We start from the raw sequence: 230686 nt of genomic DNA on the forward strand, positions 1-230686 counted from the left end.
TGGTCGAGCTGCTGGGCCGCTGGCGGGGCCAGTGGGGTCCGCGGCCCGTGGCCGTGGTGCCGATGCCGTCGGCGCTGCACCCGCAGCTGGTGCGGTCGGTGGCGGAGCACGTCGCGTCGGTGGGCCGGCTGCCGCTGCTCGAGGCGCTGCGCCTGCGCGGTTCGGTGCCGGATGCCGAGGCCGCCTCCGGCGCGAAGGTGGCCGCGCTTTTCGATGCGCTGTCGCTGCGGCCGGACGTGCAGGTGCCCGCCGGCCCGCTGCTGCTGGTCGACGCGCGCTACCGCAGTGGCTGGTCGATGACGGTGGCGGCCTCGCTGCTGCGCGAGGCCGGCGCCACGGCGGTGCTGCCGCTGGTGCTGCACCAGCTGCCATGAGCGGTTGCGCGGCCGCGCCGAGGCGGATGGCGCGGGAGGCGCGCCACGGCGCGTGCCGAACGTCCTGCAACGAGTGCGCGGCACGCAGCCCTCGGCGTCCGTGCGAGCATCGGGCCATGCCGACCCTTCGCTCGATCGTGCTGCTCCCCGCCCTGACCGCGTGGTGCCTGCTTGCGGCAGCGCAAACCCCACCCGCGCCCGCGGCGTCCCCGCCGGCGGCGCCCGCGGCGTCCGCCCCGGATGTCTTCGACACCGCGCGCGAGGGCGTGCGCTCCACCGCCGAGTGGCTGGCCCGCAGCGTCGACAGCTGGTTCGGCGACCGCCCGTTCGAGCAGGGCGGCAAGGTCACCGACGGCCAGGTGCACCTGAGGTTCCTGCACCGCCGCGACGAGGGCAACGACTTCGGCCTGCGCTTCAACGCCCGCTTCCGGCTGCCGAACGTCGAGCGCAGCACCTACCTCTTCCTGGGCCGCGACGACCAGCGCGAGGTGGTGGCCGACACGCCGGCGGCGTTCACCCGCCAGGACCGCCTGCTCTCCGAGCGGCGCGCCGACCGCAGCTTCTTCGCCGGCGTGGGCTACGGCTGGCGCGAGAACGTGGACTTCCGCCTCGGCCTGCGCGGCGGCCTGAAGCCCTATGCCCAGGCGCGCTACCGCCAGCGCTGGACCGTGGGCCAGCGCGGCCTGATGGAGTTCCGCGAGACGCTGTTCTGGAGCCTGGACGACCACCTCGGCTCGACCACCGCGCTGTCGTACGAACGCTCGCTGTCGCCGACGCTGGCGCTGCGCTGGCTGAACGCCGCGACCATCACCCAGCGCGTCAAGGAGTTCGACTGGTCCAGCGACCTCGGGCTGGTCAAGGACTTCGGCAGCGCGCGCCAGGGCTCGGTCGAGGCGATCGTCAACGGCCTGACCGGCACCGGCGTCACGGTGCGCGAATACGGCCTGCAGACCCGCTGGCAGCAGCCGCTGCACCGCACCTGGCTGCACGGCGAGCTGATCGTCGGCCGCTTCTGGGCCCGCCCGGACGAGGCGGCGCGGCGCCAGGCGGTGTGGGCGCTGGGCATGGGCCTGAAGATGCGGTTCTAGGCGTCGAGATCAGCGGCCACGCCGGGATTCAACGGTTGAAGATGAAGCGCATTCCCGGGGCGCCACCGGCCCCGGTCACCTGATCGACCAGCCAGGACCAACCGGCGCCAGGCAAGCTGGCAGCCAGCATGATCACCGCGCAGATCACGGTGATCGCGGTCAGCATCGGGCCCATCCAGGTGTTCTGGTCCGACAGGAAATCGATCTCGTCCGCAGCGGCGTTGAAGCCCGTCGCACGCAACATCGCCGGAAGGTTCTGCACGACGGTCACGACCGCCGACACCACGGCAGCGACGACCGCCACGGCCAGCGTCGCGCCGTAGGCCGCCGGGGCCGACGTCGATACCGACTGCACGGGCGCCTTCACCACCGCGACCATCGTTGCAACGATCGCCGCGGCGATCATGGCGAGGCACTGCCCGGAGAACGCGGCCGTGGCGGCGGCGCTGCGCATCGTCGGCTCGAGGGTGGCCAGGAAGGCGAGCTCGCGTCCCTTCAGGCTTTCCGCGGAGGTCTGCACACTGGGGAGGATTCCGGTGCGTGCGACGGCTGCCCCGAAGTTCGTTCTCACGTTGCTGCCCGTCTGCTGCAGGCCCGATCCTGCGCCGGCGAGTTCGGTGGCCAGTCGCTGGCCGCCCAGGGCCTGGAGGGCCGCGCCGATCGCGCGCATCTCCGCCTCGAGTCGCGCGAACCCGGACCGCAGCACGGCGATGTCGTCGGCGAAGACGCAGATCTCGTGCCGGACCACGTGACGGCCAATGGCCGCGTTGGCCGCGAAGGCGTCGCTCAGCAGCCGGGCGAACACGTCGAGCGAGTGGACCGGCGTGCCGTTGAAGCTCAACCCGCCGCGCCCTGCCGGCCCCCAGGGAACCAGCAGGGACGGTGGCGGCAGGCCGGCCGGTACCGGCGCGAACGGCAGCTCGACCGACCGCCGCCGCGTGCCGATCGCCTGGCTCAGCTTGACCTTCAGCATCAACACGTCGGTCGGGTCCGCCACCTGGGTCGTGACGGCGGCCGGCCCGTGGCCGACGGTGACGCTTCGCGTGTCGCGCCAATCGGCGGTCGTGCCCGAGAAGGCGCCGAGCGAGTCGGTCAAGCCGGTCCAGAGAGTGTCGTTGGCGTTGCCGACGTCGATGTCGATCAGTTCGACACCGACGCCCGCTGCGGGGCGCGCCGGACCCCACGGGCCGGGCGCATGCAAGACCCTGCCGCGAACATTGAGCGTGGCCATGACGTCTCCTCGCTTCCGATGTCGGACCTGGCGGTCCGATGTTCAGGCTAGCACCGACGAGCTCGGCCGCGCAAGATCGCATCCGGCGCCTCCGGAACGGCATGGGGGCTCGGGGAGGGTGAGTGCGCGCCCGTACAGATGCCGAGGCCTGGCTGAGCGCACGCTCGGTGCCTCGACTGACCTGCGCCCGTTCACGATGACGGTGACCAGTCCAGCAACCCCGGCTTCGATGTCGAACTCGAGGGGTAAGCTGCGCCAACCGCGTCCGAGCCACACGATGAGGGAGCGATCACATGATCTTCGATGCCATCCGCGAGAGCCACGACCTGCAGCGCGACCTGTGCCGCAAGCTCACGGCATCGCGCGGCGACATGGCCGTGCGCCAGCTGCTCTTCCTGCAGCTGAAGGTCGAGCTGATGGCGCATGCGGCGGCCGAGGAACGCCACCTGTACGTCCCGCTGCTGATGGAGGACGGCGGCCTCCAGGCGTCGCGCCATGCGCTGCACGAGCATCACGAGATCGACGAGTTGCTGGAAGACCTGTCCGTGCGCAACAAGAAGCAGGCCGGCTGGATCGCCACGGCGAAGCAGCTGAGCTTCAAGGTGCGCCACCACCTGAAGGAGGAGGAGTCGAAGTTCTTCCAGGTCGCCGGGCGCCTGCTGTCGGAGACGAAGAAGCAGCAGCTTGCCCGCAAGTACACGCGAGAGATCGTGCGCATGCGCAGGCACTACGGCGCCGAGTACGAATCCGTCGTCGTCTCGGCGTCGAGCGGCCTCGTCAAGCCCGCCAGCCGCGCGGCCGACCGGCCGGCCACCCGCGGCAGCGCGAGCGCGGGCGCCCGACTGAGGGGCCAGGGCGAGCCGCGCCGCACGCGCTGATCCGACGGGCGGTGGTCCGGGCAGCTTGCGTGCGTGGCGCCGCGCCGGCCGAAGCCAGGCGGCCTCGGGATGCCTATCGACGCTTGCGCTTCCTCGTCGTCGTCTTCTTCGCCGGCGCCGGCAGAAGGGCACCGGTCCACGCGTCGAGAACCTGCTTCGTCGCGGCCGTCATCATCGTGGTGGCCTGGCGCTTGCCCTCCGCGGTCGCTCGCCCGCGCAGCGAGCCCGCGGTGGCGTTGGCGGCGCTCAGCCACATGCTCATGAACGGGTTCTTCTTCAACCACGGATTGGCCATTGCGGCGCTCCTTCGAGTCAACGGGGACCGCGCGACGGGTCGCTGCGTTCCTCGTCACCGCTTGCGCCGGGCCCGCCCGAACCGGCCTGCCGGTCACGATCGGGATCGAAGGTCTCGGTCGACGTCGGCCCGGTGCCATCGGGTTCGACGCTGACGACCTTGTCGGTCAGCGCGTCGTCCTTGAAATTGCGCGCGCCGGGCTTGTTGGCTTCACGCTGCGAATCGAGCAGGTCGCGGCGCTGCTGGTCGGGGTCGGTCGGTGTGGTCGTGGATTGGGGGGTCTTCATGGGCCGCTCCGGCTAAGGTGGAGCAGGCTGCGGGCAAACGCGGCTCCTGCGGCCCGTCGTGCGGCGCTTGGCGTCTGTCACCGCCCGACCAGACGCGCGACGCGCTGAGGCGCTTCCGGAGACGCTTGGGGATTGAAGCGGATCGAGAAGACGAAGCGATCGCCGCGCGAGGCGGGCATGCAGGTCACGGCGCGCATCGCACGACGGACGAACGCTCGGTACTCGTGCGGACCGCCGCGCGCGGCGACGCTGTCGACCGAGTCCCCGGCGAGGCTGAACTCGACCCGCACCGTGCCCTCGCGACCAAACATCTGCATCGCCGGCGAGAGTTCGCGCTCGAGGGTCTCGGCGATGTCGGGGCAGGCCAGCTCGACATCGACGCGAGCAGGGCCGGCCGGCTGCTGGCCGGTGATCACCGTCTGCTGCGGCTGTGCGAACGCCGGGCCGGACACGGCAACGAGGGAGGACGCCGCAAGGGCGAGGCAACGGATGAAGTGGCGCATGACGAACTCCTGAGGAAGGTCGCGCCGGCTTGCCGGAGGGGATCTCGGGTGAGGACCGGGCGTGAGTCACTGTCGCCCGGGACCGTTGGACCCAGCGTTGAACCCACCGTTGGAGCGCACGGGATCGGGCGTGCGCCCAACGAAGGTCGGGCTTCGGGGCGGCGGCCCCTCAGCCGGCAGGATCGAACACCCTGAGGAACTCGCGCCGCGTCTTCGGCCCGTACGTCCTGAAGTGCGGATCGGGCTTCTCCAGGTAGGCCGCGCGCTGGTGGGCGACCGCGTCGCGCGCCGTGTAGCGCTTCACGTCCGTCGGCGTCAGGCCGTACACGTTCGCGGCGTTGAGGCCGAAGATCCTGGCCCGCAGCGCCGGCGTGATCTCGGGATACCCATGCTGCTCGCGCAATTCCGGCGAGATCTGGAACGCGCGGAAGGCCTGGATCTGGTCCTGTGGCGAGCCGTACCAGATCGAGTCGGTGCCCCACAGCACGTTGTTCTCGCCGCACGCCACGATGAGTTTGCCCAGGGCGTGAGCGGCCTGCTCGGGGTCGCGCATCAGGAAGCGCCAGGTGCTGCCCAGTTCCGCGTAGACGTTGCTGTTCGGCTTGACCTGGTGCTCGCGCAGGGACGTGATCAGCGTGTCGATGCCGTCGCGCTTGCCGCTCGCGTCATAGGCCCTTTCGGTCACCGTGCTGACGAATCCGGAGTGGTAGATCAGGAAGTTCACGTCCGGATAGCGCCTGGCGACGATGCCGATGTCGCTGCACTGGCTGTGCTCGTACGAGCGTGGTCCGAACGGCAGCCCCTTGTGGATGCAGATGTTCCGAACGCCCAGCGCGCGCGCCTTCTCGATGAATCGAATGCCGACGTCGTCGTGCAGGAAGTAGCCCTTGCCGCCCGGGCCGTACTGCGTGTAGGTCTTCCAGGCGCTGATGCCCCAGCGCTGGTGCAACTCGTCCATGCCTTCGAGGTCTCCGGGCTGGTTCGGGTTGACGCGCCCGTGCAGCAGCAGCCGGTGCGTGCCCTCCAGCTTGTCCACCAGGCGGCGGACTTGATCGGCGGCCTGGATCGTCACCGGTTCCGCGTCACGGGCGGAGGGGACGAAGGACAGCACCATCACGTCGGTGTCGCTGTCCATGAACACGTCCTTGAGAAAGACGTCCGCGTTCTTCGGATGGCCCTTCGGCGTGCCGATGAAATGCCCCTGGACATCGAGGATGAACTCCTCCCTGGGCGGCCCGACCTGCGCCCGTGCCAGCTGCATGTCCAGCGCGGCATCGGGGGCCAGCTCGAAGAAGCCGCCGGTTCTTCCGGCAGCGGCGTTGGCCGCGTTGAACGCCAGCAGCGTGCTTGCCGCGCCGCACGACGAGGTCAGGAACGCGCGCTTGGAGCACCCCAGGCGCCTGGCATTGATTGCGGCGGCTTCGTGCGCCAGGCGGTTGGCTTCGACGTTCGCCGGCCACAGCGGCACCGGCGCGAACTCGCCGTTCGAGGTGCTGTCCAGCTTGATGGGCAGTCGCTGGCCTTCGGGGTCGCTGTCGCGCATGGTGTCCCCCTTTGCGATCCTGGAGTGTGGCACCCCGACGCAAGGGTCGCGAGGCTTACCATGAGGCCGTGGATCCGATTCCGCGAGCCCTCCTGCTGATCGATGTCGTCGGCAGCACCTCGCTGTCGCAGGCGTTGGGCGACGTGCGCATGGCCCAGGTGTGGGCGGCGCATGACCGGCTGGCCCGCGACCTTCTGGTGGCGCATGACGGCACCGAGATCGACAAGACCGACGGCTTCCTGCTGATCTTCGAGAACGCCCGCGACGCCGCCGCCTATGCCCTGGCCTACCACCGGGCGACAGCGGGCCTCGAGCCGCCTCTGCGGGCGCGCGCCGGTCTTCATGTGGGCGACGTCATCCTCACCCGGAATCCGGCGGCCGATGTCGCGCGCGGCGCGAAACCGCTGGAAGTGGATGGCCTGGCCAAGCCCATGACCGCGCGCATCATGGCGCTGGCCATCGGTGGGCAGACGCTGCTGAGCAAGGCGGCGCATGCCGCACTGGCGCCTGCGGGCGACCTGGGGTGCGTTCGCAGCCATGGCCACTACCGGCTCAAAGGCATCGACGAACCGGTGGAACTGCTCGAACTCGGCGTGCCGGGCGAATCGCCGTTCACGCCGCCGCCCGACGCAGAGCTGTCCTACCGCGTGATTCCCTGGCAGGACGCCTGGCGGCCGGCCCGGGACATCCCGCACGCGCTTCCCGCCGAACGCGACGAGTTCATCGGACGCAGCAAGGACCTGCAGGCGCTGGCCGGGCGACTCGACGCCGGCGAGCGGCTCGTGACGGTGCTGGGCATGGGGGGGTCGGGCAAGACGCGCCTGGTCCGCCGCTACGGCCGGGTGTGGCTGGGCGACTGGCCCGGCGGCGTCTACTTCTGCGACCTCTCGGAGGCACGCAGCGCTGCCGGCATCGCCTACGCGGTGGCCGCCGCGCTCGATGTGCCCCTCGGCACCGTTGACCCGGTCGTGCAGCTCGCCGGCGTCATCGCCGGCCGCGGGAAATGCCTGCTGCTGCTCGACAACTTCGAGCAGGTCAGCGCGCATGCGGCCGCCACGCTGACACCGTGGCTGGAGCGGGCACCGCAGGCCCGCTTCGTGGTGACGAGCCGCGAAGTGCTGGCGCTGCCCGCCGAGCACGTCATGCCGCTGGAGCCGCTGGACATCCGCGGTGCCGGCGTCGAGTTGTTCGCCGTGCGGGCGCGCTCACGCAAGGCCGACTTCGAGCTGACGGCATCGAACCGGCCCGTCATCGAGGACATCGTCGCGCTGCTCGACGGCTTGCCGCTGGCCATCGAACTGGCGGCGGCCAGGGTGGTGGCGCTGGCACCCCGCCAACTGCTCGAGCGCCTGAAAGACCGCTTCCAGCTCCTCGTCGGAGCGCGCGGCGCGCCGGCTCGCCAGGCGACCTTGCGCGCGACGATCGACTGGTCGTGGGCGCTGCTCGCACCGTGGGAGCAGGCGGCGCTCGCGCAGGCGTCGGTGTTCGTCGGTGGCTTCACGCTCGAGGCGGCCGAGCACGTGCTCGATCTCTCGGCGTGGCAGCAGGCGCCACTGGTGGTCGACGTGGTGCAGTCGCTGGTGGAGCGCAGCCTGCTGCGCGTGCTGTCGTCCGGCACGGGTCAGCGTCTGGAAAGCGACGAGCCGCGCTTCGGGATGTACGTCAGCATCCAGGCCTACGCGGCCGAGAAGCTGGGCACGATGGGCGCCGCACCCAGCCCCGGCGAGACCGACGTGGCCGCCGGCGCCGCAGCGCGGCACGGGCGGTACTTCGCTCGATTCGGAACCGTCGAGGCCCTCGACGCGCTGAGAGCGCACGGAGGCGCCGCGCGCGCGCGAGCCATGGCGGGTGAGGTCGACAACCTGGTCGCCGCGTGCCGGCGCGCTGTCGACCGCGCCGACGGCGCCGTGGCCGTGCCCTGCCTGTCCGCCACGCTGGCGGTGCTGACCCGCCGAGGCCCCTATCGCGTGGGCGTGGAGTTGGGCCGCAAGGTCTTGGCACTCGACACGCTTCGGGCCGCCGACAGGGGGTCGGCCGCCTTCCTGCTGGGGGCGATGCTGCGACTCACCGGTGGCAACGACGAGGCGCTTGGCTTTCACGAACAAGGCCTCGCACTTCGACGCGAAATCGGTGACCGCCGCGCCCAAGGTCGATCACTTTATGCACTCGGAGAAACCTACCGAGCCCTCGGCCGCAGGGAACAGCTGCTGCAAACCCTGGAAGACGCCCTGTCAGCCGCTCGAGAAACGGGCGACTGCTTCATCGAGGCCATGTGTCTGAACGCGATGGCGAACAGCGCCAACAGCGACGGCCGTATGGACGAGGCCTGGCGCCTGTATTCGATGGCGCTGGCGTGCTGTCGCCAGCACGGCATGCGAACCGTCGAGGGAAACGTGCTCTGCAACATGGGCATCCAGCGGCGCGTGCTGGGTCATGGCGCCGAAGCGCAGGCGTACTTCGGCGAGGCCATCGAGATCGCGCGCGAGTGGGGCGATCGCCGAGCCGAGGGCCACGTGCTCGGCGACCGAGGCGCGATTCATCTGCAGCACGAGCGGCTGGCGGAGGCCTCGGCCGACTTCCAGGCGGCGTTGGCCATTGCGCTGGACACCGGCGACACCCTCTTCGAGGTGAACGTCCGCCAGATGCTCGGCGAGTTCCACGAGCACCGGGGTGAGCCGGTCGAGGCGCTGGGCCACTACGAGCGGGCGCTGGCACGATCGCGCGAGTGCGGGTATCGCATCGAAGAAGGGCGCTCGCTGGCCCGGTGGGCACACGTGCAAACCGGGCAGAGCGGGCAGGGTGCATTGACCCAGGCGCGCCAGGCGCTCGTCGAGGCCGAGGCCATCCTGCGCGAAGCGAACGACCCGATGGGGATGGCGACCTTGCATTGCTTCTTCGCCGACTGCGAGCACGCCGCCGGCGAGCTGACCGCGGCGCGGCGGCATCTGCAGGCGGCGGAAGGATTGGCGGTGAATCTGGGCGCGGGGGCGGAGAGCGAACTGGGGCGGTACGTGGCGAGGCTGCGGTCGACCCTGGGCGGCTCGGGCGAGGGAGCGGGCGTTCGGCCCGCACGATCGCGATCCAATCCGCCGCCGGCCGCAGACGCCCGTCCCTGATCCGCGTCGCCGAGCGGCTGCGGTCCGGGTTGCTCCGGAACTCCACCATGCCGTGATCCGGGTCGAGGAAGACGTACGCATCGAACGAAGCGCCGGCCCGAGGTGATGAGCTTGCGCCGCCGCTCGGCTGGCGTGCCTGTGCGGGAACGTCGCCGGGCGGGGCCGGGCCCAGCACGATCACCCTGTCCGCCGATGCGATGGTCTCCGCCCGGTGGGCGACGATGACACGGGTGATGCCGAGCGCACGCACGGCATCGTTGACGCGGCGTTCGCAGTCGGCATCGAGGTGGCTGGTGGCTTCGTCAAGCAGCAGCATCTGCGGCCGGCGATAGAGCGCACGGGCCAGCAGGATGCGCTGCTTCTGCCCGCCCGACAGCACCGACCCCATGTCGCCGACGAGCGTGGCATAGCCCATCGGCATCGCGGCGATGTCCTCGTGCACGGCCGCGGCGCGCGCGCAGGCCTGCACCCATTCGGTGTCCGGCTGCGCATCGAAGAGCGCGATGTTCGCGGCGATGCTGCCGGCGAACAGCGTATCGTCCTGCATCACGCTGGCGACGGCGGCGCGGTAGCTATCCAGCCCGATCTCGTCCAGCGTGCGGCCACCGCAGGTGAGGCGGCCCGCGGTCGGGCACAACAGGCCGAGCATCAGCTTGACCAGCGTGGTCTTGCCGCAGCCCGAGGGACCGACGAGGGCCACCGATTCGCCGACCTCGATGTGCAGGCTGACGTCGTGCAGCACGTCGCGCTCGCCAGGCGCCCAGCGGAAGCTCACCCCGTCGAGCCGCAGTTCGCCGAGCGTGGCCACGTGGGTCGCCGCCGGCTCCGTCGCGGCCGCGGGCGCGCCTGGCTCGGGTGTACTGGCCAGCACGTCGGCGACGCGGTCGGCGTGCAGGCCGAGCAGGCGCAGGTCCAGCAGCTTGTCGGTCAACGCGGCGGCGCGCTGCACGAACTGGGTCTTGTAGGCCAGGAAGGCCACCAGCATGCCGATGCTGAAACCGTCGCCGTCGAGCACCAGCAGCGCGCCCAGGCCGACGCTGGCCGCTGCTTCCAGCCCCAGCAGCAGGCCCTGGGCGCCCTGCAGGGCCAGCGCCAGGCGCTGTGCACGCAGGCCGGCATCGATCTGCGCCTGCAGCCGCGCGTCGAACTCGTCGGCGCGGCGCGGCTGGGCATTGAACAGCTTGACGCACTGCACGCCGCGTACCGACTCCAGGAAGTGGCTCTGCTGGCGCGCCTGCAGCACCAGCTGCTGCTCCACCGCCTCGCGCTGGCGCCGGTGCACCAGCACGCGCACGGTCGCCTGACCGGCCACCGCGGCCAGTGCCAGCAGCGCCAGCGGGGGGCTGTAGACGACCATCATCGCCAGCGTCAGCAGCGCCAGCGCACCGTCGACCACCGCTTCGGGCGCGCTGGTGGTCAGGCTGTTCTGCAGGTGCTCCAGCGACTCCAGCCGCGAGGCCACGTCGCCCAACCAGCGCTTTTCGAACCACGCCATCGGCAGCGCGAGCAGGTGGCGGAACAGCCGCGACGACATCTGCTGCCGCAACCGCGCGCCCAGCTGCGCCAGCAGCCAGCCGCGCAGCGCGGCCGTCACCACCTGCAGCAGCACGATCCCCGCGAACGCCGCTGCCAGCACGAGCACCAGCTGCTGGTCCTGGCCGTTCAGCGCGCGGTCCACGGTCCACTGCATCTGCAGCGGCAGCACCAGCGCCCACAGCTGCAGCAGCAGCGCCAGGCCCAGCACGCGCAGTGCGCTGCCGGCATGCGTGCGCAGATCGCCGGTCATGGCACGCAAAGGCAGTGGCCGTTGCAGGCGCAGCGGCACGAAGTCCGGCCGCGGCGCCAGCTCCAGCGCCACGCCGCTGAAGTGCCGGGCCAGCTCGTCGAGGCGGAGGCTGCGCCGTCCCATCGCCGGGTCCAGCAGCTGCACCCGCGTGCCGCGCACCTGCGTCAGCACGACGAAGTGGTCGTCGTCCCAGTGCAGCACGCAGGGCAGGCGCAGGCCGGCCAGGTGGGCCTGCCCCAGCTTCAGCGCGCGCGGCTGCAGCGCCAGCTGCTCGGCGATGCGCAGCAGGTCGGCCAGCGTCGAGCCGCGCAGTGACACGGCCCAGCGCTCGCGCGCCGACGGCAGATCGATGTCGTGGCCGTGGTGGCCCGCCACCATCAGCAAGCAGGCCAGCCCGCACTCGGCCGACTCGGCCTGCAGGATCAGCGGTGTGCGACGGTGGCTCACGGTGCCACCGACCGCGCCGGTCGCGCCTGTTGCGCGGGCTGCGCGCGCCGGGCCCGGCTGGCCGCCAGGCTGGCCGCGATGGTCTGCTGCTGGCGCGCCAGGTCCTCTTCTCCGCAGGCGTCGAGCTGCGCCATCACGTCGTTCCAGGACGCGCCCTGCAGCACCGCGGGCACGCAGCCGCCGGCGCCATCGTGCAGGCCGAGCGCGTCGGTGCGGCTGGCGAAGTACGGCACGTCCAGCTGGCCGAGGGCCGACTGCTCGCAGGTCAGCAGCGGCCAGGCCGCGCTGCGGCGACCGGCGCGCAGGAAGACGCAGCTCAGCCGTTCGAGCTCGATCGAGAAGTCCGCGCCGTTGCGCAGCGCCGCCGGCTGCAGCAGGTGGGCCTGCAACCCGGCATAGACAGCGGTGTCGCGGAACACATGCCTTACCGGCAAGCCGCGCCAGGCGGCCAGCGGGCCTTCGGGGGCGCGCAGCACCTCGCGCTGACGGACGACGAAGCGGTACAGGGTGTCGAAGCCGGCCCGCAGCTCGGGCTCGAAATCCTCGGGCGGCAGGCGAAGGTCGTCTCCGCAGCGGGGCGTGTGGTGCTGCGCCTGCAGCGGCTGCTGCGCGGGCACGCCCGGCCGCCGGTGCATCGCATCGGTGTTGAGGCCGATCCATCCGGGCTGCGCCTCGTCGGCTTCGTCGGACCCCGTCAGGCCGCTGACGTCGGCGCGGGCGGGCAACGAGCCCGGCTCCGCATCGAGTTCGGGCAGCAGGCCGGTGCGCAGCACGCCCTCGGCCGCGCGGGCCGATTGTTCGAAGTCCAGGTCGGGGCGCAGCTCCGGGTGGCACAGCGTCTCGGTGTCGACCAGCACTGGCTGCTCGCCATCGGCGATCAGGTTCTCGAGGTGCGCATCCGTGCCGCGCAGCAGGTGCAGCAGGGCCAGCAGCTGGCCGGCCCGGCGGTAGAAGCGAGCCACCGCGGCGCGATCGTCGCAGGGTCGGTTCGGCACGAAGGCGCACCAGCCGTAGCGGCCTTGGTCGAGCACCGCGACCGTCTCCATCGCCAGCAGGCCGTGGCGGGCGTTGCACCAGTCGAGCAGCTGGTTCCAGGCGACGTCCAGCGCCAGGCTCCGGGGCTTGTAGACCAGCCGCAGGCCGTTGTCGAACTTCAGCAGCACGGTGCCGCGCCCCCCGCCATGGGCGTCGGACTGCGCGGCGCGCAGTGCCACCACCGGTCCGATCGGGCGGCCGCCGGCCGCGAAGCAGGCCTGCAGCAGGTCGCTGTCCTCGACCAGGCGCCCCATCAGCTCGGCGGTGGTTTCGACCCACTGGTCGATCGCCGTCGCCAGCAGGCGGCCCAGCACCGGGTAGCGGTGCAGCAGGCCGGCACCGCCGTCCTGCAGGATTGCCGCGACGAAACGCCGGTAGCGCAACGCACCGGCGTGCGGATCGAGCGGCCCGAAGCGCCGCAGCCAGCGCTCGCCGGCGGGCAGCGTGGCCTCGAACTCATGCTGCAGCGTCGGCGCGGCCACTTCCGCCAGCCGATGAAGCAGCGCGCGCGCCAGCTGATCGAGGGCCACGCCGGACAGCGGGTCGCGCCCGGGGCCGATGCGCGTCACGGCCGCGTGCTGGCGCAGCCGGCCGCGCGCCAGGCTCACCAGCGGCAGCAGCAGCGGGGCGAACGGCACGGCGGCCGCGGCATCGTCCGCCGGCTCGGACTGCCGCCAGGCCAGCGACAACGCGGCCAGCGTGCGCGCCCAGGCGGGCAAGGCTGCCCAAGGTGCTGGTCCATGCTCGCTCAGCAGCGTGGCCGCCCGCGGTTCATCGAGGCTGTCCCAGGCCAGGCGCAGGCGAAGGGCTTCGGCCGGGGCCAGCTGCGACGCGGCCAGCCGCTGCTGCCAGACCTGCAGGCGATGCTGCACGGCGGCTTCGTCGCGGCGGTCGATGCCGTCAGGTGCGGCGCTCGCGCGCTCCCATAGGTAGCTTGCTCGCCGGGCCAGCTCGTCGACCGGCAGTGCCGGCCGCTGGCGACGCGGGACGTGACGAGGGAACATGCGGCGGCCTCCTGGCAGACACGGCTGAAGGGCCGCGGGCGTTGGCAGCGGCGGCCCGAGAACGCGTCAGAAAGGCGCGGATTGCTCGTCGCTCGGGCTGACCCAGCGGATGGTCTTGCGAGTCTTCGTGCCGCCGCTCACCGCCAGCAGCTCGGCGGCGGAGAGCTCGCGCGGCCGGCCGGGGTCGTCCGTCAGGGCCTGGCGCGCAGCGTCGTGGCTCAGCCGGTGGCCCCGTGCGGCGGCCGTGTCGACCAGTGCGGCGACGGCGTCGCCGACGGAGCGCATCTGCATCAGGCGGCGCGCCAGCAGGGGGTCCGTCAGCAGGGATTCGATGGTGCTGTTCATCATGGGTCCTTTGCGGAAACGAAGATCCGGGACGTCCCCGGGGCCACGGGCCCTCGCTGTGTCGCGGGCGGGCCCGATTCGGAAGCCGCGGCCTCGATGGCCCGCGACGCCTGCAAGAGGCTAGGCGAGCGGGCAGCGCCCGTCATGAGCCGGCGCTACCAGGGGCGGCAGCTTGTTCGCGCGCGTCGCGAAGTCAGGTGGTACGGGAGTACCAGACGCGGGCGCATGCAACCTGGTCAGAACATCGCGCTGATCACGCCGAACGACATCGCCGGGGCGACGAGGCCGAAGCACAGGACGAAGGCGGCGGTGCACAGGTTGTCGAAGAAGGTGTTCATGGCGGGCTCCTGCTGCTGTTGCTGTTGCCGGTACGACAGTCGCGCCGGTCTGAGAACAATGTAGGCAGCGGGTCCGCTACTTCCGAGACGAAGACTGCAAAGGCCGGCAGTGCGGTTTGTCACCATGCGCCGCGGCCGTAGCCGGCCTGGCGGGCCTGCACGATGGCCTGGGCTCGGCGCGTGACGCCGAGCTTGGCGAAGATGCGCGCAACGTGGTTGCGCAGCGTGTGCGGGCTGATGCCGAGTTCGCTGCTGATCTGGCCGTTCGACTGGCCCCGTGCGATCAACTCCAGCACCTCGCGCTCGCGCGGGGATGACTGCGGCCTGTCGGTCGACGCGCTGGCCACGTGCCGGATCAGGAGCAGCCAGTTGGCAACGTTGGCGGCAGCGAAGGCCGTGCATGCCAGCGCGATCAGGCGATAGGCGAATGCCCGCCCGCGCTGCGGGTCGCCGAACCGTCGCAGAGTCCGTGCTGCCGCCATGCGGCGAGCACGCTGCGGCAGCTCAGGCCCCACTCGTCGACCGACGGACCCTCGACCAGGCTGCCGAAGTGCCTGAGCATCTGGAAGCTCGCTTCGGCACGCCGCCGAGGCCTTGCGAACCGGACTCGAACTCGTGAGGCTGCTCGAAGGCAACCGTCACCGCGGCCGCCTGACCATCGCGCGCACGAACCTCATGCAGGCCTGGCTCGCCAGCGACGAGCCGGCGCAGGCGCGCGCGCTGGCGCTCATCGGTTGGCCGGAGGCGGCGGCCTACGCGAGCCGGGCGTCGTGGGCCGACGGCCTGTCGCTGCTGGCGGCGATGGAGCACCGCCCGCGTGCCAGCGCGATGCTGCGCGGTTATGCCGACGCCCCATATGCCGCCACGCAGAACACGCGCCAGGTCGCCGAAAGCATCACGGTGGAGCGCGCCGAACAGCTGGCGCGCCAATCGCTCGCCGCGGGCGAGTTCAAGCGCCTGAAGGCCGAAGGCGCGCTGCTGCGCGATGCGGACATCGCGGCGATCGCGTTCGGCGAGCGCGACGAGGGCACGCCGGCCTCCTGAGCGCGCCAGACGCTCAGCGCGCCGCGGCCCATTCCCGGTCCAGCCACCGGCCGAGCCAGTGGCCGATGGCCCGCCTGCGCCGGGCCGGCCGCTCGTCCACGGCGCGCTCCCAGCGCTCGACGCCCGCCTCGGCATCGCACGGCGAGGCCAGGGCGAATCCGTGCCGGCGCATGAAGCCGGCCATGCGCAGGTTCCCGGCCAGCACGTTACCGTACAGCCAGCCCAGGCCCGCCGCGCGCGCCGCTTCCAGCAGCTGTTGCATCAGCTCGTCGGCGACGCCCCGGACGCGGCAGGCATCGCTGACGCAGATCGCGAATTCCGCGGCGTCACCTCGGACGTGACGGCCGGGCCGCGCCCTGCTGCCCGCTACCTGCTTCCTTGACCGTCATTTGCAAGCCGCCCACAATCGTTCGGCGCCGGCTGGGACCGAACACCAAGACAGTGCCTGTGGCCTCTCGGCTGGTGATTGCCCAGACGCTGCTGAAGGACGCGTCCGCAGCAGCGGCACCGCATTCACGGCTCTAAGGACGCAGACCATGTCCCTCAAGACCGTCGTTCGCGTTGGTGCGCGGTGCGCAGTACCGCTGTTGCTGGCCCTCGCGGCGCCGGGCATCCGAGCGCAGCAAGTGGCCATCGTGATCGACGTGGCGGGTAAAGCCGAGGTCGAGGAGAAGTCGGGCCGGCACCACCTCAGGCTGCTCGAGTCGCTGCCCGCCGGGACCCGCCTGAGCATCGGCCAGGCTTCGAAGGTGGACCTGCTCTATGTGAAGACGGGTGCCCAGTTCTCCGCCTCGGGTCCCAGCCTGGTGGAGTTGGCGCAGTCCGAGGTGACAGGCATCATCGGAACGATGCCGGTGCGGCAGCCGATCGCCGAAGGATCCGAACTGCGACTCAGGCGCGACAGAGTCGTTCAGGGCGGCATCGTGCTGAGAAGCCCGGACCCGCCCGCAGCCGCGTCGGTGGCCGCGCCGAAACCCTCCGAGCTGCAGCGGCGCAGGCCGCCAAAGGGCGCGCCCTTTGCGCGCCGCGTGGCCTATGCGCTCTGGCTCGAAGACGTCGGTGCACAGGCCGAAGCACGCGAGGCTTGGCGGCTCCTGGCGAAGGAGCGCCCTTCGGACGAAAGCATCGCCAGGCGCGCGCGGTGAGCCGGCGATGGCTGCCCGCCGCCGGCGTTGAGCGCCGTCGATGGATAGTCGTGTTGCTGACCCTGCTGTCGGGCATGGTGATGCCGCTGCTGCCGTGGATGGAAGAGGGCGATCTGCGTTTGCTCGATGCACAGTTCGAAGCCCTGCGCCGCCAGCGGCATGCGACAGCGGACGACGCGATTGCCGTCATCACCATCGATGAGCCGACCCTTGCGGCCATCGCCGAGCCCTTGCCCCTGGTGCACGCCCGCTTGGGCAAGGTGCTGGCCGGGCTGGCCAACGCCGGCGCGCGGGCCGTGGCGCTGGATGTCATCCTGCCCGAGCGCAGCTTCGACGCCCTGCTGCCGGGCAACGACCACGATCTGATCGTCGGCATGCTCGCGGTGCGGCGCGCCGGTGTGCTCGTGCTCGCCCGCACCGTGGATGAAGCTGGCCGCCCGCGTCCGCTTCACGCACCTTTCCTCGCGGCCGCCGGACCGGACGGCACGGGCCTGGCGCTGCTGCCGGTGGACCGCGACGGCGTCGTGCGCCGATTCGACGAAAAGCTGGCTGAAGATGGCAGCGCGGTTCCGACGCTCGTGGGCACGATCGCACGACGGCTCGGCATGAAGCCCGACGCCGGGTTGATGGACTTCTCGCGCCGGGCGTCGATCCCGGTTGTCTCGCTGAAGCAGGTGCTCGATGCCCTGAGTCTCGGCAATATCGCGGAAATGCAGCGTCAGTTCGGCGGACGCATCGTGTTCATCGGCACGGCGCTGCCCTTCGTCGACCGGCATCGGATCCCGCTGGCGGCCATGGGTGCCGACGGGGATCGCAACGCACCTGGCGTGATGATTCACGCCTGGGCCATGCAGGCCCTGATGGACCGCAGCCTGATCCAGCGGCTGCCGCCCGCGGCGGTGGCCGTGGCAGGCCTGGCTTGCGCCTTGAGCGCGCTGCTGGCCGTCACCGGGCTGCGCGCGCTGATCACCATCCTTTCTTTCGTTGCACTGATCGTCGTTGGCTGCACGGCGCTGCTGGCGTTCGGATTCGAGGTGCCGACGCTCAGCCTGGTCGCCGTGGCGGTGGCGGCCGCGTTGGCTCGGATCGCATTCGAAACGATGGAGGAGATACTGGCGCGCAGGCGATTGCGCAGGGCGTTCGCCGGCTATGTGAGCCCGGCGGTGATGGACGAGCTCGAGGCGGGCCGGCTCGACGGCATGAGCAGCGCGCGGCGCTTCCTGTGCGTCATGTTTCTCGACGTGCGCGGCTTCACCGGGCGCTCGGAGCACGACGCCCCCGAGCAGGTGACGGCGGTGCTGAACGTGCTCTTCGAGCAGGTCACCGAGGTGATCCACCGGCATGGCGGCACGATCAAGGAGTTCATGGGCGATGGCGTCATGGCCTTGTTCGGCGCTCCGCAATCGCTGGCCGATCCGGTCGCGAGCTGCTTCGCGGCGGCGCGCGACATCGTGCGCGCGATGCCGGACATCAATCGGCAGCTGACCTGGCGCGGGCAGGCTCCGCTGGACATCGGCATCGGTGCGGCCTGCGGCGAGGCCGTCGTCGGCCACATCGGCGCTGCGGCGCGCCATGCTTACGGCGCGGTGGGCGACTGTGTCAACGTCGCTTCGCGACTCGAGGGCCTGACCAAGGATCTGGGTTACCCGCTGGTGGTCTCGGAGGACATGGCGCAGCGCCTCGGCGGCGAGGGGCTGGCGGCGCTCGGTCGGCATGCCCTCAAGGGTCACAGCGCCGTTGCCGTGTACGGTTGGCGCCCGCTCGACGCGGGCCGCCAGCCCTCCGAGTAGCCGAGGGCTTCGCCGGAATCAACAGGCCCAGGCGAAGCTCGTGCACATGTTGGACAACATGGTGCCCAGCCGCGAATCGAACACGCTGCCACCCTGGTACATCGGCCCCGTTGCGGTGGACCCGTAGGAAACCACGGAGACCAGGCGGTTGGCATTGTTCTCGCTGGGTGTCGCCGTCGACGAGGCGTAGCTTGCACGCAGGTTCAGCACCACGGCGCCGCCGCTGGAACCGCCCGACATGTCGGATCCCCACAGGCCGGTGCCGTTGGCGCCGGCGGTGGTCTGGGAGTCGATGCGGTGGTTGACGCTGCCGCTGTCGAGGTTGTTCGGATAGCCCAGCACCGTGACATGCCGGCCGACCAGAGAGGGGTACTGGTACCCCAGCCAGCCGGTGTAGTCGCCAATGCGGTAGCCGCTGCCGTTGCGGTTGAAGACGAGGAGTGCGTAATCGCCCGCATTGGGCACGCCGCCGCCGCCCGTGAACCACTGGTCGGTGGTGGTGGCCGTCGCCCAGCTGGTCCAGATGCCATACGGCGCTGCGCCGTTGCGGTAGCCGGGCGCGAACTGGAAGCTGCCATACCAGCTGCCGCTGCCCGAGGCCACGCAGTGGCCCGCGGTGACGACGATGCCGGGCTTGATCATCGTGCCGGAGCGGACCGACCACTGGCCGCTGCCGGGCACCTTCTCGAACCAGAGCTTGCCGGTGGCGCGCAGCGGGAAGCTGGTGTCGGCCTGAGCCGGATGAACCGCCGATGACGTGAAGTGCAAGCCTTGTGTGCCCACGGCGGCCGGCGCAACGAGCCCCAGCGCTTCATGCTGGGCGTCTTGCACGGGAGCGGGCTCGGCCACGCGCACCGCCAGGCCGGTCGCATCCAGCCCGCCGGGGTGGCCCGTCTCGCTGGCCTGGGTGACCGTCCGGCCGATGGCCGCGGCGGCGTTGTAGTCGAAGGCGCTGGCAGGCAACTGCTTGAACGTCGGCATCGCGCTTTGCGCCCGCCAGTATTCCGGCTGCGAACGGGCTTGCGACAGGCTGGCCTGCCCGGCAGGCATCACCACGACGTCGAGCGACTTGGGTGGGGGCGCGGGTCGCGGGGGTACTGCGGCATGGAGCGAGCCCGCCATCAACAGCAGGGCGAAGGCGGGATGAGGCAGAGGGTGCATAGGACGGTTCCTCGACGGTGGTGGGGTGTCGCCCTTGCGCGTGGTATTCGACTCCACGCACGACGTTCGACGGGGCCAGTGTGCGAAGCCGACCCCCTTCCTGTCGTTGATGTCCAGCACTGCCGTGCCAGCGCAGATGTCACGCCGGGGAAGTGAACTGCTTCCGCGGGCAGGGACCTCGACCCGGCGTCGCGGGACAATGCGGCGATGGATCCCCACGACTTCGAGCAACGCTTGACCGACCTGGAGGTCAAGGCCACCTTCACCGAAGACGCGCTCGATCGCCTGAACGAGGTGGTCATCCGGCAGCAGCGGCAGATCGATCTGCTGATGCGCGAGCTGATGGAACTGAAGCGCCAGCCCGCGTCCGATGGCCTCGACACCTTGCGCAGCCTGCGCGACGAGTTGCCGCCGCACTACTGAACCGCCAAGCGAAGCGCCTCGTACCCGTTGTCTGTCGGGCAACTCAACCGCTGCGCACCATGTACCGCCGTAGCTGCCTGCAGCACGGCAGTGCGGCGCAGGCAGTCTTGCCGCGCTGGCCGCCGCGTGGCAGCATCGTCGCCACGGCGCGAGCAGGGCGCCGCCGGATCCGCGGAAAGGGCTGAGCCCACCTGTCGACGCATCTGTCCGTCGTTCCCACCCCTGTGCGGCCTGACCGTGCGGATCGCAGGCGCATCGCATGGAGGTTCCTATGAACGACCGCCCCACGGGCACGCGCGCGACGCTGCCCGAACACCCCGACACCGACCAGTTGCGCCGCCAGGCGCGCGAGTTGCTGCGCGCCTGGCGGTGCGGCGAGCCCAGCGCGCTGGCGCGCGCCACGCCGTACGCGCTTCCCGCACTGCCACGCCTTGCGCACGCACAGCTCGTGCTGGCGCGCGAGCTGGGTTTCGCGAGCTGGCCGAAGCTGTTGGATGAGATCGAGCACCGGCGCGCGCTGGCGCTGCACGACGAGGCCTTCGTCGAACGCGTGCTGGTACTGGCGCTGGGCCGGGGCTACGCCGCGCCCCGGCCGGCGCAGGCGCTGGCACTGCTGCAATCGCGCCCGCGGCTGCGCCACGCCGCGCTGCGGCTGGTGCAGGGCGATGCGGATGGCGTCGACCCGCGGCATGCGCTGCCGCCGTGGCATGCGCCGCCCCTGGCGCTGGTGGCGTTCTCATCGCTGGCGACTCTCGACGACGCTCAAGACGCTGCGCTCTGCGCCGCAGCCGACAGGCTGCTGGCCGCTGGCGCCGATGCCAATGCCGGCCTCATCGACCCGGCCTTCACCGAGCGCCCGCTGCCCGTGCTCTATGGCGCGGTGGCCCGCGCGCGCAGCGCCGCACTGGTGCTGCGGCTGCTGGCGGCCGGCGCCGACCCGAACGACAACGAGTCCCTGTACCACGCGGTGGAGCAGGACGATCGCCGCATCGTCGCCGCGCTGGTGGCCGCCGGGGCGCGCTGGCCAGGGACCAACGCGCTGTTCCGCCAGCTCGACTTCGAGCCTATCGCGCATCTGCAGCAGGTGCTCGAACTCGGCGCAGATGCCGACGAATTGTCATCGAGCATCGGAACGCGCCCGTTGCACCACGCCGTGTCGCGTGGCCGGTCTCTCGCTCACCTGCAACTTCTGGTGCAGCATGGCGCCGACATCGCCGCGACCGACAGCCACGGCCACACGCTGGCCTGGCACGCGGCACGCGCCGGTCGCACCGACGTGCTGACCTGGCTGGCGCCGCTGGGGCAGAAGCCGCCCGACGGCGTCGTGGACCGCTTCCTGGCCGCCTGCGCCGCGGCCGACGAATCCACAGCGCGCGCGCTGCTGGCACGGCAGCCGAACCTGATCACCAGCCTGGCGCCCTGGCAGCGCACGCTGCTGCCCGAGCAGGCGCAACGCGGCGCACTGGCTTCGGTGCAACTGATGCTGGCCTTGGGCTGGCCCGTGGACGTGCCCGGGCCGTGGCAGGCCAGTGCACTGAACCAGGCCGCGTTCCGCGGCGACTCGGCGATGGTCGCGCTGCTACTGCGCCATGGCGCGCACTGGCACGAAAGGAACGGCTATGGCGGCGACGCGCTGGGCAGTTGCCTGCACGCCGGCTGCAATGAGCCCGTACCCGGCGGCGACTACGCCGAGGTACTGCGTCTGCTGCTCGCCGACGGTGCACCGTCGCCGGAGATTGATGACCACTTGCCCGACGAGATGGCCGCCGTGGTCGAGGGCCTGGCTGACGCGCGCTGATCGCTGATCGCCGATCCGGACGTGCCGCTCGAACCCAACTGGCGCGGGGCGAGCGACGTCCAGAGCTGATCTGCCCAGCTTGACGCGGCGGAGTTGTCGGGGACATCCGCTGTCGGCCAGGAGCCGGTGATCACGACCGTCGGCTTGCGGGCATCTCACGCGCGGACACGAAGGCGACGCTGCGCGACGACGGCAGGCGGCGCCAGGAATCTGCCCTGTGCGGCGATCAAGCCGCCGCAGCCGGACCTCAGCGCTGAGGCAGCACCGCCGGAGGCTCCACGCACGACGCGCAACGACCTCTGTTGCGGCACCAAGGCTGCCTTCGAGGACAAGCACCTGCAGGCCGTGGTGGGCGCCATCGTGCGCATCAACGAGTGCACTGCAACCATCGATCCAGGATCAGGCGACGGCACGAAGCCGGCGCGCCGGCTTCGCGTCGCTGCGCCGCGTGCTCAACCCCTGGACTGGGCGATTGGTCAAGAGGGCCTTCGGCCGACGCCCACGCGGACGGCGCAGACAAGTTGCAGCGAGGTCACGCTGGATCTGAACCTCGCGCCAACGCGGCTTGCAGATGACCGTCAATGACGCGTGCTGCGTCCGGGTCGAGGATCGAGAGGACCCGACTCTCGATCCTGAGCGATCGTAGCCACTCCTGCGCGGGCCTGCGTGACTCTGCCGTTGACACGAAGACCGTGCGGGCGAGCAGTCCTTCGTCCCGAATGAATGCGACTTCCCAAGCCAACCCTGGCCCACCTTCGCTGATGTCGACAACAATAAGGTTCGACGCCAGGGCCAGTCGCCGCACTAGTTCCTGCCAAGCATCCGTCGAAGCCGCGATGGTGAAGATCTTCGATCGCGAGCTTAGCCAGTTGAGGTTACGCAGCAACCACTGTTGGAGCCCTTCGATCGTCCGATCCACAGCTGGCGTTGCGTGAACCCGAGGCAGGCGGTAGGTCAGCGCCCAGATTTGAGGGGCCACCACCGGCCAGCGAACGTACCATCGGTCGTAGAAGGCCGAATCCGAGAGCGTGTAGACCGGACCCCGCCGGGCCAGTACTGACCTGACAAAGCCGGCGGTCGCTTTGGCCAACTTGGCTCGATCAAAGGGCCTGAGCAAGAGAATGCTGGGCCGCCGGCCCATCGCCAGCCCGATCGGCAGAGTCAGTGGCAACAAGAGCAAGCCCGGTCCCAGTAGCGCCCAGAGCGCCAGGTGTGGCGACGGAATGCCGAAGAGGCTGTACTCCGCATAGGCGGTGATTGACGCGTCTGGCCTCCCCATCACCGTCCAGCCGTCCATGAACAAGACCAGATAGCAAACAACGACAATTGCGAGCCACGAGACCGCGGTGACAACCGTCTGAAGGATCAAGACACCTTGGGTCGCAGCCGTATGCCACCCCGCACCGAAACGGGTTGCCGCTCCGGCCTTGATCCACTGACGCTGTCGAGCCTCGGGGCGCAGGCCGACCGGCGTGACACCGGTACGCATCGACTGTCTTATCCAAGGTATGGCGATCACCAATGCAGCCAAGAAGCCGGACCGAAGCCAGGAAGCAAGGTAGCCGGTACTCTCGCTGAGGCCGTTCAATGAGCGTCTTACGCTGCCCATCCCGCCCTCGACTGCGTTGTCGATGTATCGGATGGACTGCACAAGAACATCGCTTGCGAACGCGGCGATGCTCGCTAGCAATCCAAGGCTCAGGATGAGGCAAATTGCAGTTCCGCATGTGGCGTAGGCATCTCCTCGCCATCTCAACATTCCTGCCACGAGCGCCGAGAATATGACAATGGCGCCACATGCCGTTAATGCGTGCAATAACACTAGACCGAGCATCTTCAAGCGGGTTGCGTTCCAACCGGTAGCCGGCATTTTTGGGTTGTAGTACGAGTCGATGCTGGCGCCGAACTGAGTGATTGAGCCAAGGGTGTTGGGCTGGGAAAAGTAGGCAGTCACAACCAGCACGGCCAAAAAGAGAATTGAAGCCGGCATGGTCCAATTCGGTCCGGTCGGCATCCGCTGTCGTAGCGAGCCGATGACAAGCGCAAACAACGCGATGAAGCCCATCGTGGCGAACGGGATCCCGAATCTGCCGAATCTGAAGTCGGCCGGCGTGGAGACTGCCCTGAGCAGCTCGCCATTTTCAATGTCTGCGATCTTGAGCGAGACCCCTTGACCAATCGCGGCGACAGATACTAGGCTCATCGCGCACGCTATCGCTGTCAATCGACGACCGAGTCGTCCCGGTTCGTATCCGCATGCGACGATGAGTAGCAGTCCGCCGATCGGCAATGCCGCCTTGACGAGGATGAGTTGCCAAAGCGTGGCCAGTCCGACTTCGCGCGAGCCGCCGTTGAGCGCTGTTGAGATCTGAGCCAAGGCGCTAAGGTCAATACGAGCGCTGAGCATCACGCCGGCCAGTAGGATCAGGGCGAGTGCCGCCACCCCGATCGCTCTTGTCGGATCGGCGACGTAGCCCAGAATCTTCGTTCGCACCGCAGCCCTTCGTTCGGGCAGGCTGCGAGGCGTGGGACCCTCGCGGTCGGGCTTCAGCACCGACACGGCGATCGCCAGAAGCCCCATGTATAACAGCGGCTCGTTCGCAATTGCTGCCAGTCGACCCACCCAGGCCGCCACGAAGAAGGGATCGCCTGGCGCGACGAGTGGAAATTCGAGGTATCTGTTGTGGAGAACGGACTGTGCGATTGCGATCTCGTTAAGGCATCGCGCGTGAAAGAGGCACATCAGTAGTGCGCCCAGCGCGAATCCGGTGAGTCGCAACTCAACCGTGTGACGCGCGTGAAGCCCAGAGTCCGCGGTCACGCTTGTCTCTCGGTTGAGTAACCAGTAGCCTGCGGCTGTCAGGATGGCTAGTGGGAGGCCAAGCAGGGGCAGCGTGGTCAGCGATGAGAGGTAGTACGTAAGACCAACACAGGCTTGTAGCGCCGCACTTGCAAGGCCTGCAAGGCACGCACCGAGCAGGATCGGCTTGAGGGCGCCTCTTCCTGCACTCATGTCGGTCGCCAACGCCAAAACTCCGCATAGAGCTATCGCGCATGCAAAGCTCACGGCAGCTGCCACAGTCATGAGGGTTACGAGCAACCACCAGTCATTCATGGCGCCTCCACTCGAATTGACTCCGATGCTTGCGGTCGCAAGGTGAAAAGTCAACTGCAAAGACCGCCGGCTTGTCGTGACCGCACTCGCCGCAGCGCGGCCTCAGAAGATGCTGACCGGCAGCCCCATACGTGGCAGAAGGCGCACGACGGCGCCCCACTACGAGCCCCACCCCCCTGAACAGACCCGTTGCACCGTCGGGTACGGCAGCGAGCCGCCAGCTTCATCGCGAACACCGAAGCCAGACCGGATCGGAGCTGCCGCGGTTTATCGCTCGACTGGCAGCTTCGCGCCGACGAGATTGGATCGACGTATTTCGCTTCAGGGTCGCCAGCGCAAGTTCGGGCCGGGGAGAAGCAGTCGGCGGCGCGGCATCGACTGGCACGTGCAAGGCCTACCGCGAGACCGCCGGCGGCGTGTTCGCCTGATGCTCGACCTGGCGAGCGAGCGCGGCACGCGGTCTTCGTGCTGGTGTCGCATGGCGAACAGCAGGCGGCACGTTGCGAGCGCATGCGGCGCCTGGTGCAGGACGTTGAATCACTGACGCCTGGGGCGGCGTCGGGGCATGCGCGGCGCGCCGTCGGCTGCGCCGACGCTCGCACGCAAGGCGTTGGCCATCGCGAGGCCGAGGGGGTCGCTGCTCGCGCCCAGCAGCGTGACCCAGAAGTAGGCGTAGCGATAGGCAATGGCGGGCCCGACCTGCACCAGGCGGCCGGCGGCGAGGGCCGCTTCGGCAAGCCGGCCCCGCGCCAGGGCGACGCCGAGGCCCGCTTCAGCCGCCAGGACCAGCGCGACCGGGTCTTCGATGACCACCGTGTGGAGGACTTCGGGACGCGGATGGTGCGTGGCCCATCGCAGCCATGAGTCCGACTTTGTGCTCAGCAGGTCGACCCCGCGCGGAAAGGTGCCCGCCTCGACGCGGCCCACCGCGCGGGCAAGGCCGGGCGCACACACAGGGACGAGCGTCTCGTCCGCCACCCGTTGTGCGTCGAGACCGGGCCAGCTGCCGTGGCCCAGGCGGATCGCGGCGTCGCAGCCCTCGCTGGCCAGGTCCACCGAGGCCGTGGCGGCGGCGAACACCAGCTTGCGCCCGTGCGAGCGGGCCACGCGCTGCAATTGCGGCAGCTGCGGCAGCAGCCACAGGCTGAGCGCGCTGGGGAGCACCGACAGGACGAAGCGATCGCGCTGGTGGCGTTGCAGCCCCTGGATCGCGCCTTCGATCTGCGTCAGTCCGGAGGCGATGGCCGGGATCAAGGCCTGGGCGGTCGGTGTCAGCGCGACGCTGCGTCCGACCTTCTCCAGCAGCGGCGCGCCGACATAGTCGGCCAGCGCCTTCATCTGCATGCTGATGGCCGAGGGCTCGACGTGCAGTGCCTCTGCGGCGTTGGTCAACGAGCCGTGCCGACCCACGGCCACGAGCACGCGCAATGCGTTGAAGGGCAACCGTGAGGCCGCGTTGACCATTCAGGTCTCCTGAAGGAATTGTCAGAGACTCGAGTGGTTCAGCTTCTGGCTGCGCAGGACATTGCCGAGCACCACCACCGACGCGAGGCATGATATGCGCAGCCACCTTGTGATGATTCCCTTGCCTCTGTTCATGCTGGCGCTGTCGACCGCGGCATTGGGCCCGGACAATGTGCAGCACTGGCCGATGACGCACTCCAGATTCGGCGTCAGGCCGGCTGTCCGACGGTGCATGAACGGCTTGGTCCGAGCCTGCCGTCCTGACACGTGACGTCCCTCAGCCCGGCCCGAGCAAGGCCCCGCGCTCGCGCAGGCGCCGCAGTTCGTCGTCGTCGAAACCCTGCGCCCGCAGCACGGTGTCCGAATGCTCGCCCCAGCCCGGTGCCGCGAACGCATCCGGCCCCGGCGTCCTTCCGAACTTGATCGTCTGCGTCACGCCACGATAACGCCCGAGCGTCGCGTGCGCCATCTCGCCGACCAAACCTTCGGCCTGCACCTGCGGGTGGTCGAACATGTCCTCGATGCGGCGCGCGGCGGCGCAGGGCACTTCGTCGCCGAAGACGGTTTCCCATTCCACTGCGCTGCGCGTGGCCAGCGCCGCATGCAGCCGCGGCACGATCTCGCCGGCGTGTTCGGCGCGTTGGCGCACCGTGGCATAGCGCGGGTCGGCGGCCAGCGCGTCCAGGCCGGTGTGGCGGCACAGCGCGGCCCAGAAGTGCGGCGTATTGGCCGACAGGTAGAGGTGCCCTTCGCGTGTCGGGTGGATGCCGGTGACGCCGCCCGAGCGCATGTCGCGGCCGATGTCGCGCGGCTCGCCGTCGGCCCACACCAGCCGCGCCGACTGCATCGCCAGCGCGCTGCGCAGCAGCGAGATGCCGACGTACTGGCCGAGGCCGCTCTTCTCGCGCTCGTACAGCGCCGACGCGACGCCGCCGGCCACCAGCGCGGCGGCGTAGTAGTCCACCACCGAGCCGTAGACGATCTCGGGCGCGCCGCCCGGCTTGCCCTGCAGCTCGCAGATGCCGGTCATCGTCTGCAGCACCTGGTCGTAGCCGGCCTTGTCCTTCATCGGGCCGGTCTCGCCGTAGCCGGTGACGGCGCAGTAGATCAGCCGCGGGTTCAGCGCCTGCAGCGTCTCGAAATCCAGGCCCAGGCGCCTGGGCACCGCGGGGCGGAAGTTGTGCACCAGCACGTCGGCATCGCGCGCCAGGCGCAGCAGCACGGCCAGGCCGTCGGGCTTCTTCAGGTCCAGCACGAGGCCGCGCTTGCTGCGGTTCACGCCGATGAAGGCGCGGCTCTCGGCGGCCAGCGTCGACGGGTACTTGCGCAGGTTGTCGCCGTCGGGCGGCTCGATCTTCAGCACCTCGGCGCCCTGGTCGGCCAGCAGCGTGCAGCCGTAGGGGCCGGCGATGTAGGCCGACAGGTCGAGCACGCGCACGCCGGACAGAGGGCCGGCCGGACCGGTGCGGGACGTCGAAGCGGAGGAGGGCATGCTCATGCGTCGTGGTGGTCGATCGGCGGCTCGTCGGTCGGCGGCAGCTCGTCCGCCGGCGCCAACGAGAGCCAGGTCAGGCGCCAGGCACCGTGGCGGCGGCCGCCGGCGCGGTAGTACGGCGCGAAGGGGATGGGGGCGCGGTCGGTGAGCTCGAGCTGCAGGCGCGGGCCTTCGTCGTCGGCGCTCGCGGGCAGCGTGCGCACGCAGGACGACGCCGGCGTGTCGCCCGCGAGCACCGCGGCGGGCAGGCGGATGGTCTCGGCGGTCTTGTAGCCGTCGATCAGGCCGTCGGTCGCGTAGACCAGCGGCCCGCGCAGCAGCGCGACGAAGTCCTGCCGCAACACCTGCTGGCGCACCGTCGCGCCGTCGGGCGCGCGCGATTCCTGCACGTTGCGGTTGAGCGCGCGCTCGAAGCGCGGCGCCATCGGCAGCGTCAGCATCACGCGCGTTTCGCCGGACCAGGTGCGGTCGATGATCGTGTAGCCGCCGGCGTCGACCGGCTGCGGCGTGGTGTCGCCGACCTGCAGTTGCGCGCCGGCGGCCCACGGCGGCACGCACAGCTTCAGCGCCGCACGCAGCGGCGCGTCGCAGCGCACGTCGATCTGCAGCCGGCCGTCGAACGGATAGGCGCCGGATGCTGTCACCGAAAGGACGCGGCCATCGGGCAGCGTCGCGTCGACCTCGGCCGGTCCGGGCAGGTTCATCGCCAGCGCCGGCACGGGGCCGGTGACGTCCAGCGACCACGCGGCGTCGGCCAGCTCTTCCAGCGCGATCGCGCCGCTGGACTTGCAGCAGCGCCAGTAGGTGGTGTGCACGCGCTGGCCGTTCGGGAAGACGTAGTAGCACCAGTCCTCGCCGTTCGGCGCGAAGGCACCCAGCAGGTCGTTGTACGCGCTGCGCTCGATCTCGTCGGCATGGCGGGCATCGCCGGTCAGCGCCAGCAGCTCGCGGTTCAGCTGCACCCAGGCCAGCGTCGAGCAGGTCTCGACGTAGCCGTGCGGGCTGAATGTGCCCGGCGCGTTGAACACCTCGCGCGAGCGGTGCGCAACGCCGCCCCACGGGCCGCCGCCGGGTGTCAGGTGGTGCGTGCGGATGCTGGTCCACAGCGTTCGCACCGCGCGCAGCAGCTCGTCGCGGCCGGTGGCGCGCCACAGCTTGGCCAGGCCGACGAGGTTCCACTGCAGCTGATACGCCTTGCCGGTGGCGATCTCGGCCGCGTCCGCGCCGGCCAGCGCCTGGCGCATCAGCGCAAGGCGCGGTTCGGCCTCGGCCTGTTCCAGGATGCGCCAGGCCAGGTCCAGGTAGCGCGGCTCGCCGGTGTCGAGATACAGCTGCGCCGCCGGGTCCAGCAGCACGGTGGCCGACATGCCGTGGTGGTTGCCGAGCGTCGTGACGTCGATGCCGCCGTCGGTCAGCGCGTGCAGGCAGAGATCGCCGATGCGGCACGCGGCATCGAGCAGGCGCTGCTCGGGGAAGTGGCGGTGCACCTCCAGCAGGCCGAGGATCAGGTAAGCGTGGATCCAGGCGTCCCAGGTGCGGCGGGCGGGGGCGCCGTCCCAGGTAACAGGCTTTGGCGGCTGCGGCACGGTGAGGCGATGGCTGGCCGCGTACGTTCCGAGGTAGCCGTCAGGCAGCTGCTGGTCGGCCAGCCAGCGCGCGGCGTGCTGCACACGGCCGCGCAAGCCGGCATCGCCGCTGCGCGCCGCGGCGCGGGCGGCGGCGATCAGCCACTTGCCGGCGTGTTCGCCGTACCAGTCGCCTTCGGTGTTGCGGTCGCGGTGAGCGGGCGCGAACAGGCGCAGCGCCGGGCTCGTCTCGTCGACGATGAAGCGCGACAGCCGGCCACGGCGGCTGGCGTCGAGCGCGTCGCCCAGCAGGCCGCGCAGGCGCACCTGCAGGCGGCCGGCGCTGCGCATCGTCGGGTCGGCGCTCATCGATTCACTCCGGCCGCTCCACCACCACGCCAGCGTCATGCCGCGGCATCGCCCGCGTCGACGACGCAGCGGAAGCCGATGCAGGCCGAGCGGTCCTTGCCCGGCGACATCAAGAGGTACTTGCCGTGCTGGTCCAGCCGTTGCGCCTGCGGGAAGTACCAGTGCGAGGTCTGCGGCAGGTAGCGGCTGCCGCCGCGCAGGATGGCGGCGCGGGTGTGCTCGTCCTCGTACTCGTCGGTCCATTGCCAGACGTTGCCGATCAGGTCCAGCACGCCGAACGGGCTGGCCCCTTGCGGGTGGGCGTCGACGTCGGCCGCCGGGCCGAGCACGCGCTCGCGCTGCGTCGGCGGCACGGCGCGCGGGTTCCACGCATTGCCCCAGGGGTAGAGGCGGCCGTCCGTGCCTTGCGCGGCGACCTGCCATTCCCATTCATGCGGCAGGCGCTTGCCGGCCCACGCGGCATAGGCGCGCGCGTCGTCCAGGCTCACCCAGGTCACCGGCTGCTTCGCGGTGCCCGGGGCCGGGGCGTCGTTGATCCAGTCGCGCAGGAAGTTGTGCGCGTCCTTCGGACGATAGGACGTCGCGCCGACGAAGCGCTGGAACTGCGCGTTGGTCACCGGCGTGCGGTCGATGTGGAAGGCGGGCAGCGTGAGGCGGTGGCGGTGGAAGCGGCGGGCACTCGCCTCCCACGGGTACTGCACGTCGACGCCGTCCCACTGCTGGCCTTCGATCTGAATGCCGTGCACGACGAAATCGAAGTCGCCGCCGGGGATCGTCACCATGCCCTCGGGCGCGGCGGCGACAGTCGCGGTGCGCGCGATCGGCACCTGGCGCTGCGGCAGCGAGCGCCAGGTGGTGGACAGCGACTGCAGCGGCGTGCGCGCGAGCCCGGCCATGCGGGCGAGGAAGGCGTCGAGGCCGTCGACGCCCGCCCCCGGCGCGATCGCCAGCACCGCGCCGTAGCCCTGCGCCTCGAGCGGGAAGCTGACGACGTCGCGTGCGCCGTCGCGGCGTGGGGTCAGCTCGACGCCGTTCCACAGGTCGACATAACGCACACCGTCAGCGGCCGGCAGCGCCAGCTGCTCGCCGTCGATCGGCGACTCGCTGCGGTTGACCACGGTCCAGAGCGTCAACCCGTCGCCCGGGAAGCGGCTGGCGAACACGCTGCGCTGCAAGGTCGGGAAGTACGGCGCCCAGTCGGCGCTGACCACCAGCGCCGGGAATTGCCGGTAGATCGCCGCGATGCGCCGCAGCGTCTCGGCATCGCGCTCGACCAGCTGGTTCCACAGGCCCCAGACGTTCTCCCACGCGACATAACCGACGCCATTGAAGAAGCAGTACTGCAGGTCGTTCGTGCGCAGCCGGCCCCAGCGGTTCTCGACGTTGATCATGTGGCGCGGTTCCAGCCACTTCCACTTGGCCACCGCGGGCACCAGGTCGGCGGGCACCTTCTTGCCCCAGCTCTGCACGTTCCAGATCAGCGCCTCCTCGGCCGACATCGTCGACTCCGGCTGCAGCACCACCGGGCAGCCCACCGCGTCGCAGGCGTCGTAGAAGGCGCGCGGCACGCCGTTGTAGGTGTCGCCGTTGAGGCCGTCGGCGCCGGTGGCCTTCACCACCTCGGCGATCGCGTGCCAGTCCTTCGCGCCCGTCGGCCGGGTGCCGTTGTCCCAGGGCTTGGTCGGCAGGAATACGCGCACGCCGCGGCGGTGGAAGTCGGCGATCGCGCCCTTCAGGCCGGCGAGTCCGCCGGGCAGGTCGTGCGCGAGGTCGATCTGGTTGCGGTGATCGATGCCGATGTTCGGGTAGACGTACCAGATCAGCACGCTGTCGACGCCGCCATAACGCCGCTCCAGATCGTCCAGGTAGCGGTCGACGGTGTAGCGGCCTTCGACCGGGTCGTAGAAGTAGCGGTCCTCGACCATCATCTGCACGTGCACGAAGTTGGCTTGGGCCCACTGCAGCTCGGGCCGCCGGTAGGCCGCGTCGTCCCAGCCGATGCGGATCAGGTGCTCCTCGCGCCATTCGCGCAGGCCCTGGAGCCAGTCGGCCGACGCGGCGTTGACGTCGATCTGCCAGTGGCCGATCTCGGCGAAGGGCCAGCCGGGTGCCTTGCCCGGCGTCGGCAGGTAGCGGCCGGTGGTGACGTGCGAGAACTTGACGTTCGTGGTGTGGCCGGTGCCGGGCGCGAAGGCCAGGGCATCGCTGATGGCGTCGGACGGGTCGTGGTCGCTCATGGGGTCGGGGATTCAGGGCAGGGGGCCGCCAGCAGGGCATCGACCTCGCGCACGGTGGGAATGCTGTCCTGTGCGCCGGGCCGGGTGCAGGCCAGCGCCGCGGCGGCACTGGCGCGGCGCAACGCATCGGCCAGGTCGTGGCCCTGGCTCAATGCGGCGACCAGCACGCCGCAGAAGGTGTCGCCGGCCGCGGTGGTGTCGACCGGCTGCACCGCGAAGCCCGGCTGCCGGATGCGGTCGGTGGGCGTGCGGGCGATGCAGCCGCGTTCGCCGAGCGTGACGATGACGGTCGACACCGGCAGGCGCTGCAGGCGCTCGTCGAGCGGGCCGCTGTCGCCGGCCAGCGCAGCGAGCTCGCCTTCGTTGACGATCAGGATGTCGATCAGCGACAGCAGCTCGGCCGGCAGCGCCTGCGCCGGCGCCGCGTTCAGCACCACGCTGATGCCCGCGGCCCGCGCGGCCTGCGCATAGGCCATCACGGTCGGCAGCGGCGTCTCCAGCTGCATCAGCAGATGGCTGAACCCGGCCAGCGCCGGCAGGTGCCGCGGCTCGAGCCGGGCGTTCGCGCCGGGGGCCACGGTGATCGCGTTCTCGGCGTCGTCGGAGACACAGATGAACGCGGTGCCGGTCGGCGCGTCCACGCAGCGCACGGCGTCGAGCACCACGCCGGCGTCGCGCAGCGAGGCCTCGATCGATGCCGCGAAGGCATCGTCGCCGAAGGCCGCCAGCATCGTCGTCGGCGCGCCGCCGGCGCGGGCCGCCGCCACCGCCTGGTTCGCGCCCTTGCCGCCCGGGAAGGTGCGGAAGTCGCGGCCGAGCACGGTTTCGCCGGGCGCGGGAATGTGGGCCGCCCGCACGACGAAATCGAGGTTGGCGGAACCGGCGACGAGAAGGCGTTGGGAGGCGGAGGTCATCGGGCGAGTGTCCCGCGCGGCGCGCTGGCGCACCAGTCGGCTCACATCAGGCTTTGGTAGACGAGGTTCTGGAACGCCGCATACGGCCGCGGCAGGTCGTTCGGAACGCTGCGCGGCAGGTGCTGCATCAGCAGGATCGCGACGAGGCGCTCGGTGGGATCGATCGTGAACCAGGTCGTCGCCGAGCCGGTCCAGCCGAACATGCCGATCGAGCCGAGGCGGCCGTGCGCGGCCGGGTCGACCAGCACCGAGCCGCCGAGGCCGAAGCCGAGACCGGGGTTGTCGGGTATTGCCGGCGGGGGGAGCGTCGACAGGTGGTTTTGCATCATCAGCTCGACGGTCTTGCGCGCGAGCAGGCGCCGGCCCTCGTGCACGCCGCCGTCGAGCAGCATCTGCGCGAAGCGCGCGTAGTCGCCGGCAGTGGCGTACAGGCCACCGGCACCGCTGGCGTAGGGCTTCTGCATCGCACCGGCCGCGTGGCCCTCGTCGACACGCTGCAGCCGGCCGTCGGCGCCCATCGTCGTCAGCTCGACGACCCGGTGGCGCTGCGCCGGCGGCACCTCGAAGCCGGTGTCGGCCATGCGCAGCGGATCGAGAATGCGCTGCTGCACGAAGCGATCGAAAGACTGTCCCGACACGAGCTCGACGATGCGGCTCGCGAGCTCGGTGTTCACGCCGTCGTAGCCGAATCGCGTGCCGGGTTCGGCGGCCAGCGCCGTGCGCGCGACACGATCGGCATGCTCGGCCAGGCTCGACGAGTCAGGTCCCGGCAGCAGTCCCGTGGTGTGCGTAAGCAGGTGGCGGATGGCGATCGGCCGCGCCGGCTTGCCGCCGCCATCCAGCGTGATCGATGCGAACGCCGGCAGGTAACGCGAAATCGGATCGTCCAGGCCGAGCCGGCCTTCTTCCATCAGCATCAGCACCGCTGCGCTGGCGATCGGCTTGCTCATCGAGCGGATGCGGAAGATCGCGTCCACGCCCATCGGCTTCTGCCGCGCCAGGTCCCGATGGCCGTGCGCGCGTCGGTGCAGCACGCGGCCTTCGCGCGCGATCAGCGCCACGGCGCCAAGGTAGCCGCCGGGCGCGGTGGTGCGGTCCAGGAACGCCGTCAGCCGCGCCAGCCGGTCGGGCGCGAGCCCTGCCGCCGGCTGGGTGCCTGCCAGCGCAGCCGTTCCCAGCAGCAGGCAGGCGAGCGCGAACCGGCGGTCGGGCATCGGCTCAGGTCAGAAGGTCAGCGTGTGCGAGATCGAGACCACGCGGCCGCGGCCCGACCAGTAGTTGCGGAAGCCCGGCACCTGCGACCAGCTGAGGATGTAGTACTTGTCCGCCAGGTTCTCGATGCCCAGCGTGAACTTGCCCCAGCGGCCGGTGTCCCAGTTCGCGCTGAAGTCGAACAGCGAGTAGCCGGTGGTGTGCTCCTCGTTCCCGCGGCCGACGTTGAGGTCGCGCGACAGCAGCTTGGTCATGCCCAGCGTCAGCTCCGCATTCGGGATCGGGCGCCAGTTGACGGTGGCGCCCACCTTGTCGGGGTTGATGTCGGTGGCGCCCATCTCGCGATCCAGCGGGCCGTTGCGCACGTACCAGGTCTTGCCGCGGATGCGCGAATACAGGCCGGTGAAGCGCCAGTCCTTCGTCGGCGTGAACTCGCCCGACAGCTCGACGCCCTTGATGTGCACCGGCGCGCGGTTCATCACGAAGTCGTTGGTCACCGGGTCGATGGTCAGCGACACGCCGAGGTCGGACTTCGAGTCGTAGTACGAGGCGCTGAACGAGCCCAGCTTGCCGCGCCAGCTGGCGCCGATCTCCTGGTTCTTCACGATGATGGCCTGCAGGTCGAGGATGCCTTCGACCGACTGGCCCGGAACGCTGATGTTGCGCAGCGGGATGCCGACGTTGGGCAGCGTGAAGCCCTTGCCCGCCGAGACGAAGGCCGACCAGCCGCCCGGCAGCTTCAGCACCGCGCCGATGTTCGGCAGGTTCGCGGTGTAGTCCAGCGTGCCGCCTTCGACGAGCACGCGGTTGCGGAAGTAGGTGGTGCGGTAGGTGTCGACGTGCAGTTCGCCGTCCTCGCGGCGGATGCCGCCGGACAGGGTCAGCGGGCCGATCTCGTACGACAGCTGGCCGTAGGGCGCGACGCTCTTGTAGATCATCGGCGGCACCCACAGCCGGTCGGTCAGCGCGAGGCGCTGGTCGGCCTCGTCGCGTACCAGGTCGATGCCGGTGCGCAGCTCCAGCCCTTTCACGCCGGCGAGGTCGGGCTTGGACCACGCGGTACGCAGGCCCTGCTTCTTCGCGCGCACCTCGCTCTGGTCGATCAGCGTGCCCAGCGGCGCGATCAGCGGGTCCTGGCGGTCGGCGCCGTCCTCGGCCGGGTAGCGCATCGCCTGCTTCGCGGCGTAGGCGTTGATGCTCAGCGCGCCGCCGAAGAGGTTCAGGTGGTCGTACGAGACCTGCGCCTGCTGGAAGTCGTTGATCTCGGTCTTCGAGCCCAGCGGCCGGCCGGGGATCGAGACGTTCGGCAGGCCGCGTGCGCGGTCGCCGTCCACCAGGATGTAGTTGCCCTTGCCGGTGATCTTGAAGTCGGAGTACGAGGCCTGGATGCGCTGGTTGTTATCGGTGCCGAAGTTGACGCCGCCCTTGACGAAGACGTTGTTGGCACGCGAATCGGCGACCGAGCCGCTGGTATTCATGCCGATGCGGTTGCCGCGGCCGTCGTACGGGATGCCGCGGTCGACGTGCGACACGGCGGCCAGCAGGTCCCAGCGGTCTTCCTTGTGCGCGTAGTTGAAGCCGAGCTTCCAGCCGTCGGAGTCGTCCTTGAACTGCGTGGTGTAGCGGCTGACCAGCTGGAACTCGTCGCCGGTCTTGGTCGGCGTCTTCGAGATGTAGTTGATGATGCCGCCGGCCGCGCCGATGCCCTCGGAGGCCGACGGGCCGTTGATGACCTCGATGCGGCCGACCACGCCCATGTCGGTGAAGGTGGCGTTGCGCGTGCCTTCGCGCAGCGGCGAGCCTTGCGGCACGCCGTCGAACAGGCGCAGCGCGATGCGCCCGCGCAGGTTCTCGCCGGTATTGCTCATCGCCTGCGACGACTCCGAATAACCGGGCACCGAGCGCGCGAGCACCGCGGTGGCATCTTCGGTGATCGCCAGCGTGTGCGCCACTTCCTCCTTGCCGACGACGGTGATTGCGCCGGGGATCTTGTCGACGGCTTTCGCGGTGCGCGTGCCGGTCGTGATCGTGACGGTCTGGACCTTGTCCTTGTCGTCCTTCTGCTCGGTGCCCGATGCGGTGGTCGAGGTCTGCGCATACGCCGCGTTCACCGCGGCGGCGAGCAGCAACGGGGTCAGCGTGGCCGGGAGTTGTCTCATGTCTCGCGATTCGTTCTGGTGGAAGGCGAGGGCGAGTCTCGGGCAAGCCCCGGACCCGACAAATCACGGCCGGCTATGTTCAGCCGCTACTTTTTCTTGCTTGCCGAGCGGGGGCGGCGCGGCGGCTTCGATGCCGCCTTCGGAGCGGCCTTGGGGGCCTTCGCAACCGCAGGGGTCGCGGCCTTCGCCAGTGCCAGCGCCTCGTCGAGGAAGGCATTGACGAGGCGGATGCGCACCGTCGCACGCGACCACACGATGCCCATGCGGCGCGGCTCGAAGGGCATCGGCAGCGGGATGCGCACGAGCTTGAGGCCCTCCGGCCACGGGCGCGACCAGTCGGGCACCAGCGACACGCCCAGGCCCCGGTCGACCATCACCGCGATCGCATTCAGCGCATTGAGCTCGAAGCGTTCCTGGGGCGCGATGCCGGCCAGCTGCAGGTACTGCTCGGCGAGCCGGCCGCCCCACTGCTGGCGGTCGAAGCGGATCAGCGGTTCGTTGGCCAGCAGCTCGTGCGGGTCGCGCCCGGCCATCGAGGCCGGCGCCAGCACCACCAGCGGCTCCTCGCGCAGCAGCAGCCAGTCGCAGGTCTTGGGCAGCGCGTAGGGCGCCTGCAGCACGATGGCCGCGTCGAGCTCGCCGCTTTCGACCGCGCGGTACAGCTCCGGCGAGAAACCGGGCTTGATGAAGACCTTGATGCGCGGGAAACGCTCGACCATGCGCGCCAGGATGTCCGGCAGCAGGCCGGTCAGCGCGTTGGTGCCGGCGCCCAACCGCAGTTCGCCGGCGGTGGCCTCGTCGTTGGCCAGCGCGCTCAGGTCGGCGACGTCGTGCAGCAGCGTGCGCGATCGTTCGAGGATGCGCGCGCCGGCCTCGGTGATGCTGACCGTGCGGCCCGCGCGCGCGAACAGCGGCGCGCCGATCTCGCGCTCGAGCGTGCGGATCTGCTGCGCGACGGCGGCCGGCGTGATGTTCAGCAGCCGCGCGGCCGCGGCCATCGAGCCCTGGTCGGCGACGGTGACGAAGGTGTGCAGGAACTGGGTGTCCACGCGGGGATGCTAGCCCGGCGTGGAAGACTTACCCCAGCGACCGTCGCACGCGCAGGTCTTCGCGGCAGTCGTCGCGGACGGCCCGGTCCTTCTGCGCGCCGCAGCGTGCGGCCCCGTCGGAGACACCGCCGCCGTTGGCGCGGGCATCAGCCTCGCGGCGCGGCGTCTGCACCACCGTGCGCACCTCGGCGCCGGCCGTTCGTTCCAGCGGCACCGCCACCTGCGGCAGCGCGGGGCGCTCGGGGCGCAGCGTGCCGGGCGCGGTGGCGCTGGCGCGTTTCTCGTCCGGCGTCAGCAGGCGCGGCTCCGGTTTGGCGGCCGGCGAAGGCGCCGGCGCCGAAGCGGCCGGGCGCACGATCACCGTCTGAGGGGTTTGCGCCGACAGCGGCAACGCTGCCAGCGACAGCAGCAGGGCCGGCAGGCACCGGCTGGCTCGTGACCATCGTGGCGTTTTCATGATGCTCACAGCCTGCGCGCGCAGGGGGCGGGCCTGTGTAGGACGAGGCGCTGTCGTCGTATCGGTCGGCCGACGACGGCGGTCCGGTCGATGTGGAGGTACCGGAACGTACCAGCGCCGCTGGTACCAAGCCGTACCCCCCCCCAAGATCGAAGGTCTGGAGAACCCTGGTTGCCTTGCAATTGGAGACCCAAACCAGGGTTCTCCCGCAGCGCAGCAAAGTGAACGGTCGTACTAAATTTCGCACCGCGCCGGGCGGGCTATCGTCCGATCGGTGCGGACCCCGGGGTGCTCCCGAAGCGCCGCCGGCGGTCGTCGCGTCGCAACGTTCGCGCCGCCGGCGACCGGCCTCCCCGCCGCGCACCCGCGGTGGCTCTCGTGTCCAGATGGCCGCGGCCGCCGCGGTGGCTGTTCCCGTCGATGCCCTGGTTGCCAGGGTGCCCGGGATGGCCGCGTCCTGATCGCGTTATCACGCTCAATCGTTGCCGTGCGCCGACCTCCGCTCTGCCGGGGTGCCGCGTGCGCGCGGCTGCCTGCACCCATTGTTTTCGGAGTGTTCGAGATGATCGCATTGCAGCGCCTGCGGGCGCCCGTGTTCTCCCGGTTCCTGGCCAGCGTGGCGCTGGCGCTGTCCGCACTGACCGCCGGCCAGCCGGCCGTCGCGGCCAACAACGACCCCATCGTGCTGGTGCACGGTTTCCTCGGCTTCGGCCCGCACGAGCTGCAGGGCACCGGCTTCAAGTACTGGGGCGGGTTCAACGACCTGCAGTCCTACCTGAGGACGCGCAACGGCTCGCACCCCGTGCACACGGCCACCGTCGGGCCGGTCAGCTCGAACTGGGACCGGGCCGTGGAGCTGTACACCCAGATCAAGGGCGGCTGCGCCGACTACGGCGCGAAGCAGACGGCCAAGTTCGCGGCCTGGGGCAAGATCCAGAAGCCGGCCGGCAAGTGCTGGGCCGCGGACCCGAACAACAACCCGAACAAGTACCCGCTGGCGCTGTATCCGCAGTGGGATGCCGCGCATCCGATCCACTTCATTGCGCACAGCCAGGGCGGGCAGACCGTGCGCACGCTGATCCAGCTGCTGGAGAACGGTTCGCCCAACGGCAACGAGGGCGGCAGCGCGCTCTTCACCGGCGGCAAGGTCGGCTGGGTCAAGAGCGCGACCACGCTGTCCAGCCCGCACGACGGCACCACGCTGCGCGACGTGATCATCGACTACGTGCCGAAGGTTTCCGAGCTGGCCGGCAAGATCGTCGAGGTCGCCGGCTTCGGCGGCAGCAGCGGCGCGCTCTACAACTTCGAGCTCGAGCAGTACGGCCTCTCGCAAGGCCCGGCGGAGAGCCTGCAGGACTTCATCCAGCGCACGCGGGGCGCGGCGTTCTGGTCGCTGACGAACAAGGACGCGGCGCAGTGGGATCTGGGCCCGGACGGCGCGAAGCAGCTCAACAGCTGGGTCAAGACCTCGCCCAACGTCTACTACTTCTCGATCGGCAGCAAGGCGACCGAGCAGGGCTCGTTCTGCTGCAACGGCACCGACCGGATCATCGCGCCGATCCAGAGCAGCAGCTACCAGTACGCGCGCAACGACATGATCTTCTTCACCAAGCCGACCGCGGGCGAATGGGTGGTGCCCTCGATCTTCACGCGCGGCATGGGCTCGTACACGCAGTCCGATCCGAGCCGGGTGCTCATCAACAGCAGCTGGTTCCCCAATGACGGCGTGGTCAACACCATCAGCATGCGCGGGCCGAGCGGCCAGCCGTCGCGCAACCACAGCGGCGCGCCGGTGCGCGGCACCTGGAACTACCTGGGCTACTACAACCAGTACGACCACTTCGACGTGATCGGCTGGCTGCTGCCGGCGTCGTCGGTGTTCCCGATCTACGACAACATCACGAACATCCTCTACGGGCTGTAGGGCACGCGATGGCAACGGCACGATTCCTGGGCTGGCTCGGCGCGGCATCGGCCGTGGCGATCGCCGGCGCGCTGGTCGCGGGGAACGACGAAGACGTCGTGCCGCGCGGGGTCACGACGGAACCGGCACCGTTGCCGATCGTGCAAGCCGTCGCGCGCGTGCCTGCAGCGCCCATCGGCGCCGCGACGGCAGAACGGCCCGCGGCGCCGCCGGCTTCGGCGGCGGCGCGACCCATGCCGACGCCGGCGCGTCTGCACGAGATAGAACGCGAGGTGATGCGCCTGCGCGAAGCCGGTGGCAGCGACGATGACGCCTACCGCCTGCGCGCGCTCGCGCTCAGCACGGCATTCGCGGCGCAACAGGCGGAGAGGGAGGCGGCCGAACGCACCTGGCAGCACGAACAGGCGCAGCGCGCATCGATGGAAGCAGCGCCCCAGCCGCTGCTGGTGACGGAGTAGGCCGGGTCCGCCGCCGCGTCAGGTATCGCGGTAGATCGTCAGCCCCTTCAGCGACATCTTCGGTGGCGGGAACAGCCAGCTCGCCGCGTAGCCGATCACGATGCACAGCAGGATCGAGATCGCGAGGTAGAAGTACGGGTGCACGAGCTTGAAGACCCACGCGGTGGTCGTCAGGGCGATGGCCGACGCGATGCCGATCGCCACGCCCGGCGCGTTCGCGCGCTTCGTGAACATGCCCAGCGTGTAGGCGCCGGCGAAGCCGCCGCCGAGCAGGCCGGCGAGCTCGATCGAGACGTCGAACAGCGAGTGGATGTCGTAGCGCGACAGCACCAGCGCGAAGGCGATGCCGATCAGGCCCGAGACCACCGTCATGATCTCGGCGAACAGCACGCTGCGGCGCGGGCTGGGGTTCTTGACCAGCTTCTCGTAGAAGTCGACCGAGGCCAGCGTCGAGACGCTGTTCATGATGCTCGACAGCGTGGCCATCGCGGCGGCGAAGATGCCGGCGATGATCAGCCCGGTGATGCCCATCGGCAACTCGGCGGCGATGAACAGCGGGAAGGTCGCGTCGATGCTGAGGTGCGGGTTCATGCGCTCGGGATGCGCCTGGTAATAGACGAAGAGCGCGGTGCCGATCGAATAGAACACGAAGCCGCCGGGGATCATGATCGCCGCGAAGGCCCAGATCGAGCGGCCGGCGTCGCGGTCGTTCTTCGTCGACAGCGTGCGCTGCATCAGCACCTGGTCCTTCGGGAAGGTCAGCACCACGTCGAACAGCACCAGGAAGATGAAGCCCCAGACGGTGGCCTTGGTCAGGTCGAAGCTGAAGTCGAAGAGCTTGGTCTTGTCCTCGGCCACCGCGGTGTCGACGAACTGGCGCCAGCCGCCGTCGAGGCCCCAGATCATGAAGCCGATCGCGAAGATCGCGCCGCCCATCTTGACGACCAGCTGCACCACGTCGGTCCACACCACCGCCTTCATGCCGCCCATCGCGGTGTAGACGATCGTGAAGCCGCCCATCATCAGCACGCTCCAGATCACGTCGATGCCGGTGATGGTGGCGATCGCCAGCGACGGCAGGAACAGGATCACGCTCATGCGGCTGCCCAGCTGCACCAGGATGCACAGCGCGCTGGCCAGCATGCGGATCACCGGGTGGAAGCGCGTCTCCAGGTACGAGAACACGCTCATCAGGTCAAGCCGGCGCAGCAGCGGCACGATCCACACCGCGACGAACATCAGCCCCAGCACCGCGACGAGGTTGTTCGTCATGTACTGCCAGTTGGTCTCGAAGGCCTTCGCCGGGATCGCGATGTAGCTGATCGAGCTGGTGTTGGCGGCGTACAGGCTGACGCCCGCGGCCCAGAACGGGATCGAACGGCCGCCGACGAAGAACTCGGCGGTCGACTGGCGCTTCTCGCGCAGGTAGAAGTACGCGCCGATGCCCAGCATGCCGACGAGGTAGACCACGATCACGATCCAGTCCAGCCACTTCAGCAGCAGCTTGCCGGCCTCGACCTCGATGCCACCGACCGCCGTCGTGCCGTCCGGCGCCGCGCGCGTGAAGACGAAGCCGTTGCGCCAGGGCTCGACCAGCCGCGCACCGTCGGCCTGCGGCGGCGGCAGCGCGCCCCAACCCTTGGTGATGGTGTGCAGCGTCATCAGCTGCGGCGCTGCGGCGTCGCCGGTGCGCACGAGGTACAGCAGGTGCGCCTGGCCGGTCGGCCGGCCGGCGCCGGGCAGCACGCGGCCGGGGGCCGGCGGGCGCGCCTGCCAGCCGTCGGTGGCCGACCAGCGCCAGACGAGCTCGACTTGCCCGTTCGGCACGGTGACGAAGAGCGCGCCGGTCTGGCCGATCAGCGTGCTGGCGGCCCCGGTCCCGGCCCCAGGCCAGGTCGGCAGCGCCGACCATCTGGGCTCGACCGACAGCGGATCGATGCGCAGCAGCGTCGGCACGCCGCCGCCATTCACCCCGGTCAGGAACAGCGTGCCGGTCAGCAGCGTGCCGCGCACGTCGGCCAGCGGCTCGGGCAGCGGCGGCAGGTCGCGGGTGGCCAGGCCGCCGTCCAGACCCGCGTCGATGCGGGCGATGCGTTCGACGGCCCTGGCCGCGCCCATCAGAAGATAGGACTCTCCGCCCCGCTGCACCACGCCAAGCACCGGCTGCGGCGCACGCCAGGCCAGCGCCGTCCAGCGGGTGCGCGCGGCATCGAGCTGCCAGGCCTGCTGGCGGCCGAGGGCCAGCAGCTGCTCGCCCGCGGTCGCGAAGCCCACGATGTCGTCCGGCGTGGCGGGCAGCGCGGGCAGCGGCTGCAGGCGCAGCGTCGGCAGCGGCGCTGCGTGCGCGGCGGGCGTTGCCGCGAAGAACATCAGGCTCGCCAGCAGCGCGAGCAGCGTGGCCAGGCACGCAGGCGATCGAAAGCTCATTCGGACGGTGAAGACGGTGGCGCGCCGGCCAGCAGGGCGCGCGCGCGGTCGAGGTAGGGAGTGTCGATCATGCGGTCGTCGACCACGAACGCGCCGCGTCCAGCGGCCTGCGCGGCCGCGGCGGCGTCCACCACCCGGCGCGCGAAGGCCAGCTCGGCCGGCGTGGGCGTGAACACCGCATGCGCCCAGGCCACCTGCTTCGGATGGATGCAGCTCTTGCCGACGAAGCCCAGGCCCCGCGCCAGGCGGGCTTCGGCGGTGAAGCCGGCGGCGTCGTCCAGGCCAGGCCAGGCGCCGTCGATCGCGTCGATGCCCGCTTCGGCAGCCGCCAGGCGCAGCGTGAACATCGCCGCGTGCACTGCCTGCAGGTCGTCGCGGCGGATGCCGGCGGGCTCGAACAGGTCGCCCAGCCCGAGCTGTAGCGCGCGCACGCGCGGATGCGCCTGCGCGAGCTCGGCGGCGCGGCGCAGCGCGCGCGGGGTCTCGATGGTCAGCAGCAGCTTCAGCGGTGGGCGGTCGGCGCCGGCGGCGGCCTCGGCGCGTTCGATGGCCGCCACGGCTGTGCGCAGCGAGGCGACATCGTCGATCTTCGGCAGGTTCAGCCACGCGGCCGCGCTGCCGGCGATGGCAGCGACATCGGACTCGAAATCCGGCGTGCCGACCGCATTGCAGCGCACGATCAGCGCCACCGGCGTCGTGCGGGCCGCGTCGCTGCGCAGGAACTGCGCGACAGACGCGCGCGCAGCGGCCTTGCCCTCGACCGGCACGGCGTCCTCCAGGTCCAGCGACACCGCGTCGGCGCCGACGGCCAGGGCCTTGTCGAAGCGCTGCGGCTGCGTGCCGGGCACAAAGAGCTTGCTACGCATGGACGGCCGCATCGATCATCGGCGTGCAGTGTGGCGATTCGCCACCTACGAAACAGCCATTGCGAATAGCTTCAGACGATAGATTTCGTTGCCACCCGCTCAGGCGCAACGTCGATGACTTGCAAAGTACGCGGCCCCGTACGCGACCGGGTCGGGCTTGCCCTTGCGGCGACCTTCCGTCAACATCGCCGCATGCCGACCCACAGCCTGTGCCGCGCATGCCCCTGATCCCCGTGGACCGGCTGCTCGCCGTGGCGAGCGCCGGCTTTGTGGCGCTGTGCCTCGCCGTGACGGCGCAGGCCGCGGAGTTACGCCTGGCGGTGGCCCGCGGCACGGTCTCGCTGCCGATCTACGTCGCGCAGGCCCGCGGCCACTTCGCGGCCGAGGGTCTCCTGCCCGAGCTGATCGATTGCAAGAGCGGCCGCCACTGCCTGGAGCTGCTGTCGCAGCAGCAGGCCGAGCTGGCGACCGGCGCCGAGTTCCTCGTCGCGCTGGATGCCGGCCGGTCGGCGGGCCTGAGCATCCTGGCGACGCTCAGTGCGTCGTCGCAGCAGCTGAAGGTGGTCGGCCGCCGCAGCGCCGGCATCCAGGCACCGGCGGACCTGCGCGGACACCGCATCGGTGCGCCGGCCGGCACCTCGGCACAGTACTTCCTGTCGGCCTGGCTGCAGCACCATGGGCTCGAGACGCGCCAGGTGGTGCCGGTGAACCTGGGTGTCGACCGCCTGCTCGACGGCCTCGCGCGCCAGAGTCTCGATGCGGTGGCGATCTGGGAGCCGATGGCCTCGCAGGCGCTGGCGCAGCTGGGCAGCGACGGCGTGCTGCTGCCGAGCCCGCGCATCTACCAGCAGCACTTCGTGCTCGTGGCCTTGCGCGAGCTGAGCGCGCAGCGCGGGGCGGACCTGCAGCGGCTGCTGAAGGCGCTGGCGCGCGCGCAGCGCTGGATCGCCGAACGGCCGGACGACGCGGCGCAGGTGCTGGCCGAGAAGCTGCAGATCACGCCGGCCGCCGCGCGTGCCGCCGCCGCCGAGCACGACTACCGGCTCACGCTGACGCCGCAGCTGGTGCAGACGATGGACCAGCAGCTGCGTTGGGCGCTGCGCGAGGGGCTGCTCGGGCCCGCGGTGCGGCCGGGGGCGCTGCAGGGCGCTGTCGACCCGGGCCCGCTGCAACGCGCCGTGCCGGGCGCGGTGACCCTGTCGGGCCCGCCGTGACCTTCGGCTCGCTGCAGCCAGGCCGGCACGGTCTGCCCGCGGCGCGACGACCCGTAGCCGCGCTCAGCTGTCGCCGCGCTCGAGCGCGATCTCCCGCGCTCGGTGAGCCTTCAGCGCCACCAGCACGTCGCGCCTGAACAGGCGCTTGGCCTGGCAATAGCCGAGCGCACGATAGCTTTCCCACTGCGCCTCGTCGAAGAACTGATCCGCCGTCGGCTCCTGCGGGAACGGCCGATGCGTGACGGCGTACTGCCGGACGTCCGCCGGCACGTCGGACGTCACGTGAGGCTTGATGAGCACGATCTGTGTCGGCCCATGGGAACGGCTTTGGCCGATCGGCCATGCGTAGAGCAGGACGGCGATCGGGGCACCGGCCGCGGGTTGCAGGGGCTTGCCGTCGGAGCCGATGAATGGCTTGAAGTCCTCAGGTTGTCCGTACAGTGCGGCGAGCGTCTTGTCGAGCGGCGCCTTGGCAAGGCGAACGTCGACCTGCATGTCGATTCGCGCCAGGCGGATCAGATTGGCCAGGTCGTCGAACTGGTAGGCGGGATCGGCGCCGTTGTCCGACACGAAGATCTGCTCGACCTTGCGATGCGGACGTAGCAGTTCGTACAGCCCGGTGTTCTCGAAATGCCCGCCGTCCGACAGGTACTGCCAGGTCCGATGCGTGCCGTGGAAACTGGCCCGCAGTTCGTACGACAGGTACCGTTGCGTGCGGAACAGAAGCCCGACGCCTTCACGCAACCATCGGGTGGACTTCGCGTCGGACGTGTTCGACGGCTGGTTCCCGCGCTTGTCCGCTCCCGTCGGCCACCAAGTGCCGAGGCGGACGTTGGCTGCGCCCATCAGCAGCGACATGCCGAGCGTCGTTTCGCGTCCGATGCCCGTCGAGAACGCGGCCCCCGACGTCCCGATCCATTGCCCGAGGTTCAGCGGGCGATCTACCGAGCTGGGACTCCATCGCTTCGGTGCGTCGAAGGCCCGGACGTCTTCTCCATCGAGCGACAGCCCGAAGGGCAGCACGGCCAGCGGTTGACCCTTGCGGTCGCGCTGGACGAGCTGCTCGGCCGGATCGACGGTCTTGTTCACGCACACGTTGATGATGTGCAGTGGCGCCAGCGTGGTGATCTCCTTGCCGCAGTAGAAGTCGCTCAGCTGTATCTGGTCGCGCGCCATCGGTTCGGCCGCGCTGCGCTTGGCCTCGTTGGTGTCGCGGAACCGCTGGCCGTTGGAAGCGCCGAGGTAGGCCCGCGTCAGGCGCGATGCGTAGAACGGCTGCAGGCTAGACATGTTGATGAAGCCGGGAAACAAGCCGGTGGCGAGCGCGATGGCGAATGACACCCCCACCAACCAACCGAGGATGGCCAGCTGCGTGTCGCCCAGCAACACCGTCGGATCCGGCACGGTGCCGCCCCAGATCATCACGTGGACTGCCATGGCCCAGAGCGCGCCGACGAGCACGAAGATCGCCATGCCGGCGATGCCTGCCAGCGACATCAGCGGCAACTTGCGCAGCGCATCGGGCAGCTTGGCGCCGTTGCTCTTCGCCAGGCGCTGCGCCAACCATGACAGCGCCCCGGCCAGCGCGGCCGGCGACAACGTAGAGGCGACCGCGTGGCTCCTGAACGCGGCAAGGTACAGGGTCTGGCCGAGCGTGTCGATGACGGCCAGGACGGCGATGACCAGCGAGGCGGTAAGCGAAGCCTGCAGACCTCGTGTCAGCAGCACCCGTTGCTTGGAAGCGCTGGGCCACCGGGCGATGATCAGCACGTACAGCAGCGTTGCGCTCAGGGCGACCACGCCAATGACCAGCGTAACGACCATGCGCAACACCTCGCCCGACCGTTCGGCGTCCTCGAACTGCAGCTTGCGCCAGGTGAGGCTGAAGAGCGCCGGCGCGTGTTCGGGCCACTGCACGCAGGCGACCACCGTGAGCACCACGCCGATGAGGGCCATTGCCGCGACGCCACTGTTGGTGCGTCGGCTATTGCCTTTGGGGTCTTCGTGCACGAGCCAATAGGCAACACCCATCACGAGCCCGACCGTCAGCACCGGCATCAGCCACAGCACCGACAGCGGACTCCACCAGATGTGATCGGTCAGTGCGCTGTCCTTGATCAGGCAGGCATTGCGGGCAGCCTCGAGCAGCGCACGTTCCCAATCCCCATAGGGGGACCAGTAGGTCGCCGCAAATGCGCGCAAGAGCGTCAACACCGAGACGAACGCGATCATCACGGTGCCAATGACGCAGTGAACCGACAGCCAGTTTCGCAGGCCGATCGCCATCACGTAGAGCGCATCGCCCGAGCCGGTAGGCATCAGGTAGCGGCCGTTCTCGCGCAACCAGCTGAGGGGAGCGCTCAGGATGCCCTCGCCGGTATAGATCGAGGCATCGGCGCGGATACGCTGTGGCGGGCCCTTGGTCAGGACTGCGAGGGCATCGTCGGCGGCCACCGCCATTGGTGACTTGGCGGGCGGGCCAGAAGGCGGGCCAGACGGTGCGCCGGCGCCGGGTTCCTCCGCAGCGTCCGCCCCGGGTTCGTGCGACTGCGACTCGGCGGGCGGTTCGGGCTGCGCTTCCGACTCGTGCGGCGACGCTGCGCCCTGCTTCTTCGACTTCGTCTCCCACCCCTCGCCGAGTGAACTCAGCTTGGCCCATGCCGCGCGCCACAACGGCATGAGCCGCGCGCGCCATCCTTGCGAGGCGGGTGGTTCCGGCACGTTCGCCTTCAGCCGGCCAGGCAGGAAGAGGCTGCAGAGAAATCCTCCGAGGTAACCGCCGCCGCTGACCGTCGAGAGGTAATCGATGCGCGACAGCAGCGAGTCCTTGAATTCCCTGACCTCGGCGACGCCGATCCGCGGCGCCTCCGCCATCGCCTGCACCACGCCAAGCGAGAACGTGGCGCTGCGGATGCCGCCGCCCGACAGCGCCAGCGCCACGCGCTCCTCGCTGTCCGACGCTGAATCGTCGCGAAGCTGCGCCAAGGAATCGTCGCGAAGCTGCGCCAAGGAATTGACGCGAAGCTGCGCCAAGGCAGCGCGCCGTGCGGCGATGGCGGAGTCCTCCGTCGGGGCTTCTTTCGGCGGTGATGGCGTCGTCATCCCGTCGAGGCTAGGTCGTGATCAGTGCGGCCGCGTCATCACTTCGGACGATGCGCGCGGCACCCACCGCCATGCCAAGGGGACGAAGGGTGGCCGCCCGCGCCCGCGCCCGCGCATCGGCAGCGGCTGCTCAGTCGACGTAGCGGATCACGAGGAAGGTGGCTTCATGGCGCGTCAACGGCACGGCAGGTGCCGGCCCCAGCGCCGGCCCGCGTTGCGCCTCGGTGGCGGCGCCGGTGCCCAGCACGTGGTAGCCGGCGAACTGCGAGCCGCGGCTCAGCTGCACCAGCGCCTGGCCGCCGGCCTCCCGCGCCATTTTCACGACGCGTTCCTGCCAGCGCAGCTGCGACAGCACGCCACTGGCGCGCTGGTCGTCGATGCGGCCGATGACCTCGTACTTGCGCGGGGGGCCGTCGGCATCCCAGATCGGCATGCCGTCGACCACTACGTGCTCGCCGCCCTTGCCCTGAACGGCCGAGCGCGCACCATCGGACGGCTTGAAGTCGGTGGACGCACAAGCGCCGCCCAGCAGGGCGGCGGCGACGAGCATCGAGACGAGGGCGGCGGGATGGCGGTGCGAGCGGGTCATGCCGCCATCGTAGTACGCCGTTACTGCCAGGCGACGCCGTAGTAGTCGTAGACCTTGCGGCCGTAGTCGTCGGAGTAGTCGGGCCGCTCGGCCTGCGCGTCGTAATGCGGCGCCTTGTCCAGCGCCACCTGGTCGATCGGCACCACATAGCCATCGAGTTCGGTGTCGTAGGTCAGCATGCTCCACGGCAGCGGGTAGCGGTCGGTGCCGATGCCGAGGAAGCCGCCGAATTCCAGCGCCGCGTAGCGCACGACGCCCGAACGCTTGTCGATCACCAGGTCGTCGATCGAGCCGAGTTTCTGGCCGGCGGGGTTGTAGACCGAGGTGCCGTGGACCTTGTCGGACGAGATGACGGGATTGCTCATGAGCTGCTCCTGCAGGGTTTGCCACCGGCCGCGACGACGCGCGGCCGGGCCATGCCGTGGTTATCGGCGGCGCGGCGCGATGCGGCCGTCGGCCCGGGTGCCGGCCGCCTGTAGGACGGCGGCCAACTCCCGTCCCACGCCGTCACCGCGGCCGCTACAGGAACCCGTGCAGCTCGATGAAGACGTGGCGCCGGTTGTCGACGGGAATCTGCGGAATGCCGTCGAAGCGCCGCACCCCGGCGCGCAGTTGCAGGAACGGGATCGGCGTCAGCTCGTAGACCAGGCTGTGGCGCACCTTGTGGTCGTTGGCGATGCGGCGGTCGGGGTCGAGGTACTCGGTCGTGAACTTCAGGTTGTGGCCCTGCCGGATCTTCCAGTTCGCTTCCCCGAGCGCTGCCAGCAGGCGGCGCTGGCCTTCGGGGTAGGCGGCATCGCGCACCAGGTCGATCTCGCCGAGCCAGGCCACCGGGCCGGTCCGGAAGCCGCCGAACAGCGCCATCGCGGTGCGGTTGCCGATCGTCGAGTCGGTGGCGGCCAGGGCCGCGCCGACGCGGCCCCAGGGCTGCACCCATACGCCCTGCGTGGTCACCTGGCTGCCGGCGATGCCGGCGACGTTGCCGGGCCCGCGCGTGAAGGCCACCTGCGCCGACCAGTCGCCGACCTCCAGCCCGAGCTCGACGCCCTTGTCCGGTGTCGTCATGCTGATGCCCGAGAGCGAGCGTACGAACGAGGTGTTGTCCTGCAGCCGCCAGCCGAAGGGCAGGTAGAACTGGCCGGCCTTCGCGTACCAGCCGCGGTCGGCGCCGCCGATGCGCAGGTGCGCCTCCTGGCGCTGCGGATCGCCCGGCCGCAGCTGCTGGTCGACGTAGACGTTGAACAGCTCGTCGAACAGCGACAGGTCGGCATACAGCCGCGCCTGGTCCAGCCCCTTCAGCGACTGCTGCGCTTCGCCGGGCACGCGGGTGCGCGACGAGCTCCAGCGCACATCGCCGCCGAAACGCAGCCAGTCGGCGAGCTTGCCCGACCACGCCGGTACGCCCTCGGGCAGCTTGTAGGCGGCCATCTGGTTCTGCGTGTAGAACGCACCCAGCCCGTTGCGCAGGCCGCCGCCGGTGACGTTGACATGGCAGGCGACGCACTTGTAGCCCTGGTCGACCGCGAGGTAGGGCTCGGCGTGCGCGGGGGACGGCGCCCACGCGGACCACCCCGCGGCGATCAGCAGCAGGACCTGCAGCAGAGGCTTCATCGCCGCTCCTAGTTGTTCAGCGCGCCGGCGGCGATCCACTGGCGCACCAGCGCGATCGTGGCGTCGTCGAGGAAGGGGCCGCCCAGCGGCATGCGCGCGCCGACCGCCGCGCGGCCCTCGAGCTTGTGGACCAGGTAGCTGTCGTCGGGCCGGCCGGGCGCGACGCGCTGCAGCGAGCCGACTTCGCCGCTGGCCACGCCGACCAGCGCCGCATAGCTGTTGCCCGCGTCCAGCCGCAGCCCGACCGGCGCGCCGGCGCCGGCATGGCAGCCGGTGCAGCGCGGCGTGAAGACCTGCGCCTGCAGCGATGCGAAGGTGGGCGCCGCCGGGCCGCCGCCCCCGCCGCCTTCGCCGATCGGCCGGCCGCTGGCATCCAGACCCTCGCCGCTGCCGCCGCCGCAGGCCGTGAGCGCCAGCGCCGCGATGGCCGCCGCCGCCAGGGCGCCCGGCGTGCGCGCGCGTGTCATGTGTGCATGGCCCATCGTGTTCTCCTCGGATTGCGTGTTTGAACGTCCGTGGGTGCCGGTATGGGCGCGTGCGGTTGCAGGGCCGTGATGTCACGCGTCGATAACGAGTGATCGAAGCGTCACGGCCAGGCCGTCCGGCGCCGCAGCGCCGCGAGGCGGGCCACGGCGGCTCCGGCGTTGATGCTGGCGCCGCGGGGGGTGCCCGTCTCCGGTGCCAGCAGGCCGCGCAGCCCCTGCGCGTCGAGCTGCGGCTGCAGCGACAGCAGCAGCGCCGCGATGCCGCTGGCATGCGCGGCGGCGATCGACGAGCCGCTGGCGAAGTCGTAGCGTCCGCCGGGCACCAGCGTCAGCACGTCGCGGCCCGGCGCGGCCAGCGCGCCGGCGTCGGCGGCGTCGTCGCCCACGCTGCCGACCACCAGCACGCCGGGCGCACCGGCCGGGAAGCCTTCGGCGCGACCGCTGCGCGGCAGCGCGGCGATCACGATGCGCCGCTGGCGCAGCACCTGCTGCAGCAGCGCGCTCAACAGCGGATCGGCCGGGCCGCCGAGGCTCAGGTTGACGATGCGCGCGTCGCTGTCGAGCACCGCGGCCAGCGCCTTCGCGAGCGTGAACGAGTTGCAGCGCGCGGCCCCGTCGCGCGTGTACCAGCAGGCCTTGTACAGCGCCAGCCGCGCATCGGGGGCGATGCCGGCGATGCCCTGCGCGTTGTTGGCCACCGCGGCGATCACGCCGGCGACTTCGGTGCCGTGGCGGTCGCCGTCGAACGCGGCGGCATCGTCGCCGACGAGGTCGCGCCGCGATCCGATGCGGCCCTGCAGGTCGGGATGGCGTGCGTCGGCGCCGGTATCGATGACCGCGATGGCGACGTCGCGGCCGGTGCTCGCGCGGTGCGCGGCGGCGGCGGCGGTCTCGGCGAAGCCGCGCTGCAGCGACAGGTAGGGGTCGTTGTACGGCGCGGGCACCGAGGCCGGCGTGGCCAGCAGCTCGAAGTCCTGCAGCGGCTGCGCGAGGCGCACGCGGGCATCGGCGGCCAGCGTCGCCAGCAGCGCCTCGCGCGAGGCCCCCTCCGGCAGCGCGAGCACCACGCAATGCAGGCCCAGCGCGGGGATCGGCCACGCGGCGGCCGGCTGCAGCCGGTGCTCGCGCTGCAGCGCAGCGAGCGTGGCGGCCGCCTGGGCGCCGACCACATAGGCCTGCGGCGGCGGCGCGTAGGCGGGCAGGCTGCTGCCGGCGCGCGTTGGCACGCGCTGCAGCGGGTTGTCGACCGCCAGCACGATGAAGCGGCGGCTGTCGTCGCGCATGCCGGCTTCGTCAGCCGTGCCGGCATCGGCCGCGCGGGCCGGCAGCACCGCCGCGGCCAGCACCAGCGCAACCAGCGCGAGCGCGGCCTTCACGGCGTGATGGCCTCGGCGAAACGGATGCCCGGTGCGGCGCGCAGCTGCTGCAAGAGCTCGGCCGCCGGCGCCGCGCCGTCCAGCGGTGCCAGCGCATAGGCGCCGGCCCCGTTCGGGCCGTCGGCAATGCGCAGCCGGTGCTGCTGCAGCAGGACCTGCCATTGCTGCAGCGGCATCGTCGGGTCGGGCACCACCCGCAGCGTGGCCGCGGCGCCAGCCGCGGCGGCGGGCGGCGTGCTCAACACGGCATAACGTGCATCATCCCCGTCCATGGCGCGCCAGCCGAGCAGCGCGAGACCGATCGCCTGGATCACCACCGCCGCGGCCAGCGCCGCCGGCAGCCAGCGGCGTGGCGCGGGTGCCGGCAGGTTCGGCAGCGGCTGCTCGGTCAGCTGGTCGAGCCGCGACAGCAGCCGCTGCAGGCCGGCGTCGGCCTCGCCGGCGACCGGCGCATCGTCCTGCGCGATCGCCCGCTGCAGCCGGCGCTGGGCGTCGAGCTCGGCGCGGCAGTCCGCGCAGTGCGCGAGGTGGTCTTCGGCGTCAGCCCGCTGCCCGGCGTCGGCGCGGCCGTTGACCAGCCAGGGGATCAGCGCCCAGGTGCGGGCGTGCAGGTCACCGTTCATGGTTGCCTCCTGCGGCGCCGTGCGCCGGTGCCCCCTGCCGGTCCGCCAGCACCGGCAGCAGGTGCCGCAGCTTGGTGCGCGCGTGGAACAGGCGCGCCTTCACCGTGCCTTCGGGGCATTGCATGATCGCCGCGATCTCCTCGACCGAGTGGCCGCCGCCGTAGGCCAGCTCGAGCACCAGGCGCTGCTCGACCGGCAGTTTCAGCAGGCCCTTGGCGACCCAGTCGCGCAGCTCGTGCTCGGGCTGCGGGTCGTGCGACGGCTGCCAGGCGCCGTCGTCGTCGGCCAGCGGCTCCTCGCCGTGCTGGCGCAGCGCCTTCAGCGCGCAGCGGTAGGCGATGCCGAGGATCCAGGTCGACAGCCGCGCATCGCCGCGGAAGGTGGCGGCTTTCTGCCAGACGATCCAGAAGCAGTCGTTGATGACCTCGTCGACGATGTCGGCGCGCCGCGTCATGCGGCCGACGAAGCGCGCCAGGCGCCGGTGGTAGGCGCGGTACAGCGCGGCCAGCGCCGCGCGGTCGCCGGCGGGCAGCCGGGCCAGCAGCGCGCGCTCGGCGTGCTCGTCCGGGCGGGCGTCGGGGGGGAGGTCGGAATGAATCATCGGCAAGCCGTGAGTGCCGGCGGGCGGCACCGCGGTTGCATGGTGGCTCAGAAATTCTTCGCCACCAAGGCCGACCAGCGCGCCGCGGCCCCGGCGCCGAGCCAGCGTCGCGCGGTGCCGTCGGCGCCCAGGCGGCCCAGTTCGACGCGCCAGCCGGCCGATTGCCAGGCCAGGCCGAGGCCGCCGTAGCGGTAGCGGCGCTGCGGGTAGGGCGGCAGGTCGGCCTCGCCGGCGCTGGCCGTGGCGGACCAGCCCCCGGCGATCGGCCAGCGCAGCCCGAGGTCGAGCGCCCACTGCAGCCCGCCGCGGCGGCCGGGCCAGGCGCGGTAGTCGATCGCCGTCAGGCCGATGCTCAGCACGTCGCGCCAGGCCAGGCCGCCGCCGGCCTCGACGCGGTCGTAGGCGCGGGCATACGCCTCGCCCGGGTAGGTGTACCAGGACAGGCCGGCGTCGAGCTGCCAGTCGTCGTCCAGCGGGCGGTAGTGCGACAGCCGTGCCGCCACGCGGGGCTGGTCGGAGCCGCCGATGCGCTGGCTGGCCGCCAGGCTCACCGCCCAGCGCCCCCGCGAGGCGCCCAGCGCGAGCTGCAGCGTCGGCCGCGGCGCGAACACCGCGAGGCCGCGGTCGGTCAGCGCCGAGGCCAGCGCCAGCTCGGCCTGCAGGTCCACCGGTTGCGCCGCGGCCGGCCCGGCCACCGTGCCCAGCACGACGCACGCCAGCAGTGCCCCGTGCGCGGGCGCACGCGGCAGCAACGACGGGCAGGCGGGGCGGACGAGGGGCACGAAGCGGCTTCGGGCGGCGAAGGCCCCGCATTCTGCCGACGCGTCAGGCCAGGTCCTCCACCGCCAGCCGCACCGGGGCGGCGCGCACGCAGCGCAGCGCGCGCAACGCGTCCAGCGCCTGGCAGGCGGCGTGCAGCGGCGCGGCCTGCGTCAGCAGCACGATCTCGCGGCCGCCGGCGCCGCCGGGCGAGTCATCCTGAGCCTCGGGGTGCGCGTCGTGGTGGGTCTGCACGACGAGGCCGCTGCCGGCCAGCGCATCGAGCAGCTCGCCGAGCACGCCGGCGCCGGCCTGCACCGGGATGCGCAGGTAATGACGCGTGACATGAGCGTCCGCCGGGACCAGCGGCCACGGCCGCAGCGCGTCGGCGTGGAAGGCCAGCGCCGGCACCTGGCTGGCCGGCCCGCTGCCGGCCCGGCGCGCGACGTCCACCAGGTCGGCGATCACCGCCGAGGCCGTCTCCTCGGCGCCGGCGCCGGCGCCGATGTAGCCGGTCAGCCCGGCGGCATCGCTCTTGACGACGATGCCGTTCATCGCGCCGTCGACGTTCGCCAGCACGCTGCCCGCGGGCAGCAGCGCCGGCCGCACGCGCAGCTCGATGCCGTCGCGCTGGCGCCGTGCCACGGCCAGCAGCTTGATGCGGTGGCCCAGCGCCTGGGCATGGCGGAAGTCCGCCGGCTGCAGCGCGCCGATGCCCTCGATGGCCACCGCGCCGAAGCGCAGCGGCATGCCGAAGGCCATGCTGGCCAGCAGCGCGAGCTTGTGGCCGGCATCGATGCCGTCGACATCGAAGCGCGGATCGGCCTCGGCATAACCCAGCCGCTGCGCCTCGCGCAGCGCGGCCTCGAAGGTCCAGCCGCGTTCGCGCATCGCGCTGAGGATGAAGTTGCTGGTGCCGTTGACGATGCCGGCCAGCCACTCGACGCGGTTGCCGGCCAGGCCCTCGCGCAGCGCCTTGACGATCGGGATGCTGACCGCCACCGCGCCCTCGAATGCCACCATCACGCCGCGTGCGCGCGCGGCGGCAAAGACCTCGTCGCCGTGCAGCGCCAGCAGCGCCTTGTTCGCGGTGACCACGTGCTTGCCGTGCGCGATCGCGTCGAGCACCAGCGTGCGCGCGGCGTCGCAGCCGCCGATGGCTTCGACCACCACGTCGATCTGCGGGTGGCGCACGAGGCGCTGCGCGTCGTCGACCAGTTCGACCTCGGGGCCGAGCAGCGGCCGGGCGCGGGCCAGGTTGCGCGCCGCGGCCATGCACAGCGCGATGTCGCGGCCGCTGCGGTCGCGGATCAGCGCCCGGTTGCGCGCGAGCACGCGGGCGGTGCCCGAGCCGACGGTGCCGACGCCGAGCAGGCCGACACGAAGCGGCGCTGGCGCGGGCCGGGACAGCGGACCGGCGGAAGGGGACAGCGGGGACAGTGAAGAGGCGGCGAGCATTCGGTTTTCTCCGTTCTGGTGCCGCGACGAACGGGGAAAACAACAAGGCCCCGTCCATCGCTGGCGGGGCCTGGGGTTGTGAAGCGATTGTCAGTCGCGCATGTTCACCACCACGGCCCGCACCAGGCGGTCGTGGTAATGGTGGTAATGGCGATGAGGGTGCGGACTGGCGGACGCATCGGGCCGCGATGATGCCTTCGGCGGCGTACCGGCGTCAAGACTGACTGCTGCGGATCGGCTCAGGCGCAGCGGCGCACCGCCAGGTCGAGCAGGTCTTCCATCAGCGCGAGCATCGCCCCGCGTGCGTCGACCGCGTCCCCGGCGGCAGCGAAGGCCGCGCCTGCATGCGTGCTGGCCGGTCCGACCCCCAGCATGCGGTGCAGCGGCACGCCCGCCGGGGCCGACGGCGGCCTCCAGAAGGCGCCGTCGGCCAACGGGGGCGGCGGCGCCACCGGCAGCAGTCCGGGCCGGTCGCACAGGTCGATCATCGTGCCCACCATGCGCGTCGCGGTGCCGCGGTGGTCGCGCGCGGCGACCCGGCCGCGCGACAGCACCTGCCGGTAGCCGCCGCCGGTGCTGCGCAGGCGGAAGCGCATCTCGTAGGTTGGCGTGTAGCCGTCGAGGTGCTGGCGCAGCGCGTCCATCATCGGCTTGAGGTCTTGCGGGTGCACGCGGCAGCGCCAGAAGGACGTGCTGTCCGCATCGTCGATGTCCGGAAAGCCGAGCCGCGCCTTCCACTGCGGCGAGTAATGGACCATCTCGAGGCCGGGATCGAGGTCCCAGACGCCGAATGCGCCGGTGTCCAGCGCGGTCTGCCAACGACATTCCTGACTTGTCATGCTCACGGGCGGCTGCCTTCGCGATGCGTTGGGCGCATCGTACCCGGGCGCGCGGGCTCCGCTCGCGCGGCCTTCGGGTTGCCGGCAGTTTCGTGCGGCTTGACGCAGCGCAGCCCCGTCCGACAGGGTGCCTCGTATACTGCGCGCCTCGTCATCGGGGAGTAGCCGCCCTGCACCTCCCTCAGGGGCCCGCGTCAACACACTTGGTCTTCGTCCGGAGGCCATGGCACGGGCAGCGCCGAAGTGCCTGGCAAGACCTTTGACCGCATGCCCCCGGTTCGGGCCGGGCGGGCGTGTGGTCTTCGGTTGCTGCCGGCCCGTGGAGTCCCCTCTCGTGGAAGCCTTCCTGATCTCCACCGGCGTCGTCGCGCTCGGTGAAATGGGCGACAAGACCCAGTTGCTGGCCATCGTGCTGGCGACGATGTTCCGCAAGCCGCTGCCCATCGTGGCGGGCATCCTCGTGGCCACCCTGCTGAACCACGCCGGCGCGGGCCTGCTCGGCGGCTGGGTCGCGCAGGCGCTGGGTCCGGACGTGCTGCGCTGGATCGTCGGCGGCTCCTTCGTCGCGATGGCGGTGTGGATGCTGGTTCCCGATCAACTGGACGACGCCGCCGCCGGCGGCCGCCAGCGTTTCGGCGCCTTCGGCACCACGGTGGTCGCCTTCTTCCTCGCCGAGATGGGCGACAAGACGCAGATCGCCACCGTCGCGCTGGCCGCGCGTTATGCCGATACGTTCGCGGTGGTGATGGGCACCACGCTGGGCATGCTGCTGGCCAACGTGCCGGCGGTGTTCCTCGGCGAGAAGATCGCGCAGAAGGTGTCGATGCGCGTGGTGCACGGCATCGCCGCGCTGATCTTCGCGGTGCTGGGCGTGCTGACCCTGCTGAACGTCGGGCAGCTGTTCTAGCGGCGCCGCGCGCCGGGCCTCAGCGCGCGGCGGCCGCGCCCGCCGACAACGATGCGAACAGCGCCGCCATCGTCTGCCGCAGCCACTGGTTGCCGGGGTCGGCATTGAAGCGCTCGTGCCAGTGCTGCTTGACCTTGTAGGCCGGCAGCGGCACCGGCGGCTCCAGCAGCCGCACGCGCTCCTGCGCGGCGAGCGCGGTGCCCAGCAGCCGCGGCACGATCACCAGCAGCTCGGTCTGCGCGACGATGCGCGCGACGCCCAGGAAGCTCGGCACGCGCAGCACGACGCGGCGCTCGACGCCGTGCCGCGCCAGCACCTTGTCGACGATCGAGTGCCCGGTGCCCGACGCGCTGACGACCAGGTGGCCTTCGGCGCAGAAGGCGCGCCGCGTCGGCTTGATGCGCACGCGCGGATGGTCCAGCGACGCGAGGCAGACGAAGTTCTGCGCGAACAGCGCCTGCTGGTAGAAGCCGGCCTCGAGGTCCGGCGTGAAGCCGACGGCGATGTCCACTTCGCCGGCTTCGAGCTGGCGGCGGCTGTCGGGCGAGATCTTCTCGGCCTCCACCGTCACGCCCGGCGCGGCGGCCTGCAGGTGGTTGATCAGCGTCGGCAGCAGCACCAGCTCGCTGATGTCCGTCATGCCGATGCGGAAATGGCGCTGCGCTTCCAGCGGCGCGAAGCGGCCGGGCCGGCCGCGCGCCTTCTCGATGCGCTGCAGCGCCTCCAGCAGCTCGGGGTAGATCAGCTCGGCGCGTGGCGTCGGCAGCATGCCCTGCGAGGTGCGGGTGAAGAGGCGATCGTCGAAGTGCCGGCGCAGCTTGTTCAGCGCGATGCTGGCGCTGGCCTGCGCGAGGCCCAGCCGCTCGGCGGCCAGCGACACGCTGTGCGTGCGGTAGACCTCGACGAACACGCCGAGCCAGTCGAGATCCAGCTTCGCCATCGCGGCCCCACTATTGCAAAACGATATCCGGAGTATTCACGAGCCGCTCTTGGCGCAATAGTCCCCGGCGACCATCATTGCGGCAGATCAAGCACAGCAGGAGCCAGCCGTGGCAGCGACGTTGAAGACGAGGGATCCCGTGCTGGTGGCCGGCGGCGGCATCGGTGGCATCGCCGCGGCGCTGGCGCTGGCCCGGCGCGGCTTCGCCGTGAAGGTGCTGGAGCAGGCGGCGCAGCTCGGCGAGATCGGCGCCGGCATCCAGCTGGGGCCGAATGCCTTTGCCGCCTTCGATGCGCTGGGCATCGGCGAGATCGCCCGCGGCCGCGCCGTCTACACCGATGAGATGGTGATGCACGACGCGCTCGACGAAGCGCTGGTCGGCCGCATCCCCACCGGCGAAGCCTTCCGCGCGCGCTTCGGCAACCCCTACGCGGTGATCCACCGCGCCGACGTGCACCGCTCGCTGCTCGATGGCGCGCAGGCCACCGACCGCGTGCAGCTGCTGACCTCGACCGCGGTGCAGCGGGTGGAGCAGGACGATGCCGGCGTCACCGTGTTCGATACGCAGGGGAACCGGCACCGCGGCGCCTTCCTGATCGGCGCCGACGGCGTGAAGTCGGCGGTGCGGCGGCAGTTCGTCGGCGACGAGGCGCGCGTCTCGGGCCACGTCGTCTACCGCGCGGTGGTCGACCGGCGCGATTTCCCCGCCGACCTGCAATGGAACGCCGCCAGCATCTGGGTCGGCCCGGACTGCCACCTCGTGCACTACCCGCTGCGCGGCGGCGAGCAGTACAACGTGGTCGTCACCTTCCACAGCCGGCAGGTCGAGCAGTGGAGCGTGCGCGAAGGCAGCCGCGAAGAAGTGCAGGGCTACTTCGAGGGCATCTGCGCCCGTGCGCGCCAGCTGATCGAGCTGCCGAAGGACTGGAAGCGCTGGGCCACCGCCGACCGCGAGCCGATCGCGCAGTGGACCTTCGGCCGCGTGGCGCTGCTGGGCGACGCCGCGCACGCCACGCTGCAGTACCTGGCGCAAGGCGCCTGCATGGCGATGGAGGATGCGGTGACGCTGGGCGAGGCGCTGCGCGCGCACGACGACGACGTGCCCGCGGCCTTGGCGCGTTATCAACGCTCGCGTGTCGCGCGCACCGCGCGGGTGGTGCTGTCGGCGCGCGAGATGGGGCGCATCTTCCACGCCAAGGGCGTCGAGCGCCTGGTGCGCAACGAGCTGTGGAAGGGCCGCACGCCGGAGCGCTTCTACGACGCGATGGAATGGCTGTACGGCTGGACGGCCGAGCGCTGTCTGGCCGAGTAGAGAGGAGCAAAGCGATGACGACGACCCTCGGCACCCTCGACGACCTGCCCGCCGACTACCGCGCGGCGCTTGCCGAGCAGCACCTCGTGCCGCTGTGGCCCAGCCTGCGCGCGCTGCTGCCGCCTGAGAAGCCGCAGCCGCGCACGCGGCCGACGCACTGGTGCTACGAGGCGCTGCGCCCGCTGCTGCTGCGCGCCGGCGCGCTGACGCCGATCGAGAAGGCCGAGCGCCGCGTGCTGGTGCTGGCCAACCCGGGCTTCGGTGCCGACAGCATGCAGGCCAGCGCGGCGATGTACCTCGGCATGCAGCTGCTGCTGCCCGGCGAATGGGCGCCGTCGCACCGCCACACGCCGAACGCGGTGCGCATGGTGGTCGAAGGCGAGGGCGCGTACACGACGGTGGACGGCCAGCAGTGCCCGATGAAGCGCGGCGACCTGATCCTGACCCCCACCGGCCTGTGGCATGAACACGGCCACGACGGCGACCAGCCGGTGGTGTGGCTCGATGTGCTGGACCTGCCGCTGGTGCACTACCTCGAGGCCTCGTACCACGTCGACGGGCCGCGCCAGGTCGTGTCGCCCGGCCACGGCGAGCGCACGCATGCGCACGGCGGCATCGTGCCGGCGCCGCTGTTCGAGCGCGGCGACGCGGCCTTCCCGGTGCTGCGCTACCCGTGGGAGGCCACGCGCGCGGCGCTCGAGGCGCTGGCCGCCGACCAGCCCGGGCTGGCCGCGGTGCAGGTGGCCTACGTCAACCCGGCCACCGGCGGCGATGCGCAGGCCATGCTCGGCTACCACGCGCTGATGTTGCGGCCGGGGCAGCGCCTGCAGCTGCCGCTGCGTTCGCCGGCGCTGGTGCTGCATGTGATCGAAGGGGGCGTCGACGCGCAGATCGGCGACAGCACCTTCAGCCTGGCCGAAGCCGACACGGCCTGCGCGCCGGGCTTCACGGCGGTGCGCCTGGCCAACCGCTCGGCCAGCGCGCCCGCCTTCGTCTTCCTGGCCGACGAGACGCCGCTGCACAAGAAGCTGGGCCTCTTCGAGAACCGCGGCTGATCCCTTGCAACGAGAGCCCCCCTCCATGTCGAATCCCACCTACCTCTGGACCCCGCCGCCGGTGCCGTCGCTGCCGGTGCAGGGCCGCGTCGAGCGCCTGCCGGTGAACCGCCTGTTCTTCGTCGGCCGCAACTACCACGCGCATGCCATCGAGATGGGCCGCCCGGTCGACAAGGCCAGCGAGCGCCCGTTCTACTTCACGAAGTCAGCGTCCACGCTGGTCGAATCGGGCGCCACCGTCGCCTACCCGCCGGGCACCGCCGACTACCAGCACGAGATGGAACTGGTGGTCGCGATCGGCGCGCCCGGCTTCCGCGTCTCGGCCGGCGACGCGCATGCGCTGGTCTACGGTTACGCCTGCGGTCTGGACATGACGCGGCGCGACCTGCAGCTGGCCGCGCGCGACAAGGGCCGGCCCTGGGACCTGGGCAAGGACGTCGAGCAGTCGTCGGTGGTCTCGGCGATCGTGCCGATGCCGGGGCGGGTGCTCGACACCGGAGCGCTATCGCTCGACGTCAGCGGCCAGCCACGCCAGCGCTCGGACATCGCCAGGCTGATCTGGAACATCCGGGAGCTGATCGCCGACCTGTCCGGCTTCTACCACCTGCAGCCGGGCGACCTGATCTTCACCGGCACGCCCGAAGGTGTCGGCCCGGTACGGCCGGGCGACCGGCTCGACGGCCGCATCGAGGGCGTCGGTGACATCACGCTGCACATCGGCAACGCCGAGTGAACAACCCCGCCTCGTCCGAACACCCTGGAGACTGCCCGATGCCCGTCACCCGCCGCCTGCTGTGCGCCGCCGCCGCGCTGCTGCCCGTTGCCGCCTTTGCCGCCGAGCCCTTTCCGTCGAAGCCGGTGACGGTGGTCACCGCCTTCGCGCCCGGCAGCGGCCCGGATGCGGTGCTGCGCCTCGTCGCCGACAAGCTGTCGAAGACCTGGAACCAGCGCGTGCTGGTCGAGAACAAGCCCGGCGGCGGCGGCTTCATCGCGATCGAGGCCGTGCGCCGCGCGGCGGCCGACGGCTACACCTTGCTGCAGCTGGACAGCGAACACCTCGCCGCGCTCCCGCACCTGTACAAGGCCAAGGGCTTCGAGACGCTGAAGGCCTTCGAGCCGGCCGCGGTGCTGTTCCGCACGCCCTTCATGGTGGCGGTGTCGTCGACGTCGAAGTGGAAGTCGATGGGCGAGCTGGTCGCCGCGGCGAAGGCGCAGCCGGGCCAGGTCACCTTCGGTTCCTGGGGTGTCGGCAGCCCCGGCCACCTGGGCGGCGAGCAGCTGGAGATGAGCACCGATACCAGCATGCAGCACGTGCCCTTCCGCGAGGTGTCGCAACTCTTCACGTCGGTGGGCGGCGGCGATGTCGCGTGGAGCTTCGCGAGCATCCCGTCGAGCCAGGGGGCCTACAAGTCCGGCAAGCTGCGCTACCTGGCGGTGGCCGCCGGCAAGCGCATTGCGCAACTGCCCGAGGTGCCGACGGTCGCCGAGGCCGGCGGTCCGGCCGGGCTGGAGGTCAATTCCTTCGTCGTGCTGGTCGCGCCGCGCGGCCTGCCGGCGGCCGTGCGCGACAAGGTGCATGCCGACGTGCAGAAGGCGCTGGCCGAGCCCGACATCAAGGCCCGCTTCGACACCTTCGCCTTCGAGACGCTGGCGTGGAACGCGGCCGAGATCGAGCGCCAGGCGCAACTGAAGTCGGCGATCTACGCGGACCTGGTGCGGCGCAAGAACATCAGCCTGGAGTAGTCCAAGAGGGGGGCTTTCATGCGCGCCGGTACATTGCGCGCATGACCGAAGAGCAAGCCCGCGCCGTCGTGCTCGTGCAGGCGTTCGAGTCCGGCGAGCCGAGCTCGCTGTGGACGCCGGACGACCGCGCCTGGGCGACGCGCGTCGCGCGCGAGGACGCGGGCCGCGCGGCCGATGACTTCGCGGGTTTCGTCGTCGCGCGCGCGACGCACGCGCTGCAACGACTGTTGCCGCGCGATGCCGCGGCGCGGCACTGGATCGATCGCCGGCGCTGGTCGCTCGGCACCTGGCTGCCGGCCGCGGCGTTCGTGGCGCTGCTGCTCGGCCTGCTGGCCGACCGCATCGGCGCGCAGCAGCAGATCGACCTGTTCGCGCCGCCGGTGGTCGCGGTGGTGGCCTGGAACCTCGCGATCTACCTGGCGCTGCCGTTCTCGCACAGCGCTGGGCGAGCGCAGGGGGGCTTTCGTCGCCTGCTGCTGCGATGGCGCGCACCGGTGCCCGGGCCGGCGGCGGCCGGCGCGACCTGGGCGGTGCAGGCCGCGCCGCTGAGCCTCGCGCGCCTGGCCGCGCTGCTGCATGCCGCGGCCGCGGCGCTGGCGCTCGGCCTGATCGCCGGCCTCTACGTGCGGGGCCTCGGCCGCGACTACCGCGCCGGATGGCAGAGCACCTTCCTCGACGCGCCGGCGGTGCAGGGGTGGCTCGAAACGCTGCTGGCGCCCGCCGCCGCGCTGACCGGCATCACGGTGCCCGACGTCGCGCCGCTGCGCGTGCTGCCCGGACAGGCCGCGATGGGCGACGCCGCGCCGTGGATCCACTTGTTCGCCGCGACGCTGCTGCTCGTCGTCGTGCTGCCGAGGCTGCTGCTGGCGGCGTGGTCCGCCTGGCGCGCCGCATCGCTCGCGCGACGTTTTCCGCTGGCGCTCGACGGCGCGTACTTCGACCGCCTGCGCCTGCAGCACCGCGGCGCGCGGCGGCCGGTCGCCGAGGTGCTGCCGCACGGCGCGGCACCGTCGGCCGGCGCCGTGCTCGGCCTGCGCACGCTGCTGGCGGCGGAGCTCGGTGCCGAGGTGGAACTGCGCTTCGCCGCGGCCGTGCCCTACGGCGATGAAGAGGGCGTCGCAGCGCCGGCCGCGGGCGCCACGTTGCGCATCGCGCTGTTCGACCTGTCCGCCACCCCCGAGGCCGAGACCCACGGCCGCCTGCTCGACCGCCTGGCCGGCCCCTTGCCGCGGCTGGCGGTGATCGACGAGACCACCTTCCGCCGCCGCTTCGCGTCGATGCCCGAACGACTGCGCGAACGCCGCGCGCTGTGGCAATCGCTGGCCGCGGCGCATGGCGTGCGGGCCGTCTGCGTCGAGCTCGAAGGCGACGTGCGGGCCGCGGCCGCCGAGATGCGAAGCGCCCTGGCATGACGCCGACGAGCCCGCCCGCGCCCGTGCACCTGTCGCTGGTGTCGCACACCAACGTCGGCAAGACCACGCTCGCGCGCACTTTGCTCGGGCGCGACATCGGCGAGGTGCGCGATGCGCCGCACGTCACCGAGTTCGCCGAGATGAACCGCCTGCTGCGCAGCGAGGCCGGCGACGAGCTGCAGCTGTGGGACACGCCCGGCTTCGGCGACAGCGTGCGCCTGCTGCGCCGGCTGAAGCACCGGGGATCGCCGCTGGGCTGGTTCCTCGCCGAGGTCTGGGACCGCTGGCGCGACCGGCCGTTCTGGGCCAGCCAGCAGGCGCTGCGCCATGTGCGCGAGACCAGCGACGTCGTGCTCTACCTCGTGAATGCCGCGGAGTCGCCGGCGGGCGCGGCCTACGTGCAGCCCGAGCTGGAGCTGCTGTCGTGGGTCGGCAAGCCGGTGATCGTGCTGCTGAACCAGATGGGCGCGCCGCGCGCGGCCGCGGAGGAAGCCGCCGACATCGAACGCTGGCGCGTGCGGGTCGTCGACAGCGCCGCGCCGGTGCGCGACGTGCTGCCGATGGACGCCTTCGCGCGCTGCTGGGTGCAGGAGGGCGTGCTGCTGCAGGCGATCGGCCGCGCGCTCGGCGATGGCACCGGCGGCACCGGCGGCGATGCGCGGCTGCAGCGCCTGCACGCGGCCTGGGCGCGCGAACGGCTGGCGCGCTTCGACGGCGCGGTGCGCGAGCTGGCGGCCAGCCTCGCGCGCATCGCGAGCGCCCGCGTGCCGCTGGCCGACGACCAGCGCATGCTCGCCAGGCTGCTGCCCCGGCGCGGCGCATCGGACGCGGCGACGGCGCTGGCGCTGGCCGAGGCGCTCGATGCCGAGGTGCGCGCCAGCACGCAGCGGCTGCTGGCGCTGCATGGGATCGAAGGTCGCGCCGGGCCGGCGATCCTCGACCGCGTGGCCGCGCAGGTGCGGGTGCGCCGCTCGATCGGCGAGTCGGCCGCGTCGCTGATCGGCGGCGTCGTCGGCGGTGCGCTGTCGGGCCTGGCGGCCGACCTGATGGCCGGCGGCCTCAGCTTCGGCGCCGGCATGCTGGCCGGCGGCGTGCTGGGCGCGCTGGGCGGCGCCGGTACCGCGCGTGCGATCAACGTCGTTCGCGGCACCGGCAGCGGGTTCGCGTCATGGGACGACGCCGCGCTGACGCCCATCGTGCAGGCCACCGTGCTGCGTTACCTGGCCGTCGCGCATTTCGGCCGCGGCCGCGGCGAGTGGGTCGAGGGCGAGGCGCCGGCGCACTGGGTGCCGCTGGTGCAGGACGTGCTCGCCACCTACGACGAGGCCTTCGCCGGGCTCTGGGACGAGCGCACGGCGGCACGGGACAACCCCGGCGAAGCGCAGGCCCTCGCCGCGCGCCTGCATCCGCTGCTCGGCGACGTGCTGGCCGAAGTGCTGCAGCGCCTCTACCCGGGCACCTGGCCGGCCGACGACGACCGCTGGGCGGGCTGACTCAGGCCTGCCAGACGCCATAACCGGCCTCGCGCAGCCCGATCGCCAGCTCCACCTCCATCTCGCAGGCCGCGTGGTAGGGCATCGGGTTGTAGACCTCGTACAACGCCGGCAGCAGCCGCAGGCCATAGTCCTGCACGAAGCGATTGGCCTTCAGGCCGGCCTTGTGGCGATCGAAGCGCAGGTCGGGATCGAGCCCGGTCATGCCGACATAGACGAAGGGCTTGCCGAGCACATGGTCGGGGTTGGCCCGGCGAAAGCGCGGCTCGTTCCACACGCGGTCGCTCAGCTCCACGACGTACACGTGGTAGCGGTGGCGAGGCGCGCGGCGGGTGGGCATCGGGGCGCAGTCTAGGGCGGCGGGTGGCGCCGCGCCGATGGTCAAATGCCGGCCGAGGAGGCGCGCACCCTCGCGCCCGACCGGCATGCACCAGCACCACACCACCCTGCAAGTCACGACCCGCGGCCGCGGGCTGGTCGAGATCACCCGCCCGGTGGCCGACTGGCTGCGCGGCACCGGCCTGCGCGACGGGCTGCTGACGCTCTTCATCCGCCACACCTCGGCCAGCCTGCTGATCCAGGAGAACGCGGACCCCGACGTGCAGGCCGACCTCGAACGCTTCCTCGCCCGCCTGGTGCCCGACGGCGATGCGCTGTTCGTGCACCGCAGCGAAGGCCCCGACGACATGCCCGCGCATGTGCGCAGCGCACTCGGCCAGGTGCACCTGGCGATCCCGGTGCTGCAGTGCCGGATGGCGCTGGGCACCTGGCAGGGCGTGTACGTGCACGAGCACCGCACGCACGGCCAGACGCGGCAGGTGCTGCTGCACGCGATGGGGGAGTGAACACCGGTGCAGCGCGCGCCGGCCCCGACCGTTGCCAAGGCACGATCGCGCGTGCCCGATGGCTGGCCGCCGCGCGGCGCCGGCATCGGCGGGCAGGGCCGGCGATTCAACACGGCGCTGCTGCTGTCGCTGGTGGTGCATGCGGCGCTGCTGAGCCTGAGCTTCGGCGAAGGCCACGGGCTGCCCGGCTTCGGTTCGCCGTGGCGCGAGCGGCGCGTCGAAGTGCCCGAGCTGCGTGTGCGCATCGAGCCGCTGCCGCCGCCGGCCACGGCACCAGACAACGCACCGGCGATGGTCGGTGGCCTCGATGGGGAGCCGCCCGCCGACGTGCCGCCGCCAAGCCCCGCGTCCCCGAGTGCACCGCGCGATGCCGCGGTCGTCGAGCTGATCGACGCGGCACCGCCGCCGCACGCTGCGGCCGAGCCGCCGACGGTTGCCGCAGCGGTCGCAACGCCCGGGCTGCCGAGCGCTGAAGCCGCTGCCGCGCGCGTCCGGCCGGCTCCGCCGGAGTCCGCGCCGACAACTGCGCCTGAACCCGCGCCTGAACCTGCGCCTGAACGCGCGCCGACACCCGCGCCGGCTGTGATCGCCGTCGATCGCGCCACGCCGCCCGCACTGGCCGTGCCACCCCCGCCGCCGGTGCTGCCGGAGCCGGTCGCCGTCGCGGCTGAGCCGAGTGCGTCCAGTCCGGCGCCGCTGCCGCCCACATCGTCGGTTATCAGACCGGACGAGCCGGCGTCAGCCGTGCCCGCAGAGCCCGATCCGGCCGAACGGGCTGCACGGCAGCGGGCCGAGCAGACAGAAGCCGCGCGACTGGAAGCGGCGCGGGCCGAAGCCGCTCGCGTGGAGGCTGCGCGCGCCGAAGCTGCGCGCCAGGAAGCCGCGCGTCAGGAAGCCGCGCGCGCCGAGGCGGCCCGACAGGAGGCGACCCGGCAGGCTGCGGCCCGCGAGGAGGCCGAGCGACAGGAGGCGGCGCGCCAGGCCGCGCAGCGGCGTCAGGCTGAACAGCAGGAGGCGGCCCGCCAGGAGGTGGCGCGCGCCGAAGCCGCCCGCGCCGAGGCTGCGCGGATCGAGAAGGAGCGCCAGGAGCACGCCCGGCAGGCCGCGGCGCGGCAGGCCGCCGAGCAGGAGGCCGCTCGCCAGCAGGCACAGCGTGAAGCAGCGCGCCAGGAGGCCGAGCGGCAGGCTGCGCAGCGCCAGGAGGCTGAGCGGCAGGCCGCGCAGCGGCGGGAGGCGGAACAGCAGGCCGCGCAGCGGCGGGAGGCCGAACAGCAGGAGGCTGCGCGCCAGCTCGCCGCCGCACGCGCCGAGGCTGCGCGCCGGGAGGTCGAACGCCAGGAAGCCGCACGTCAGGAAGCCGCACGCGCCGAAGCGGCCCGCCGCGAGGCGCAGCAGCAGGAAGCCGCCCGCCAGGCCGCGGCGCGTGACGAGGCCGCGCGCCGTCGCGCCGAGGAGGACGAAGCGCGCGAAGCCCGCCGCCGCGCGATGGGCCGCCAGCTGGACGAGGAAGCCGCGCAGCGCCAGGCCGCCGAGAAGGCGCAGGAGGCCGCGCGCTCGACCAGCCTGCTGCCGCATTCGTGGAGCACCGCCCGGCGCGGCCGCCTGTTCGGCCGCATCGACCCGCATGCCGCGCTCGTGGCCTATGGCGAGGCCTTCGCGCGCAAGATCCACGAGAACATGACGATCGACATGGTGCGCGAGGCCGCGAAGCGCCCGCACGTCGATCCCGTCGTCACCGTCGCGATCCGCCGCGACGGCTCGGTGGAGTCGATCACCATCGTCGTCTCCAGCGGCGTGCCCGAGATCGACGACGCGGTGAAGCGCATCGTGCACAGCCAGGTGCCGTACCGGCCGTTCCCGCCGGCGCTGGCGCAGGACTACGACGTGGTCGAGATCCGCCGCACCTGGCACTTCGACGTCGCGGTGCGCCTGCAATAGGCACGCCACGGGATGCCGATGCCGCGGCATTGCGGCATGATCGGCCGCCCCCCCCTTGCGGGAGAAATCCATGCCCAACGTCATCTCCGACGGCGTGTCGATCCACTACGAGGTGCGCGGGCAGGGCACGCCGGTGCTGCTGCTGGCGGGGCTGGCGGGCATCGGCGCCTCGTGGGGTCCGCAGATCGATCTGTTTGCCGCGCACCACCGGGTGATCGTGCCGGATCACCGCGGCACCGGCGCGTCCGAGCACACGGCGCAGGGCATGACGATCGCGCAGCATGCGCGGGACATGGCACGGGTGATCGACGCGGCCGCCTGCGGGCCGGTGCATGTGGTGGGCTCGTCGACCGGCGGTGCGATCGCGCAGCGGCTGGCGATCAAGCATCGCGAGCTGCTGCGCAGCGCGACGATCATCTCGTCGATCGCCCGCGCGGACGCTTACTATCGGCGTCAGTTCGAGATGCGCCGCCGCATGCTGACCGACTCCGGCCTGCGCGCCTCGACCGAGGCCAACGCCCTGTTCCTCTTCAGTGCGCGCTTCATGCGCGAGCAGCCCGAGCGTGTGCAGGCCTGGGTCGATGCCGCGTCGGCCGGCCCCTTCGAGCCCGAGATCGCCTTCGCCCGCATCGACATGATCGTCGGACATGACGCCTGGGACGATCTGCCGTCGATCACGACGCCGACCCTGGTGCTGGTGGGCGAGCGCGACGCCTGCGCGCCGACGCATTTTTCGGCCGAGCTCGCGCAGCGCATCCCGGGCGCCGAGTTCATCGTGCTGGACGGCGGGCACTTCATCTTCCTGGAACAACCCGAGCTGCTGCACGACACGGTGGCGGCCTTCATCGCAAGGCACACGAGTGACGGACGGTGATTCCCGGACGGTCGCGGTCACAGCCCGGCGCCACCGGGCGCGCGGTTCACACCGACCGGTGCTCGCGCACGACCTCCTCGATCACCAGGCGGAACACCGCCGCGACCAGTTGCGGCGCCAGGCCGCTGGCCGCTGCAAGTTGACGATGGCGCTGCTGCTGCGCGGCTTCGCGATCGGCATCCACCGCGGGCAGGGCCGCGCGGGCCTTGAGCCGGCCGACTTCCCGCGTGACCGCGAAGCGCCTGGCCAGCAGGCGGACGAGCTCGTCGTCGAGCTGGTCGATCTCGGCGCGCAGCGCCTGGAGCGTCTTGTCGGTCATCGTGCCTCGCCGGTCGCCGCGCCCTCGGGCTGGCGGACGTAGTAGTTGTCCCACTCGGCCGACTCGATCAGCCGGAAGCCGTGGCGCAGGTAGAACTGGTTGGACCGGCTGTGCTTCAGCGCGCCCACGCGCAGGGGCCGGCCGGCGGCATCGGCGTCGGCGAACAGCACGGCCAGCACGGCGCCGCCGAGGCCGCGGCCTTGCGCCGCGGGCAGCAGGTAGAGGTGGTCGAGCAGCAGGCCGTCGTCGAGCGGCCGCACGACGACGAAGCCCACACGCTGGCCGGACGCGACGATCTCCCGCGTGTGATCGGCTACGAAGGTACCGAGGAAGCGATCGCGGGCGCGCTGGGCATCGAATCGTCCGACGGCTTCCAGGCTCTCGCGCATGGCCTCGACGCGAATGCGCGCCAGGTCCTCCGCATCGCTGGGGCGGACGGGGCGGAGCTCGACGGGCGGTGCGGACACGGTGCGGTTCATGGCGGCAGGACAAGGGCCGCGGGATCGTACCTGCCGCCGGCGCCCGGTCGCCCGGCCGGCCTCAGCCGCCGCGCCGTGCCGTCGCGACGACGCTTCGCACGCCGATGATCAAGAGGCCCAGCACCCCCGCGGCGGCGCAGGCCGTGTGCAGCATGTCGAGCGGGACGATGCCGAGCAGGTGATTGCGCCCGGACCACGGCGCCAGCGGCGCGATGTCGGCGTGCATCAGGCTGTCCAGCGCCACGTGCGACCAGGCGCCCAGCGCGGCGCCGATCACCACCGGCCGCAGCGACAGGCCTTGCCAGTCCAGCGGGTTCGGCAGGCGGATGCGCGCGGCGCACCGCCGCAGCGCCGGGAAGAGCCCGATCAGCGCCAGCGCGGCCAGCGTCGCGCCGAGGTACGAGTGGAAGAACGCATGCACCGGATGGCGATGGTTCACGAGGTTGTAGAGCGACTCCACGTCGATCGCCACGTTGGCGGCGCAGAAGGCCAGGAAGCTGACCTGCCGCGGGGCGGCGGCGTGCAGCAGCGCACCGGGGCCGAAGTGGAACGGGGTGAAGGGCATGGCGCGTCGGCCGCGGCACTACGGCGCCTTCGGCGCCGCCGGCGTGTCGCGCCGCCACGGCGCAGCCGCGAGGATGCGGCGGTAGAGCGCGGTGAACTGCTCCGCGTCGACCCCGGGGCCGTCGAACAGCCCCCAGCCGACGCGGTGCACCACCACCAGGTCGCGCGCCGCGTTGATCAGCAGGAACTGGCCGCGGCTGCCTTCGGCCCACACGTTGCCGAAGGCCGGCCGGGTCCACCACATGTAGCCGTAGGCGCCACCGGGCGGGAAGGTGGTGACGGCCCGCGTGCTCTCGGCGATCCATTCGGGCGCCACGATCTGCCGCGGTCCCCAGCGTCCCTGCCGGGACACCAGCAGGCCGATCCGCGCGAGGTCGCGCGCCGACAGCCACATCATGTAGGCCGGGTGCTCGCTCGCGTCGATGCGGTTGAAGCGGAAGTGTTTCGCCGGCTGCAGGTCCTGGAAGCCGAGCGGCTGCGCCAGCTCGGCCTCGAGGCCCTCGAACACCGTGCGGCCGGTGGCGCGCTGGTACACGGTGCCCAGCACGTTGAAGTCCCAGTTGTTGTAGTACCAGAACGTGCCGGGCGCGTGGCTGCCGCGCTCGGGCCGCTGGCGCGCCATGTCGGGCGTCTCGTTGGCGGCCGGCAGGTAGACGCCCGAGCGCGCCTGCATCAGCTGGCGCACGGTCGCGCGCTTCTCGTCGGCCGTCAGGCCGGCCTTGTCGTCGATGCCGAGTTCGCCCAGCGACTTGTCCAGGTCGATGCCGCCGCGCCCGGTCTGCATGCCGATCAGCAGGCTGAGCAGGCTCTTGCGCACGGAGGCCACGTCCAGCGGCCGCTCGATGTCGCCGAAGCGATGCACGATCACGCCTTCATGCACCACCAGGTAGGCCGCGCTGCGCAGCTGGCGCGCGAGCTCGTCGGCCTGCTGCAGCTTCTCGGCGGACCAGCCCTTGGCCGCGGGGTCGACCTCGGTCCACTGCGCCGCGGGATAAACCGCATCGGACGCGGCCACGAGGCCGCCGGCGGCCAGGCCCAGCACCAGCGCGGCGCAGACGATGCGGCGCAGGTGCCTCATGGCTGCAGCACCGTGCGGCCGCGCACCGCGCCGTCGCGCAACGCGGCCAGCGCCTCGTTGACCTCGGCCAGCGGCCGGGTGGTCACCGGCAAGGCCGGCAGGCCGCCCCGGCGCGCCAGGGCCATCAGTTCCCCCATCTCGGCCAGGCTGCCGACGTACGAGCCGATGATGCTGATCGCGCGCAGCGGCAGCATCGCCGGCGTCACCGTCGCTGCGCCGCCGAAGAGCCCCACGCTGACCAGCCGGCCGCCCTTGCGCAGCATCGACAGGCCGAAGGAGAAGGTGCTGGCCGCGCCGACGAAGTCGATCGACGCGGCGGCGCCTCCGGTGGCCTTCATGAAGGCCTTTGCCGCATCGGCATCGGTCGGGTCGAGGCAATCGGCCGCACCGGCCTCGCGCGCGAGGTCCCACTTGCCGCGGTCGATCTCGGCGACCACCGGCCTGACGCCGAGTGCCGCAGCGGCCACGCGCACGCCCGACAGGCCGACGCCGCCCGCGCCGATGACCAGCAGCGTGTCGCCGGCCTCGAGCGGCGCGCATTTCTTCAGCGCGCTCCAGGCGGTCAGGCCCGAGCAGGCGTAGGTGCAGGCCTGCGCCTCGGGCAGCGGGTCGTAGGCGAAGAGGTAGCGCGGGTGCGGCACCAGCACGTGGTCGGCGAAGCCGCCGTCGCGGTTGACGCCCAGCGCCCGTGGCGCGGCGCACAGCTCTTCATGGCCGCCGCGACAGGTGCCGCACGTGCCGCAGCCGATCCACGGGAATACGACCCGCCGGTCGCCGACCTCGACGCCTTGCGCGTCGGGTCCGAGCGCGACGACGCGACCGGCGATCTCGTGGCCCAGCACCCGCGGCGGCGCGATGCCGCGGCTCAGGTCGAGCCTGTTGCCGCCGCCGAGGTCGAAGAAGCCCTCGTGCAAGTGCACGTCGCTGTGGCACAGCCCGCAGCTGCCGACCTGCAGCAATACCTCGGTGCCGGTGGGCCGCGGTGTTTCGCGCAGCACCTGCGCCAGCGGTCGGCCGAACGCGTCGAAGGGGTAGCTGAGCATCGTCTCACCTCGCGATCCGAGCGCCGACTGTAGCGGCGCATCGAGCCGGGATGCCGGCGGGCCGGGCGCCGACTACGATGTCCCTGAAGCATCGAAGGCCCCGCGAATGACCGAACGTTTCCTCACCGGCATCACCACCACCGGCACGACCCACCTGGGCAACTACGTCGGTGCCATCCGGCCCTCGGTGGTCGCCAGCCGGACGGCCGGCGTGGAGAGCTTCTTCTTCCTGGCCGACTACCACGCGCTGATCAAGTGCGACGACCCCGAGCGCGTCGCGCGCTCGCGCATGGAGATCGCCGCCGCCTGGCTGGCAGCGGGCCTGGACATCGAGCGCGCCACGTTCTACCGCCAGAGCGACGTGCCCGAGGTCACCGAGCTGACCTGGCTGCTGAACTGCGTGACGCCCAAGGGCCTGATGAACCGCGCCCATGCGTACAAGGCGGCGACCGACGTCAACCGCGCCGCCGGCGGCGAGCTCGACGACGGGGTCAGCATGGGCCTGTACGCCTACCCGATCCTGATGGCCGCCGACATCCTGCTGTTCAAGGCCACGAAGGTGCCGGTGGGGCGCGACCAGGTGCAGCACATCGAGATGGCGCGCGACATCGCGCAGCGCTTCAACCACCAGTTCGGCCGGGGTCGTGCGCTGCTGGTGCTGCCCGAGGCGCAGGTCGACGAGTCCCTGGCCACCTTGCCCGGCCTCGACGGGCGCAAGATGTCGAAGAGCTACGACAACGTGATCCCGCTCTTCGCCGGCGGCGCGAAGGGCCTGCGCGAGGGCGTGGCGCGCATCGTCACCGACTCGCGGCTGCCGGGCGAGCCGAAGCACACCGAGGGGGTGGCGCTCGTCGCCATCCACGATGCCTTCGCGACGCCGGCGCAGCGCGAGGCCTTCCGCGCCGACCTGCGCGCGGGCCTCGGCTGGGGGGATGCGAAGGAGCGCGTCGTGCGCCTGGTCGATGCCGAGCTGGCGCCGCTGCGCGAGCGCCACGCCGAACTGCTCGCGCAGCCGCAGCGCATCGAGGACGCGTTGCAGGCGGGCGCCGCCAAGGCGCGGCGGCGCTGCGCGCCGCTGATCGCCGAGCTGCGCGACGCGGTCGGATTGCGCGCGGTGCGCGCGCCGGCCTCGTCTCCCCGATCGGCCCCGGGCGGCGGCGCTGCGCCCGCGACCTTCAAGCAGTTCCGCGAAGCCGACGGCCGCTTCCGCTTCAAGCTGGTCGATGGCGACGGCACGCTGCTGCTCGACAGCGAAGCCTTCGACGACGCGCGCGCGGCCGGCCAGTGGGTGAAGCGGCTGAAGCACGAAGGCCCCGGCGCGCTCGGCGATGCGCCGGTGGCCCTGGCGCCGGGTGTCGAACACGCGCGGGTGGTGCAGGTGCTGGCGGACCTGGCGGCGCTGGCGGCCGGGGCCGCGGATGCGTGAAGGGCATGACGCGGGTACCGCTGCAAGGACGGGGCGCGGCCCCGCGCGTGACGGGCCGGCAACGACCGAGGGAAAACCGCGCCGCGCATTCGCGGGGGTGGGCGTTACACGATCACACGTGTCATCGACACTGGGATTCCCATATCGATTCCCGAGGAGAGAGCGTGATGTTCCAACGTCTGACCCTCACGGCCGTGACGGCTGCCGCGCTGCTGACCACCGTTCCGGCCCAGGCCATCACCGATGGCGAGCTCGACGGCAACCGCCATCCCAATGTCGGCCTGATGGTCGCACTGGACTCGCTGGGCAACCCGATGTGGCGCTGCAGCGGCACGCTGGTGTCGCCGCGCCACTACCTCACCGCCGGCCACTGCACCGACGGCGCGGCGCGCGTGACGATCTGGTTCGACGCCGACATCGATGCCGGCCGCCCGGGCAATGGCTATCCGACCAGCGGCCAGGTGTTCGGCACGCCCTACACGCACCCGCTGTTCCCGACGGCCTCCTTCGTCGTCAACGACGTCGGCGTCGTCGTGCTCGAGAACGACTTCGGCGCGCCGCCCTACGCGACGCTGCCGGCCATCGGCGCGCTGGACCAGCTGGCCAGACGTCGCGGCAAGCAGGACGTGAGCTTCACCGCCGTCGGCTACGGCCTGCAGAAGAGTTTCCCCGACGCGGCGAGCTGGCAGACGCAGGCCAACCGCGTGCGCATGCTCGCGACGCCCAAGCTGCTGCAGATCAACGTGCCCGGCTTCACCGGCGACTTCTCGGTCCTGCTGTCGAACAACGCCAACACCGGCGGCACCTGCTTCGGCGACTCCGGTGGGCCGAACTTCATCGGCAGCTCGAACGTCATCGGCGGCGTCACGTCCTTCGGCATCAACGGCAACTGCGCCGGCACCGGCGGCGTGTTCCGCATGGACACGAGCAACGTGCAGGACTGGCTGAAGACCTTCCCGGGCCTGATGCCCTGAGCACGGGCGCGCGGGCACGGCGGTCGCGCGCCCGCCGCGCGCGGTGATCAGCGCGGTGCTGCGAAGTACCGCGACAAGGCGTCCTCGAAGGCGGGCAGGTCGGAGCCGACGTGCGTGCTGTTGTACTCGGCATGCGCCAGCGTCAGGCCCGGATGGGCTTCCGCCGTCATCTGCTCGTAGAGCGCACGGACCATCGGGCCGTTGAAGTTCTGGGCCCCCGCGAGGAACAGCGTCGCGGGCAGCGCGCGGCCCGCGATGCTCTGCTCGTACTGCAGGTAGCCGGACGCATTGCCGTGCGTGCCGAAGCTCGAATCGGTCGACAGGTAGTGCGAGAAGCTGAGGTTGCCCGACGGCGCTTCCAGCACCAGCGCGGCGACGACGAAGTAACCGCCATGCGACAGGCCCGACAGCGCGCGGCGCTTCGCATCCGCGCGGTACTGGCGCTCGATCGCGGGCGCCAGTTCCGTGGCGACGAACTGCAGGTAGCTCGCGGCGCCGGGCAGCAGGAAATCGCTGTTGCGGCGCTGCGTGCCGCCGATGCCCACCAGGATGGCCTGCGTGCCGCGGCGCTGCATCACGTCCTTGAAGGCGTCGAAACGCGGCTGTCCGCCGGGGCCGTAGGGCGCGTCGCCTTCGGTGGCGTAGATCACCGGCAGCAAGCCGGTGCCGCTGGCGTAGGACGCCGGCAGCCAGACCTGGATCGCATAGGCAGCGCCCGTGTTCTGCGACACGAGCGTGAAGCTGATCACCTGCCCGCTCGGCTGAGACGGCGGATCGCCTGTCGATCCGCCGCCGCCGCAGGCCGACAGCGCCGCTGCCAGCAGCACCAGGGCGTGGCGCCGCGAGGGCTGCAGGCGCCGCAGCGGGTCTCGTGCCGATCGATCGACAACAGGCATGGGCACTCCAGGGCTCTCGGCGAAGCGAAGCGCGCAGCTTAAGGCGTGGGAACCCCCGATCGCGACGGGCCGCGCCGGGCGCACAATGCATCGGACACCCATGCCGAAGATCGCCCGATCCGACATCGTCGTCCCGAACAAGCTCGAGCCTGCCGCGCGCGAAGGACTGATCGAGGCGCTCTACAAGGTCCACTGCCAGGTCTTCGACGGCGTCAGCCGCGACGCGTTCGCGAAGTACGTCGTCGAGTCGAAGGCCGAGCACACCTGGATCAACGTGCACCGCGATCACGCCGGCGAGATCGTCGGCTACTTCGCGCTGCACATCTTCGAGCGGGAGCTGGGCGGCCAGGCGTGCGCCATCTTCCGTGCGGAAGCCGGCACCTTGCGCACCCACCGCGGTGGCAATACCAATACGCGCTTCGGCCTCGAGCTGGCGCTGCCCTACCTGCTGCGCCACCCGGGGCGGCGGATCTACTACCTCGGCTCGCTGGTGCACCCGTCGAGCTACTGCCTGTTCGACAAGCTCTTCGACGTGGTCTGGCCGAGCGCCCGGCATCCGCCGCCGCCGGACGTGCTCGCCTTCATGGACGAGCTGGCGAACTCGTTCGGCCTCGAGCGCGTCAGCGCCGACAACCCGCTCACCCGCCAGGTGCACTGGATCACGCGCGACACCGAGGTCGAGCGCCACTACTGGCGCCAGTGCAACAAGCCCGCGGCGCGTTTCTTCATCGAGGCCAACCCTGGCTACGGCGAGGGCGATGGGCTCGTCACGCTGGTGCGGGTCGACGCGCACAACCTCCGGCACCTGATCGCCAGCTTCTTCGGCGAGCGCTACGCGCGGCGCAAGGAAGCGTGGATGGTGCGGCTGTACCGCCTGCCCATCGGCGGGCAGCTGCTGCGTCCGGCGGAGGTGGTGCGGCGCCTTCAGGCGACCACCCTGTTCGGCTCGTTCGACGCCCCGAGCCTGGCCACGCTGGCACGCAGCGCGCAGATCGTCGCGCTGCCGGCGGGCAAGGACCTTTTCCGGGCCGGCGACCCCGGCGACGAGCTCTACGTGATCGCGCGCGGCGCCGCCTATGTGCTGTCCCCGGGCGTTGGCGACGGCGAGGGTGGGGGCGACGCCCACATCATCGACGAGCTGGCCGCCGGCGACCTGTTCGGCGAGATCGCGATGCTCAGCGGCGATCGCCGCAGCGCCTCGGTGCGCACGGCCACCGCGACGCTGCTGATCCAGATCTCGCGGCCGGCCTTGTTCTCCATCCTCGATGCCCACCCGGAGCTCAGCGAGATCATCTGGAAGAACTTCGCCGCGCGGCGCTTCGACGACTGCGTGCGCAGCCTGCCGGGGTGGAAGACGATGGCGCGCGCGGCGCGGCTGGCGGTCGTCGACGCGGGGCAGCACCGGCCGCTGGCCGCGGGCGAGCGCGCCGAGCTGAGCGCCGGGGACCGGCTGCTGGTGCTGCTGGGCACCGTGCAGGTCGAGCAGGCGGGCACGTCCACCGTCGTGCGCGCGCCCGCCTTCTTCGACACGACGCAGGCGATGGCCGTGACCGCCAGCGGCGCGGCGCGCATCGTGCGGATCGCGCGCTGACGACAGCCGCGGATCGCCCTGTCGCCTGCTACAGCGCGTCCTCGGACACCAGCAGCGATTGCAGCCACAGCACGAAGTCGAGCCACAGGCTCGCGTGCGGCTCTTCGCGCCGCACCTGGGTCTGGCCGCTGTCGTCGCGGACATGCCATTCGACCGTGTGGCCGTCTTCGCCCAGCTGCAGCCGGTACATGCTGCCGAAGGCATCGGCGCGCAGCAGCCCGAGTGCTTGTTGCGTGAGCGCCGCGCAGTCGATGGTGACGCCGAGCTCGGTATTCAGCGTCGCCGAGCGAAGATCGAGGTTGACCGACCCCACCACCATCCAGCGCCGATCCACGCCCGCCACCTTGGCGTGCAGGCGGGGCGTGGACTTGCCGAAGACCCCGAAGGTTTTCGACCGCCGCACCAGTTCGGGACCGAACTCGTACACCTGCACCCCCAGCCGCAGCATGTCGGCGCGGTAGCGCGAGTAGGCGCGGTACACCAGCGGCTCGTCGGTGGAGCCGAGCGAGTTGGTGACGATCAGCACGCGCGTGCCGCGCTTCTGCGCTTCGCCCATCATGCGCAGGCCGACCGGACCGGGCAGGAAGTACGGATTGACGATGACCACCTCCTCGCGCGCGGCGGCGATCACGTCGAGCTTGGCGCGCATGGCCGGGCTGGCCTTGTTCGGGTCCGGCGGTTGCAGCACCTTGTCGGGCGGGTCGTCGTGCACGCGGGCACTGCCGGGCAGCAGTTGCAGCCGGCCCTGCGCGATCTGCGCCCGGACCGTGCTCTGGCCCAGGTAGTCCTTCGGCGGCACGTTCGGCGGCGGACCGGCGATTTCCGCCAGCCGCACGTCGAAGTCGGCGCGGCGCTCGGCGGGCTTCATCGCGCGTTCCAGCGCGTGCAGCCGCTGCTCCAGCGCCCACACCTGTTCGCTGTTCCAGTAGCGGTCGAAACTGGCCGACAAGTCGCGCACGACGGCGCCGGTGGAGAGCACGTCGAGGTCGATGAAGTTGGCCTGGCCGTGGCGCGTGAAATATTCGTCGGCGAGATTGCGCCCGCCGTAGACGGCCACCTGGTTGTCGGCGACGAAGAGCTTGTTGTGCATGCGGCGGTTCACGCGCGAGAACTCGTGCAGCGACAGCAGCATGCGGCGGATCGGCGTGCCGAAGCGTTCCGGCAGCGGGTTGAACAGGCGCACCTCGACGTTCGGGAACGCGGCCAGGCCGCGCAGCACGAGGTACAGGTCGCCGGCGTAATAGTCGTCGACGAGCAGCCGCACGCGCACGCCGCGCAGCGCGGCATCCCGCAGCGCCGACAGGAAGGCGGCGCCGGCGGTGTCGGCATGCACGTGGTAGTACTGCGCGTCGATCGAACGCGTCGCCGCTTCGGCCAGCGCCAGGCGCGCATCGAAGGCCATTTCGCCGCTGGGCAGCAGCCGGAAGCCCGACTCGCCGCCGGCAGCCTCGGCCAGGCTCGCCGCGGCGATGCGCCCGAGCGGCGTGCCGCCGGTATCGGCGAGGGCGCTGCTGGCGGGCTGCTGGACGCGCGGCGGCAGCGTCGTGCACGCGGACAGCAGCAGCACGAAGAAGGCGGTGAACCAGCGACTCATGGCTTCGATTCGGACCCGCATCGAACGTTGCGCCGATTCTGCGCCCTTGCGGCGGCCCGTGCGCGGTGAAAGGTTCAAGCGCCGGCAGTGCGCTTTGTCACCGCGCGCGGCGGCCGGTGTCATGCCGCTGCCGCCTCCGGCGAGCGCCCGGGCGTGCTGCTGCTGCGATAGGCCCAGAACCGCGGCAGCGCGAAGCCGGTGAGGATCACGCCCGCCAGGCAGATCGCGCCGCCGATCCAGATGGCGGCGGAAACCCCCCAGGCATCGGCCATGAAGCCGGCGCGCGCGCTGCCGATCAGCGGGCCGGTGAGGTAGCTGATCATCTCGATGCCCGCCAGCCGCCCACGTAGCGTGTTAGGAATGGTCTCGTTCCAGATCGTGCCGCGGAAGACGCCGCTGACCATGTCGGCCGCGCCGGCCGCGGCCAGGCAGGCCAGCGCGAGCATCAGGCTGGGCGCGAAGCCGAGCGCGACGATGCCCAGCGCCCACGCGGCCGCGGCGATGACCACCGCGCGGCCATGGCGCGTGACGCGGCCGGCCCAGCCGCTGAACAGGCCGATCGCCAGCGCGCCCACCGACATCGCCGACAGCAGCCAGCCCACCGACTCGGTGCGGCCGTTGGCTTGCGCCATCGCCGGGAACAGCGCCACCGGGAAGGCGAAGGCCATCGCGATGATGTCGACGATGTAGGTGCCCATCAGCACCGGCCGCGCCCACGCGAAGCGCAGGCCCTCGGCCAGGTCGGCCAGCAGGTGCGGGCGCTCCCCGGGCACGCCGGCCGTGCCCACCGCCGCGCGCGGGATGCGGGCAATGAAGAACAGCGCCGCGAGGAAGGTGGCGAAGTCGAACAGGTAGGCGCCCACCGCGCCCCAGCGCGCCAGCAGCAGCCCGGCCAGTGCCGGCCCCGCCACCATGCCCACCGTGCCGCGCACCGAGGACAACGCGGCCACGGCGGCGAACTCCTCGGGGCGCGCGAGCTTCTGCGTCAGCGCCTCCAGCGCCGGCCGATGGAAGCCGCTGGCGCCCTGCAGCACCGCCACCAGCGCGTAGATCGCCAGCACGCTGGGCGCGGTGGCCAGCGCATTGGCCAGCAGCCCGGCCAGGCACAGCGCCATCAGCGCTTCCGACGCGATCAGCAGGCGCTTGCGGTCCACCCGGTCGGCCACCGCGCCGCCGAGCAGCCCGCAGGCGAGCACCGGCACCAGCTGCACCAGGCCCAGCAGGCCGACCTGCGCATTGGAACGGGTCAGCTCGTAGATCTGCCAAGGCACGGCCACGTAGCTGACCATCGTGCCCAGGCCGGAGATGAACTGGCTGGCGAAGAGGCGGCGGAACGCGGTGTTGTGGCGCAGCGGGCCGATGTCGATGAGCATGCACGGGATTCTGGCGCGCCCGGCCGCGGGCGGGCGCTGGTGATCGCGGTCGCCTTCTGACGTGTCTGACGTGTGCAACCCCCGGCCGGCCCGCTGCGCGCCGGCCCAGGTCGAGGCCAGGCCGCCCAAGCTTGCCGGTAGGCCGCCGACAGGGCAAAGTCCCTCGTCGCAGGTGCCCAGATGACCGTGAACCGACGCGCCGTGCTGTTGCTGCCGCTCATGGGGCTGGAGACGGTGCGTGCGCAGGCGGCGAAGGTTCGGCTGGTGGGCTACCTGTCGCTGGCCCCGCCCGGCATCGGTCTGCGCGCGTTCCGCAGCGCCCTGCAGGCGCTGGGCTACGTGGAGAGTCACAACCTGCGCTTGCTGACCCGTTCCGCCGATGGCCACACCGACCGCCTGGACGAACACGTGGCCGGACTGCTGGCACACAAGGTCGACGTGCTGGTGGTCGTCTCGACCGCCACCGCCGTCGCGGCGCACAAGGCCACGACGACGACTCCCATCGTCTTCGTCAGCGTCATCGATCCGCTCAAGGTCGGCCTGGTGGCCAGCCTGGCCCGGCCCGGCGGCAACATCACCGGCATCGCCGGCTGGGTGGGCAACGCCGGCTTCGCCGGCAAGTGGATCGAGCTGCTGAAGGAAGCCGCGCCGGAGATCACGCGAGTGGCCGTGCTGTCGAATGCCGCCAACCCGCAGACGGCGCAGCAGTTGAGCGAGATCGAAGTCGCCGGCAGGGCCCTGCAGCTGCGGCTCGAACTGCTCGACGCGGGCAACCCCGCCGCACTGGAGCGGGCGCTGGGCGACACCGTCGCTCGTGGTGCGCAAGGGCTGCTGGTGGCGGGCGACCCGTTCTTCAGCGTCCAGCAGGCCCGCATCACCCGGTTCGCGGCCAGCCGCAGGCTGCCCGCGGTGTACTTCTTTCGCTCGTTCGTCGAGGCCGGCGGGCTGATGAGCTACGGCGCGCACCAGGAGGACTCCTATCGGCGCGCCGCCGCGTATGTGGATCGCATCCTGAAGGGTGAACGGCCGGCCGACCTGCCGGTCGAGCTGCCGGCGCGCTTCGAACTGGTGATCAACCGGCGCGCCGCGCGCGACATCGGCCTGGCGCTGCCCGCGGCGCTGCTGATGCGCGCGGACGATGTCATCGAGTGATCGGCGACGCCGCCGTATATTGCTCGGCACGACTGGCCCTCTTCGAGGAGACCGACGCATGCAAAACCGGATCGGCATGGTGCAGCCCAATGCGCACACGGGGTCGGCGCATCGTCACAGCGCCGCGCGGTGGTGGCCCCGCCCCCATCGGAGGACTGCGCGGTGAGTCCGGTCAGCGCCGCCTGCGGCACCTGGCCGTCGCCGATCAGCGCCGCGTGCGTGGCGGCGGGCAGCAAGCCGCTGTCGTCACTGCGCGTCGAGGGTACAAGCATCCACTGGCTGCAGGGGCTGCCCGAAGAAGGCGGCCGCGTTGCGGCCCTCGTGTCGACGCCCGCCGAGTCGCTGCCGCGGCGGCTCACGGCGGCGTCGCTCAACGTGCGCACCCGCGTGCACGAGTACGGCGAGGGCGCCTACGCCCTCGCCGGCGAGGTGCTGTACCTGTCGAACTTCGCCGACAACCTCGTCTATCGGCAGGGCGCCGATGGCGTGGCTCGCGCGATCACGAGTGACCGCTTGCAGCGCTACGCCGACTTCGAGCTTGATGCGGCGCGGCGCCGCCTGATCGCGGTGCGCGAGGACCATCGCGACGCGTCGCAGGAGCCGCGCAATTCGCTGGTCGCGATTGGCCTCGATGGCGCAACCGAGCCGGTCGAGCTGGCGGCGGGTCACGACTTCTACGCTGCCCCGCGCCTGTCGCCCGACGGCCGGCAGCTGGCCTGGCTGGCGTGGAACCATCCTTCGATGCCGTTCTTCGACACCGAGCTGTGGCTTGCCGACGTGGCCGCGGACGGTACGCTCGTCGCGCCGCGGCGCCTCGCCGGCGGCATCGGCGAATCGCTGGCGCAGCCCGAGTGGTCGCCCGACGGGCACCTCTTCGTCGTCTCGGACCGCTCGGGCTGGTGGAACCTGTACCGCGTGACGGCCCCGAAGGCGCTCGAAGCGCTGTGCCCGATGGACGCCGAGTTCGCGCATCCGCAGTGGGTCTTCGCGCGCAACATGTTCGGCTTCAACGGTGCCGACGAGATCATCGCGACGTGCATCGAGCAGGGCGTGAGCCGGCTCGGCCGCATCGAGGTGGCCACCGGCCGCTGGACGCCGATGCCCTGCGCCTGCACCGACATCGACGAGTTGCGCATCGGGCCGGGTTTCATCGCCCTCATCGGCGGCTCGCCGACGATGCCGCGGCAGGTGCTGCGCATCGATCTCGCCGACGGTGCCAGCACCGTGCTGGCCCGCAGCGTCGACGAGCTGCCCGATGCGGCCTGGCTCGCCGCGGCGCAGCCGATCGCGTTCCCCAGCGCCCGTGGCCGCAGCGCGCACGCCTTCTACTACGCGCCGACGAACCCCGGCTTCGTGCCGCTGGCGGGCGAACGTCCGCCGCTCGTCGTGACGAGCCATGGCGGCCCCACTTCGTCGACCAATACCAGCCTGCGCCTGAACGTCAACTTCTGGACCAGCCGCGGCTTCGCGCTGGTCGACGTCAACTACGGCGGGTCGACCGGCCATGGCCGCGCCTATCGAGAGTTACTGAACCAGGCCTGGGGCATCGTCGATGTCGAGGACTGCGTCGCCGCAGCGCGCCACCTGGCCGCGCAAGGGCTCGTCGACGCGCAGCGCATGGCCATCCGCGGCGCGAGTGCGAGCGGCTTCACGACGCTGTGCGCGCTGATCTTCCACGATGTCTTCAAGGCCGGCGCCAGCTACTTCGGCGTCAGCGACCTCGCGGGGCTGGATGCCGACACGCACAAGTTCGAGTCGCGCTACACGACCAGCCTCGTCCCGCGCGCCGACTACGCGGCCCGCTCGCCGCTGGCCCACGCCGACCGGCTGAACGCCCCGGTGATCTTCTTCCAGGGGCTCGACGACAAGGTGGTGACACCGGCCCAGTCGGAATCGATGGTCGCGGCGATGAAGCGGCGCGGCGTTCCGGTCGAGTACCACGCCTTCGAAGGCGAGGGCCACGGCTTTCGCAAGGCAGCGACGATCGAGGCCTGCATGGAGGCGGAGCTGGCGTTCTATGGGCGGGTGTTCGGATTCGATCCGCACGCCTAGACTCGCCACATGGGACGCCTGACCTTCAGCATCAATGTCACCCTGGACGGCTGCGTCGACCACCAGGAGGGCATCGCCGACGACGAAACCCACGCCTTCTTCACCCGCCTGATGGACGAGAGCGCGGCGATGCTGTGGGGCCGCGTCACCTACGAGATGATGGAGAGCTACTGGCCGGCGGTGGCCCGCGGCACGCGACGGCTGGAGCTGGTTTCGGTGAAGGCGCTCGGCAACGGCGCAGTGGCGATGCGCTACCGGCGTGCGGGCTGACCAGAGCAGCCCCCGTGCTTAGGGTTGCTTAGGGTGGAGCTTCTGTGGCGATCGACTGCCAAGTCTTGGTCGGGGGACTGAAAGGTAACTTCCGCTGGAGTACTGGCGGTTGGGAGCAGCCTCTATAGCCGTTTTGCAGCGTTGTCGGTCACTCGGGCGCGAAGGCCGGACTCACGCTGACTGCCCTCAAGCAGCCGCCAGACTCGGCGACCGCGAACGGAACGAAGGTCAGCAGTACGAGATACAGCGGTCGTGGACCTGAGGTGTGGCGGCCCTCAGCCCGCGCCGCTGACTGCTTCTCTCCGAGCCGAACTTGCGCTGTCGACCCTCAGCGGTCATACGTGGCGCGCAAGAGCTGTCGTTGGCACTACCAGTTCGTTCAGTGCCCCGATCACAGCGGACCCTTACTCCGTACCCGTGCCGCCCGCTGCAGCAGATCACCCGCCTGGAGCACTCGCTCGCGCAGCTTGAGCGGAAAGTCCGGCGACTGCGCTGCCAGGTAGCGCTGCACGACCGCGGCAGTCGCGGGCGAGCCATGCCCGTGCAGCACGCTGTCCACCCATTGGCTGTCGAAAAAGGTGCCGCCGTGCCGGCGCACGTCGAGCAGCATCTCCAGTGCGGGTTGCACCAGCTGCGCCGATGTCTCCGCGCGCACCGGGTGATGTAGTTCCGATAGCCCGTCGATGACCCACTCCTCCGGCTTGCGCTTGGCTGGGTCGCGCAGTTGTCGGAACCATGCTTCGCGCTGCGCCGGACTCGGCGAGAGCACCTCCCGCAAGTACGTCATGCGCGCCTTGCGATCGGGATTGGCGATGCGCTCGATCTGCTCGTCGAGGATCTGGCTGGAGCCGACGACATCACGCCGGGCAAGCTCCCTGGCGAGTCTTGTCTCGTCCGCCTCGCTAAGCGGCAGCCCGGCCACGGCGGCATCGCGCTTCCAGACCAACCGCAGCCAGCTCACCGTCTCCGAGGAGACTGCCAGCGACTGCAGCGCCTTGAACCAGACCGACTTGCGCGGTGCGTCCGCTGCATCCGCAAGCCGTTGCCTCAACAGCGTCTCCAGTTCCCCTGCGGCTTGGACGCGCTGCTGCGGCGTCAGGAAGCGCCACCACAGAGTGCCGAGGTCACCCAGCAGGTAGGACGCAACCTGCTCGTCGCCTTCCGAGCGCAGGGCCGCCAGCAGCGTGGGCAGAACTGCCTGCGGGGTCATGCGGCCGGCCAGCATCGCTTCCCACAACCCCGACCACGCCACGGCGCGAGTCAGTGGGTCCTGAAGCGCAGAGAGGTTCTCCGCCAAGAAGCGGCGTGAGCGTTCGTCGAACTGGAAATCAGCGTAGGCCCAACCTTGCCCTCCTGCGAGGACGGCATCCGGCAGGCAGTTGCCCGCGTCACGCGTGAGGTCGACGCGGGTCGACTGCATGTCTGCGCGCAGGTCAAGTTGCCCGCGAGAGCAAAGCAATGTGATCCGAAGTTCCTGCGGCCAGCGGAGCTTGCGACCCCGCGGGGCTGTTTCGATCAGACGCAGACTGTCCAGACGACCGTCGGTGAGACGCAGTTCGGTCCGGATCGAGGGCCGCCCGGGTTCGTCGATCCAGACGCGGCTCCACTCGCGCAGGTTGAAGCGTGCGCGCGGGGCGAGTGCCGAAATGAGGTCATCCCAGGTGGCGTTGGCGTAACTGTGCCTGCGCAGGTAGGTGCGCAGTCCGTCGCGGAACTCCTGCTCTCCCAGCATCACCTCCAACTGGCGCATCACCACGGGGGCCTTGGCATAGATAAGGTTGCTGTAGAGGTCGGCCGCATCGGCCAGGTTGCCCAGGGGCTGGCGGATCGGATGAGTGCCCGCGGAGCGGTCGGTGGGGTAGGCACGCAGGTGGTTGTCGACGAAGAACGCAAGGTCGTGGCGGACATCCGGGAACAGCGGGTCGGCGATCTTCGACGCCATGAAGCTGGCAAAGACCTCCTTGGTCCAGACGTCATCGAACCAGCGCATCGTGACCAGATTACCGAACCATGCGTGCGCAACCTCGTGCGCAATCAACCTTGCGCGCCACAAGCGCTCTCTCTGAGTGGCCGACTCTTCGAGCATCAGCTCTTCGGAGTTGTAGGCAGTTGCGCCGACATGCTCCATGCCCGGAAACGGAAAGGTCGGCAGCAGCACGAAGTCGTACTTCTCGAACGGGTACGACAAGTTGGTGTATTCGGCCATGTGCGCCAACGAACGCGCGTGCAAGTCGAATATCTCCTCCCGGTTGCGGATGAGCTTGGCGGCGTCAGTCTCCCGATGGAACATACGCAGCATCCGCCCATCCCGCATGCCGGTCTCCATGCGAAGGGCCCCGGCCACGAAAGAGACCAGATAGGTGGAAATGGGCTTCGTTGCACCGAAGCGAACACGAGCGCGATCACCGACCACCACGCGTTCGAGTTCGGCGCCGTTGGCGACCGACAGCCAAGGCGCAGGATGTTCCAGCGTGATGCTCCAGCGCGCCTTCAGATCGGGCTGGTCGAAGCATGGGATTGCCCTGCGTGCCTGGGCCGGAACGAACACAGTGAACAGCTGGTCGTCGCTGCGATTCAGCGGCCCATCGCCAGCGGTGAACTCGATCTCCAGCTCGTTCTCGCCGCGGCGCAGCGACGCAGCCGGAAGCACGAGGTGCCCGTTGACCGACACGGGAACTGCCGGCACTCCATTGGCCTTCAACTGGATCGCTTGCTGCCGATCAGGTTCGAAGTCGAGCACTAGCGGGCGGGTGCGATCGGACAGCAAGAAGCGCAGCACCATGTGTCCGCTGATCGGCGCGTCCTTGTTGGCAGGAATCGACAGGCTCACCTCGTAGCGTATGTCGCTGACCATCGTCGCGCGCGCGCGGGCCAGATCCTGCGCGACTCCCGAGGCCGGAGCTGCAGTCTGCGCTGACGCCAGCGTTCCGGTCAGCAGCAACGCTGCGAGCAGCTTCCCTCGGCAGAGGTCGAGCGACTTCATCTGGATCATCGTGGCACCCGAGCAGTAGGCAGGCTGCGCTCCTTCTACGGTTCGTGACCCGGCAGACAGGAAGCGAAGCCAATCTACCTTGAACTTCCTGCTGGCACCATCGAGCTTCCCACCGATCCGGCAGGCGGGCCAATCCAGCGGCCGGCCGTCACGTTGAGAGGCGGCTCCTGGCCGAAACGCGTCCCTCGCTTTGCGAGAGCACTTGGAGCAGCGAGCCCAGTCTCCAGGCCACATCCACCCGCCGGCCGGCGCGGCGCCCAAGGACAGCCCGCGTGCAGGCACATCGGCGATGTACAGCGGCCGAGGCCAGAGCCGGCGACTGTGCGCCACACCGGCCGACTGCGTGCACGGCTAGACTGAATGTACGCACGACGGAGCGCGAGATGGTCGACAAGATCCTGGTGTTCTACGGTTCCTACCGGTCCGACCGCATGGGCATTCGCCTGGCGGACTTCATCGTCGACGGGCTGCGGCAGCGTGGCGCCGAGCCCCAACTGGTCGACGCGAAGGCGCTCAACCTGCCGATGCTGGACCGCATGTACAAGGAGTACCCGCCCGGAACTGCGCCCCAGCCGCTGGAGACCCTGGCTCGCGAGATCAAGGGGGCCGACGCCTTCGTCTTCGTGACGGGCGAATACAACTGGGGGCCCCAGCCGGGCTTGAAGAACCTCACCGACCACTTCCTGGAGGAGTGGTTCTGGCGGCCGGCCGCGATTGCCAGCTATTCCGCCGGGCGCTTCTCGGGTGTGCGCTCGGGCACCCTCTGGCACGGCATCCTCAGCGAGATGGGAATGGTGGTGGTGTCGAGCACGCTGGCGGTGGGTCCGATCGCCCAAACGCTTGACGCCGCTGGCCAGCCGGTCGGCGCCTCTGGCGAGTCGCTGCGCAAGGCCTTCAGCCGCTTCGCCGACGACTTGGCCTGGTGGACCGAGGCGGCGCGAGCGCAGCGGGCGCGCCAGGCGCCGCCGTACTGAGGCTTCGGGGCAGCGGCAACCCCTTGCCAGCCCTCTGTGCTTCTGCGGAAAGCGGTCTCTCGTGGCGAACCGCTCCTGGCCGAGACGGTGAGTTCGCGGCGCCCCAGAAAGCTGCCCATCGAGCGCCACCACACCATCACGCCAAGTTCGTGCCCGCGAGCAAGTTGACGCTCGGCAAGGCGTTCGGGCAGGGGAAGGTTCATCGTCTTCGCCCCTCAACCCCGACTGGAGACCGTCATGGAATCCAACGCCAGCGCTGCACACCGCGAGCCGTGGAACAAAGGCAAGATCGTTGGACAGAAGGCGCCGTTCAAGCTGAAGGACATCTGGGCCCTGCGCATCCGGCTGCAGATGGAAGGCCGAGTTCGCGAACTCGCCCTTCAACTTGGGCATAGACAGCAAGTTGCGTGGCTGTGACCTGGTGGCCCTGAAGGTTCGCGACATCTGTCATGGCGACCAGGTGGCGGCCCGTGCCATCGTGATGCAGCACAAGACGCAGCGACCGGTTCAGTTCGAGATTACCCAGGCAACGAGAGAGGCCGTTCAGGCGTGGATCAAGCTGGCCGCGCTGAAGGCCGACGACTACCTCTTCCCGAGCCGGCTCCACGAGTCACCGCATCTCGGAACTCGGCAGTACGCTCGCATCCTCGGGGTCTGGGTCCACGACTTGGGCTTGGACCCGGCCGACTACGGTACCCACTCAATGCGGCGCACCAAGGCGACGCTGATCGACCGGCGCACCAAGAACCTGCGGGCAGTCCAGCTGTTGCTTGGCCATTCCAAGCTCGAGTCGACCGTCCGCTACCTCGGCATCGAAGTCGACGACGCTCTGGAGATCTCCGAGCAAACAGAGATCTGAAGTCGGTCTGACTGGGTCGCGCCTCGATCCGCACGGAACGGCGCCGCCGGCGGTCCTGAAGGGCAGCTTCCTGGCGGCACCGCGAAGTTCCGGCCCCGGCCAGCAGCAGTCGGTGACGATAGACTGCTTCAGGGTGTCGGCAGGCGGTGGCCGCCGACTCGTAGATTGGAGTGAGTGAAGAACATGCGGGTCTTCGAACGGATCGCCATAGTTGTTCTCCTGACCGTGCTTGCGACTGCTGGAACCGGCGTGAGCGCGGCAGCGCAGCGAGAGGAGTGGCCAACGCAAGGCTGGCACCGTTCCTCACCCGAAGCGCAAGGGATGGACTCGAACGTCCTCGCCGAAGCATTCGACGAGATTCGCCGGCGCCAGATCGCCATTCATAGCCTGACGATCGTCCGCAATGGTTACCTCGTACTGGATGCGTACTTCTGGCCGTTCCAGGACAACCTCCTGCACGACACGGCGTCGGTGACCAAGAGCGTCACCTCCACACTCGTTGGCGTCGCCATCGGCCAGCACAGGTTGAGCAGCGTGACGCAACCGGTGACGGCGGTTCTCGGAGCGCCGTCTATCGCCAACCTCGATCCGCGCAAGAAGCGCCTGACGGTGGAGCACCTGCTCACGATGACATCCGGGCTCGACTGCCACCACGACAAGGGGGAGATCACCCTCACCCAGATGAGAGGGAGTCCGGACTGGATCGGGTTCATGCTCGGCCTCCCGATGGTGGTCGAGCCTGGCGGCGTCTACGAGTACTGCTCCGGCGGCATGCACTTGCTCTCCGGGATCATCACCAAAGCGACCGGCGTGAGCGCGCTCGACTTCGCCCGGCACGCACTGTTCGCTCCCCTTGGCATCGAAGAGGCGGCCTGGCCGTCCGACGCCCAGGGCATATCCCACGGCTGGGGCGACTTGCACCTTCAGCCTCGCGACATGGCGAAGATCGGCTATCTTTGGCTGCGAGGTGGCCAATGGGAGAACCGGCAGCTCGTCCCGGCAGACTGGATGCGAAGCGCAGTCCAGGTGCACTCTCAGCCGGGCTCCAGTCCAGGACCGGGGTACGGATACGGTCTCTGGATCTATCCCGACAGGAACCCGCCGATATTCGAGGGACTCGGCCGAGGCGGGCAGCGCATCAGCGTCGTGCCAGCGAAGAACCTCGTCGTCGTGTTCACTGGTGGAGAGTTCGAACCGGGCGACATCGGCCAGTTCATCGGCCGCGCCATCAAATCCGACCGCGCGTTGCCTGAGAACTCGGCAGACGCGGCGCGGCTCGCGACTGCCGTACGGGCTGCGACGGAGCCGCCGGCTGCGCGACCAGTCACTACCGCGCCGACGCAGGCAAAGGTGATCTCGGGCCGCACCTACGCGCTCGACGCGAATCCGTTCGACCTCAGATCGTTCTCGCTCACCTTTTCGGGAGGTGCGACGGCCCAGCTCCAGTTGGAACTGGTCGACCGGCTTGACAGACCGCGACCGGTTGGATTGGACGGCGTTCCCCGCGTCTCGCCTGATGGGCGATTCGGATTGCCGGTCGCGGTAAGTGGTGCCTGGGAGAGTGCCAACTCGTTCGTCCTCGACTACAACGAGGTGGGGAACATCAACAACCGCCGCTTCCGCCTGACATTCGTCGATGAAGGGACCTCCGTGGAACTCACTGAGACGTCCGAGCCGCTGGCAACGGTGCGGTACCGCGGACGCGCACGGTAGTTGTCAGGCAGGCGGCAATTCGTCTGCGAATGCCCTCCGACTTGTGGCGACGCACCTGGCGGTATCAGCGTGCCAGCAATGCCGTCAGCCGTGAACGCGCGTTCGCGTTACGACCGGCTGCAGCGGACGTCGCTGCGCGTGGCTGCTCGACTGGAGCGTTGAGCGACGGTTTTCTGGCGGCTCGCTGCAACGACACCAGTGACCGCAACGGGTTGAGCCGAGCCCGTCGAACGAACGGGGAGCGGTCGTTGACGGTGTGAGACCGCGCTGCAGCATCACGTGGATCAGGCTACCGCCGTATTGCTGTCACTCACGGGGGCAGCAGTCGAGTGGTCGCAAGACTCAATGTCAGCTTGATATCGCTCACCGTCAGTCCGCCCGCCGGCAATCGCGGGCCCCTAGCGCTGCTGCGGAGCGGCCCCTCTTTCTGCCCGGGTGAGCTCGATCACTGCTCCGAAGCCAAGCGCCCCGAGGTCGGGCGCGGTGTCTGGGCATTTTGCGAGATCGAGACACCTGCCGCCGCTCAGAACAACCGCTCCGCCGCGGCAGCCGTCAGAAGTTCTGCCGCCGTCTGCCGATCGACCGGCCCGGCCAGGCCGAGCCAGCGGGGCGGCGGCACCGACTCCGGCGGCCAGGCACTGGAACCGCACATCGCGCTGCCGCAGGGCTGAGGCTCGGGCGAGCGCGCGGGCGCCGCTCGATTCATGGGCGAGGCGGCCTCGGTTGTGCGGCAGGGAGGCGATCGCGGCTTCGCCGCCGACCTCACGTCCACAGGCCCGCCCATCCCCAGGCAAAGTCCGACGGTTCCTGGCCCGGCAGCGCCGCCGCGCGTGCGTGGCGCTCGCCGCAGCGAACCGTGTACAGGCGCTGCCCATGCTCGCGCGAGCGGCGCGTCATGAAGGCAAACTGCGCCTCGTCGATCGTCCAGCACACGCGCGTGGGCAACAGCTCTGGGGAGGCCGCCGTGTAGCGCACGAGCGGTTCGCGCGTGCCGTCCGCTGTGTCTATCCGCAGCAGGATGCGTCCATGGTCGCTTCGTGGACCGGCCAGCAGCGCGCGGTGGCCGCCCGGGGACACGGACAGCGCGGCATCGTCGCTGTTCAGCGCATGCAGCTCCCGCCTGGCATCGAGGATGTAGGCACCACGGTGTCCCAGCCGGATCACGGCAGCACCCCCGCCGCCGACCGGGCTGTGCACACGCCACGCCTCGCGCGCGAAAACCGAGGTATAGCGGCTCGATCTGCGCTCGAGGGCATGCTCCCAGAGCAGCCCGGCTGTGGCATCGACCAGTTGCAGCAGGGCTTGCTCCTCGCTCTCCTGGCGCAGGGCGAAGAAGCAGGTCGGCTCGGTCGGGTGCCAACCGACGATCTCGGCCGCCAGGTCGATCTTCCGCTCGGTGCCTTCGGCGTCGAAGACGCGGTCGCGGTCGTCGAGCGCAAGCGCGAAGTGCGAGCCATCGGCCGACCAGCCGAGCGTCGGCTGGAAAGAGCCGCGCTTGTCCGCCGAGACGACCCGCGGCGGCGCGCCGGCGTGCACCAGCAGCACCTCGGACTCGCGTGCCACCAACAAGGCACGCCCGTCGGGCGCCGCGTCCAGGCGAGCACTATCGCCGCTCTTCTGCGCGGTCCAGCCCGCGACCGGCTCAGCCTCGCCACCGGCCTTCACGCGCCACAACCCGGCCGGCTCATCGACTTCGCGCGCTTGCGTCGCCCAGTACAGCAGCTCCATCGCCTGGGCGGCGCGGCGCTTGCCGGGGGATGCCGCAGCGGAAGCCGAGACGACCGGCGCCGCGCCGTGGAAACCACGCGCGTGCACGGCATCGGCGAGCTGCAGCTCGAGCCTGCGCGCCAATGCGCTGTCCGGCGCGATGTCCGCCGCGAGCACCCAGGTGCGGCTCGCGGCGCGCGTGAGCTCGAAGCGGTAGGTTGGCATGTCGAAGTAGTTGACGATCGCCGTCAGGTCGGCATCCAGCGCCGCATAACGCACGAGCACCTTTTGCACCTTGAAGCGCGTGTAGCTGCGGCCGTGCTTCGGATCGATGATCGCGATCGGGCGCCCTTGCGGCGGCTTCAGCACCAGGTCGGGCATGTCGGCTCCCGCGCCGCCCTCGCTCTCGCCCTCGCTCCAATACTGGTAGTGGACATCGACGCTGCCACCGGCAAACCGGGCGCTCGCCACCGGCGCCGTGGCGCGTCCGTAAGCCACATGCCACGCTCCGGCGTGCACGCCGTGCAGTTCGACGCGGCCGCCGCAGCCGTGCAAGGTCTTGAGCACGCGCACCAGCAGCCACAGCTCATACAGGCGCCAGCGTGCGGGCCAGAACTCGGTGCGCAGAAAGTCGTGGAAGCCGCTCTCGATGCGCGCGCCTTCGGTCACGTCCGCTCCCAGCGAGCGCAGCTGCGACGAGAGCAACTGCACTTCGTCGGCGAGCGAGGCGACGGCCGGGTTGGCGGGGATGCGCTCGTCGCAATCGAACGAAGCCAGCTCGTCGAGCACCGCCGGCAGGTGCTGCTGCACGCGTTGCAGCGCGCTCGTGGCGCCGGCAGATAGCGGCACGGACGCCAGAGCCGCGCTCGTGGCTTCCACCGCTTCGACGGCGAGCTGGAGCGCCGTCAGATCCTGCGGCGAACACGCCGCTCGTTCGACCGTGTGCGTGCTGCCGGGGAACTGACGCCACATCGCCTGAAGGGTCGCGTCAGACGAGTCTTGCAGCGCGCGGCCGAGACTTGTCACCTCTTCGTCGGTCGTCCGCTGCACGAGCGACTCGGGATCCACGCGTGCAGCCACATCCTCCAGCGCAGCGGCGATCGCGTGGGCGCGCGCGTCGAGCGACGATCGATCCGGCGCCGCACCGGCAAACGCCCATGCCGAATCCAGCCCGCTCAGATCGAGCCTCAGCTCGCCGCCTCGGAGCTGCATCTGTCCACCCAGCGGTGCGCCCTGCGCCGCGCAGTAGTCGGCGACCTCGCTGGCCATGCGCGCAAAGCGCTGCGCGAACCGGAACAGCACGGCCACGGCATCGGTCGCATCCAACCCTTGCAGCAATTCCAGCGCACGCCGCCGTGCGGCACCCGGCTCGTCGGGCGCCGCCTCACCGAACGCGGCGATGAAGTCGCTGATGTCGGCGTCGGCGCGCAGCAGCTCGCGCAGATCGGGTGCGGCGTCTGGGGGACCCGGCGGTCGTGGGTTCCGCTTCTTCGTGGCCATCGACAACCTCCGCCCGCGCGCTTGGCGCGCCAAAAGATGGTAGCTCCGCGGCGGCGATCGGGCACCCCGTCGAGGACAACTTCGCGCCTGCGCGGGCGACAAGCTGGTTGGGCTGAGCGGCTGACCGCCTTGGAGAAGCCCGAAGGACGGGTTTGGGTCGAGTTCGGTCGAACACATCAGGCCAAGGCGCCGTTGGCGAGCCCTCACAACCTTGCCGGCCGCGGTCGAGTGACTGGTGACTGATCTACAGCGGCCGATCGAGGCGAAGGTCGCCGAGCAACAGGTGATCGTGGCAGCGGCCGTTCGTGCCGTTGAGCGCGAGTGTCCGCAACCAGTCTGCTCCTGCCGTTCGCCCCCGAGGCTCGAACGCGAGCGGTGGCCCAGGGCAGACATTCCTCAAGGCCTTGGAAGGGTCCGGGCTCGAAGGGCTGCGACCGTCGTCGCGCGTGCCGGCGCGTAGCGTCGGTGCAGAATCGCGCTTGGCCTGGGATCAGCGATACCCGGGAGCGGAAGGGTCGCGAAAGGAGGCTGGTCATGCGTTCGTGCGAGCTTCCAGCCATTGGTCGACCCCGTTCCGCGCTACCTGCCCTGGCCCGCGCGAACCTCGCGGTCTAGCCGACCGCAAGAACAGCTTCACGCGCCAGGCGCGACTGAGCATGTTCTCGCAAGGTTCCCTGAATGAGGGCGTGCGCAAGCGCGAGGTTTTCGGGTGGGCGATGTACCACTTCGCCACCGCGGGCTACACGGCCTTCCTGCCTGCCATCTGCAGTGCCTATTTCGTCGGCGTCGTCGATGGTCGCGCCGCCAAGTCGCTCGGGTCCTTGGCGGCCGCGTTGACCTTGGCCGGCCTGTTCGTGATGCTGACCATGCCGGCGGTCGGTGCATATGCCGACCTGCGCGCGGCGAAGAAGCGGCTGCTGGCACTCAGCACGGTGGGCTGCGTCGCCGCCACAGCGTCGTTGGCCGCTGCCGGTCCGGGCGACCTGTTGCTGACGATTGCCGCGATCGTGCTGTCCAACATCTTCCTTTGCTACGGCGAATCATTGATCGCAGCCTTCCTTCCCGAACTGGCGCGGCGCGACGCGATAGGCCGGGTCTCTGGCTGGGGCTGCAGCCTCGGCTACGTCGGAGGTTTGCTGACGTTGGGCCCCGGATGGGTACTGGCGGCGCAGGCCAGCGGCGAGGCAGCGGCGCAGTTCGTTCCGGTGACGATGCTGATCACCGCGGCGGTATTTGCGGTCGCTTCGCTGACCACTCTCGTGCTCCTGAAGGAACGAGCGATCCCGCAGCCATGCGCGTTCCAGACCGAGGGGCTGGAGGCCTCGCTGCGCCGGCTGCAGCAGACATTTCACGCGGCGCGGCGCTACCGTGACTTCGGCTGGCTGCTCGCCTCTGCGGGGGCTTGTCAGGCAGGCATCTCGATGATCGTCACGCTGGCCGCGGTTCACGCCAGGGAACTCGGCTACGAGCAGGCGGACACGATGACGCTCTACTTCCTGATGACTGCCGGGGCGGCCGTTGGCGCGCTCTTGCTCGGACACTGGCAGGACCGCGGCGGCCACCGGCGCGCACTGGCTGCCACGTTGTTGGGCTTGATCGTGACGGCGGTGCTGGCGGCCGTCGCGACGAGCGCGACGCTGTTCTTGGGGGCGGCGGTCATGGCCGGGCTGTGCATGGGCTCGAGCCAGTCGGCTGGCCGCGCGATGGTCGGTCTGCTGGCACCCCCATCTCGGCGGGCCGAGTTCTACGGCCTGTGGACCTTCGGTGTGCGGCTGTCTGGGTTGATCTTCGGTCCGCTGATCTCGGGCCTGATCACCTGGATGGACGGCCACGATCGCTTGGCGTTCGTCTCGACGGGCCTGTTCTTCATGCTCGGTCTGTGGCTGCTGTGGCACGTCGACATGGCGCGCGGTGAGCGTGCGGCCGCCGAAACCATGGTCGTCGAAAGAGAGCGTGAAGGCGGGCCCGACGCGCACGGCTCGTATGGCCCAACTGCAACGAGCGCTGAGCACGGGCGGACCGTTGAAGCGCCGATCCGTTCGATCAGCTGGGGTGTGTTCTTCTTCCTTTTCGCCGTGAGTGTCTTCGCACTGGAAGTCTTCGTATGGATTCAGCGCGGGTTCAAGGGTGCGCAGGTGGGCTCGATGGTCCTTGTGCCCTGCTTGGTGTACTACGGGCGCCGACTCGTTGCCAGGCCGGCATTTCAGGTGGCGCTGGAGGATCCCCGGGCGCCGGTGATCTACCTGCGCTCGTTCTCACAGGAGGGCCAGGAGGCGGCCCAAGATGGAAGTCCCGGCTATGTCCGCGCCGAGAGCCGGCTCGTTCCCGGCCTTGAACGTGTCGGGCCCGTGCTGGCAATCGGGCGCCCCGGGGAACGACTAACCGTGCCGGGCGCCGCGCGCCTTTACGTTGGTCACGATGACTGGCAGCAGTTAGCGCGGAGCCTGATGCGCCAGGCGAGCCTGGTCGTCATCCGCGCAGACGCCAGGCAGGTTGGCCCGGGCTTGGCGTGGGAAATGGCCGCCGCCCACGAGGCCGTGCCGGCAGAGCGGCTGGCCATCTGGCTGCCGGGACGGCCGGACGCGCAGCAATTCGACAAGCTCCGCGCGCTCGTTCAAGAGGCGACGGGGTGCGAGCTGCAACCTGCGCCGGCAAAGGGCGGCTTCCTGCGTTTCGGGGTATTGGGGCGGACACACTGGACCGCATCGCTTGACGACGTGCCGGCCGTGCGCCGCGCGGCAGCAAGCGGGCAGGGACCGCTTGCATCGTCTCCTTTGCGCAGCCTGCTGTCCGAGCTCAGGGCACGCGAAGTCAAGCCACCTGGCTTCGAACTTCACCGATGGGTGTGGCTGATCGTCCTGCCATGGCTCGTCGCCGTCGTTGGCGGCGGCCTCTGGTTCTCGACGCAGACGGGCAGCCCGGTCCTGCTGCAGGCGGCCCTGCTGGAGGCCACTTTCGTCGCCTTCCTTGCATTGGGGCTCGCGTTCGATTGTTACGTGAAGTGGCCGCACAAGCGCTTCGGCTCCTCGCTGATCGTCGCCGCGCTGCTGGTAGCTCACGCAGCCTGGTACATCATGCGCGTATGGCCAGGCCTTGGCTGACTCCGGCGCACGAGAACGCGCCCGGATGTGCCACTGCACACCCGGGCGCGCTGCTTCAGTCGGCTCGCGAACTTACTTGCCGTCGCGGTCCGAGTCGCCCGGGGTAGCGCGTTCGACCGCATCGCTCACGCGATGCCACGCGTCACGCGTGGCGTGCTTCGCGCGGTCCCAGTCGAGGCTGGACGTGCCGCGGGCGGTGCTCCACTCGCGGCTCAGGTCGTCGTCGACCTCGTCGAAGCTCTTGCCCGGGTAACGCGAATAGGCGTCGACGCCGTAGCGGTAGGCGGGACCGTAGTCGTCGTAGCTGGCGTCGCCGGTCACGTAGGGGCGCGCCGTGTAGTTCTCGCGCCAGTAGGTGTCCTCGGCGGTGGGATTCAGCGCCTTGCCGGCGCCGGCGCCCATCAGGCCGCCAGCGATCGCACCGGCCGCGGCGCCGATGGCCGCACCCACCGGGCCGGTCAGGCCGCCGACAGCCGCCCCGGCCGCGGCGCCGCCCATCACGCCGCCGGCGACGCCGCCGGCGACGGCGCCGACACCGGTCGCGACCGGGTGGTCTTCCACGGCGTCGGTCAGGTCGGACTTGTTCAGGTCACGGGACTTGTTCATCTCGGGTCTCCTTGAAAACACAGGTGGGTCGCGGGGCCGCGGACTGCGGCCCCGACATCACCGAAGCGTAGAGAGACGGGCGTGCCCGCGGCGTCGGCGGGCAGGCCGACGCAGCTTCCGCATCACCGGATGGCGGGGTAGGCCCCGGCCTACCGCGCTTGCGAATCGCAAACCTTGCGCGCCTATCATCCGCGGCATCGCCGTTCGCCGGAGACCGCCATCGTCACGCGCCGCCCTTCGATGCCGGCTTTCGCGCCGGCCCTCGCGCCGGCCTTCGTGCCGGGCTGATGCGCATGCAGCGCCGCAGCTGCCTGGCCGCCGGCGTCCTGCTGGCCGCCGGCGTGCGCGGCGTGCCGGCCGCCGCCGACGGCATCGACGGCCGCTGGCTCGCCAGCGCCGGTCCGCCGGACAACCGCGCGTCGATCGGCCTGGCGCTCGAGCGCGGCCCGGACGGCACGCTGCAGGCCCGCTACACGATCGATCTGGTGAACTTCTACGGCGTGCCGCTGCCGCCGTTGCAGGCCGACGGCGAAGGCCGCTGGACGCTGAAGCAGTACGGCGTGGCGATCGAGCGCACCGCCAACGGCCTGCGCGTGACCGGCCTCGCCGACGAGCCGCTTCTCATGGGGCGCGTCGATGCGCTGCCGCAGGCGCCGCAGCGGCCGCTGCCGCCCGCCGGCCCCGAGCCGGCGTGGCAGCTGCGCCTGGGCGGCGCGATCTACGCACCGGCCGCGGTGCAGGGCCACCGTGTCTACGTCGGCAATGCCGATGGCGTGATGGCCGCGGTGGACGCCCGCAGCGGCACGCTCGCGTGGACCTTCGCCGCCGGCCGCGCGATCCACGGTGAGGCCACCGTCACCGACGAAGCCGTGTTCTTCGCCTGCGACAACGGCTGGCTCTACCGGCTCGACCGCGCCAGCGGCAAGGAAGCCTGGCGCCACGACCTGGGCGATGCGCGCGTGCCGCGTGTGCCGCCGAATCCCTTCGTCTTCGACTACGACCATGCCGGCCCGCGGCCGGTGCTGCACGACGGCGTGCTCTACATCGGCGCCGGCGACGGCGGCTTCCATGCGGTGAATGCCGACAGCGGCCGCCCGCGCTGGCGCTTCGCCGCGGCCGGCAAGGTGCGCGGCAGCGCGGCGGTGCTGGGCGACGGGGTGGTGTTCGGCACGCGCGACGGCGTGGTCCACGGCCTCGATCGCGCCAGCGGCCGCGAGCGCTGGCAGTTCAAGACCGGCGGTCCGGTGGTCAGCACGCCGGCGGTCGCCGGCGAGCGGCTGATCGTCGGCGACCGCGGCAGCCGCCTGAACGCGCTGCTGCCCGGCCGCGCCGAGCCGGTGTGGAGCCAGCCGTGGTGGGGCTCGTGGATCGAGTCGTCGGCCGTCGTGCACGGCGACACCGGCTACATCGGCTCGGGCGACCTGTTCCTCGTCTCGGCCTTCGATGTCGCGACCGGCCGCCACCACTGGCGCACGTTTGTCGGCGGCTGGGTGCTGCAGCGGCCGCTGGTCACCGAGCGCTGGGTCTATGCGTCGCTGTCCGGCGCACGCCGGCGTGCGGCGCACTTCCTGCCGCAGCAGTCGGGCCTCGCGAAGCTCGACCGCCGCGACGGCCGCATCGTCTGGCAGTGGCGCGCGCCGGCCGCGTCGCCGGGCGCCTTCCTGTTCGGCCAGGTCGCGGCGCCGGCGGCGGTGGCGGGCCGGATCGTGCTCGGCGGCGTGGACGGCACGCTGCTGGCCTTCGACGATCCGCCGGGCTGACCGCAAGCCGGCGTTCAGTCGACCGTGGCGACCGCCAGCGCCGCCGCCGCGCCTTCGTCGAGGCCGCGTCCTTCAGACGATAGCGCCGCGGCGGTCTCCGCGCCCAGCGCGGCCTGCACGGCGCCGGCGACGCGATCGAACAGCTGCTGCTCATCGGGCGATACCGCGTCCTGGCGCAGTGCGCGCCGGGCAGCGACGAAGCCCAGCAGCCGCCCGGCGCTGCGCCAGTGCCGCTGCGCTTCGACCAGCGACAGGATCCAGCGCCAGGCCACGCCGGTGCCGAAGCGGCGCTCCGCGGCCAGCAGCTGCGGCAGCACGGCACGCGCCTCGGCAAAGGCGCGCATCGGCAGCAGCGCCTCGCCCAGCATGTACAGCGCCCACAGCCGGTTGGCGTTGTCGTCGGCGCCGGCGTCCTCGATGCGCTGCAGCAGCGCGCGGGCGCGCTCGGCGGCTTCGGGATGTCGGCCGAGCTCGATCAGCGCGGCGCAGACATTGGTCTCCGCCGCCTGCGCCATCGCATTCCAGCCTTGTTCGCGCGCGAGCCGCAGCTCCTGCTCGCGGCAGGCCAGCAGCGCGACGTGGTCGCCGCGCACGCGCGCCGCTTCGGCCAGCGCGCCGTGCACGCGCAGCTCGGTGCGCGGCGGGAGGCCGCTGGCCGCCGCGTGCTGCTGCTGCAGCTCGGCGCAAGCCGCGTCGAGCGCGGCCCCGGCCTCGCCGATCGACCGCACGCGGTGGATCAGCGCGGTCAGCAGCTCGTTCGGCTGGTCCAGCCGGCGCCACAGCGCGACGGCCCGCTGCGCCGCCGGCTCCGCCGCCGGGTCGCGGCGCACGTTCAGCAGGTAGGCCAGCGCCGACCACCACTGGGCCTGCGTCGGCAGCGGCAGCGCGTCGCCGTGCGCCTGCATCGCCGGCTGCAGCTGCAGCATCCAGTCGGTGGCCTCCTGGCGCCAGGGCGTGAAGCCGACCAACTGCGCGGCGCGCGCGCTCAGCTGCGCGGCGGTGGCGAGCTCATGCTCGCGGGCCCACTGCAGCGCATCGCGCACGTTGTCCATCTCGGCCAGCGATTGCGCATCCGATTCGCCGCGCACCAGCAGCGCCAGCACCGCCGCGGCATGGCGGCGGCGCACCGACCGCTGCTCGTCGGCGGTCATCGAATCGAGCGCGTAGGCGCGCATCGTCTCGAGCAGGCGGTAGCGCGGCGGGTCGTCGCCGCTGACGCCGACCAGCGAGCGTTCGACCAGCGCCGCCAGCCCGTCGACGATGTCCCAACGTCCGATGTCCTCGTCCGCGGTCAGCGTGACCGCCAGGTCCAGCGTGAAGCCGCCGGCGAACACGCCCAGCATGCGGAAGAGGCGCTGCTCCGCATCGCCCAGCAGGCCGACGCTCCAGGCCAGCGCGTCGTGCAGCGTGCGATGCCGTGCCGGCGAATCGCGGCGCCCGCGCGACAGCAGCGCGAATCGTTCGGCCAGCGCGTCGTGCACCGCGCGCAGGCCCATCAGCGGCACGCGCGCGGCGGCCATCTCCAGTGCCAGCGGCAGGCCGTCGAGCTGGCGCGCCAGCGCGGCGAGCAGCGGCCGGGCGTCGGGCGCCACCTGGAAGCGGCTGTCGGCGGCGGCGATGCGGTCCAGCAGCAGCGCCAGCGCGCCGTCGTTGGCATCGCCGGCGGGTTCGACGGCCAGCGGCTCGATGCGCAGCAGGCGTTCGCCGGCGACGCCCAGCGGCCGCTGGCTGGTGACCAGCAGGCGCAGCCCCGGCGCATCGGCCAGACCCGCGGCCCACACGGCGCAGCGTTCGGCGAGGTGCTCGGCGTTGTCCAGCACCAGCAGCAGGGGGTCGCCGCCGCTGGGCAGCTGGCGGCGCACCTGCGCCACCGGGTCGCCGCCCTCGCCGTCGGCCAGCTGCAGGCCGAGCGCGCGGGCGATGGTGCGGGCGATCGCGCCGGGCAGCTGCTCGGCCTGTGTCAGCGGCGCGAGGTCGACCCAGGCGCCGGGGCCGGTCCAGCCGGCCAGCGTGTCGCGCGCGAGGCTGCTCTTGCCGACGCCGGGCATGCCCAGCAGCGTGGTGCAGCCGCCGCCGTCGCGCAGCCGGGCGGCCAGGTGGCTGCGGTCGGCGCCGCGGCCGTAGAGGCGCGGCGCGCCGGGCGGTGGGGCGGGCGCCGCGTCAGCGGCCGTCGCGGCGGTGGACGCCTGCGGCGGCGCCTGCAGCACCACGCTGAGCCGGTAGCCGCGGCCCGGCACGGTGGCGATGGCGTCCTCGCCCAGCAGGCGCCGCAGCGCATTGACCTGCACCCGCAGGTTGTTCTCCTCGACGACCAGCCCGCGCCACACGGTGGCCAGCAGCTCGCTCTTGGTCAGCACCTGGTGCGGGCGCGCGGCCAGCGCGATCAGCACGTCGAGCGCGCGGGCGCCGAGCGCGGCGGGCTGGCCGTCGACCAGCAGCTTGTATTCGGCCGGGCGCAGCTCGAAGCGGCCGCCGGGGCCGAAGCGCAGCGGCCGGGCCGGCATGTGCTCGAGGTGTCCGCTGTCCGCCAAGTCCCGCCCCGCCGTGTTGTTCGCCGGCGGCGAGCTTAAGGCAGGACGCGGCGCCGATTTAACAACGTTGAAGATGCGCCCGGACCGGCCCGCGCCGATCATGCAGGCACTGCCCGCCGACGCCCACGGCGATCTCCACCGGAGCCCCGCGATGACCGAACCCGATGTCTCCGTTCCCGCCGTGATGCGCAACTACCACGAGGTGCTGCGCAACGATCTGGCCCGGGTGCTGGCGCCGCTGGCCGGGGCCGGCGACACCACCGCGTTCGCAACCGCCTGGCGGGCCTATGTCGACGCCATCGACGTGCATGCGGCGATGGAGGACGGTGTCGAGGGCGCCGGCGGCGGCATCACCGCGCTGCTCGACCAGGTCTTCGACGGGGCCGCCGGTGCCGCGCTGTTCCGCGCCGAGCACGCGCACGAGCATCGGCTGCAGGCCGCGGTGAGCCGCGCGATCGACACCGGCCCCGCCGCGCTGCGCGAGGCCTTCGCCGCCTACCGCGCCGCCGCCGAGGCGCACCTGCAGCACGAGGAGGACGTGATGATGCCGCTGGTCGCGCGCCTGCCCGCGCCGAAGGCGCCGTTGTTCGCGTCGTGGTGCGTCAGCGCCGGCATCGCGCACGGCGGCTTCGAGCACTTCGTCGCGCATGGCGTGCAGTCGCTGTCGCGGCACGGCAGCACGAAGAACACGCCGGTCGGCGCGACCCGCGTCTTCGTGCAGGCGCTGAAGGCGGTCTGCAAGCCGGACCAGTGGCGGCGCTACCTGCCGATCGCCCGTGCCGCCGCGGCGCCCGGCATCTGGGCCGGCGTGCTGGCCGAGGTGCCGAGCCTGGAGCACGCGGCCGCGGCACTGGCCTGACACGCTGCCCCCCGAGCCTTCCCGATTTCCCCCGCCCACTTGCCCACATAAGGAGCATTCCATGTCCCTGCGCATCAACGACATCGCCCCCGACTTCGACGCCGACACCACCCAAGGCCGCATCCGCTTCCACGCATGGATCGGCGACAGCTGGGCCATCCTGTTCTCGCACCCGAAGGACTTCACGCCGGTGTGCACCACCGAGCTCGGCTACATGGCGCGCATCGAACCCGAGTTCACCCGGCGCAACGCCAAGCTGATCGGCCTGTCCGTCGACCCGGTGGGCCAGCACGAGGCCTGGTCGCGCGACATCGAGGAGACGCAGGGCGCGAAGGTCACCTACCCGATGATCGGCGACAGCGACTTGACGGTGGCGAAGCTCTACAACATGCTGCCGGCCGAGGACACGGCCGCCGACGGCCGCACCGCCGCCACCAACGCGACCGTGCGCTCGGTGTTCGTGATCGGCCCGGACAAGAAGATCAAGCTGATGCTGACCTACCCGATGACCACCGGCCGCAACTTCGACGAGATCCTGCGCATGCTGGATTCGCTGCAGCTCACCGCCAAGCACCGCGTCGCGACGCCGGTGAACTGGAAGCAGGGCGAGGACGTGATCATCACCACCGCCGTCAGCAACGAGGAAGCGGACAGGATCTTCCCCGGCTACAAGACCATCAAGCCCTACCTGCGCACGACGCGGCAGCCGTCCTGATCCCGGCGCCGTCCGTCGGCCGCGCAGCACCCGCATGCCATCCGTTCCGGTCCACGAGGAGAGACTTCGATGAAGACACGCATCACCGTGCTCGGCGCCGGCTTCGGCGGCCTGGAGCTCTGCACGCTGCTGTCCGACGCGCTCGGCGAACAGGTGGCCATCACACTGATCGACCAGTGCGATGCCTTCGTCTTCGGCTACTCGAAGCTCGACGTGATGTTCGGCCGCACGACGCTGGACGCCGTGCGCCTGCCGTACCGCCACTTCACGAAGCCGGGCGTGCGGCTGCTGCGCGAAACGGTGACCGCGATCGACCCGCTGACGAAGCGCGTGATCACCGACGCCGGCCAGCACGACGCCGACATCCTGGTCATCGCGCTCGGCGCCGACTACGACTTCGCGGCGACGCCGGGCCTCGTCGACGTCGACGAGTTCTACTCGGTCGCCGGCGCCGCGCGCCTGCACCACGTGCTGCCGGGCTTCGAGCGCGGGCACGTGGTGGTCGGCGTCTGCGGCGCGCCCTACAAGTGCCCACCGGCGCCGAGCGAGTGCGTGCTGATGCTGCACGACATGCTCACCACGCGCGGCGTGCGCGAGCAGTGCGAGATCACCTTGGTGCTGCCGCTGCCGAGCCCGGTGCCGCCGTCGCCCGAGACCTCGAAGGCGCTGCTGGCCGCGTTCGCCGAGCGCGGCATCCGCTTCATGCCGAACCGGCGCGTCACCGCGGTCAGCGCCGCGCAGCGCGTCGCGATGCTCGACGACGGCAGCGAGCTGCCGTTCGACCTGTTCCTCGGCGTGCCGAAGCACCGCGCACCGCAGGTGGTCGAGGCCGCCGGCCTGGCCGAGGACGGCTGGGTGCCGGTGAACCCGCGCACGCTGCAGACGAAGTTCACCGACGTCTACGCGGTCGGCGACATCGCCAACACCGGCACGCCGAAGGCCGGCGTGTTCGCCGAGGGCGAGGCGAAGGCGGTGGCGACGGCGCTGATCGCGCGTTTGCGCGGCGACGGCGAGGGCCGGCTCTACGACGGCGCCGGCACCTGCTACATCGAGTTCGGTGGCGGCCGCATCGGCCGCGTCGACGTCGACTTCTTCTCCGGCCCGAAGCCCACCGGCACCTATCACGAACCGGACGTGGCCCTGCGCGAGGACAAGGTGCGCTTCGGCGCCAGCCGCATCGCGCGCTGGTTTGGCGGCTCTCCCGGCAGGTCTTCGCGATGATCGGCCGCGACGACCTGGCGCCCGTCGCCTTCCTGGCCGGCGTGCCCGCCGACGACCTCGACCGCCTGCTGCAGGGCGCGGCCGACGTGCGCCTGGCCGCCGGCGAGTACGCGGTGCACGAAGGCGCCGAGCGGGCGCTGTTCGTCGTGCTGTCCGGCCGCATCGAGGTCACCAAGCTGATCGACGGCATCGAGCGCGTGATCGGCACGCGCGCGCCGGGCCAAACCTTCGGCGAGGTGCCGATCACCTTCGGCACGCCGTTCCAGGGCAGCTACCGCGCCACCGAGCCGTCGCGCGTGATGCAGATCAGCGCGCGCCAGTTCCACACGCTGGCCGCGGCCGCGCCGCAGGTGCTGACGCATGTCGCCGCGGTGGCCAGCGAGCGCATCGGCGGGCTGCGCGGCATCGCCACCGCGCCGGCGCAGGTGCGCGCGCTGATGGTCGGCCAGCGCTGGGACGACGGCGTGCGCGAGCTGCGCAGCTTCCTCACCCGCAACCAGATTTCGCACGACTGGCTGACACCCGACGCCCCCGAGCTCGCGCGGCGCTGGCCGGGGACCCCGCCGGCCGACGACCAGCTGCCGGCGCTGCGGTGCGACGACGGCAGCGTGCTGCTGCGCGCGACGATCCGCGACGTCGCCGGCAAGCTCGGCCTGCAGACCGCCCCGCGCAGCCGCGACTACGACACGATCATCATCGGCGCCGGCCCGGCGGGGCTGGCCGCGGCGGTCTACGGCGCCTCCGAAGGCCTTCGCACGCTGGTGATCGAGCGCGAGGCGCCGGGCGGCCAGGCCGAGACCTCGTCGCGCATCGAGAACTACCTGGGCTTCCCCACCGGCGTCTCCGGCGAGGAGCTCGCGCGCCGCGCGTTGCAGCAGGCCAGCCGCCTCGGCGCCGAGATCATGGTCACGCGCCGCGTGGTCGGCATCGATCCGGTCGAGAAGGTGGTGCAGCTCGACGGCGGCGAGCCGGTGCGCGCGCGTTCGATCATCGTCGCCAGCGGCGTCAGCTGGCGCCGCCTGGCCACCGAGGGCTTCGATCGCCTGCTCGGCAAGGGCGTCTACTACGGCGCCTCGCGCAGCGAGGCCGGCGCGACGCAGGGGCAGGACATCCACCTGATCGGCGCCGGCAACTCCGCCGGCCAGGCGGCGATGTTCTTCGCCAACCACGCGCGCACGGTCACGCTGGTGGTGCGCGGCGACGCGCTGGAAGCCAGCATGTCGCACTACCTGGTCGAGCAGCTGCGCGGCAAGCCCAACATCCACGTCGCGCTGCGCAGCGAGGTGCGCGCGGTGCACGGCGAGAAACTGCTGAATGCGATCGACCTGTTCGACCGTCCCAGCGGCCAGACGAAGCGCATCGACTCCGGCGGCGTCTTCGTCTTCATCGGTGCCGACGCCGAGACCGACTGGCTGCCCGATGCGGTGGCCCGCGACGCGCGCGGCTACGTGCTGACCGGCGAGGCCGCCGCGAAATCCGGCCGCTGGTCGCTGCCGCGCGACCCCTACCTGCTGGAGACCAGCGTGCCGGGCATCTTCGCCTGCGGCGACGTGCGCGCCAGCCAGGTCAAGCGCGTCGCCGCCGCGGTGGGCGAGGGCAGCATGGCGATCGCGTTCGTGCACCAGTTCCTGGCGACGCTGGCCCGGGAACCCGCCTGATGCGACGCCGCGCGGCCGTCCGACACTGCATCGCGTCGGGCATCGGCACGCTGGCGTGGCCACTCGCGGCAGTCGCGCAACGGCTGGAGCGCAAGGTCGTGATCGGCTTGCTGAGCCAGAGCACCCGGTATGCGCCGCTGGTCGAGGACCTGCATAGGCAGCTGCGCGAGGTCGGCCGCACAGAGGGCTTCACGGTCGAGATCGAGGAGCGCTGGGCCGACGATCAGTGGCAGGCCTTGCCGAAGCTGGCGCTCGAGCTCGTGGCGCGCCAGGTCGACCTGATCATCGCCAACGGTGACACGCCGACTGTCAGCGCCGCGGCCGGGGCCACCCGGACGATTCCGATCGTCTTTCTCTGGGTCAGCGATCCGGTAGGCCAGGGCCTGATCCGCAGCCTGCGCCAGCCCGGCGGCAACATCACCGGCTTGTCGATCCTGGGCCCGGAACTGGAGCTGAAGCGGCTGGCGCTGCTGAAGGAAGTGGTGCCCAAGGTCACGCACGTGGCGGTGATCACCAACCGCGCCGCGGCCGACCTGGCGGCGCCGCTGCGGCTGCTGCAGTCCGCCAGCGCATCGCTCGGGCTGCAGCTCAGCGTGTTCGACGTGCGCGAACGAAACCAGCTCGCCGGCGTGCTCGATCAAGTGGCGACGGCGAACGTGCACGGCCTGCTCGTGCAGGACGACTACATGCTGAACCTGCTGGTCGGGCAGGTGGCCGCGTTTGCGCTGAAGCAGCGCCTGCCGCTGGTGGCCGAGAACTTGAGCGAAGGCGTGCTCGTCGCCTACCGGTTCGACTGGGACGAACAATTCATCCGCGCCGCCAGGCTGGTCGGTCGAATCCTGAAGGGCGCGCATCCGGGCGACTTGCCCGTCGAGCAGCCGACGCGCTTCGAGCTGATGATCAACCTGCGCACCGCGCGGGCATTGGGCATCACGGTGCCGAATGCGGTGCTGCTGCGGGCGGACCGGGTGCTGGAGTAGGTCGGCTCGACCTGGCGGGCCCCTGCCGCGATCGCGAATGGCCCGTCGCCGTGCCGCCGCGATGGCCCGCGATGGCCCACTCGGGCGATCCCCCGCCGGAGCTCCGTCGGCACGATGACCTCACCCGCAACCCCCCGCCGTGAGGACCTTCCCGATGAACCCCGCCCCGACTGCCTTGCCCGACCCGCGTCCCGAGCTGATCGCCCCGGACACCTTCCTGATCCCGCACTTCGCCCCCGGCCCCGACGGCCTGTTGCTGCCGGTGAACTCGATGGTCATCCGCGGCCGCGAGCCGGTGATCGTCGACACCGGCGCGCCGCTGCACCGCGACAGCTGGCTCGAGAAGGCCTTCTCGGTCGTCGAGCCCGAAGACGTGCGCTGGATCTTCCTGTCGCACGACGACGGCGACCACACCGGCGCGCTGATGGACGTGCTGGAGCGCTGCCCGAAGGCGACGCTGGTGACCAACTTCTTCACCGTCGAGCGCCTGGCGCTGGAGAAGCCCGCGCTGCCGCTGCACCGCATGCGCTGGATCGAGCCCGGCGGCCACTTCGATGCCGGCGACCGCACGCTGCACCTGTTCCGCCCGCCGATCTTCGACGGCCCGACCTCGCGCGGCATCATCGATTCGAAGACCCGGGCGATGTGGATCGTCGACTCGTTCGCCTGCTTCACGCCCGGCTCGCTCGACGCCGACGAGCTGCCGCCGGAGCTGCTGGCCAACGTGATGCCGGCGCTGAACAGCGCGGTGTCGCCGTGGCACGCGTGGCTCGACCGCTCGACCTACGGCCGCCATGTCGACGCGGTCGAGGCGCTCGGCGCGCGTACCGTGGCGTCGGCGCATGGCCCGGTGCTGCGCGGCGAACGCCTGGCCGACGCCTTCGACCGCTTGCGCGGCCTGGCCGGCGCGCCGATCATCCCGACGCCGGGCCAGGAACTGCTGGACCAGCTGCTGGCCCCGACGCTGGTGCCGGCGATGGAGGCGGTGCCGATCTGACGGCGTGCAGGCCGGCGGATGGCCCCGCCCGATGCAGGAGACGTCATCCATGGGGCCCATGCGCTTCGCCGTCGCGGCCGCCGCGGCCGCCGTCACGCTGCTCGCCGCGGCCTGCGCGATGGCGCCGCCCGATCCCGACGAGGGCGTGCGCCGGGCGCTTGCGCCGACCGGGGCGCTGCGCGTGGGCCTGATCAGCGTTCCCGTGCACGCGCTCCGGGACCCGTATTCCGGCGAGCTGCGCGGCGTCTCGCATGACCTGGGCCGCGCGCTTGCGGCGCGCCTGGGCGTGCCGTTCGAGCCGATCGTCTACCCGAACCCGGCGGCCTACGTCGCTGCCGGTCAGGCCGGGCAGTGGGACATCGGGTCGCTGGGCGTGACCAGCGCGCGCGAATCGGTGTTCGATTTCGTGCAACCGCACCTCGAGGTCGACCACGGCTACCTCGTGAGCGCCGGCTCGCGCATCGAGGCGGTCGGCGATGTCGATCGCCCCGGTGTGCGCGTGGCCCTGGTGGAGGGCAGCGCATCCGACCTGGCCATCGCGCGCGACCTGAAGCGGGCCACCGTGCTGCGCGGGCGCGACCTGTCGACGCTGATCGACCTGGTGGTGATGGGCGACGCCGACGTCATCGCCGCCCAGAAGACGAACCTGTACAACATCGCGCCGCGCGTGCCCGGCGCGCGTGTGCTCGATGGCAGGCCAGGCACCGAGCAGCAGGCGCTGGCGCTGCCGAAGGGCCGCGGCGCGGCCGGTCTGGCCTGGCTGCGCGGCTTCGTCGAGGACGCCAAGCGCCGCGGCCTGGTGCAGCGGGCCGTCGACCGCGTCGGCCTGCGCGGCGTCGCGGTGCCGCCTTGACGGGGCGCACCACCGGGCACTGCCCCGTTGTCGTGGCCGTTGCTTTCGTGCGCTAGGAACCGCGCGCGCCCAGCGCGCGATCCGCCCGCCGCCCTGATGGCCGCGGTACTGGATCAGCGGCTGGCGCCGATGCTGCAGGCGGTGGCGGCCTGACCGGCAGGCCGGCGCACGCGGCCGCTGGCCGCCAGCGCCAGCGCTGCGGCCGCCAGCAGCGCGAGCGTGCCGGGTGCCGGCACGCTGACGACCGCGCCGGTGGCCAGCGGCACGTCGATCGGCAGGCCGATCGAATCGACGAAGACCGCGCTGCCGATGATCGGCTCGACCAGGCTGGTGCCGCGGGCCAGGCCGTCGAAGCTCAGCATCGCCAGCCGCAGGCTGGGCAGCACCTGGCCGTTCGGGTCGGTCTGCAGCAGGAACAGCGACGAGACCTCCAGCAGCGAGACCTGGTCCACGTGCAGCACGCCCGGCGCGCTGACTTCGGCAATGCCCACCGTCTCGGTGTCCGGGATGCCCAGGTAGTCGTCGAACTGCAGGTTCAGGCTCGCGGCCGGATGGAACGCGAGCACGGCCGGATCGAAGCCGATGTCGATGCTGAAGCCGCCGAGGATTTCGTCGGTCAGGCCGCTGAGGCGCAGCTCGAACTGCGCGCTGCCGCCCAGGCCGATCACCGGCGGTCCGACGCGCTCGACCGTCAGCACGGGGGCGGCGAGCGCCGCTGCGCCGAACATCGCGGCGAGCGAGAACACGATCCACGTCAGCAGCCGTTTCATGGTGCGCCCTTTCGATCGTTCGATCGTTCGAGTGCTCAGCATGGTGCGCCGAGCGGATAGGTGAACATCAGCGCGAGCTGCCGCGCATCGATCACGTCGACGCGGCCGTCGCCGTTGAGGTCCATGCGGGCCCGAAGCGCCGGGGAAGCGATGGCCTGCCCCCGCACGACGGTCATCAGGAGGTCGAGGTCGCGCCTGTCGACGCAGCCGCCGCCGGTAAGGTCGCCGGTGATCGTGCCCATCGTCCAGCTCAGCGCCAGCCGCGGGCCGCCGACCGAGCCGGACAGCTTGTAGAGCTCGCCTTCGCGCGAGCCCAGGCGCGCGCCGCGGAAGCTGCCGTCCGTGGTCGGGGCCACGAGCACCAGGCCCCCGTTGCTCGCCTTGTTGTCGATCCACTGCTGCGCCGCCGCGGTGACGTGCCAGCGCAGCGTCGATCCGATCGAGGTGACCGGATACACCGAGGGTTCGCGCGCGATCGGCTGCCCGGCCAGCGGCGCGGCATCGAATGCCGGCTGCGTCGTGTTGTTCGCGGCCTGCGGATCGGGGTTGCTGCCGGCGCCGGCCCACGCGACGCCGAAGGCGCCGTCCGGGTCGCTCAGGTTGGCCGGCGCACCCAGCGGCTTCAGGCCTTCGTAGCCGTTGCCTTCGACCCACGCCGGCACGCCGGCGGCCACGCGGTGGGCCTGCAGCGTCAGCAGGCTGGTCGCCGGGGCGCCGTCGAAGCTGTGCAGCGCGGCTTCCAGCGTCGCCGCCGTGAGCTTCAGCCCGGCGATGGCCGACAGATCGAAGCGCACCAGTGCACGCATCGCATCGGGTGCGCCGGGCGGCCGGCCGTCGCCGCCGCGGCCGCTGCCGGCCAGCAGCGTGTCCTGCAGGCCGTAGTTGTCGTTGCGGCGGACGTCCAGGTCGGTGCGTACCGTCGTATCGGCCACCGCCTTCATCGTCAGCAGCGCCGGCGCCAACTCCATCGCGCCGACGTCGCAGCGCGCCGTGCCGTTGCCGTCGCCGTCCTGCATGCCGGGCAGGCCGCGTTGATCGGTGCCGTCGTGGCAGCCGCCGCCTTGCACGCGGTCGACCGCCAGGCCGCCCGGCAGCGGGGCATGGGCCAGCGTCATGCCGCCCCAGTTGCGGGGCACGAGGTCGATCACCGTCGACGGATCGAAGCCGGCCAGGTCGCCCACCGCGGCGAAGTGGCAGCTGCCGTCGCTGTCGAGGTTCCAGCCTTCCGATGCACTGCCGGTGTCGGCGCTGCAGTTCGCGCCGGTGCCGGTGCCGGTGGGTCCGAGGGTCGCCGCGACAAGGCTGTTGCGGGCTGTCAGGACCGTGGCCACGATCGCCGCGTCGCCCGCGGGTGCCAGGTTCGTCGCGACCGTCGCGTTCGACAGCAGCAGCTCGGCGCCGAAGTAGGCGCCGGCGCGCACGGCCGCCGCGTTGCCGCTGAGCGTGCTGCTGGCCAGCCACAAGAACGGCTCGCTGGCGATGGCGCCGCCGCTGCCGCTGGCGCGGTTGCCGCGCAGCTCGGAGCGCACGATCTCGAGCGGAGCGCCCGACATCGAGATGTCCAGGGCCCCGCCATTGCGCTGGTGGTTCACCGTGCGGTTGTTGGCGAGCGTGGAATCGGCGATGCGGCTGGGGCCGTGCAACTCCCACAGCATCGCACCGCCGCCCTGGTTGCTCGCCCCGGTCACGGCGATCGAGCCGGCGGTGTTGTTCGACAGGCTCGACTGCTCGATCTCGAACGCGCCGCTGCCGATGATGGCGCCGCCCTGGCGGGCCGCGCTGTTGTCCTCCAGCCGGCTGCGCTTGATGAACACGCGGGTGAACTGCGCGTCGATCGCGCCGCCCTGCGTGGCGCGGTGGCCGGTCAGCGCCACGCCGTCGAGCGAGAGGGTCGACGAGTCGATGAGGATGGCGGCGCCGTTGCCGTAGAACTCGTCCGGCGTGGCCGGGAACAGGTCCCCGCCGCGCAGGCTCAGGTTGACCAGTTTCAATCCGCCCGGCGGTTCGAAGCCGCCCGGCGTCACCGACAGCAGCCGGAAGCGCGGCGCGCCGGCGCCGCGCCGGATCACCGTGAAGTCGGCCCCGGTGCCCTGGATGATCAGCTCGCGCGAGCCGCCGCACTCGGTGTTGTCCAGCCGGACCAGCGGCAGCCCCGTCCGCGGCGTGGCATAGGCGCCGGCCCAGGGCGCCGGCAGCGTCCAGGTGCCCGCGGGCAGCACGATGCGATTGCTGCAGTCGGCATGGTCGTTCGCGGCGATGATCGCCGCCGCCAGGGCCGACACATCGCCGGCCGCGACGTTGAAGGTGGCCGCTTGCGCCGGTCCTGCCAGCGTGGCGAGGCCGGCCGCGGCGGCCAATGACACCGCCACGGCATGCCGTCGCGGGTGGATGCGCGGCGCGGCGCGGTTGCTGGCAACTCGCAGCATGGCAGGCTCCTGGGGATCACGCTCGCGGCAGTCTAGGAACCGCCCGGCTGCGCCGATTGCGAAATCGCAATCGGCACCGGCCGGGACCACGGCGATGGACACGCCCTCCGGACGCTAGGTCCGCCCGCCTGCCGCCGCCCGCTCCCAGCGCGCGATCTGCCCGCCGCCCGACTGCTTGCCGCGGTACATCGCCGCATCGGCGCGCTGCAGCAGCACCGGCGGTGTCGCGCCGTCGCCGGGCGCCAGCGCGAAGCCCACCGTCGTGCCGAGCACGCAGGGTTCGCCGCCGCTGATCGCGAACGGCGCGTCGAAGGTCTGCCGCAGGTGTTCGCCGATCTCGCGCGCCTGCGCCTCGCCGCGCAGGCCCTCGACGACGATGACGAACTCGTCGCCGCCGAGCCGCACGACGAGGTCGCCGCTGGCGCTGCGCACGCGCGCCTGCAGCCGGCGCGCGACGGCCACCAGCAGCTCGTCGCCGGCTTCGTGGCCGTGGCGGTCGTTGACCGCCTTGAAGCCGTCGAGGTCGAGCAGGAACACCGCCAGCTGGTGCTGTTCGGAGGCCCGGGCCAGCCCGCGGTCGAGCGCGGTGAACAGGCCGCGCCGGTTCGCCAGCCCGGTCAGCGGGTCGGTGTGCGCCAGCGACAGCAGCGTCTCGCGCTCCTGCGTCGCGCGGCGCGCGGCCGACTGCACCGCCTGCAGCCGCAGCGCGATCACCCGCATGAAGAGCAGGATGTCCAGCGTCGCGCCGATCTGGAATGAATGCAGGCTCCAGAACCCGGCGTCGATGCGGCCCTGGATCAGCCCGACCATCACCGCGGTAGAGACGAAGTAGCCGATCCACGCCAGCAGCAGCGTCCAGCCGACAGGATCGCCGCGCCGCGCCAGCACCACCGCGCCGGGCAGGCCGAGCAGCGAGGGCAGCAGGCCCAGCGTGCCGACGATCGCGCTGACCTGGTGCACGTCGAGCAGATCGGCCAGGTGCGCCGCCGCCGCGACGACCAGCAGCGCCGCGATGCCCTTCATCAGCGGCGCGAAGCCCGCCCAGCGGTGCGGCCGCAGCGCATGTTCGACGAAGAGCGACGACCCCGCCGAGGCCAGCAGCGCCAGCGCGCTGCCGGCATGGCGCTCGATCCATGGCTGGTCCGGCCACAGCGTGTGCGAACCGATGCCGAACTGGAACAGCGAGAAGAAGACACTGGCGGTCGTCAGCAGCGCGTACTTGCCGAACAGGTGCTCGCGCAGCGCCACCCACTGCATCAGGCTGTAGACGATCAGGAACAGGCCGAGGCCGCCGAGCACGCCCTGCAGCAACTGCTCGTGCAGCGCGCGGGCATGGAATGCCGCGGGTTTGGCCAGCGTGATCGGGAGGATCAGCCCCCCCTGCGTCTGCACGCGCAGCCACAGCTCGGCCGTGCCGCCGGGCGGCAGGTCCAGCGGCACGGCCAGCGTGCGGCTGGCCAGCGGACGCGAGGCATAGGGCTGCAGGTTGCCCAGCGTCAGCGAGCGTTGCACCTGCTCGCCGACGACCACGTGCACGTCGACGCGGTTGAGCGGCGGGTAGTCGATGTCCAGCACCCAGCGCCCGTCCGACGTCGGCGCGACGCGCAGCGCCAGGCGCAGCCAGACGGCGGTCTTTTGCAGGCCGAGCGAGCCGCGTGCGCCGCCCGGCAGCGCGAAGCGCGCGGCGTCCGCGCGGGCCTGCGCGAGCGTCAGCGGCACGCCGCCGGCCTCGGCCAGCACGGTGACGGCCGGCCAGCCGTCGATGCGGCCGGCGGCGTCGTCGAGCACCAGCGCCTGCTGCGCCCACGCGGGCGACCACGCGGCGAAGGCCAGGGCGATCAGCAGCAGCAGGCGGGTCGACAGTCGCATGGAACGGCAAGGCCGCCGCGGGCGGGCAGCCAGCCGCGGCGGGAGGGTCGGAGCTTCGAGGTTGTATCAGCAGGCGGGCCGCGGCGATCGGGAATCAACCGGGTGGACAGGCGCGCGTCTGTCGGCCATCGGGGCCGGCGGCCCGTGCACCAGCCCGGTGCTGGCGCCGGCGCCGCTCCCCGCGACAGTGCATCGATGCACGCCGACGGGCACGCCACCGGGGGAAAGCACCCCGGCCACGGGGCTGCGGCGGGGCGGTGGCGGGGCTTTGGAGTTGGCCCGTCGCTTGCTTGTATACCGACTAGAACACCAACCGGCGTGCCAGACGCGGGCCCGGCACGCCGCCCGCCTTTCCCGACCCGCAGGAGCCTTCGATGACCGTCCTTGCCAGCACCCGTCGCGACTGGATCCTCCGCACCGGTGCGTTCGCCGCCGCGTCGACCGGTCTCGCCGCCTGGGCGCAGAAGCCGATCACCGTCGGCTTCATCTACGTCGGCCCGCGCGACGACTACGGCTACAACCAGGCGCATGCCGAGGCCGCGGCGCAGGTGCGCAAGTTCGCCGGCGTCAAGGTGGTCGAGGAGGAGAACGTGCCGGAGACCAATGCCGTGCAGAAGGCGATGCAGGGCATGGTCGCGCAGGACGGCGCCTCGCTGCTGTTCCCGACCTCGTTCGGCTATTTCGATCCCCACATCCTCGCGCTGGCGCCGAAGAACAGCGGCGTGCGCTACGCGCATTGCGGCGGGCTGTGGAGCGAGGGCAAGCATCCGAAGAACGTCGGCAGCTTCTTCGGCTACATCGACGAGGCCCAGTACCTCAACGGCGTGATCGCCGGCCACCAGAGCAAGAGCAAGAAGCTCGGCTTCGTCGCCGCCAAGCCGATCCCGCAGGTGCTGCGCAACATCAACGCCTTCACGCTCGGCGCGCGCTCGGTCGACCCCAAGATCACCACCTCGGTGATCTTCACCGGCGACTGGAGCATGCCGGTCAAGGAAGCCGAGGCGACGAATGCGCTCGCCGACCAGGGCGTCGACGTGTTCACGATGCACGTCGACGGGCCGAAGGTCATCGTCGAGACCGCGGCCAAGCGCGGCAAGTTCGTCTGCGGCTACCACGCCAGCCAGGCCAAGCTCGCGCCGCAGGCCTACCTGACCGGCGCCGAGTGGAACTGGATCACCGCGTACAAGCAGATCATCGACGCCGCCCATGCCGGCCAGCCGCATCCGAACTTCGTGCGCGGCGGGCTCAAGGACGGCTTCGTCAAGAGTTCGCCGTACGGATCGATGGTCGGCGAGGCTGCGCGCAGGCAGGCCGAGGACGTGCGCCGGAAGATGATGGCCGGCACCTTCGACATCTTCGCCGGCGAGCTGAAGGACAACACCGGCAAGGTGGTGATCCCCAAGGGCACGGTGCTGAAGCAGACCGACGTGACGCTGGAGGCGATGAACTACCTCGTCGACGGCGTGATCGGCAAGGTCTGATGGATCTCGCTGCTGCGCGACCCGATCCTGCGCCTGCGATGCTCGCCGTACCGGAGTACGGCTGCGCTTCTCGACGCAGCCTCGGGCGCTCGCGACGCGATCTCCATCAGACCTTCGTAACGCCTGACGCTGCCCTGGCATGAAGCCACCCCCCTCTTCCTGGCACGCCGCCGCCGAAAGCGTGCTGCTGCCCGCCGGCGCGATCGCCGCGGCGCTGCTGCTGTTCGGCGTCTTCGTCTGGTTCGGCGGCGCGAGCCCGTGGGAGGCCTGGACGCTGCTGGCGAAGGGCGCGTTCGGCGACGCGTTCTCCTGGCAGAACACGCTGCAGCGCGCGGCGCCGCTGATGCTGACGGCGCTCGCCGTCGCGCTGCCGGCGCGCGCCGGGCTGACGGTGATCGGCGGCGAGGGCGCGCTGGTGCTGGGCGCGCTCGGCTGCGCGGCGCTGCCCATGCTCGTCGGCCTGCCGTCCGATGTGAGCGGCAGCGTGCTGGTGCTGCTGGCCGGCGCCGTGCTGGGCGCGGCTTGGGCTGCGCTGGCCGGCGCGCTGCGGCAATGGCGCGGCGTCAACGAGACGATCTCCAGCCTGCTGCTCGGCTACATCGCGATCGCGCTGTTCAAGCACCTCGTCGAAGGGCCGCTGCGCGACCCGGCGAGCCTGAACAAGCCGTCGACCCATGCGCTGCCCGAAGCGCTGCGCATCGGGCCCATCATGGGCGCCGCGGCGCCCGACAGCCTGCTGGGCGACGTGCACTGGGGCCTGGTGATCGGCGTCGCGCTGTGCTTGGCGGCGGGCCTGTGGCTGACGTTCACGACCTCCGGCTTCGCGCTGCGCGTGGTCGGCGGCAACGCGCGCGCGGCACGGCTGGTCGGGCTGCCGACCGACGGGCTGATCGTGCTGGCCTGCGCGCTCGGCGGCGCCTGCGCCGGGCTGGCCGGCGCGATCGAGGTCGCCGCGGTGCACACCTCGGCCAACGCGTCGCTGATCGTCGGGCTCGGCTACACCGGCATCCTGGTGTCCTTCGTCGCGCGCCACAACCCGTGGGCGATCCCGCCGGTGGCCTTGCTGTTCGGCGGCTTCGCGGCGGCCGGCAGCCTGCTGCAGCGGCGGCTCGGCCTGCCCGATGCGTCGGTGCTGGTGCTGCAGGGCTTCGCCTTCGTCTTCATCCTGGCAGCCGAGGCGCTGCGCGGGCGCCTGTTCGACCTGCCGGTGCCGGCGCTGGGGCGGCTGCGCCTGGCGGCGAGCATGGGCCGCGCGGTCTGAAGCACGTTCGATGGACGGCGCCGCACTCATCGACCTGCTGCTCGCGATGCTCGGCGGCGCCATCCGCGTCGGCACGCCGTTCCTCTTCGTCAGCCTCGGCGAATGCCTGACCGAACGTTCCGGCCGCATCAACCTCGGCCTCGAAGGCGTGCTGGTGTTCTCGGCGATGGCCGGCTTCGCCGGTTCGTACGCCACCGGCTCGCCGTGGCTCGGCGTGCTGCTGGCCGGGGCCAGCGGCGCGGCGCTGGCGCTGCTGCACGGGCTGCTGTGTTCGCTGCCGAGGGTGTCGGACATCGCCACCGGCATCGCGCTGATGCTGCTCGGCGCGGGCCTGGCGTTCTACCTCGGCAAGCCACTGATCCAGCCGCAGGCGGCGCAGATCCCGTCGATCCCGCTCGGCGCGTGGAGCGATTCGCCCGCGGTGCAGAGTGCGCTGTCGATCAACGCGCTGTTCCCGCTCGGGCTCGCCCTCGCCGGGCTGCTGGCCTGGGGTTTCGCCAATACGCGCTTCGGCCTCGTGGTGCGCATGGCGGGCGACTCCAGCGACGCGGCGCGCGCGCTGGGCTATTCGGTCAACGGCGTGCGCATCGCCGCGACCAGCGCCGGCGGCTTCATCGCGGGCCTGGGCGGCGCGTCGCTGTCCCTGTACTACCCGGGCAGCTGGAACGAAGGCCTGTCGTCGGGACAGGGGCTGATCGCGGTGGCGCTGGTGATCTTCGCGCGCTGGCAGCCGTGGCGCTGCCTCGGCGCGGCGCTGCTGTTCGGCGGCGCCGGCGCGATCGGGCCGGCGCTGCAGTCGGTCGGCATCGGCGGCGGCTACTACCTGTTCAACGCGGTGCCGTACGTGCTGACGCTCGGCATCCTCGTCGCCACCTGTTCGCCGCGGCGCGCATTGAAAGGCGCGCCGCTGGAACTGGGTGTCTCCCGCTGACTCGCCGCCGACCTCACGCGACAGGACCTCGCATGCCGACCATCGCCTCCGAACCCTATGCCTGGCCTTACGACGGTGACCTGCGCGCGGCCAATACCGCGCTGGTGATCATCGACATGCAGACCGATTTCTGCGGCTACGGCGGCTACGTCGACCGGATGGGCTACGACCTGTCGCTGACCCGCGCGCCGATCGAGCCGATCCGCCGCCTGCTGGCCGCCGCGCGCGCGAAGGGCCTGCACGTGATCCACACCCGCGAGGGCCATCGGCCGGACCTCGCGGACCTGCCGGCGAACAAGCGCTGGCGCTCGCAGCGCATCGGCGCGGGCATCGGCGACGCCGGCCCCTGCGGCCGCATCCTGGTGCGCGGCGAAGCGGGCTGGGAGATCATTCCCGAGCTTGCACCGGTCGACGGCGAGCCGGTCATCGACAAGCCCGGCAAGGGCTCGTTCTGCGCCACCGACCTCGAGCTGATCCTGCACACGCGCGGCATCCGCAACCTGATCCTCACCGGCATCACCACCGACGTCTGCGTGCACACGACGATGCGCGAGGCCAACGACCGCGGCTTCGAGTGCGTGATGCTGTCCGACTGCACCGGTGCCACCGACCGCGGCAACCACGAGGCCGCGCTGAAGATGATCCAGATGCAGGGCGGCGTGTTCGGCGCCGTCTCCGAGTCCCGTGCCGTGATCGAGGCGCTGAACGCGCTCTAACCCCGAAGGTGTTGTGATGACCGACCGTTCCGCCGACCGTTCCGCCGACTGTTCAGATCCCTCCCGCCGAACCGTGCTGAAGGCCGGCGCCGCGTCCGCCGCGCTGATGGGCCTGAGCCGCCGGGCGCTCGCCGCCGACGACAAGATCGTCATCGGGTTCTGGCCGATCGCCTCCGGGCTGCCGCTGTATGCCGGCCTCGAGCGCGGCTTCTTCAAGGAAGCCGGCCTGAACGTCGAGGGGGCCAAGTTCGCCAGCGCCCAGCAGGTGGCCGAGGCGATGATCGCCGGCCGCGTGCACGGCTCGGCCAACGGCACCGCGTCCGCCGCGCTGGCGCTGGCCGAGATCACCAGCCCGAACCTCTTCAAGATCATCTGCAGCAACCCGAGCAACCGCACGCTGATCCTCGACGAGTTCGTCGTGCCCAAGGACTCGGCGGTGAAGTCGATCGCCGAGCTGGCGGGCAAGAAGGTCGCTTCGGGCCCCGGCATCCAGAACGTCACGCTGGCGAAGATCATCCTCGAGAAGAACGGCATCCCGAACCCGCAGGTGATCGAGCTGCCGATCGGCCAGCACGTGCCGGCGCTGGCCGCCGGCCAGATCGACGCGGCCTACACGCTGGAGCCCACCGGCACCGCCGGCCGGCTGAAGGGCCTGACCCGCGTGCTGGAGCCCGGCGTGATCTCGAAGTACGTGCTGGGCGACCACGACGCGCCCTGGTTCGGCGGCTCGGCCAGCGTGAGCACCGCCTTCCTGAAGGACAAGCCCGAGCTCGCGAAGCGCTACGTCGCGGCCTACGCCAAGGCGGTCGACTGGGTGCGCAAGAACCCGGTCGAGGCGCGCAAGCACATGGACGGCTTCACCGCCATCGAGGAGGCGCTGGCCAAGGAAGTGCCGCTGGCCGGCTTCACGCTCTACAACGAGTTCAAGCCCAGCGACATCGAGCACTTCCAGAAGTTCTTCGACGTCTTCACCGAGCGCAAGATCTTCGCGAAGCGGCTCGACGTGAAGTCGCTGATCTACGCGGGCTGACCGCGATGGGCGCGTTCGTCTTCCACCGCCGCTGGCTGCCGCTGATCGGCCCGCTGCTGCTGTTCGGGCTGTGGCAGCTGATGATCTCGGCGCACTGGGTCAAGGCGGTGCTGCTGCCGCCGCCGATGGAGACGCTGGCGCACATGGCCGGCGTGTTCGTCAGCGGCCACATCTTCGGCGACCTGTGGGCGACCATCGTGCGCACGGTCTCCTCGTTCGGCATCGCGGTGGCCATCGGCGTGCCGCTGGGCGTGATGCTCGGCAGCAGCGAGGGCGCCTACCGCGCGGTCGAGTTCCTGATCGACTTCTTCCGCTCGACGCCCTCGTCGGCGCTGATCCCGCTGTTCCTGCTGATCTTCGGCATCACCGACATCAACAAGATCGCCATCGCCAGCTTCGGTGCGGCGCTGATCGTGCTGTTCAACAGTGCCTACGGCGTGATGAACGCGAAGAAGACGCGGGTGATGGCCGCGCAGATCATGGGCGTGTCGAAGTGGCATGTCTTCAAGGACGTGCTGCTGATGGAAAGCCTGGCGCAGACCTTCGTCGGCCTGCGCAGCGCGGTGTCGATGGCGCTGGTGATTGTCATCGTCGCCGAGATGTTCATCGGCAGCGAGAGCGGCCTGGGGCACCGCATCATCGATGCGCAGCAGGTGTTCAACGTCAAGGAGATGTACACGTCGATCCTCGTGACCGGCGCGCTCGGCTACCTGCTGAACCTGCTGTTCCTGCTGGCCGAGAAGAAGTTGATCCACTGGAGCGGCAAGGCATGAGCGCTGCAATCCCTGCGGCGGTGCTGCCGCCCCTCCCGCTGCCCGAATCGGTGGTCACGCTGCCGGCGGCGCCGCAGACGCACGTGACGATCCGCGGCCTCTCCAAGAGCTTCGCCGGCGTGCCGCTGTACAGCCATTTCAACCTCGACCTGCCGCGCGGCAAGATCGTCTCGATTTTCGGCCCCAACGGCTGCGGCAAGTCGACGCTGATGAACATGATCGCCGGCCTGGTGCAGCCCGATGCCGGCGAGATCCTCTTCGACGGCAAGTCGCTGAAGGACACGCCCATCGGCTACGTGTTCCAGAACTACCGCGACGCGCTGTTCCCGTGGATCACCGCCTGGGACAACATCGCCTACCCGCTGAAGCGCCAGGGCCTGAAGGCCGCCGAGGTGAAGCGCCGCGTCGACGAGCTGGTGGCGCTGTTCGAGATCCGCTTCGACCTCAGGCGCTATCCGTACGAGCTGTCCGGCGGGCAGATGCAGACCGTGTGCATCATGCGCTCGCTGGCCACGAGGCCCGAGGTGCTGTTCCTCGACGAGCCGTTCTCGGCGCTGGACTTCGAGATGACGCTGTTCATCCGCGCCAAGCTGCAGGAAGCGCATGTCGCCACCGGCACGACGATGGTCATCGTCTCGCACGACCTGGAAGACGCGGTGTTCCTCGCCGACCGCATCCTGCTGCTGACGCGGCGGCCCACGCGCATCGCCGAGCTGGTGCCCTTCGACCTGCCCCGCCCGCGCCAGCCCGAAGCGGTGGCCGACCCGGAGTTCGTGCGCGTGAAGGCCCACACCCTCGAAGTCTTCCGGCGCGAGATGACGTGATGGGCGGCCTGACGCTGGAAACCTTCAACCTGACGAAGCGCTTCGGCGCGTTCACCGCGCTCGACGGCGTGTCGCTGACGGTGCGGCCGGGCAGCGTGCACGCGCTGCTCGGCGAGAACGGCGCCGGCAAGAGCACGCTGGTCAAGTGCATCGTCGGCTACTACCGGCCCGACGACGGCGCGGTGATGGTCGACCAGCGCGAGCAGGCGATCCATTCGCCGACCGTCGCGCGCACGCTCGGCATCGGCATGGTCTACCAGCACTTCACCGTCGTGCCCGGCATGACGGTGGCCGAGAACCTGCTGCTCGCGCGCGGTCGCCTGCCGGCGCTGATCGACTGGAAACGCGCGCGCGCCGAGCTGCACGACTTCATGCGCAGCGCACCGTTCACGCTCGACCTCGACGCCACGCCGATGGACCTCTCGGCCGGCGAGAAGCAGAAGCTCGAGATCCTGAAGCAGCTGTTCCTGAAGCCGCGGCTGCTGATCCTCGACGAACCGACCTCGGTGCTGACGCCGCAGGAGGCCGACGAGGTGCTGGGCGCGCTGCGCGCACGCGCCCACGGCGGCGCCTGCTCGGTGGTGCTGATCACGCACAAGTTCCGCGAGGTGGCCGAGCATGCCGACGACGTCAGCGTGCTGCGCCGGGGCCGGCTCGTCGCCAGCGGGCCGGTCAGCGGCACCACGGCCGCCTCGCTGGCGCAGGCGATGGTCGGCGAAGGCCGCGTGGCGGCCGCGCCGCTGGTGCGTGCACCCCACGCGTCCGCCGCGCCGTCCGCGCCGGTGCTGTCGATCGAGGGCCTGACCGTCACCGGCGACCGCGGCGAGCCGGCGCTGCGCTCGCTGACGCTCGAAGTACGCGGCGGCGAGATCGTCGGCATCGCCGGCGTCTCCGGCAACGGCCAACGCGAGCTGATGCAGGCGCTCACCGGCCAGCGCCGCCGCGACGCCGGCCGCGTGCGCGTCGCCGGCCGCGATTTCGGCGCGACGCGGCGCGAGAACCGCGCGCTGAAGGTGCGCAGCCTGCCGGAGGAGCCGCTGGCCAATGCCTGCGTCGCCGAGCTCGGCGTCGCGCAGAACATGGCGCTGCGGCAGTTCGACGAAGCGCCGTTCGCGCGCTTCGGCTGGGTGCGCTGGCGCCGGCTGCGGCAGCGCGCGCGCAGCTGGATCGCCGACTACGGCGTCAAGACCACCGGCGAGTCGGCACCGATGCGCACGCTGTCCGGCGGCAACGTGCAGCGCGCGGTGCTCGCGCGCGAGCTCGACGGCGACGCCGCGCTGCTGCTCGTCAGCAACCCGGTGTTCGGCCTCGACTTCGCCGCCGTCGCCGAGGTGCACGGCCGCCTGATGGCCGCGCGCAACCGCGGCGCCGCGGTGCTGCTGGTCAGCGAGGACCTCGACGAGCTGCTGGCGCTGGCCGACCGCATCGTCGTGATGAGCGAGGGCCGCATCGTGCACGACGTCGCCGGGCCCGGCGCCGACCGGCACGAGCTCGGCGCGTTCATGGGCGGCAAGGCGCACGCGGCGCGGCAGGCTGCGGCATGAGCTCGCACGGCCGTTCCGAAGGGCTCATCCCGAAGCACGCAGTGCGGAGGGTGGTCCAATGAGCGCACGCCCTGAAATCCTGGTCGAGCTGCCCGCGGCGCAGCCCTTCGCCTGGCGCTTTCCGCTCGAGCGCAGCGCGCTGGTCGTGATCGACATGCAGCGCGACTTCGTCGAGCCCGGGGGCTTCGGCGAATCGTTGGGCAACGACGTGCGCCCGCTGCAGGCCATCGTGCCGACCGTGCGCGCGCTGCTCGATGCCTGGCGCGCGGCCGGCGGCTTCGTCGTGCACACGCGCGAAGGCCATGCGCCGGACCTGCACGACTGCCCGCCCGCCAAGCGCAACCGCGGGGCGCCGCGCCTGCGCATCGGCGATGCCGGGCCGATGGGCCGCATCCTCGTCATCGGCGAGCCCGGCCATGCGATCGTGCCGGCGCTGGCGCCACAGGCCGGCGAGCTGGTGATCGACAAGCCCGGCAAGGGCGCCTTCCACGCGACACCGCTGCAGGCCGAGCTGCAGCGGCGCGGCATCAGCCACCTCGTCTTCGCCGGCGTGACGACCGAAGTGTGCGTGCAGACCTCGATGCGCGAGGCCAACGACCGCGGCTACGAGTGCCTGCTGGTCGAGGACGCGACCGCCAGCTACTTCCCCGCGTTCAAGGCGGCGACGCTGGCGATGCTGACCGCGCAGGGCGGCATCGTCGGCTGGACCGCCCCCACGGCGGCGCTGACCGGCGCGCTGGCCGCCGCCGCGCGCCGCCCCTTGGAGGAGACCCCGTGATCCCGCCGCTGACCATCGCCGACTGGCGCCGCGCGTATGCCGGCGGTGCCTCGCCGCGCGCATTGCTCGCACCGCTGCTCGCACGCCGCCGCGCCGACGACCCGGCCTGGCTCCACCGCTGCGACGAGGCCTTCGTCGACGCCCAGCTGCGCCGGCTCGACAACTCGTCGCCCGCCGCGCTGCCGCTGTACGGCGTGCCCTTCGCGGTGAAGGACAACATCGACGTCGCCGGCCTGCCGACCACGGCCGCCTGCCCGGCCTTCGCGCACGTGCCCGAACGGGATGCCACCGTCGTGCGCCGGCTGCTCGATGCCGGCGCGGTGCTGGTCGGCAAGACCAACCTCGACCAGTTCGCGACCGGCCTGGTGGGCACGCGCTCACCCTACGGCGAGGTGCCCAATGCCTTCGATACGGCCTACGTCAGCGGCGGCTCGAGCTCGGGCTCGGCCTCGGTGGTCGCGCGCGGGCTGGCGGCCTTCGCGCTCGGCACCGACACCGCCGGCTCGGGCCGCGTGCCGGCCGGCTTCAACAACCTCGTCGGCCTGAAGCCCACGCCCGGCGCGGTGCCGATGGCCGGCGTGCTGCCGGCCTGCCGCACGCTCGATGTCGTCTCGGTGTTCGCGCTGACGGTCGCCGACGCGGCCGAGGTGATGGCGGTCATCGAGGGGCCCGAGGTCGACGAGCCGCGCTTCCAGCACGCACCGCCGCGGCCGGCCTGGTTCGGCGACGGCCGCACGCTGCGCATCGGCGTGCCGGCGGAGCCGGCGTGCGATGCGGCGCTGGGCTATCACCGCGCCTTCGACGACGCGCTGGCGCAGTGCCGCGCGTGGGGCCTCGAGCCGCAGCCGGTGGACATGCAGCCGCTGTTCGAGGTCGCCCGGCTGCTCTACGACGGGCCGTGGGTCGCCGAACGCCAGGCGGTGGTGCGCACGCTGCTCGACGAACAGCCCGAGGCGATGGACCCGGTGGTGCGCGAGGTCATCGCCGCGGCGCGCCGCTTCGACGCCGCGGCCGCGTTCGATGCGCGTTATCGTCTCGAAATCCTGCGCGCGCAGCTGGCGCCGCTGTGGCAGCGCATCGACGTGCTGCTGGTGCCCACCGCGCCCACCTGCCCGACCCGCGCGGCGGTCGCCGCCGACCCGGTGCGCCGCAACAGCGAACTTGGCCGCTACACCAACTTCGTCAACCTGCTGGGCCTGGCGGCCCTGGCGCTGCCGAGCGGCTTCACGGCGCAGGGGCTGCCGTTCGGCGTCACCTTCATCGCGCCCGGCGGCGCCGATGCGGCGCTGGCCGCGCTCGGCGCGCGCTGGGAGGCGGCGCGGGCGCTGCCGCTGGGCGCGCGGCTGCGCGAGCCGCTGCCCGCCGACCACCTGCCGGGTGCGCAGCCGCGCGCCGCGGCGACGTTGCCGCTGGCGGTCGTCGGTGCGCACCTCGAAGGGCTGCCGCTGCACGGCCAGCTGCGCGAGCGTGGCTGCCGGCTGATCGAGCGCACGACGACGGCGCCGCGCTACCGCCTGCATGCGCTGCCCGACACCCAGCCGCCGAAGCCGGGTCTGGCCCGCGTGGCCGACGGCGAGGCCGGCCATGCGATCGCGCTGGAGGTCTACGAGATGCCGCAGGACGCGGTCGGCTCCTTCCTGGCGCTGATCCCGCCGCCGCTCGGGCTCGGCTCGGTCGAGCTCGCCGACGGCCGCTGGGTCAAGGGCTTCATCTGCGAGCCGGCGGCGCTGCAGCGCGCGGCCGACATCAGCGGATTCGGCGGCTGGCGCGCCTGGCTGGCGGCGCGATGACACCGCAGCAGGTCGACGCGCCCGACGTCGTCGCCGACGTGCGCCGCTGCTTCGAGGCCTACGAGCGCGCGCTGATGGCGCACGACCTCGAGACGCTGAACGGCTTCTTCTGGGAGGACGATCGCCTGACGCGTTATGGCATCGCCGACCGCCAGCACGGCTTCGCTGAGCAGGCGGCGTTCCGCGCCGCGAGCCCGGCGCCCGATTTCACGCGGCGGCTGGAGAACCTGCGCGTGCATGCCTTCGGCCCCGACTGCGCCGTCGCGCAGGTCGAGTTCGTGCGCAGCGACACCGTGCTGCGCGGCTTCCAGAGCCAGGTCTGGGTGCGCTTCGAGCCGGGCGGCTGGAAGATCGTCGCGGCCCACGTCGGCATGATCCCGTTCGGGGCCTAGCGCCTCGTATCATCGGCTTTCCCATGGCCACGAACCTCGCGAAGATCCCCGGCAGCGGCGCGGCCGCGACCGGCGGCGACGAGCCGCCGACGCTGGCCGACGCCGCGTATGCGCAGCTGAAGCAGATGATCTTCGACTTCGCGCTGATGCCCGGCGACCGCTGCAGCGAGAGCGAGCTCGCGCTGCGCCTGAAGGTCAGCCGCACGCCGCTGCGCCAGGCGCTGCAGCGGCTGGAGCGCGAGGGTTTCCTGCAGGTGCTGCCCAAGGTGGGCTGGCAGGTCGCGCCGCTCGATTTCGACACCTTCGACGAGCTCTACGACCTGCGCGTGCTGCTCGAATGCCATGCCGCGCAGCAGCTGTGCGAGAAGGCCGAGCAGCGCAATGCGCTGCAGGTGCTGGCCGACATCTGGCTCGCGCCGCCGGCCGAACGGCTGGGCGACGGCGCCGAGGTCGGCCGCCTCGACGAGCAGTTCCATGCGCTGCTGGTGCAGGGCGCGGGCAACCGCGAGATGGCGCGCGTGCACCGCGAGATCACCGAGCGCATCCGCATCATCCGCCGGCTCGACTTCACGAAGTCGGCGCGCATCGACGCGACCTACGACGAACACGCCCGCATCCTGCGCGCGATCACGCGGCGCCGCAGCGACGAGGCGCAGCGGCTGCTGCGCGCGCACATCGAGCAGAGCAAGCTCGAGGTGCGGCACATCACGCTGGACATGCTGTACCGCGCGCGCCGCTCGGCCTGACCGGGTCCGATCCCGGCGCGGCCTGCGCGCCTGCCTCGACGGCCGCTGCCGCGTGGCGCGGCGGTTACGATGGCCGTCGACCGTGGCCACGCTCCTTCCTTCCGGCACCACCGGCGCCCATGACGACCTGCTGCTGCGGATCGCGCCGCCGCGCGTGCCGCGCCACCTGCTGGCCCGCCCGCGGCTGGCGGCCGACGCACCGCGCTGGCGCGACGCCCCGGTGCGGCTGGTGCAGGCGCCGGCCGGTTTCGGCAAGACCTCGCTGCTGGCGCAGTGGCGGCGCGAGCACCTGGCGCACGGCACGGTGGTGGCGTGGTTCACCGCCGGCGAACGGGATGACCCGCCGCGCCTCCTGCGCGGGCTGACGCTGGCGCTGCGCGCGGGCGCCGGCCGTCCGACCTTCGGCCACACGGTGCTGGAGGGCGGCGCGGGCGGCCTGACCGGGCTCGAGGCCGTCACCGCCTGGCTCGCCGAGCTCGCGCACAGCGCGCTCGACACCGTGCTGGTGATCGACGAGGCCGACCGCCTGCCCGAGCCCACGCGCGACGTGCTGGCCTACCTGCTGCGCAACGCGCCGCCCAACCTGCGCGCGGTGGTCGCCGCGCGCATCGATTGCCGGCTCGGGCTCGACGACCTCGTGGCCTACGGCGACTGCGTCGCGCTCGGCCCGCCGCAGCTGGCCTTCGAGCTGGCCGAGACGCTGGACCTGGTGCGCCAGCGCGGCGGCGGGCAGGTGGCGGCCGACGACGCGGCGCGGCTGCACGAGCTGACCGAAGGCTGGCCGCTCGGGCTGCAGCTGGTGCTCGCGGCGCTGGCGACGGCGGGTGATGCGCGCACGGTGCTGGCCTCGATCGGCGGCCCTGGCGTGCAGGGTGGCAGCGGCGGCGCCCTGCACGAGCAGCTGGTCGGGCTGCTGCTGGCCAACCTGGCCGACGACGATGTCGCCTTCCTGACCCGCATCGCGCCGCTGGAGTTGCTGCATCCCGACCTGTGCAGCGCGCTCGCCGGCGAGCCGGCCGCGCCGCGGCTGGCGCGGCTGGCGCGCGACACGCCGGTGTTCGCGGTGGCCGAGCAGGGCGACTGGCTGCGCCTGCATACGCTGGCGCGCGAACTGCTGCGGCGCCGCTTCGCCGCGCTGCCGGCGGACGAGCAGGCGGCGCTGCACGGCGCGGCCGCCGACTGGCTGGCCGCCGAGGGTTTCATCGAGGACGCCGCGCGCCATGCCTTCTCAGCCGGCCGCGCCGAGCAGGCCTACGTGCTGGCCGAGCGCAGCCTGTACGACTCGCTGGTCTCGCGCGGCCGCCAGGGCGCGGTGCTGGACTGGCTGCAGCGCCTGCCGCAGGCCGAGCTCGACCGGCGCCCGCGTCTGCTGCTGGCCGCGGCCTGGACGCTGGGCCTGAGCGACCGCCATGCCGAGGCCGGCCGCTTCGTCGCGCGCATCCTCGCGCAGCCCGAGGTCGACGACGCGCTGCGCTGCGAATGCGCGCTGATCGAGAGCGGCGCGGCCGTCTTCGCCGACGATCCCGACCGCTTCGCCGCGCTGCACGACCCGTGGGCGGACGCGCCGCCGCTGCGCGGGCCGGTGCTGCTGCAGGTGCATGCCAACCGCACCGCCTTCCGCACGCTGATCGAAGGCGAGCCGGCGCTGGCGCGCCTGCGCCAGCAGACCGCGCCGGTCTTCGAGCACGGCCCGGCACTGGCCTACGTCGACCGCTGGCGCGACTTCATCGTCGCGCTGAGCTACCTGTGGGAAGGGCAGGCGCTGCTGGCCGAGCAGCTGCTGCTGCCGACCTTGGCGCGCGCCGAGGCCGACCTCGGCCGGCGCAGCGTCTTCGCCTGCATGCTGGCCACCTTGCGCGCGGCCGCGCTGTGGGAACGCGACCGGCCGGCGGAGGCCGTCGCGCTGCTGGCCAACCGGCTCGACGTGATCGAGCGCAGCGGCCTGCCGGAGACCGTGCTGCTGGCCTTCCGAACGCTCGCGCGCATCGCCGCCGCCGACGGGGCCGAGCACCGCGCGCTGGAACTGCTGGCCGCGCTGGACGCCGTGGCCGTCGCGCGGCGCCTGCCGCGCCTGCGCATCGCCAGCCTCGCCGAGCAGGCGCGGCTGCACGCGCGCCGCTACCGGGCCGAGAGCTGCCGCGCCGCGCTGGCGCAGATCGACGCGTTGCTGGCCGATCCGGCGATGCCGGCGGGCCGGCTGTGGCGCCGCAGCGTCGAGCAGCTGCGCGAGGCCGCGGCCGCGCACGTGGCCATCGCCGCGCAGGCCTGGCGCGCCGCGCTCGAGCCGCTGCAGCGCGCCGACGCCGCGGCGCAGGCGCTCAAGCTCGGCCGCCTGCACATCGAGCTGCTGGGGCTGCGCGCCTTCGCGCTCGACCGCTGTGGCGAACGCTCCGAGGCGCTGCTGCGCGAGGCCACCGACCTGGCCGAGGCCTACGGGCTGCAGCGCGTCTTCACCGACGCCCATCCGGACCTCGGCCGCTGGGTGGCCGGCCAGCGTGCAGAGCCGCCGGCCGCCGCGGCCCCGGCCGCGCCGCCGCCGGTCCCCGCGGCCGCGGCGGCGCTGCGCGCCACGCCCAGCCTGGCGCTGACGCCGAAGGAGCGCGAGGTGCTGGCGCTGCTGGCGCGCAACCTGTCGAACAAGGAGATCGGCCTGGCGATGCAGGTCGGCGAGGAGACGATCAAGTGGCACATGAAGAACCTGTTCGCGAAGCTCGATGCCGGCACGCGCAAGCAGGTGGTGCAGCGCGCACGGCTGCTCGGGTTGCTGGCGGCGGCGGACTGACGCCGCCCGCGGCCGGCCGCGGCTAACCCTTCGAAGACGCGGCCACGGCCGGCGGCGCCGCCGGCAGCCAGCGCAGCAGCGTGCGCAGCAGTGCATCGACATCGAAGGGCTTGGTCATGTAGTCGTTCATGCCGGCGGCCAGGCAGGCGCGGCGCACCTCGTCGGTGGCGTGTGCGGTCATCGCGACGATCGGCAGCGCCGGCCGGTGCGGCTGCGCGCGCACGCGCCGCGCGACCTCGAACCCGTCCATGCCGGGCAGCTCGACGTCCAGCAGCACCAGGTCCACCGGCGTCGACGCCAGCAGCCGCAGCGCCTCGTCGCCGCTGGTGGCCACGCTGACCCGCATGTGCGCAAGCTCGCGCAGCACGTGGCTGGCCAGCAGCTGGTTGAGCTCGTTGTCGTCGACCAGCAGCACATGCCGGCCGCTCAGCGGCGCCCAGTCCGCCGGGTCGGCGTGCGCGGCGTCCGCCAACTCGCCGGCCGCCGGCGCGGCCACCGCCTGCAGCGGCACCTCGACGCTGAACGCGCTGCCCGCGCCGGGCGTGCTGGACGCCGCGATGCGGCCGCCCATCAGCTCGACCAGCTGCCGGCTGATGGCCAGCCCGAGCCCGGTGCCGCCATAGCGCCGCGACGTCGACTCGTCGGCCTGGGTGAAGGGCCGGAACAGCCGCTCCAGCTGGTCCGGCGCGATGCCGATGCCGGTGTCGACCACCGCGGCGCGCAGCAGCACGCGGCCGCCGTCGGCCGGCGCCGCCGACAGGCTCAGCTCGACCTGGCCGGCCTGCGTGAACTTCACGGCGTTGCCGCACAGGTTCACCAGCACCTGGGCCAGGCGCTGGCGGTCGCCGAGCAGCCAGGCGGGCACGTCGGGCGCGACCCGCACGACGAAGTCCAGCGCCTTCTGCCGCGCCAGTACGCCGACGATGGCCTCGACGTGCGCCAGCAGCTCGGACACCGCGAAGCGCGTCGGCGCGAGCTCCAGCCGGCCGGCTTCGATCTTCGAGAAGTCGAGGATGCGGTCGATCACGCCCAGCAGCGTCTGCGCGGCCAGCGTCGCGCGGGCCAGGTGCGCGCGCTGGGGTCCGGGCAGGTCGCCGCGCTGCGCCAGCTGCAGGAAGCCGAGCACCGCGTTCATCGGCGTGCGGATCTCGTGGCTCATGTGCGCGACGAAGGCGCTCTTGGCGCGGCTGGCCGCCTCGGCCGCCGCTTGCGCCTGGCGCGAGGCTTCGACCGCCTGCTGAGGCCGCAGGTCGCGCAGCATCGCGGTGGTCAGGCGCTGCGCGCCGCGGCCCACGCTGCTCAGCGACAGCTCCAGCGGCAGCGCGTCGCCCGACACATGCCGGCCCTCGATGCGCACGCGGCGCCCCGCGCCGTCGGCCGTCGCCGGCGACGCCACCAGCGCGTCGAGCCAGTCGGCCGTCGCCAGCGGCAGCATGCGCTGCAGCGGACCGCCCATCGCGGCCTCGGCGGACAGGCCGAAGAGCGCCTCGGCGGCGCGGTTGAAGACGACGATGCGCTGGCCGGCGTCGACCGTGACGATCGCGTCCAGCGTGCCGCCGACCACCGCGTCGAGCTGCTGCTCGCGCTCGGCGATGCGGCGCCGGCTGTCGCGCAGCGCGTCGAACGGCCGCCGCATGCTGGCGACGAAGGTCGCGCGGTACAGCAGCGCGTAGCCGGCCAGCTTGAACAGGTGGCCGAAGATGTTCTCGAAGTCCGACGGTTCGAGATAGGCGGTGAACGCCAGCTCGCCGATGCCGACGACGAAGGCCGAGGTGGCCAGCAGGTAGTACTGCGGCCGGCCGCCGGCCCGCGCGCGCCGCCACAGCAGCACGGCGACGGCGAGGTTGGCCGCGCACAGCGCCACCTCGTAACCGGCCTTGAACGGCGTAACGCCCTGGCCCGGGACGAAGGTGGTCGGGAAGGCGAGTGGCGTCCACGAACCCCAGGCCACGAGGGCGGCCGCGACGGCGATCCCGCCGACCAGCGCGGGACGCCGCGGCAGCCGCAGGCCGAAGCCGAGCGCGGCCAGCGTGGCGACCTCGGCGCTGCGCCCCATCAGCCAGAAGAAGATCGCCCGCGGCGTCGAGGCCGGGCCGAGCAGCGGCGGCATGCCGGCGTAGGTCAGCGCGTGCACGAGGTCGCACACCCCGACGACGAGGAAGCCGGCCATCAGCACATGCCCGGCGCCGGCGCCATCGCCCTCGAAGGCATGCCAGCCGACGGCGACGATCAGCGCCGCCACCACCACCGCCACCAGCTCCAGCGCCAGGTGCACCGACAGCATGCTGGTGCCTTCGTGCGACCACTGCGTGAACGGCGGCGCGGCCATCATCACGGCCAGCGCCAGCAGCGCCAGCAGCGCCAGCAGGCCGACGGCCGAGCACGCGCGCACCAGCCGCCGTTCTTCGGTGCTGCGGTCGCTGGGGGCCATCCGGAGCATCTTGCCGCAAAGCGGCGTTCTCGGCAGTCGGGCCCGGCGCGCCGGGCGGCGTGGCGTCGTTCGCCGCCAACGCCGGCGGCCCCCCTCTCGCCTGGGGGGCCGCCGCACTTGACATGGATCTAGTCTGCGGCGGGCCGCCCACGGGCACGTCGTGCCGCCCCGGCCGTCATTCGGCGTCCGGGCGGCGCGGCGCCGCCTGTGATTGCCGGGCGTAGGCGAGGGCATCCGACAGCCGGTCGTAGCGGTAGCCTTCGAAGCGGTAGATGCGATCGACCAGTTCGACGCCGAGCGTGCCCATCAGGGTCCGCTGCGCATCGGTGGGCGGGCTGAAGGCCGCGGGCGCCAGCAAGGTGTTGCTGCGCTCGAACTGCGGTCGCGACACCATCAGGCTGGCATAGGCCATCGCATCCGCCAGGTGGTCGTAGCGGAAGCCGTTGTACAGGTACTGCGCGCCGTCGAAGCTGACGAGCAGCGTCTTCATGCGGCGTTCCTGGTCGTCGGCGGCCGACGGCGCGGCGGGTGCGCCTTCGCTGGTGAAGAGCTCCTGCGCGGCCGCGTCCTGGCGCTCGTCGGTGGTCCTGCGGGGTGTTCGCGACATGGCCGCCTCACTGCTGCAATGGGCGACTGTGCGCCGCAACGCCGCCGCGGGTCTGTTCGGGAGCGCACGCCGAGCGCCGCACCCCCCCTCCGCGATGGGGGGGTCCGGCAGGGGGTGTCTTCCTACGATGACATCAACCCCTCGAATCCGGAGACCCGCGTGATGTCCTCCTCCACCGCCCCGGCCGCCATCGCCGCCTCTGCCATGCCCGCGGTCGTGCGCGCCGCCTCGCTCGGCTCGATGCACGCGGAACCGCTGACCTGCGCGATCGGCGCCGAAGTGTCCGGCGTGCACCTGGGCGCCGCCGCGCGCGACGCCGGCACGATGGCCGAGATCCGCGCGCTGCTGCTGAAGCACCGCGTGCTGTTCTTCCGCGGCCAGGACATTCACCGTGCCGAGCACGTCGCCTTCGCGCGCCACTTCGGCGAGCTGGAGGACCACCCGGTGGCCGGCAGCGACCCCGAGCATCCGGGGCTGGTGCGCATCTACAAGTCGCCCGACACGCCGAACGACCGCTACGAGAACGCCTGGCACACCGACGCCACCTGGCGCGAGAAGCCGCCCTTCGGCTGCGTGCTGCGCTGCGTCGAATGCCCGCCGGTGGGCGGCGACACGATGTGGGCCAACATGGTGCTGGCCTACGAACGCCTGCCGGACGCGGTGAAGGCGCAGATCGCCGGCCTGCGCGCCCGCCACAGCATCGAGGCCAGCTTCGGCGCCGCGATGCCGGTCGACAAGCGCCTGGCGCTGCACGCGCAGTTCCCGGATGCCGAACACCCGGTCGTGCGCACGCATCCCGAGACCGGCGAGAAGGTGCTGTTCGTCAACGCCTTCACGACGCACTTCACCAACTTCCACACGCCGGCCAACGTGCGCGTCGGCCAGGACTACACGCACGGCGCGCCGGCGCTGCTGCAGTACCTCGTCAGCCAGGCGCTGATCCCCGAGTACCAGGTGCGCTGGCGCTGGCGCCGCAACGACGTGGCGATGTGGGACAACCGATCGACCCAGCACTACGCGGTGATGGACTACCCGCCGTGCCACCGAAAGATGGAACGTGCGGGCATCGTCGGCGACACGCCGTTCTGACGCCTCCCTCCCCGAACCCCAACTTCCGAAAGACGCAGCCACCATGAACTTCCTCGACGGATCGCTGTTCCCCGAGAACCAGGACAAGCTGGTCATCACCGCCGCGCCCTATGGCCCCGAGTGGATCCCCTCGGACTTCCCCGAAGACATTCCGGTGACGATGGCAGAACAGGTGCAGAAGGCGGTGGACTGCTGGAACGCCGGCGCCACCGTGCTGCACCTGCATGTGCGCGAGCTCGACGGCTCTGGGTCCAAGCGGCTGTCGAAGTTCAACGAGCTGATCGCCGGCGTGCGCAAGGCCGTGCCCGAGATGATCATCCAGGTCGGCGGCTCGATCTCGTTCGCGCCGGAAGGCGAGGGCGCCGACGCCAAGTGGCTCAGCGACGACACCCGCCACATGCTGGCCGAGCTCGACCCGAAGCCGGACCAGGTGACGGTGACCGTCAACACCACGCAGATGAACGTGCTCGAGCACATGGAGGCCGCCGACGTCGCCGGCACCTCGCTGGCCGAGCCGCAGAACCGCGCCGCCTACCGCGAGATGGTCGTGCCCTCGGGCCCGGGCTTCATCGAGGAGCACGTGAAGCGCCTGTCGGCGCGCGGCATCCAGAGCGCGTTCCAGTTCTACAACATCAACAGCTACGAGACCGTCGAGCGGCTGATGCGCCGCGGCGTCTACAAGGGCCCGCTGGTGATGAACTGGGTCGCGATCAGTGGCGGCATGGACGCGCCGAACGTCTACAACCTGTCGAACTTCCTGCGCGCGATCCCCGACGGCGCGGTGCTGACGGTGGAGAGCAGCATGCGCAACGTGCTGCCGATCAACATGATCGGCATGGCGCTCGGCCTGCACGTGCGCTGCGGCATCGAGGACAACCTGTGGAACCAGGCGCGTACCGCGAAGATGGGCACGGTGCAGCAGATCGAGCAGCTGGTGCGCATCGCGCGCGAGTTCGGCCGCGAGGTGGCCACCGGCAAGGAGGCGCGCGAGATCTGCAAGATCGGCGTGTTCTACGACAGCGTCGAAGAGACGCTGGCCGCCAACGGCTTCGCGCCGAACCCGAAGGGCCGGCAGCAGGGTTACCTGCGTCAGGTGGCGTGACCATGGCCCGCCAGCCGACCGTGCTGATCGTGCCGGGGCTGCGCGATCACGTCGAAGGCCACTGGCAGACGCTGCTGGCCGCCGACCTGGCGCTCGCCGGCCGGCCGGTGGTCAGCGTGCCGCCGATGGGCCGCGAGGACCTGGACTGCGCGGCGCGGGTCGCGGCGATCGACGCGGCGGCGTGCTCGATCGACGGCCCGTTGATCATCGTCGCCCACAGCGGCGGCTGCGTGATGGTGGCGCACTGGGCGCGGCAGACGACACGCGCCATCCAGGGCGCGCTGCTGGCCACGCCGCCCGATTTCGAGCGCCCGCTGCCCGACGGCTATCCGACGCTCGCCGCCTTGCGCGCCGGCGGCTGGCTGCCGGTGCCGCGCGTGCCGCTGCCCTTCGACAGTCTGGTGATCGCCAGCCGCAACGACCCGCTGGCGGGTTTCGAGCGCACCGCCGAGCTGGCGTGGTGCTGGAACAGCCGGCTCGTCGACATGGGCCACGTCGGCCACCTGAACCCGGCCTCCGGCCACGGCCGCTGGCCGCTGGCCGAGCTGTTCATCGAGCACTTCACGAACGTGCCGGCCGCCACGGCCTGAGCACGACCGAACACTCCAGGAGACGAGACCATGGCCCACGCCATCCGATTGCACGAGACCGGCGGTGCCGAGGTGTTGACGCTGCAGACCGTCGAGGTCGGCGAGCCCGGCCCCGGCCAGGCGCGCGTGCGCCACAGCTACGTGGCGGTGAACTTCATCGACATCTACTTCCGCACCGGACGCTACCCGATGCCGCTGCCCAACGGGCTGGGCTCGGACGCGGTCGGCCTCGTCGAGGCGGTGGGCGAGGGCGTGGACTGCGTGCGCCCCGGCGACCGCGTCGGCTACCTGCTGGGGCCGCAGGGCGCGTACAGCGACGTGCGGCTGATGCCGGCGGAGGTGCTGATTCCGCTGCCTTCCGATGTGAGCGACAGCACGGCCGCCACGCTGATGATGAAGGGCCTGACCGCGCAGTACCTGTTCCGCCAGGTCTACCCGCTGTCCGGCGGCGAGACCATCCTGTACCACGCGGCGGCCGGCGGGGTCGGCCTGGTCGCCTGCCAGTGGGCGCGCGCGCTCGGCGTCACGATGATCGGCACCGTGTCGACCGACGAGAAGGCGGCCGTGGCGCGGGCCCACGGCTGCGCGCACGTGATCGTCACCGGGGGCCTGACGCCCGAGGAACTGGCGCGCGAGATCCCGAAGCAGGTGCGCGAGATCACGCAAGGCCGCGGCGTGCCGGTGGTCTACGACTCGGTCGGCAAGGACACGCTGGAAGCCTCGCTGAACAGCCTGCAGCCGCGCGGCTCGCTGGTCAGCAACGGCACCAGCTCGGGCCCGGTGGTGATCGACACGATGCAGCTGGCGATGAAGGGCTCGCTGTGGGTCACGCGGCCGGCGATGGTGCACTACGCGATGCCGCGCGCCAACATGCTGGCGATGGCCGACGAGCTGTTCGGCCTGGTCAGGGCCGGCCACATCCGCAGCGAGCCGAGCCAGGTGTTCGCGCTGGCCGACGCGGCCGAGGCGCACCGCGCGCTCGAATCGCGCCGCACCACCGGCGCCACCGTGCTGGTGCCCTGAGCCCGCCCCGCCTGCCAACGCCCGAAAGGAGCGTGCGATGAACCTGCACGACGCACCCGGCCGCCCGAACCCCGACCAGTACCTGCACGGCCGCGGCGCCGCGTGGTTCGCCTTCTCGATGACGCTGGGGCTGATGGTGGTCGACTACGTCGATCGCCAGGTCATCGTCTCGCTGTTCCCCTACATGAAGCGCGACTGGGGGCTGTCGGACAAGCAGCTCGGCGCGCTGGTCTCGGTGGTGTCGATCACCGTCGCGCTCGGCGCGCTGCCGGTGGCGCTGTTCGCCGACCGCGCCAGCCGCGTCAAGAGCATCGTCGCGATGGCCGCGGTGTGGAGCGTGGCCACCATCTCCTGCATGTTCACGCGCGGCTATGGCCAGCTGCTGGCCGCGCGTGCCATGGTCGGCCTCGGCGAAGCCGGCTACGGCTCGGTCGGCGCGGCCTTGATCGCCAGCCACTTCCCGGCGCGGCTGCGCGGTGCGCTGCTGGCCGGCTTCTTCGCGTCGGCCTCGATCGGCTCGGTGCTCGGCGTGATGCTGGGCGGTCTGATCGCCGCGCGCTGGGGCTGGCAGGCGGCCTTCGGCGTCGTCGGCGTGCCGGGGCTGCTGCTGGCGCTGCTGTACCTGAAGGTGCGCGACTACCGCACGGTGGCGCTGACGCCGCGCCTGGAGCGCGCGACGCAGTCGGCCACCGCGACGATGCGCGCCATCGCGCAGCGCCTGCTGCAGTCGCGCACGATGCTGTGGGTGTGCATCGGCGGCGCGGCGCAGCTGGTCGTGGTCTCGGCCGTGTGGTCGTGGCTGCCGAGCTGGCTCAACCGCGTGCACGGCATCGAGCCAGCGCGCGCCGCGGTGATGGCCGCCGGCGTGGTGCTGTGCGGCGCGGTCGGCAGCGTGCTGTGGGGCGCCGTGGTGGACCGCGCCGGTGCCCGCCGGCCGCGCGCGAAGCTGCAGCTGCTGGCGACGCTGTGCCTGGTGTCGCTGGTGGTGCTGGTGGCGGCTTTCGGTCTGCCGAAGCTCGGCGTGCTGCTGACCGCCGGCCAGCAGTACGCACTGATCGCCGTCGGCGGCCTGCTGATGACCTGCAGCGTCGGCCCGGTGTCGGCCATCGTCATCGACGTCGTGCATCCCGGCGTGCGGGCCACCGGCGCCTCGGTGCTGGCGCTGTTCCAGAACCTGTTCGGCCTGGCCGCCGGTCCGTTCATCGCCGGCCTGCTGTCCGACCGCTTCGACCTGAACACCGCGCTCGCCGTGATGCCGGCCTTCAGCGTGCTGGCCGCCGGGGCCTTCTGGCGGGGCACGGCGACCTATGAAGGCGACCTGCGCCGCTGCGCGGACGCCACGGCCGAGACCGCCGCCGCGCTCGACGCATGCGCCGCTGCGCCGGCTTCCCCGCTGCCGCAGCGTGCGGCCGCCTGACGTCTCATTCCAACGGAGTCCATCATGCTCGGACAGATGATGCAGCAGCCGCTGCTGATCTCCAGCCTGCTCACCCATGCTGAACGCCACCATGGCGACCGCGAGATCGTCTCGCGCCGCGTCGAGGGCGACCTCCACCGCTGCACCTACCGCGACCTGGGCCGCCGCGCCCGCCGGATGGCCAATGCGCTGAAGGCGCTGGGCATCGGCTTCGGCGACCGCGTGGCGACCTTGGCCTGGAACGGCTACCGCCACCTCGAGCTGTACTACGCGGTGTCCGGCTCGGGCGCGGTGCTGCACACGCTGAACCCGCGCCTGCACCCGGACCAGGTGGTGTGGATCGCCGACCATGCCGAGGACCAGGTGCTGTTCTTCGACCTGACCTTCCTGCCGCTGATCGAGGCCATCGCGCCGCGGGTGAAGACGATCCGGGCCTTCGTCGCGATGACCGACCGAGCGCGGCTGCCGGCGCAGTCGGCCATCCCGAACCTGCTGTGCTATGAGGACCTCGTCGACGCGCAGCACGATGACTTCACCTGGCCCGAGTTCGACGAGCAGAGTGCGTCGTCGCTGTGCTACACGTCCGGCACCACGGGCCACCCGAAAGGCGTGCTGTACAGCCACCGCTCGACGCTGCTGCACACCTTCGCCGCGGCGCTGCCGGACGGCCTCAGCTGCTCGGCGCGCGACACCGTGCTGCCGGTGGTGCCGATGTTCCACGTCAACGCCTGGGGCCTGCCGTACATCGCCTGCATGGTCGGCGCCAAACTGGTGTTCCCGGGGCCCTTCCTCGACGGCCGCAACCTGCACGAGCTGTTCGAGACCGAGGGCGTGACGATGAGCGCCGGCGTGCCGACGGTGTGGCAGGGGCTGCTGGCGCACGTCGAGGCCAACAACCTGCAGTTCACGACGATGCGCCGCACCATCATCGGCGGATCGGCCTGCCCGCCGTCGATGATGCGCGCCTTCCAGGAGCGCTACGCCGTCGAGGTACTGCATGCCTGGGGCATGACCGAGCTGAGCCCGCTGGGCACCGCCTGCACCCTGAAGCCCAGGCAGCTCGCGCTGCCGGACGACGAGCGCCTGGCCGTGCAGTCCAAGCAGGGCCGCGTGGTATTCGGCGTCGACATGAAGATCGTCGGCGACGATGGCCGCGAGCTGCCGCACGACGGCCAGGCCTCGGGCGAGCTGATGGTGCGCGGGCCGTGGGTGGTGTCGCGCTACTTCAAGGGCGAGGGCGGCGACCCGCTGGCGCATGCGGACGGCAAGGGCTGGTTCCCGACCGGCGACGTCGCGACCATCGATCCCGACGGGTTCATGCAGATCACCGACCGCGCGAAGGACGTCATCAAGTCCGGCGGCGAGTGGATCGGCTCGATCGACCTGGAGAACATCGCGCTGGCCCATCCCGGCGTCGCGCAGGCCGCGTGCATCGCCGCGAAGCACACGAAGTGGGACGAACGGCCGCTGCTGGTGGTGGTGAAGAAGCCCGACGCCCAGCTGACACGGCAGGACCTGCTGCGTTTCTACGAGGGCAAGATCGCCAAGTGGTGGACCCCGGACGACGTGGTCTTCGTCGAGTCGATCCCGCTCGGCGCCACCGGCAAGGTGCAGAAGAACCGGCTGCGCGAGCAGTTCGGCGAGCACCTGCTGGCGACGGCCTGACGCTGGTGCGGCGATCGCCTTCGCCCCCTCTTCGGCAGGGGGGTCGGGGCGGCCGTTGCGCGTACGCTGGCAACCCATGAAGACAGCCCCCAGCGCCACCCTCGATCCCGGCGCCTGGCGCGTGCGCGGCCAGACGCTGTTCCCCGGCGTGCTCGCCAGCATCGTCGTCGCCGCGGCGGCCACCTTCCTGTCGCAGCACTACGGCGCGCCGGTGATGCTGTTCGCGCTGCTGCTCGGGCTGGCGATGAACTTCCTGTCGCAGTCGCCAGCGGCCCTGCGGGCCGGTCCGCTCGAGGAGGACCAGCCGCCCCGGGGCGGCCCGGCGGCGGCCGACGCGCCCTGTGCCGCCGGCATCGAGTTCACCGCCCGCACCGTGCTGCGGATCGGCGTCGCGTTGCTGGGCCTGCGCATCACGCTGGCGCAGATCGCCGAGCTGGGCGTGACGCCGGTGAGCATCGTGCTCGTCTCGGTCGTGCTGACGATCGGGCTGTCGATGCTGGCCGCGCGCGCGCTCGGCTTCAACACGCTGTTCGGGCTGCTCAGCGGCGGTGCCACCGCGATCTGCGGCGCCAGCGCGGCGATGGCGCTGGCCGCCGCGCTGCCCGCCCATCCGCAGAAGGAGCGCGCGACGCTGTTCACCGTGGTGGGCGTGTCGGCGCTGTCGACGCTGGCGATGATCGTCTACCCGATGGTCGTGCGCGCCTTCGGCCTGGACGAGCGCGCGGCCGGCGTGTTCCTCGGCGGCACCATCCATGACGTCGCGCAGGTGGTCGGCGCGGGCTACAGCCTGTCGCACCAGACCGGCGACGTCGCCACCTTCGTCAAGCTGATGCGGGTGGCGATGCTGCTGCCGGTGATCGTCTTCGCGGTGCTGCTGACGCAGCGGCAGAGCCCGGCCGACGCTGCCGGCAATGCGGCTGCCGCCGGCCCGCGACCGCCGCTGCTGCCGGGCTTCGTCGTCGGCTTCGCGGTGCTGGTCGGCGTGGCCAGCACCGGCTGGCTGCCGCCGGCGGTCACCGCGTTCGGCAACGACGTCTCGCGCTGGTGCCTCGTGGCCGCCATCGCCGCGATCGGCATGAAGACCCAGTTGAAGGACCTGGCGACCGTCGGCTTCAAGCCGGTGGCGCTGATGCTCGGCGAGACGGTGTTTCTCGCCCTGCTCGTGCTGGCGCTCGTGCGCTGGCTGCCGTGATCCCCTCCTTTCCCGCCAGGAAGGCTTGCATGAACCCCAATGACTCCGTCCGCACCCGGCGCCGGCTGGCCTTCGCCGCCGCGCTGGCCACCGCCTGCAGCACGCTGCTGCCGCTGCCCGCCGCGGCACAGAGCCCGAAGTGGCCCGACAAGCCGGTGCGCCTGCTCGTCGCCGGCCCGCCCGGCGGCTCGGCCGACATCCTGGCGCGGCTGCTGGCCGACCACCTGGCCCGGGACATCGGCCAGCCGGTGATCGTCGAGCCCAAGCCCGGCGCCGGCGGCATCCTGGCCGTCAACGAGCTGAGCCAGTCGCCACGCGACGGCCACACGCTGCTGGTGGCGGTGAACTCGCTCGTCAGCGAGATCCCGCACATCGTGAAGAGCAAGCTCGACATGGCGAAGGAGCTCGTGCCCTTGGCTGAGCTGGCACGCGGTGGCCTGGTGCTGGTGGGCCACCCCGCGGTGCCGGCGAAGACGCTGCCCGAGCTGATCGCCTACGCGAAGACGAAACCCGGGCAGCTGAACGTGGCGTCGTACACCGCCGGCACGCTGTCGCACCTGATCGGCCTGCAGCTGAACAAGGCCGCGCAGATCGAGCTGGTGCACGTCGGCTACAAGGGCTCGACGCCGGCGCTGCAGGACGTGATGGGCGGCCACGTGCCGCTGATGTTCGACGGCGTCGCCACCTCGCTGCCGCTGCTCAAGGGCGGCCGCATCAAGGCCTTCGCCGTCAGCACGCCGAAGCGGCTGGCGCTGCTGCCGGACGTGCCGACCTTCGCCGAGCTGGGCTATCCGCAGCTGGAGGCGGTGGCCTGGATGGGCCTGTGGAGCAAGCCGGACGTGCCCGCCGCGCTGCAGCAGCGGGTGCGCGAGGCGACGCTGAAGGCGCTGGCGCAGCCGGGCGTGAAGGAGCGGCTCGCGGAGGTGGGCTTCGAGCCGGGCCAGCCGCGCAGCGTCGACGAGATGGGCAAGGCGCTGCGCGCGGACTACGAGCGGGTGGGCGCCTTGTTGAAGTCGATCGACTTCAAGCCGGAGTAGCCGCTCAGCCCGTGAACCGGTAGTAGTTGAAGTTGTCCTTGCCCACCTTGTGCACGGTGCGGCGCTGGATGCGGCCCCAGTCGGTATTGCCGTCGATGGTGGTCAGGGCCGGCGCGGCGCCGGTGCCGATCTCCTCGATCAGGAAGTGGTGGTTCTGCGTGGCGACGCAGCCGATGTCGGCCGGCTTCATGTTGGCGACGAACTGCGGGCTCCAGCTCGACATCTTGATCGGCCCCACCGGCCCGCCGATGCCGAGGTCCCAGCGCACCAGCGCGCCGGCCTTGCGGTAGCAGTAGACGGCGAAGATGCCGCACCAGCTCTTCTCCTGGCTGGTCAGGCCGATCCACGGCTTCCAGTGCCAGTCGCCGGTGCCGCCCTTGCGGAAGTTGGCCTCGGTCAGCGACACGTCCGCGGCGAAGCGGAACATCTCGATCAGGAAGTCGAGGCCACGCGGCCGGCCGGCGACGCGCTGCGAGAAGTCCACCGCGCCGAGGTGCTGGTTGGCGATGGTGAGCACCAGCGGGCGCAGCACGTCGAAGCCGCTGGCGGGCAGGCCGGGCAGCGGCGGCACGCCACCCTGGGCCACCTGCTGCAGCAGCTTCAGCAGCATCTCCCAGGTCATCGGGCCGACGACGCCGTCCGGCGCGAGCCGGTTGGCCTGCTGGAACTCGACGACCCGGCTGCGGGTCTTGGCGCCGAACTGGCCGTCCGGCACCAGCCTGGCGAGCTGGCTGGCCAGCTTGTTCAGGCCTTCCTGAAGCTGGGTGACGGCCGGACCCATGGAGCCGAACATGAGGGTGGCGGGCATGGACACCTCCTGGCTGGGAACGCGATGCACACGATGCTAGGCGGCGTCCGTATCACCCTCGTATCAGGGCTGTTTCATTCACTGTGCGAGCGCGCGGGCCGGTGCGAGGGCAGGACTTTGGACCCGCTGATTCCCCGGCTTGTGGTACTTCGGCAGGACCGTACGCCGTGCCATGCTCGACGGCATCGCACTTGGGAGAGGTCTTGATGCACGACGTGCTGATCCTGCTGTCGCTGTTCGTCATCGACAGCCTGGCCATCGTCAGCCCGGGTCCGAACATCCTGCTGGTCGTGCATGCGGCGGCCGAGCAGGACCGGCGCGGCGCGCTGCTGATCGCGCTGGGCCTGGCGGCCGCCGGCGCGCTGTGGGCGCTGATCGCCGTCAGCGGCCTGACGACGATCTTCGAGGTGCTGCCGTCGCTGCAGACGGCCATCCGCATCGCCGGCGCGGCCTACCTGCTCTACATCGCGGTGCGCCTGTGGCGCTCGCACAGCGGGCCGCCTTCAGAGGTCGCCACGGCGCCGGCGCCGCCGCGGCCGGCCCGCAAGGCGTTGCTGCAAGGGCTCTTGACCAGCCTGCTGAACCCCAAGTCGCTGGCCTACTTCGCCAGCATCTTCGTGCTGCTGGTGCCGGCCGATGCGAGCCCGTCGCTGCGCATCGCGGCGGTGGTGCTGGTGTTCGTCGATGCGCTGCTGTGGTACGGCCTGGCCGCGTGGCTGTTCTCGACGCCGCGCGTGATCCGCGGTTACCTGGCGCTGCGGCGGCCGATCGACCGCGCTTGCGCCACCCTGATGGCGGCGTTCGGCGTCAAGCTGATGTTGTGAGCTTCGCGAGCGCGCGGATGCCGGCGGCGACCTGCTCGTCGCCGATCAGCCCGAGCCCGAAGGTCAGCCCGTTGTAGCGCGGGCGGCGCCGGCCGCTGCGGTCGAGCGGCTCGACCGCGATGCCCGCGGCCGCGGCGCGCTGCGCGATGATCCCGGCCTCGAGCGGGGGCGCCAGCATCGCGCTCACATGCAGCCCGGCCGCCGACGGCAGCGGCATCAGCAGGCCGCCGGCGTGCTGCTCGATCGCGCGCAGCAGGCTGTCGCGCCGCGCCTCGTAGACGCGCCGCATGCGGCGCACGTGGCGCCCGAGATGCCCTTCGCGGATGAAGGCCGCCAGCGTCAGCTGGCTCAGCAGGGCGGGCGCACCCTGGGTGGCGTGCAGGATCGCGGCCAGGCGCTCGCGCGCCCAGGCCGGCGCCACGACGAAGCCGACGCGCAGCGCCGGAAACAGCACCTTCGAGAAGGTGCCGACGTAGAACACCGCGCCGCGGTCGTCGAGCGAATGCAGCGCATCGAGCGGGCGCCCGCCGAAGCGGAACTCGCCGTCGTAGTCGTCCTCGATGATGGCCGCACGATGCTGCCGCGCGAACGCGAGCAGCTGCGTGCGGCGACCCAGCGACATCGCGGTGCCGACCGGGAACTGGTGCGACGGCGTCACGCAGACCACCGTTGCCGACGCCGGCAGGCGGTCGATGCGCAGCCCCTCGTCGTCGAGCGGCGTGCGGTGCAGCCGGGCGCCGCGGAAGGCCATCGCCGCCTGCAGCGGCGGGTAGCCCGGGTCCTCGACGGCGACCACGGTCTGCTGCGGCAGCACCAGCAGGTCGGCCAGCAGCGAGAACGCGTGCTGCGCGCCGGAGGTGATCACCACGTCGTCGGCACCGCAGGCCACCGCCCGCGACGCCGAGACATGGGCGGCGATCGCTTCGCGCAGCGCGGGCTCGCCGGCGGGGTCGGTGTAGGCCCTCGGCGTGCGCGCGAAGTCGCGCTGCGCGCGAACGCCGAGGCGGCGCCACACGTCCCACGGCAGCTGCGAGTGGTCCGGCAGGCCGACGCGGAAATCGAAGCGCGGCCCGGCGGACATCGCTTCGCCCGCCCACGGCGCGACCGCGCGCCAGGCTTGCGGCAGCGCGCCCAGCGACGGACTGCGCCCGGGGTCCCCCGCCGCCCGCGGCGCCGGCGTGCGTGGCGCCACGAAGGTGCCCGCACGCCGGCGCGACACCAGGTAACCCTCGCTGGTCAGGTGCTCGTAGGCGGCGACCACCGTGTTGCGGGACACGCCGAGCGATGCCGCGAGCTCGCGCGTGGTGGGCAGCCGCACGTCGCCGGCCAGGCGGCCGTCGAGGATCGCGGCGCGGATCTGCCGATGCAGCGCGGCGATGCGGCCGCGCGAGCCGGCTGCGGGCACGTCGATGTGGAGCGCCATGCGATGCTGGTCTGGTTGATCGGGTGCATTGTGTGCTTTCAGCGGGGCCACGAGGCGGCCGACGTGGCTCTTCGCCGCGGCGGAAGCGGCCTGCCGCACGATGCCCATCGAGCGGGCGACGAACGGGCCGGCGGAGCTATGGGGCGGGGTGGTTCAGCGCCGAGGGCGGGTTTGGCCACCAGGGGTCGGCCGTGCCGTCGCCGAAGCGCGAGGCCAGCGCGTCGAGCAGCACGCGTACCTTGGGTGATACGAAGCGGCGGTGCGGATAGACCGCGAACACGCCGAAGGCCGGCAATGTCCAGTCGGTCAGCAGCGGCTCGACCACGCCGTCGGCCAGGTCCGGCGCGACGAGGAAGCTCGGCACCACCGCGAGCCCGAGGCCGCGGCGCAGCGCGATGCGGATCGCGTCGCCGTCGTTGCACAGCAAGGTCGGCGTGAAGTGCACGCGGCGTTCCTCGCCGTCGCGGCGGAACGGCAGCTCGAGCATCGGCCGCGGCTCGGTGAAGACGAGGAAACGGTGCGCCGACAGTTCGTCCGGATGCGCGGGCCGGCCCTGCGCGCGCAGGTAGGCCGCGGCGCCGAACACCGCCAGGCGCGTGCGCGCGATCTGCCGCGCGACGTAGCGGCCGTCCAGCGCATGCGCCGCGCGCACCGCGAGGTCCACGCCCTCCTCGACGAGGTCGACCACGCGGTTCGACAGGCGCAGGTCGACGATCAGCGCGGGATTGGCCGCCATCACGTCGGCGACCACCGGCATCAGGCTCTCGCGGAAGTCCAGCGGGGCCGTCACGCGCAGCGTGCCGGCGGGCTGTCGGGCGAGTTCCGCCAGCGATGCATCGGCGTCTTCGAGCGCCTGCAGCGCCTCGATGCAGCGTTCGAGGTAGATGCGGCCGGCCTCGGTGAGCGCGACGCGGCGCGTCGTGCGGTCGAGCAGCCGCGTGCCGACGGCGGCTTCGAGCGCGCTCACCGCTTTCGTGACGGCGGCGGCGGACAGCTGCATCTCGCGCGCGGCGGCCGCGAAGCCCAGGTGCTGGGCGACACGGACGAACACCTGCATCGAGTGCACCCGGTCCATCGCGGCATCGTGCCATTCTTTCCCGCGCGGAAACAGCCCATTTCGCCTGTGACGGATTCCCGGCGCGGCGCGCCGCGCCTAGCCTGTGCGCGCCGGTTTGCAAGGAGCTGCCATGAACTGGGATGCCATCGTCGTCGGCGCGCGCTGCGCCGGCGCCCCCACCGCGATGCTGCTCGCGCGCCTCGGATGGCGCGTGCTGCTGGTCGATCGTGCGAGCTTCCCGAGCGACACCATCTCGACGCACGTGATCCATCCGCGTGGTGTCGCGGCGCTGGCGCGCTGGGGCCTGCGCGACGCGCTCGCCGCCAGCGGGTGCCCGCCGATCGCCACGTACGCCTTCGACTTCGGCCCGGTGACGATCGAAGGCACGCCGGGCACCGATGCATCGCCGGTGGCCTTCTGTGCGCGCCGCACCGTGCTCGACAAGCTGCTCGTCGACGCCGCCGTCGCGGCCGGCGCGACGCTGCGCGAGGGCTTCACCGTCGACGCGCTGCTGTGGCAGGACGGCCGCGTGGTCGGCGTGCGCGGCCACGAATCTCAGGGGGCTGAAGTCAGCGAGACCGCGCGCATCGTCATCGGCGCCGACGGCCGCCACTCGGTCATCGCCGCCCAGGTCGAGGCGCCGCGGTACAACGAGCGCCCGCCGCTGCTGTGCGGCTACTACGCCTACTGGAGCGGCCTGCCGATGCGCGGCCGCTTCGAGACGACGATCCGCCCGCAGCGCGGTTTTGCCGCCGCGCCGACGCACGACGGGCAGACACTGGTCATCGCCGGCTGGCCGCGCGCGGAGTTCGAGGCGAACAAGGCCGACCTGGAACGCCACTACCTCGCGACGCTGGCGCTGTCGCCGGCATTCGCCGCACGGCTTGGCGGCGCGCGCCGCGAGAGCCGCATCGCCGGTGCCTCGGTCGAGAACTTCTTCCGCCGGCCCTGGGGTCCGGGCTGGGTGCTGGTCGGCGACGCCGGCTACACCAAGGACCCGATCACCGCCCAGGGCATCAGCGACGCCTTCGTCGACGCCGAGCGCGTGGCCGCGGCGTTGGACGAGGCCCTCGCGGGTCGCCGCGACGTCGACGAGGCGATGGCCGCGTCCACCGCGCAGCGCGACGAGTCATCGCTGCCGATGTACGAGATGACCTGCGAGCTCGCGACGCTGGCACCGCCGCCGCCGCCGATGCAGGCGCTGCTCGGCGCGATCGCCGGCCAGCGCGAGGCGATGGACGGCTTCGTGCGCATGAACGCCGGCACGATCCCGCCGGCGGCCTTCTTCGGGGCGGTGGCGACGGCGGGGGCGGTACCGGCGTAGGCCCGACCCCGGCGTGCGCCGTGGGCCCGCATGCGGCGCGGGGAACGCCGGTGGAACGCGGCCCTCTGCACAGTGCGCTGCACGGACAGGACGTCCGTCCACGTTGGAGCCACCATGCATATCGCCGCTCGCCCCCTCTCGCTGCTCATCGCGCTCGCTCTGGTCTCGTTCGCGCTCGGGGCCGTCACCACGTCGACCTTGTCCACCGCGCCGGCGACGCCGAGGGCCGTGGCGCCGGCCTTCCCGTCCGGCAACGCCGACCCGTCGCTGCCATCGGCCTCGACGGTCGGATTGCCGACAGGCGAGCCGACCGCCGCGCCGACGTTCTGAAACCGGTCGCACCGCCGTTCGGACAACGGCGTTGGTATCCTGCCAGCCGATGTCCGAGGAGCAGCGGCAACTCGAAGCCGCGCTGGTGGCGCTCGAGGCGCAGCGCGCGGCCCTGGGTGAGCTCGCGGTGGAGACGATGCGGGCCGCGCTGCGCGCCAGGCTCGCCGCCCTGACGGCCACTGCGGCCGCGCCGGCCGAGCCCGCGCAGACGCTCAAGCAGGTCTCGATCCTCTTCCTCGACGTGGTGGGCTCCACCACGCTGAGCCAGCGCCTGGACCCCGAGGCGATCAGCACGGTGATGGACGACGCGCTGGCTCGCGCCACCGCCGTCGTCCGGGGCCACCGCGGCAAGGTGCTGCAGTACGCGGGCGACAACCTGCTCGCCGCCTTCGGCGCCGACGGCGCCAGCGAAGACGACGCGGAGCGCGCGGTGCATTGCGGGCTGGCGCTGCTCGAACTGGGCCGTTTGCTCGGCTCGGAAGTGCAGGCGCGCCACGGTCACGCCGGCTTCGATGTGCGCGTGGGCATCCACACCGGCGGCGTGCTGCTCGGCGGCGGGGTCGATGCCGAAGGCACGATCCGAGGCATCGCGGTCAACATCGCCGCGCGCATGGAGCAGACCGCGCCGGCCGGGGCCTTGCGCATCAGCCACGACACCTTCGACCAGGTACGCGGCATGTTCGACGTCGACGCCCAGGCGCCGCTGGCGATCAAGGGCCTGGACGCACCGATGACGAGTTATCTGGTGCGGCAAGCCAGGCCGCGCCAGTACCGGATCCGCGCACGCGGCATCGAGGGCGTGGTCACGAAGATGATCGGCCGCGACGCCGAGCTCGCGCAGTTGCAGGCCGCCTTCGGGCGCCTGTTCGAGCAGCGCCGGCTCGCCGCCGTCACGGTCGTCGCCGACGCCGGCGTCGGCAAGAGCCGTCTGCTGCACGAGTTCGAGGCCTGGAGCGAGACCCGCCCCGAACGCTTTCTGCGCCTGCGCGGCCGCGCCACCCCGTCCACCGGCACCCAGGCCTATGGCCTGCTGCGCGACATCGTCGCCCGGCGCTTCCAGATTGCCGACGACGACAGTGTCGAAGCGGCGAGAAGGAAGATGGAAGACGGCATCGTGCCGCTCTTCGTGCACGACGATGGCCCCGACCTCGCCGAGGCCCACGCCCATCTGCTGGGCCACCTGATCGGCATCGAGTGGCGCGACAGCCGCCACCTCCGCGGCATCCTCGACGATCCCCGGCAGATCCGGAACCGTGCCTTCCACGCCGCGGCACAGTTGTTCCGCCGCATCGCCTCCGGCGACGCAAGCCCGGTCCTGCTGCAGGTCGAAGACCTGCACTGGGCCGATGGCGAAAGCCTGGACTTCCTGGACCACCTGGTCGAGGTCGACCGCGACGTGCCGCTGCTGGTGCTGGCGTTCACGCGGCCGACGCTCTTCGAGCGCGGGGCCGGCTGGCGCATCGCCGACGGGGTGCACCAGCGCATCGACCTGCATCCGCTCGGCAAGGACATGAGCCGGCTGCTGGCCGACGAGCTGTTGCAGAAGCTGCCCCGGATCCCGGCCGCATTGCGCGAGCTGCTCACCAGCAGCGCCGAGGGCAACCCGTTCTACATGGAGGAGCTGGTCAGGATGCTGATCGACCAGGGCGCCATCGAGACCGGCGGCCCGCAGCGGCCCTGGAAGGTCGACGCCGATCGGCTGCTGGTGACCCATGTGCCGCCCACGCTCACCGGCGTGCTGCAGACGCGGCTCGACGGGCTGCCGGCGCCGGAGAAACGCGCCTTGCAGCAGGCCAGCGTCGTCGGCGCGGTGTTCTGGGACCAGGCGCTCGCCGCCATCGAGGCCGAGGCGACCGGGCAGCTGCCCGCGCTCGTGCGGCGCGAGCTGACGCTGCCGCGCGCCGATGCAGCGCTCGACGGTCTGCGCGAGTACGCCTTCCGCCATCAGGTGCTGCACCAGGTCACCTACGACACCGTGCTCAAGCGCCACAAGCGCGACGGCCACGCCCGGGTGGCGCAGTGGCTGGCAAACCTGACCGCGCAGGGCGGCCTGCGCTCGGGCGACCTGCTGGGTCTGGCGGCCGAACATTTCGAGCAGGCGGAAGACGGGCCGAACGCCGCCGAGTTCCACGCCCGTGCGGCCGAGCACGCCGGGCAGCGATTCGCGCACGACCGCGTGCTGGCGCACGTGGGCCGGGCGCTGGTGCAGCTGGGGGAACCCGGGCCCGCCCTGCAGCGGGCCGAGGCCGAACTGCGCTGGCGCCTGCTGGGCGTGCGCGAGGCAACGCTCTTCCTGCAGGCCCGCCGCGACGAGCAGACGGCCGATCTGGACGCGCTGGACCGCCTGGCGGACGTGCTGGACGACGACCGGCGGCGCGCCGAGGTGGCGCGGCGCCGCTGCAACCGTGCGGCGCGCATGGCCGACTGGGCGGCGCAGGTGCTCGCGGCCCGGCACGGCATGGCCTGCGCCGAGCGGGCCGGCGATGACGACCTGCGGCTGCGAATGCTCAACGGCCTGGCTTCGGCGCGGGTGCTCCAGGGCGACGTCGCCGACGGCCGCGCCATCGCGCTGCGCGGCCTGGGCGAAGCGCGCCGGCTTGCCCTGCGGGGGGTCGAGGGCAAGCTGCTCAGCACGCTGGCGATGGTCGCCGGCCAGCAGGGCGATGCGCCGGGCGCGCACGACCTCACCCGGCAGACCGTGCAGATCAACCGGGAGACCGGCGATCGCGTCAACGAGGCCATCGGGCTGTCGAACCTGGGCATGGGCTGGCTGCGGCTGGGCGACATGGCGCAGGCGCGGTCGGAACTGGAGGCGGCACTGCAGCTGGCGCGCGCCAACGGCGACCGCGCCATCGAAGCCACGGCGCTCGGCCATCTGTCGGCACTGGCGCTGTGGCAAGGCCACGAGGCGGAGGCCTTGGCGCTGGCCCGGCAGGCGCTGGACCTCGCGCACGCATCGAAGGCGCGCAGCACCGCGGTGACGGCGGCGCTGCGGCTGGGCGACGCCGAAGCGGCGCTGGGCCGGCGCGCCGAAGCGCGACAGGCCTATGCGCAGGCGCACGCACTGGCAGGCGAGATCGGCGATCCGAGCCTGCACGACGCCGGCGCCGGCCTGGCGCGCGTGGCGCTGGCCGACGGCGACGGCGCCGCTGCGCAGGCCATGCTGCAGCCGCTGCTGGACGACGCCGACGCCGGCAGCACGTTGGTGGAACGCAGCGGCGAGCCGCGCCTGATCGAGCTCACTTGCCATCGGGTGCTGGCGTGTACCAGCGCCCCGCGCGCCCAGGCCTGGCTGCAGCGCGCGAACACCGCGCTGATGGCGCAGGCCGACGCCATCGAACGATGGGGCGGCGCCGCGCTGCGCCAGGCCTTCCTGCAGAACATTCCCTGGCACCGCGAGATCGTCGCGGCATGGGGCCGCCTCCATGCCGCGCGCAGGGAGCGCGACAGCAGCTAGATGCCACCCCTGGTCTTCATCGGCTAGTGGCGGGAGGACACGGGCCTGGTCGTCCGGCACGTCGATTGCTCGCCGTTTCGGATTGCAAGCAGGAGAACACCGGATGCGTGCGACTCGGGCGGCCCCCTTCCTCTTCAAGACGGCCTGCGTGGCTGGCCTGGTGGCCCTGGCCTACTTCGCCAAAGGGCCGGCCAGGGCGCAGGCCCGGTCCGCCCACACGCTGACATCGCACGACGGCACGCGCCTCGCCTACGACAAGCGGGGCCGAGGCCCGGCGCTCATCCTGGTCGGCGGTGCCTTGTCCGACCGCTCCGGCGCTGTCGAGCTCGCGCAGCTACTGGCCACCCGGTACACGGTCTACAGCTATGACCGCCGCGGCCGCGGCGGCAGCACCGACACCCCGCCCTACGTGGTGCAGCGTGAGATCGAGGACCTCGAGGCGCTGATCGACGCTGCCGGTGGCTCGGCCTATGTCTACGGCAAGTCCTCGGGCGCGGCGCTGGCACTGCAGGCCGCGTCGGCGCTGGGCGGCAAGGTCAGGAAGCTGGCGCTCTACGAGGCACCCTACAGCGAGGCCGATGGCGCGGCCACCGAGTGGCAGGCGTTCCGGGCCCGGCTCGACACCTTGCTCGCCGCCGACCGCCGGGCCGAGGCCATCGCGGCCTTCATGAAGTTCGTGGGCGCGCCCGACGAGGCGGTTGCGAAGCTGAAGGCTTCGCCCGCCTGGGCCGGGATGATGGCGATGGCGCCGACACTGGCCTACGACAATGCCGTGCTGGGCGACGATCGGTCGGTGCCGGTGGCGATCGCCGGACAGGTCCGGGCGCCCACGCTGGTGATGGACGGCGGCGCCAGCGTCGGGCCGATGCCGTTCATGCGCCGGACAGCCGACAGGATCGCCGCGGCCATTCCGGGCGCCCGGCGCCAGGTGATCACCGGGCAGGCGCATGACGTCAGTGCGAAGGCGCTGGCGCCCGCGCTGTTCCAGTTCTTCGGCCACTGAGTCGCCGCGCACCGAATCGCCGCTGAAGCGCCGGGCCGGCGGCACCGCGACAACTCAGGTCGCCGCGGCCGCGATCGCGCCCGCCTGGCGTCCCGGCTTCGCCTGCGGCATCAACACCGCCGACAGCGCCGGGATCAGCACCACCGCGCCCACCATGTTCCACAGGAACATGAACGCCAGCAGGATGCCCATGTCGGCCTGGAACTTGATGGGCGAGAGCGCCCAGGTCAGCACGCCGGCGGCCAGCGTGATGCCCACCAGCGCGACGACCTTGCCGGTGAACTTCAGCGCCTGCGCATAGGCCTCGCGCAGCGGCACGCCCTGGCGCTGCTGCGTGAGCTGCACGCTCAGCAGGTACAGCGCGTAGTCGACGCCGATGCCGACGCCCAGCGCCACCACCGGCAGCGTGGCCACCTTGACGCCGATGCCCAAGGCGACCATCAGCGCCTCGCACAGCACCGACGTGACGACCAGCGGCACCACGGCGATGACCACCGCGCGCCAGCTGCGGAAGGTGATGAAGGCCAGCACGATCACCGCGGCATACACCCACAGCAGCATCTGCGTCCAGGCCTGGCGCACGACGATGTTGGTGGCGGCCTCGATGCCGGCCGAGCCGGCGGCCAGCAGGAACTGGCGTTCCGGCGTCGAATGCGCGGCGGCGAAGTCGGCGCTGGCGGCGACCACGCGGTCCAGCGTCTCGGCGCGGTGGTCGGCCAGGTAGGCGATCACCGGCATCACCGAGCACTCGGTGTTGAAGAGGTCGGGGTTGTTGACGCTGGCCTGCTGCGCGCCGTAGTTCAGCACGTCCTGATTGCGCGCGATGGTCAGCCACTTCGGGCTGCCTTCGTTGCTGCCGGCGGTGATCTGGCGCACCGCGTTGGTCAGCGCCACGGTGGTCTGCACGCCCGCCACCTGCTGCAGCGCCCAGGCCAGGCGATCGGTCTCGATCAGCGTGGCGTACTGCAGGCAGCCTTCCTTCGGCGTCTTCACGATCACCGCGAAGGTGTCGGACGACAACGCATAGCTCGCATTGATGAACTGGTTGTCGCGGTTGTAGCGCGAGTCGGCGCGCAGCTCGGGCGCGCCGGGGTCGAGGTCGCCGATGGCCAGGCGCTGGCTGGTGATCACACCGAAGGCGGTGAGGCCGATGGCCGCGGCGATGGCGGCCCACGCGAAGCGCGGCTCGGTAAAGCGCTCGAGGCCGCGCCACACGCGCTGCAGGAATGCGCCGCCGTTGGCGCCGCTCTCGGCACGCAATGCGCGCTCGGCCGCCTTGGCGCTGACGCCGACGTACGACAGCAGCACCGGCAGCAGGATCAGGTTGGTGACGATCAGCACCGCGACGCCCAGGCTCGCGGCCAGCGCCAGCTCGCGGATCACCGGGATGTCGATCAGCATCAGCACGCCGAAGCCCACCGCGTCGGCCAGCAGCGCCGTCAGCCCGGCGAGGAACAGGCGCCGGAAGGTCAGCCGCGCGGCCACCAGGCGATGCGCCCCGCGGCCGATGTCCTGCATGATGCCGTTCATCTTCTGCGCGCCGTGGCTGACGCCGATGGCGAAGACGAGGAAGGGCACGAGGATCGAATACGGGTCCAGCTCGAAGCCCAGCGCCGCGACGAGGCCCAGCTGCCAGGCCACCGCGACCAGCGAGCAGGCCAGCACCAGCGCGGTGCTGCGCAGGCAGCGGGTATAGGCCTGGATGATGAGCGCGGCCACCAGCGCCGCCAGCCCGAAGTACAGCGCCACCTGCTTCAGGCCCTCGATCAGGTCGCCCACCAGCTTCGCGAAGCCGACGACGTGCACGCTGACCTGGCCTTCGCCTTCGGCCTTCGTGCGGATCGCCTCGATCGCGCGCGACAGCGCGCGGTAGTCGATGCGCTGGCCGGTGCCCGGGTCCTGGTCGAGCAGCGGGACGACGAGCATGCTGGACCTGAAGTCCTTGCCCACCAGGCTGCCGACCAGGTTGGCGCGCGCGATGTTGCCGCGCAGGCGTTCGGTGGCGGCGGCCGAGCCGTCGTAGTTGTCCGGCATCACCGGGCCGCCGCGGAAGCCCTCTTCGGTCACCTCGGTCCAGCGCACGCCCGGCGCCCACAGCGACTTCACCCACGCGCGGTCGACGCCCGGCGTCAGGAACACCTCGTCGTGGATGCGCTTCAGCGTCTCCACGTACTTCGGCTGGTAGATGTCGCCCTCGCGCGCGGCGACCACGATGCGCAGCGAGTTGCCCAGGCCGCGCAGGTCGTCGCGGTGCTCCAGGAAGTTCTGGATGTACGGATGGCTGCGCGGGATCATCTTGTCGAAGCTGGCGTTCAGCGTCAGCCGCATCGCGGCGATCAGCGTCAGCACGATCGTCAGCATCGCGCACAGCCCCAGCACGAGGCGGCGGTGGTTGAACACCCCGCGCTCGAGCAGCGAGCCGGAGCGGGGGCCGAAGTCGGCCAGGGTCGGCGGCGCGGCCAGCGTGTCGCTGGCGGTGGGCGCATGCATGGGGAGTCCTTTCAGGCCGGAGGTGACGACCGGCCCATCAGGCCAGGGGCAGCGACTGCAGCCCGCGCGGGCCGGCCAGCACCAGCGCGCCGGGCACGGCGGCCACGGCGGCGGCGGGCAGCGGGCGCTGGTTGGCGACGGGCGCGAAGCTGGCGCCGTCGTCGGCGCTGACCAGCACATGGCCGGCCTGGCTGACCAGCACGAAGCGGCCGTGGGCATCGAGGGTCGCGGCGGGCAGGCCCACCTGCAGGCCGGTGGCCACGGCCTGCCAGCTGCGGCCGCCGTCGGTGGAGCGCAGCGCGCTGCCGCGCAGGCCGTGCACCAGCAGCGCACGCTCGTTGCCGACGATGCCGAACAGCGTGCCCTTGTACGGCAGCTCCACCGCCTTGAAGCGCTGGGCCTCGCGGTCCAGCTTCAGCAGCAGGCCCTGCTCGCCGGCGATCCACACGTCGGCGCCGATGCCGCGCACCGCGTACAGGTGCAGGCCCTTCGGGTTGTCGACGGAGGCCTTGGCGTCCTGCCAGCTCGCGCCGCCGTCGCTCGTGCGCTGGATGTCGCCGAACGCGCCGACGACGAAGCCGGTGCGCGCATCGGCGAACCAGCAATCGAGCCACGGGTTCTCGGGCGTGCCGGCGCGGCGGCCGTCGAGCAGTCGCTTCCAGCTGCGGCCGCCGTCGGCGCTGCCGATCACCAGGCCGTCGTGGCCGCAGGCGACGCCTTGCGTCGGCGTCGGGAAGTGCACGGCCACCAGGTCCGAGCTGGCCGGCACCTCGGCCTGCTGCCAGCTGCGACCGCCGTCGGCGCTGACCAGCACATGCCCGCGCTGGCCGACCGCGACCAGGCGGTCGCCCGCGCGGGCCAGGCCGTTGAGCAGGCTGCGTTCGGCCAGCGGGCTGCGCAGCGCTGGCGTGTCCAGCACGTCGCGCACGCCGCCGGCGAAGGCGCCGCCCGCGGCCAGCGCGGCGGGCAGGGCGAGCAGGCGGCGGCGGGTCAGGAGGGGCATGCGGACGCTCATGGGCACGCGTCTTTCAGGCGTCAGCGGATGCCGGCGCCGGCCAGCGCATCGGCCGACCATTCGCGGTCCGGCAGCGGCTTGGTGTGGCGCAGGCCGCCGGTCTCGGCGATGAAGCCGGTCAGCGAATAGACGCGCGACACCAGGTCGTAGTGGCCGAACATGTCGGTGTACGGCGCGGGCAGGTCGTAGCTGGGCGCCATGTAGGCGAAGCCGGTGCGGTAGAGCTGGCCGCGCGCGTCGTACTCGTCGCTGGCCAGCGCCGCCCACGAGTCCTCGTCGAGGTAGAAGGTGCGCTTGCCGTAGACATGGCGCTTGCCGTCCTTCAGCTTGGCTTCCACCACCCACACGCGGTGCAGCTCCCAGCGCACCAGGTCCGGGTTCAGGTGGTTGGGCTTGAGCAGCTCGTCCTGCTTCGCCTGGTACACCGCGGCATAGGTGTTGTAGGGCACCAGCATCTCCTTCTTGCCGATCAGCTTGAAGTCGAAGCGCTCCATCGAGCCGTTGAAGATGAAGGTGTCGTCGAAGGTCGTGGCGCCGGCGGTGCCGGGGTTCGGCGTGTCGTGCGACAGGTCCGGCGCCACCTTCACGCGGCGCTGGCCGGGCAGGTAGCTCCAGGCGCGGCGGTCCTTCGCGCCGATGTCCAGCGGGTCGACCAGCATCAGCGCCTCGCCGGCGCGGCGGGCCGGTCCGGTGTAGGTCAGCTTGATGCGCCAGAAGGTGTCGGCGCTGGTCTTCGTCGCGTCCCAGAACGGATATTCCTGCACGCTGATGCCTTCGGTGGCCAAGGTGGCGCGGCCGCTGGCATCGACGCTCAGGTTGCGGTACTTGGCCTCGTAGGCCTGGCCGTTGAAGCGCACCAGGTGGTTCCACATCGCCTCGTAGCCGTCCTTCGGGATCGGGAACGGAAAGCCGGCGTGCGCGCCTTCGATCGAGCGGCCGTCGTTCACCGTCTTCGCGCGCACGGCGTTCTTCGCGGTGTTGTCGGCGACGAACTTCGGGAATGCGACGCTGCGGTGCGTGGGGTACACGTCGACGCGGTAGCTCGGGTACTTCTGCAGCAGCGCCTTGGTGCCTTCGGTCAGCTTGTCGGCATGCGCGGCCATGGTCTTGGCGTCGATCTGAAGGCGCGGCTTGTCGGCGGCGAAGGGATTGGGCCGCACGCCGTCGCCGGCCTTGTAGCCGGCCGGCGCGGCGGTGAGGCCGCCGGTGTACGCGGGGATCGTGCCGTCCTTGTTGCCGGCCTTCTCGGCGCCGATGGCGGTCAGCGTGCTGCCGAGCGCCTTGGCCTCGTCGGCGCTGACGGCGGCGTGCGCCGTCGAGACGGCCATCGTCGCGGCGGCGATGGCCAGGAGGCGGTGAAGCTTGAATTGCCCGTTCATCGTCGTTCCTTAGAAGCTGGTCTTGAAGGTCAGGCTCACGAAGCCGCGGTCGCGCAGCAAGGTCGTGAAGCCGTTCTGCGTCGTCACGGCCGTGCCGTTGTCGCGGTAGCGGCCGACGTAGTCGATGTATTTCAGGTCGAAGCGGTACTTCTGCTGCACGTCGACACCCAGGCCGACGCTGTAGTTGCCGTTCTTCTCGTTGCCGCCGAACACGGTTGGTGCGTTGCCCTTCAGGCCGATGGCATACGTCAGCGGCATCGACAGGTCGACGCCCGGCAGCACCTGGAACCAGCTGGCGGTGAAGCCGGCGCCGATGCCGAGGTAGTGCTTCGTGATGCAGCCGTCCCACTTGTCGCGGCCCTTGCAGGGCGCGAAGCCTTCGGCGTAGAACAGGTTCTCGCCGCTGCGCACCTTGCGCCAGCCGGCGGCGACGAGTTCGACGTTCCAGTTCGCCGCGTCGAACATCGGCGTCTTGCCGATCACGCCCAGGCCGTTGACCAGCGCATGCCAGGTGTCGCCGCGCGGACCCTTGGTCTCGCCGCGGGCCGGCAGTCCCGGCGCGATGCCGAGCACTTGGGACGATAGCGGCGTATTGCGGCGCATCGACACTTCGGCGCCGACGCTGATGCCGGCGATGTTCTTCGCCAGGCTCAGTCCCAGCAGGTCGATGCGGTCGGCGTAGACCAGCGTGTAGCGGCTGTTGTTCGCCGGCGCGGCCTGCGTGATGAAGGTCTGCGGCAGCTTGTCGGCGAAGTTGCGGTAGTAGAGACCGACGGTGCCGTCGAGCCAGTCGGGGCTCCAGCGCGCGGACACGCCCCACTCGCCGCGCTGCTTCGGCTCCGAGGCCGCGCCGCGGTAGGCGAAGCCCAGCTGCGCATTGAGGAACTGGCGGTCGGGGCCGTTGAACGCGAAGTCCACCGGGCCGAGGTAGGTGCCGCCCTCGGGGTAGCGGAAGGGCTCCCATTCCAGCAGCGCCTGCGCGGCGATCGACAGGGTGTCGCTGACCTGCGCCTGCAGCGACAGCTGGCTCAGCGGCCGGAACAGTTCCTTGGCCTCGGTGCCGGGCGTCGCGAAACCCTTCTGCAGGTCGAGCGGGTTCTGTGCATAGGCCACGCTGTGCAGATTGCCGCCCAGCAGCAGCGATTCGCCCCAGTAGACGGTGTGGCGGCCGAGCTTGGCGCGCAGCGGCACGTCGCCCAGGTCGACGGCGCCGAAGACGAAGGCATCCATCAACTCGCCCGAGCCGCCGCGGTACAGGCGCTTGGTCGTCGACGAGTACTGCTTGCCGACGTAGCTGGGGATGTTGGCGAGCGGTGCGTTCGGGTTGCCGCGGCTGGCGCCGGAGTACGCGCCGTCATACCAGGCCGTCGCGCTGATGCGCAGGCCGTGCTGCTTCTTGTAGATCAGGTCGAGCTCGCTCAGCAGGTCGAAGCGCTGCGCGACCGCGTCGCCCTTGTCGAAGCGCCAGGTGCCTTCGTCGGACAGCGCCGAGTTGCCGATCTTCGGATCACGTTGTTCCACGCGCTGCGCGTAGTTCAGCCGCAGCGAGTTGTCCCAGCGCAGCGACAGGTCCGGGTGGCCGAGGTCGAACTCGAAGGCGTGTGCCGGCGCGAGGGCAAAGGCAGCGAGGGCCGCAGCGAGCGCGATGCGGCGGGGGGCGGCCAGGGAAGGGCAGGGCGTTCGGCGCATGGAGTCTCCGCTTGTTGTGCAGGGCACCGGCGCGTGGCGCAACGCAGCCGGTGGGGTGCGCAGACTCTAGGGAGGGGGGCGGGCCGGAAGCCCCCTCTCGGGCGGGGGGCCCGGGGGCTTGCGGCGTCGGCAGAAACCCGCAGGCGCAGGGCGGCGGCAGCGCCCTCGGCGCAGCCCCGCGGCCGCGCCGCGCCGGGACCTGTCCCGGACCTATCATCTGCGCCGAATGACAACGGAGACCCGTGAATGTTCAGCCACGTGATGGTCGGATCGAACGACATCGAGCGCTCGAAGCGCTTCTACGACGCGGTGCTCGGCGTGCTCGGCGCCGGCGAGCCGTACCGGAACCAGAACGCCACCGGGCAGACCCGGCTGTTCTACCGGCACGACGGGGTGAGCTTCTGCGTCAGCGAGCCGATCAACGGCGAATCGGCCACCGCCGCCAACGGCGGCACCATCGGCTTCAAGTGCAGCTCGCCCGAACAGGTGAAGCAGTTCCACGACACCGCCGTGGCGCATGGCGGCACGTCGATCGAGGACCCGCCGGGCCTGCGCGACGGCAACCTGGGCGGCCTGCACCTGGCCTACGTGCGCGACCCCGACGGCAACAAGCTCTGCGCGCTGCACCGGCCGAAGAAGGCCTGAACACGACGGGCCGTCCCCGCTGACGTGGACAATGCCGCCTCCCCCCGGCGCAGAGGCACCCCATGAGCTTGAAGAAGACCGACATGGTCAAGAACCTGGCCAAGAAGCTCGACGGCCGGATGAAGACCGCCGGGGTTCCGCAGCGGTTCGCACAAGGCTCGGCGAAGGTGGCGGCCAAGCGCGCCAGCGAACAGGCGCCGCCGGCGGTCAAGCTGGTGCCGGTGGCCTGCCGCTTGCCGGCCGACCTGCTCGGCCAAGTGCGCGAGCGCGCGGTCGGCCGCGAAGGCGGCATCAATGCGATCGTCGCCGAGGCGCTGGCGCAATGGCTGAAGGCCGACAAGGCCTGAGGCCCTCCAGGCGCTGCAAGTAGGCCGAGCGTCAGCCGGCCTTCGACACGATCCGGCGTGGCGCGCCGTCATTCAGCGCCGGAAACGTGAACTCCATCGCTCGGACTTTCTCCGCAACAGTCGGCGTATTCGCTTAAAATGATAAAACCGATGAAGTAGGAGCGCCCGCGTGAGAGAAACCATCCTTCGAGCCGTCGCGGCCGCCCTGGACGGGCTCGACGTGGGCTTCTGCGCCTTCGACACCGACGACTGCACGCTGGCCTGGAACGAGACCTTTCTCGATTTCTTTCCGGAGCACCGCGGTGCGGTGCACGTCGGCGAGCACTACGCGGACAACCTGCTGCGCTTCTATCTCGCACGGCTGAAGACCGACGAGCTGCCGCAGATCCAGCGCTACATCGACGAAGGCGTCAAGCGCCACCGGCTGCAGCGCCGGCCCTACGAGTTCGACCACCGCGGCGTCCGGGTGCGCGTGTCGTCGGTCGACATGGGGCCGTTCGGCCGGCTACGCGTGTGGCGCAAGGTGGGCGACGCGGCGTCGGCCAGCGTGGCCCCTGTCGGCGCGCCGCGCGCGCCGGTGTGGACGCCGCAGCCGCCCGACGCGGCGAAGGTGCTGGAACGCCTGCCCGACGGGGTGTTGATCGTCGACCCGGCCGACCAGGCGCTGTGGGCCAACGAAGCCTTCCTGAAGCTCTACGGTCTGGTCTCCCTCGGGCAGGCCCGCGGCCAGCCCTTCGAGGCCATCGTGCGCCATGCCTGGGGCGCCGAAGCCGACAGCGCGTTGTGCCGCACCACGCTGGAGACGCTGCGCGAGCACCAGCGTTTCTCCGGCGCGCCCTTCGAGCTGCCGCTGCCGGGCAACCGCTGGGTGCGCATCATCGAGCAGCGCTCGACCGAGGCCGACGGCCTGGGCAGCTTCGTGCACGTGGACATCACGGTGCTCAAGCGCCAGCAGCAGGCGCTGCACGAGACCCAGGCGCGGCTGGAAGCGCTGGCGACGCAGGATGCGCTGACCGGGCTGGCCAATCGCCGCCGCTTCGACGAGGCGCTGGACCTCGAGGTGCGGCGCGCGCAGCGCGAGGGCAGCGAGCTGGCGCTGCTGGTCATCGACCTTGACGACTTCAAGGCGATCAACGACACGCTCGGCCACCCGGCGGGGGACGACGTGCTGCGACGCGTCGCGCGGGTGATCGGCAACGTCGCGCAGCGCGCGGGCGACCTCGCTGCGCGCTACGGCGGCGAGGAGTTCGCCGTGCTGCTGCCGGGCACCAGCGTCGCGCAGGCCGAGGTCATCGCCGAGCGCCTGCGCCTCGACCTGGCCGCGCTGGACCTGCGCTTCCTGGGGGTCGCGGCGCTGACGGCCAGCGTCGGCCTGGCCACCAGCACGAACGGGCGCGGCAGCGGCACCGCTGCCGACCTCGTGTTCCTGGCCGACGAGGCGCTCTATGCCGCCAAGCGCGCCGGCAAGGACCGCGTGCAGATCGCGCGCGGCGCCGATGCGGCCTTCCCCGCACCGCCGGCCAGCCTCGAGGCCTGGGCCGCCGGCACCCGGCACTGAACGATCGTCTCGATCAGGCCACCACCAGCAGCCGCACCGGGTGGCGGAAGCTGCGCTGGCGCTCGGTCAGCGCCTGCACGGCCTGCTGCAGCGAGAAGCTCGACAGGCCCTGCGTGATCACCAGCGTCGGGCGGCGCGGCTTGAAGCGGGCCAGCGCGGACAGCGCATCCGGCCGGTCGTCGAGGTAGCCGCAGTCCCACGGCGCATCGCCGGCGCGGCGGCGCCACCACAGGCATTCGGCCCATTTCACGCGCAGCCGCAGGAGGCGCTGCGCCCAGCGGCCGCCGGCGGCCAGCATCGTCCAGGTGCCGTCGAGCTGCAGCGCGAGGTCCTGCACCACGGCATCGGTGTCGGCGCCCAGCGACCGCGTCAACTCGGCCACCGCGAAGGGCTGCTCGATCCACGGCCGGCCCCAGGGCTGCAGCAGCGGCACCACGCCGTCGCCGCCGCCGCGCCGGCACCAGGCCATCACGCGGCGCTGCACGTCCTGCTGCAGGGCACTCCAGGTGCGGCGGTCGGCCGGCGTGTCGGGGGTGGGCGGCGGCCGCAGGGCCAGGGTGTCATAACGCGCCAGGAACGTGGAGAGCATGCGAACGGGATTCCGGGGAAGGGCGACAGCGGCGCGCGGATTGTCGCCGCAGCCGGGGCCCTCACCCGGGCCGGCGACCCCCGCGATCCGGCGGCGGCGCCCTCAGTGCACGTGCGGAATGTCGTCCAGCCGTGACGTCCAGCGCGGCGACATGCGCTCGCGCTTCGCGTGGTAGGCCGCCGGGGCCGGCGGCTCCATCGCGCTGGCCACGTTCAGCGTGCCGCGGCCGAAGCGCTGGTTCAGCGCATCCAGCGCCTGCATCAGCCGCTCGGGCGTGCGGCGCACCGGATCGTCCGGTCCCCCCTGGCCGGCGGGGGCGAAGAGATCGAGCTCGCCCTGCGGCTGCCCGGCGGGGCCCAGGTCCACCAGCATCACGCCGGCCTTCACGTAGTTGAAGCCGGGGCGGTAGATCGCCTGCATCGCGCGCGTGGCGGCGGCGACGAGCGTGCGCGTATCGGCGCTCGGGCGAAGCAGGCGGGTCGTCAGGCTCGGGCTGTGCTGGCGGTCTTGGCGGCGGAACGGGCTGGTGGTGATGAAGACGTGCACCGCGCCGGCCGCACCGTCCTGCTGGCGCAGCTTCTCGGCGACGCGCGAGGCGAACTGGCTGGCCACGTCCAGCAGGTCCGGCAGCGCGGTCACCGGCTCGCCGAAGGAGCGCGAGCACATGATCTGCTGGTTGGGCTCGGGCGCATCGTCGACCTCCAGGCAGCGCGTGCCGCGCAGCTCGACCACCGTCTTCTCGATCACCACGCTGAACTGCCGGCGCAGCGACGCGGTGTCGGCCTGCATCAGGTCGAAGACCGTGCGCACGCCGCCCTCGTTCAGCTTCGCGCTGGTCTTGCGGCCGATGCCCCAGACGTTGCCGACCTCGGTGCGGCGCATCACCTCGGCGAGCGCGGCGCGATCGAGCGCGCCGAAGTCGCAGACACCGGCCAGCGCACGCGGGTAGGAGCCCGGCTTGCGCTCGGCCGTCTTGGCGACGTGGTTCGCCAGCTTGGCGAGCGTCTTCGTCGCGCCGAAGCCGACGCTGGTCGGCAGCCCGGTCCAGCGCAGCACCTGCGTGCGCAGCGCGCGGCCGCGCGCGACCAGGTCGCCGCGCACGCCGTCGAAATCGAGGAAACACTCGTCGATGCTGTAGACCTCCTGCCGCGGCGCGTGCAGTTGGGCCAGGCTCATCATGCGGCTGGACATGTCGCCGTAGAGCTCGAAGTTCGCCGACAGCGCGACCAGCCCGGCGCTGCGCTCGAGGTGCCGCACCTGGAACCAGGGCTGGGCCATCTGCACGCCGAGGTCCTTGGCCTCGTTGCTGCGCGCGATGCAGGCGCCGTCGTTGTTCGACAGCACCACCACCGGCCGGCCGACCAGCGACGGCGCGAACACGCGTTCGCAGCTGACGTACATGTTGTTGACGTCGACGAGCGCGTACATCGCGGAACCCGGGCGGTTTCAGACCGGCAGCGAGCGGATCACCGTGGTCACCACGCCCCACACGCGAAGCTCCTCGCCTTCGCCCGGCACGATGTCGGCGACGGCCTCGTCGGCCGCGCGCAGGCACAAGCCGTCGTGGCGCAGCAGGTGGCGGCAGACGAACTCGGTGCCGACCACCGCGATGACGACATGGCCGTGCTGCGGCGCGATCGAGCGGTCGACCAGCAGCAGGTCGCCGGCATCGATGCCCGCGCCGCGCATCGCGTCGCCGGCCGCGCGCATCAGGAAGCTGGCCTGCGGATGGCGGATCAGCACGTCGTTGAGGTCGATGCGCGAGACGCCCGAATCCTGCGCCGGCGAGCCGAAGCTGACCGCGACGCTGGAGCGCACGACACGTTCTTCGCGCCCGTCGCGGTCGCGACCGACGCGGATCCAGGGTTCGAGCGGGGTGTCGTCGGTCATGGCGGTGCGCCGGGAACTGTACACGCATACAGTCATGCCGGGCACTGCCGCGGCATCGGCATCGGCGCATGGCGCCATGCGTCAGGCGGTATGTCGCCTGCGGCGCCGGGCCCAACAATCGCGACGATGAACACGCCGACGACCGAGCGCCTGCAAACGCTGCCCAAGGCCGAGATCCATGTGCACCTCGAAGGCACCTTCGAGCCGGCCTTGCTGGCGCAGTGGGCGATGCAGGCCGGCGTCCCGATGCCACGACCGGTCGAACGGCTGTTCGAGTTCGCGGGGCTCGCGGACTTCCTCGAATTTCTCGACTGGGCCTGCGCGCTGGCAGGCACGCGCGATCGACTCGCGCAGCTGGCCCACGGCGTCTGCCGCCGGCTCGCCGACGACGGCACCGGCTACGCCGACCTGATCGTCAACCCGACGCACTGGCCGGCCTGGCACGGCCGGCTGCCCGAGATGCTCGATGCGCTGGACAGCGGCTTCCGCGCGGCGGAGGCCGACGGGTTGCCGCGGGTCGGCCTGTGCATCAGCCTGCTGCGCACGCAGTCGGCCGACGCGGCGGTGGAGCTGGTCGAGCTGCTGACGCGGCTGCGCCATCCGCGGGTCGTCGCGCTGTCGGTCGACGGCAACGAGGCCACCGCCGGCCGCACCGGCCCGCGTTTCGCGGACGCCTTCCGTCGCGCCGCCGCGGCGGGCCTGCGCCGCACGGTGCATGCCGGCGAATCGAGCGGTCCGGAAGGCGTGTGGGACGCGATCGAGCTGCTCGACGCCGACCGCATCGACCACGGCGTGCGCGCGATCGAGGACCCGGCGCTGGTCGACCTGCTGGCCGAGCGCCGCATCCCGCTGGGCATCTGCCCGAGCTCGAACCTGACGCTGAAGGTCTACCCGACGCTCGCCGCGCATCCGATCGATGCGCTGCGCCGCGCCGGCGTGCCGGTGTCGATCAATACCGACGACCCGAGCCTGCTGCGGACGACGCTGCCGCGCGAGTACGCGCTGTGCGCGCAGCACTTCGGCTGGGACGACGCGGTGCTGCGGGCGGTCGCCGCGACGTCGATCGACGCGAGCTTCGCCGACGACGATACGAAGCGCGCGCTGCACGCGCGGCTGGCGGCGTGGTGAGCCTGAGACGGTGGCGAGGAGCCGCGGCCCCTCGTGCCACCTAACGGCTGAAGGACGTGGCCGGCGCTTCGGCCACCGACTCCTCGCCGCTGGCCAGGCGCGTGGCCGCGCGGTCCCAGTTCGCCTGCGTCGCCTCGTCGACATAGTCGTAGTAGCTGAGGTTGTGGTGCAGCCAGCTCATGCGCTGGAGGTACAGGCGCAGGGCCTGCGGGCTCTGCTTCGCGGCCTCGCAGGCGCGGCGGTCGATGCGCGTCGGCGGCTTCTTGCAGAGGGTGTCGGCCTGCGCTGCGCCGGCGGCGAGCAGCAGCGTGCACAGGGCGGCCAGGCGGAAGGTCTTGGTGTTCATCTGAGGGCTCCTGAGGGGGCGTACGGCTGACATCGCGACTGTCGGTACCGCGTCGCCGGGGCGAATCGCGGTGAACGCACTGTCTGCCCGCGCCGCCCGTGCCGACAGCTGTAAGCGACGAGCCACGGTATCGACGCGACGAACGACGGCGGTAAGCTGCTCTCGTACAGGAGGTAGCGAACATGACCGGAAAAGTTGCGATCGTGACAGCGGGCGGCAGCGGCATGGGGGCCGCCGCGGCGCGTCGCCTGGCCGCCGACGGCTTCCACGTCGCGGTGCTGTCGTCGTCGGGCAAGGGCGAGGCGCTGGCCGCTGAACTGGGCGGCCTCGGCATCACCGGCTCGAACCGTTCGAACGACGACCTGAAGCGCCTGGTCGATGCGACGCTCGAGCGCTGGGGGCGCATCGACGTGCTGGTCAACAGCGCCGGCCACGGGCCGCGCGGGCCCGTGCTGGAACTCACCGACGAGCAGTGGGCGACCGGGATGGACATCTACCTGATGAACGTGATCCGGCCGGCGCGGCTGGTGACGCCGGTGATGAAGCAGCAGAAGGGCGGGGTGATCGTCAACATCTCGACCGCCTGGGCCTTCGAGCCGAGCGCGATGTTCCCGACCTCGGCGGTGTTCCGCGCCGGGCTGGCGGCCTTCACCAAGCTCTTCGCCGACCAGCACGCGGCCGACAACGTGCGCATGAACAACATCCTGCCGGGCTGGATCGACAGCCTGCCGGCGACCGACGAGCGCCGCGGATCGGTGCCGATGCAGCGCTACGGCACCAGCGACGAGATCGCGGCGACCATCGCCTTCCTGGCCAGCGACGGCGCGGGCTACATCACCGGGCAGAACATCCGCGTCGACGGGGGCCTGATGCGCTCGCTGTGAGCGCCGCGCGGCGCGGGCCTTCGACGGCGCCCTTGGCGCCCGCCGGCCACGGCTTCGCCACCGCGCCGCCCGAGCCCTCCAGAATGCGGCGCATGGACCCCACCCGCCGCGCCTCCGACCGACCTCCGATCCACCTCGTCACCGGCGCCGGCAGCGGCATCGGCTGGGCCGTCGTGCAGGCGCTCGCACAGGCCGGCCACCACGTCATCGGCGGCGCGCGCCGCGACGAGGACCTCGCCCGCCTCGCGCAGTTGCCGCGCGTCACGCCGCTGCGTCTGGACCTGCTCGATCCGGCCGCGCCCGACGCGGTGCTGGCGGTCCTGCACGACGGGGGCTTCGAAGCCCTCGACGGCCTCGTCAACAACGCCGGCATCGGCGAGCTCGGCCACCTGGCGGCCTGGCGCGATGACGACATGCAGCGCCTGTTCGAGACCAACGTCTTCGGCCTGATGCGGCTGACGCGCGCGCTGCTGCCGGCGCTGCTGGCCGCGCGCGGCCGCGTGGTCAACGTCGGCTCGATGGGTGGCTCGATCACGCAGCCGCTGTACGGCCCGTACACGATGAGCAAGTTCGCGCTCGAGGCCTACAGCGACTGCCTGCGGCAGGAGTGCGCGCCGCATGGCGTGCACGTGGCGATCGTGCAGCCGGGCGCGGTGGCGACGCGCATCGGCGCCAGCGCCGGCGCGGCCAATGCGGCGCGGCTGCGCGCCACGCCGCCGCCGTTCGATGCCGACGCGCTGCGCGTGCTGCAGGCCTTCGAGGCGACTGCCGCGCCGGATGCGCCCGACTCGGCCGACGCACCCGAATCGGCGATCCACCGCAAGCCGGCATCGCCGGAGGCGGTGGCGGCGGTCGTGCTGCAGGCGCTGACAGAACCGCAGCCGCAGGCGCGCTACCTCACCGGCACCCGCTGGGAAGGCGAGCGCGTGCTGCGCGCCCTGACCGAACGCCTGATCGACGCGGCCACCAGCCCCGGGCAGCGGCTGGACCGCGAAGCCTTGCTGGCGTGGGTGGAGGCGGCCTGGCGCGAGCGTTTTGAAGGGGCCGGTTCAGGCGCCACAGGGAACCCTGGCGACCTTGTGCGTTAACACCTGGTTTCCCGATTCAACGCGCACTGACGAATTGCAAAGCAATTCATTGCGATAGCAAGCGCGAATTGCCGCGTCATTGGGCCGTCAGGCGCCCATTGCGCCAATGACGCGGCCAAACCACTCGATAGGGCAATCGGCGTGCCTGTTGCGGGCACGCATCGTCACACCCGTCGAGTGGCTTTACACGCTTCAAATCCCTTCTGAAAGTGCATGAATTCAAGCCATTGTTCTCACTGACTATTCTTCAATTGGCGCGGCAATTGCTTATTTGATGCGCAGTAGCGGTTTGTATTGATTTCCCAATCGTTCATCGACTACGCGAGCAAAGCCATGAAGCCACTCAACATCTGGACCTTCCGTGCCACGGTCGGCGCGAGCCTGTTGCTGATCGGCGGCCTGCTGGCGCGCGGCGTGCTGCCGACGCCGGACGCGGCACCACCCCCTGAGATCGTCTTCGATCCGAGCGGCGGCGGCGTCGTCGTCGCCACCGCCAATGGCGACGAGGCCGTCACGATCTACGGCGTCGAGCTGTCCGGGCTGGGCGCCTGGGCCGGTGGCTTCCTGGACGCCGGCAGCGCCGACTTCGGCATCGACGTGGCCGGCGACGACAGCCTGCGCACCGGCGCGGTCGGCTCCACCGCCCGCGGCCGCTCGCTGAGCGGTGCGCTGGCGTGGATCCTGGCGCCCCACGACGTCCCGTCGGAGGGCGATGCATCGAGCGCTGGGGCGGACGATCGCCTGCCGCGCCTGCCGGCCGTGGCCGGCGCCCCGGGTGCGCGTCCCGCGTACGACGCGCGGCCGATCCTGGCAGCGCTGGTCGATCCCGAGGCCCGGCAGCAACTTCCTCTGGCCAGCGGACTGCCAGGCGATCTGCCGGCCGGTGCGGCGGATGTGCCGGTCGCCAGCGGCCCGATCGTCACGGCGGCGGCGCCGTGGATGGCGCCGCTCGACGCGCTGGACACGGCAACGCCCGAGCCGGAAGTCCTGCCCGCGGGCGCGGGCGGCAACCCGGGTGTTCGTGTCGAGCCGCACAAGCGTGGTGGCGGCGGCTCCCCGGGCGGTTGGAGCCCGTTCACCGGCTCTCCGGTGGCCGCGGCCGGACCGGGCGGTTCAGGGTCGCCGAGGATCGGGCTGCCGGGCCGTCCGACGGGACCGTCGGGGCCGGTGATCCCGGTCGCCGGGCCGGGCCGCGCGGGCGGCGGCGGAGGCGGCGGTCACTCCCCGTTCGACTGGGGCGGTCCGGTCACGCCGGGGCATGGCCACCCGGGTTCCGCGATCGATGACCCGGTCGGCCAGCTGTTCGACGGGCCGGACCCGGCCGCCGGCGGTGGCCTGCCCGGCGCCGGTTCCACACCCGCTGACTGGGGACCGTCGTTCGGACCGCAGGGCCCCGGCACCGGCCTCGCGCCGATCGTGGTCGACCCCGCGGCGGTGCCCGAACCGGCCACCTTGCTGCTGATCGCGCTGGCGCTGCTGGGGCTGGGCGCGGTGACGACGCGCCGCTTCACCGGCGCACGACGGAGTCCGCCCCCGGGCCGGCTGGCCGACACGACGCGATAGATCGCCCGCCCGGCGCGGCTTCGGCGCGCGCTGCGCCACGCCGCGCCGCGGGGCGGTCGTCGCAGGTCGCCGGCCCGGGCGGACGCCGGCAGGACGGTGCCTTTGCACAGTGGCGGCTCATGCCACTGCCTCCGCGCCGCCTGCGCGGCCTCCTGCCATGACTCCTGCCACGACCCCTGTGCCTGCGCAGTCGCTGCGCCGCGTCGCGCTGGCCGACCGCCTCCACCTCGAAGTCTTCGAACAGGGCCCGCGCGACGGCCTGCCGCTGCTGCTGCTGCACGGCATCACCGATTCCTGGCGTTCGTTCGAACCGGTGCTGCCCCACCTGGGCCCGCAGTGGCGGGTGATCGTGCCGTCGCAGCGTGGCCATGGCGACAGCGACAAGCCGGCCACCGGCTACTGCACCGATGACTTCGTCGCCGACCTGGTCGCGCTGATCGAGGCGCTGGCGCTGCCGCCGGTGATCGTCGTCGGGCATTCGATGGGCAGCACGCATGCGCTGCGGCTGGCCGCCGATCGGCCGGACCTCGTGCGCGGGCTGGTCGGCCTGGGCACCTTTGCGCGCTACGGCGACAAGCCCGAGCTCTTGCAGTGGGTCGCCGAGGCCGTGCAGCCGCTCGCCGATCCGGTGCCGCGTGCGCTGGTCGAGGACTTCCAGCTCGGCACCCTGGCGCGCGCCGCGGCGCCTGGCCTCGTCGAACGCATGGTGGACGAGAGCCTGAAGGTGCCGGCCGCCGTCTGGCGCGAGGCCTTCGCCGGCCTGCTCGAGGACGACTTCTGCGACCGCCTGCACCGCATCGAGGTGCCGGCCTTGCTGGTGGTGGCCGAGGCCGATGCCTACGTGCCCGTCGCCGATGCCGAGCGACTGCAGCGGGCGATGCCGCAGGCGCGCATCGAACGCTGGGCCGGCGCCGGCCACGCGTTGCACTGGGAAGAGCCGGCGCGCTGCGCCGCGAGCCTCGTCGCCTTCGCGCGACAGGTCGCCGGCATGTCCGCGGCAGCGGCCTGCTGACGGCGGACCGGAGCGTCCATGCCGACGGTCGGTGCACGGGCAGGGCCCCTGCGCCCGACCGGGACGCTGCCGTAACCCCGGGCCGCGGGCGGGCCGCGGCGTGGATTGCGGCGCGGGTGCATCCGTCGCGCGGCGCAGGCCGTAGGTGGGGGCTCGTCGCGCGGCCGGCCACCACCGGGCCGGCCGGACGCGATACAACACCTACCGGCCACTTCTGGCCGGCCGCTCCGCATGACCCCCGCGCCCACCTTCCGTTTCCATCGTTTCGAGCTGCGCCCCGCATCGCGCGAGCTGTGCGCCGACGGCGTGCCGCAGCGCCTGGGCGAACGCGCCTTCGACCTGCTGCTGGCATTGGCCGAGGCCGGCGGCGCGGTCGTCTCGCGCGATGCGCTGTTCGAACGCGCCTGGCCCGGCCGTGTCGTCATCGACGACAACCTGAAGGTGCAGGTGATGGCGCTGCGCAAGCTGCTCGGGCCGGAGGCGGTGGTCACCGTGCCGGGCCGCGGTTATCGCCTCGGCTGGCCGCTGCTCGACAGCCCGGACGCGGCGCCGCCCGCCGTGCCGCCCGCCGCGCCGGACCCGTCCCGACTGTTCGGCCGCGAGGCCGAGCTCGCGCGGCTGCGTTCGGCGCTCGCCGCCGGACGGCTGCTGACCGTGACCGGACCGGGCGGCATCGGCAAGACGCGGCTCGCCGCCGCCGCGGCCGACGCCGAGCGCGGCCGCTGGCCCGATGGCGTGGCGTGGGTCGAGCTGGCGGCGCTGACCGAGCCCGACGCGATGCCGGCGGCCGTGGCGCATGCGCTGCGCCTGCCCGCCGGGCCGCGGCCGGTCGATGCGGCCGGGATCGCCCGCGCGCTGCGGCCGCTGCAACTGCTGCTGGTGCTCGACAACTGCGAGCACCTGCTGCCGGCAGCGGCGGCGCTGCTGTCGGCGATCGCCGCGGCCGCGCCGCAGGTGGCGCTGCTGGCGACCAGCCAGGTGCGGCTCGATATCGCGGGCGAAGCCGTGCTGGCGCTCGATGGCCTGGCGCTGTCGCCCGCTGACGCGGCGCCCGATGCCGCGCAGCGGTCGCCGTCGGAAGCGCTGTTCGCGGCGCGGGTGCGCACCGTCGCGCCGCAGATCGAGCTCGATTCGCCGGCGGACGTGTCGCTCGCACGGCAGATCTGCCACCGGCTGGACGGCCTGCCGCTGGCGCTGGAGCTCGCCGCCGCGCGCGTGCCGGCGCTGGGCCTGGCCGGCGTGCTGCAGCGGCTGGACCACCAGCTGCAGCTGCTGACCCGCGGGCCCGCGCACGCGCCGCCGCGCCAGCAGACGCTGCGCGCGACGCTCGCCTGGAGCCACGAGCTGCTCGACGAGGTGCAGCGCGTGGTCTTCCGCCGCCTCGGCATCTTTGCCGACCGCTTCACGCTCGACGATGCGCAGGCCGTCGCCGCCGACCAGTCGATCGACGAGTGGGCCGTGCTCGATGCGGTCGACGACCTCGTGGCCCGCTCGCTGCTGCGGCCCCTCGACCCCGTCGGCGGTGCCGGTGAACGCCGCTACCGCCTGCTGGTGCATGCGCGCGCCTACGCGCTGGAGCAGCTGGAGGCCGCCGCCGAGCACGACGCGGTGATGCGCCGCCTGGCCGACCACCTGGTGCGCAGCTTCGTCGCCGCCGAGCAGGGATTCCTCCATGCAGCGCTGGGGCCGTGGGTCGACGCGCTGTGGCCGCGCCTGCACGATCTGCGCGCAGCGCTGCAGTGGGCCGCACGGCAGCCGGCCGAGGCGGACCGGCTGCTCGCGCTGGCCAGTGCCGCCGGCCCGTTCTGGGCCGCGGCCAACCTCGACCGCGAAGCCGCGCCGTGGCTCGAGCGCGTGCGGCCGCTGGGCGAAGCGCCGGGCCTGGCGGACGAGCCGCTGGCGCGTTATTGCAAGGCCGTCGCCTTCCGTCTCGTCAACCCCACCGCGCCGGTGGCCGAGTCGGTCGCGGCGGCCGAACGCGGCGCCGAGCTGTTCGAGCGCCTGGGTGATCACGCCAGCGCCTACCGCCTGCTCGGCCTGGTCGCGCAGCACGGCCGGCGCATCGACCCGCAGCGCGACTGGCAGCCGCTGTTCCAGCGCCTGCGTGCGCTGGAGCGGCCCGAGTGGTCGGCCACGATGCGCCTGACCCGGCTGCGCGCCGAAGGGGTGGCGCAGGCCCGTGCCGGCGACTGGGCCGGCTACCGCGAACGCTTCCAGCTCGAGGCCGCGCTGCTGGCCGAAGCCGGCGACGCGCTGCGCGCCTGGGGCGCGAGCTACCACGTCGCGCTGGCGGAGCTGGCGCTGAAGCGGCCGGCGGCCGCGATCGCGGTGCTCGAGCCGATGGTCGCGCAGGTGCGCGCGGCCGGGCTGCTGCGCGAGCTCTGGACCCGGCCGGTGCTGCTGGCGCTGGCGCGCATCGAGGCCGGGCAGGGTGCCGAAGCCGCGCCCGCGGTGCGCGAGGCGGTGACCCTGCTGCGCGTGGCCGGCGCGCACGCCTGGTGCGCCGACCACTTCGCATGGTGGGCGCTGGACTGCGGCGAGCCGGCGCTGGGCGCACGCCTGGCCGGCTGGGCCGATGCCACCGTGCGGCGCAACGGCCAGCCGCGCCATGCCCACGCGCGGGCGGCCCACGAGCAGGCGTCGCTGCGGCTGGCGGTGAAGCTGCCGCCGGCCGCGCGCGAGGCCCTGCGCGCCGAAGGCGAGGCCTTCGACGACGAGCTCGCGCTGCTGCGCGTGCTGCAGCTGGCGGACGCACTGATCACGCGTTAGCCATTTCCGACGCGGCTCAGCGGCAGACCCGCGTGCGCAGGTCGCACCAGTGGTCGCTGGGATCCGGCGGCGCGGCGGCCGGGGCGCTGGCGACCGGCCGGGGCGTCTCCTGCGGCGGCGGCACCGCCGGTTCGGCGCAGGCGCCGAGCTGCGCGGCGCCGACCGCGAGGCACAGCCGCAACGCGGCGAGGCGCCGGACCAGGCCGGAGCAAGCGGGGAGACGGACAGCGCCGGGTCCATCGGAGCGCCGGACCATGCCGGCGGTGACGCCCCAGGAGATCGATTCGAAGCACATGGTGGACAGCGTTGAAGAGGGTCGATGCGCCACTGTCGCCATCGACCGTCCGCCCGCCGTCCGTGGCACCGGCCGGTGACGCCGGCGCCGCGGCGGACGCCGGGCGGACGCTGCGCCGGCATCGTGCCGCTCCACGGTGCCGCCGCCTCTGCCGAGCCTGCAGGCGCCACCGCCCGAGTGCTTCTCCAACGAAAGGACCTTCCCGATGACCACCCTCCACGATGTCCACGACCTGGCGCTGAGCGGCGCGACCGCGAGCGCCGTCGACCACTACGAGCAGGCCTGCCGCGCGATGCAGTGTTACGTCGGCGACCCGGTCGCCGCGGTGCAGGCCGCGCTGGCCGAGGCGCCGGACATGACGATGGCGCACGCGCTCTACGCCTGGCTCAACCTGCTCGGCACCGAGCCCGCCGGCCTGCCCGAGGCGCGCCGCGCGCTGGCCACCGCGAAGGCGCTGCCGGCCACCGAACGCGAGCGCGCCCACCTGGCGGCGATCGCGCTGGTGATCGACGGCCGCTGGCATGCCGCGGGCCTGGCGCTGGAAGACCTGTCGGTGCGCTGGCCGCGTGACCTCGTCGCGCTGCAGGCCGGCCATGCGATCGACTTCTTCTGCGGCCATTCGCGCATGCTGCGCGACCGCATGGCCCGGGTCTACGACGCCTGGCAACCCGGCATGCCCGGCTTCCACGCGCTGCTCGGCATGTACGCCTTCGGCCTCGAGGAGATGGGCGACTACGCCCGCGCCGAGGCGATGGGCCGGCGCGCGGTGGAGCTCGAGCGCCAGGACAACTGGGCCTGGCATGCGGTGGCCCACGTGATGGAGATGCAGAACCGGCGCCGCGACGGCATCGATTGGCTGCGCCGCGACACCGCCGCATGGACCGACGGCAGCTACTTCGCGGTGCACAACTGGTGGCACCTGGCGCTGTTCCACATGGGCCTGGACCAGATGGACGAGGTGTTCGCGCTGCTCGACCAGCGGGTGCTGGCCGGCCAGTCGTCGGTGGCGATCGACATGATCGACGCGTCGGCCCTGTTGTGGCGGCTGCAGCTGCGCGGCCACGACGTCGGCAGCCGCTGGCATGCGCTGGCCGACCGCTGGGCCGCGCATGCCGAGGCCGGCAACTACGCCTTCAACGACTTCCACGCGATGATGGCCTTCTGCGGTGCCGGCCGCGAAGCCGAGGCCGAGCGCCTGCTCGCCACCCAGGCGCGTGCGCTGCATGCCGGCGACGACAACGCGATGTTCCTGCGCGAGGTCGGCCTCGACGGCACGGCCGCCGTGCGCGCGTTCTCGCAGGGCCGCTTCGGCGACGCGGTGCGCCTGCTGCGCCCGCTGCGCAGCCAGTCCCACCGCTTCGGCGGCAGCCACGCGCAGCGCGACCTGATCGACCTGACGCTGATCGAGGCCGCCGCGCGCGACGGCCAGAAGCTCTTCGCCGACGCGCTGCGGCGCGAGCGCGCGAACCGCATGGCGTAACCCGCGAACGACGCGTCCTTCCTTTCCTGCAGGAGCATTTGAATGACGATCCTGAAACCCATGCCGCGCGCCGGCGCGGCGAACGGCCGCGCCGTCGGCGACGCCGAGGTCGGCGCGCTGGCGGTGACCGCCACGTTCAGCCTGGGCACGCTGTCGGTGCCCGGCGATTCTCTGGACAACACCATCACCATCAGCCGCGACGCCGCCGGCAAGCTGCTGGTCAACGGCGGCGCCGTCGCCGTGCTCGGCGGCACGCCCACCGTCGCCAACACCGCGCAGATCCAGGTCTTCGGCCAGGGCGGCAACGACGTGGTGACGATCAGCGAGGTCAACGGCGCGCTGCCGAAGGCCCAGCTCTTCGGCGGCTTCGGCAACGACGTGCTGACGGCCGGCTCCGGCGCCGACCTGCTGTTCGGCCAGGACGGCAACGACACGCTGCTCGGCAAGGGCGGCAACGACCTGCTGTTCGGCGGCTTCGGCAACGACACGCTGACCGGCGGCGATGCCGACGACCAGGTGTTCGGCGACAGCGGCGACGACCGGCTGATCTGGAACCCGGGCGACGACAGCGACGTGTTCGAGGGCGGCGACGGCACCGACACCGGCGAGGTCAACGGCGGCAACGGCACCGAGACCTTCACGCTCACGGCCAACGGCACGCGCATGCTGTTCGCGCGCACCGACGTCGCGCCCTTCGAGATCGACATGGGCACGATCGAGAAGGTGGTGCTGAACATGAACGGCGGCGACGACCGCTTCTCGGCCACCGGCAACCTGGCCGCGCTGGCGCAGCTGACCATCGACGGCGGCGCGGGCAACGACACGATCCTGGGCGGCAACGGCGCCGACCTGCTGATCGGCGGCGACGGCAACGACTTCATCGACGGCAACCAGGGCAGCGACAGCGCCCGCCTCGGCGCCGGCAACGACGTGTTCCAGTGGGACCCGGGCGACGGCAGCGACACCGTCGAGGGCCAGGACGGCGCCGATGCGCTGCTGTTCAACGGGTCGGCGATCGCCGAACAGTTCGCCGTGTCGGCCAACGGCGGCCGCGTGCTCTTCACCCGCGACGTCGGCGCGATCACGATGGACCTCGACGATGTCGAGACCGTCGACCTGCGCGCGCTCGGTGGCAGCGACCGCATCACCGTCAACCCGCTCGCCGGCACCGACGTGAAGACCGTGCGCATCGACCTCGCGGCAGCCGGCGGCGGCGACGGCCAGGCCGACGTCGTGGTGGTCAACGGCACCGCGGGCGACGACGCGGTGGCGATCGTGTTGGAGAACGGGGCGCTCGTGCTGCGCGGCCTCGGCGCCGACATCGTGGTGCTGAACTTCGAGCCGGGCACCGACCGCCTGCAGTTCAACGGCCTCGCCGGCAACGACGTGGTGCTGGGCAACGGCACGCCGGCGGTGCCGCTGACGCTGGTCCTGAACGGCGGCGACGGCAACGACGTGCTGATCGGCGGTGCCGGCAACGACACGCTCGACGGCGGCGCAGGCTTCGACGTGCTGATCGGCGGGCCGGGCAGCGACGTGCTGCTGTCCGGCGAGGTGCTGATCCCCGGCACGCCCGGGGTGATCGATGCCGCGTTCTTTGGGTGATGGCGGCCTGCGGCAAGATCGGCGCATGAAGACGACCACCCGATCGCTCGCTTCGCCGCGCCGCCGTTCGCTGCTCGCCGGCCTGCTGCTGCCCGCTGTCGCGCTGCCCGGCTGCGGCGGCGGCGGCGACGCTGGCACGCCGATGCCGCCGCCGCCGGCCGAGCCGCGCTTCACGCCGAACGGGCTCGATGACCGCATCGTGCGGCGGCTGAAGGCCGGCGGCGACACGCCGGCCACGCTTTACGCCGGCACCGACCAGGGCGTGTGGCGCCGGCGCCCGGGCGCCGCCTGGCAGGCGCTGGGGCCGGCGAACCACACGGTGCTCGACCTCGTGGTCATCGATGCGCAGACGCTGCTGGTCGCCGCGCAGCGCAACGACTCCGTGCCCGCGCACGCGCTGCTGGAGACCCGCGACGGCGGCGCCAGCTGGCACGCGCTGGCGCACGACTTCGGCGGCGATGACGGTCCGGAGCCAGTGCGTGCGCTGCACTTGCAGGCCGAGACCGGCCGCCTGCTGGCCACCGGCACCGACGTGCTGGCCGAATCCACCGACCGTGGCCGCCACTGGCGCCGCCTGTCGGGCCAGTGGCAGGCCTTCGGCCAGCCGAAGGATGCGCTGGCGGTCGAGCCGGCCAGCGGCGACATCTGGTACGGCGGCCAGGACGCCATCGAAGGGTCGGTGCTGCTGCGCCGGCGCGCGGGCACCGGCCAGCTCGACAGCTATCCCGGCCTGATGCCCAACCCGAGCGTGACGAAGGGGATCCGCTTCGTGCCCGGCCAGCCGCAGCGGGTGATCGTCGGCGGCGAGGGCGGGCTGGTGCAGACGATCGACAACGGCGCGCGCTGGACCCGCCTGCTCGACGCCGACTACCGCTTCCACTTCGACGTGCTGCAGGACCCGCAGCGGCCGTCGCGCTTCGTCACCGCCGGCTGGAGCAAGAACTTCGACGATCCGCAGCCGCTGGTCGTGCAGGTCAGCGACGACGACGGCCGCAGCTGGCGCCGCCTCCAGCATCCGGACAACCGCCTCTTCGGCGGCGTCTGGAGCATGGCGGTGACGGTGGAAGGCGGGCGCAGCGTCTACGAGCTCGGTCTGTACAAGGGCGGCGTGATGCGGCTCGAGCTGCCGTGAAGCGCTGCGCGGCCGCGCAGGACGGGAGGGCGGCGCCGGCCGCCCTTCATTTTTTACCCCGTCTCACCGCCGCGCCGCGCCCGCTTCGCGACCATCAGGCCATGAATGCTTCGACCCCTCCCGCGATCCACCTGCGCCTGCACGGCTACCCGGGCATCGACGTCGCCGGCCGCCCGGTCTTCGTCGGCCTGAAACACGGCCTCGCGCTGCTGGCCACGCTGGCGGCCGCGCAGCACCGCCCGGTCGGCCGCGACAGCCTGGCCACGCTGCTGTGGCCCGATGCCGCGCCAGGCACCGGCCGTGCGCGGCTGCGCCGGCTGGTGCACGAGCTGCACGGCACGCTCGGCGTCGCGGCCATCGAGGCGACGCCGGACGCGCTGCGCCTGGCCGACCCCTGCTCCAGCGACCTGGATCAGACACGCGCGGCGCTCGCACGGCTGGCAGCGGCCCCGCGGCTGGACCGCGCACTGCTGCAGCCGCTGGCCGAGCCGACGGCCGCCGGCTGGCTGGAGGGGTTCACGCTCGGCGTCGAGGCCTTCGACGAGCAGGTGATGGCCGGACGTTCGGCGCACCAGGCGGCGCTGGCGCGCGCGCTGGAAGCGGCCGCCGAGGCCGCCGTGCAGCAGCGCGATGCCGCGCTGGCCGAGATGGCCGCGGCGGCGCTGCTGCGGCTGGAGCCGTGCCACGAAAGCGCCTGGGCCGCCCGCATGGCCGCCCGCGCGCTGTGCCGGGACGCCTCCGGCGTCGAGGACGCGTACTTTGCGTGCGCGCAGCAGTTGCGCGACGAGCTCGGCGTGCGGCCCTCGCCGCGGCTGGAAGCGGCCTACGCCGAAGCCATCGGTGCCGCGCGCGCCGCGCCGATGCGGCTGGCGATCGAGTTCGCGCCGACGCCGCACGGGCAGGTGGCCTACGCCGCGTGGGGCAGCGGCCGCGAGACCATCGTCGTGCTGTGGGGCCTGATGAGCAACCTGGAGGTCGCGCTCGACGAGCCGCGCGCCCGCGCGATGCTCGATGCGCTGGCGCGCACGCACCGCGTCGTGATGATCGACCGCCGTGGCACCGGGCTGTCCGAGCGCGTCGGCGTCGAGCCCGATGCCGAGGCCGCGGCCGACGACATCGAGGCGGTGCTCGACCGGCTGCGGGTGCCGCGCGCGTGGCTCTTCGGCTCCTCGGTCGGCGGCACGCTGGCGCTGCACTTCGCGCTGCAGCGGCCGCAGCGCTGCGCCGGCCTGCTGCTGTGGGGCACCAGCCCGGGCGGCCGCCACAGCGCGGCGCTGCCCTGGGGGCTGACGCCGCAGAGCCTCGAGGCCTGGGCCGACCTGCTGTCCGATCCGGCCCAGCGCGACGCCGGCCTGCGCCGCTTCGCGCCGTCGGTGGCCGACGATCCGTGGGTCGCCGACTGGTACGCCCGCCTGCTGCGCAACGCCGGCACGCGCCTGGGCGTGCGCCAGATGCTGCAGGCCTACGTCGCGATGGACCTGCTGCCGCGGCTGGCGGAGATCGACGTGCCGACGCTGGTGCTGCAGCGCCGCGGCGACCGCGTCGTGCCGCGCGCCGCCGGCGAGCTGCTGGCTTCGGCCATTCCCGGCGCGCGGCTCGCGCTGCTGGACGGGGACGATCACTTCCTGTGGCACGGCGACAGCGACGCCGTGCTGCAGGCGGTGCAGCGCTTCGTCGCCAGCCCGGCCGGCGCCGCCGCGCGCGCGCCTCAGCCGCTGCGCACCACGCTGTCGGCGAAGCCCTCGACCTCGTGGATCACCGCTTCGGTGTCGCCGAACCACATCAGGTTGTCGGCGCCGGGCAGCAGGATGAACTTCGCGCCGGCGATGTGATCGGCCAGGTGGCGGCCGGCCGCGGCGCGCACGATGCGGTCGCCCTCGCGCTGCACCACCAGCGTGGGCACGCGCAGGCGCGGCAGTTGCGGCCGCACGTCGATCGCCGCCAGCGTGCGCAGCACGCTCGCCGCGCCCTGGCGCGTCGCCGACTGGCGCAGCAGCCGCGCCCACCAGTCGCGCGCGGCCGGGTCCTGCGCCACCGAGGGCGCGAACTGTTCCAGGCTGACCGCCGCGCCCCAGGACGACTGCACGCGCTGTACCCAGGCGTCGAGCTGCGCCGGCGTGATCGCCCACGGGTAGTCCGGCGCCCAGGTGCCGCGCGCACCGGTGGCGTAGAGCATCAGGCCCCGCACCCGCTCCGGGTGGTTCACCGCGTACTCGATCGCCAGTGCGCCGCCGACGGAGTTCGCGAACAGCCACAGCCGCGGCACGCCGAGCGCGTGCCGCACCGCCTCGATGTCGAGCGCGCCGGCGGCGGCGTCCAGCGCCGGGCGGTCGCTCAGGCCGACGCCGCGGCGGTCGATCAGCACGACATGGAAGCGCCGGGCCAGCCGGTCCAGCGTGGCGCGGATCACCGGCTGCTCCCAGGCGACCTCCAGGTGCGACCAGAGGCCGAACAGCACCACCATCGTGCCGCCCGGTGCCGCGGGTGAACCGAGCTCGAGGTAGGCGACCGCGTCGCCGTCGGCATCGGCGAAGCGGATCGGCGGCAGCGCGCGGGCGGCCGGCTCGTCGTCCTCGGGCGGGCGCGACAGCCGCGCGCGCGCCTCGGCATACGCCGCCTCGATGCCCGCGGACGGGCGGATGCCGAGCTCCTCGCGCAGCAGTTCCGCACAGGCGAAGTAAGCGGCCTCCACCGCCGCGGCATCGCCGAGTCGGCCCTGCGCCGCCAGCCGCAGCGCATGGCCGGTGTCGCACAGCGGATCGAGCCGCACCAGCGCGGCGGCGACCTCGGCCGCCAGCGCCGGCTGCCCGATCGCCAGCAGCTGCTCGCCGCCGCGTGCCAGCGCGCGCGTGACCAGCCGCTGCTGCTCCGAGCGCCGTTGCGCGAGCCAGCTTTCGAACGCATCGGAGCCGCAGTCGAACCCGTGCAGGATCGACGCGGCATCGGGCCGGCACAGCCGCTCGATCGCCAGCAGCGACTCGGTCGCGCCGGTCCCGGTCAGCAGCTGCATCGCGGCGCGGCGCACGGCCTGCACGTCGGTGGCCAGGCCGGCACCATCGTCCACCAGCCACAGCGCATCGGCGTCGCCCGTCAGCAGCTCGATGCCGAGCGCGGCATTGACCTCGTGGCACAGGCGGCGCAGGCGGCCGCGGCCTGTGTCTTCCGGCGCGTCCGGCCACAGCAGCGCGGCCAGCAAGGGGCGTGCGGCCTTGCGCTGCAGCTCGCTCAGGTGCACCAGCAAGGCGAGCCCGCGCTTCAGGTTCAGCGGCAGCGGCTGGCCGCGCCGCGTCAGCACCGGGTAGCCGGTGCAGGCGAGCACGAGCTCGGCGGCGGTCTCGCGCGGTGGGCTCGATGAATCCGGCGTCATGCGGCTGATTCTGCCGAGGCCTTGCGGGTGCGTCGCGCGCCGGCGGACGCCCGGCGGACGCTGCCTGCGCACAGTCGCGCCATGCCCACCCCGGAGACCCTCGCCGTGTTCCAAGTCATCCGCACGCAGATCGAACGCACCGTGCCCTTCCACCGCGTGATCGGCCTCGCGCTCGACGCGGTGGACGCCCGCGGCGCGACCACCCGGCTGCCCGAGCAGCCGATCCTCGCCAACCACCACGGCACGCTGCACGCCGGCGCGCTGTTCTCCGCCTGCGAGTCCGCGTCCGGCGCGGCGCTCGCCGGCGCCTTGCTGCCGGTGATCCTGCGCACGCGCTTCGTCGTGCGCGATGCCCGCATCAGCTACCTGAAGCCCTCGCGCGGCGAGCTGATCGCGCAGGCCGCGCTGGCCGACGAGCCGGCCGCGGTGATCGCGGCGCTCGAGCGCGACGGCCGGGCCACCGCGGTGGTCGACGTCAGCGCGCGCATCGCCGCCGGCACGGCCGACGAACGCATCGTCGCCAAGGCCAGCTTCGAGTGGCACCTGAAGCTCATCGACGGCTGATCGACCGCCGAACGATGGCCGCCAACCCGCCTTCTTCCCCACCCCTCATGCACTGGAGAGTTTCATGATCCGTCCCGACCGATTCGCGCGCATCGCCCTGCTGACCGCGCTGCCCGCCGCCGCCTTGCTCGCCTGCGCCACCCCGGCGCAGGCCGCGCGCTGGTGCGGCGACCGCTGCGACCAGGTGGTGATCGACTGGAACGCCGCCGCGCACCAGGTGATCACCGCCGCCGACGGCTATACCGACCCGATGGCCGCCTCGCGCGCGCTGGCGATGATGCACCTGGCGATGCACGACGCCGTCAACGCGGTGCAGCCGCGCTACGACACCTATGCCGTGAAGTCGGCGACCGCCGCGTCCCCTGCACCGAAGGGCCGTCGCCCGGCCGACGACGAAGGCACGGCCGCGGTCGCCGCGGTCGAGGCCGCGCACGACGTGCTGCTGGCGCTGTACCCGAAGCAGGCGGCGATGCTGCAGTCGCTGCGCGGCGCCACCCTGCACGATGCCGGCAGCGGCGCCGCCGTCACGCAGGGCCGCCAGGTCGGCACGCAGGCGGCCGCGGCGGTGATGAACCGGCGCAGCAACGACGGCAGCCAGGCCAAGGAGAGCTACGCGCCCGGCACGCGCGCCGGCGAGTACCGCTACACGCCGGGCTTCGACTTCCTGGCCGCGCCGCACTGGCGGCAGGTGAAGACCTTCGCGCTGACGGCGGCGTCGCAGTTCCGCGTCGCACCGCCGCCGAAGCTCGACAGCGCCGAGTACACCGCCGCCTTCGAGGAGGTGCGCCTGTCCGGCAGCCAGCAGCCGAACGCCAGGCGCAGCGCCGACGAGACCCAGTACGCTGCCTTCTGGTACGAGTTCTCCGACGCCGGCTGGAACCGCATCGCACGCACCGTCGCGCGCGAACGCGAGCAGAACCTGTGGGACCGCGCCCGCACCTTCGCGCTGCTGAACGCGGTGATGGCGGACGCGTACATCGCGGGTTGGGATTCCAAGATGCACTACAACTTCTGGCGTCCGGTGACGGCGATCCGGCTGGCCGCCAGCGACGGCAATGCCGCGACGCAGCCCGACGCCGGCTGGACGCCGCTGCTGCCGACGCCGCCGGTGCAGGACCATCCGTCGACGCACAGTGCGCTCGGCGCCGCCGCGGCCGAGGCACTGGCCGAGGGTTTCGGCCGCGACCGCATCGGCTTCGAGTTCGCCTCGCCGACCGCGCTGCCGGGCCATGCGACGCGCAGCTTCGCGAGCTTCAGCGACGCCGCGAAGGAGAACGCCGACTCGCGCGTGAAGGCCGGCCTGCACTTCCGCTTCGCGACGGTGCAGGGCCTGCGCCTGGGCGAGCAGATCGGCCGCTTCGCGGTGCAGAACTTCCTGCGGCCGCTGCACTGAAGGCGGCGCCCGGCCGGCGCGGCGTGCACGCGCCCGCGGGCCGCTCACGCCACGCGGGGTCGCTCACGCGCCGCGGTCCGCGGTCGCCCCCTTGCGCTGGCGCAAGGTGCCTGTCGCGGGCGGGCGCGAGCATAGCGCTTGCCCTCACGAACACCGACCCGATGCGTGCTTCCCCCGACCGGTCCGCCAGCGAACTCCCCGACCCGCCCGATCTGCAGCTGCCGGTCAGCCTGCCCAACGAAGGCTTCGACCGCTGGCTGCATGCGCAGATCGGCCGCGCCAGTGCCGGCGTCTCGCCCGCGGCGCTGCTGCTGGCGCAGACCGACTGGCTGGCCCACCTGGCGCTGTCGCCGGCCAAGCAGGTGGAACTCGTGCACAAGGCCTGGCGCAAGGCGCTGCGGTTGGCGCTGTACCTGCCGCAGGCCATGCGTTCGGAGGCCGCGCGCTGCATCGAGCCGCTGCCGCAGGACCACCGCTTCGACGATCCCGCCTGGCAGCAGTGGCCGTTCAATGCGCTCGCGCAGTCCTTCCTGCTGACCCAGCAGTGGTGGCACAACGCGACCACCGGCGTGCGTGGCGTGTCGCGGCATCACGAGGACGTGGTCAGCTTCGTCGCACGGCAGCTGCTGGACCTGGTGTCGCCGGGCAATTTCGTGCCGAGCAATCCGGCGGCGCTGCAGCGCGCGCTCGCCAGCGGCGGCGGCAGCCTGATGCAAGGCGCGCAGCACTGGTGGGAGGACGTGCAGCGCCGGATCGCCGGGCGGCCCTACGCCGGCATGGACGCCTGGCGCGTCGGCGAGAACCTGGCCTGCACGCCCGGGCGCGTGGTGATGCGCAATGCGCTGGCCGAGCTGATTCAGTACACGCCGACGACGGCGAAGGTGCATCCCGAGCCGGTGCTGATCGTGCCGGCCTGGATCATGAAGTACTACGTGCTCGACCTGGCGCCGCAGCGCTCGCTGATCGAGTACCTGGTCGGCCAGGGCCACACCGTGTTCTGCGTGTCGTGGAAGAACCCCGGCGCCGCCGAACGCGACTTCGGCCTCGACGACTACCTGCAGCTGGGCCTGTTCGAGGCGCTGCGCACGGTGGAGGCCATCGTGCCGCGCCGGCCGGTGCATGCGGCGGGCTACTGCCTCGGCGGCACGCTGCTGGCCATCGGCGCCGCGGCGCTGGCGCGCGACGGCAGCGAGCGCCTGGCCAGCGTCTCGCTGCTGGCCGCGCAGACCGACTTCAGCGAGCCCGGCGAGATCGCGCTGTTCATCGACGACAGCGAGGTCACCTTCCTCGAGGACCTGATGTTCGACCGCGGCTACCTCAGCGCCGACCAGATGGCCGGCGCCTTCCAGCTGCTGCGCTCGAACGACCTGATCTGGTCGCGTGCGGTGCGCGACTACCTGATGGGCGAACGTGCACCGGTCAGCGACCTGATGGCCTGGAACGCCGACGCCACGCGCATGCCCTACCGCATGCACTCGCAGTACCTGCACCGGCTCTTCCTGCGCAACGACTTGGCGGCGGCGCGCTTCCGCGTCGCCGACCGGCCGGTCGCGCTGTCGGACATCCGCGTGCCGGTGTTTGCGCTCGGCACCGAGCTCGACCATGTCGCGCCGTGGCGGTCGGTCTACAAGCTGATGCTGCTGTGCGATGCCGACGCGCGCTTCGTGCTCGCCAGCGGCGGGCACAACACCGGCGTCGTCAACCCGCCGCGGCGCGGCGAGGCGTCGCGCGGGCATCACCGCGTGCTCGACCGCCCGGCCGGCGGTCGCTACGTCGACCCGGACCAGTTCCTCGCGCTCGCGCAGGACCACGAGGGTTCGTGGTGGCCGCTGTGGCAGCAGTGGCTGGCCGCGCACTCGTCGCGGCCGGTGGCGGTGCCGCGTACGGCGCCGCGCGGCAGCGCGACCTTCGGCGCCGCACCCGGCCGCTACGTGCTGGAGACCTGAGCGCGGCCGCTGCGCGCGGCCGCCCGGTGACCGTCAGTCGCCCATCGTCGCCGTCGGGTAGAACGGCAGCGTGCGCACGCGCTGCCCGGTCAGGCGCGACCAGGCGTTGGCCAGCGCCGGTGCGAGCGTCGGCACGCCGAGCTCGCCGACCCCGCCGATCGCCACCGCGCGGTCGGCCTGCGCCGGGGCCGGCAGGATCGTCACCCGGACCTCCGGCATCTCGTTGAGCCGGATCATCCGGCTGGCGTTGAAGTTCTTCACCTGCGCGGAGCCGTTGACGAAGGTCTGCCGGCCGTAGAGCGCGGCATTGAGGCCGTGCACGACGCCGCCGACCAGCTGGGCCTCCACCGAGCCCGGGCTGACCGCGAGATAACAGTCGATCGCCACGGCACACTTCAGCACGCGGACCTGGCCGCTGCTCGACTTCCCGACCTCGACCACCTGCGCGACGATGCTGTTGAACGCGCTGCCGATCGCGATGCCGCGCGCGCGGCCGGCGGCCGGCGGCGTCGACCAGCCGCCGAGCGCGGCCGCCGCCTCCAGCACCGCGATCCAGCGGGGATCGGTCAGGCGCGCGCGGCGGAACTGGTACGGGTCCTGCCCGGCCGCCGCGGCGAGCTCGTCGATCATCGACTCCACCGCGAAGGTGTTGATCGATGCGCCGACCGAGCGCCAGAAGCCCACCGGCACCGGCGACGGATGGCTCACGTACTCGGTCAGCCGCGCGCCGAAGCTGTAGGGCAGGGCATGGGCGCCTTCGTAGCCCTGGCTGTCGCCGGTGGCGCCGAGCACGGCGCCGCGCTGCGCGAGGATCGACGGCGATACGTTGCGGTAGGTCCAGCCGGCGATCGCGCCACCGGCGTCGAGGCCGGCGCGGGCCTTGACCAGCGCCATCGGCCGGTACTGGTCGTGCGCGAAGTCCTCCTCGCGCGGCCACATCAGCTTGACCGGCCGCTGCAGCGCCATCGCCACCTGCACCGCCTGGCTGATGAAGTCCTGCTCGGCCTTGCGCCCCAGGCCACCGCCGAGGTACGTGGTGTGGAAGACGATCTGCTCGGGCGCCAGCCCGGTCAGCGCGACGACCAGCGACAGCGCGCCGCGCGCGGACTGCGTCGGCGCCCACACCTCGCAGCGCTCGCCGGCGCGGTAGTCGACCGTGCAGTTGAGCACCTCCATGCAGGCATGCGCGACGTAGGGCAGCGCGTAGGTGGCCTCGACCACCTTGCCCGCGCGCGTGATCGCCGCCGCCGCGTCGGCGGTGCTGCGCTCGACCGTGTACAGCGTGCCCGGCGGGTTCGCGGCGCCGGCCACGTAGGGTTTCGCGCCGGTCATCAGCGCCTGCGCGTCGGCCATGAACTGCGCGCTGTTCAGCGCGGCGACGTCGGCGGGCAGCGTCCACTTCACCGACAGCCGGCGCGCGGCCTGCCAGGCGTCCCAGGTGCTGGTCGACACCACCGCCACCGCGTTGACGTTGCCCACCGCCTCGGCGCCGCGGCCGAGACCCGGCTTGACCTGCGTCGGCACGACGGCAATGGCGCCGGCCGGCGTGGCCGGCGTCGCCGCAAGCCGGCCGCCGATGCTCGGACAGTGGCGGATCACCGCGTACACCATGCCGGGCACGCGCACGTCGAGCCCGTAGACCGCGCTGCCGTCGACCTTCGGCGGAATGTCGGGCCGGGCGAAGGTCTTGCCGATGCAGCGGAACTGCGCGTCCGGCACCAGCGCGGCCGATGCCGGCGGTGGCAGCAACGCGGCCGCCGCCGCCACCTCGCCGTAGCGGCGGGTCGCGCCGCTCGGGCCGTGGCGGATCACGCCGTTGTCGACGGTGTAGTTGGAGCGGCTGGCATCGCCGATCTGCGCCATCGCCGCCGCCACCAGCGTCTCGCGGGCGATCGCGCCGGCATCGCGCAGGCGCCAGAAGTTGTTGCGCGTGACGCCGCTGCCGACGGTGTTGATCGCCGTGCCGACCGGCGCCGGCGTCTTCAGCGTCGGCCCGCCCTGCACCAGCTTCACGCGCGCCGGGTCGACCATCAGGTCCTCGCACAGCACCTGCGCCAGGCCGGCGAACGAGCCCTGGCCCATGTCGGAGCTGCCGATCGCCAGCGTGATGCGGTCGTCGCTGCCGATCGTCAGCCAGGCGTTGACCTGCGTCGGCGCCGGATCGGTGGCCGCCTCGAGGCGGCTGGCCGCCGGCAGCACGAGTCCCAGCGTGAGGGCGCCGCCGGTGCCGAGGAAGCCGCGGCGGTCGAGCGTGGGGAGCATGTCCTGCATCGCCGCCTCCTTCACAGGTCGGCCAGCGCACGCTTCATGCGCTGGTAGGTGCCGCAGACGCAGACGTTCTCGATCTCGCCGGCGATCTCGCTGCCGTGGTGGCCCGCGCGCATCGCCCCGGCCACGCGCATCAGCACGCCCGACTGGCAGAAGCCGCACTGCGGCACCTGGTGCTTGATCCACGCCACCTGCGCCGGGTGGCTGCGGTCCGGCGACAGCCCCTCGATCGTCGTGATGCGGCGGCCGGCGGCCGACGACACGTCCATGTCGCACGACTTCTTCGGCTCGCCGTCGACCCACACGGTGCAGGCCCCGCACACCTCGATGCCGCAGCCGTACTTGGTGCCGGTCAGCCCGATCAGGTCGCGCAGCACCCACAGCAGCGGCATCTCGGCGCTGCGCACCTCGACGACGTGATCCTTGCCGTTGACGTTCAGCGTGTAGCTGAGCATTCGCTTCTCTCCTTCCGACGTCCCGCGCCGCGATGCTGCGGCGTGCGACGCATCGTCTGCACCGCGATGAACCGAAGCTGAACGGCGAGGGCGGCCGCGCGAAACGTTTTGTATGAGGCGTGTGCGGTTCCGGGAGCGCGGCTCAGAACCGCAGCTCGGCGCGCAGGCCGCGGCCCAGCGCCACGGGCGAGCTCAGCACGAGGCGCAGGCCCGCCTGCCGGGCGATCGCGTCGACGATCGCCAGGCCGAGGCCGCTGCCTTCGCGCGCCGCGTGCCCGCGCTCGAAGCGCCGGACCAGCGTCGGCAGCACGTCGGGCGCCACGCCGGGGCCGTCGTCCTGCACCACCAGCCGCGCCGGCGGGCCGGCTTCCGCGATGACGTCCACCTGCGCCGCCGCGCCGCCGTGGCGCAGCGCGTTCTCGATCAGGTTGCGCAGCGCGATGGCCAGCGCATCGAGGTCGCCCTCGACGACCACGCGCGACGCCGGCAGCTGCAGCTGCAACCGGCCGGCGCGGCGCTCGGCGTCGAACTCGTCGGCGACCAGGCGTGCCAGCTCGGCCAGGTCGACCGGCTCGCGCCGCAGCGCGACGCCCGATTCGAGCCGCGCCCGCTGCAGCAGCCGGGCCGCGAGCCGGGTCAGGCGGTCGATCTGGCGCACCAGCGCCTGCGCATGGCCGCGCGCGGCGTCGTCGGGCGTCACGGCGGCCAGCCGCTGGGCCTGCGCCCGGGCCGCGGCCAGCGGCGTGCGCAGCTCGTGCGCGGTGTGCAGCGCCAGCGTGCGTTCGGCCTCGATCAACTGCCGAAGCCGCGTCAATAACGCGTTGGTGCCACGTAACCACGGCTGCAGCTCGTCGGGCAGATGGGGCAGCGCCAGCGGTTCCAGGCGCTGGACGTCGAGGCTTTCCAGCGCATGGCGGGCGTGCTCGACGTCGGCGAAGGCGCGGCGGATCAGCCAGCGCAGCAGCAGCGCGACCGCCGGCAGTGCCGCCAGCAGCGCGAGCAGCAGCCAGCGCAGCGCGTGCCACAGCACTTCGCGCCGGTGGCTCACCGTCTCGGCCACCTGCACGCGGCGGCCATCGGCGGCAGTGAGCGTCAGCACGTGCCACGGGCCGCGGTCGTGCAGGCCGTCGCTGCCGCGCGGGTCCATCGGTGCGTCCGGTGCGCGCGCCGATCGCAGCCGCAGCCGGCCGTCGCGGTCGAACAGCTGCCAGCTGACGAAGTCGCCGTGTTCGCCGGGCGGCCAGGTACCGGGCGCGACCGTCGGGCCGGACGCCACCGCGTCGGGCATCGCCAGCAGCCGCGACGCGGTCTGCTGCAGCGCGCCGTCGAGCACCTCGTTGATCTCGTGCATCAGGCCGGCCGTGGCCGCCGCTCCGGCGACGAGCCAGCCGGCGACCAGCAGCGCCAGCAGGTGCCGCCACAGCCGCTGCTGCAGGCTCCAGCGGCGCCCGGCCTCAGGCGGCGTCGGAAGGGAGCTCGAGGCGATAGCCGAGTCCACGGTGCGTGCTGATCGCGCGCGGGCCGAGCTTCTTGCGCAGCCGGCTGACGATCACCTCGAGTGAATTGCTGTCGGCATCGCCGAGCCCCGCGGCGGCGAGGGCGTGCTCGATGTCGCTGCGACCGTAGATGCGGCCGGGCCGCCCGGCCAGGCACGCGATCACCGACCACTCCATCGCCGTCAGGTCGATCGGCGCGCCGCTCCGGCTGGCGTGGCGCGCGGCCGGGTCGAGCAGCACGTTGCCGATGCGCAGCGCCTGCCTCGGCGGCCGGCCGGCACGGCGGGCGACGGCGTCGATGCGCGCGAGCATCTCGTCGAGGTCGAAGGGCTTGACCAAGTAGTCGTCGGCGCCGTCGCGCAGCGCTCGCAGGCGGTCGGACAGCTGCTCGCGCGCGGACAGCACGATCACCGGGCGCGGGTCGCCGGCGGAGCGCCATTCGCGCAGCAGCGCCAGGCCTTCGCCGTCGGGCAGCGCGAGGTCGAGCAGCACCAGGTCCGCCGCCGCGGCGCGCGCATCGCCGACGTGCCGGCAGCTCGTCACGGCATGGCCGGCCGCGCGCAGATGGGCAGCCACCGCCTGCGCGAGGTCGGCGTCGTCTTCCACCAGCAGGATGTGCAGCGCCCGCATCCGCCCAGCGTGTCCCGCGACTCAGGCCGGCACCGGCTCGGCCACCGCGGCATCGGCGCCTTTCAGCACCGTCCCGGCGGCGTCGATCACGCGCACGTCGACCGGGATGCCGGCCCGCACGCTCTGCGTGACGATGCAGAAGTCCTCGAACTGGCCGAGCACGCGGTCGAGCGCATGCAGGTCGTGCGCCGGCGCGCCGAGGTGCAGGTCGACGCCGATGCGGGCGATGCGCAGCCGGTTCTGCGCATTGCGCGCCATCGACAGCGTGGCCACCGCCCGCAGCGGCTCGGCCGGATTCCTGAACTTGCGCAGCGCGAACAGCAGGCTGGCCGCCAGGCAGTTGGCCACCGCCGCGGCCAGCAGGCGCGCCGGGTTGGGCCCGGTGCCCTGTCCGAGCGGTGGCGGCTCGTCGGTGTGCAGCGGCGGCAGCGCCGCGTCGCGGAAGTCGACCTCGAAGGCGAAGTCCGACTGCTGCCGAAGCTCGAGGCTGAATCCGCCCTCGCTCACGGGACTCACGGCTTGCGGCCGGCGGAGGCCGGGCAGGTGTCGACGCCCAACAGGCCGTACGCCGGACAGAAGCGGAACAGGCCGGTGGCCAGCAGCACCACGCCGATCCAGCCCCACGCACCGATGGTGCCGGTGACGGCCAGGGCGATGAGCGCCAGGCCGGCGACGATTCGAAGCCCCCGGTCGAGGGACCCCACGTTGACCTTCATGCAGACCTCCTGCTTGGTTGACTGGTCGAATCGTCCATCAGCGACCACTGATGGAGATTGATGCACGTCAGTCCGCGCCCCCGCAAGCCGGGATTCATCGGCACGCGCTAGATTCCGTGCTGCCATGCGCCTGCTCATCATCGAAGACGACCCCGACCTGGGCGAACCACTCGCGCTCGGCCTGCGCCAGGCCGGGCACGGCGTCGACTGGTTCCGCGACGGCGCCCAGGCCGATGCGGCGATCGCCGCCGCGCCCTACGACGCGATGGTGCTCGACCTCGGCCTGCCCGGCGCCGACGGCATGACCTGGCTGCGCCGCTGGCGCGAGCGCGGCAGCACGCTGCCGGTGCTGATCCTCACCGCGCGCGACGGTGTCGAGCAGCGCATCGCGGGGCTGGACGCCGGCGCGGACGACTACCTGATCAAGCCGATCTCGGTCGACGAGCTGGCCGCCCGCCTGCGGGCCCTGCTGCGCCGCACCGCCGGCCGCGCGCAGGCGGTGTGGTCGCACGGCGCGCTCGACTACGACCCGGCGGCGCGGCGCGTGCGCTGGCAGGACCGCGAGGTCGAGCTCACCGCGCGCGAGCTGGCGCTGCTGGAGGTGCTGATGTCGCACCCGCAGCGCGTGCTGTCGAAGGAGGTCCTGCTCGAGAAGCTGTACGACTGGAGCGGCAGCGAGCCCGAGAGCAACGCGCTCGAGGTCCACGTGCACCACCTGCGCCGCAAGATCCATCCCGGCATCGTGCGCACGGTGCGCGGCGTCGGGTATGCGCTGGGCGAGGCGGTCGGCGCCTCCGAGGCCACGGGCCGCCGGCCCAAGGGGGCCGCGTGAGCCTGCAGCGCCGCCTGCTCGTCTACCTGCTGCTGTGCGCGCCGCTGGTCTGGGGGCTGGCGCTGCTGGCCTCCGCCGACCGCGCCCGGCACGAGGTCAACGAGCTGTTCGATTCCGAGATCATCCGGCTCGCGCGGCAGGTGCAGTCGACGCTCGCCGGGGTGCGCATCGACGGGGCGCCCGCGCCGCCGCCGGACGCCAGCGGCGAGGCCGACCTGCGCGACCTGGCGGTCGCGGTGTGGAACGCCGAAGGCAAGCTGCTGATGGTCGACCGCGAGGGCGTGCAGCTGCCGCGCCGCAGCGACGCCACCGGTTTCGTCGACCTGACGCTCGACGGCAACCGCTGGCGCGTGTACTACCTGCAGTCGCCGCACGGCGAATGGCTGGTGGCCGCGGGCCAGCTTGAGTACGAGCGCGACGAGCTGGTGCGCAACCTGTTGGCCAGCCAGATCGTGCCCTGGCTCGCCGTGCTGCCGCTGCTGATGATCGCGATGGCCTGGGCCGTGCGGCAGGCCCTGGCGCCGGTGCGGCAGATCACCGACGAGGTGCACGGCCGCGGCGCCGACGCGCTGCAGCCGATGGCCGCCGAACGGGCCCCGGCCGAGCTGCGGCCGCTGCTGCAGGCGATGAACGGCCTGTTCACGCGCATCGAGGCCACGCTGGCGCGCGAGCGCCGCTTCACCGCCGATGCGGCGCACGAGCTGCGCACGCCGCTGGCCGTGCTGCGTGCGCAGTGGGACGTGCTGCGCCAGGCCCGCGACGAGGCCGAGCGCGGCCGTGCGGTCGCCCGCCTGGGCGCCGGGCTCGACCGCATGGACCGCCTGGTGTCGCAGCTGCTGGCGCTGGCGCGGCTGGAGGCCACCGACCGCCTTCCGCGCTCGACGCCGATCGACTGGCCGCGGCTGGTCGAGCAGGCGATGAGCGACGTGCTGCCGCTGGCCGAGCGCCGCCGCATCGAGCTGGCCTGCGACTGGCCGCCGGCCGGCACGCCGCCGTTCGCGCTGCAGGGTGATGCCGACCTGATGGTCGTGCTGCTGCGCAACCTGCTCGACAACGCGGTGCGCTATGCGCCCGAGGGCAGCGCGGTGGGCCTGCGCTTCGACGGCGCGGGCTTCAGCGTCGAGAACGACGGACCGCCGCTGCCGCAGGAGGTGCTGTTGCACCTGGGCGAACGTTTCCACCGCCGCGAGGGCCAGGCCGAGTCCGGCAGCGGCCTGGGCGTGTCGATCGTGCAGCGCATCGCGCAGCTGCACGGCCTGCGGCTGGACTACCGCCCGCGCGCCGGCGGGCAGGGCGTGGTGGCCGCGCTGCGGCTGGCCGGGGACGCGCCGGCATGAGGTCGGGCGCCGCCCGAGGCCGTCAGTTCGAGCGGATCTTCGCCATCAGCGCCCGCGCCTCCTCGCGCCGGCCGCTGTCGGCGATCTGCCGGCCCGGCCGCGGCGGCGCCTGCAGCACGCGCTCGAGGTAGGGCATCGCCTCGTCGGCATGCCGCGTCTCGACCAGGTACTCGGCGAAGAAGAAGTTCGCGTCGATGCCCTGCGGGCTGATCGCCAGCGCCTTCTGCAGCAGCTCGCGGGCCTTGTCCTTGTCGCCGAAGCCGAGCGGCCAGCCCGGCACCTTGTAGTACAGCACGCCCAGGCTGTTGTAGGCCGAGCCGTCGAGCGCGTTGCCGTCGAGGCGGATCGCCTGCTCGTACAGGCCCTTGGCCTGCTTCACCAGGCCGAGGGCGCCGATGCCGCCCTTTTCGCCGGCCCAGCTGCTGACGATGATGCCCTGCCAGACCAGCGGCTCGCTGCGCGCCGGAAAGGCCTCGGCCACCTTCTGCGCGCGGGCGGCCAGCGCCTCGAAGCGCTTCTCCCGCTCGGGCGCCGGCGTCTGGTAGCGGATGACTTCCCAGTCGCGCTGCAGCTCGGTCACCGCGTCGTCGACCGGCGCGGCGAAGGCGGCAGGCAGCGCCCATGCGAGGGCGAAAGCCGCCGCGGCGGCAAGGCGGAGGATTCGGGAGGTGCTCATGCCTGTCCTTTCGATGCGGGTTTCAGCGTGGCGGCGGCCAGGCTGCGGCGGTGGCGGGTGAAGGCCCCGTCCATGCCGGCGCCCAGCGCGCCGTTCAGTCGCACCGCCAGGCGTTCCGGATAACCGATGAAGCGCTCGGCCCGTTCGCTGCGGATCAGCTCGACCAGCGCGTCGGCCACGCGCTGCGGTGGATCCATCGCGGTGCCGGTGGCCGTGTTGTAGTGGTCGACGGCGCGGCCGTTGAAGGCGGTGCGCGTGCTGCGCGGGCCCAGCGTCTGCACGATCACCGGGCCGCCGGCGAGCTCGCGGCGCAGCGCCTCGGCGAAGACATGCAGGCCGCCCTTGCTCGCGCCGTAGACGCTGAAGCCCGGCAGCCCGATGCGGCCGAGCGCCGAGCCGACGAAGACCAGCTGCGCCTTTTCCTGCGCCAGCAGCTGCGGCAGCAGCGCCTGCGCCAGCAGCATCGGCGCGACGAGGTTGGTCTCGACCGCCGCGCGCAGCGCCGTCGGCGACTGTTCCGCCAGCGGGCCGAAGGCCGGCACGCCGGCCGCCATCACGACCACGTTGGCCTGCCAGCGGGCCGCCGCGGCCGCCACCGCGGCGATGCCCTCGGGGCGGGTCAGGTCGGCCTGCAGCCAGGCCTCGGGTCCGCTCCCGGCGGGCGCGCGCCCGACCCCGAGCACCGCGGCGCCGGCCTGCTGCAGCGCCGCGCCGGCGGCGCGGCCGATGCCACCGGAGGCGCCGGTGAGCAGCACGCGCGCGTCGGCAAGCCTCATGCTGCGAGCTCCTCGGCGGCCTGCGGCAGCGGCAGGCCGCGGAAGACCTCGCCGTACAGGCGGTAGAAGGCGCGTGCGGCATGCACGATGTCGGCCCGGTCGCGCGCATCGTCGATCTGGTCCATCAGCAGCGCGAAGGTCGCGGTGTGCTGCTGGTCCAGCGTGCCGTGCGAACGCAGGTAGCTGAAGGCCGAGTCCGGCAGGCCGAGCGGCTTCTGGATCGCGTCGGCGGCCATCAGCGCCAGCGAGACGCTGGTGCCCTCGAGCACGTGCACCATGCCGAAGAAGGCCACCGGGTTGACCCGGGCGATGGTGTCGTAGGCATAGGCCACCATCACCTCGGTGGCATGCCCGGGCGGGCCATGGCGCACGGCCTCGGCATCACCGCCGCAGGCGGCGATGTCGTTCAGGATCCATTCGTCGTGGCCGGCCTCCTCGTCGACGTACTCGTCGAGCGCGTCGCGCAGCCAGGCCTGGTGCGGGCGCAGGGCGTCGCGTGCCGCCTTCAGCAGCGGCACCGTGTGGCGCACGTGGTGGTAGGCCTCGGTCAGGAAGGCGATGTAGCTGGCCACCGAGACACGGCCGGCCAGCGCGCCCTGGATGATGGGCGTCGCGAGCAGGCCCTGGCGGGCGGCCGCGGTGTCGGCGAGCAGTCGGTCGTGAAAGCGCATGGCGGCAGGTGGGGCAACAGGAGAGGGAAGGCCCAGCGCGGCGGCATGGGCGGCGAGCACGGCCGCGCGCTGCGGCCGGCCGTTGGGCGTGGCGAAGCCGCTGGCGGCGTCGAAGGGCGCGACGCCGCGCACCCAGCGGCCGATGCGGGCGTAGTCGGGCAGCCCGGCATTCGCCGTGTCGACGGCCTGCCGCAGCGCGGCATCGCTGACGTCCGAAGACAGCGGCCAAAGCACCGCGGCGAGCACGGGCTGGCCGTCGCCCAGCACCACCGCCTGCGCGACGGCCGGCTGGCCGCGCAGCGCGGTCTCGACCCACTCGGGCGACACGTTGCGGCCGAAAGCGGTGATCAGCACGTTGCGGCGCCGGCCGTGCACGTGCACTAAGCCGTCCTCGTCGATGACGCCGAGGTCGCCGGTGGGCCACCATGTCGGCAGCGGCTCGGCAGCGCCCGCCGGCAACGGTTCGTGCGCGCCGCGGCCCGGATCGTCGCCGAGGTAGCCGCTGAACAGGCTGCCGGCGATCTCGATCTCGCCGCCGTCGTTCACCCGCACGCGTGCATGCGGCAGCGGCCGGCCGGCGCTGCCGGGGCGCTGCGCGCCGGGCAGGTTCAGCGTCTGCACCGAGGCGCCCTCGGACAGGCCGTAGCCTTCACACGCCGGGATGCCCAGGGCCATCGCGGCGCGCACCAGGTCCTCACCGACCGCGGCACCGCCGACGGCGACGATCTTCAGCGACGCCGGCGCGCGGCGGCCGGCCTGGGCGAGGTGGCCGCACCAGGCGCGCAGCATCTGCGGCAGCAGGATCAGGCTGTGCGGCTGCAGCGCGTCCACCGCGGCCGCGAAGCGCGCGGCATCGAAGCGCGACGAGCCTTCGAGCCCCAGTTCGGCGAGCGGCCGCACCAGCAGCGTGGCGCCGTGGCGCCGCGGCGCCATCACGCCGGCGATGTTCTCCAGCAGCACCGCGAAGGGCAGGGCGTTCAGGTGGCGTGCGATCTGCAGCGGCGCCAGCGCCTGCACCAGGCCGTCGGCCACCGCGTCGAGCGCCGAAGCCGACAGGCAGACGCCCTTGGGCGCGCCGGTGGTGCCGGAGGTGAAGGTGATCTTGGTGGTTCCCGGCGGCAGCGTCACGGCACGGGCCGGCAGCGCGGCGCGCATCAGCGTCTCGCCCGCGACCGTCACCGGCGACCACGGCAGCACCGGCCAGCGCGCCGCGAAGGCCGGCGCCACGACGAGGCTGTCGACGCCCGCCGCCTGCAGCGCATGGCGCAGCTGGTCGGGCGTGAAGAACAGCGGCAAAGGCACGTGCACCACGCCGGCCTGCGCGGCCGCCTCGTCGAGCACGACGAAGGGCGTGCCGTTGTCGAGCGCGGTCGCCAGCACGCGCGTGCCGTCGGCGCGCAGCCCGTCGGCGGCCTCCGCGACGGCGGCCGCGAGCGCCGCGGCCGACCAGGCCCGACGGCCGTCGTCCAGCACAGGGCGATCCGCGGCAGCGTGTGCGGGGGGGTGGGCGGCGGTCATGCCGCGCTCCGTCGCCGCGCCAGCACCGGCAGCGCGGTCGCGATCTGGCCGGCGAGCACCAGCGGGCGGTGCTCGTAATAACGTCCCCAGTCAGCGGCCTGCGGCCCGAGCAGCGTCGGATCGGCGATGCCCAGTGCCACCGAGGCCAGGCCCAGCCGCGCGAAGAGCTGGCGCAGCTCTTCGGTCAGCGTGCTGACCACCCACTCGAAGCCTTCGTTCGCCAGGTGCGGGCCGAGCTGCAGCACGAGGCGCCGGCCCTGGCCGGCCTGCGCGGCCGCGAGGTGGCCGACCTCGACGATGCGCTCGCGCGCCGGTGCGCGCCGGGCGTCGGGCGCCAGCAGCTGCTCGACCGGTCGCGCGAGGTAGCGCTCGAGGAACAGCGCCTGTGCGCCCGCGCCGCGGTAACCGGCTGCGGCCAGCAGCCCGCCGTCGGCATCGAGCGTGGCCACCAGCGTGGGCATGAACTCGCGCACGCGGGCGCCATAACGCGCGGCATACACGTCCTGGATGAAGGCCTCGACGGCCGCCCGGCGCGGATGCGCGCGATCGACGATGGCCAGCACTGAGCGCTCGCCGGCAGCGGGCGACGGTGCACTGTCAAGGGGGGGCGCGCTCAGCGGCGGCCGCGAAAGGCATGAGGCCGACAAGCCGGCTCCTGGTGCGTTCGGGAAACCGGCAGCCACGGGCGCCGGACGACGCGGTCGATGTTCGTCGCTGACGATGAAGCGGACCTTAAGCGGCGGTGGCCCTAGACTCTCGCGCGGTGAAGTCCTCGACCGCCCCGGCCGACCCGGCCCTGATCGACTCCCGCACCGCGGCCTGGCGGCTGCTGGTGGTGCTGGCCGTCGCCACGCTCGGCAATGCCGCGATGTACGTGCTGCCGGTCGTGCTCACCGTCGTGCAGGGCGAGTTCGGGGTCTCGCGCTCGGGCGCCTCGCTGCCCTACACCGCGACGATGATCGGCTTCGGCCTCGGCGGCGTGCTCTGCGGCCGCTGGGCGGACCGCTACGGCATCGCGCGCGTCGTGCAGATCGGCGCGGCGGCGGTGGTCGCCGGCTTCGTGCTGGCGAGCGTGTCGAACCACATCGTGCTGTTCACGCTGGCGCATGCGCTGCTGCTGGGCCTGCTCGGTGTCGCCAGCGCGTTCGTGCCGCTGATCGCCGACACCGGGCTGTGGTGGCACCGGCGCCGCGGCATCGCGGTGGCGGTCTGCGCCAGCGGCAACTACCTGGCCGGCGCGATCTGGCCGCCGCTGGTGCAGTGGGGCCTCGACGCCCACGGCTGGCGGCCGACCTACGTGGTCTTCGGCCTCGCCACCGGGCTGGCGATGGCGCTGCTGAGCCTGCTGCTGCGGCAGCGGCCGCCCGCGGTGCAGCCGGCGCCGGCGATGGCGGCGTCGTCGTCGAGCGGGCAGGGGCCGGACCGCCCCTTCGGCCTGGCGCCGGGCCGCGCGCAGGCGTGGCTGTTCGTTGCCGGCATCGGCTGCTGCGTCGCGATGGCGATGCCGCAGGTGCACATCGTCGCCTACTGCACCGGGCTCGGCTACGGGCCGGCGCGCGGCGCGCAGATGCTGTCGCTGATGCTGGGCTTCGGCATCGTCAGCCGGCTCGCGTCGGGCTGGGTCGCCGACCGCATCGGCGGGCTGCGCACGCTGCTGCTCGGCTCGGCGCTGCAGTGCATCGCGCTGCTGCTGTTCCTGCCCTTCGACGGCCTCGGCTCGCTGTACGTCGTCTCGGCGCTGTTCGGTCTGTTCCAGGGCGGCATCGTGCCCTCGTACGCGATCATCGTGCGCGAGCACTTCGCCGTGCGCGAGGCGGGCGCGCGCGTCGGCACCATCGTGCTCGGCACGCTGGTCGGCATGGCACTGGGCGGCTGGCTGTCGGGCGCGATCTTCGACCTCACCGGGTCCTACCGCATGGCCTTCGTCAACGGCATCGGCTGGAACCTGCTGAACCTGGCGATCGTCGCCGGCCTGTTCCTGCGGGCGCGTCGCGGCCGGCTTGCGCTGGAGCGCGTGCAGCCCGCGTGAGCGGCGACCACCGGCGCTTCAGGCTCCGGCCAACCGGCCCAGCCATTCGTGCAGCACGATGGTGGCCAGGCGCAGGCCCTCGCCGGAGGGCAGGTAGTCGCCGAGCTCGCCGGTGCCCGGCCGGCTGACGCCCATCGGCGCGGCGCTCAGCGTCAGCGCGAGGCGTTCATGCGCCGCGGCGCGGCGAAAGGCGGCGAGCGCACGCTGCTGGTGGAAGTCGTGCGTCACCAGCACGACGTGGCGGATGCCGGCCGCGGCCAGCATCGGCACCGTGCGGCGGGCGTTCTCGTTCGTGTCGCGCGACAGGCCCTCGGTCCAGCGCAGCCGCTGCCCGAAGTCGCGCTCGGCCACGCGGGTCGCGATCACCGCCTCGCTGTCGCCGGCCGGGCTGGCATGGGCCACGCCGCCGCTGTAGGCCACCGGCAGGCCGGTGCGGCGCGCCAGCCACAGGCCGTAGCGCAGGCGCTCCAGCGTCAGCATCGACAGGTCCGGCGCACCGTAGTCCAGCGAGCCCAGCCGCCGTCCCGCGCCGAGCACGACGATGGCCGCCTGCGGCGTGCGCGACAGCGCGGCGATGTCGGCCTCGGCCAGCACCGGCGGCGGCGTGGTCAGCGTCTGCTTCAGCGCGGCCGCGAACGCCGGGGTCGACAGTGCCCAGAGCCCGCCGCTGCCGGCCAGCACCAGCGCGGCGCCCCAGCGCCGGTGCCGGCGCGACAGCAGCACGCCGAGCACGATCAGCGCCAGCAGCGGCACCGGCGGCAGCACCAGCATCGACAGCGCCGGCTTCCAGCCGAGGAGGCCGAGCGATTCGAAGAGCTGGTTCACGAGTGTTCAGTCGCCCTTGAAGCCCGAGGCCTTGATCGGCGGCCCCCAGCGCTCGAAGTCGTCCTTCAGCGCGGCGGCCAGCCGGTCGGGGCCTTGGCCGGTCGGCTCCAGCCCCATGTCGACCAGGCGCTTGTGCACACCGGGGTCGTTCACCGCGGCCATCGCCGCCTTCGCCAGCCGGTCGACCGCCGCGGCCGGCGTGCCGGCCGGCGCGAAGAGGCCGTACCAGGGCTTGGCGACGAGGTCGTAGCCGAGCTCGCGGAAGGTGGGCACGTCGGGGAAGCTGGCGTCGCGCTGCTCGCCGGCCACCGCCAGCAGGCGCGCCTTGCCGCCGGTGACCAGCGCGCGGATGTCGGCGGCAACCGTCGAGATTGCGCCGACCTCGCCGGCGGCGATCGCCGACATCGCCGCGGCCGTGCCCTTGTACGGCACGTGGGTCAGCGTGACGCCGGCCTTGCTGGCGAACATCACCCCGAAGAAGTGCGGGATGCTGCCCGGCGCGGCGGAGGCGTAGAAGCCGTTGGCCTTCGGATCGGCCTTCACCCAGGCGACGTACTCGGGCAGCGTCTTCGCCGGCACCGTCGCGGCGATGCCCAGCCCGATCTGGAAGTTGGACAGGTGCGCCACCGGCGCGAAGTCCTTGAACGGGTCGTAGCGCAGCTGGCCGGCGTAGGAATGCGGAAAGATGGCCATCGTCGCCACCGGCGTCATCAGCAGCGTGCTGCCGTCGGCCGGCGCGGCCTTCACCAGCTCGTTGGCGATGCGCCCGCCGGCGCCGGCCTTGTTCTCGACGATCACCGGCTGCTTCAGCGTGCGCTGCATCTGCTCGGCCAGCACGCGCGCCAGCGCATCGGAGGTGGCGCCGGCGGGATAACCGACGACGATGCGCACGGTGCCGTCCTGCGCGGCGGCAGGCCCGGCGAAGGCGGCCAGGGCGGCCGCGAGCGCGGCGGCGCCGGGCACGGCGAGCAGGTGGCGGCGGCTCGGAACAGGGGTCATCGCGGATCTCCTTGGGGGTTCACCATGGGGGGTTCACCATTGGGGGTTCACCATTGGCCGAAGAACACGCCGGCCTGCTTGTACCGGTTGGTGCCCTGCTCGACGACGGCATCGCTGACGGTCGTGCGGTGCTTGCGCTGCGCGAGGAAGTGAAGCAGCCGCTCGCGCAGGCCGGCGCGCACCGCGTCGTGGCCGGCCTCGCGGCCGAGGTCCTGCATCTCCTGCGGGTCGGCCTGCAGGTCGAACAGCTGCTCGGGCTCGTCGAGCCAGTACACGTAGCGCCAGCGCTCGGTGCGCAGCGAGAAGGCGCGCGCCTGCTGCGGCGTCTTGCCGCGCAGCAGGCGCGCCTGGCGGAAGCTGTAGTCGAGCTCGGAATAGGCGAAGTCGCGCCACGGCGGCGCGTCGCCTTCGAGCAGCGGCAGCAGGCTGCGGCCCTCGATGCGGTGGTTGTCGCCCGGCACGCCGAGCCAGTCCAGCACGGTGGGCACGAGGTCCACGCCCTCGACGAAGCGCGGGTCGACCCGGCCGCGCGTGGCATCGGCCGCCGGGCGCGGGTCGGCGACGATGAAGGGCACGCGCTGCACGGTGTCGTAGAAGAGCTCCTTCTCGCCGAGCCAGTGGTCGCCGAGGAAGTCGCCGTGGTCGGAGGTGAAGATCACCAGCGTCTCGCGCAGCAGGTGCTGCCGCTCCATCGCGTCGAAGAGCCGGCCGAGGTGGTCGTCGAGCTGCCGGATCAGCCCCTGGTAGGCCGGGCGCACCGTGCGGATGCAGTCGTCGCGCTGGAAGCTGAGACATTCCTCCTGCTGGCGGTAGGCGGCGAGCACCGGATGGGCGTCGCGCAGCTCGGCCTCGCTGCGCACCACCGGCAGGCACTGCTCGGCCGTGTACATCGCGTGATAGGGAGACGGCGCCATGTACGGCCAGTGCGGCTTCACGTAGCTCAGGTGCAGCACCCACGGGCGGCTGCCCTGCTCGCGCATGAAGCGCAGCGCCTGGTCGGTCATGTAGGCGGTCTCGGAATGCGCTTCCTGCACGCGCGCCGGCAGGTGCACGTGGCGCATGTGCCAGCCGCTGACGACCTGGCCGCCGGCGTCGATCGCGGCGATCACGTGCTCGCTCCAGGGGTCGGCGCCGTCGTAGCCCTGCGCGCGCAGGAAGGCCGGGTAGCCGCTCTCGTCGCCGGGCGCATGGTGGCCGTCGTAGCGGTCGATCTCGACGAAGCCGCCGCGCTCGAGGAAGGTGCCGAGCTCGCTGCCGCCGTCGATCGCCAGCCGCGCCAGGCCGTCGCGGTCGGGCATCACATGGGTCTTGCCGGCCAGCGCCAGCGTGCGGCCGTGGCCCTTCAGGTACTCGCCCAGTGTGCGTTCGCCGATCGACAGCGGCACGCGGTTCCAGGTCGCGCCATGGCTGATGGGGTAGCGGCCGGTGTAGAAGCTCATGCGGCTGGGGCCGCAGACGCCGCTGGTGACGAAGGCGTTGGAAAAGCGCACGCCGCGGCGCGCCAGCGCGTCGAGGTTGGGCGTCTGCAGGTACGGATGGCCGCTGCAGGACAGGTGGTCCCAGCGCAGCTGGTCGGCCATGATGAAGAGCACGTTCATCGCAGCGGCAAGGGTACCTCGGGCAGGACCAGCACCGCGCGCAGGCCGCCCGCCGTGCCGCGCTCCAGCGTCAGCGAGCCGCCGTACAGGCCGGCGATCTCCTTGACGATGGACAGCCCCAGCCCGCTGCCGGGCACCGACTCGTCCAGCCGTGCGCCGCGCGCCAGGACCTGCGCCCGCCGCGACGCCTCGATGCCCGGCCCGTCGTCCTCGATCGTGATCGCCAGCCGGCCCGGGGCCTGCGGCGAGACCGAGACCCGCACCTCGGAACGCGCCCACTGGCAGGCGTTCTCCAGCAGGTTGCCCAGCATCTCCTGCAGGTCCTCTTGCTCGCCCGCGAAGGCCGCGTCCACCGGCAGCGCATCGACATGCAGGTTGATCGTGCGCGCCGCATGCAGGCGCGACAGCACGCGGACCAGGTCACGCAGCACCGGTTCCAGCGCCGTGCGCACACCGGGCAGGCCCTGGGCCGCCGCGGCGCGGGCGCGCGCCAGGTTCCAGTCGACATGGCGGCGCGCCTGCGCCACCTGCTCGCGCACCAGCGCCGGCAGGTCGGCGGCGGCCGCGGGGTCGCGGCCGGCGGCGTCGGCCTGCTGGGCCATCGCGGCCAGCGGCGTCTTCAGCGCGTGGGCCAGGTTGCCGGCCTGCGTGCGCGCGCGGGCCACGATCTCGGCGTTGCGGTCGAGCACCGCATTGAAATGGTCCACCAGCGGCTGCAGCTCCGCCGGGAAGCGGCCGTCCAGCCGCTGCGCGGCGCCGCCGTCCAGGGCCTGCAGCGCGCGCTGCAGCGTGCGCAAGGGCGCCAGGCCAATGGCCACCTGCACCAGCGCGGCGATGCCCAGCAGCGCGAAGAGCGCCAGCAGCGAGGCGCCCAGCGCCCGGTCGAAGCGGTGCGCCGCGGCCCGGGCCGGCGCGGTGTCGGCGGCCACCAGCAGCCGCCAGGAGCGCTGCGCGCCGGTCGCCGCGTCGGCACGCCGCACCGTGCGCTCCAGCACCCGCAGCTCGGCGCCCTCGGGGCCGGCCAGCGTGTGCAGGTGCAGCGCGCCGTCGGCGATCGCATCGGCCGGCGCCTGCAGGGCCGTGTCCCACAGCGAACGCGACCGCAGCACGGCGCGTTCGAGCTGCACGCCGCTGGCCGCGTCGATCTGCCAATAGAGCCCGGAGTACGGGCGCGACCAGCGCGGGTCGGTCAGGCGCGCCTCGTCGATCTGCGGTCGGCCTTCGGCATCGAGGTCGAAGCGCGCGGTCAGCTGGTCGAGCTGCGCGGCCAGCGTCGCCTCGAACTGGCGCATCGCCTCCTGCCGGAACAGCCGGGCCAGCGCACCGCCCGACAGCACCAGCGCCAGCACCAGCGCGAGCAGCGTCGCGGCCAGCATGCGCCAGCGCAGCGAGCGTGGCCGCCGAAGCGTCTGGCTCATCCCGCGGCGGGCGGCACCAGCCGGTAGCCCAGCCCGCGCACGGTCTCGATCGCCTGCGGCGGCAGCTTGCGGCGCAGGCGCGCGATGAAGACCTCGATGGTGTTGGAGTCGCGGTCGACCTCGCCGGCGTACAGGTGGTCGAACAGCTCGGACCGCGCGACGACGCGGCCCGGGCGGTGCATCAGGTAGGCCAGCAGGCGGTACTCGTGCGAGGTCAGGCTCACCGGCTCGCCGTCGATCGCGACCCGCCCCGAGCGCGTGTCCAGCGACACCGGCCCGCAGTGCAGCAGCGACGATGCCTGGCCCTGCGAGCGCCGGATCAGCGCGCGCAGCCGGGCCAGCAGCTCTTCGGTGTGGAAGGGCTTGGCGAGGTAGTCGTCGGCGCCGGCGTCGATGCCGGCCACCTTGTCGTGCCAGCGGTCGCGCGCGGTGAGGATCAGCACCGGCATCGTGCGCCCCGCCGCGCGCCAGCGCTGCAGCACGGTCAGTCCGTCGAGCTGCGGCAGGCCGAGGTCCAGCACCACCGCATCGTAGGGCTCGGTATCGCCCAGGTGCAGGGCGTCGCCGCCGTTGTTGGCCTCGTCCACCGCATAGCCCGCGCGCTCCAGCGCGGCGCGCAGCGGCGTGCGCAGCGCGGGTTCGTCCTCGACCAGCAGCAGCCTCATCGCGTCATCGCGCGCCGGCGTCCGGCGCCGCGGGGGCACGCCGCGTGGCGCGATCGTCGCGCTCGAGGGGCACGCCGCTGCGTGCATCGACGTGCAGCTTCAGCAGCCGGCCATCGGGCTGCAGCAGGCGCAGCTCGTACACCCAGCGGCCATGCTCGCGCTCGAGCTCCACCTCCAGCACCTCGCCGGGAAACGTCCGGCGCACGGTCTCCAGCAGCTTCGGCAGCGGCATCACCTCGCCGGCCGCGGCGGCGGCGCGGGCGCGGTCGTGGTCGCGCTCGTGGTCGCGTTCGCCGGGGGGCGAGGCGAGGGCCCCGGCCGCCGCCAGCAGCAGCGCGACGGGGACGGACAGGCGGTGCAGGTGCATGCAGGCAGTGTGGGGTCGGCAGATGAACGGCAGGTGAACGAGCACTTCAGCGCCGGTTCAGCGCCGCTTCGAAGAATGCCTTCACACGCCACCGATCGACTGACCCGCATCAAGCCATGACGACCCCGACCCGACGACTTCTCCCGACCGGCGCCCGACGGCCGCTGGCCATGCTGGCCCTCGCGACCCTGCTTGCCGCCGCGGCGGCGCATGCCGCTGACACCACGCCGCAGCAGCAGCTGCAGCGCTTCGCCGGCGAGGCTGGCGCACCGGCCGATGCCGAGCGCGGCCGGCAGTTCTTCGCCGCCCGCCACGGCGGGCAGTGGTCGTGCGCGTCCTGCCACGGCGCCTCGCCGCTGGGCGCGGGCCGGCATGACGGCACCGGCAAGCGCATCGAACCGCTGGCGCCGGCTTCCAACCCCACCGCCTTCACCAACACGGCCCGGGTCGACAAGTGGTTCCGCCGCAACTGCAACGACGTGCTCAAGCGCGAGTGCAGCGCGGCGGAGAAGGCCGACGTGCTGGCCTGGCTGCTGTCGCTGAAGCCATGAAGACGATCCGCCTGCTGCTGCTGCCGCCGCTGCTCGCGGCGGCCTTCGCGGTCCGGGCCGACGGGCCCGCGCTGCCGGCTGCCGTGCCGCCCGCCTATCGCCAGGAGTGTGCGGCCTGCCACACGCTGTACGCGCCGCGCATGCTGCCGGCCGCGTCCTGGCACCGCATCATGACCGGCCTCGGCCGGCACTACGGCACCGATGCCTCGCTCGATGCCGACACCGTGAAACAGCTCGACGCCTGGCTGCAGGCGCATGCGATGGCCGGCGGCTGGCGCACGTGGGTGAAGGCTGGGCCCGAGGCGCCGCCCGAAGACCGCATCACGCGCAGCGCATGGTTCGAGCGCAAGCATCGCCGCATCGATGCCACCGTGTGGAACCACGCCGCGGTGCGCAGCGCCGCGAACTGCGCGGCCTGCCATCCGCGCGCCGACGAGGGCGACTACGACGAGCACGGCCTGCGCTTCCCGGCCGGGCTCGATGCCCGCCAGCGCCGCGCCTGGCGCGACTGACCTCGACAAGGAACCGACGATGAACGCCCCCCGTTCCGCCGCCGGCGCGGCCACCGCCGGCGCCACTCTCGGCGCCACCGCGTCGCCCGCGCCTGCGCGCACGCGCCGCGTGGTGGATGCGCCGACGCGCATGGCGCACTGGCTGTTCGCCGCTACCTTCACCGGCGCCTGGCTCAGCGGCGACTCCGAGTCCTGGCGCGCGCTGCACGTGACGCTGGGCTACACGATGGCAGGCGTGCTGGCCTTCCGCGTGCTGTACGGCTTGTTCGGACCCCCGCAGGCGCGCCTGTCGCTGCTGTGGCGCCGGGTGGCCGCGCTGCCGGCCTGGGGACGCGACCTGCTCGCGGGCTGGTCGCTGTCCGGGCCGCGGACTCAGTGGTCGCTGTCCGGCCCGCGGCTCCAGAAGAGCGCGGCGCTGGCGCTGGGCCTGTCGATGGCGGCGCTGCTGGCGCTGGCCGCACCGCTGGCGCTGTCGGGTTATGCCACCTTCGAGGAATGGGGCGGCGACTGGCTGGAGGAGGTGCATGAGTTCTTCGCCAACGCCGCGCTGGCGCTGGTGCTGCTGCACCTGGGCGCGATCGCCGCACTCTCGGCGCTGCGCCGCCGCAATGCGGCGCGGCCGATGCTCAGCGGCACGGCCGAGGGCCCGGGGCCGGACCTCGCGAAGTCCGACCGGCGCCCGCTGGCCGTCGCGCTGCTGGCGGCGGCACTGGCCTTCGGGGCGTGGCAGTGGCAGCAGCCACCTTCGGCTTCAGCCCCTGACGACAGCAGGGTTGAAGCGATGCGCGTCCCGAAGCGCACGATAGATTCGCCCGGAGAGACAAAGCACGAGAAGAAGGCGAAGAAGAAGGATGGAACCCGCCGCCAATCCTGACCAGCCCGGCCCCTCCACGCAACAGGAGGAGCTGCGCACCTTCCTGTTCCTGACGATCGTTCTGGCCCCGCTGCTTGCCGTGATGGTGGTCGGTGGCTATGGCTTCCTGGTCTGGATGTACCAGTTGATAACGGGCGATCTGCCCGGCTGACGCGCGGTCCGCGCGGATCGGTCGCGGCTCCTCGATCAGCACGAAGTACAACGCAGGAGTCCCGGATGACCAGTCGAAGGCAGTTCATGCGGGACGCCGCCGTCGCCGGCGGCGCCACGGCCACCGGCCTGCCGCAGATCGCGGCGGCCGCCAACGTCGTCACCGACTCGTCGCGCACGCAGCTGCAGTGGTCGAAGGCGCCGTGCCGCTTCTGCGGCGTCGGCTGCGGCGTCAATGTCGCGGTCAAGGACGGCAAGGTCGTCGCGACGCACGGCGACATCCAGGCCGAGGTGAACCGCGGCATCAACTGCGTCAAGGGCTACTTCCTGTCGAAGATCCTCTACGGCGAGGACCGCCTGACGCAGCCGCTGCTGCGCATGGCCGGCGGCAAGTACGACAAGAACGGCGAGTTCCAGCCGGTGTCCTGGGACCAGGCCTTCGACGTGATGGCCGAGCAGTTCAAGAAGGCGCTGAAGGCGCAGGGCCCCAGCGGCGTCGGCATGTTCGGCTCGGGCCAGTGGACGATCTGGGAAGGCTACGCGGCGGCCAAGCTCTTCAAGGCCGGCTTCCGCTCGAACAACATCGACCCCAACGCGCGCCACTGCATGGCCAGCGCGGTCGCCGGCTTCATGCGCACCTTCGGCATGGACGAGCCGATGGGCTGCTACGAGGACATCGAGCAGGCCGACGCCTTCGTGCTGTGGGGCTCGAACATGGCCGAGATGCACCCGATCCTGTGGACGCGGGTGACCGACCGGCGGCTGTCCGCGCCGCATGTGAAGGTGGCCACGCTGTCGGTGTACGAACACCGCTGCTACGACCTGTCCGACCTGACGCTGACCTTCAAGCCGCAGACCGACCTGGCGATCCTGAACTATATCGCCAACCACATCATCAAGAGCGGCAAGGTCGACCGCGGCTTCGTCGACCGCCACACCCGCTTCGTGATCGGCAACACCGACATCGGCTACGGCCTGCGGCCCGAGCACGAACTGCAGCGCAAGGCGAAGAACGTGGGCGACGTCGGCGGCAGCCGGCCGGCCACCTTCGACGAGTACGCGAAGTTCGTCTCCACCTACACGCTCGACAGCGTCGCCAAGCTCGCGAACGTGCCGAAGGAGCGCCTGCAGCGCCTGGCCGAACTGTACGCCGATCCGAAGACCAAGGTGATGTCCTTCTTCACGATGGGCTTCAACCAGCACACCCGCGGCACCTGGTGCAGCAACCTGCTCTACAACCTGCACCTCTTGACCGGCAAGATATCGACGCCGGGCAACAGCCCGTTCTCGCTGACCGGCCAGCCCTCGGCCTGCGGCACCGCGCGCGAGGTGGGCACCTTCTCGCACCGGCTGCCGGCCGACATGGTGGTGACCAACCCGAAGCACCGTGCCGAGGCCGAGAAGATCTGGAAGCTGCCGCCCGGCACCATCCCCGACAAGCCGGGCTTCCATGCGGTGCTGCAGAACCGCATGCTCAAGGACGGCAAGCTCAACGCCTACTGGGTGATGGTCAACAACAACATGCAGGCCGCGCCCAACATCCTGCAGGAGGCGCTGCCCGGCTATCGCAACCCGGCCAACTTCGTCGTCGTCTCCGAGGCCTACCCGACGGTCACGACGATGGCCGCCGACCTGATCCTGCCCGCGGCGATGTGGGTGGAGAAGGAGGGCGCCTACGGCAATGCCGAGCGCCGCACGCAGTTCTGGCACCAGCTGGTCAAGCCGCCCGGCGATGCGCGCTCGGACCTGTGGCAGCTGATGGAGTTCAGCAAGCGCTTCAAGATGGAAGAGGTGTGGCCCGAAGCCCTGCTGGCCGCCAAGCCCGAATACCGCGGCAAGACGCTGTACCAGGTGCTGTTCCGCAACGGCGTGGTCGACAGCTACCCGCTGGCGCAGACCGACCGCGCCTATTCGAACGACGATGCGGTGGCCGCCGGCTTCTACGTGCAGAAGGGCCTGTTCGAGGAATACGCGCAGTTCGGCCGCGGCCACGGCCACGACCTGGCCTCGTTCGAGACCTACCACGAGGAACGCGGGCTGCGCTGGCCGGTGGTCAACGGCAAGGAAACCAAGTGGCGCTACCGCGAGGGCTACGACCCGTACGTGCCCAAGGGCGAGGGCGTGCGCTTCTACGGCCATCCGGACGGCAAGGCGGTGATCTACGCGCTGCCCTACGAGCCGGCCGCCGAGGAACCCGACAAGGACTTCCCGTACTGGCTGTGCACCGGGCGCGTGCTCGAGCACTGGCACTCCGGCTCGATGACGCGGCGCGTGCCGGAGCTGTACCGGGCCTTCCCGAACGCGGTCTGCTACATCCACCCGGAGGATGCGAAGGCCCTCGGCATGCGCCGCGGGGACATGATCGAGATCGCGTCGCGGCGCGGCTCGATGCGCTCGCGCGTCGAGACCCGCGGCCGCAACAAGCCGCCGCGCGGGCTGGTCTACGTGCCGTGGTTCGACGCCAGCCAGCTGATCAACAAGGTGACGCTGGACGCCACCTGCCCGATCTCGCTGCAGACCGACTTCAAGAAGTGCGCCGTCGCGCTGAAGAAGGTGCAGGCATGAGGAGGACCGCATGAGAGCCGCGTGCCTCGCCGCCACGGTGGCGCTCGCTGTGCTGGCCGCCGCCGGCGCCGCGCGGGCCGTCGACGTGACCGACCGCCTGCGCGGCGCGCCGATCGCCGAGACCACCACGCCGCCGCCGATCACCAGCCCCGACAACAGCGACGTGCGCCGCCAGCGCGCCTACGCGATGCAGCCGCCGGTGGTGCCGCACAAGATCGAGGGCTACCAGCTCGACCGCAATGCCAACCGCTGCATGTTCTGCCACTCGCGCGCCCGCACGCAGGAAAGCCAGGCGCCGATGATCAGCGTCACCCACTTCCAGGACCGCAACGGCAACTTCCTGGCCGAGCTGTCGCCGCGGCGCTACTTCTGCCTGCAGTGCCACGTCACGCAGGCCGAGCTGAAGCCGCTGGTGAACAACCGATTCGTCGACGTCGACACGCTGCTCTATGCGCCGCCTGCGTCCGCACCCGCGGCCGCTGCGAAGAAGCGTTAGCTCATGTTGCCGCGCCTGCGCAGCTTCGTCCGCCGCTACTGGACCGTGCTGTGGCGGCCGAGCCGCTACTACAGCCTGGGCTTCCTGACGATCGTCGCCTTTGTCTGCGGCGTGATCTTCTGGGGCGGCTTCAACACCGCGCTGGAGGCTGCCAACACCGAGCCCTTCTGCATCGGTTGCCACGAGATGCGCGACAACGTCTACGCCGAGCTGCAGGGCACGATCCACTTCACCAACCGCAGCGGCGTGCGCGCGAAGTGCGCCGACTGCCACGTGCCGCACAACTGGACCGACAAGATCGCGCGCAAGATGCAGGCGAGCAAGGAGGTCTGGGGCAAGGTCTTCGGCACCATCTCGACGCCGGAGAAGTTCGCCGACATGCGGCTGCAGCTGGCGTCCCACGAGTGGGAGCGCATGAAGGCCAACAACTCGCTCGAGTGCCGCAACTGCCACCAGTTCGAGTCGATGGACTTCACGCGCCAGAGCAAACGCGCCGTCGACGCGCACTCGACCTTGCTCGCCAGGGGCGAGAAGACCTGCATCGACTGCCACAAGGGCATCGCGCACCGGCTGCCGGACATGTCGGGGGTGCGCTGAGCAAGAGGCTGAAGCGCGCGGCGGATTGACCCCGCGGCAGCGGGCCGCGCCGGGATGGGGACAATCGCGGGTCCGCCCGCCATCGAACCGCCCGTGCCGCCCTCCGCCCGTCGCCGTGCCTCGTTTCCTGCATCCCGCCTGATCGCGGCGGCCGCCTGCCTGGGCCTGCTGCACGGTTGCGGCGGCGGCGAGACGGCGGCGCCAGTGCCCGAACGTATTGCGCTGGCCGCCCCGACGGCCGCCACCACGGCCGCCACCGCGCCCACCACCGCGCCCGCCGTCAGCGGTCCCGGCGAGCTGAAGTCGGCGACGCCGATCCGCACCGTCGGCGTCGCGGCGATGTCGGCGGTGCTCGAGACCGTGCCGGCGCTCGGCGTGCTGGCGCGCTACCCGGTGACCACCTACCGCCTGACCTACGTGACGAAGGATGGGCAGGGTCAGGACGTGCTCGCCTCGGCACTGGCGGCCGTGCCGGTGAAACCGGCGGGCCGGCCCAGCCCGGTGATGTCGTGGCAGCACGGCACGCTGTTCCGCGATGCCGAGGCGCCCAGCAATACCGCCGACGAGACCGAGGCCGCCGTGCTGCTCGCGTCGCAGGGCTACATCGTGCTGGCCGCCGACTACGTGGGCTACGGCGCATCAAAGGGCCATCCGCACCCCTACCTGCAGGCGGCGCCGACCGCGGCGGCGGTGGTCGACCTGCTGACCGCCGCGAAGACCTGGCGCCAGTCGGCCGGCGTGGCCGACAACGGCCAGCTCTTCATGGCCGGCTACAGCGAGGGCGGTTATGCCACCGTGGCCGCGCTGCGCGCCATGGAAGCCGAAGGCAGCCCGCACCTGGCCAACCTGGTCGGCGTCGCCCCGGGGGCCGGGCCCTACAGCGTCACCGCGACGCTGGACGGCGCGCTGGCGTTGGTGCGCACGCGCAGCGAGCTGCTGCGCTGGGTGGCCTGGCCCGGCGTGCTGAAGAACCTCAGCACCACGACCCGCACGCTGCTGCGCGAAGCGCTGGTGCGCGAGATCCTGCCGGACGACGCGGACGTCACGCTCGACGCGTCCTTCATCGACCTGTACCTCGCCGACGACACGGCAGCGCTCGACGCCTCGAGCAACGTGCATGACTGGCGCCCGCGCTTCCCGGTGCTGATGCACCACGGCCGCGACGACCTGACGGTGGCCTACAGCGTGTCCGCGCGCACGCTCGCGACGATGCGCGCCCGCGGCTCGACCAGCGTCAGCCTGACCGACTGCGCGGCCCGGCCGGCCGGGCACCTCGACTGCGTGGTGCCGTACTTCTCCTTCATGCTCGGCCGCGCGGCAGGCGCGGCGCGGGACCTTTGAGCACACGCGCCCCCGATGGCGACCGATCACCGATGAGCACCCCACCGCACCTCTTCACGCCCTGGCAGCTGGGCGCGCTGCAGCTGCCCAACCGCATCACCATCGCGCCGATGTGCCAGTACTCGGCGGTGGACGGTAACGCGACCGACTGGCACCTGATCCACCTCGGCCACCTGGCGCTGTCCGGCGCCGCGCTGCTGACGCTGGAAGCGACGGCGGTGTCGCCCGAAGGCCGCATCAGCGCGCAGGACCTCGGGCTCTACTCCGACGACAACGAAGCGGCGCTGGCCCGCGTGCTGGCGGCGGTGCGGGCGTACTCACCGATGAAGCTCGCGGTGCAGCTGGCGCACGCCGGCCGCAAGGGCTCGAGCCGCGCCCCGTGGGAAGGCGGCAGCCAGGTGCGGCCGGACGAGCCGGGCGGCTGGTCGACCGTCGCGCCCTCCGCGGTGCCGCACGCCGCGGACGAACGGCCGCCGGTCGCCCTCGACCGGCGCGGCCTGGACCAGGTGCGCGAGGACTTCGCCGCCGCCGCACGCCGGGCCGCGCGGCTCGGCTTCGACGGCATCGAGGTGCACGCCGCGCATGGCTACCTGCTGCACCAGTTCCTGTCGCCGCTGGCGAACCATCGTGACGATGACTACGGCGGCAGCCTCGAGAACCGCATGCGCTTCCCGATCGAGGTCTTCGACGCCGTGCGCGATAACTTTCCATCGGAGCGTCCTGTGTGGATGCGCATCTCAGCGACCGACTGGGTGCCCGACGGCTGGGACATCGAGGGCACCGTCGCCCTGTCGAAGGCGCTCGCGGCACGCGGCTGCGCGGCGATCCACGTCACCACCGGCGGCGTGTCGCCGCAGCAGGCGATCAAGCTCGGCCCCGGCTACCAGGTGCCGTATGCGCAGCGGGTGAAGGCCGAGGTCGGGCTGCCGACGATCGCGGTCGGGCTGATCACCGAGGCGGCGCAGGCCGAAGCCATCATCGCCAACGGCGAGGCGGACGCCGTGTCGCTCGCGCGCGCGATGCTGTACGACCCGCGCTGGCCGTGGCACGCGGCGGCGACGCTCGGCGCCAGCGTATCGGCGCCGAAGCAGTACTGGCGTTCGCAGCCCCGCGAGTTCAAGAACCTGTTCGACGGCCTGCAGTTCGGGCAGCGTTGAGGCGATGCCGGGTCAGCGGATGAACTGGTCGACGTAGCCCTCGCCCAGCCCGACGGCGCGGTAGTGGCTCCGGCACCGGTCGATGCGCGTGAACACATCGTCGTAGCCGGTACAACGGCCGTCGGGATCGCAATAGATCATCGCGCCGTTGACCTGGAACAGCGTGATCATCTCGTCGACATGGGGGTCGACCACCAGGGTATGCGTCTCGCCGGGTGCCTCGTAGACATAGCCGCCCTGGCGCGCCACCCAATCGTGCTCGAGGTAGCGCCACTCGCCCTTCAGCACGAAGCCGTGCACCGGCTGCGGATGGCGGTGCCGGGACAGCACACCCGCACGCCGCACCCGCAGCAGGTTCATCCAGTAGCCGCGCGAGGCCGACAGGCACAGCGGGCGGAACCACACGTTGTCGTCGACCGGCACCCAGATGCGCTCGTCCTGGGGGATGACGTCGGGCACCAGCAGCTCGGGGGGCGACTCCTTGGGCATCGGCAGCCGGTAGGGCTGCCACTTCTCGTCGGGGGTCGGTGCGGGCAGGTTCATGGGCACTCCGTGACAGGGCTCAGGTGATCAGGTAACCGCCGTCGACCGGCAACACCACGCCGGTGACGAAACGCGCCGCGTCGCTGGCGAGAAACAGCACCGGGCCCGCGATGTCTTCGGGCGTGCCCCAGCGGCCCATCGGCGTGCGCGCGAGGATCGGGGCCGAGCGGGCCGGGTCGTCCTGCAGCGCCTGCGTCAGCGGCGTCGCGATCCATCCTGGCGCCACGGCATTGACACGAATGCCTTCGGCCGCATAGGCGATGGCCAGGCTCTTCGTCAGCTGCGCGATGCCGCCCTTGCTGGCGCTGTAGCCCGGCACCAGGCCGCCGCCGAAGAAGCTCAGCATCGACGCGGTGTTGACGATGCAGCCGCGGCGCTTCGACAGCAGCGGCCGCGCCGCGCTGCAGCAGCGCATCGTGCCGACGAGGTTGATGTCGACCACGTCCGCGAACACGGCCGGATCGTGTTCCGCCCCGCGCCGGATCACACCGGCGCAGTTGACCAGCACGTCCAGCGCGGCCAGGCCGCCGACCAGCGCGTCGACGGCGTCGCCGTCGCGCACGTCCAGCACGGCCCGGGAGGCGCCCACCAGCGTGGCATCCGCTGCGGCCGCGTCAACTTCACCGCTGGTCGCGCCGGTCACGATCACCCCGTCGCCGGCGGCCAGGAACGCGGCGCCGATGGCCGCGCCGATGCCGCTGGTGCCGCCGACGACGAGGACGTGCCGCCGAGCCGTGGTGGTGTGTGCGCTCATTTGGCGTGATAGGGACGGGCGCCGAGCGGCAGCCGATAGATGCGGAAGTTGGGCACCTTCGGCCGGTCGAAATCCATGTCGCCGTCGACCCACAGGTGCAGATGGTTGCTGACGAGGTACAGCGCTCCGCCGGGGCCCCAGGCCAGCGTATCGGGCCAGGAGATCTCGTCGCTCGAAGCCAGCATGGTGATGGTTCCCGTCTTCGCGTCGCGTTTCATGATGCCGTTCTTGCCGAGCGCCGTCATGTAGAGGTTGTTCGCACGGTCCGCGGTCATGCCATCGGTGTTCGACGGCAGCGTCGCCACCACCTGAACCGCCTGCTTCACCTGCTCCTCGGTCTTCGAGAAGTCGCGGATCAGCGTGGTGGGCAGCGCCAGCAGGCGTTGGCCCGTCAGGTTGGTCCAGTACAGCGTCTTCTTGTCGCCCGACAGCGCGATGCCGTCCGCGCCGGTGCGCATCGGGTTGGGCTTGCCCTCCTTGGGCTTGAGCACGTCGCGGCCGTGGATCTGGAAGGCGAAGGCCTCGTCGTTGACCCACTCCGGGGCGGACAGCACGCGCCGCGCCTTGTTCGACTTGATGTCGTAGACCAGCAGGCCGCCCTTCAGCGGGTCGCAGAAGATGCCGGAGTCGCTGATGTAGACGACGCCCGCATCGTTGTCGACCGCCACGTCGTTCAGGAACGAACACTTCTTGTCGCTGTCGGCGTCGCTGAACTCGTAGCGGGCGACCTCCCGCCCCGTCTTCAGGTCCCAGCCGATCAGCTTCTCGTCCCCGGGGCCCGAGGGCGCGCCGGCGACGTGGCCCTGGTCGAGGATCCACATGACGTCATGGCGATCGATCTCGAAGCCCAGCACCGCCTTCAGGCCCTTCGGGTTGGCGATGTCGTTCATCGCCCGGCTGGGGAAGGGCTGCAGCTTCCACTCGGTGCCGCGCTTGACGAGCTTGGACAGCGTGGCCGGCACTTCCTTGCCGCCCCAGCGGGCGGTGCTGACGTAGATGTTGCCGCGGCTGTCGACCTTGGCCCCCTGCATCAGCACCTTCTTCCAGACCTGCTGGTCCTCGTAGGCCTTCTCGGCCGCCGCATCGCCGAGGTCGTAGGACAGGCGGTTCCACTCCGCGACGACCTCGAGCTTCGGCGCGGCGGCGACGGCAAGGGGAAGGAGGGCGGCGGCGGACAGCGCGGCCAGCGCCCAGCGAGCGATGCGATGCGTCATTCATTTCTCCGTGGTTCAGTGCGCCGGGGCGGCGAGCGCTACGCGCACGCGTTCGGCAGGGGGGATCGGCGCCACCGCGCCGTAACCTTCGGTGGACAGGGCGGCCGCGGCGGCCGCATAGCGGCCGGCCTGCTCGAGTTCGTCGCCGGCCACCAATCGCGCGACGAAGGTGCCGCCGAAGGTGTCGCCCGCGCCGGTGGCATCGACCGGGCGGCACGGGTGGGCCGGGATGCGGATGCGCCGGGCCGCATCGGCGACGATGGCCCCGCGCTCGCCGAGCTTCAGCGCCACGATGCGTGCGCCGCGCGCCAGGCAATGGTCGACCAGGGCGTCCGGGTCGTGCAGGCCGGTGATCGCGGTGATGTCCTCGAGGCTCGGCAGGCAGATGTCGCAGCGTGCGATCACGTCGTTCATCACGGCGCGGGCGCGGTCGATCGACCACAGCTTCAGCCGCAGGTTGGTGTCGAAGCTGACCTGCACGCCGGCCGACCGGGCTTCGTCGATCGCGGCATACGCGGCATCGCAGGCGCCTGTCGAGATGGCCAGCGAGATGCCCGACAGGTGCAGCACGCGGGCGCTGCGCACCCGTTCGCGCGGCAGCGTGGCCGGCGTCATGCGGCTGGCCGCCGAGCCCTGGCGGAAGAACGTGAAGTGGTGGCCGCGCTCGTCGTGCGAAACGAAGTAGATCGCGGTGTACGCGGCCGCGTCGGTCGCCACCGACCGGTGGTCGACGCCCTCGCGGTCCCAGAGGTCCCGCAGCAGGCGGCCGTAGGGGTCGTCGCCTAGCGCGCTGACGTAGGCCACCCGCGCACCCTGGCGGGCCGCGGCGATCGCGAAGTTCGACGTGTCGCCGCCGAAGCCCTGCAGGTACATCCGTCCCCCGGCGTCGCGCGTCTGGTTGAACTCGACCATCGGCTCGCCCAGCGCCACGATGTCGACGATGTCGACCATGCCGTGCACCATCGTCAGATGCGGCCGTACTTCGCGAGGCCCTTGCGCAGCGCCTTCTCCGCGATGATGAGCTTGGCCTGTTCGAGCTCGCGTGCATCGATCTCCTGCGCGACGCGCAGCACCTCGGCGGCCTGGGCCTTCGGCACGATCACGACGCCGTCGACATCGCCGACGATGATGTCGCCCGGATGCACCATCACGCCGCCCACGCGCACCGGCACCTGCGAGGCCACCGTGCGGTAGCGGCCGAGGGTGGTGCCGGGGCTGACGTCGCGCGCATACACCGGAAAGCCGTAGTCGCGGCGGATCTCGGTCAGGTCGCGCACCGCGCCGTCGAGCACCGCGCCGGCGTGGCCGTTGGCGACGGCGCCGGCCGTCATCAGCCCGCCCCACACCGCGACGTCGGTTTCGCCGCCCTCGATCGAGATCACGATCACGCTGCCGGGCGCGGCCTCGTCGATCAGGTCCAGCGCGTGCTGCGGCGGCACGAACTCGTCGGTGGCGGCCTCCAGCACGGTGACGGCGGGTCCGCAGATGCGCTTGTCGTTGATGCGCGGCTTGATGCAGCTGTCAAGGTAGCCGCGGCGGCCGCAGACCTTGTCGACGGCGTCGGCGACCGACGCGACGGCCACGAGGCCGAAGGATTCGATCAGTTCATGCATGTCGTGATTCCCGGATGTCGTTCGAAGAAGAAGGCGTTCACCAGCGGTTGACCCAGTGGCGGGGTGTCTCGTGGCGCAGCACGCGCACGGCCTCCTCGGCCGCCTTGCGCTGCAGCTCGCGCATCGACTCTTCGCTGTACCAGCCCACGTGGTTGGTGACGACCACGTTGTCCAGCGTGAACAGCGGGTGCGTGCGGTCGGGCGGTTCGGGGTCGAACACGTCCAGGCCGGCGCCGAGCAGCCGGCGCGCGGCCAGCGCGTCGTACAGCGCGTCCAGGTCGACCAACCCGCCGCGCGCGGTGTTCACGAGGATGGCGGTGGGCCGCATCAGCGCGAGCCGGCGCGCATCGATCAGGTGATGCGTGTGCGTCGTCAGCGGTGCGTGCAGCGAGACCAGGTCGGCCTCGCTGCAGACCTCGTCCACGCTGGCAGCCTGCACGCCGGGCGGCAGCGTGGCATGCGGGTCGTGCACCAGCACGCGGGCGAAGCCGAAGCCGGCCAGCTTCTCGTGCGTCATGCGCGCGATGCGGCCGTAGCCCACCAGCCCGAGCGTGCGGCCGCGCAGCCGGTGCATCGGCAGCAGCACGCCGGTGGACCAGCGGCCGGCGCGCACCTCGCCGTCATGCAGGCGCACGCGGCGCGCCACCGCCAGCGCCAGCGCCACGGCCTGCGTGCTGACCTCGTCGATGCCGTAGTCGGGTACGTTGGCCACCATGATCCGGCGTTCGCACGCCGCCCCCAAGTCGATGTTGTCGACCCCGATGCCGTAGCGAACGATCGCGCGGCAGCGGTCCATCGCCTCGATCACCCGCCGCGGCAGCGGCGACTCGCGCACCAGCACCACATCGGCGCCACGCACCGCCTGCTCGGCTTGCGCCGCGTCGCCGCGGCAGGGCCGCAGCTCGAACGCGGCGTTGGCGGCTTCGAGCAGCGCCGTCTCCTGGTCGTAGGCGGCGTAGCCGTCGTCCAGCGCCACGACGCGGGCGCGCCTGCCGGCCGCGGACACGCGCGAATCGGAGTGCATGGCCAGGCTCACTTGCGCGAGGCGACTGCTGCCTGGACCAGCTTGTCGGTCCACTCCTTGCTGACCTCGGCCTCGAGGTAGCGGCGCACCGCCGGCTGCGACATCAGGCGGAAGCGGCTGCGCTCGCTGGCGTCGATCTCGGTCACCGTCATGCCCTTGGCCGACAGCACGGCCTTGGCCGCGAGGTCCTGCTCGCGCGTCATGTCGCGGTGGATCTTCTTGGCCCTCTCGATGCCCTCGGTCACCGCCTTCTTCTCGGCGTCGCTCAGCGTGCCGAAGAAGCGGTCGCTGACCAGGTAGGCGTGCAGGCTGTAGACGTGGCCATCGAGCGTCACGTGCTTCTGGTGCTGGTAGAGGCTGGCCGCCAGGATGTTCGTGACGCCGTTCTCCTGGCCGTCGGCCGTGCCCTGGGCCAGGGCGGCGGGCAGCTCGCCCCAGTCGATGGCGGTGGGGCTGGCGCCGAGCGACTCGACCAGCTTGACGAACACCGGGCTGGGCTGCACGCGCATCTTCAGCCCCTTCATGTCGTCGGGCGTGCGGATCGCGCGCTTGCTGTTCGTGAAGTGGCGGATGCCGTTGTCGGCGTAGGCCATCAGGCGGATGCCGGTCTTCTTGCGCATGTCCTCGGCGAGCTCCTTGCCGAAGGGGCCGTCGAGCACCTCGTAGGCGTGCGCGTGGTCGCTGAAGAGATAGGGCACGCCGAAGATGTTGAAGGTCTTGTAGACGCCGACGATGCCGCCGTCATGCACGACCGCCAGTTCCACAGAGCCGAGGCGCAGCCCCTCCATGACCTGCTGGGCGGGACCGAGCTGGCCGGCCGGATAGATCTCGACCTTCAGCGCGCCGTTGGTGGCTTTCTCGACGTGTTCCTTGAAGGCCAGCGCCGCGACGTGCTTCGGCTGGTCGGGCTTGGCCGGCTGGAAGTGGGCGTACTTGATGACCTTCTGCGCGTGCGCGGGCAGCATCGCGAAGGTGGCCGCGGCGAGGGCGGCGAGGAAAGGCAGGCGGCGCAGGCGCATACGATGATCCTTCGTTGGACGATGAAAAGAGGGGCCGCAGGCCCCCTTCGGGGGGATCGGTTCAGTGGCGGTAGCCGAGCAGGCCGGGCAGCCACGTCGACAGGGTGGGCACGTAGGTGAGCAGCCCCAGCACGACGAGCAGCGCGAAGAGCATCGGCTTCGCCTCGCGCACCATCGGGCCCATCTTCACGCCCGAGACGATCGAGGTGACGAAGAGCAGACCGCCCACGGGCGGCGTGATCATTCCGAGCGTCAGGTTGACGATGACGACGATCGCGAAGTGCAGCGGATTCAGGCCCGCGGCCTCGGCCAGCGGCGCGAGGATCGGCACCATGATCATCACGCCCGGCAGCGGCTCGATGAAGATGCCCACCAGCAGCAGCAGCACATTGATCGCCAGCAGCAGCAGGCCCGGCGACAGCTGCAGCGCGGCGATCCAGGACGCCACCTGCTGCGGGATCTGGCCGACCGTGAGCACCCACGCAAAGACCGCCGACGTCGCCACGATGAAGAGGATGGACGCGGTCATCAGGGCCGTGCGAAACAGGATCGCCGGCAGCATGTGCCAGTGCAGCGTGCGGTAGACGAAGCGGCCGACGACGAGGGCGTAGGCCACGGCGGCAGCCGATGCCTCGGTGGGCGTGAAGATGCCGAAGTGGATGCCGCCGAGGATGATGGCCGGCAACATCAGCGCCGGCAGGGCGCGCAGGAACAGGTGCAGCAGCGGCGTGAGGTCCAGCAGCTCGGGTGGCGAACGGTAGCCCCGGCGCACGCTGATCACATGGTTCACCACCGCGAGCGACAGCGCGATCAGCAGGCCCGGCACCACGCCGGCCAGGAACAGGCCGGTCACGGTCACGCTGTTGTCGGTCAGCGCGTAGATGATCATGATGATCGACGGCGGAATGATCGGCCCGACGATCGCGGTCGATGCGGTCAGCGCGGCGGCGTAGGCATCGCCGTAGCCGGCCTTCTTCATCATGCGGATCAGCATCGCGCCGGGTCCGGCGGCATCGGCCAGCGCCGAGCCGCTGATGCCGGAGAAGAACGTCAGCGTCAGGATGTTGGCGTGCCCCAGGCCGCCGCGTCGGGCCCCGACCAGGCGCGCGGCGAAGCGCAGCAACACGTCGGTGAGGGCGCCGCCGGACATCAGCTCGGCGGCCAGGATGAAGAATGGAATCGCCAGCAGCGGGAAGCTGTCCAGCCCGCTGAACAGGTTCTGCATGATCACAAGCGGCGTCATGCCCGGCTTCATCCACACCGCGACGCCGCCGGCGGCGAGCATCGCGAAGGCGATCGGGGCGCCGATGGCCATCAGGCCGATGAATGCGATGGCGAGTGCGGCGGTCATGTCGGGCGCCCTGTCACAGCGCCTGAGGGTCGAAGCCCTCGACGCGTTCCCATTCGCCGCTGGACACCCAGCGGCGGCTGACGAAAGCCAGGTGCGCCAGCATCACCGCGGCGCCCACCGGCAGGGCCAGGTAGACCTTGCCGAGCGACCAGCCGAGCACCGGCGATTCCTGCTCCCACGCAAAGGACGCGTAGTCCCATCCCAGCCACGCCATCGCGAGCAGGGTGATGCCGATGACGCCGACGATGCCGGCGCGCAGCGCCCGGGCGGCCGCCGCCGGCAGCGCGGAAGGCAGGCTGTCGATGGCGATGTGTCCGCCCACGCGCAGTGCCGGGCCGGCGCCGAGGAAGGTGGTCCAGATCATCATGTAGCGCGTTGCCTCCTCGACCCACGGGAACGAGTGCGCGAACGCATAGCGCGTGAAGACGTTGGAGATCACCAGCGCGGCCATCACCGCCAGCAGCGTGATCAGCAGCCAGCGATTGACGGCGCAGAAGGCGGCGTCGATGCGTGCGCCGCTGGAGCGGGATGCCGCGGCTGACGCGACCGGAGCGGGGGAGGGAATGTCGAGCACGGCAGGTCCTTCGATGGATTCAACGATATCTGATATGGCAGATGGTATGTACCGGGTTTTCCTTTAGACTCCGTCACCAACTGCACAGGCCGCCATGAACGCTCCGCTGCCCCTCGAACGTCCCCAGCTGCTCACCGACCGGGTCTGCGAACGCATCCGCGAGGCGATCGTTCGTGGCGAGCTCAAGCTCGGCGAGCAGGTGTCCGAGGCGCAGCTGGCGCAGCGCATGGACGTGAGCAAGACGCCGGTGCGCGAAGCGCTGCTGCGGCTCAAGCGTGATGGCCTCGTCGAGATCCACCCGCAGCGCGGCACCTTCGTCTTCCGGCTCGAGCCGGCCGAGGTGACCCACCTCTGCCGCTACCGCGTGATGATGGAGACGGCCGCGCTGCGCGAGGCGATGCTGTCGAAGGCCGACGCCTTGGCGGCCGACATGGCGCGCGCGGTGACCGAGATGCGCAAGGCCGAGAAGTTGCGCGACCTGCAGGCGCTGGCCGGCATCGACATGGTCTTCCACGGCCTGTTCTTCACGTACTGCGACAACCAGTACCTGCGCGCCGGCTACGAGGTCATCCGGTCCCAGCTGGTGGCGCTGCGCTACCGCTCCCCCATCGGCAACGCGGTGCCGAGCCACCAGGTGCTGGTGGATGTCGTCAAGGCCGGCGAGGCCGCGAAGGCGGCCTCGATGCTGACGGAGCACATCCTGGAGAACGAGCCGCGTTATCGGGCCGCGTGCGGCGTCGCCTAGCCAGCGTTCAAGACGGCGAGCCGGCCGCTACGGCCGGCCGGTCCCGGCGCATCCGCCGGGCTTGTTCACGCGCTGCGTGGAAGCCGGGTACTTCAGCAGCGCGCCCGGCGGACGGCGCGGTCGCGCAAGCAGCTCGCCGCCGCAGTTCGGGCAGACGCCGGCGAGGCGCACGTCCGCGCAGTCGGCGCAGAAGGTGCACTCGAAGGTGCAGATGCGCGCCTGGGTGGATTCCGGCGGCAGATCGGCGTCGCAGCACTCGCAGTTGGGTCGGAGCTGAAGCATCGGAGCGATCCCGGTGGAGGTTCTGGGAGCACGCAGGCTACGGCCGATCGGCCAGTCGGGGAACGCCGGATGCGGACAGGCGGCGGTCGATTCCGGACATTGCTGATCAGCCGCTACAGCGTGTCAAGGCCAAGTTGAAATGTCGCCCTGCTGGCTAAGTTGAAATGTCGCATCGGGGCTGAGCGCAGCGCTCGGTGCAGGACCTTGTCCACCGGCGGCGTGGCGGTCCGTCACGCAAACGCCGACGGTGGGCAAGTCCGTGTTCAGTGCGCGGTGAGGGCAGGGGTCGGCTTGCGCGGCGCAAACGTCGGTTTCGGCTTCTTGCCCGAGCACACCTCTTCGACGACAGCGCGGATGTCCTGCGCGGTAAAGGCGCGTTGCGTCTTGGTGCCGGGGCGCCGCTCGGCGTGGTTCGCATTGGCCGGCTCGCCGCGGTGCGTTCGAGACACCACGCTGCGCCGCCAGTCGTCACGCTGCTCCTGAATGGCCTTGGCGACTTCGAGCGCCATGGCCAGGCGCTTGTTCTCGACCACAGCGCCGGAATCCAGGGTCGACAGCCGGTCGTAATTTCCGGACGGTCTCCTTGCTCAGCACCAAGCCGTGGCACTCGCGCAGCTTCTCGCACGCCAAGGTCGGCCCGAAGTCTTCGTAACGCTGCCGGATCAAGCTCACAGCGCGCTGCGCGAGGCCAGGCTCGAGCTGGTTGTGGCTCGGCCGCCCACGGTTGCGTGAAACCACGCCCATGGGGCCTTCGGCCCGGTACCGCAACAACAGCCGCTCAAGCTGCCTGCGACTTAACCGAAGCCGCCGCGCCGCTTGGCCCACTCGAAGCATGCGGTCCTCGACCGCCTGGATCGTCTTGAGGCGATCCACGTCGCGCATCGTCATGGTGATCACCACCGATCTACAACATATGTCAAGGCCAAGTTGAAATGTCGCCCTGCTGGCTAAGTTGAAATGTCGCATCGGGGATGAGCGCATCGCTCGGTGCAGGACCTTGTCCACCGGCGGCGTGGCGGTCAGCCACGCAAACGCCGACGGTGGGCAAGTCCGTGTTCAGTGCGCGGTGAGGGCAGGGCTCGGCTTGCGCGGCGCAAACGTCGGTTTCGGCTTCTTGCCCGAGCAGACCTGCTCTACGACATTGCGAATGTCCTGTGCCGTAAAGGCGCGTTGCGTCTTGGTGCCGGGGCGCCGCTCGGCGTGGTTCGCATTGGCCGGCTCGCCGCGGTGCGTTCGAGACACCACGCTGCGCCGCCAGTCGTCACGCTGCTCCTGAATGGCCTTGGCGACTTCGAGCGCCCTGGCCAGGCGCTTGTTCTCGACCACCGCGCCGGAATCCAGGGTCGACAGCCGGTCGTAGCGCTCATAGGGCAGCACTCGGCCATCGGCCCGGATCTCCAGTCGCCCGTCCGGGTACTCCCAGACGTCGATGTAGCGGTGGATCAGCTTGCGGTTGTCCGGTGAATCGGCCAGCAGGTAGATGCGCTTCTCGTGCTGCAGCGTCAGCGACTGCGTTACTTTGCGCTGCGTGCGCCACGTGAAGACCTCGTCCAGGTTCTCGTCGCGCCGCACCGGCCGGTGGGCGTCGAACGCGCTGCGCGGCTCCTTGCCGAAGCGGGCGTTGAAGTCGGCGGCGAAGTGCGGGGCGAAGGCGTTGGCTGCCTCCATCGTGGAGATCCGCCGCAGCCGCAGCTCCTTGACCAACCGGTCCTGCAGCGTGAGGTTGGCGCGCTCCACGCGGCCCTTGGCCTGGCTGGAGTTCGCTCAGAAGGTGTCGATGTTGAGCTCGTACAGCGCGCGCCCGAATTGCGTGGCCGAGCGGCCGAACTCCGTCGAGTCGCGCGTGGGCCGGAAGATCGAGGCCTTGTCGCTGTAGAACGCCACCGGCTTGCCGTAGCGCTCGAGGTACGCCCGCGCGGCCTCGAAGTACGCGAAGGTGGTCTCGGTCGGCGCGAAGTACAGCTGCATCAGCCGGCTCGTCGCGTCGTCGATGAACACCAGCAGCGTGCATGCCGCCGCGCGGTCCTCGAACCAGTGATGGTCGCTGCCGTCGATCTGGATCAGTTCGCCCAGGCACGCCCGACGGTTGCGCGGCTGGTGGATCTGCGGCGGTCGCTGACGGCGCGGTGTCCAGAGACCTGCCTGAATCATCAGTTGCCGGACGGTCTCCTTGCTCAGCGCCAGGCCGTGGCACTCGCGCAGCTTCTCGCACGCCAAGGTCGGCCCGAAGTCTTCGTAGCGCTGCCGGATCAAGCTCACAACGCGCTGCGCGAGGCCAGGCTCGAGCTGGTTGTGGCTCGGCTGCCCACGGTTGCGTGAAACCACGCCCATGGGGCCTTCGGCCCGGTACCGCAACAACAGCCGCTCAAGCTGCCTGCGACTTAACCGAAGCCGCCGCGCCGCTTGGCCCACTCGAAGCATGCGGTCCTCGACCGCCTGGATCGTCTTGAGGCGATCCACGTCGCGCATCGTCATGGTGATCACCACCGATGAACCTGTCGCACCCGCCATGGCCGTGCTCCCAGCTCCCTGGAAGCGGCCCAATATGCGACGTTTGAACTTTGCCCAAACGCGACGTTAGAACTTTGCTCCTACACAGCGAGCATCGCCAATATTGATTATGTCAAATTACTGTTAGCTGACGCCTCGTTCTTCGCTTGTCCGCCGTCAAGTCCGGCCCCGATTCACAGTCCAACAATGGGCGTGCCATCTCGCCGCTGTCCCTCGCCGGGGCGCCTTTCTACGCAGGAGGCCCAACGTGGTTGAAGACGCATCGCCGAACCGTCCCCGCTGGCGCTCGCCGTTCGGACTGTTCATGGTTGTTGCCGGCCTGGTCGGCGCGTACTACCTGCTGACCGAGCACCTGACCCATGTGTCCCAGGCAGTGCCCTACCTCTTTCTCCTGGCGTGCCCGCTGATGCACTTCTTCCACGGCGGGCACGGGCACGGCCACGGCCACCATGATCAGCAACAGTCAAAGGACCCTCAACCGAAGTAGCAGGCACCGGCCAGCACTTCGCCCCATTCACCTGGAGACCTTCATGTTCTTCGCTCGACTCCTTGCCGCTGGCGCGGTGGCCATCGTTGCCGTCTCGGCGTTCGCTCAGCCAGCGGCCCCCACGCCCTCCGCCAGCGCACCGATGATGGACTGCCAGAAGAAGGCCCGACACGACCACGGTGCCGAGAAGGGAACGCCCACGCCGAAGTCCTCGGCCTGCGCAGACATGCCCGGCCCCGCGGCATCGGCCGCCAGGAAGAAGCCGCTGCACGACCACGGCAAGATGCACAAGCAGCAGTAGGCGGTGGACAGCGCCGGGTTCGCGCGGTCCGTGAAGGCGGCCGAGCTGGCATCGGGGCTCGGCGCCATCGTCCTGGGTGCGGGGCTGGCCCTCGTGGCGCCGGAATGGCTGCGCACGTACGCGGTGCCGCTGCTCGTGGGCGGCCTGGTCGTTCACGGCATCGGCATGTCGCTGAAGTACCGCCTGGAGGCCCGCCGAGGGCCGGCCCTGTGGTGGGAGCGGGCGCTGTTCTGGCTCTGCTGGGCCTGCCTCGCCGGGTTGGCCCTCTGGATTGCGCGAGGCATGACAGCTCGCTAGGGTCGGCCCGCCACGGCTCTTGACCTTCCCACAACGGGAAGGGCGAGACTGCATCAGGAACAGGAGAACGCGTCATGCCATCGTCCTCCAGCGACCAGCACCACCGGCACCACCAGCATCACCAGCACGACCACGCCCACCACGCCCATCACGACCACAGTCACCACGCCCCCGCCGCGCCGCAGCCGTTGACCCAGGGGGACCCAGGGCAGGTCGAGTACACGTGCCCGATGCACCCGCAGGTGCGCCAGAGGGGCCCGGGCCATTGCCCGATCTGCGGCATGGCGCTGGAGCCGCTGGTCGCCACGGCGGAACAAGGCGAGAGTCCCGAGCTGCGGGACATGACCCGGCGGTTCTGGATCGGCACCGCGCTGACGGTGCCCGTGTTCGCGCTCGAGATGGGCGGGCACCTCTTCAACATCCACCACCTCATCGCGCAGCAGACGTCGAACTGGGTTCAGCTGCTCCTGGGGACCCCGGTGGTGCTCTGGGCGGGCTGGCCGTTCTTCACGCGAGCCGTGGCTTCCGTGAAGCACCGCAGCCTGAACATGTTCTCGCTGATTGCGCTGGGCACCGGTGCGGCGTGGCTCTACAGCATCGTCGCGACGCTGATGCCGGCGCTGTTCCCTCCGGCGCTTCGCGGCGACAGCGGCGCGGTCGCGGTGTACTTCGAGGCCGCGGCGGTCATCACGGTGCTGGTGCTGCTGGGCCAGGTGCTGGAGCTGCGGGCGCGGGAGAAGACGTCCGGTGCCATCAAGGCGCTGCTCGGACTGGCGCCCAAGACGGCGGTGAAGGTCGATGCGCAGGGCCACGACGAGACTGTCCAGGTCGACAGCATCCAGGTTGGCGACCTGCTGCGGGTTCGCCCCGGCGAGAAGGTGCCGGTGGATGGCGAGCTCACCGAGGGCAAGGGGAACGTCGACGAGTCGATGGTGACGGGCGAGCCCATCCCGGTCGCGAAGGCAGCGGGCTCGAAGGTCACGGCTGGCACGATGAACCAGACGGGCGGCTTCGTGATGCGGGCCGAGAAGGTGGGCGCCGACACCCTGCTTTCCCAGATCGTGCACATGGTGGCGGCCGCGCAGCGCAGCCGTGCGCCCATCCAGCGAATGGCCGACCAGGTGGCCGGCTGGTTCGTGCCGGTGGTGATCCTCGTGGCGGTGCTGACGTTCATCGCGTGGCTGGTCTGGGGGCCCTCGCCGGCATTCACCTATGCGCTGATCACGGCAGTCGCGGTCCTCATCATCGCGTGCCCTTGTGCGCTCGGCCTGGCCACGCCGATGTCCATCATGGTGGGCGTCGGCAAGGGCGCCCAGCATGGCGTGCTGATACGGGACGCCGAGGCGCTCGAGAAGATGGAGAAGGTCGATACGCTGGTGGTCGACAAGACGGGAACGCTGACCGAAGGACGACCCAAGGTCGTTCACATCGAGCCGGCCCCCGGGTTCACTGCGGAAGATGTCCTGCAAAGGCTCGCGAGCGTCGAGCGCGCCAGCGAGCATCCGTTGGCGATGGCCATCGTGATGGACGCCCAGGCGCGCAAGCTTCCGCTCGCCCCCGTCACGGACTTCGACTCTCCCGTCGGCAAGGGCGTCATGGGGACGGTCGAGGGACAGGTCGTGGTCTCCGGCAGCGCCAGGTTCCTGGCCGAACACGACATCGACGCGGCGTCCCTCGCACCCTCCGCCGAAGCCCAGCGACAGGCGGCGGCCACGGTCATCTTCGTGGGCATCGGCGGCAGGCTGGCAGGCTTCGTCGCCATTGCCGACCCCATCAAGGCGACCACGCCTCAGGCGCTGGCCGGCCTCAAGGCGGCCGGCGTGCGCGTCGTGATGTTGACAGGCGACGGCAGGACCACCGCCGACGCCGTTGGGCGCCAGCTCGGCATCGACGACGTGGTCGCCGAGGTGTTTCCGGAAGACAAGGCCGCGGTGGTCAAGCGACTGCAGGCCGAAGGTCGTGTCGTCGCCATGGCCGGTGATGGCGTCAACGATGCCCCTGCCCTTGCCCAGGCCACGGTCGGCATCGCGATGGGCACCGGTACCGATGTCGCGATGGAAAGCGCAGGCATCACCTTGCTCAAGGGCGACCTGACCGGCCTGCTGCGCGCCCGGACGCTTTCGCGCGCCACGATGCGCAACATCCGGCAGAACCTCTTCCTGAGCTTCGCCTACAACGTGGCCGGCATCCCGCTCGCGGCGGGCGTGCTGTATCCCTTCTTCGGCGTGCTGCTGTCGCCGGTGGTCGCCGCTGCGGCGATGGCCCTGTCGTCGGTCAGCGTCATCGGCAACGCGCTTCGACTGCGGCGTGTCCAGGTTGATTGAACAGGTCGCACGACGGTGCGCGAACTGTTCAACATGAACCGCCCTCGCCCGGCTCGATCCATCGCAAGCCGAGCGCCGTGCCGATGTGGGCCTGAAGCGTCTCCAGCGAGACCGGCATGGTGAGGAACACGTTGACCCCGGCCTGCAGGCAGGCGGCACGGTCCGCGGCGGTGGTCGAGGCCGAGACCGCGATCACCGGCACAGCGGCCAGATCGGCATCGCGCCGCAATCGGCGCGTGGCCTCCACGGCGTCCACCGGCGGCACCGCGATGGCCATCAGGATCAGGTCCGGCCGGAAGCATTTCGCAGTCACCAGCATCCGGCCGCCGTCGTCCGCCTGCGCCACTTCGAATCCGGCGTTGCTCAGGAAGTCGCACATCAAAGCGCGGTTCGAAGCGACGTCGTCGACCACCAGCACTCGCCGCGGCGGGCCCGCGTAGCGCGCGACGGCGGACAGGTGCCCGGGGGCCTGCGCCAGCGGCGCCACCGGCAACGGCAGGTCCACCTCGAACCGGGTGCCGCGGCCCGGTTCGCTGCTCACCCGCACCTGTCCGCCCATGTCGTTCACCAGCGCGCGCGTGATCGCCAGGCCAAGCCCGGTACCGGCGTTGCGGCGATCGGCATCGCCCACCTGCGCGAAGGGAAGGAAGATGCGTTCCAGGTCCTCGGGGCGCAGGCCGACGCCGGTGTCCTCGACCACCAGCCGCAGCAACACCTGCGACGGGCCCTGCGGCTCGGCCGAGGCCCGCAACGTCACGGTGCCGCGGTCGGTGAACTTGATCGCATTGCCCAGCAGGTTCAGCAGCACCTGGCGCAGCCGGCGTTCGTCCGCCACCACGAACCTCGGCAGGCCCGTGCCGGCCTCGAACACCAGGGCCAGCCGCTTCTCCTCGGCCTTCACCAGCATCAGTTCAAGCGCCGCCTGCAGGAAGGTGGGCAACGGCAGCGGCACCGGGTTCAGCTCGGTGCGGCCCGCCTCGATGCGCGCCAGGTCGAGGATGTCGTTGATGAGCGACAGCAGCTGGGCCCCGCTCTCCTGGATGGTGTTCAAGCCGCGCTCCTGCCGCGCGCTCAGGCCGGCGTCCTTGGCCAGCAGTTGCGCGTAGCCCAGCACAGCATGCAGCGGTGCGCGCAATTCGTGGCTCATGTTCGCCAGGAACTCGCTCTTCGCGCGGTTGGCCTGCTCGGCGGCAAAGCGCGCGGCGCGCTCGGCCTGCAGCAACCCGCCCTCGGAAGCATCCTGCCCGGCCGGCGGGCCCTCCCCGGCGCTCGTCTTCGACAGGATGCTCTGCACCTGGTCCTCGACCGCTTCTACGCTGACGCCCAGCGCCCGGGCGATCTCCGGGTAGGCAGGGCCCTCGGCGATGAACCGCAGCACGCCGATCTCTGCCGGCAGCAGGCCCGCGTCCGCCACCTGCGCGGCCAGCTCGAACGACCCCTGCGAGGGCAGCGCCTTGCGGCCGTTGTGCACGGTGCGGATGGCTTCGAGCAGCTCGCGGTGCAACGCGTTCTTCAGCAGGTAGCCGCACGCGCCGGCCTGCAGCGCGCGCTGCGCATTGGCGTCGTCGGCATAGGTGGTGAGCACGAGGATGCGTGCGTCCGGGAACTCGGCGCGGATGTTGCTGATCGCCTCGAGCCCGCTCATGCCGGGCATCTGCAGGTCCATCAGCGTGATGTCCGGGCGGTGGATGCGGAACTGCTGGATCGCTTCGCGCCCGTTCGACGCTTCGGCCACGAAGGCCATGTCCGGCTCCGCGCCCAGCAGCGTGGCGATGCCTTGCCGCACGATCGGGTGGTCGTCGACGCAGAGAACCTTGATGGGTGCCAAGTCTTCGGTCATTCGCCGATCTCGCCGGGTCGGAAGCGCCCGTACGCGGGCTCCGAAAGGGCCAGTGCCGGCCGACTGTACTCCCGACAATCCGGGGGCGGTTCGACCGGCAGCGACCTAGAATTCCATCGCGCCACCTGAGGGCGGAGAGGTCCGGTGTATGAAGACGTGGAGCCGTCGCTTCGTTGCGCTGTTCCCGGCCCTGGTCGCCTCGTTGGCGACCTGCGGGTTCGCCCGATCGCAGGACATCGCCGTCGTCGAGGTTGCGCTCGTCGCGGGCGCCCCTATCCCCTTCCACGCGCTGCGCGCGCCCTCCCCGCCGCTCGCGCTGCAACGGCTGGCGCAGGACCGGTACGGCTTTCTCTGGCTGAGCGCCGCCGACGGCCTGCGGCGTTACGACGGCTACGGCTTCATGAAGGTGCCGGAGGGACAGCGGTCGCAGAGCGTCGGCCACATCATCGGCCATTCGCTGGCCACCGACCGCGCGGGCCGGCTGTGGATCGGTGCCGACGACTCCCTCAACCGGTACGACCCCGAGACCGGCAGCTTCACGCAATACCGGTCGCCGAACGAGGCTTGCGGCACTGTCGCGATCGCCCACGACATCGTCGAGGACCAGGAGGGCCTGATCTGGCTCGCGACGGACGACGGCGTGACGGCGCTCGATCCGGTCACGTCGAAGACGACGTGCCATCGGCCGCGCTACACGCCCGGGGTCGGCGAGACGCGCGTCATCGCGATGCTCGCCGCGAAGGACGGCACGCTGTGGATCACCAGCAGCGAGGGGCTCTACGCCTTCGACCGGCGCTCGGGCAAGGTCATCCGCCACGACAGGCTGCAGACATCTTCGGGACGCCGCTTCGTCAGCACCGGCTTTCCATCGCGGCCGTTCCAGGACAGCGGCGGAACGCTGTGGTTCGGCCTGTCCTCCGGCGGCGACCTGGCCGCGGTGGACGTGGCCAGCGGCCAGGTGACGGTCTATGCGTTCCGGAACGGCGGCCTGGCGCCGAACGCCTCGTCCGGCGTGGTCTCGATCCAGGAGGATCACGACCGGGCGCTCTGGCTCGGCACCAACAAGCTCGGCCTCGTGAAGCTGACGCCGGATCGCCAGCAGGCCGTCTGGTACCAGAGCAACCCGGATGATCCCGACGGCCTGCGTGACGACCTCGTGATCGGCGTGTTCAGGGATCGCGAGGGGCGCTTCTGGTCGACGACGAAGTCAGGGGCGGTCTACCGCTTCGACACCGAGCGTCCGCGCTTCCGCGCCTACCGCCACCATGAGGATGTCCCGCAGAGCCTCGGCAAGGGCGCGGTGACCGCGGCCTACGCCGAAGATCCCGACCTGCTGTGGATCGGCACGGACCGCGGCCTGAACCGGGTGGACCGCACGTCCGACCAGGTCGTGCGCATCGACCAGCCGGTCTTCAACCAGGGGGTCAGCGCGATCGCGAAGGACACCTCCGGCCACCTGTGGCTGGGCACGAACGGCAACGGTCTCGTTCGCTTCGATCCCCGTGCGGGCCGGTACACGACCTTCGTGCACGAGCCCGCCAATGCGCGATCGCTGAACCACAACCGGATCACGGCGCTGCGGGTCGATCGTGGCGGCAGCCTGTGGATCGCGACGGACTTCGGCCTGAGCCGCTGGGAGCCCGCGACGGAGGACTTCACGACCTTCCGGCCGCAACCAAAAGGCCTGGTCCAGTACCGCTCGATCGCCGAGGACGCGAGCGGCGCCCTGTGGCTGGCGACGGCCTCGCGCGGCGTCCAGCGGTTCGATCCGCGCGCGGGCACCTTCCGGGTCTTCGATGCCGAGCTGCGTGCAGCGCATCCGCCGGGCCACAACCGGGTGAATTCGGTGCACGTCGACCGCGCGGGCACGGTGTGGGCCGCGACCTTCCGCGGCCTGGGCAAGCTCGATCCGCGCGACGCCACGTTCACGTCGTTCGGCGCGCGCTCCGGACTGCCCGCGGACACCGTGCTCGGCATCCTCGAAGAAGACGACGGACGTCTGTGGCTGAGCACCCCGAACGGGCTGTCGCGCTTCGATCCGCGGGCCGCGTCCTTCACGAACTATCACGCCTCGGACGGCCTGTTGACCGATCGCTTCGCCAACCCCGTGGTCGCCGTCAGGAGCACGAGCGGCGAGATGTTCTTCGGCTCGCAGAAGGGGCTGGTGGCGTTCTCCCCCGGGCAGGTCGTCGAGCGCGGGCGCGCGCCGCCGGTGTTCCTCACCGATTTCCGCCTGTTCGGCGAGCCGGTGCTGCCGGGAAGCGGGCCGCTGAAGCAGCCCATCTGGTCCGCGGCATCGCTGGCGCTGGCATCGGACAGCATCGTGTCGTTCGACTTCGCCGCCTTGAACTACGTCGATCCGGAGCGCACTCGTTATCGGTACCGGCTCGAAGGCTTCGAAGCGAAGTGGAACGAGACGGACAGCGCCCGGCGCAGCGCGACGTACACGATGCTGCCGGCCGGCGACTACACGTTCCTGGTCCAGGCCCGGGGCGCGCGGGGCGACTGGAACGACAGCGCGATGGCGCTGAAGATCCACGTTCCGCCGCCCTGGTACGCGACCTGGTGGTTCCGGATCCTCGCCGCCGCGGTGCTGCTCACCGCGCTCTGGCTCGCGTACCGCCTGCGCGTGCGCCAGTTGCACCGCCGGTTCGAGATCGCGCTCTATGCGCGGCTCGGCGAGCGTGCGCGCATCGCGCGCGACCTGCACGACACGCTGCTGCAGACCTACCAGGCCTCGCTGCTGTGGTTCCGTGCGGCGATGAACGTGCTGCCGGAGCGGCCGCTCGACGCCAAGCAGCGGCTCGAGCTCGCGCTGGACCGTGCCGAGGCGGCGATCGCCGAAGGGCGCGACGCCGTGCAGGGCCTGCGGGCCTCCACCGTCGAGGTCAACGATCTCGCCGAGGCGATCGCCGCGATCGGCGCCGACCTGACCAAGCAGCATGCAGGCACCGCGCCCGTCGTCGGTGTCGCGGTCGACGGCGCGTCGCGCGGCCTGAACCCGCTCGTGCGCGAGGAAGCGTGCCGCATCGCCGGCGAGGCGCTGCGCAACAGCTTCCACCACGCCGAGGCACGGCACGTCACGGTCACGCTGCACTACGGCGCGCGGCAGTTCCGGTTGTCGATCGTCGACGACGGCAAGGGCATCGAACCAGCGACGCTCGAGGGCCAGCAGCCGGGCAGCCACTTCGGGCTGCCGGGCATGCGCGAGCGCGCCGGCGTCATCGGCGGGCAGCTGGAGGTGCGCAGCGGGAACGGACGCGGCAC

Annotated in this window: 191 protein-coding genes, 7 pseudogenes and 1 riboswitch (2 of these 199 only partly in view); of the genes and pseudogenes, 101 read left to right on the plus strand and 97 right to left on the minus strand. The window is 71.7% G+C overall.

The genetic code is table 11. The features are described from left to right. Positions 1-374: the 3' portion of a RecQ family ATP-dependent DNA helicase gene (locus P1K89_RS16435; RefSeq protein ID WP_284617569.1), read on the plus strand. It extends 1687 nt beyond the left edge of the window; 374 of the gene's 2061 nt are visible here — the last part of the coding sequence; its start codon lies beyond the left edge, outside the window; its stop codon occupies positions 372-374. A 116-nt stretch (positions 375-490) separates the two neighbouring features. Further along, a complete protein-coding gene (locus P1K89_RS16440; protein ID WP_284617570.1) occupies positions 491-1462 on the plus strand; it encodes a hypothetical protein in 972 nt (323 codons plus the stop codon). A gap of 28 nt (positions 1463-1490) precedes the next feature. Here P1K89_RS16440 and P1K89_RS16445 read toward each other — a convergent pair whose 3' ends face one another. Then, positions 1491-2693, minus strand: coding sequence for a transthyretin-like family protein (locus P1K89_RS16445; protein ID WP_284617571.1), 1203 nt, complete (start codon positions 2691-2693; stop codon positions 1491-1493). 293 nt (positions 2694-2986) lie between these two features. On the opposite strand from P1K89_RS16445, the gene P1K89_RS16450 reads away from it, so the two are divergent. Then, positions 2987-3571 (plus strand): hemerythrin domain-containing protein, encoded by a 585-nt coding sequence (locus tag P1K89_RS16450; RefSeq protein ID WP_439897998.1) that lies wholly within the window; start codon positions 2987-2989, stop codon positions 3569-3571. 73 nt (positions 3572-3644) lie between these two features. Here the strand turns inward: P1K89_RS16450 and P1K89_RS16455 are convergent, their stop codons facing one another. The 4 genes from P1K89_RS16455 to P1K89_RS16470 form a co-directional block, all read right to left on the minus strand. Next, complete coding sequence (locus P1K89_RS16455) at positions 3645-3866, minus strand: hypothetical protein (protein WP_284617572.1); 222 nt, start codon at positions 3864-3866, stop codon at positions 3645-3647. A gap of 17 nt (positions 3867-3883) precedes the next feature. Beyond that, positions 3884-4153: a hypothetical protein gene (locus P1K89_RS16460; RefSeq protein ID WP_284617573.1), complete on the minus strand. Its 270-nt coding sequence runs from the start codon at positions 4151-4153 to the stop codon at positions 3884-3886. Positions 4154-4230: 77 nt separating this feature from the next. Then, the gene (locus tag P1K89_RS16465; RefSeq protein ID WP_284617574.1) at positions 4231-4656 is read right to left on the minus strand and encodes a hypothetical protein; all 426 of its coding nucleotides are present in this window, start codon (positions 4654-4656) and stop codon (positions 4231-4233) included. Between the two features lie 169 nt (positions 4657-4825). Then, positions 4826-6199: an amidohydrolase family protein gene (locus P1K89_RS16470; RefSeq protein WP_284617575.1), complete on the minus strand. Its 1374-nt coding sequence runs from the start codon at positions 6197-6199 to the stop codon at positions 4826-4828. A 68-nt stretch (positions 6200-6267) separates the two neighbouring features. Here P1K89_RS16470 and P1K89_RS16475 point away from each other — a divergent pair, with 68 nt between their 5' ends. Then, on the plus strand, positions 6268-9315 hold the full coding sequence (locus P1K89_RS16475; RefSeq protein ID WP_284617576.1) for a tetratricopeptide repeat protein: 3048 nt from the start codon (positions 6268-6270) through the stop codon (positions 9313-9315). Positions 9316-9664: 349 nt separating this feature from the next. Here the strand turns inward: P1K89_RS16475 and P1K89_RS16480 are convergent. The 4 genes and pseudogenes from P1K89_RS16480 to P1K89_RS16495 form a co-directional block, all read right to left on the minus strand. Further along, positions 9665-11479, minus strand: a pseudogene (locus P1K89_RS16480) (peptidase domain-containing ABC transporter); the annotation flags it as partial. A 65-nt stretch (positions 11480-11544) separates the two neighbouring features. Continuing rightward, the gene (gene lanM, locus P1K89_RS16485; protein WP_284617577.1) at positions 11545-13587 is read right to left on the minus strand and encodes a type 2 lanthipeptide synthetase LanM; all 2043 of its coding nucleotides are present in this window, start codon (positions 13585-13587) and stop codon (positions 11545-11547) included. Positions 13588-13653: 66 nt separating this feature from the next. Beyond that, the gene (locus P1K89_RS16490; RefSeq protein ID WP_284617578.1) at positions 13654-13932 is read right to left on the minus strand and encodes a hypothetical protein; all 279 of its coding nucleotides are present in this window, start codon (positions 13930-13932) and stop codon (positions 13654-13656) included. Positions 13933-14389: 457 nt separating this feature from the next. Next, positions 14390-14752 carry a response regulator transcription factor gene (locus P1K89_RS16495; RefSeq protein WP_284617579.1) on the minus strand — a complete coding sequence of 121 codons (363 nt, stop codon included), beginning with the start codon at positions 14750-14752 and terminating at the stop codon, positions 14390-14392. Between the two features lie 133 nt (positions 14753-14885). On the opposite strand from P1K89_RS16495, the gene P1K89_RS16500 reads away from it, so the two are divergent. Further along, a complete protein-coding gene (locus tag P1K89_RS16500) occupies positions 14886-15314 on the plus strand; it encodes a hypothetical protein (protein WP_284617580.1) in 429 nt (142 codons plus the stop codon). Between the two features lie 13 nt (positions 15315-15327). On the opposite strand, the pseudogene P1K89_RS16505 reads toward P1K89_RS16500, so the two are convergent. After that, positions 15328-15654, minus strand: a pseudogene (locus P1K89_RS16505) (GNAT family N-acetyltransferase); the annotation flags it as partial. 196 nt (positions 15655-15850) lie between these two features. On the opposite strand from P1K89_RS16505, the gene P1K89_RS16510 reads away from it, so the two are divergent. Together P1K89_RS16510 and P1K89_RS16515 are read left to right on the plus strand one after the other, a co-directional pair. Then, positions 15851-16459, plus strand: coding sequence for a hypothetical protein (locus tag P1K89_RS16510; RefSeq protein ID WP_284617581.1), 609 nt, complete (start codon positions 15851-15853; stop codon positions 16457-16459). A 53-nt stretch (positions 16460-16512) separates the two neighbouring features. Next, entirely contained in the window at positions 16513-18249 is a 1737-nt protein-coding gene (locus P1K89_RS16515; protein WP_284617582.1) for an adenylate/guanylate cyclase domain-containing protein, read from the plus strand. Positions 18250-18267: 18 nt separating this feature from the next. Here the strand turns inward: P1K89_RS16515 and P1K89_RS16520 are convergent, their stop codons facing one another. Next, positions 18268-19410: a trypsin-like serine peptidase gene (locus tag P1K89_RS16520; protein ID WP_284617583.1), complete on the minus strand. Its 1143-nt coding sequence runs from the start codon at positions 19408-19410 to the stop codon at positions 18268-18270. Positions 19411-19617: 207 nt separating this feature from the next. Here P1K89_RS16520 and P1K89_RS16525 point away from each other — a divergent pair, with 207 nt between their 5' ends. The 3 genes from P1K89_RS16525 (at position 19618) to P1K89_RS16535 (ending at position 22216) form a co-directional block, all read left to right on the plus strand. Next, positions 19618-19833, plus strand: a complete 216-nt coding sequence (locus tag P1K89_RS16525; RefSeq protein WP_284617584.1) for a SlyX family protein — start codon at positions 19618-19620, stop codon at positions 19831-19833. A 271-nt stretch (positions 19834-20104) separates the two neighbouring features. Next, positions 20105-21631, plus strand: a complete 1527-nt coding sequence (locus P1K89_RS16530; protein WP_284617585.1) for an ankyrin repeat domain-containing protein — start codon at positions 20105-20107, stop codon at positions 21629-21631. Between the two features lie 126 nt (positions 21632-21757). Further along, the gene (locus tag P1K89_RS16535; RefSeq protein ID WP_284617586.1) at positions 21758-22216 is read left to right on the plus strand and encodes a hypothetical protein; all 459 of its coding nucleotides are present in this window, start codon (positions 21758-21760) and stop codon (positions 22214-22216) included. Here P1K89_RS16535 and P1K89_RS16540 read toward each other — a convergent pair. The 10 genes from P1K89_RS16540 to P1K89_RS16585 all read right to left on the minus strand — a co-directional run bounded on the left by P1K89_RS16540 (position 22164) and on the right by P1K89_RS16585 (position 37667). Then, complete coding sequence (locus tag P1K89_RS16540) at positions 22164-24656, minus strand: hypothetical protein (protein WP_284617587.1); 2493 nt, start codon at positions 24654-24656, stop codon at positions 22164-22166. The two genes, P1K89_RS16535 and P1K89_RS16540, sit on opposite strands and share 53 nt — an antisense overlap. 627 nt (positions 24657-25283) lie before the next feature. Then, on the minus strand, positions 25284-26210 hold the full coding sequence (locus tag P1K89_RS16545) for a LysR family transcriptional regulator (protein WP_284617588.1): 927 nt from the start codon (positions 26208-26210) through the stop codon (positions 25284-25286). Positions 26211-26487: 277 nt separating this feature from the next. After that, positions 26488-27708 (minus strand): CaiB/BaiF CoA transferase family protein, encoded by a 1221-nt coding sequence (locus P1K89_RS16550; protein ID WP_439897999.1) that lies wholly within the window; start codon positions 27706-27708, stop codon positions 26488-26490. Beyond that, positions 27705-29639, minus strand: a complete 1935-nt coding sequence (locus P1K89_RS16555; protein ID WP_284617590.1) for a beta-L-arabinofuranosidase domain-containing protein — start codon at positions 29637-29639, stop codon at positions 27705-27707. Before P1K89_RS16555 ends, P1K89_RS16550 begins: the two co-directional genes overlap by 4 nt. A 35-nt stretch (positions 29640-29674) precedes the next feature. Next, a complete protein-coding gene (locus tag P1K89_RS16560) occupies positions 29675-31876 on the minus strand; it encodes an SUMF1/EgtB/PvdO family nonheme iron enzyme (protein ID WP_284617591.1) in 2202 nt (733 codons plus the stop codon). Beyond that, positions 31873-32790: a ribokinase gene (locus P1K89_RS16565; protein ID WP_284617592.1), complete on the minus strand. Its 918-nt coding sequence runs from the start codon at positions 32788-32790 to the stop codon at positions 31873-31875. The genes P1K89_RS16560 and P1K89_RS16565 overlap by 4 nt, the downstream gene beginning before the upstream one ends. Before the next feature lie 41 nt (positions 32791-32831). Continuing rightward, positions 32832-34004: a serine hydrolase domain-containing protein gene (locus P1K89_RS16570; protein WP_284617593.1), complete on the minus strand. Its 1173-nt coding sequence runs from the start codon at positions 34002-34004 to the stop codon at positions 32832-32834. Between the two features lie 9 nt (positions 34005-34013). After that, positions 34014-36161 (minus strand): TonB-dependent receptor, encoded by a 2148-nt coding sequence (locus tag P1K89_RS16575; RefSeq protein WP_284617594.1) that lies wholly within the window; start codon positions 36159-36161, stop codon positions 34014-34016. A gap of 86 nt (positions 36162-36247) precedes the next feature. Then, positions 36248-37210 carry a LysR family transcriptional regulator gene (locus P1K89_RS16580; RefSeq protein ID WP_284617595.1) on the minus strand — a complete coding sequence of 321 codons (963 nt, stop codon included), beginning with the start codon at positions 37208-37210 and terminating at the stop codon, positions 36248-36250. 28 nt (positions 37211-37238) lie between these two features. Next, positions 37239-37667 (minus strand): hypothetical protein, encoded by a 429-nt coding sequence (locus tag P1K89_RS16585; RefSeq protein WP_284617596.1) that lies wholly within the window; start codon positions 37665-37667, stop codon positions 37239-37241. A 562-nt stretch (positions 37668-38229) separates the two neighbouring features. Between P1K89_RS16585 and P1K89_RS16590 the strand changes: the two genes are divergently transcribed. Together P1K89_RS16590 and P1K89_RS16595 are read left to right on the plus strand one after the other, a co-directional pair. Beyond that, positions 38230-39591 (plus strand): esterase/lipase family protein, encoded by a 1362-nt coding sequence (locus P1K89_RS16590; RefSeq protein WP_284617597.1) that lies wholly within the window; start codon positions 38230-38232, stop codon positions 39589-39591. A gap of 53 nt (positions 39592-39644) precedes the next feature. Then, positions 39645-40049 carry a hypothetical protein gene (locus P1K89_RS16595; protein ID WP_284617598.1) on the plus strand — a complete coding sequence of 135 codons (405 nt, stop codon included), beginning with the start codon at positions 39645-39647 and terminating at the stop codon, positions 40047-40049. A gap of 18 nt (positions 40050-40067) precedes the next feature. Here P1K89_RS16595 and P1K89_RS16600 read toward each other — a convergent pair whose 3' ends face one another. Further along, positions 40068-42476, minus strand: coding sequence for a sodium:solute symporter family protein (locus P1K89_RS16600; protein WP_284617599.1), 2409 nt, complete (start codon positions 42474-42476; stop codon positions 40068-40070). After that, positions 42473-43342: an HpcH/HpaI aldolase/citrate lyase family protein gene (locus P1K89_RS16605; protein ID WP_284617600.1), complete on the minus strand. Its 870-nt coding sequence runs from the start codon at positions 43340-43342 to the stop codon at positions 42473-42475. The genes P1K89_RS16600 and P1K89_RS16605 overlap by 4 nt, the downstream gene beginning before the upstream one ends. A 218-nt stretch (positions 43343-43560) precedes the next feature. On the opposite strand from P1K89_RS16605, the gene P1K89_RS16610 reads away from it, so the two are divergent. Further along, positions 43561-44556 (plus strand): ABC transporter substrate-binding protein, encoded by a 996-nt coding sequence (locus P1K89_RS16610; protein ID WP_284617601.1) that lies wholly within the window; start codon positions 43561-43563, stop codon positions 44554-44556. 63 nt (positions 44557-44619) lie between these two features. Here P1K89_RS16610 and P1K89_RS16615 read toward each other — a convergent pair whose 3' ends face one another. From P1K89_RS16615 to P1K89_RS16665, 11 genes are all read right to left on the minus strand, one after another. Further along, positions 44620-47658, minus strand: coding sequence for a patatin-like phospholipase domain-containing protein (locus P1K89_RS16615; RefSeq protein WP_284617602.1), 3039 nt, complete (start codon positions 47656-47658; stop codon positions 44620-44622). 130 nt (positions 47659-47788) lie between these two features. Further along, the gene (locus tag P1K89_RS16620) at positions 47789-48247 is read right to left on the minus strand and encodes a hypothetical protein (protein WP_284617603.1); all 459 of its coding nucleotides are present in this window, start codon (positions 48245-48247) and stop codon (positions 47789-47791) included. A gap of 20 nt (positions 48248-48267) precedes the next feature. Further along, positions 48268-48612 carry a PRC-barrel domain-containing protein gene (locus P1K89_RS16625; RefSeq protein WP_284617604.1) on the minus strand — a complete coding sequence of 115 codons (345 nt, stop codon included), beginning with the start codon at positions 48610-48612 and terminating at the stop codon, positions 48268-48270. A 154-nt stretch (positions 48613-48766) separates the two neighbouring features. After that, on the minus strand, positions 48767-49858 hold the full coding sequence (locus tag P1K89_RS16630) for a hypothetical protein (RefSeq protein WP_284617605.1): 1092 nt from the start codon (positions 49856-49858) through the stop codon (positions 48767-48769). 8 nt (positions 49859-49866) lie between these two features. Then, positions 49867-50340 carry a hypothetical protein gene (locus P1K89_RS16635; RefSeq protein ID WP_284617606.1) on the minus strand — a complete coding sequence of 158 codons (474 nt, stop codon included), beginning with the start codon at positions 50338-50340 and terminating at the stop codon, positions 49867-49869. 104 nt (positions 50341-50444) lie between these two features. Beyond that, positions 50445-51719 (minus strand): S8 family serine peptidase, encoded by a 1275-nt coding sequence (locus tag P1K89_RS16640; protein ID WP_284617607.1) that lies wholly within the window; start codon positions 51717-51719, stop codon positions 50445-50447. After that, entirely contained in the window at positions 51716-52342 is a 627-nt protein-coding gene (locus P1K89_RS16645) for an anti-sigma factor family protein (RefSeq protein WP_284617608.1), read from the minus strand. Before P1K89_RS16645 ends, P1K89_RS16640 begins: the two co-directional genes overlap by 4 nt. After that, a complete protein-coding gene (locus P1K89_RS16650) occupies positions 52332-52943 on the minus strand; it encodes an RNA polymerase sigma factor (protein WP_284617609.1) in 612 nt (203 codons plus the stop codon). The genes P1K89_RS16645 and P1K89_RS16650 overlap by 11 nt, the downstream gene beginning before the upstream one ends. Before the next feature lie 47 nt (positions 52944-52990). Further along, on the minus strand, positions 52991-53725 hold the full coding sequence (locus tag P1K89_RS16655) for a TorF family putative porin (protein WP_284617610.1): 735 nt from the start codon (positions 53723-53725) through the stop codon (positions 52991-52993). Between the two features lie 43 nt (positions 53726-53768). Continuing rightward, positions 53769-55160, minus strand: coding sequence for a homoserine dehydrogenase (locus P1K89_RS16660; protein WP_284617611.1), 1392 nt, complete (start codon positions 55158-55160; stop codon positions 53769-53771). 239 nt (positions 55161-55399) lie between these two features. Then, entirely contained in the window at positions 55400-55999 is a 600-nt protein-coding gene (locus tag P1K89_RS16665; RefSeq protein WP_284618035.1) for a PAS domain-containing protein, read from the minus strand. A gap of 144 nt (positions 56000-56143) precedes the next feature. Beyond that, positions 56144-56326: riboswitch (yybP-ykoY riboswitch) on the plus strand. A gap of 7 nt (positions 56327-56333) precedes the next feature. Between P1K89_RS16665 and P1K89_RS16670 the strand changes: the two genes are divergently transcribed. Next, on the plus strand, positions 56334-56906 hold the full coding sequence (locus P1K89_RS16670; RefSeq protein ID WP_284617612.1) for a TMEM165/GDT1 family protein: 573 nt from the start codon (positions 56334-56336) through the stop codon (positions 56904-56906). A 19-nt stretch (positions 56907-56925) separates the two neighbouring features. Here P1K89_RS16670 and P1K89_RS16675 read toward each other — a convergent pair whose 3' ends face one another. Then, positions 56926-57846, minus strand: a complete 921-nt coding sequence (locus P1K89_RS16675; protein ID WP_284617613.1) for a LysR family transcriptional regulator — start codon at positions 57844-57846, stop codon at positions 56926-56928. Positions 57847-57955: 109 nt separating this feature from the next. Here P1K89_RS16675 and P1K89_RS16680 point away from each other — a divergent pair, with 109 nt between their 5' ends. Genes P1K89_RS16680 through P1K89_RS16705 form a run of 6 tightly spaced genes read left to right on the plus strand, consistent with a single transcriptional unit; the run spans position 57956 to position 64861 of the window. Next, the gene (locus P1K89_RS16680) at positions 57956-59158 is read left to right on the plus strand and encodes a 3-hydroxybenzoate 6-monooxygenase (RefSeq protein WP_284617614.1); all 1203 of its coding nucleotides are present in this window, start codon (positions 57956-57958) and stop codon (positions 59156-59158) included. A gap of 14 nt (positions 59159-59172) precedes the next feature. Then, positions 59173-60213 (plus strand): cupin domain-containing protein, encoded by a 1041-nt coding sequence (locus P1K89_RS16685; protein WP_284617615.1) that lies wholly within the window; start codon positions 59173-59175, stop codon positions 60211-60213. A 25-nt stretch (positions 60214-60238) separates the two neighbouring features. Further along, positions 60239-60946, plus strand: coding sequence for a fumarylacetoacetate hydrolase family protein (locus P1K89_RS16690; protein ID WP_284617616.1), 708 nt, complete (start codon positions 60239-60241; stop codon positions 60944-60946). A 38-nt stretch (positions 60947-60984) separates the two neighbouring features. Further along, on the plus strand, positions 60985-61956 hold the full coding sequence (locus P1K89_RS16695; RefSeq protein WP_284617617.1) for a tripartite tricarboxylate transporter substrate binding protein: 972 nt from the start codon (positions 60985-60987) through the stop codon (positions 61954-61956). 41 nt (positions 61957-61997) lie between these two features. Further along, positions 61998-63368 carry a DUF2868 domain-containing protein gene (locus P1K89_RS16700; RefSeq protein ID WP_284617618.1) on the plus strand — a complete coding sequence of 457 codons (1371 nt, stop codon included), beginning with the start codon at positions 61998-62000 and terminating at the stop codon, positions 63366-63368. Continuing rightward, positions 63365-64861: a DUF3482 domain-containing protein gene (locus P1K89_RS16705; RefSeq protein ID WP_284617619.1), complete on the plus strand. Its 1497-nt coding sequence runs from the start codon at positions 63365-63367 to the stop codon at positions 64859-64861. Before P1K89_RS16700 ends, P1K89_RS16705 begins: the two co-directional genes overlap by 4 nt. 1 nt (position 64862) lies before the next feature. Here the strand turns inward: P1K89_RS16705 and P1K89_RS16710 are convergent, their stop codons facing one another. Further along, positions 64863-65201, minus strand: a complete 339-nt coding sequence (locus tag P1K89_RS16710) for a hypothetical protein (RefSeq protein WP_284617620.1) — start codon at positions 65199-65201, stop codon at positions 64863-64865. Positions 65202-65286: 85 nt separating this feature from the next. Here P1K89_RS16710 and P1K89_RS16715 point away from each other — a divergent pair, with 85 nt between their 5' ends. The 3 genes from P1K89_RS16715 to P1K89_RS16725 all read left to right on the plus strand — a co-directional run bounded on the left by P1K89_RS16715 (position 65287) and on the right by P1K89_RS16725 (position 68518). Further along, positions 65287-65706 carry a secondary thiamine-phosphate synthase enzyme YjbQ gene (locus P1K89_RS16715; protein WP_284617621.1) on the plus strand — a complete coding sequence of 140 codons (420 nt, stop codon included), beginning with the start codon at positions 65287-65289 and terminating at the stop codon, positions 65704-65706. Between the two features lie 237 nt (positions 65707-65943). Continuing rightward, positions 65944-67644, plus strand: coding sequence for an energy transducer TonB family protein (locus P1K89_RS16720; protein ID WP_284617622.1), 1701 nt, complete (start codon positions 65944-65946; stop codon positions 67642-67644). Between the two features lie 70 nt (positions 67645-67714). Next, positions 67715-68518 carry an alpha/beta fold hydrolase gene (locus P1K89_RS16725; RefSeq protein ID WP_284617623.1) on the plus strand — a complete coding sequence of 268 codons (804 nt, stop codon included), beginning with the start codon at positions 67715-67717 and terminating at the stop codon, positions 68516-68518. 46 nt (positions 68519-68564) lie between these two features. Here the strand turns inward: P1K89_RS16725 and P1K89_RS16730 are convergent, their stop codons facing one another. The 5 genes from P1K89_RS16730 to P1K89_RS16750 form a co-directional block, all read right to left on the minus strand. Continuing rightward, complete coding sequence (locus P1K89_RS16730) at positions 68565-68837, minus strand: chorismate mutase (RefSeq protein ID WP_284617624.1); 273 nt, start codon at positions 68835-68837, stop codon at positions 68565-68567. After that, on the minus strand, positions 68834-69316 hold the full coding sequence (locus tag P1K89_RS16735; protein WP_284617625.1) for a GNAT family N-acetyltransferase: 483 nt from the start codon (positions 69314-69316) through the stop codon (positions 68834-68836). Before P1K89_RS16735 ends, P1K89_RS16730 begins: the two co-directional genes overlap by 4 nt. 61 nt (positions 69317-69377) lie before the next feature. After that, positions 69378-69881, minus strand: a complete 504-nt coding sequence (locus P1K89_RS16740) for a metal-dependent hydrolase (RefSeq protein WP_284617626.1) — start codon at positions 69879-69881, stop codon at positions 69378-69380. A gap of 18 nt (positions 69882-69899) precedes the next feature. Beyond that, positions 69900-70958 (minus strand): serine hydrolase domain-containing protein, encoded by a 1059-nt coding sequence (locus P1K89_RS16745; RefSeq protein ID WP_284617627.1) that lies wholly within the window; start codon positions 70956-70958, stop codon positions 69900-69902. Beyond that, complete coding sequence (locus P1K89_RS16750; protein ID WP_284617628.1) at positions 70955-72001, minus strand: alcohol dehydrogenase; 1047 nt, start codon at positions 71999-72001, stop codon at positions 70955-70957. The genes P1K89_RS16745 and P1K89_RS16750 overlap by 4 nt, the downstream gene beginning before the upstream one ends. A gap of 106 nt (positions 72002-72107) precedes the next feature. On the opposite strand from P1K89_RS16750, the gene P1K89_RS16755 reads away from it, so the two are divergent. Next, on the plus strand, positions 72108-73427 hold the full coding sequence (locus P1K89_RS16755; RefSeq protein ID WP_284617629.1) for a tryptophan--tRNA ligase: 1320 nt from the start codon (positions 72108-72110) through the stop codon (positions 73425-73427). A gap of 167 nt (positions 73428-73594) precedes the next feature. After that, the gene (locus P1K89_RS16760; RefSeq protein WP_284617630.1) at positions 73595-74401 is read left to right on the plus strand and encodes a trypsin-like serine protease; all 807 of its coding nucleotides are present in this window, start codon (positions 73595-73597) and stop codon (positions 74399-74401) included. 47 nt (positions 74402-74448) lie between these two features. On the opposite strand, the gene P1K89_RS16765 is transcribed toward P1K89_RS16760, so the two are convergent. Further along, complete coding sequence (locus tag P1K89_RS16765; RefSeq protein WP_284617631.1) at positions 74449-75297, minus strand: alpha/beta hydrolase; 849 nt, start codon at positions 75295-75297, stop codon at positions 74449-74451. Positions 75298-75397: 100 nt separating this feature from the next. On the opposite strand from P1K89_RS16765, the gene P1K89_RS16770 reads away from it, so the two are divergent. Continuing rightward, positions 75398-76888, plus strand: a complete 1491-nt coding sequence (locus tag P1K89_RS16770) for a cyclic nucleotide-binding domain-containing protein (protein ID WP_284617632.1) — start codon at positions 75398-75400, stop codon at positions 76886-76888. Positions 76889-76916: 28 nt separating this feature from the next. On the opposite strand, the gene P1K89_RS16775 is transcribed toward P1K89_RS16770, so the two are convergent. Continuing rightward, positions 76917-78482, minus strand: coding sequence for a phospholipase D-like domain-containing protein (locus tag P1K89_RS16775; RefSeq protein ID WP_284617633.1), 1566 nt, complete (start codon positions 78480-78482; stop codon positions 76917-76919). Between the two features lie 119 nt (positions 78483-78601). Beyond that, entirely contained in the window at positions 78602-79855 is a 1254-nt protein-coding gene (locus tag P1K89_RS16780) for an MFS transporter (RefSeq protein ID WP_284617634.1), read from the minus strand. A gap of 186 nt (positions 79856-80041) precedes the next feature. Between P1K89_RS16780 and P1K89_RS16785 the strand changes: the two genes are divergently transcribed. The 3 genes from P1K89_RS16785 to P1K89_RS16795 all read left to right on the plus strand — a co-directional run bounded on the left by P1K89_RS16785 (position 80042) and on the right by P1K89_RS16795 (position 83329). Beyond that, complete coding sequence (locus P1K89_RS16785; RefSeq protein WP_284617635.1) at positions 80042-81007, plus strand: ABC transporter substrate-binding protein; 966 nt, start codon at positions 80042-80044, stop codon at positions 81005-81007. Between the two features lie 162 nt (positions 81008-81169). After that, positions 81170-83059, plus strand: coding sequence for a prolyl oligopeptidase family serine peptidase (locus P1K89_RS16790; RefSeq protein WP_284617636.1), 1890 nt, complete (start codon positions 81170-81172; stop codon positions 83057-83059). Between the two features lie 9 nt (positions 83060-83068). Beyond that, positions 83069-83329, plus strand: coding sequence for a dihydrofolate reductase family protein (locus P1K89_RS16795; RefSeq protein WP_284617637.1), 261 nt, complete (start codon positions 83069-83071; stop codon positions 83327-83329). Between the two features lie 391 nt (positions 83330-83720). Here the strand turns inward: P1K89_RS16795 and P1K89_RS16800 are convergent, their stop codons facing one another. Next, positions 83721-86312, minus strand: coding sequence for a M1 family aminopeptidase (locus P1K89_RS16800; RefSeq protein ID WP_284617638.1), 2592 nt, complete (start codon positions 86310-86312; stop codon positions 83721-83723). A 392-nt stretch (positions 86313-86704) separates the two neighbouring features. On the opposite strand from P1K89_RS16800, the gene P1K89_RS16805 reads away from it, so the two are divergent. The 3 genes and pseudogenes from P1K89_RS16805 to P1K89_RS16815 all read left to right on the plus strand — a co-directional run bounded on the left by P1K89_RS16805 (position 86705) and on the right by P1K89_RS16815 (position 89867). Beyond that, entirely contained in the window at positions 86705-87295 is a 591-nt protein-coding gene (locus P1K89_RS16805; RefSeq protein ID WP_284617639.1) for an NADPH-dependent FMN reductase, read from the plus strand. A 237-nt stretch (positions 87296-87532) separates the two neighbouring features. Then, positions 87533-88154, plus strand: a pseudogene (locus P1K89_RS16810) (tyrosine-type recombinase/integrase). Between the two features lie 183 nt (positions 88155-88337). Next, entirely contained in the window at positions 88338-89867 is a 1530-nt protein-coding gene (locus P1K89_RS16815) for a serine hydrolase domain-containing protein (protein ID WP_284617640.1), read from the plus strand. A 762-nt stretch (positions 89868-90629) separates the two neighbouring features. Here the strand turns inward: P1K89_RS16815 and P1K89_RS16820 are convergent. Further along, complete coding sequence (locus P1K89_RS16820; RefSeq protein ID WP_284617641.1) at positions 90630-93074, minus strand: hypothetical protein; 2445 nt, start codon at positions 93072-93074, stop codon at positions 90630-90632. A gap of 656 nt (positions 93075-93730) precedes the next feature. Between P1K89_RS16820 and P1K89_RS16825 the strand changes: the two genes are divergently transcribed. Continuing rightward, positions 93731-96175, plus strand: a complete 2445-nt coding sequence (locus tag P1K89_RS16825; RefSeq protein ID WP_350081506.1) for an MFS transporter — start codon at positions 93731-93733, stop codon at positions 96173-96175. 72 nt (positions 96176-96247) lie between these two features. Here the strand turns inward: P1K89_RS16825 and P1K89_RS16830 are convergent, their stop codons facing one another. Further along, positions 96248-96781: a hypothetical protein gene (locus tag P1K89_RS16830; protein ID WP_284617642.1), complete on the minus strand. Its 534-nt coding sequence runs from the start codon at positions 96779-96781 to the stop codon at positions 96248-96250. Positions 96782-97074: 293 nt separating this feature from the next. On the opposite strand from P1K89_RS16830, the gene P1K89_RS16835 reads away from it, so the two are divergent. Then, positions 97075-98541 (plus strand): outer membrane protein assembly factor BamB family protein, encoded by a 1467-nt coding sequence (locus tag P1K89_RS16835; protein WP_284617643.1) that lies wholly within the window; start codon positions 97075-97077, stop codon positions 98539-98541. 14 nt (positions 98542-98555) lie between these two features. Here P1K89_RS16835 and P1K89_RS16840 read toward each other — a convergent pair whose 3' ends face one another. Further along, on the minus strand, positions 98556-101072 hold the full coding sequence (locus tag P1K89_RS16840; protein WP_284617644.1) for an ATP-binding protein: 2517 nt from the start codon (positions 101070-101072) through the stop codon (positions 98556-98558). Positions 101073-101223: 151 nt separating this feature from the next. On the opposite strand from P1K89_RS16840, the gene P1K89_RS16845 reads away from it, so the two are divergent. The 7 genes from P1K89_RS16845 to P1K89_RS16875 all read left to right on the plus strand — a co-directional run bounded on the left by P1K89_RS16845 (position 101224) and on the right by P1K89_RS16875 (position 108355). Next, positions 101224-101931, plus strand: coding sequence for a hemerythrin domain-containing protein (locus P1K89_RS16845; RefSeq protein ID WP_284617645.1), 708 nt, complete (start codon positions 101224-101226; stop codon positions 101929-101931). 61 nt (positions 101932-101992) lie between these two features. Next, positions 101993-102646, plus strand: a complete 654-nt coding sequence (locus tag P1K89_RS16850) for a peroxiredoxin (RefSeq protein ID WP_284617646.1) — start codon at positions 101993-101995, stop codon at positions 102644-102646. 69 nt (positions 102647-102715) lie between these two features. After that, positions 102716-103867: an NAD(P)/FAD-dependent oxidoreductase gene (locus P1K89_RS16855; RefSeq protein WP_284617647.1), complete on the plus strand. Its 1152-nt coding sequence runs from the start codon at positions 102716-102718 to the stop codon at positions 103865-103867. Further along, complete coding sequence (locus tag P1K89_RS16860) at positions 103864-105525, plus strand: FAD-dependent oxidoreductase (protein ID WP_284617648.1); 1662 nt, start codon at positions 103864-103866, stop codon at positions 105523-105525. Before P1K89_RS16855 ends, P1K89_RS16860 begins: the two co-directional genes overlap by 4 nt. Beyond that, on the plus strand, positions 105525-106505 hold the full coding sequence (locus P1K89_RS16865) for an ABC transporter substrate-binding protein (protein WP_284617649.1): 981 nt from the start codon (positions 105525-105527) through the stop codon (positions 106503-106505). The genes P1K89_RS16860 and P1K89_RS16865 overlap by 1 nt, the downstream gene beginning before the upstream one ends. 154 nt (positions 106506-106659) lie before the next feature. Continuing rightward, complete coding sequence (locus tag P1K89_RS16870) at positions 106660-107502, plus strand: MBL fold metallo-hydrolase (protein WP_284617650.1); 843 nt, start codon at positions 106660-106662, stop codon at positions 107500-107502. A gap of 49 nt (positions 107503-107551) precedes the next feature. Continuing rightward, positions 107552-108355: a transporter substrate-binding domain-containing protein gene (locus tag P1K89_RS16875; protein ID WP_284617651.1), complete on the plus strand. Its 804-nt coding sequence runs from the start codon at positions 107552-107554 to the stop codon at positions 108353-108355. Positions 108356-108468: 113 nt separating this feature from the next. Here the strand turns inward: P1K89_RS16875 and P1K89_RS16880 are convergent, their stop codons facing one another. From P1K89_RS16880 to P1K89_RS16890, 3 genes are all read right to left on the minus strand, one after another. After that, positions 108469-109125 carry a hypothetical protein gene (locus P1K89_RS16880; protein WP_284617652.1) on the minus strand — a complete coding sequence of 219 codons (657 nt, stop codon included), beginning with the start codon at positions 109123-109125 and terminating at the stop codon, positions 108469-108471. Between the two features lie 35 nt (positions 109126-109160). Then, entirely contained in the window at positions 109161-111551 is a 2391-nt protein-coding gene (locus P1K89_RS16885) for a choice-of-anchor Q domain-containing protein (protein ID WP_284617653.1), read from the minus strand. A 114-nt stretch (positions 111552-111665) separates the two neighbouring features. Beyond that, positions 111666-113420 (minus strand): diguanylate cyclase, encoded by a 1755-nt coding sequence (locus tag P1K89_RS16890; protein WP_284617654.1) that lies wholly within the window; start codon positions 113418-113420, stop codon positions 111666-111668. A 374-nt stretch (positions 113421-113794) separates the two neighbouring features. Between P1K89_RS16890 and P1K89_RS16895 the strand changes: the two genes are divergently transcribed. The 13 genes from P1K89_RS16895 (at position 113795) to P1K89_RS16955 (ending at position 128468) form a co-directional block, all read left to right on the plus strand. Next, a complete protein-coding gene (locus tag P1K89_RS16895; RefSeq protein WP_284617655.1) occupies positions 113795-114901 on the plus strand; it encodes a BMP family ABC transporter substrate-binding protein in 1107 nt (368 codons plus the stop codon). 139 nt (positions 114902-115040) lie between these two features. Then, positions 115041-116162, plus strand: coding sequence for an ABC transporter permease (locus tag P1K89_RS16900; RefSeq protein ID WP_284617656.1), 1122 nt, complete (start codon positions 115041-115043; stop codon positions 116160-116162). Positions 116163-116172: 10 nt separating this feature from the next. Continuing rightward, positions 116173-117093, plus strand: coding sequence for an ABC transporter permease (locus P1K89_RS16905; protein ID WP_284617657.1), 921 nt, complete (start codon positions 116173-116175; stop codon positions 117091-117093). Between the two features lie 32 nt (positions 117094-117125). Next, entirely contained in the window at positions 117126-117809 is a 684-nt protein-coding gene (biuH, locus tag P1K89_RS16910; protein ID WP_284617658.1) for a biuret amidohydrolase, read from the plus strand. Between the two features lie 16 nt (positions 117810-117825). Then, complete coding sequence (locus P1K89_RS16915) at positions 117826-118839, plus strand: ABC transporter substrate-binding protein (protein ID WP_284617659.1); 1014 nt, start codon at positions 117826-117828, stop codon at positions 118837-118839. 5 nt (positions 118840-118844) lie between these two features. Beyond that, positions 118845-119612, plus strand: coding sequence for an ABC transporter permease (locus tag P1K89_RS16920; protein WP_284617660.1), 768 nt, complete (start codon positions 118845-118847; stop codon positions 119610-119612). After that, positions 119609-120436 (plus strand): ABC transporter ATP-binding protein, encoded by an 828-nt coding sequence (locus tag P1K89_RS16925; RefSeq protein WP_284617661.1) that lies wholly within the window; start codon positions 119609-119611, stop codon positions 120434-120436. Before P1K89_RS16920 ends, P1K89_RS16925 begins: the two co-directional genes overlap by 4 nt. After that, entirely contained in the window at positions 120436-121980 is a 1545-nt protein-coding gene (locus P1K89_RS16930; RefSeq protein WP_284617662.1) for an ABC transporter ATP-binding protein, read from the plus strand. The genes P1K89_RS16925 and P1K89_RS16930 overlap by 1 nt, the downstream gene beginning before the upstream one ends. A gap of 58 nt (positions 121981-122038) precedes the next feature. Beyond that, positions 122039-122758 (plus strand): cysteine hydrolase family protein, encoded by a 720-nt coding sequence (locus P1K89_RS16935; RefSeq protein WP_284617663.1) that lies wholly within the window; start codon positions 122039-122041, stop codon positions 122756-122758. Beyond that, on the plus strand, positions 122755-124548 hold the full coding sequence (gene atzF, locus P1K89_RS16940; RefSeq protein WP_284617664.1) for an allophanate hydrolase: 1794 nt from the start codon (positions 122755-122757) through the stop codon (positions 124546-124548). Before P1K89_RS16935 ends, atzF begins: the two co-directional genes overlap by 4 nt. Then, positions 124545-124940, plus strand: a complete 396-nt coding sequence (locus P1K89_RS16945) for an AtzH-like domain-containing protein (protein WP_284617665.1) — start codon at positions 124545-124547, stop codon at positions 124938-124940. Before atzF ends, P1K89_RS16945 begins: the two co-directional genes overlap by 4 nt. Positions 124941-124963: 23 nt before the next feature. Continuing rightward, entirely contained in the window at positions 124964-125686 is a 723-nt protein-coding gene (locus P1K89_RS16950) for a GntR family transcriptional regulator (protein WP_284617666.1), read from the plus strand. 82 nt (positions 125687-125768) lie between these two features. Beyond that, positions 125769-128468: a helix-turn-helix transcriptional regulator gene (locus P1K89_RS16955; protein WP_284617667.1), complete on the plus strand. Its 2700-nt coding sequence runs from the start codon at positions 125769-125771 to the stop codon at positions 128466-128468. Positions 128469-128490: 22 nt separating this feature from the next. On the opposite strand, the gene P1K89_RS16960 is transcribed toward P1K89_RS16955, so the two are convergent. Beyond that, positions 128491-130899 carry an MASE3 domain-containing protein gene (locus P1K89_RS16960; protein ID WP_284617668.1) on the minus strand — a complete coding sequence of 803 codons (2409 nt, stop codon included), beginning with the start codon at positions 130897-130899 and terminating at the stop codon, positions 128491-128493. 175 nt (positions 130900-131074) lie between these two features. Next, on the minus strand, positions 131075-131506 hold the full coding sequence (locus P1K89_RS16965) for a hypothetical protein (protein ID WP_284617669.1): 432 nt from the start codon (positions 131504-131506) through the stop codon (positions 131075-131077). A 240-nt stretch (positions 131507-131746) separates the two neighbouring features. On the opposite strand from P1K89_RS16965, the gene P1K89_RS16970 reads away from it, so the two are divergent. From P1K89_RS16970 to P1K89_RS17005, 8 genes are all read left to right on the plus strand, one after another. Next, entirely contained in the window at positions 131747-132595 is an 849-nt protein-coding gene (locus P1K89_RS16970; RefSeq protein WP_284618037.1) for a TauD/TfdA dioxygenase family protein, read from the plus strand. A gap of 43 nt (positions 132596-132638) precedes the next feature. After that, a complete protein-coding gene (locus P1K89_RS16975) occupies positions 132639-133697 on the plus strand; it encodes a beta-keto acid cleavage family enzyme (RefSeq protein WP_284617670.1) in 1059 nt (352 codons plus the stop codon). Continuing rightward, a complete protein-coding gene (locus tag P1K89_RS16980) occupies positions 133694-134287 on the plus strand; it encodes an RBBP9/YdeN family alpha/beta hydrolase (RefSeq protein WP_284617671.1) in 594 nt (197 codons plus the stop codon). The genes P1K89_RS16975 and P1K89_RS16980 overlap by 4 nt, the downstream gene beginning before the upstream one ends. A gap of 30 nt (positions 134288-134317) precedes the next feature. Continuing rightward, entirely contained in the window at positions 134318-135310 is a 993-nt protein-coding gene (locus P1K89_RS16985) for a quinone oxidoreductase family protein (RefSeq protein ID WP_284617672.1), read from the plus strand. Between the two features lie 37 nt (positions 135311-135347). After that, complete coding sequence (locus P1K89_RS16990) at positions 135348-136727, plus strand: MFS transporter (RefSeq protein WP_284617673.1); 1380 nt, start codon at positions 135348-135350, stop codon at positions 136725-136727. Positions 136728-136751: 24 nt separating this feature from the next. Then, positions 136752-138392 (plus strand): 3-(methylthio)propionyl-CoA ligase, encoded by a 1641-nt coding sequence (locus P1K89_RS16995; RefSeq protein WP_284617674.1) that lies wholly within the window; start codon positions 136752-136754, stop codon positions 138390-138392. Between the two features lie 76 nt (positions 138393-138468). Next, positions 138469-139584: a YeiH family protein gene (locus P1K89_RS17000; protein ID WP_284617675.1), complete on the plus strand. Its 1116-nt coding sequence runs from the start codon at positions 138469-138471 to the stop codon at positions 139582-139584. A gap of 29 nt (positions 139585-139613) precedes the next feature. Next, a complete protein-coding gene (locus tag P1K89_RS17005) occupies positions 139614-140621 on the plus strand; it encodes a Bug family tripartite tricarboxylate transporter substrate binding protein (protein WP_284617676.1) in 1008 nt (335 codons plus the stop codon). 4 nt (positions 140622-140625) lie between these two features. Here the strand turns inward: P1K89_RS17005 and P1K89_RS17010 are convergent, their stop codons facing one another. Continuing rightward, on the minus strand, positions 140626-141429 hold the full coding sequence (locus P1K89_RS17010) for a peptidoglycan-binding domain-containing protein (RefSeq protein WP_284617677.1): 804 nt from the start codon (positions 141427-141429) through the stop codon (positions 140626-140628). A 206-nt stretch (positions 141430-141635) separates the two neighbouring features. On the opposite strand from P1K89_RS17010, the gene P1K89_RS17015 reads away from it, so the two are divergent. Beyond that, entirely contained in the window at positions 141636-142253 is a 618-nt protein-coding gene (locus tag P1K89_RS17015; RefSeq protein WP_284617678.1) for a LysE family translocator, read from the plus strand. Here the strand turns inward: P1K89_RS17015 and pdxR are convergent. Together pdxR and P1K89_RS17025 are read right to left on the minus strand one after the other, a co-directional pair. After that, a complete protein-coding gene (gene pdxR, locus P1K89_RS17020) occupies positions 142237-143676 on the minus strand; it encodes a MocR-like pyridoxine biosynthesis transcription factor PdxR (protein WP_284617679.1) in 1440 nt (479 codons plus the stop codon). The two genes, P1K89_RS17015 and pdxR, sit on opposite strands and share 17 nt — an antisense overlap. Positions 143677-143812: 136 nt before the next feature. Further along, the gene (locus P1K89_RS17025) at positions 143813-144751 is read right to left on the minus strand and encodes a LysR family transcriptional regulator (RefSeq protein ID WP_284617680.1); all 939 of its coding nucleotides are present in this window, start codon (positions 144749-144751) and stop codon (positions 143813-143815) included. 112 nt (positions 144752-144863) lie between these two features. Between P1K89_RS17025 and P1K89_RS17030 the strand changes: the two genes are divergently transcribed. From P1K89_RS17030 to P1K89_RS17045, 4 genes are all read left to right on the plus strand, one after another. Beyond that, positions 144864-146057: an NAD(P)/FAD-dependent oxidoreductase gene (locus P1K89_RS17030; RefSeq protein WP_284617681.1), complete on the plus strand. Its 1194-nt coding sequence runs from the start codon at positions 144864-144866 to the stop codon at positions 146055-146057. 114 nt (positions 146058-146171) lie between these two features. After that, positions 146172-146387, plus strand: coding sequence for a hypothetical protein (locus tag P1K89_RS17035; protein ID WP_284617682.1), 216 nt, complete (start codon positions 146172-146174; stop codon positions 146385-146387). Between the two features lie 49 nt (positions 146388-146436). After that, entirely contained in the window at positions 146437-149844 is a 3408-nt protein-coding gene (locus tag P1K89_RS17040; RefSeq protein WP_284617683.1) for an ATP-binding protein, read from the plus strand. Between the two features lie 103 nt (positions 149845-149947). Next, entirely contained in the window at positions 149948-150847 is a 900-nt protein-coding gene (locus tag P1K89_RS17045) for an alpha/beta fold hydrolase (RefSeq protein WP_284617684.1), read from the plus strand. A 54-nt stretch (positions 150848-150901) separates the two neighbouring features. On the opposite strand, the gene P1K89_RS17050 is transcribed toward P1K89_RS17045, so the two are convergent. Genes P1K89_RS17050 through P1K89_RS17065 form a run of 4 tightly spaced genes read right to left on the minus strand, consistent with a single transcriptional unit; the run spans position 150902 to position 157420 of the window. Continuing rightward, entirely contained in the window at positions 150902-153337 is a 2436-nt protein-coding gene (locus tag P1K89_RS17050) for an efflux RND transporter permease subunit (protein WP_284617685.1), read from the minus strand. 37 nt (positions 153338-153374) lie between these two features. Beyond that, on the minus strand, positions 153375-154340 hold the full coding sequence (locus tag P1K89_RS17055; protein ID WP_284617686.1) for a WD40/YVTN/BNR-like repeat-containing protein: 966 nt from the start codon (positions 154338-154340) through the stop codon (positions 153375-153377). Positions 154341-154372: 32 nt separating this feature from the next. Beyond that, a complete protein-coding gene (locus P1K89_RS17060) occupies positions 154373-155731 on the minus strand; it encodes a DUF1329 domain-containing protein (protein ID WP_284617687.1) in 1359 nt (452 codons plus the stop codon). 9 nt (positions 155732-155740) lie between these two features. Continuing rightward, entirely contained in the window at positions 155741-157420 is a 1680-nt protein-coding gene (locus tag P1K89_RS17065) for a DUF1302 domain-containing protein (protein ID WP_284617688.1), read from the minus strand. Positions 157421-157666: 246 nt separating this feature from the next. Between P1K89_RS17065 and P1K89_RS17070 the strand changes: the two genes are divergently transcribed. The 3 genes from P1K89_RS17070 to P1K89_RS17080 all read left to right on the plus strand — a co-directional run bounded on the left by P1K89_RS17070 (position 157667) and on the right by P1K89_RS17080 (position 159970). Beyond that, a complete protein-coding gene (locus P1K89_RS17070; RefSeq protein ID WP_284617689.1) occupies positions 157667-158065 on the plus strand; it encodes a VOC family protein in 399 nt (132 codons plus the stop codon). 62 nt (positions 158066-158127) lie between these two features. Next, the gene (locus P1K89_RS17075) at positions 158128-158412 is read left to right on the plus strand and encodes a hypothetical protein (protein WP_284617690.1); all 285 of its coding nucleotides are present in this window, start codon (positions 158128-158130) and stop codon (positions 158410-158412) included. A 169-nt stretch (positions 158413-158581) separates the two neighbouring features. Further along, positions 158582-159970: a GGDEF domain-containing protein gene (locus P1K89_RS17080; RefSeq protein ID WP_284617691.1), complete on the plus strand. Its 1389-nt coding sequence runs from the start codon at positions 158582-158584 to the stop codon at positions 159968-159970. 13 nt (positions 159971-159983) lie between these two features. On the opposite strand, the gene P1K89_RS17085 is transcribed toward P1K89_RS17080, so the two are convergent. From P1K89_RS17085 to umuD, 3 genes are all read right to left on the minus strand, one after another. After that, the gene (locus P1K89_RS17085; protein ID WP_284617692.1) at positions 159984-160559 is read right to left on the minus strand and encodes a hypothetical protein; all 576 of its coding nucleotides are present in this window, start codon (positions 160557-160559) and stop codon (positions 159984-159986) included. A gap of 102 nt (positions 160560-160661) precedes the next feature. Further along, a complete protein-coding gene (locus P1K89_RS17090) occupies positions 160662-161987 on the minus strand; it encodes a Y-family DNA polymerase (RefSeq protein WP_284617693.1) in 1326 nt (441 codons plus the stop codon). A gap of 18 nt (positions 161988-162005) precedes the next feature. Beyond that, positions 162006-162449, minus strand: a complete 444-nt coding sequence (gene umuD / locus P1K89_RS17095) for a translesion error-prone DNA polymerase V autoproteolytic subunit (RefSeq protein ID WP_284617694.1) — start codon at positions 162447-162449, stop codon at positions 162006-162008. Between the two features lie 126 nt (positions 162450-162575). Here umuD and add point away from each other — a divergent pair, with 126 nt between their 5' ends. Further along, positions 162576-163577, plus strand: coding sequence for an adenosine deaminase (gene add, locus P1K89_RS17100; RefSeq protein WP_284617695.1), 1002 nt, complete (start codon positions 162576-162578; stop codon positions 163575-163577). Between the two features lie 40 nt (positions 163578-163617). Here add and P1K89_RS17105 read toward each other — a convergent pair whose 3' ends face one another. Next, positions 163618-163923, minus strand: a complete 306-nt coding sequence (locus P1K89_RS17105) for a hypothetical protein (protein ID WP_284617696.1) — start codon at positions 163921-163923, stop codon at positions 163618-163620. Positions 163924-164105: 182 nt separating this feature from the next. Here P1K89_RS17105 and P1K89_RS17110 point away from each other — a divergent pair, with 182 nt between their 5' ends. The 5 genes from P1K89_RS17110 (at position 164106) to P1K89_RS17130 (ending at position 171239) form a co-directional block, all read left to right on the plus strand. Further along, positions 164106-164807, plus strand: a complete 702-nt coding sequence (locus P1K89_RS17110; RefSeq protein ID WP_284617697.1) for an SDR family oxidoreductase — start codon at positions 164106-164108, stop codon at positions 164805-164807. 92 nt (positions 164808-164899) lie between these two features. Beyond that, entirely contained in the window at positions 164900-165895 is a 996-nt protein-coding gene (locus P1K89_RS17115; protein ID WP_284617698.1) for an SDR family NAD(P)-dependent oxidoreductase, read from the plus strand. Between the two features lie 333 nt (positions 165896-166228). Beyond that, positions 166229-167458, plus strand: a complete 1230-nt coding sequence (locus tag P1K89_RS17120; RefSeq protein ID WP_284617699.1) for a PEP-CTERM sorting domain-containing protein — start codon at positions 166229-166231, stop codon at positions 167456-167458. Between the two features lie 157 nt (positions 167459-167615). Continuing rightward, a complete protein-coding gene (locus tag P1K89_RS17125; RefSeq protein WP_284617700.1) occupies positions 167616-168470 on the plus strand; it encodes an alpha/beta fold hydrolase in 855 nt (284 codons plus the stop codon). A gap of 231 nt (positions 168471-168701) precedes the next feature. Further along, the gene (locus P1K89_RS17130) at positions 168702-171239 is read left to right on the plus strand and encodes an ATP-binding protein (protein WP_284617701.1); all 2538 of its coding nucleotides are present in this window, start codon (positions 168702-168704) and stop codon (positions 171237-171239) included. 16 nt (positions 171240-171255) lie between these two features. Here the strand turns inward: P1K89_RS17130 and P1K89_RS17135 are convergent, their stop codons facing one another. Next, on the minus strand, positions 171256-171534 hold the full coding sequence (locus P1K89_RS17135) for a hypothetical protein (protein WP_284617702.1): 279 nt from the start codon (positions 171532-171534) through the stop codon (positions 171256-171258). Positions 171535-171739: 205 nt separating this feature from the next. On the opposite strand from P1K89_RS17135, the gene P1K89_RS17140 reads away from it, so the two are divergent. From P1K89_RS17140 to P1K89_RS17155, 4 genes are all read left to right on the plus strand, one after another. Continuing rightward, positions 171740-173014: a tetratricopeptide repeat protein gene (locus tag P1K89_RS17140; RefSeq protein ID WP_284617703.1), complete on the plus strand. Its 1275-nt coding sequence runs from the start codon at positions 171740-171742 to the stop codon at positions 173012-173014. Positions 173015-173056: 42 nt separating this feature from the next. Continuing rightward, positions 173057-174619 (plus strand): calcium-binding protein, encoded by a 1563-nt coding sequence (locus tag P1K89_RS17145; protein ID WP_284617704.1) that lies wholly within the window; start codon positions 173057-173059, stop codon positions 174617-174619. 25 nt (positions 174620-174644) lie between these two features. Further along, positions 174645-175751 carry a beta propeller repeat protein gene (locus P1K89_RS17150; protein WP_284617705.1) on the plus strand — a complete coding sequence of 369 codons (1107 nt, stop codon included), beginning with the start codon at positions 174645-174647 and terminating at the stop codon, positions 175749-175751. Between the two features lie 101 nt (positions 175752-175852). Further along, positions 175853-177583 (plus strand): alpha/beta hydrolase, encoded by a 1731-nt coding sequence (locus P1K89_RS17155; protein WP_350081530.1) that lies wholly within the window; start codon positions 175853-175855, stop codon positions 177581-177583. A gap of 20 nt (positions 177584-177603) precedes the next feature. Here the strand turns inward: P1K89_RS17155 and P1K89_RS17160 are convergent. Continuing rightward, positions 177604-179118 (minus strand): annotated as a pseudogene (locus P1K89_RS17160) (bifunctional AfsR/SARP family transcriptional regulator/alpha/beta hydrolase); the annotation flags it as partial. An 81-nt stretch (positions 179119-179199) separates the two neighbouring features. Here P1K89_RS17160 and P1K89_RS17165 point away from each other — a divergent pair. From P1K89_RS17165 to P1K89_RS17175, 3 genes are all read left to right on the plus strand, one after another. Further along, entirely contained in the window at positions 179200-179682 is a 483-nt protein-coding gene (locus tag P1K89_RS17165; RefSeq protein WP_284617707.1) for a PaaI family thioesterase, read from the plus strand. Positions 179683-179746: 64 nt separating this feature from the next. Next, positions 179747-181075 (plus strand): vanadium-dependent haloperoxidase, encoded by a 1329-nt coding sequence (locus P1K89_RS17170; protein ID WP_284617708.1) that lies wholly within the window; start codon positions 179747-179749, stop codon positions 181073-181075. A 161-nt stretch (positions 181076-181236) separates the two neighbouring features. Further along, positions 181237-183021 (plus strand): PHA/PHB synthase family protein, encoded by a 1785-nt coding sequence (locus tag P1K89_RS17175; RefSeq protein ID WP_284617709.1) that lies wholly within the window; start codon positions 181237-181239, stop codon positions 183019-183021. A 33-nt stretch (positions 183022-183054) separates the two neighbouring features. Here the strand turns inward: P1K89_RS17175 and P1K89_RS17180 are convergent, their stop codons facing one another. The 6 genes from P1K89_RS17180 to P1K89_RS17205 all read right to left on the minus strand — a co-directional run bounded on the left by P1K89_RS17180 (position 183055) and on the right by P1K89_RS17205 (position 188586). Continuing rightward, positions 183055-185292, minus strand: coding sequence for a xanthine dehydrogenase family protein molybdopterin-binding subunit (locus P1K89_RS17180; RefSeq protein ID WP_284617710.1), 2238 nt, complete (start codon positions 185290-185292; stop codon positions 183055-183057). Between the two features lie 11 nt (positions 185293-185303). Further along, positions 185304-185744 (minus strand): (2Fe-2S)-binding protein, encoded by a 441-nt coding sequence (locus P1K89_RS17185; protein WP_284617711.1) that lies wholly within the window; start codon positions 185742-185744, stop codon positions 185304-185306. Between the two features lie 142 nt (positions 185745-185886). Then, on the minus strand, positions 185887-187242 hold the full coding sequence (locus P1K89_RS17190) for a sensor histidine kinase (protein ID WP_284617712.1): 1356 nt from the start codon (positions 187240-187242) through the stop codon (positions 185887-185889). Next, positions 187199-187870 carry a response regulator transcription factor gene (locus P1K89_RS17195; protein WP_284617713.1) on the minus strand — a complete coding sequence of 224 codons (672 nt, stop codon included), beginning with the start codon at positions 187868-187870 and terminating at the stop codon, positions 187199-187201. The genes P1K89_RS17190 and P1K89_RS17195 overlap by 44 nt, the downstream gene beginning before the upstream one ends. Positions 187871-187891: 21 nt before the next feature. Then, a complete protein-coding gene (locus P1K89_RS17200) occupies positions 187892-188377 on the minus strand; it encodes an OsmC family protein (RefSeq protein WP_284617714.1) in 486 nt (161 codons plus the stop codon). 5 nt (positions 188378-188382) lie between these two features. After that, entirely contained in the window at positions 188383-188586 is a 204-nt protein-coding gene (locus P1K89_RS17205) for a YgaP family membrane protein (RefSeq protein WP_284617715.1), read from the minus strand. Between the two features lie 124 nt (positions 188587-188710). Here P1K89_RS17205 and P1K89_RS17210 point away from each other — a divergent pair, with 124 nt between their 5' ends. Continuing rightward, positions 188711-189418: a response regulator gene (locus tag P1K89_RS17210; RefSeq protein ID WP_284617716.1), complete on the plus strand. Its 708-nt coding sequence runs from the start codon at positions 188711-188713 to the stop codon at positions 189416-189418. Further along, positions 189415-190755 (plus strand): ATP-binding protein, encoded by a 1341-nt coding sequence (locus tag P1K89_RS17215; protein WP_284617717.1) that lies wholly within the window; start codon positions 189415-189417, stop codon positions 190753-190755. Before P1K89_RS17210 ends, P1K89_RS17215 begins: the two co-directional genes overlap by 4 nt. Before the next feature lie 22 nt (positions 190756-190777). Here P1K89_RS17215 and P1K89_RS17220 read toward each other — a convergent pair whose 3' ends face one another. From P1K89_RS17220 to P1K89_RS17240, 5 genes and pseudogenes are all read right to left on the minus strand, one after another. Continuing rightward, complete coding sequence (locus P1K89_RS17220; RefSeq protein WP_284617718.1) at positions 190778-191431, minus strand: tetratricopeptide repeat protein; 654 nt, start codon at positions 191429-191431, stop codon at positions 190778-190780. Further along, positions 191428-192207 (minus strand): SDR family oxidoreductase, encoded by a 780-nt coding sequence (locus tag P1K89_RS17225; protein WP_284617719.1) that lies wholly within the window; start codon positions 192205-192207, stop codon positions 191428-191430. The genes P1K89_RS17220 and P1K89_RS17225 overlap by 4 nt, the downstream gene beginning before the upstream one ends. Beyond that, entirely contained in the window at positions 192204-192878 is a 675-nt protein-coding gene (locus P1K89_RS17230) for an iron-containing redox enzyme family protein (RefSeq protein ID WP_284618038.1), read from the minus strand. Before P1K89_RS17230 ends, P1K89_RS17225 begins: the two co-directional genes overlap by 4 nt. 54 nt (positions 192879-192932) lie before the next feature. Then, positions 192933-194396 (minus strand): annotated as a pseudogene (locus P1K89_RS17235) (AMP-binding protein); the annotation flags it as partial. Then, positions 194393-194959 (minus strand): thermostable hemolysin, encoded by a 567-nt coding sequence (locus P1K89_RS17240; RefSeq protein ID WP_284617720.1) that lies wholly within the window; start codon positions 194957-194959, stop codon positions 194393-194395. The gene P1K89_RS17240 and the pseudogene P1K89_RS17235, both read right to left, overlap by 4 nt. A gap of 200 nt (positions 194960-195159) precedes the next feature. Between P1K89_RS17240 and P1K89_RS17245 the strand changes: the two genes are divergently transcribed. Beyond that, the gene (locus P1K89_RS17245) at positions 195160-196425 is read left to right on the plus strand and encodes an MFS transporter (protein WP_284617721.1); all 1266 of its coding nucleotides are present in this window, start codon (positions 195160-195162) and stop codon (positions 196423-196425) included. Positions 196426-196443: 18 nt separating this feature from the next. Here P1K89_RS17245 and P1K89_RS17250 read toward each other — a convergent pair whose 3' ends face one another. Genes P1K89_RS17250 through P1K89_RS17275 form a run of 6 tightly spaced genes read right to left on the minus strand, consistent with a single transcriptional unit; the run spans position 196444 to position 202297 of the window. After that, positions 196444-197250 carry a YdcF family protein gene (locus P1K89_RS17250; protein ID WP_284617722.1) on the minus strand — a complete coding sequence of 269 codons (807 nt, stop codon included), beginning with the start codon at positions 197248-197250 and terminating at the stop codon, positions 196444-196446. A 6-nt stretch (positions 197251-197256) separates the two neighbouring features. Beyond that, a complete protein-coding gene (locus P1K89_RS17255; protein WP_284617723.1) occupies positions 197257-198249 on the minus strand; it encodes a tripartite tricarboxylate transporter substrate-binding protein in 993 nt (330 codons plus the stop codon). A gap of 47 nt (positions 198250-198296) precedes the next feature. Continuing rightward, positions 198297-199847, minus strand: coding sequence for a sulfatase-like hydrolase/transferase (locus P1K89_RS17260; protein ID WP_284617724.1), 1551 nt, complete (start codon positions 199845-199847; stop codon positions 198297-198299). Then, positions 199844-201265 (minus strand): sensor histidine kinase, encoded by a 1422-nt coding sequence (locus P1K89_RS17265; protein WP_284617725.1) that lies wholly within the window; start codon positions 201263-201265, stop codon positions 199844-199846. Before P1K89_RS17265 ends, P1K89_RS17260 begins: the two co-directional genes overlap by 4 nt. Further along, positions 201262-201930, minus strand: coding sequence for a response regulator transcription factor (locus P1K89_RS17270; RefSeq protein WP_284617726.1), 669 nt, complete (start codon positions 201928-201930; stop codon positions 201262-201264). The genes P1K89_RS17265 and P1K89_RS17270 overlap by 4 nt, the downstream gene beginning before the upstream one ends. Before the next feature lie 4 nt (positions 201931-201934). Then, positions 201935-202297: a PepSY domain-containing protein gene (locus tag P1K89_RS17275; protein WP_284617727.1), complete on the minus strand. Its 363-nt coding sequence runs from the start codon at positions 202295-202297 to the stop codon at positions 201935-201937. Between the two features lie 116 nt (positions 202298-202413). Here P1K89_RS17275 and P1K89_RS17280 point away from each other — a divergent pair, with 116 nt between their 5' ends. The 9 genes from P1K89_RS17280 (at position 202414) to P1K89_RS17320 (ending at position 210540) form a co-directional block, all read left to right on the plus strand. Further along, positions 202414-202848 carry a DUF1924 domain-containing protein gene (locus P1K89_RS17280; RefSeq protein ID WP_284617728.1) on the plus strand — a complete coding sequence of 145 codons (435 nt, stop codon included), beginning with the start codon at positions 202414-202416 and terminating at the stop codon, positions 202846-202848. Then, a complete protein-coding gene (locus P1K89_RS17285) occupies positions 202845-203360 on the plus strand; it encodes a cytochrome C (RefSeq protein WP_284617729.1) in 516 nt (171 codons plus the stop codon). Before P1K89_RS17280 ends, P1K89_RS17285 begins: the two co-directional genes overlap by 4 nt. Before the next feature lie 19 nt (positions 203361-203379). After that, entirely contained in the window at positions 203380-204234 is an 855-nt protein-coding gene (locus tag P1K89_RS17290; RefSeq protein ID WP_284617730.1) for a cytochrome b/b6 domain-containing protein, read from the plus strand. Further along, on the plus strand, positions 204212-204385 hold the full coding sequence (gene napE / locus P1K89_RS17295) for a periplasmic nitrate reductase, NapE protein (RefSeq protein ID WP_284617731.1): 174 nt from the start codon (positions 204212-204214) through the stop codon (positions 204383-204385). Before P1K89_RS17290 ends, napE begins: the two co-directional genes overlap by 23 nt. Before the next feature lie 65 nt (positions 204386-204450). Then, positions 204451-206949 (plus strand): periplasmic nitrate reductase subunit alpha, encoded by a 2499-nt coding sequence (gene napA, locus P1K89_RS17300; protein WP_284617732.1) that lies wholly within the window; start codon positions 204451-204453, stop codon positions 206947-206949. A gap of 10 nt (positions 206950-206959) precedes the next feature. Continuing rightward, positions 206960-207445 (plus strand): nitrate reductase cytochrome c-type subunit, encoded by a 486-nt coding sequence (locus tag P1K89_RS17305; RefSeq protein ID WP_284617733.1) that lies wholly within the window; start codon positions 206960-206962, stop codon positions 207443-207445. A 3-nt stretch (positions 207446-207448) separates the two neighbouring features. Next, positions 207449-208042 carry a NapC/NirT family cytochrome c gene (locus tag P1K89_RS17310; protein WP_439898000.1) on the plus strand — a complete coding sequence of 198 codons (594 nt, stop codon included), beginning with the start codon at positions 207449-207451 and terminating at the stop codon, positions 208040-208042. Between the two features lie 204 nt (positions 208043-208246). Next, a complete protein-coding gene (locus P1K89_RS17315; protein WP_284617734.1) occupies positions 208247-209383 on the plus strand; it encodes a serine aminopeptidase domain-containing protein in 1137 nt (378 codons plus the stop codon). A gap of 32 nt (positions 209384-209415) precedes the next feature. Continuing rightward, complete coding sequence (locus P1K89_RS17320) at positions 209416-210540, plus strand: NADH:flavin oxidoreductase/NADH oxidase (RefSeq protein ID WP_284617735.1); 1125 nt, start codon at positions 209416-209418, stop codon at positions 210538-210540. 12 nt (positions 210541-210552) lie between these two features. On the opposite strand, the gene P1K89_RS17325 is transcribed toward P1K89_RS17320, so the two are convergent. From P1K89_RS17325 to P1K89_RS17365, 9 genes are all read right to left on the minus strand, one after another. Next, complete coding sequence (locus tag P1K89_RS17325; RefSeq protein WP_284617736.1) at positions 210553-211083, minus strand: 2,4'-dihydroxyacetophenone dioxygenase family protein; 531 nt, start codon at positions 211081-211083, stop codon at positions 210553-210555. Positions 211084-211102: 19 nt separating this feature from the next. After that, positions 211103-211837, minus strand: a complete 735-nt coding sequence (locus P1K89_RS17330; protein ID WP_284617737.1) for an SDR family NAD(P)-dependent oxidoreductase — start codon at positions 211835-211837, stop codon at positions 211103-211105. Beyond that, the gene (locus P1K89_RS17335) at positions 211834-213051 is read right to left on the minus strand and encodes an L-dopachrome tautomerase-related protein (RefSeq protein WP_284617738.1); all 1218 of its coding nucleotides are present in this window, start codon (positions 213049-213051) and stop codon (positions 211834-211836) included. Before P1K89_RS17335 ends, P1K89_RS17330 begins: the two co-directional genes overlap by 4 nt. A gap of 15 nt (positions 213052-213066) precedes the next feature. Beyond that, positions 213067-214014 carry a sugar kinase gene (locus P1K89_RS17340; protein WP_284617739.1) on the minus strand — a complete coding sequence of 316 codons (948 nt, stop codon included), beginning with the start codon at positions 214012-214014 and terminating at the stop codon, positions 213067-213069. Positions 214015-214016: 2 nt separating this feature from the next. Next, the gene (locus tag P1K89_RS17345; protein ID WP_284617740.1) at positions 214017-214664 is read right to left on the minus strand and encodes an RraA family protein; all 648 of its coding nucleotides are present in this window, start codon (positions 214662-214664) and stop codon (positions 214017-214019) included. A 37-nt stretch (positions 214665-214701) separates the two neighbouring features. Then, positions 214702-215688 carry a C-terminal binding protein gene (locus P1K89_RS17350; RefSeq protein WP_284617741.1) on the minus strand — a complete coding sequence of 329 codons (987 nt, stop codon included), beginning with the start codon at positions 215686-215688 and terminating at the stop codon, positions 214702-214704. 8 nt (positions 215689-215696) lie between these two features. Further along, positions 215697-216707 (minus strand): TRAP transporter substrate-binding protein, encoded by a 1011-nt coding sequence (locus P1K89_RS17355; RefSeq protein ID WP_284617742.1) that lies wholly within the window; start codon positions 216705-216707, stop codon positions 215697-215699. Positions 216708-216768: 61 nt separating this feature from the next. Continuing rightward, positions 216769-218058: a TRAP transporter large permease gene (locus P1K89_RS17360; RefSeq protein ID WP_284617743.1), complete on the minus strand. Its 1290-nt coding sequence runs from the start codon at positions 218056-218058 to the stop codon at positions 216769-216771. A 13-nt stretch (positions 218059-218071) separates the two neighbouring features. Continuing rightward, on the minus strand, positions 218072-218632 hold the full coding sequence (locus P1K89_RS17365) for a TRAP transporter small permease (protein WP_284617744.1): 561 nt from the start codon (positions 218630-218632) through the stop codon (positions 218072-218074). Between the two features lie 94 nt (positions 218633-218726). Here P1K89_RS17365 and P1K89_RS17370 point away from each other — a divergent pair, with 94 nt between their 5' ends. Further along, on the plus strand, positions 218727-219377 hold the full coding sequence (locus P1K89_RS17370) for a GntR family transcriptional regulator (protein ID WP_284617745.1): 651 nt from the start codon (positions 218727-218729) through the stop codon (positions 219375-219377). Positions 219378-219404: 27 nt separating this feature from the next. Here the strand turns inward: P1K89_RS17370 and P1K89_RS17375 are convergent, their stop codons facing one another. The 4 genes and pseudogenes from P1K89_RS17375 to P1K89_RS17390 form a co-directional block, all read right to left on the minus strand. Beyond that, positions 219405-219659 carry a DUF1272 domain-containing protein gene (locus tag P1K89_RS17375; protein ID WP_284617746.1) on the minus strand — a complete coding sequence of 85 codons (255 nt, stop codon included), beginning with the start codon at positions 219657-219659 and terminating at the stop codon, positions 219405-219407. A 263-nt stretch (positions 219660-219922) separates the two neighbouring features. After that, positions 219923-220192, minus strand: coding sequence for a hypothetical protein (locus P1K89_RS17380; RefSeq protein WP_284618048.1), 270 nt, complete (start codon positions 220190-220192; stop codon positions 219923-219925). Positions 220193-220223: 31 nt separating this feature from the next. Then, positions 220224-220547, minus strand: a pseudogene (locus P1K89_RS33390) (helix-turn-helix domain-containing protein); the annotation flags it as partial. Between the two features lie 168 nt (positions 220548-220715). Then, positions 220716-222134, minus strand: a pseudogene (locus tag P1K89_RS17390) (ISNCY family transposase). 283 nt (positions 222135-222417) lie between these two features. On the opposite strand from P1K89_RS17390, the gene P1K89_RS17395 reads away from it, so the two are divergent. From P1K89_RS17395 to P1K89_RS17410, 4 genes are all read left to right on the plus strand, one after another. Beyond that, positions 222418-222657 carry a DUF2933 domain-containing protein gene (locus P1K89_RS17395; RefSeq protein ID WP_439898001.1) on the plus strand — a complete coding sequence of 80 codons (240 nt, stop codon included), beginning with the start codon at positions 222418-222420 and terminating at the stop codon, positions 222655-222657. Positions 222658-222700: 43 nt separating this feature from the next. After that, on the plus strand, positions 222701-222958 hold the full coding sequence (locus P1K89_RS17400) for a hypothetical protein (RefSeq protein WP_284617747.1): 258 nt from the start codon (positions 222701-222703) through the stop codon (positions 222956-222958). A 3-nt stretch (positions 222959-222961) separates the two neighbouring features. Continuing rightward, a complete protein-coding gene (locus P1K89_RS17405; protein WP_284617748.1) occupies positions 222962-223255 on the plus strand; it encodes a hypothetical protein in 294 nt (97 codons plus the stop codon). 188 nt (positions 223256-223443) lie between these two features. After that, on the plus strand, positions 223444-225579 hold the full coding sequence (locus tag P1K89_RS17410; RefSeq protein WP_284618041.1) for a copper-transporting P-type ATPase: 2136 nt from the start codon (positions 223444-223446) through the stop codon (positions 225577-225579). A 28-nt stretch (positions 225580-225607) separates the two neighbouring features. Here the strand turns inward: P1K89_RS17410 and P1K89_RS17415 are convergent, their stop codons facing one another. Beyond that, entirely contained in the window at positions 225608-227419 is a 1812-nt protein-coding gene (locus tag P1K89_RS17415) for a response regulator (RefSeq protein WP_284617749.1), read from the minus strand. A 148-nt stretch (positions 227420-227567) separates the two neighbouring features. Here P1K89_RS17415 and P1K89_RS17420 point away from each other — a divergent pair, with 148 nt between their 5' ends. After that, positions 227568-230686, plus strand: the 5' portion of a protein-coding gene (locus tag P1K89_RS17420; protein WP_284617750.1) for a sensor histidine kinase. It continues 130 nt past the right edge of the window; the window shows 3119 of its 3249 coding nt (coding positions 1-3119); its start codon is at positions 227568-227570; its stop codon lies beyond the right edge, outside the window.

Origin of the sequence: Aquabacterium humicola (assembly GCF_030167915.1) — a bacterium.
Lineage (GTDB): Bacteria > Pseudomonadota > Gammaproteobacteria > Burkholderiales > Burkholderiaceae_C > Pseudaquabacterium > Pseudaquabacterium humicola.

Coding starts and splice junctions, on each gene's coding strand:
- P1K89_RS16440 (WP_284617570.1), top strand. CDS start 491: ATGCCGACCCTTCGCTCGATCGTGCTGCTCCCCGCCCTGACCGCGTGG.
- P1K89_RS16445 (WP_284617571.1), bottom strand. CDS start 2,693: ATGGCCACGCTCAATGTTCGCGGCAGGGTCTTGCATGCGCCCGGCCCG.
- P1K89_RS16450 (WP_439897998.1), top strand. CDS start 2,987: ATGATCTTCGATGCCATCCGCGAGAGCCACGACCTGCAGCGCGACCTG.
- P1K89_RS16455 (WP_284617572.1), bottom strand. CDS start 3,866: ATGGCCAATCCGTGGTTGAAGAAGAACCCGTTCATGAGCATGTGGCTG.
- P1K89_RS16460 (WP_284617573.1), bottom strand. CDS start 4,153: ATGAAGACCCCCCAATCCACGACCACACCGACCGACCCCGACCAGCAG.
- P1K89_RS16465 (WP_284617574.1), bottom strand. CDS start 4,656: ATGCGCCACTTCATCCGTTGCCTCGCCCTTGCGGCGTCCTCCCTCGTT.
- P1K89_RS16470 (WP_284617575.1), bottom strand. CDS start 6,199: ATGCGCGACAGCGACCCCGAAGGCCAGCGACTGCCCATCAAGCTGGAC.
- lanM (WP_284617577.1), bottom strand. CDS start 13,587: ATGTTCCCTCGTCACGTCCCGCGTCGCCAGCGGCCGGCACTGCCGGTC.
- P1K89_RS16490 (WP_284617578.1), bottom strand. CDS start 13,932: ATGAACAGCACCATCGAATCCCTGCTGACGGACCCCCTGCTGGCGCGC.
- P1K89_RS16495 (WP_284617579.1), bottom strand. CDS start 14,752: ATGGCGGCAGCACGGACTCTGCGACGGTTCGGCGACCCGCAGCGCGGG.
- P1K89_RS16510 (WP_284617581.1), top strand. CDS start 15,851: ATGTCCCTCAAGACCGTCGTTCGCGTTGGTGCGCGGTGCGCAGTACCG.
- P1K89_RS16520 (WP_284617583.1), bottom strand. CDS start 19,410: ATGCACCCTCTGCCTCATCCCGCCTTCGCCCTGCTGTTGATGGCGGGC.
- P1K89_RS16525 (WP_284617584.1), top strand. CDS start 19,618: ATGGATCCCCACGACTTCGAGCAACGCTTGACCGACCTGGAGGTCAAG.
- P1K89_RS16530 (WP_284617585.1), top strand. CDS start 20,105: ATGAACGACCGCCCCACGGGCACGCGCGCGACGCTGCCCGAACACCCC.
- P1K89_RS16545 (WP_284617588.1), bottom strand. CDS start 26,210: ATGGTCAACGCGGCCTCACGGTTGCCCTTCAACGCATTGCGCGTGCTC.
- P1K89_RS16550 (WP_439897999.1), bottom strand. CDS start 27,708: ATGAGCATGCCCTCCTCCGCTTCGACGTCCCGCACCGGTCCGGCCGGC.
- P1K89_RS16555 (WP_284617590.1), bottom strand. CDS start 29,639: ATGAGCGCCGACCCGACGATGCGCAGCGCCGGCCGCCTGCAGGTGCGC.
- P1K89_RS16560 (WP_284617591.1), bottom strand. CDS start 31,876: ATGAGCGACCACGACCCGTCCGACGCCATCAGCGATGCCCTGGCCTTC.
- P1K89_RS16565 (WP_284617592.1), bottom strand. CDS start 32,790: ATGACCTCCGCCTCCCAACGCCTTCTCGTCGCCGGTTCCGCCAACCTC.
- P1K89_RS16570 (WP_284617593.1), bottom strand. CDS start 34,004: ATGCCCGACCGCCGGTTCGCGCTCGCCTGCCTGCTGCTGGGAACGGCT.
- P1K89_RS16575 (WP_284617594.1), bottom strand. CDS start 36,161: ATGAGACAACTCCCGGCCACGCTGACCCCGTTGCTGCTCGCCGCCGCG.
- P1K89_RS16585 (WP_284617596.1), bottom strand. CDS start 37,667: ATGAAAACGCCACGATGGTCACGAGCCAGCCGGTGCCTGCCGGCCCTG.
- P1K89_RS16590 (WP_284617597.1), top strand. CDS start 38,230: ATGATCGCATTGCAGCGCCTGCGGGCGCCCGTGTTCTCCCGGTTCCTG.
- P1K89_RS16600 (WP_284617599.1), bottom strand. CDS start 42,476: ATGAGCTTTCGATCGCCTGCGTGCCTGGCCACGCTGCTCGCGCTGCTG.
- P1K89_RS16605 (WP_284617600.1), bottom strand. CDS start 43,342: ATGCGTAGCAAGCTCTTTGTGCCCGGCACGCAGCCGCAGCGCTTCGAC.
- P1K89_RS16610 (WP_284617601.1), top strand. CDS start 43,561: ATGCCCCTGATCCCCGTGGACCGGCTGCTCGCCGTGGCGAGCGCCGGC.
- P1K89_RS16615 (WP_284617602.1), bottom strand. CDS start 47,658: ATGACGACGCCATCACCGCCGAAAGAAGCCCCGACGGAGGACTCCGCC.
- P1K89_RS16620 (WP_284617603.1), bottom strand. CDS start 48,247: ATGACCCGCTCGCACCGCCATCCCGCCGCCCTCGTCTCGATGCTCGTC.
- P1K89_RS16625 (WP_284617604.1), bottom strand. CDS start 48,612: ATGAGCAATCCCGTCATCTCGTCCGACAAGGTCCACGGCACCTCGGTC.
- P1K89_RS16630 (WP_284617605.1), bottom strand. CDS start 49,858: ATGAAGCCTCTGCTGCAGGTCCTGCTGCTGATCGCCGCGGGGTGGTCC.
- P1K89_RS16635 (WP_284617606.1), bottom strand. CDS start 50,340: ATGGGCCATGCACACATGACACGCGCGCGCACGCCGGGCGCCCTGGCG.
- P1K89_RS16645 (WP_284617608.1), bottom strand. CDS start 52,342: ATGAACGGTGACCTGCACGCCCGCACCTGGGCGCTGATCCCCTGGCTG.
- P1K89_RS16650 (WP_284617609.1), bottom strand. CDS start 52,943: ATGATTCATTCCGACCTCCCCCCCGACGCCCGCCCGGACGAGCACGCC.
- P1K89_RS16660 (WP_284617611.1), bottom strand. CDS start 55,160: ATGCTCGCCGCCTCTTCACTGTCCCCGCTGTCCCCTTCCGCCGGTCCG.
- P1K89_RS16665 (WP_284618035.1), bottom strand. CDS start 55,999: ATGACAAGTCAGGAATGTCGTTGGCAGACCGCGCTGGACACCGGCGCA.
- P1K89_RS16675 (WP_284617613.1), bottom strand. CDS start 57,846: ATGGCGAAGCTGGATCTCGACTGGCTCGGCGTGTTCGTCGAGGTCTAC.
- P1K89_RS16685 (WP_284617615.1), top strand. CDS start 59,173: ATGACGACGACCCTCGGCACCCTCGACGACCTGCCCGCCGACTACCGC.
- P1K89_RS16690 (WP_284617616.1), top strand. CDS start 60,239: ATGTCGAATCCCACCTACCTCTGGACCCCGCCGCCGGTGCCGTCGCTG.
- P1K89_RS16695 (WP_284617617.1), top strand. CDS start 60,985: ATGCCCGTCACCCGCCGCCTGCTGTGCGCCGCCGCCGCGCTGCTGCCC.
- P1K89_RS16700 (WP_284617618.1), top strand. CDS start 61,998: ATGACCGAAGAGCAAGCCCGCGCCGTCGTGCTCGTGCAGGCGTTCGAG.
- P1K89_RS16705 (WP_284617619.1), top strand. CDS start 63,365: ATGACGCCGACGAGCCCGCCCGCGCCCGTGCACCTGTCGCTGGTGTCG.
- P1K89_RS16710 (WP_284617620.1), bottom strand. CDS start 65,201: ATGCCCACCCGCCGCGCGCCTCGCCACCGCTACCACGTGTACGTCGTG.
- P1K89_RS16715 (WP_284617621.1), top strand. CDS start 65,287: ATGCACCAGCACCACACCACCCTGCAAGTCACGACCCGCGGCCGCGGG.
- P1K89_RS16725 (WP_284617623.1), top strand. CDS start 67,715: ATGCCCAACGTCATCTCCGACGGCGTGTCGATCCACTACGAGGTGCGC.
- P1K89_RS16730 (WP_284617624.1), bottom strand. CDS start 68,837: ATGACCGACAAGACGCTCCAGGCGCTGCGCGCCGAGATCGACCAGCTC.
- P1K89_RS16735 (WP_284617625.1), bottom strand. CDS start 69,316: ATGAACCGCACCGTGTCCGCACCGCCCGTCGAGCTCCGCCCCGTCCGC.
- P1K89_RS16740 (WP_284617626.1), bottom strand. CDS start 69,881: ATGCCCTTCACCCCGTTCCACTTCGGCCCCGGTGCGCTGCTGCACGCC.
- P1K89_RS16745 (WP_284617627.1), bottom strand. CDS start 70,958: ATGAGGCACCTGCGCCGCATCGTCTGCGCCGCGCTGGTGCTGGGCCTG.
- P1K89_RS16750 (WP_284617628.1), bottom strand. CDS start 72,001: ATGCTCAGCTACCCCTTCGACGCGTTCGGCCGACCGCTGGCGCAGGTG.
- P1K89_RS16755 (WP_284617629.1), top strand. CDS start 72,108: ATGACCGAACGTTTCCTCACCGGCATCACCACCACCGGCACGACCCAC.
- P1K89_RS16760 (WP_284617630.1), top strand. CDS start 73,595: ATGTTCCAACGTCTGACCCTCACGGCCGTGACGGCTGCCGCGCTGCTG.
- P1K89_RS16765 (WP_284617631.1), bottom strand. CDS start 75,297: ATGCCTGTTGTCGATCGATCGGCACGAGACCCGCTGCGGCGCCTGCAG.
- P1K89_RS16770 (WP_284617632.1), top strand. CDS start 75,398: ATGCCGAAGATCGCCCGATCCGACATCGTCGTCCCGAACAAGCTCGAG.
- P1K89_RS16775 (WP_284617633.1), bottom strand. CDS start 78,482: ATGAGTCGCTGGTTCACCGCCTTCTTCGTGCTGCTGCTGTCCGCGTGC.
- P1K89_RS16780 (WP_284617634.1), bottom strand. CDS start 79,855: ATGCTCATCGACATCGGCCCGCTGCGCCACAACACCGCGTTCCGCCGC.
- P1K89_RS16795 (WP_284617637.1), top strand. CDS start 83,069: ATGGGACGCCTGACCTTCAGCATCAATGTCACCCTGGACGGCTGCGTC.
- P1K89_RS16800 (WP_284617638.1), bottom strand. CDS start 86,312: ATGAAGTCGCTCGACCTCTGCCGAGGGAAGCTGCTCGCAGCGTTGCTG.
- P1K89_RS16805 (WP_284617639.1), top strand. CDS start 86,705: ATGGTCGACAAGATCCTGGTGTTCTACGGTTCCTACCGGTCCGACCGC.
- P1K89_RS16815 (WP_284617640.1), top strand. CDS start 88,338: ATGCGGGTCTTCGAACGGATCGCCATAGTTGTTCTCCTGACCGTGCTT.
- P1K89_RS16820 (WP_284617641.1), bottom strand. CDS start 93,074: ATGGCCACGAAGAAGCGGAACCCACGACCGCCGGGTCCCCCAGACGCC.
- P1K89_RS16825 (WP_350081506.1), top strand. CDS start 93,731: ATGTTCTCGCAAGGTTCCCTGAATGAGGGCGTGCGCAAGCGCGAGGTT.
- P1K89_RS16830 (WP_284617642.1), bottom strand. CDS start 96,781: ATGAACAAGTCCCGTGACCTGAACAAGTCCGACCTGACCGACGCCGTG.
- P1K89_RS16835 (WP_284617643.1), top strand. CDS start 97,075: ATGCAGCGCCGCAGCTGCCTGGCCGCCGGCGTCCTGCTGGCCGCCGGC.
- P1K89_RS16845 (WP_284617645.1), top strand. CDS start 101,224: ATGACCGAACCCGATGTCTCCGTTCCCGCCGTGATGCGCAACTACCAC.
- P1K89_RS16850 (WP_284617646.1), top strand. CDS start 101,993: ATGTCCCTGCGCATCAACGACATCGCCCCCGACTTCGACGCCGACACC.
- P1K89_RS16855 (WP_284617647.1), top strand. CDS start 102,716: ATGAAGACACGCATCACCGTGCTCGGCGCCGGCTTCGGCGGCCTGGAG.
- P1K89_RS16860 (WP_284617648.1), top strand. CDS start 103,864: ATGATCGGCCGCGACGACCTGGCGCCCGTCGCCTTCCTGGCCGGCGTG.
- P1K89_RS16865 (WP_284617649.1), top strand. CDS start 105,525: ATGCGACGCCGCGCGGCCGTCCGACACTGCATCGCGTCGGGCATCGGC.
- P1K89_RS16870 (WP_284617650.1), top strand. CDS start 106,660: ATGAACCCCGCCCCGACTGCCTTGCCCGACCCGCGTCCCGAGCTGATC.
- P1K89_RS16875 (WP_284617651.1), top strand. CDS start 107,552: ATGGGGCCCATGCGCTTCGCCGTCGCGGCCGCCGCGGCCGCCGTCACG.
- P1K89_RS16880 (WP_284617652.1), bottom strand. CDS start 109,125: ATGAAACGGCTGCTGACGTGGATCGTGTTCTCGCTCGCCGCGATGTTC.
- P1K89_RS16885 (WP_284617653.1), bottom strand. CDS start 111,551: ATGCTGCGAGTTGCCAGCAACCGCGCCGCGCCGCGCATCCACCCGCGA.
- P1K89_RS16890 (WP_284617654.1), bottom strand. CDS start 113,420: ATGCGACTGTCGACCCGCCTGCTGCTGCTGATCGCCCTGGCCTTCGCC.
- P1K89_RS16895 (WP_284617655.1), top strand. CDS start 113,795: ATGACCGTCCTTGCCAGCACCCGTCGCGACTGGATCCTCCGCACCGGT.
- P1K89_RS16900 (WP_284617656.1), top strand. CDS start 115,041: ATGAAGCCACCCCCCTCTTCCTGGCACGCCGCCGCCGAAAGCGTGCTG.
- P1K89_RS16905 (WP_284617657.1), top strand. CDS start 116,173: ATGGACGGCGCCGCACTCATCGACCTGCTGCTCGCGATGCTCGGCGGC.
- biuH (WP_284617658.1), top strand. CDS start 117,126: ATGCCGACCATCGCCTCCGAACCCTATGCCTGGCCTTACGACGGTGAC.
- P1K89_RS16915 (WP_284617659.1), top strand. CDS start 117,826: ATGACCGACCGTTCCGCCGACCGTTCCGCCGACTGTTCAGATCCCTCC.
- P1K89_RS16920 (WP_284617660.1), top strand. CDS start 118,845: ATGGGCGCGTTCGTCTTCCACCGCCGCTGGCTGCCGCTGATCGGCCCG.
- P1K89_RS16925 (WP_284617661.1), top strand. CDS start 119,609: ATGAGCGCTGCAATCCCTGCGGCGGTGCTGCCGCCCCTCCCGCTGCCC.
- P1K89_RS16930 (WP_284617662.1), top strand. CDS start 120,436: ATGGGCGGCCTGACGCTGGAAACCTTCAACCTGACGAAGCGCTTCGGC.
- P1K89_RS16935 (WP_284617663.1), top strand. CDS start 122,039: ATGAGCGCACGCCCTGAAATCCTGGTCGAGCTGCCCGCGGCGCAGCCC.
- P1K89_RS16945 (WP_284617665.1), top strand. CDS start 124,545: ATGACACCGCAGCAGGTCGACGCGCCCGACGTCGTCGCCGACGTGCGC.
- P1K89_RS16950 (WP_284617666.1), top strand. CDS start 124,964: ATGGCCACGAACCTCGCGAAGATCCCCGGCAGCGGCGCGGCCGCGACC.
- P1K89_RS16960 (WP_284617668.1), bottom strand. CDS start 130,899: ATGGCCCCCAGCGACCGCAGCACCGAAGAACGGCGGCTGGTGCGCGCG.
- P1K89_RS16965 (WP_284617669.1), bottom strand. CDS start 131,506: ATGTCGCGAACACCCCGCAGGACCACCGACGAGCGCCAGGACGCGGCC.
- P1K89_RS16970 (WP_284618037.1), top strand. CDS start 131,747: ATGCACGCGGAACCGCTGACCTGCGCGATCGGCGCCGAAGTGTCCGGC.
- P1K89_RS16975 (WP_284617670.1), top strand. CDS start 132,639: ATGAACTTCCTCGACGGATCGCTGTTCCCCGAGAACCAGGACAAGCTG.
- P1K89_RS16985 (WP_284617672.1), top strand. CDS start 134,318: ATGGCCCACGCCATCCGATTGCACGAGACCGGCGGTGCCGAGGTGTTG.
- P1K89_RS16990 (WP_284617673.1), top strand. CDS start 135,348: ATGAACCTGCACGACGCACCCGGCCGCCCGAACCCCGACCAGTACCTG.
- P1K89_RS16995 (WP_284617674.1), top strand. CDS start 136,752: ATGCTCGGACAGATGATGCAGCAGCCGCTGCTGATCTCCAGCCTGCTC.
- P1K89_RS17000 (WP_284617675.1), top strand. CDS start 138,469: ATGAAGACAGCCCCCAGCGCCACCCTCGATCCCGGCGCCTGGCGCGTG.
- P1K89_RS17005 (WP_284617676.1), top strand. CDS start 139,614: ATGAACCCCAATGACTCCGTCCGCACCCGGCGCCGGCTGGCCTTCGCC.
- P1K89_RS17010 (WP_284617677.1), bottom strand. CDS start 141,429: ATGCCCGCCACCCTCATGTTCGGCTCCATGGGTCCGGCCGTCACCCAG.
- P1K89_RS17015 (WP_284617678.1), top strand. CDS start 141,636: ATGCACGACGTGCTGATCCTGCTGTCGCTGTTCGTCATCGACAGCCTG.
- pdxR (WP_284617679.1), bottom strand. CDS start 143,676: ATGGCGCTCCACATCGACGTGCCCGCAGCCGGCTCGCGCGGCCGCATC.
- P1K89_RS17025 (WP_284617680.1), bottom strand. CDS start 144,751: ATGGACCGGGTGCACTCGATGCAGGTGTTCGTCCGTGTCGCCCAGCAC.
- P1K89_RS17030 (WP_284617681.1), top strand. CDS start 144,864: ATGAACTGGGATGCCATCGTCGTCGGCGCGCGCTGCGCCGGCGCCCCC.
- P1K89_RS17035 (WP_284617682.1), top strand. CDS start 146,172: ATGCATATCGCCGCTCGCCCCCTCTCGCTGCTCATCGCGCTCGCTCTG.
- P1K89_RS17040 (WP_284617683.1), top strand. CDS start 146,437: ATGTCCGAGGAGCAGCGGCAACTCGAAGCCGCGCTGGTGGCGCTCGAG.
- P1K89_RS17045 (WP_284617684.1), top strand. CDS start 149,948: ATGCGTGCGACTCGGGCGGCCCCCTTCCTCTTCAAGACGGCCTGCGTG.
- P1K89_RS17050 (WP_284617685.1), bottom strand. CDS start 153,337: ATGCATGCGCCCACCGCCAGCGACACGCTGGCCGCGCCGCCGACCCTG.
- P1K89_RS17055 (WP_284617686.1), bottom strand. CDS start 154,340: ATGCCCCTCCTGACCCGCCGCCGCCTGCTCGCCCTGCCCGCCGCGCTG.
- P1K89_RS17060 (WP_284617687.1), bottom strand. CDS start 155,731: ATGAACGGGCAATTCAAGCTTCACCGCCTCCTGGCCATCGCCGCCGCG.
- P1K89_RS17065 (WP_284617688.1), bottom strand. CDS start 157,420: ATGCGCCGAACGCCCTGCCCTTCCCTGGCCGCCCCCCGCCGCATCGCG.
- P1K89_RS17070 (WP_284617689.1), top strand. CDS start 157,667: ATGTTCAGCCACGTGATGGTCGGATCGAACGACATCGAGCGCTCGAAG.
- P1K89_RS17075 (WP_284617690.1), top strand. CDS start 158,128: ATGAGCTTGAAGAAGACCGACATGGTCAAGAACCTGGCCAAGAAGCTC.
- P1K89_RS17085 (WP_284617692.1), bottom strand. CDS start 160,559: ATGCTCTCCACGTTCCTGGCGCGTTATGACACCCTGGCCCTGCGGCCG.
- P1K89_RS17090 (WP_284617693.1), bottom strand. CDS start 161,987: ATGTACGCGCTCGTCGACGTCAACAACATGTACGTCAGCTGCGAACGC.
- umuD (WP_284617694.1), bottom strand. CDS start 162,449: ATGACCGACGACACCCCGCTCGAACCCTGGATCCGCGTCGGTCGCGAC.
- add (WP_284617695.1), top strand. CDS start 162,576: ATGAACACGCCGACGACCGAGCGCCTGCAAACGCTGCCCAAGGCCGAG.
- P1K89_RS17105 (WP_284617696.1), bottom strand. CDS start 163,923: ATGAACACCAAGACCTTCCGCCTGGCCGCCCTGTGCACGCTGCTGCTC.
- P1K89_RS17110 (WP_284617697.1), top strand. CDS start 164,106: ATGACCGGAAAAGTTGCGATCGTGACAGCGGGCGGCAGCGGCATGGGG.
- P1K89_RS17115 (WP_284617698.1), top strand. CDS start 164,900: ATGGACCCCACCCGCCGCGCCTCCGACCGACCTCCGATCCACCTCGTC.
- P1K89_RS17120 (WP_284617699.1), top strand. CDS start 166,229: ATGAAGCCACTCAACATCTGGACCTTCCGTGCCACGGTCGGCGCGAGC.
- P1K89_RS17125 (WP_284617700.1), top strand. CDS start 167,616: ATGACTCCTGCCACGACCCCTGTGCCTGCGCAGTCGCTGCGCCGCGTC.
- P1K89_RS17130 (WP_284617701.1), top strand. CDS start 168,702: ATGACCCCCGCGCCCACCTTCCGTTTCCATCGTTTCGAGCTGCGCCCC.
- P1K89_RS17135 (WP_284617702.1), bottom strand. CDS start 171,534: ATGTGCTTCGAATCGATCTCCTGGGGCGTCACCGCCGGCATGGTCCGG.
- P1K89_RS17140 (WP_284617703.1), top strand. CDS start 171,740: ATGACCACCCTCCACGATGTCCACGACCTGGCGCTGAGCGGCGCGACC.
- P1K89_RS17145 (WP_284617704.1), top strand. CDS start 173,057: ATGACGATCCTGAAACCCATGCCGCGCGCCGGCGCGGCGAACGGCCGC.
- P1K89_RS17150 (WP_284617705.1), top strand. CDS start 174,645: ATGAAGACGACCACCCGATCGCTCGCTTCGCCGCGCCGCCGTTCGCTG.
- P1K89_RS17155 (WP_350081530.1), top strand. CDS start 175,853: ATGAATGCTTCGACCCCTCCCGCGATCCACCTGCGCCTGCACGGCTAC.
- P1K89_RS17165 (WP_284617707.1), top strand. CDS start 179,200: ATGCCCACCCCGGAGACCCTCGCCGTGTTCCAAGTCATCCGCACGCAG.
- P1K89_RS17170 (WP_284617708.1), top strand. CDS start 179,747: ATGATCCGTCCCGACCGATTCGCGCGCATCGCCCTGCTGACCGCGCTG.
- P1K89_RS17175 (WP_284617709.1), top strand. CDS start 181,237: ATGCGTGCTTCCCCCGACCGGTCCGCCAGCGAACTCCCCGACCCGCCC.
- P1K89_RS17180 (WP_284617710.1), bottom strand. CDS start 185,292: ATGCAGGACATGCTCCCCACGCTCGACCGCCGCGGCTTCCTCGGCACC.
- P1K89_RS17185 (WP_284617711.1), bottom strand. CDS start 185,744: ATGCTCAGCTACACGCTGAACGTCAACGGCAAGGATCACGTCGTCGAG.
- P1K89_RS17195 (WP_284617713.1), bottom strand. CDS start 187,870: ATGCGGGCGCTGCACATCCTGCTGGTGGAAGACGACGCCGACCTCGCG.
- P1K89_RS17205 (WP_284617715.1), bottom strand. CDS start 188,586: ATGAAGGTCAACGTGGGGTCCCTCGACCGGGGGCTTCGAATCGTCGCC.
- P1K89_RS17210 (WP_284617716.1), top strand. CDS start 188,711: ATGCGCCTGCTCATCATCGAAGACGACCCCGACCTGGGCGAACCACTC.
- P1K89_RS17220 (WP_284617718.1), bottom strand. CDS start 191,431: ATGAGCACCTCCCGAATCCTCCGCCTTGCCGCCGCGGCGGCTTTCGCC.
- P1K89_RS17225 (WP_284617719.1), bottom strand. CDS start 192,207: ATGAGGCTTGCCGACGCGCGCGTGCTGCTCACCGGCGCCTCCGGTGGC.
- P1K89_RS17230 (WP_284618038.1), bottom strand. CDS start 192,878: ATGCGCTTTCACGACCGACTGCTCGCCGACACCGCGGCCGCCCGCCAG.
- P1K89_RS17255 (WP_284617723.1), bottom strand. CDS start 198,249: ATGACCCCTGTTCCGAGCCGCCGCCACCTGCTCGCCGTGCCCGGCGCC.
- P1K89_RS17260 (WP_284617724.1), bottom strand. CDS start 199,847: ATGAACGTGCTCTTCATCATGGCCGACCAGCTGCGCTGGGACCACCTG.
- P1K89_RS17265 (WP_284617725.1), bottom strand. CDS start 201,265: ATGAGCCAGACGCTTCGGCGGCCACGCTCGCTGCGCTGGCGCATGCTG.
- P1K89_RS17270 (WP_284617726.1), bottom strand. CDS start 201,930: ATGAGGCTGCTGCTGGTCGAGGACGAACCCGCGCTGCGCACGCCGCTG.
- P1K89_RS17275 (WP_284617727.1), bottom strand. CDS start 202,297: ATGCACCTGCACCGCCTGTCCGTCCCCGTCGCGCTGCTGCTGGCGGCG.
- P1K89_RS17280 (WP_284617728.1), top strand. CDS start 202,414: ATGACGACCCCGACCCGACGACTTCTCCCGACCGGCGCCCGACGGCCG.
- P1K89_RS17285 (WP_284617729.1), top strand. CDS start 202,845: ATGAAGACGATCCGCCTGCTGCTGCTGCCGCCGCTGCTCGCGGCGGCC.
- P1K89_RS17290 (WP_284617730.1), top strand. CDS start 203,380: ATGAACGCCCCCCGTTCCGCCGCCGGCGCGGCCACCGCCGGCGCCACT.
- napE (WP_284617731.1), top strand. CDS start 204,212: ATGGAACCCGCCGCCAATCCTGACCAGCCCGGCCCCTCCACGCAACAG.
- napA (WP_284617732.1), top strand. CDS start 204,451: ATGACCAGTCGAAGGCAGTTCATGCGGGACGCCGCCGTCGCCGGCGGC.
- P1K89_RS17305 (WP_284617733.1), top strand. CDS start 206,960: ATGAGAGCCGCGTGCCTCGCCGCCACGGTGGCGCTCGCTGTGCTGGCC.
- P1K89_RS17310 (WP_439898000.1), top strand. CDS start 207,449: ATGTTGCCGCGCCTGCGCAGCTTCGTCCGCCGCTACTGGACCGTGCTG.
- P1K89_RS17320 (WP_284617735.1), top strand. CDS start 209,416: ATGAGCACCCCACCGCACCTCTTCACGCCCTGGCAGCTGGGCGCGCTG.
- P1K89_RS17325 (WP_284617736.1), bottom strand. CDS start 211,083: ATGAACCTGCCCGCACCGACCCCCGACGAGAAGTGGCAGCCCTACCGG.
- P1K89_RS17330 (WP_284617737.1), bottom strand. CDS start 211,837: ATGAGCGCACACACCACCACGGCTCGGCGGCACGTCCTCGTCGTCGGC.
- P1K89_RS17335 (WP_284617738.1), bottom strand. CDS start 213,051: ATGACGCATCGCATCGCTCGCTGGGCGCTGGCCGCGCTGTCCGCCGCC.
- P1K89_RS17340 (WP_284617739.1), bottom strand. CDS start 214,014: ATGGTGCACGGCATGGTCGACATCGTCGACATCGTGGCGCTGGGCGAG.
- P1K89_RS17345 (WP_284617740.1), bottom strand. CDS start 214,664: ATGCATGAACTGATCGAATCCTTCGGCCTCGTGGCCGTCGCGTCGGTC.
- P1K89_RS17350 (WP_284617741.1), bottom strand. CDS start 215,688: ATGCACTCCGATTCGCGCGTGTCCGCGGCCGGCAGGCGCGCCCGCGTC.
- P1K89_RS17355 (WP_284617742.1), bottom strand. CDS start 216,707: ATGCGCCTGCGCCGCCTGCCTTTCCTCGCCGCCCTCGCCGCGGCCACC.
- P1K89_RS17360 (WP_284617743.1), bottom strand. CDS start 218,058: ATGACCGCCGCACTCGCCATCGCATTCATCGGCCTGATGGCCATCGGC.
- P1K89_RS17370 (WP_284617745.1), top strand. CDS start 218,727: ATGAACGCTCCGCTGCCCCTCGAACGTCCCCAGCTGCTCACCGACCGG.
- P1K89_RS17375 (WP_284617746.1), bottom strand. CDS start 219,659: ATGCTTCAGCTCCGACCCAACTGCGAGTGCTGCGACGCCGATCTGCCG.
- P1K89_RS17400 (WP_284617747.1), top strand. CDS start 222,701: ATGTTCTTCGCTCGACTCCTTGCCGCTGGCGCGGTGGCCATCGTTGCC.
- P1K89_RS17415 (WP_284617749.1), bottom strand. CDS start 227,419: ATGACCGAAGACTTGGCACCCATCAAGGTTCTCTGCGTCGACGACCAC.